We start from the raw sequence: 218,093 nt of genomic DNA on the forward strand, positions 1-218,093 counted from the left end.
GGCTCTGCCCGCGAAGCGGAGGCGCCAGAGGCCGAAAAGCAAGCAGACCGTACAGATTAGCGCCAGGAGACTTCCCATGCCGAGAGTCACGACAACTACTCGCGTGAGTTTTCGTCGCAATTATCGCCACGCATGAGAGAAGCATGTTTGGGACACGAGATGTCGCGACAGGAGAAACGCCCAAATGCGTAGAATTCGTCTTACCATAGACATTTTCCGGTTTGCAAAGAGGTAGCACCGGCTCCAGATAGGCTTTCACTGACAGGCTACAATATAAAATGGACATTAACCAATCGTGGGACAGCATGTGGCAAATACCAAAAAACTGCTAATGATCGCCTACCACTTTCCTCCCTTCCAAGGGAGCAGTGGCATCCAGAGAACCCTGAAATTCGCGACGTATCTTCACGAGCATGGCTGGGAACCACTGGTTCTCACTATTACGCCTAAAGCCTACGAATCGACCAGTGCGAATCAGCTCAAGGAAATCCCCGAGAACCTTGTTGTCGAACGTGCCCTTGGGCTAGACAGCGCTCGCCACCTCGCAATTCGCGGCCGCTATTTCCGCTGGATGGCACAGCCGGACCGCTGGCTCAGTTGGTGGCCAGGCGCGGTCTGGAGCGGGATGCGAATGATCCGCCGCCATAGACCGGCCGCAATATTTTCAACGTCGCCAATCGCCACGGCTCACATGATTGGACTAAGCCTCTGCAAGCGCAGCGGTCTACCCTGGGTCGCTGACTTTCGTGACTCAATGACCGAACCAGGCTACCCGCGCAATCCGAAGACATGGGAAATCCACCGCAAGCTTGAGCATGAAACAGTCCATCATTGCACACGGGCCGTGTTCACCACAGAACCGACTCGACAGATGTATTCTCAAAGATATAAGGACATTGCACCATCGCGATGGGCGGTCATCGAAAACGGCTTCGATGAAGAGAACTTTCGCGACGCCGAGTTTGACCTCCCCGCGGTTCCGCTTTCAAGGCCAGGGCAGATCACGCTTCTTCATAGTGGTATTCTATACCCCATAGAAAGAAACCCTCGCCCCTTCTTCGACGCTTTGGCAATGCTCAAGAATTCAGGCAGCATCAACGGCTCAAGGCTCCAGATTATTCTTCGGGCGACTGGCAACGACGACTTTTACCGGCCGCTAATTGCGGAACTGGGCATTGGTGATATCGTCCGACTGGAAGCAACGCTTAGTTATCGCGACGCCCTCCAGGAAATGCTGCGCGTTGATGGACTCCTGTTATTCCAGGCCGCCTCCTGCAACCATCAGATCCCGGCAAAGATCTATGAGTACTACCGTTCAGGGCGCCCTATCCTGGGCTTGGTTGATCCCGACGGCATTTCCGCAAAAATGTTATCGGATGCCAAGACACGCCATATCGCTAATATAGCCAGCGCAGATGATATAGCGAAAACAACTGTGTCGTTTCTCAAAGATCTGTCTGCCGGGCTTGAGCCCGGCATCTCCAAGCAGTTTGCCATGAAACATTCCAGGAAATCGCGAACCAAAGAACTTGCCTTGCTCCTGGATGAGTTGGTTGAATCATGAACACTGTTCCAGGTCCTTTCGTCCACCAAATCGCCAACACATGCGCCCGAAAGATCGCACGGAACCGACCCCGTAAGCTTTCGGCATATCGAAACGCCTCTACTTTTGGCTCGACCTCTTGTTATCGGGAGCTGCCGTGCCCACAATGCGTCGAATCGCAATTCGCTGCTGCCACCCTCCTAGACTGGCAACTGAGAGCTGCCCGTCTGGCCTTTGCCTTCTGCTCCGGTACGCCGGTGATCGAAAACCACCCTTCGCCCCGATTGGCCTAGAACCTCCATGAACTTAAAATCGCAAGTCGTCGTTGGCTTGAGCTGGGTTGCCGGCGCAAATTTCCTCGGGCAACTAGTCACCTGGGGCATTACAATTTTTGTAATGCGCATACTTAATCCCACTGACTACGGCTTGCTGGCAATGGCAAGCGTTTTTGTAGCATTCCTGGGCCTGATGGCGACAGCCGGTTTGGGACCAGCCATTGTGCAGGCAAGCAAGGTTGACGACACAATGCTTCGTCAGATTCTCGGCTTGATCATCCTCGTTAATCTTACGCTTTTCTGCCTGCTCTTCTTCGCGGCACCACTTATTGCCGGCTTTTTCGACGAAACCCGATTGACCGACATAATTCGCGTACTTTCTTTACAGTTTGTAATCTCGAGTTTCTCGCTAGTACCTGATTCTCTATTGGGACGAGAACTCAAGTTTAAAATACGCGCCTTGATTGATCTTTCAACACACGTTGCAGGTGGTACGCTAACATTAGCGCTGGCTCTTTCCGGATATGGGGTATGGTCCTTGGTTGCCGGCGCCATATTTTCCGCCATGTTGAAGGCTATAGGTGTTAATTTTGCAGTTCCTTCTCTCGGCTGGCCTAGTTTTTCGTTTCATGGCATCGGAAGGCTGATCAGCTTTGGAGGCAAGGTCACGCTCGGGAGAGTTCTGTGGTTTTTCTATATTCAGGCGGACATGTTCATTGCCGGCAAGCTGCTCGGCAAAGAGGCTCTCGGCTTCTACTCTGTGGCAATGCATCTTGCCTCTCTGCCGGTACAGAAAATTTCTGGCATCCTCAACCAGGTTGCTTTTCCGGCGTTTTCAAAGATCCAGAATGACCCTGAGATGATCAAGAGCCACGTTTTAAAAGCCGTACGAATCTTGAGTTTTTTCTCTTTTCCTGTTCTCTTGGGAATATCGAGCGTTGCACCAGAACTCGTCCACTTGCTGCTTGGATCAAAATGGGAGCCCGCAATTTTTCCTCTTCAGATTCTTCCGGCGATCATGCCCATTAGAATGATCAACAGTTTTCTTCCTTCCGCCGTGGATGCTGTTGGGCGCCCTGACATCTCAATGAAAAACCTGATCGGCGCGAGCATCATAATGCCCCTTGCTTTTATTATCGGCGCTCAGTGGGACGTGGAGGGTTTGTGCTTCGCGTGGTTAATAGGATTCCCTTTGGTTTTCTTAAGCAATCTATGGCGAGCGTTGCCCGCAATCAATATCACGATATTGGAACTCTTGAAGGCGATTTCCTGGCCTGCACTCGCCAGCATCATGATGTATGGCGGGGTAGCCTTGGTGAGATTTTGGCTACCTCCAGAGATCTCCAGTGTGTGGCGAATGATCTCCATGATATTGGTCGGGGCAATCGTGTACGGCGCGTTAGCGGCATCGACTAATCGTCACGGTTGCCAAGAGGTAATTGGGACGCTAAGGCGGTAGCAGCTTCTTCTGTCTGACGCTTAGGGAAGCGCTGATCAATTAGCCGCCGATGCGTTACCTAGCCGCTCGGCAGCGGTTTTTTTTTGAATCCCGTCGCGATTTTGGTCAAACTGCCAAAAATTTCGCGGTTTTCGACCTTTTTCGGCCCATTCCCGGGCCTTTCGTCCTACTCAGGACGCAACTTGGCTGTTGAGCGCCAATAGCTTTCGCTTCGCAATCATCAAATTGGCCAGAGCGAACAGCGTGTGCAGCTGAGCCGTGTTCTTTTCCAGCCCCTTGTAGCGCACCTTCTTGTAGTGGAAGAGGTTCTTCACGATGTGGAAAGGGTGCTCGACTTTGGATCGGATGCTGGCTTTCAGCGATTCCAGTTTGCGCAGCAACTGACCGAACCCGCTCTCTTCCGAGACGGCTTTGAGCTTGCCGCGCTTCATGGCAATCTCCCAGTTGACGTCCCGGTCCTTCAGTTCTTCCCGCTTGTCGGCGCCGACATAACCTGCATCCAGGAAGACGTCCTTCTCTTCTCCGTGCAGCAGATGCTCGGTTTGCGTGACGTCCGCCTCGTTCGCCGCCGTTCCGACGACGGTGTGCACCAGCCCGCTCTCGGCATCGACGCCAATGTGGGCCTTCATGCCGAAGTGCCACTGATTGCCTTTCTTGGTCTGGTGCATGTCCGGGTCACGGGCGTTGGCTTCGTTCTTGACCGACGGCGGGGCGGCGATGATCGTCGCGTCGGCGATGGTGCCTTCGCGCATCATGAGGCCCGCTGCGGACAGCCCGGCGTTGACCGCGTCGAACAGCTTCTTCGTCAAGTCATGTTGCTCCAGCAGGCGCCGGAACTGCAGCACGGTGGTCGCATCCGGTGCGGCCTCTCTGGACAGGTCGATTCCGACAAAGGCCCGTAGTGCTTGGCTGTCGGTAATGGCGTCTTCGACGCCTTCATCCGATAGACCATTCCACTGCTGTACGAAGTACACCCGCAGCATCCGCTCCAGTCCTATCGGCGGCCGGCCTCGCTTGCCCTTCGGGTAGTGCGGCTCGACCACCGCGAACAACTCCTCCCACGGCATGATCTGCTCCATCTCGGCAAGAAACACCTCGCGTCGCGTCCGTCGCTTCTTACGTTGAAACTCGGCCTGGGAAAAACTGATCTGCTTCATCGGGGGGTGGCTCGCGCAGGATTGATAGGTGAATTATACCATGGGTATATGTGGCGATTAAATCAGCGTTTCCTTAGGCGCCCAAGCGGATGTTGACACAAAAAGTAGAACTAAATCAGTGCAGGACGTAACAGGTGGGTATGGCGAGCTCGGCGAAGAGGGGGTTTGGGTCGTTTCGTGTGGAATGGGCAAAAGCCTGGCGAATGGCGAGGAGGGCAAATGGGTGAGCTTTCCTGCGATGAGGTAGGCCATGGCGATGAAGTTGTCGACGCGGCGATAGCCGCGAGCCCGAGCGCGCGCCTCCTGAAGCGCTCGATTCATCGCTTCGACTCGGCCGTTGTGCTTGCCTGCCTGGAAACCGTTGAGAACGCCAGGAAGATGGTTGGTGATCGTTCTGCCGAGGCGCTTGAAGTCATTTCGGGCACCGGCATGGCCATGGAATTATCCCCGGGCATACTTCTTGTGAAGGCGCGGACGTGATACGTTTCCGCCTGTGCCGGCAATGGTGCTGCGCAAGCTCACAACTTCAAGGATAGAGAGAGATGGCCAAGAGACAGTTTGAGGCGATAGTGCCGGCGGAGGCTGGCTGGGTAGTGATTCACGTCGACACTTCGGCGAAAGACGACATCAAAAAGTGGAGCATCACCGAGCACCTCAACGTGATTGGCTTCGGCGTGCGCGCGGACGACGGCTACCCTGTGCCAATCACCGCCATCGGTCCGACCACGCTGTGCAACATGGATGATGGCGGTGACAAGACGCACGACTGCTATACCGGGTTTTTCCTGCAAGCGCCGAACGGCTGGATTACCGGGGCCGTGCCGGAGACGAGATGGCCTGATCTCGACAGCTTCGTCAATCAGGCCGCCCACGTTTATATCGGCATGGGACGTATTGAGCATAGCGAACTCGTCGTCTGAAGCGCGCAAGGGCGGTCGCGCCGCGGCTCGCTTCGCGTAGTGGGTTGGTGCAGACAATCATCGCCCCGTCTGGAGGCGGTAGGCGGCTGCGCCTCCTCGCAATTACCGAGCAGGTGCATGATTGCGTGAAGGGGCCCGGGTGTGGCGACGGGGACCCGTCGCTCACGCCACCGCCGGCAACCTCAATACCACCCGCAAACCACCTAGCGGCGAGTCGGCCAGGCTCGGCTCACCGCCGTAGAGCTGCGCCAGATCGTCGACAATCGACAGGCCCAGCCCGGAACCCGGCACCTGCTGGTCGGCGCGCACACCACGGCGGAGCACGGCATTGCGGTCGGCGGCGGCGATTCCCTGGCCGTCGTCGTCGATAGTGATCAGCAGATCCTCGCCTTCGGCACGGGCGGCGACTTCGACGTGGCGGCTGGCCCACTTGCAGGCGTTGTCGAGCAGGTTGCCGAGCATTTCCTGCAGGTCCTGCTCTTCGCCGCGAAAGGCCAGACTCTCGGCGATCGGCTGCAGGAGCAGTTCGAGCTGCCGCTCGGCGTGAATCCGGCGCATCGTGCGCAGTAGCGCTTCGAGCGCTGGTCGCAGCGGCGTGCGCGCGCCGGGGACGCGCAGGGTCGCCGCGGCCTGCGCACGCGAGAGGTGGTAGTCGACCTGGCGCTTGGCGGCATCGACCTGGCCGACGACCAGGCGGGCGAGTTCATTGTCCTTCCCGTTGGCGGCGTTGGCGAGGACGCTCAGCGGCGTTTTGAGCGCATGCGCCAGGTTGCCCGCTTGCGTGCGCGCGCGTTCGATGACCTCGGAGTTTTGCGCCAGAACGGTATTGAACTCGTCGACCAACGGCGTGATCTCTGCCGGAAACTGGCCTTCAAGGCGTTGCGCATCGCCCTTGCGAACGCGGCCGAGTGCGGCGCGCAGGCTGCGCAGGGGCGCCAGTCCGACCATTACCTGCACCAACGCGGCGATCACCAGGCCGGCAGCGAGAATGCCTAGCGCCAGCGAGAGCTCGCCGTTGAATCTGCTTATCGGCTCAAGCATCAGGGTCTCGTCGGCGGCAATGATCAGCCGAAAAGCGCGGGCCGCAGGCTTGGCTCCGGCAGTTGTGCCGCTGCCCTCGTCGATGCGTACGACGCGTTCGACCATGCCCAGCCACCCGCCACCGGGACCGGCCACGCGGTGCTGATGAATCTCGCCGTCTGCCGGGGCATCGGGCGGCACGGCGAGCACGCTGTCCCAGAGCGAACGCGAACGCAGCAGGCCGGCGCGCGCCGCGCGTGCCTGGGCTGCGTCGCCCTCGGCTGCCAACGCGTCGACCTGCCAATAGAGCCCGCTGTACGGCAGGCTCAGGCGCGGGTCGCTCAAAGGCACCGACAGCGTCGCCTGCTCTTCGCCGTCGACCGCCAGATGGGCGGTCAACTGGTTGAGGTGGGTTTTCAGCTCGGCGTGGAACTGCGTCGCCACGTGTTCGCGAAACAGGCTGCTCAGGCCCCAGGCGGCGACCGCAATCGACGCGGCGATCCAGAACAGCGTTCCGGCCAGGAGGCGGATACGCAGCGAGCCGCGCGCGGCAAGCGGGAAGTGCGGGGCAGGCACGCTCATCCGCCCGCGGTCAGGCGATAGCCGAGGCCACGCACGGTTTCGATCAGCCCCGGCGGCAGTTTCTTGCGCAGACGACCGATGAAGACCTCGACGGTGTTCGAGTCACGATCGAAGTCCTGCGCGTAGATGTGCTCGATGAGGTCGCTGCGCGAGATCACCTGCTCGCGATGGTGCATCAGATAGGCGAGGACACGATATTCGTGGCTGGTCAGCGTCAAAGCCTGGCCATTGACGCTTGCCCGGCTGTTGCGCGTGTCGAGCGTCAGCGGACCGCAGAGCAGTTCGGCGCTGGCGTGGCCACCGGTGCGGCGAATCAGCGCACGCAGGCGGGCGAGCAGTTCTTCCATGTGGAAAGGCTTGCTCAGGTAGTCGTCGGCGCCGGCGTCGATGCCGGCGACCTTTTCGTGCCAGCCGTCGCGGGCGGTCAGGATCAGCACCGGCATGGCCCGGCCGGCGGCCCGCCACTTCTTGAGGACGCTGATACCGTCGAGCTGCGGCAGACCGAGGTCGAGAACGATAGCGTCGTAGGAAGCGCTGTCGCCAAGGTGATGGGCGTCGACGCCGTTGCTCGCGGTATCGACCGCGTAGCCAGCCGCGCGCAGCGCGTCGGCGAGTTGCTTCTGCAACAGGGCTTCGTCTTCGACGATCAGGATGCGCATCAGTGCTGCTCCCCGCGCGGCTCGCCAGCGTCCGCAGCACGGGGTTCATCGTCGCCGCCACGACGGCGCTCGCCCTGCCCGCGCTCCTCGCGCTCCTTGCGCCCCTTGACCCCGAGAATGCTGCCATCACGCGCGTCGACCTTGAGTTTAACCAGCGATCCGCCGCTGCGCAGCAGCTTGATCTCGTACTCCCAGCGGCCGTGCTCGCGCTCGAGCTCGACTTCGACGATCTGCCCCGGATAAGCGCACTCGACGCGTTCGAGGATCACCCGCAGCGGCAGCACCTCACCGGCTTCGAGCGCCTGACGCGCACGATCGTGGTCGCCGCCGTGACGGTCGCCGGCACTGCCGGCGCTGACGACGGTACTCGCCCACGCGAGGAGCAGCGCAGCAATGGCCAGTAAAGTATTTCTCAACTGATTCATCTCCATAGTTTAACGGGCACAGACGCTTTCCAGACCGCTGCGCGCGCCTTGTAGCGGCCTGGCCCGCCCGTTCTACCGCGTTGCAGCTGAACGCAGGATGAACGAGCGCTTCAGCATCGGTTCAGTCAGCGCCGGGCAAAGTAGCGCCATGTCAAACCGAAGCGAAAGGGCACACCCATGAAACACCACCCGCGCAAGCAACCAGGAATGCTGCTATTGACAGCGACGCTGGCGCTCCTGCTCAACACAACGGCGTTCGCCGCACCCCGCGACGAGCTGCTGGCCGGCTACGCCGCTGCGGCGAAAACCGCCGACCCGGCCTTCGCCGGTTTCTCGGCAACACGCGGCGAAGCCTTCCATCGCCAGTCATTCGCCGGCGGCAAAGCCGATACCCCGGCCTGCACCAGCTGCCATGCCAAGGACCCGCGCACATCGGGCCAGACGCCTGCCGGAAAAGCCATCGACCCGGTGGCCTTGTCGGCCAGCCCCGGCCGCTATGCCGACCCGGCAAAGGTCGAGAAATGGTTCAAGCGCAACTGCAACGAGGTGCTCGGCCGGCAGTGCACAGCGCAGGAAAAAGGCGACTGGCTGAGCTTCATGATCAGTCAGTAAGCCCGCGCAGGAAGCGATCCACAGCCACACGCAGGCAAGCACTGCCAAGGAGAATCTGATGAAGCCAATGAAGCCAATGAAGCCAATGAATGCAATAGCTCTGCCCTATCGCCCGATCGCGCTCGGCCTGCTCGCGATCGCCTTTTCGGCACTCGTTTTCCAACGCGCGCAGGCCGGTGGCAGCCATTACTTCCCGCCGGTTGGCGACCCGGTGGTCAAGGAGGAATGCGGCAGTTGCCACCTCGCCTTTCCGGCCTCGATGCTTCCCGCCAGTTCGTGGAAGCGAATGATGGGTGAGCTGACGAACCATTTCGGCGACGACGCCAGCGTCGATCCTGCCACAGCCAGGCACATCACCAACTATCTGGTGAGCAATGCCGGCGATACCGGCGGCCAACGCTACAGCGACAAACTACTGCGCGGGACGTCGACGAGCAAGGCGCCGCTGCGCATCACCGAACTCGACCGCTGGGTCAAGGAACACCGCGAAGTTCCCGCCTGGGAGTGGCAGCACAAGGAGGTGCGCAGCAAGGCCAACTGCCTGGCCTGCCACGCCGGTGCCGAACGCGGCTACTACGACGATTAAGCAGCGCAACTTCCACAACGCCAGAGGAACCGCTGCTTCACAAGACGTTCAGAAAGCGCCGCGCACCCTTGGCCCGCCCTCACCTGCGCCTCCCCACAGCCCACCAACCGGAGATTGCCCGCATGACACTGAAAAGAATCCTTCCTGCCCTGGCCATCGGCATAGCCCTCGGCGCCGCCAGCACATGGGTCACCCCTGCCTTCAGCGACGACAAGCGTGCGCCCGCCGCCGCTGGCCCTGCCGACCGGCAATGGCTGTCGATTCCGCAAATCGTCGACAAACTCGAAGCGGCCGGCTATCGGAACATCGAGAAGATCGAACGCGAGCACGGCAACTACGAAGTGCGCGCCACCAACCGCGATGGCAGGCGCAGCAAGCTCTACGTTCATCCGCAGACAGGGGAAGTCATCGACCATCGCCAGCGCGAGAGCGACGAAGGTGGCGAACGAAAAGGCGCCTCGGCCGACTGCAACGAACGGCGTTGCCGCGACGACCTGCCGCCGAGCGCCGTCGATGTGCCTCGGCCTGCCGGCAAATGAGCTCGAATTTCCATTCGCCGGGCGCCTCCCCCGGCGCCGGAGACTCCCCTGCCTGACCCACTGACGGAACGATGCGCTGACCATGAAAACCGCTCTCACCCTGATCATCACCCTCATCACCCTGGCCTGGGGCTGGGATGTACTCGTCGCCGGTACGCCCTCCGGCGGCGCAGCACTGTGGGTACTGCGCCAGGAGGCCCTCTATCTCAGCGGCCTGCTCTCGATCGCCCTGATGTCGGTGGCGATGTTTCTGGCCACCCGCCCGACATGGCTCGAAGCCCCACTGGGAGGCATGGACCGCGTCTATCGCACGCACAAGTGGGCGGCAATCCTGGCCTGCGTTTTCGCTGCCCTGCACTGGTTGATCGAAATGTCGAGTGACATCCTGAAGGCCATCATCGGCCGCGAAGGGCGAGTGCCCAAGGAAAACTTCGGCGGCTTTATCGAAGTGCTGCGCGATCTCGCCGAAGACCTCGGCGAATGGGCGATCTACGCACTCCTGGCGATGCTGGCCATCAGCCTGTGGCGACGGTTCCCGTACCGGGTGTGGCGGTTCCTGCACCGGGCAATGCCAGTGCTCTACCTGATGCTCGCCTTTCACGCGCTCCTGCTGGCGCCGACTGGCTACTGGACGCAGCCGGTCGGCGTACTCCTGGCGGTGCTCATCGCCGGCGGCGTCTACGGCAGCGTGCTCGCGCTGGGCGGACGCATCGGTCGCTCGCGCCAGGTGCGCGGAAGCGTCGTTGCGCTCGACCATCCGGCTGCCGATGTGCTCGCCGTGCGCTGCCGCCTGGACGCTGGCTGGCCGGGGCATCGGCCGGGGCAGTTCGCCTTCGTCAGTTTCGATGACAGCGAAGGTCAGCATCCCTTCACGATCGCCAGCGCCGACCGCGGCGACGGTGAAATCAGCTTCCAGATCAAGGCCCTCGGCGACTATACGCGACAGCTCGCGCGGCGCCTGGCCGTCGGCCAGCCGGTGCGCATAGAAGGGCCCTACGGACGCTTCGACATCGCCCGCCAACAGCTCGACGCGCAGCAGATCTGGATCGCCGGCGGCATCGGCGTCACTCCGTTCCTCGCCTGGCTGGAAGCGCAGCAAGCCAGGCCCGCCGACGCGCCCGCTGCCGATCTGCACTACTGCACGCGGGATCGCGACGGGGATCCTTTCGTCGCCCGCCTGCAAGCGCTGTCCGCGCAGCTTCCCGGTATCCGCCTGTACGTGCACTCTGCCAGGCAGGGTCAGCAACTCGGCGCTGAAGAGCTGGCCGCCGCACACGATCGCGCACGCCCGGCCGAGGTCTGGTTTTGTGGCCCGCAGGGGCTCGCCGACAGCCTGCGCAAAGACCTGCACGAGCTGTGGCAGGGTCGCCTGCGCTTCCATCAGGAGGCATTCGTTATGCGTTGAGCGGGTAATGCCGGCAGTGTGGAGCAAGCGAATGCCTCGCCATGAGCGCTTGCGTCGACGACGCTGCCCCTCGCCCGCCTGGCCGCGCCCGTCGGCAAGCCACCTTCCCTGCACCAAATCCCGCACCCGAACACGGCGGCCCGCCCCGAAGTTGTGCGCCGCATCATTTTCGCGGCCGACAACTTCGCGCCGGCCAGGAAAACCTCCTGAAAAATCAATGCACACGTCTTCTGGCACGCCACTTGCTTAAGCCCCTTCATCAAAACGCATCGAATGGAGTCGCGAAGATGAGCAAGAAGAAACTGGTGATGGTCGGCAATGGCATGGCGGGCGTTCGCACGCTCGAGGAGTTGCTGAAAATCGCCCCCGAGCAGTACGAGATCACCGTCTTCGGTGCCGAAGCACACCCGAACTACAACCGCATCCTGCTCTCGCCGGTGCTCGCCGGCGAGATGACCATCCAGGACATCATTCTCAACGATCACCAGTGGTATGCCGACAACGGCATCAAGCTGCATCTGGGCAAGGCGGTCAGCCGCATCGATCGCGTCAAGCGCCGGGTGATCGCCGACGATGGCACCGAAGAAAGTTATGATCGCCTGCTGCTGGCAACCGGCTCCAACCCCTTCATGCTGCCGATTCCCGGCAATGACCTGCCGGGGGTGATTTCCTACCGCGACATCGCCGACACCGACGCCATGATCGACGCCGCGAAACGCTACCAGCACGCGGTGGTCATCGGTGGCGGCCTGCTCGGCCTGGAAGCGGCCAACGGCCTGAAACTGCGCGGCATGGACGTGACCGTGGTGCATCTCGCCGACTGGCTGCTCGAACGCCAGCTCGACGAGACGGCCGGACGCATGCTGCAGAAGTCGCTCGAAGAGCGCGGCCTCAAGTTCCTGCTCGGCAAGCAGACGGAGGCCTTGATCGCCGGCGAAAGCGGCCGCGTCGCGGCTATCCGCCTCAAGGACGGCCTGCAGATTCCGGCCGATCTGGTGGTCATGGCGGTCGGTATCCGTCCGAACATCGCGCTCGCCGAGTCGGCCGGCATCTACTGCAATCGCGGCATCGTGGTCAATGACACCATGCAGACCTACGACCCGAAAGTGTACGCGGTCGGCGAGTGCGTGGCCCACCGCGGCATCGCCTACGGCCTGGTCGCGCCGCTCTTCGAGCAGGGCAAGGTGGCGGCCAATCACCTCGGCAACTATGGCATCAGCCGCTACACCGGCTCGGTGACCTCGACCAAGCTCAAAGTGACCGGCATCGACCTGTTCTCGGCCGGCGACTTCTTCGGCGGCAAGGACAGCGAGGAAATCATCCTCAACGATGCCGCCGGCGGGGTGTACAAGAAGCTGGTCATCCAGGACAACAAGCTGGTCGGCGGCGTGCTCTACGGCGACACGGCGGACGGGCCCTGGTACTACCAGCTGCTGCGCGACGGCCAGGACATCCACGAAATTCGCGACCACCTGCTCTTCGGCCAGTCGCACGTCGGCGACGTCGGCCATCAGGGGCACAGCAAGGCGGCGGCGATGGCTGACAGCGCCGAGGTCTGCGGCTGCAACGGTATCAGCAAGGGCACGATCGTCAAGGCGATCAAGGAAAACGGCCTGTTCACGCTCGACGACATCAAGAAGCACACCAAGGCGGCATCGTCCTGTGGCTCCTGCGCCGGTCTCTGCGAGCAGATTCTCTCGGCAACCATCGGCGGTGCCTACACGCCGGCGGCATCCAACCGCAAGCCGGTCTGTGGCTGCACCGAGTTCTCGCATCAGGAAGTGCGCGATGCGATTCGTCAGCAGCCGCTGCTGAGCATCGGCGAGACCATGCGCTTCCTCGAATGGACAACGCCCGATGGCTGCGACAAGTGCCGCCCGGCACTCAACTACTACCTGATCTCGACCTGGCCGAAGCAGGCCAAGGACGATCCGCGCTCACGGCTGATCAACGAACGCGCGCACGCCAACATCCAGAAGGACGGCACCTACTCGGTGGTACCGCGGATGTGGGGCGGGCTGACCACTGCCGCCGAGCTGCGGCGCATCGCCGACGTCGCCGACAAGTACAAGGTGCCGACGATCAAGGTCACCGGCGGCCAGCGCATCGACCTGCTGGGAATCAGGAAGGATGACCTGATCGGCGTCTGGAAAGACCTCGACATGCCTTCCGGACATGCCTACGGCAAGTCGATCCGCACCGTCAAGACCTGCGTCGGCGCCGAGCATTGCCGCTTTGGCACGCAGCTGGCGATGGACATGGGCGTCAAGCTCGAGAAGATGCTCTTCGACATGTATTCGCCGCACAAGGTCAAGCTCGCCGTTTCAGGCTGCCCGCGCAACTGCGCCGAAGCCGGCATCAAGGACGTCGGCGTGATCGGCGTTGATTCCGGCTACGAACTCTACGTCGGTGGCAATGGTGGCATCAAGACCGAAGTCGCGCAGTTCTTTGTCAAGGTCGGCAGCGACGAAGAGGTCATGGAATACTCCGGCGCCTTCCTGCAGCTCTACCGCGAGGAAGCCTTCTATCTCGAACGCACCTGTCATTACCTCGAACGCGTCGGCCTTGAGCACGCCAAGACTCGCGTCGTCGACGACGAGGAAAACCGCAAGGCGCTGTACGGCCGCCTGCTCGCCGAACTGAAGGACGCCAAGGACCCCTGGGCCGAGCGCATCGCCGGTGTCGAGAAGAACGAATACGAAACGCTTGCGGTATGAAGCCGAAAAACCTGGAGAACAGCAATGCCTGAATGGAAATCGATTTGCCACATTGACGACATCCCGCGACTCGGCAGTCGCGTCGTCAGGCCAAGGAACGGCGGCAGCGGCGCGAGCCCTGACAGCGACGAGGGCGCTGACATCGCCCTCTTCCGCACCTCAAGCGACGAAGTGTTTGCGCTACGCGACCGCTGCCCGCACAAGGGTGGTCCGCTGTCACAGGGCATGGTGCACGGCAATCAGGTGACCTGCCCCCTGCATGGCTGGAAGCTGCGTCTCGATTCCGGCGAGGCCGTCGCCCCCGACCAGGGTTGTGCCCGCCGTTACCCGATCCGCATCGAAAGCGGCACGGTTTTTCTTGAAATCTGAAAGCTGATACTTGCCCCTCCCTCCCCCTCCCTATGACGGACTACGACCATGGATAACTCGTTCTGGAAGGCCGGCCACCGGCCAACCCTCATCGCCTCGTTTCTCTACTTCGACATGGCCTTCATGGTCTGGGTGATGCTCGGCCCGCTGGGCGTGCAGATCGCCAGCGATCTCCACCTGACCCATGCCCAGAAGGGAATGATGGTCGCCACACCAGTGTTGGCCGGCGCGCTGCTGCGCATCGTCATGGGCCTGATGGTCGACCATCTGAAGCCGAAACTGGCCGGTGCCATTGGCCAGGTGACGGTGATGGTCTCGCTGTTTTTTGCCTGGTATTTCGGCGTCCATAGCTACGAGCAGACCCTGATCCTCGGTGTCTTCCTCGGCGTCGCCGGCGCCTCTTTCGCGGTCGCGCTGCCGCTGGCCTCGCGCTGGTATCCACCGGAGCATCAGGGAACGGCCCTGGGCATTGCCGGTGCCGGCAACTCGGGTACCGCGCTGGCAGCGCTGATCGCACCCAGCCTGGCAATCGCCTACGGCTGGACCAACGTCTTCGGCCTGGCGCTGATGCCGCTGCTGCTGGTCTTCATCTATTACATGATCGCCGCCAAGGATGCGCCGGAGTGCCCACCGCCAAAATCGCTGGCCGAGTACCTGAAAGTGCTCAAGGACAGCGACGCCTGGTGGTTCATGTTTTTCTACTCGGTGACTTTCGGCGGCTTCGTCGGCCTCGCTTCCTCACTGACCATTTACTTCAACATCCAGTACGGCCTCGACGCCAAGACTGCCGGCTTCTTCACCGCCGCCTGCGTCTTCGCTGGTTCGCTGGTCCGACCGATCGGCGGCAATGTCGCCGACCGCATCGGCGGCATCAAGAGCCTGTCGGTGATGTACGTCTTCGCGGCGATTTTCCTGGCCATCGTCAGTATTGGCCTGCCGGAAGCATGGATGGCACTGCTCGCCTTCGTCGGCGCGATGCTGGCACTGGGCATGGGCAACGGCGCAGTCTTCCAGTTGGTACCGCAGCGCTTCCGCAAGGAAATCGGCGTCATGACCGGGCTGGTCGGCATGGCCGGCGGCGTCGGTGGCTTCTACCTGGCTTCGTCGCTCGGCTTCGCCAAGCAGCTCACCGGCAGCTATCAGATCGGCTTCCTGATTTTCGCCGCGCTGGCATTGCTGGCTCTGGCCGGACTGAGCGCCGTCAAGAACCGCTGGCGCACCACCTGGGGCGCGGCGCACCTGACCGCGGCCAAGATCTGAACGGGCGTTTCCTTTGAACAACCGGGGCGGCAAGGTACATTGCGACCTTACGCCCCATTTTCGTTTGCGGAGACTGCATGCCGCTTAGAGTCGATATCGGTCACTCCTCGCTCACCGGACCGCGCGAGCGCAACGAGGACTTCTGCGGCATGGTCACGCCGCATGGCGCCGAGCTCGACAACAAGGGCCTGATCGCTGCCGTCGCGGACGGCGTCGGCGGCCACCAGGGTGGCCGCGAAGCCGCCGAGTACACCGTGCGCGGCCTGCTTTCCGACTACTACGCGACCCCCGATACCTGGAGCGTGCCGCACGCGCTTGAGAAGGTCGTCGTCGCACTCAACCGCTGGGTGATGGCCGAAGCGGGCCGGCAACCGGAGCTCACCGGCATGGCCACGACGCTGACCACCCTGGTCCTGCGCGGCCGCCGCTACATCAGCGCCCACGTCGGCGATTCCCGCCTTTACCTGCTGCGCGACGGAGTATGCACGCGCCTCACCAGCGACCATCTCTGGGAACATCCCGAACTCAAGAACGTGCTCTCGCGCGCGGTCGGCCTCGACCGCCACTTCCAGCTCGACTTTGCGGACGGCGAGCTGAAAGTCGGCGATTGTTTCCTGCTCTGCAGCGACGGCGTCTGGGCAGCCATCGGTGACGGTCGTATCCGCTCGGCACTGCTCGCCCATCCCGATGCGCAGCAGGCGGCAGCGTCGCTGACCAGCCTGGCGCTGGCTGCCGGCGGCCAGGACAACGCCAGCGCCGTCGTCGCCCGCATCGAAGAGCTGCCGGCAGAGAAGCTGCGCGACTCGCTCGAGGGAAGCGCGCGCCTGCCGCTGCCGCCACAGTTCAAGCCAGGCCAGGAAATCGACGGCTTGCAGATCAACGAAGTGCTGCACGACTCGCGCAGCACCCTGCTCTACCGCGTCACCGATCTCTGCTCAAGCCAGCAACTGGTACTCAAGACGCTGCGCCCGGAACGGGCCGACGACAGCGACGAGATTCGCGCGCTGATCATGGAAGAGTGGCGCGGCCGGCGCATCACCTCGCCGTTCTTCGCGCAACTGCTACCCGCCGAAGGCCGCAGCTGCCTCTACTACCTGCAGACCTGGCACGAAGGCGCGACCCTGCAGCGAATGCTCGATTCCGGTCTGCATTTCACCGTCGCCGACGCCGTCCAGCACGGCGTGCGCCTGATGAAAGGCCTCTCGGCGCTGCACCGCCTCGACGTCGCCCACCGCGACATCAAGCCCGACAACATCCACATCGGTCGCGACGGTCGCCTGCGCATCCTCGACCTCGGTGTCGCCCTCAGCCTCTCCGAGGACGATCAAGCGACCGGCAGCCCCGGCACTCCCAGCTACATGGCACCCGAACTGCTCGCCGGCGAGCGCGCCGGCCCGACCCACGACCTCTATGCGGCCGGCGTCACGCTCTACCACCTGCTGACCCGCAAATATCCCTACGGCGAAATCGAACCTTTCCAGCATCCGAAACTCGGCGAGCCGGTGGCGCCGACGCGCTACCGGCCCGATATTCCCGGCTGGCTGGAGAACCTGCTGCTCAAGGCGGTCGCCAAAGACCCCGGCCAACGCTTCGAGACTGCCGAAGAATTCCTGCTGGCACTCGAGCGCGGCGCCAACCGACCGCTCGACCGGCCACCCGCCACGCCACTGGCGATGCGCAACCCGCTGCTTACCTGGCGGATCGTCGCTGGTGTTTCGCTGCTGCTTAATCTGATCCTGTTGATGTTGCTGACGCGCTGACCTGTGCGCGCGCGGATATGCCGTTAACCGTAGCCGAGTCACTCCTGTTTGCTCATTTCCGCCAAGGTCCATTGCCGTTCGCGTTCGTCCCCTTGGAGCAGAGCCATTGCTCCCGCTGGATTCGTGACCGGATTTATCCACACAATGCCTCTCAGCCCCGCGATCCTCGCTGACTCTACCGCGAATAACGTCTTGACCTTGTCGTCCAGTGCTATGACTCGCTCGTCTGTGGCAATTGCCGCCTCGACCAAGAGCAGGTCCTTGATCATGGCGGACTTGTCATTCTTCGACGCAGGCCCATCCTTAATAGCCGCCCTTACTTCGGACATCTCTTGCGGGGAAATAACGATCACTTTTTTCCGGGCAACCATCGATCGTCGCCATTTTCTTGCAAAAGCAGACTCGTGCTTCTCCCACTCCAGCCGTATGGCCGGCGTCATTACGGCTCTGTGACATATTATCAACACCTTCTGAAGGAAATCACGCACGGCTGTTGCTGTCGGATGGACGGCCTCGATACCACCCGAGGCACGCGCAATGGACGCATCAATGACCAGGCGGCTTGTCCGACCCCCTTTCATAATTTGGCGTTCCGAAATAGTTTTTCCTCCGCTGCGGAAAGATACTCGTTGTCGGCATCCAGTTCGACTTCGTCGAAATCCTCTGGCCAGTCCCCAAATGCACCGGATTCATCAAGGTCAGAACTCACAATTGAAGTCTTTCCGGATTTGTCGCGTTGGAACCAGTGTAATTTCACCAACTCCTGGGGCAGTTCATCCTTCGCCACCAAGGTTTGAATGCCACGAAGAAGCAGCGCACTGTGGGTTTCTACAATAACGATCACCCCTCTTCTGGCGGCCTCCGACAGAACAGTGGCCAAAGCGCGTTGCGCACTCGGATGCAAGTGGATTTCGGGTTGCTCCACATAAACCAACTGCCCCGGTTCAGCCGCGAGCAAGGCAACCAGAACAGGCAAGGCTTGAGAAACGCCGAAACCGACATCGGCAATGCTTACTAGATCGTGCGCCCCTCCTCGCTGTCCGTGCGGCAAGCGTCCCACCTTCAATTCAACTTGCGTCTCATCCTTTTGCTCGGCCATGACCTTCCATGTCAGCCCGAGGTTTTCCAATTGCTTGTTCAAACGTGACATCCGACCGTCTCTGCTGGTCTGCCAATCTTGGATCACGCTGGCCACATAGTTTTCGAACGTCCCTGGGAACGAATCGCCAACCGCGGTCGTCTTGTAGTTGCGTTCCGGGTTTCCACGCAAGCCAGGAACATGTATCAGCTTTGCGACCAATGACGCAAGCCTTTCTCCACCGTGCAAAGATGGGAGTTTAAACTCACCGTGCGACGTCACCAGTGCGACTGCGAGAAAACATCGGTCACGAACAACCTTCGATTCTGCATTCTGAAATATTTTTTCGGGCAATCCGTAGTCAGACAGAATTTTCTGGATATCCCCTGGAAATTCATTTTCCAACGTCAGAACGATGTCGGATTGTTCATCCGAAATAGAGTTACTGAATATCTCCAGACCCCTGCGCGGAACCTGTCGAAAGCAGAGTCCAATTTTCTTCTTGCCGATCTCGAAGTCGATGGAAAATTCGTCAACGGCACCCAAACTCGAACTCGATATTTTTGACAACAACTGGGTTGCGGAAGTCAGGCGTACATTTGGCCCACCCAGCAGGAGACTACCAGAATCGTAGGGGGAATCTATAGTCTGCTTGAGGAGCAATATGGGCTGCATGATGCTGGACTTTCCACCGCTATTGGCGCCAGCCAGAACCGTTAATGGGCGAATCTCCATGCGCTGCCTGTCGGTCAGCGATTTGTAGCCAACAACCGAAATTGCGGTCAGCGTCTCTTTTTGCGCCTTATTGACACCCCGCCGGCCCGACTTACTTGGCGAAACAGTTCCTTTTACGGTCATTTCTTAACTCCTGAAAGTATTCAGCGTCCCGGCCGGCGTCAGTGCACCCTCGCCGAGTGCATCTGTTGCTGCACGTACTGGAAGATTACCTCGGCACGCAGCTCGATGTCGTCGCTCGTAAAATCGTCCGGCATGCCGGCGAGCAGCCGGTCAATGATCGCCGCCTTCATCTGCGCCTGCGCCGAGGCGCGGTCGCGCAAGTTGCCCATTTCACGGCGCCGTTGCTCGACAGTAGCAAGCAGTTCGCTGGCCAACTGCTTGATGCGCTTGATGTCGCTGCTTTTGAGACTCGCCTTGTCCTTGCACAGCAGGTCATACACGGCCAGCTCGCGCTCGCTCTCAAAGCCTTCATGCACATAGCGTCGCTCCTCCACATCAAGCGAATCGTGGACCCTCAGCAAGTCTGCGAAGACCCGCTCGATTTGGGCGGCATCCTTGTCGCGGTTGAATGCGTCGATGATCTCCCGATAGCGTCGGTAGAGGTCAATACGGGTCGGGTTCCGGGCGAGCATCTGCTCAAGCCGCGCCTGAATCCTCTCCTGCAGCGTCAGGACGGTGGTGTTCTTGTAGGGCGACCTGGCGAACTCCGCGCGCAGGCGTTCAAAGTCGATACCCGACAGGTCGTACTGCTTGTTCGGCGGCTGCTTGAACCCGTCCCGCGGGGCAAGCTCCAGCGCGCTGTCGATCAAGCCGCGAATCTCCTGCATGATCGCGGTGATGTCAGCAGCGGATTTCGATTTCTGCAGGAGATTGTAGATTGCCGAAATGGCTCTCTCTTGGGGCTCGTATTTGAACAAGCCCGGGTTCGGAAACAAGCCGCGAAAGCGGTCGGCCACGTCCTCGGCCAGGACCTGGAAGGTCTTCTTGTTCTCGGCTGAACGGCAAACGGCGTTCTGCGCATCCAGCAAGGCCTGCCAGCTTTCCTCGCCCTTTTCGGCTCCGATCAATAAGCTCAGGTCAAAGCCGACGCTCGCGAGATACGCCTCTACCCTGCCGATGGCTGTTGCGTATTCGGCCAAGGCCTGCTCTTCATCCAGCAGCGGATCGGCAGCGGCATCCTGGTCAGCTTGCGCGAAAGTCGCCAGGGCCTTGCGCAAGCTCTTGAGCATGCCGTTGTAGTCGATGATCAGGCCGTTCTTCTTGTGTGGCGTCACGCGGTTGACGCGCGCAATGGCCTGCATCAGCGTGTGCCCCTTCATCGGTTTGTCCAGATACAGCGTGGCCAGCGATTTGACGTCGAAGCCGGTAAGCCACATGGCGCAGACCACGGCCACGCGGAACGGGTGGCGGGCGTCCTTGAAGCACTCGTCGACCTCCCTGCCGCCGATGCCTTTGGCGATCACCTCGCGATACGGACGAACGTCGATGCCCTCGGCGGCGAAGTCTTTGACCTCGTTCTGCTCACCACTAAACACGGCGTGAATCTGCGTTTCGGCCATCCACGTCAGCTGCTGACGCAAGCGCTCGACGTAGGCTGTCTCCGGCTTGCCGACCCTGGCAAAGAGCGCCTCCTCTTCCTGCAGTTTGCCGCGCAGCGCCTGCAACTTCTCCTGCCACCGGAGCTTGACGCGCTCAGTCATGCGGACGCAGGTGATCTTGTCGATACACACCAGCAGCGCCTTGGCATTGCCGCCATACCTGGGGGCATGACCAGGCGGAGTCGGCGGCTCCAGCAGACGCCAGCGTTGGTGGTAATGCTCGACGAAGTCTGTCGCCACGTCGTTCAAGTGCGTCTCGGAGGTGAATACGGGATACTCGCGCGCCAGTTCCCGGTAGAGCTTTTCCTCCTGCTTCTCGCTCAGTTCGCCGTCCGCGCGTGCGGCATCGATGCGTTCCGCGATGCGCTGGTTCAAGCTGGCGTCCACCAGGCGCAGCTTCTCGCCGCGGTTCTCGTAGTACAGCGGCAAGGTCGCGCCATCGGCCACCGCGCGCTGGAAATCATAAACCGACACATAGGGACCGAACACCTGCTCGGTGACGCTGCGCTCCGGACCGTCGATCAGCGGCGTGCCGGTGAAGCCGATGAAGCGGGCGCCGGCCAGTGCCATGCGCATGTTCAGCGCCAGGCGTCCGTACTGCGTGCGATGCGCCTCGTCGGAGACGACGATGATGTCGCTGCGCTGGTTCCACGGGCTCGTCACCGGCTTGCGGAACTTGTGGATCAGGCTGAACACATAGCGGCGGTTCTCGTCGCGCAGCAGGCGTTCGAGTCCCTCGGCGCCCATCGCCTTGTCGCCCTTGTTGGTCGACACCCCGCAGCCGACGAAAGTACGGTAGAGCTGCTCGTCGAGTTCCTTGCGGTCGGTGAGCAAAACGAAGGTGTAGCCGGCCGAAACCTTGCGGTGCACTTTCTGGCAGAAGAAGACCATCGAATAGCTCTTGCCGCTGCCCTGGGTGTGCCAGAAGACGCCCAGCTTGCCGGCGAGCACGTCGCTATCGCCCGCCTGCAGCCGGGCAATCGCCTTGTTCACGCCAATGTACTGGTGATTGCGCGCCACGACTTTCAGCGTGCGCTCCTCGCTGCTGTCGAAAAGCGTGAAGTTCTCGACGATGTCGAGCAGCGCGCCCTGGCTGCAGGTGCCGCGCAGCAGAACGGGCAGGATCGGCGTCAGCGGCGCTTCGTCATGCTGCGGCGCCGTGTCCGGATCATCCTCGTTGAGCCGTTTCCAGCGGCAGAAGTGGTCCCAGCTGCTGCTGAGCGACCCGAAGCGCGCGTCGAGGCCGTTCGAGACGATCACCAGCGCGTTGTAGTGGAAGAGCAGCGGAATGGTGTCCCGGTAGTCGCTATAGTTGTCGTCGAAGGCCGCCTGCAGGCCCTTGTCGTGGCGCTTCAGCTCGATGAACACCAGCGGCAGACCATTGACAAAACCGACCAGATCGCAGCGCCGCCGGAACGGGCCGCTGTGCACCCACAGCTCGCGCACCACCAGGAAGTCGTTGAGCTCCGGCGCCGCGAAGTCGATCACCCGAACATGCGCGTCTTCGGCGGCATTGCCCGTCGGCGACTTCAGCGTGACGCCATCGCGGATCATTCGCCACTTGGCTTCGTTGTGCTGCAGCAGGGTCTTGGTCGGATCGGCGTCGAGCAGGCGTTCGCGGGCGACAGCGAGCTGGTCACGCCCCTGGCGCGTCGCCGCCAGCCTCGGGTTCAGCTTCGCCAGCGCCTTGTCCAGCTCGCGCAAGAGCACGACTTCGGTCGCGTCCTTGCGCCCGAGCAGCGAATCGGCACCGAAAGTTTCCGCGTTGAAGGCATAGACCGAGCGCCAGCCCAGGTTCTCGGCAAACAGCCGGGCGGCGGGTTCCTGAACGTTGTTGTCTTCGGAGTAGTCGGCGCGGGGCATGGGGGGCTCTCTGTCTGGGGTGTCAGACCCGGATGGCGCCGGACATCAGTTTGGGTAGCAGTTCGTCGCGCGCGGTAGCGGTTTTCTTGTTGGTCTCTTGCAGGACATGGATTTGCTCGAAGATTGGAGCTACGACCTTCTCAAACCTATACAGGGCCCCCTTGCTCGGGCAAGTGACCGACAGCCGGTAAGCATGGCTTCGATTCAGACCTGGAACTGCCGAATCGCTGCTGATGAAGTCCATCGTTTCCAGTAACAAATACAGGAAATAACTGACTTCATTACCACGGACAAAGTAAACGGTATCGATCGGGAAACACGGGCCGTGCGAATAGTAGACGCTGCCAACATTACCCTTGCGCCCAACGATGATGGCCGGGCCATCGACAAGCGCTCTGTTGTGTTCTCCGACGACACCGCTCGACCCATACACCAGCACGTGGCCAGCAATCCGATTCGCATCCTTGAGTGCCTTTCCATAGTGCAGCGTGGCCAGGTCGCCGAGGGAGCACCTTTTCCAGCCATGGGGAACATCTGCCGACGACGACATGTTGGAACAACCGGGAAATCGAAGGTTTACGAACCACTCGCGGTACAGCAGCCGCGCCGATTCTTCGAGCAAAGCGATGCGGCGGCGATTCGTTTCGATCAGATCATCATAGGCGGATAACATATCGCCGATTGCTGTTTGTGTTTCGACCGGTGGGCAAGGAATACCAAAACGAAGCAACTTGTCCTGGCTCAGGTTGTCTTGTGTTGCGCCTTGGGAAACCATGCGCATCCGCTCTTGGACCATGTCGAAGCAGTACTTGACGAAGCGGACATCGCACTTGCGCTCGTCTCCTACGAAGCCGATTATGCTGTCCGGGAAGCATGCCGGATAGCTCAACAATGCTGTATCGCCAATATTGGCAGCTATGGTTATGCATAGCGTATTCTCAGGCCAGAGGCGGCTCTGCGCCAACCCAGCCTCGCCGTAAGTTTGAGAATGTGTAGTGATCCGAAGCCCTGCGGCCTTCACGTCTCCCGTCTGGATAAACGGATGTACCCCACCGTAGAGTACCGGGTCATTGCGGGGCCGGTGCCGCGACCTACCCCGCGACACGTAGCCAAGTTGATCCAGCGGGACCTCAGACCACATCGCACACCTCGGAAAAGGTACGCTGAATTCGGTCGGCCAGATCCTTGGCCGTCTCGTTCAGCTCCGCCAGCTCGCCATGGATCTCCTTCATCCGCGCAAGAAACGCCGCACCGTCATCATCCTCCGCGGCGCCCACCGCAACTCCGACATACCGCCCCGGCGTCAGCGACCAGTCGTTGGCGGCAATTTCCGCCTGCGTCACCGCCTTGCACAAACCCGGCACGTCGTCGTACCAGCCGTTCGGAAAGCGGCCGAGCAGCCAATGCCCGTGGGCGATGAAGTAGCTGGCGCGTTTGCAGGCCTCCACGGCGAGATCGCGCACGCTGGGTTTCTCGCGTTTCTTGGCGTCGCGTGGCAGCAAGGATTTCCTCGCTTCGCGCGCTGTTTCGCCGGCGAAACGCGGCCACTGGCGGGCACGTAGCTGCTTCTCGGCGCTCTCCAGCAACTTGAGCCAGGCCTTGTGGCGGGCTTCGAGGGCGGCGAGCGCCGCTTTCACTTGCGGATTGACGGCTTCGAGCCTGGCTTGCAGCGCCTTGCGGGTGGCGAAGCTGCTGTCCGGCGGACAACTCTGGATGTCGGGCAGCAGCGTGTCGGCGGCATCGAGTGCCGCCTGCAATGCGGCCTGCCAGGCGTCGGCCTGGGCTTCGAGCGCCGCCAGCTCGTCGCGGAAGCCTGCCAGCAAGTCGTCAGTCAAGCAGTGTTCGTCGCCCAGTTTTTCGCGCACCGCCGCGACCGCCGCGGCATCGGCTGTCACCTTCGCGAAATCAGCCAGCGCGACGGCCAGAGCGCTGACTTGGCCGCTGTCCGCTGCAAAACGCTCTCGCATCGTCGATAGCCAGTCGCCGACTTCCCGCTGATAGCGCCCCAGCAGCTCGACGAACTTCTCGTTCTCGCCACGGTAGAGCCAGGTGATAGCGCTCAGGTTGGCCAGTTGCTCGTCGGTGAATACATGCGAACGCGCCGAGACCACGGTGTAGACGTTGCGTGCGTCGATCATCAGCACGCTGTCGAGCAGGTCGGCGGGCTTGCCGCGGTCGAAGAACCACAAGGTGCATGGCAGGCTGCGGGTGTAGAAGAACTTGCTGCCGATCGAGATCATCACGTCGACGTGGCCGGATTCGACGAGTTTCTGGCGAATCTCCCTGTCCTTGTTGCCGGCGTCGGAAGCGCTCGACGCCATGACGAAGCCGGCACGGCCGCTGGCATTGAGGTAGCTGTAGAAATACTGAATCCAGAGGCTGTTGGCGTTGGAGATGGTCTCGCCCGCTTCCTTTTTTCGGCTCTTGGTGGTCGTCCCCGGCAGGCCGAAAGGCAGGCGGCCGGTCTGCTGCTCACCGACCTGGCTCTTGATCCTCGCCACCTGCACGCCGTCGACGTTGAACGGCGGATTGGCCATGACGAAGTCGCACTTGCCGAGCAACTGGTGATGGTCTTCGTAGAAAGTGTTGCCGATGCGGATATTGCCTTCCAGCCCGTGCACCGCGAGGTTCATGCGCGCCAGCTTGCTGTTGAGGTCCGCTTTCTCTTGCCCGTAGAAGGTGATATCGACCTCCTGCATGCTGCGGTGACGCGCATCCTCGATGAAGTGGCCGGTCTGCACGAACATTCCCGCCGAACCGCAGGCCGGGTCGAGAACCGTGCCGTGGTCGGGTTCGATGACGTTCACGATCATGCGCACCAGGCTGGGCGGCGTGAAGAACTCGCCGCCTTCCTGCGCACCACTCTGCGCGAACTGGTTCAGGAAGTACTCGTAGATGCGGCCAAACACATCGCCCCTGGCGCTGGCCAGCAGGGGGCTGTTGAAAATCTTGAGCAGTTCGGCCAGCAGATCGCGTTCGAGTCCGAGGTAATCCTTGGGCAGCGCGCCGGCCAGCAGCTTGTTGCCGTTCTGGTCGGTGACCGAGTCCTCGATGGCCATCATTGCGTCGCGAAGCGCCTCACCGACGTTGGTACTGGCAGGCAGCGCAGCGAGGTAGTCGTAGCGCGCCGTCTCGGGCAGGTAGATCGCCGCCTTGCCTTGAAAACCCAGTCGGACGCGCTCTTCACGCAGGGCCCCGCTGGCGCGGGCGGGAATGCCCTGCTCGACCGTCGGCAGCAGCGCGTTGAAGCGCGTCGTTGCATGGCGCAGAAAGATCAACCCGAGCACGGGCATGGCGTATTCGCTGGCCGTCAGCCGGGAGTTGGCGCGCAGCTGGTCGGCCGCCTCCCACAGATCGTCCTCGAGCTGCTTGAGTTCCTCGTAGTCTTGCACTGGCTTTTTGTCTATCCCGGAAGCTTGTCGCCATGTCGCCCTGACCGGGCAACGGTCAGCTTTGCCATAGCGATTCGAAGTCAAATGAGAGCTGTCGATGGTGACGGATCGACAACAGGTAGATGGTCGCATCGAAACGCGCGTAGAGCAGGAGGAAGTCCGGCAGAACGTACTCGCAAAGCACACCGCCTTCGCCGATCGCTGTCAGATTGCGCTGCAAGGCATCGAGCCCGTTACGTACCTCGACCGAGCGCGCCGGCCGATCCAGAAAGAGCCGCCCGATGTCGGGGAAACGCTCCAGATTCGGGATGACGGTATCCATGAGCTGATCGAGCAGCGTGTCGAACACCTGCGGCGCCTCCGCAGCAAGCAAGAAACGCTCGATCGCTTCGAGATTGCGCTCGAAGTTGGCGGTGAAGCTGACGCCGACCGGCACTGTCGCCGCGGCCGCTCAGACGCCAGACGACGCCGCACGACGGCGCTTCATCGCCTGCAGGGAAGTACGGGCATCCTGCACCCGAGCAGCTGCCACATCGTCGAGTCCCTTGCCGGCATCGTCGATCAACAGCAGGTGGATGTGCTCGCGCTCCAGTTGATGATAGTAATCAAGTCGCTCGGCGTCGATGATGGCGATATAGCTCTCGCCGTTCTTGGTGACGATTTTCTCCGCGCCGGCTTTGACCTGCTCGGCCAGCTCGGAAAGCGTGGCGCGCGCCTGGGAGAGAGAGATCACATCGCTGACCGAAAATGGCATGTCCGCCTCCGTGCTGAAAGATGTACAGAATCGAAGCCATCATACGCGTCACTTTTCGCGCAGAGAATAATACTTACCGGCGCTGGCGAAGCTTGCAGGTGCCGATGCCGGGCCAAGAACTGCCCTCCGAAAAGGCGGTCGCGCGGGATCCCGTCAGCGCTTCGACAGCGCCGGAAAATGCCTGCTGGCATTCGAACGCGGCGCCAACCGCCCGCTCGACCGGCCACCGGCCACGCCACTGGCGATGCGCAACCCGCTACTCACCTGGCGGATCGTCGCCAGCGTTTCGCTGTTGCTTAATTTGATCCTGTTGATGTTGCTGACGCGTTGAGTCGCCATCGACGGCCGACGAGAACGCCGCCTTCATTGCCGCGCAAGGCGCGCTCCAGCGCATCGTTTATGAACGGGGGCACGAACTCGGCGGCAACATCAACGCCGAGCACGGCAGCGGTCGGTGGCAGCGTGACGAACTGCAGCGCTGCACGAGTCCGGTCGAGATCGAGGTGATGCGGGCGATCAAGCGAACGCTCGATCCGCAGTGCCTGATGAAACCGGGCAAGATGCTCTGAGCGAACCGCCACGGCGGGCAGCGGGCAATTGGCACCCTACGGATCGGCGGGGCCAACAAATCCGTCGCTCGTCAGTGCCCGCCGCCAATGTCCATCGCGCTCTCGCCGCGCAATAGAAAAACGGCGGCTCGGCGCCGCCGTGCGGGTGCAACCGACTTCGCGAAGCGCTTGATCAAGCCCTGCGGCGTAGCGCGCGCAGGCCGACGAGGCCGAGGCCGAGCAGCGCCAACGAGCCCGGTTCGGGTACGCCTGGCTCAGGCGGCGTCGTCACGGTATTGGTGAAAGAGAAGCTGAGGTCGTTGTAGACGAAAGCGCCGCCATACAGGTCTTCAAAGCTCACCAGCGTCGTGTCGGCGGCCCAGTTTTCCTCGACCCGCGCGTGCTCATGACCGTCGGGGTTGCGGCTGGCCGGACCGGTGAAAAAGTCATAACCGGTGTTATTGACATGCAGACGGAAGATCAATTCGGTGCCGATCGCAAACGACCCGAGAGTTACCGTGCTGCCGACAGGCGACGAATGGTTATTGAAGATGAACAAGTCGTTGCTCAGGTCGCCATCGTCGCCAGGCGTGCCCGAGCCATTGAGCATCAGGTAGAGGTCGTTGCTGTATGCCGCCGAGTTGCCTTCGTACTTGGCAATGATCGGGTCGGTGCCGCCGACCAGGACGTTGAGGCCCTCGCCGGTGCTGGCAATGGGAAAAGCGTGGGCGACGACGGGTAGTATGCTGAGGGTGGTGGCAAGAATGGCAAGGGTCTTTTTCATGTTGTGGCTCCTACATTGACAGGCTATTCGTCGGGGGGGGTATTTCGGCCGAGGTAATGCGGCCATGCGTACAACCAAGCAAAACCTGTGCCATACTATATCTGCGCGTATTAAATCATGCCTTAAGAGCTTCCATCGCGTTTCCTTTCTTGGCCTGAAGGGCACGGGTGTAAATATTTCCGACAACGCCGAGTCCGGCACCGAACTCGGCGTTGCGCCCAACGGACTGGCGGAAGATTTGCAGCGCGACCGACTGCGCTACGACGTGGCCTTCGCCAGGAGGCTTTTCCAGTGTTCTCGGCCGCACCACCGGCGCAGCGCTTTACATCAGGCCAGCGAAGCGCCAGGATTGTGGAAGACGCGAGCTAACGGTCATGACCTGTCGAGGTACCCCAGATGATGAAAGTCATGACCGTTTCCCCCTCTTTCCCGGCCTTTCTCCCACGAGGGGAGAAAGGAGGTTCGTGAGTCGCTTGCGCAACTTTCACATTACAACGCTTTTCTTGACCACCACACGGAGGAACAACGATGATCCAGACCTACCTGATGTTCGAGGGCCGTTGCGAGGAAGCGATCGAGTTCTACAAACAAGCGCTTGACGCGGAAGTGCAGATGCTGATGCGCTACAAAGACAGCCCGGAGCCGCCACCCGGCTGTGATTCCCCGCAAAACGACGAAAAAGTGATGCACGCGGAGTTCCGCGTCGGCGACACGCTGCTCATGGCATCGGACGGGCGGTGCTCCGGATCGCCTGCTTTTCAGGGCTTTTCGCTGTCGATTGCGGCGACCGACGTTGGCGAAGCAGAACAGTATTTCACCGCCCTGGCCGACGGCGGGCAGGTGATCATGCCGCTTGCCAAAACTTTCTGGTCACCAGCGTTCGGGATGCTCACCGACCGCTTTGGTGTCCCGTGGATGGTCAATGTCCTGGCCTGATCGGCGTGGGTACCTCCTGCTTCGTCGGCTTCATTTTGGCGACGCCGCGCGGGCTGGTTTAACGCTGACCGGCAGCGTCGATCAACAGCAGGGGGATTGGCTCGCGCTCCAGAGGGCGCGCGCTGCCGGCCCGACATTCCCGGCTAGCGGAGAGTGTCCTGCTCAAGGCGGTCGCGAGTGACGCAATTGGCACTGCACAATCCTTCGCTTCCCCGGCGCCCAAACGCCGAAGCTTACGCTCGCCTGCAAGGCTCCCTTGTGATGTGGATAATGCCTTGCCGCGATAAGGGGGCGCGATGCCGGCCGCAAACCCATTGCACACCGATCACCAATTAATGGTAACCGTTCACTTCCCCTTAAGAAACGCCGCCAACACCATGTTTTGCGGCATAATTCATGACCATGACGACGACACGATAGCCGCGACGGGATGCGCCTGAGCAAGCATGATCTCTTCCAGATGGACGACGAGTGGCTGAAGAAGCTGCCGGCGGAGCTATTGCTGGAAGTATCGAAGCGACTGCTGCACGACGTCAAGGCGTTGCAGGATCAGCTGAATCAAAACCCGGGCAACAGCTCGCGGCCGCCGAGCACAAAGGCCCCGTGGGAGAAGGCGCGCGCCCCAGGCGTGGAGAAAGGCGCGCCAGCCCAGGCTGGCGCTGCCGATGGTGCTGGCGCCACGGCAGAGGGCCCGGCGCCGGCACAAGAGACTGTGCCGCCGGTAACCAAGGGCCCATCGTCCGGAAAGGGCTCGGGGAAGCGACCGGGCAAACAAACGGGTAGTCCGGGCCATGGTCGCACGCAAAAACTGGCGGTTACTGACCGTTGCGTGCACCGACCCGAGAACTGCGCGGCTTGTGGTGAAGCCCTGGCGGAGGATGCCGAGTCGCAGGCTTACACGGCCTGGGACGAGATCGACATCGCGCCGCCAGTCGAGGGCAGCATCGGGCTGATGTTCAGCGTGACGCGTCACACGCTGCTTGAAGTGCGCTGCGCTTGCGGGCACGTCAGCCGTGCCATGCCTTGGCGGGCGCCGCCCGACGCCCAGTGGGAAAAGGTTGAGCTGGGCGAATGGCGCTTGGTGGGTCCTCGTCTGGCCGGCGTGATCGTTCTGCTCGCGCTGCGGATGCGTCTGTCACGAGCGAGCATTCGCGAGCTCCTGCGGGAAGTCTTCGACCTGACGCTGAGCACCGGCGTGATCGATGAGACGATCCGGGAGGCGGGCCGTGCCAGCTTCCCACTGGAGGACGCGCTGGTGGCCGACGTCGTGCAGGTGGCGCAGTTGCACATCGATGAAACGTCGTGGCCGGAATCCGGCGTGCTGCTGTGGTTGTGGGCACTGGTCAGCACCTCTACGGTGCTGTACCTCATCGGCCCACGCACCCGGGAGATGCTTGAGAACGCCCTGCAAGACGGCTATACCGGCATTCTCATCAGCGATGGTTACGGGGTCTACAGAAACTGGGAAAACCGCCTGCGCTGCTGGCCGCACCTGATGCGCAAGCTGCGGGGGCTGGCCGAATCGAGCGATGGCCGGGTGTCCCGGGTTGGGCAGGAGATGGAAGCTATCCTGACAGCGCTGATGGCGGCCATCTACGCGGCGCGGCTCGATCCGCCGCCGCAAGCGCTGCCTGAGCGCTACGCCGCCGAGGTCAAACGGCTAAGGCACCTGTGCGAGCGGCATCAGACGGATGAACATCCGGCCCTGCGCAGTGTTGTGCGCGAGTTCCTCTATGACTGGAAAGTCATCCTGCGACCGCTCGCGGAGCCCCTGCTGCCGCTCTCCAACAACGCCGCCGAACAGGCGTTGCGACACTGGGTCATTTCACGCCGCATCAGTCACGGCACCCGTTCCGAAGAAGGATCCCGCGCCTTTGCTCTCCTGGCCAGCGTCATCGAGACCTGTCGCCGCCGCGGTGCCTCCGCCTGGCAGTACCTCGGCACCGTCATTGCTGCCGCTCGCAAAGGGTTACAGCTTCCCGCGCTTCCTACCATCCCGACCGCGGCATGGGGGGCGTGAACGATTACAATTAATGTGAAAGTCGCGTCTGCGACTCACGAAGCTCCCTTCTCCCCTCGTGGGAGAAGGGTTGGGGAAGAGGGGAAAACGGTCATGACTTTCATGATCGGGGGTATCTCGACAAGTCTTGACCGTTAGTGGTAATTTGTCCTCCGGAAAGACCCCAGCTTGGCCATGAACCAGAGCATCGGCTCCCTGGCACAAGGAGAAAAACGAGGGTAACCCGTGCAGCTGCAAGGGAAAACGTATGCGCAGCTGAAACGCGATGGATGCTCATCGCGACTCCAAAAAGACAGCTTCATCCACATTAGGAGGTGGTCATGAACTTGACAGTCAAAGTATTGCTGGGAATGGCACTAGGCATAGTGGTTGGCCTGGTGATCTAAAGTGGTCCCCTGAGTCAAGACAAATATCGATTCATTTTAAGTTGTGCATTTGACTTCGCTAGCAGCTGGACGGCGCTGCCCCGGTGTTGCCTTTGACTCTGCTTTTGATGCTGTCGTTGACTTTGCTTCTGCGGGTGGGGAATCGCCTGTGGAGCGTAGCGGAACAGGCGATTCCCCACCCGCGCGGCCAAACTTGTCGAGGATCAACGCTCCGCCACCTATGCCATTGCGATAGACGACCGCGGGTGCCGTGTTGCCCAGCGACTGGTGCGGACGCTCGCCGTTATAGAAGGCAAAGTACTCGGCGAGGCCGACCATCAATTCGCCCATGGTGGCATATCCCTTCAGGTACACGTCCTCGTACTTGACGCTGCGCCAGAGCCGTTCGACGAAGATGTTGTCGAACACGCGCCCCCGCCCATCCATGCTGATGACCACGCCTTCCCGCTTCAGCACTCCCGTGAAGGCTTCACTGGTGAACTGCGCGCCCTGATCGCTGTTGAAGATTTCTGGCGTGCCGTGGCTACGCAGGGCCTCCTCCAGGCAGTCGACACAGAACACCGCTTCCATGCTGTTGCTGATCCGCCAGCTGAGCACCTTGCGGCTGTACCAGTCGATCACTGCGACCAGGTAGGCGAAGCCGTGCGCCAGCCGGATGTAGGTAATGTCCGTGCTCCACACCTGATTGGGTCTGACCACAGCAACGCCACGCAGTAGATACGGATAGACCGGGTGCTCAGGGCGCGGACGGCTAGTGTTCGGCCCCGGCGCCATGCCCGACAGCCCCATCAGTCGCATCAGGCGTCGTACCCGCTTGCGATTGACCGTGTGCCCCGCTTGCGCAAGAAAAATCACCATCCGGCGGGTGCCGTAAAACGGGTGCCGCGTGTACTCCTCGTCGATCAGCCGACTGTGGACGAGATCGCTGGCATCGACCACCGGCGGCCGGCGCTGCGCATAGACCGTGGCTCGGCATAACCCTGCCAGAGCGCATTGCTGCACCACGGCGACGGGCTCGCCTGGGTCGATCCACCCATGCCGTATCACGGCAGGCTGATCCCAGACTTTTTTTTGAGCCAGTCGAGTTCCATCTTCAACTTGCCGATCTCGCTGTACAACAGCTCTGGCTCACGGTGCGCCGCCGCTGGCTTGGGGCCGCGCTTACCTTCAAACAGCGTCTTGGCATTCTCCTGGATGGCCTTCTTCCATTGCCCAACCTGGACAGGATGCACGCCGTACTCCCGCCCAATCTCGTTGATCGTCTTGACCCCACGTACAGCTTCCAGACCAACCTTGGCCTTGAACTCCGGCGTATGTACCTTCCGCGTCGCTACTTCACTCATCGCTTCTTGCTCCCTATGACCGAGCACAGCTTAAACCACTGTCTGATTTCCAGGGACCACTATAATCAACCTGGGCGGCCTTAGTCCAGCGGGCTCCTTCGTCAACGAGTACCTGGTCGATGGCTTGTTTCTCGTGGTTGGAAAACTCTTTGTCAACGCGCTGAAGATGATGGTGGTTCCGCTGGTGCTTTTTTCTCTGATTTGTGGCGTCTGCGGTATCGGCGACATCAGACTGCTGGGGCGTATCGGGACCAAGGCTTTCGTTCTGTACATCTTTACCACCGCGATCGCCATCGCCACAGGGATCCTGCTTGCTGCCGGACTGGGCATCGGCGAAGGCATGAACGCCGTCACGGAAACAGTATTCACCGGCAAGGATTCGCCACCGCTGTCCGAAGTGCTGATCAATATCGTCCCTTCCAATCCAGTCAGTGCCATGGCCACCGGTGAGATGCTGGCGATCATTTTCTTTGCCATCCTCTGCGGTGTAGGTATGTTGATGGTCGGCAAGAAGGCGCAGCCCGTCGTCGAGTTTGTCGAATTGCTCAACGAAGTGATGATGAAAATGGTCACCATCATCATGGCACTGGCACCTTACGCGGTCTTCTGTTTGCTTGCCAAAGCGATCGGCAGCCTGGGACTGGATTTGCTTGTCAAACTGATGGGCTATGTTGCCGTGCTGATTTCCGTCCTGCTGTTCCATCTGTTCGTGACCCTGCAAGTGATACTCAAGATTTTCTCCGGGCTGAGCTCGATGACCTTCCTGAAGAAAATGCGCAATGTGCAGGTATTTGCTTTCAGCACCTCGAGCTCCAACGCCACCATCCCGGTGACGCTGCGAACGGTTACTGAACGCCTTGGGGTCAAGAACTCGGTGGCCTCCTTTACGGTTCCGTTCGGCGCCACCATCAATATGGACGGCACGGCGATCATGCAGGGGGTGGCAACGGTATTCATCGCCAACGTCTACGGCGTCGATCTCGGCTTTGGCGGTTATCTGACCGTCATCCTGATGTCGGTCCTGGCTTCCATTGGTACCGCCGGCGTACCGGGGGTCGGACTGATCATGCTGTCGATGGTTTTCGCACAGGTTGGTTTGCCGATCGAGGGAATCGGCTTGATTCTCGGTGTCGACCGCTTGCTGGACATGATCCGGACCGCCGTCAATGTCTCGGGTGACGCCGTGGTATCGGTAATCGTCGCGAAGAGCGAAGGCCAGCTGGACCTGGACATTTATAACGACCCCGACGCTGGTGCCTTCGACACTGACGATGTACACCTCGACGAAGAAGTAGAACGCGAAATGGCGCAGATGGTCCGCAACACGCACGACCACAAATAGCAAGGCCTGTCCCGGCTTAAGAAATCGCCTAAGGCCGGGACACCACCACCGCCATTGCCCAGCACCGGCGGAGTGACTCCCGACGACCACGCGCCCGCTCGGGCGGAGCGTGGTCGTTGGCCTTTCCGGAGCCTTCACGGAAGCAACAAGCGCCTGCTTGACGCCGTGCCAGGCAGCGGCGTTCGCGCCCAGCTGGCTGACCGCGCCTGCCGCCGTCACGCGACTCACCCATGGTGATCAAGCATTCGTTACACTGCGCAGCGTGGGCATGCGCAAACAGTCATTCTGAACGTATTTGCGAAGCGATAAGAGGAGAGGAAATGATGGAACGAAACGTGATGGTGCAACTTGTCGGCGGCACTTTTCTGGCCGCCACGCTGCTTCTCGGAGCCAGTGGCACGGCCCTGGCCGATGATAAAACAGAGCCACCGGCCACGTCCGCAAAGGAGATCAAGGATCAGCGAGCCCTCAAGCTGCTGAAAGACATGAGTGACACCCTGGCCGCAGCGCGGACGCTCCAGTTCAAGGCGCGCAGCCTGCTGCCACTGGAGTCGCCGACCGGGCAGTACATCAGCCTCTTCGCAGCTTCACGGGTGCTGCTGCAACGACCGGATCGCCTGTTCGTCGAGTCGCGCGGCGACCTCCTGCCCAACGACCTCTACTACAACGGCAAGACGGTGACGGCCATCGGACCGGCCAGGAAATTCTACGCGCAGCAAGAAGCCAGCGGCAGCACCGTCGACGAAGTCGTGCAGCAAGAACACCCGGGCGCGGACACCTTGGCACCCTTCGTTGACCTCCTGGTTTCCGATCCCTATGCCCGCCTCACAAAGGACCTCTCGAGTGCCTTTGTGGTAGGGCAATCGACGATCGCCGGAGTCAAGACCGATCACCTCGCGTTTACCGCCCCCGGCATCGACTGGGAGCTATGGATCGGCGCACAGGACAAGCTGCCGCGCCTGGCGGTCGCCTCCTACCGCAGTGGTGAGCGGCAACCAACCTTCACCGTCGAGTTCTCGGACTGGAAGCTCAATGCGCCGCTGCCGGCACAGAGCTTCGAGGTCAGCATTCCGAAAGACGCCGTCAAGCTCGAGTTCAAGCGAATCGGCCTTGCGCAGTCCAAATAAGTGACACCAGGAAGGAACACAAGGAGCAATGCGATGAAACTAACGAAAACACTCATTCTCGGCGTCGCGGTGACCGCGAGCGTACTGGTTCCCCTTGCCGATGCCAATGCCTGGGTCGCTGCTGGCCGAGGCTGGGGCGGACGAGGCTTCGTTGCCGCTGGCCACCCCGGCGGCTACTACCATGGTGGCGGCTACTACCATGGCGGTTGCTACGGATGCGGCGCAGCCGCGGGTGCGGTGGCCGGCCTGGCCGTGGGAGCGATGGCAGGTGCAGCAATTGCCAGCGCGTCGCAACCGGTTTACGTAGCCCCGCAGCCGGTCTACGTAGCCCCGCAGCCGACTTATGTCGTCCAGGGCAATCTGCCGATCGGCAGCCAGTACGCAGCACTCCCGCCCAACGCCAAACACATGACAGTGAACGGCGCCCAGTATTACCAGAGCGGACCCAACTGGTACAAGCCCTACTTCGGGTCGAGCGGCGTGTATTACGAAGTCGTGCTGGCGCCGTAACGGTCCTGCCGGGCAGACGCTCAGCGGCGCCAGACGATGCGCGTGTTATTGGTCGAAGACGACCCGATGATCGGCAAGAGTGTCCAGCAAGGCCTGCGCCAGGATGGCAGCAGCGTCGACTGGGTGCGCGACGGACAAGCGGCCGAACTGGCCCTGACGACCACGCCCTACGAGTTGCTGCTGCTCGACCTCGGCCTGCCCGGCAGGTCCGGCCTGGACGTTCTCGCCAGACTGCGACGTTCCGGCAACGACATTCCGGTGCTGATCATTACCGCCCGCGACGCTGTCGCCGACCGCATCAGGGGGCTGGACAGCGGCGCTGACGATTACCTGGTGAAACCCTTTGACCTCGACGAGCTGTCGGCACGCATGCGGGCGCTGCTGCGCCGCCATGCCGGTCGCGCCAGCCCGGTGATCGAGCACGGCGACTTGCGCATGAATCCGGCGACCCACGAGCTGACCCAGGGCGGCAAGCCGGTGGCCCTTTCGGCGCGTGAATTTGCCCTCCTCCAGGCGCTGCTTGAACGGCCGGGAACGCCACTGTCGCGGACGAAACTCGAAGAGCGCTTGTACGGCTGGGGCGAAGAAATCGAAAGCAACGCCGTCGAAGTCTACATCCACTCCCTGCGGCGCAAGCTCGGCACTGAACGGATCAAGAACATCCGCGGTGTCGGCTACCTGCTCCCCCCTGGCTGATGACCTCGATCCGCCGCCAGTTGTTGCTGGCGCTGCTGTCGGTGATTACGCTGACCACGCTGCTCGGTGCGCTGGCCACCTACCGGACGGCGCGCGACGAGGCTAACGCGATGTTCGACTACCAACTGCGCCAGCTGGCCCTGTCCTTCCGCGACCAGGTCTTCCGGAGCGGTGGACAGCACAACTTCGCGCTCGACGGTGACGCGCAGGACTTCTCGATCCAGGTCTGGCGTCCGGACGGCACACGGCTCTACCTTTCGCACCCGCGCGACGGGCTACCCGACAAGACGCCGCTCGGCTTCGCGACCATCGATACCGGCCGCGGCAAGTGGCGCGTGTTCGGCATGCAGCAGCGCGGCCAGACGATTCAGGTCGCGCAACCGTTGCATTCGCGCGACGAACTGGCGCTGGCCGCCGCCTTGCGAACCGTCGCCCCGTTTCTGCTCATGCTGCCGGTTCTCGGGGTGCTGATCTGGGTGGTTGTCGGCCGCGGACTACGCCCGCTCGACGCGGTCGCGCGAGCGGTCAGCACGCGCACCGCAGTCGCCCTCGACCCCCTCCCGGAGAACCGGGTGCCTAGCGAAGTGGTGCCGCTGGTGCGGGCGCTGAACGAGCTGCTCGACCGGCTCAAGCACGCATTGCAGGCGCAACGCGAGTTCACCGCCGACGCCGCGCACGAACTGCGCACCCCGCTGGCGGCACTGAGCCTGCAGGTGCAACTCGCTGAACGGGCACCGGATGCGGCTGCTCGTGCCGAAGCCTTCGGCGAATTGAAAGGCGGCTTGCGACGCGCGACGCATTCGGTGCAGCAGTTGCTGACCCTGGCCCGCCAGGAACCGGGCAGCGGCGGCCAGGCAGAGCATATACCAAGCCCGCTACGGCTTGGCGAGCTGGTGGCGGCGGTGATCGCCGCGCAGCTGCCGCTGGCGGAAGCAAAGGATATCGATCTCGGCGCCGCAGCAGGCAGCGGCGAGGACATGCTTGACGGCGACGAAGAGGCGCTGCACATCCTGATCACCAACCTGGTCGGCAACGCCATTCGCTATACCCCCGCTGGCGGCCGCGTCGATGTCGCCAGCGGTGCAGACGAGAGCGGCGTGTTCATCGAAGTCAGCGACTCGGGCCCGGGCATTCCCGCCGAAGACCGGCAGCGCGTCTTCGACCGCTTCTATCGCCGCGCACAGAGCGACGAAGCGGGTAGCGGCCTGGGGCTGGCCATCGTCAAGACCATCGCCGAACGCCACCGGGCGACGGTGCAGCTCGGCGAGGCCGCGCTTGGCGGCTTGCGCGTGCGCGTTCAATTCGAGCCCTGCGCAGCTTCCTCTGGCCCTCGCGCCTTCTCTCGCGCCGCTGCCTCCTTACCTCCTGGCCGACCGTCTTAAGTCAGCTTTAAGTCGTGACCCTCTATCGTACGTGCCACTGGAAGCGAATCGCTTCCCCTCTGGAACGGAACAGGAGATCACCATGCATGCACCGACCTTCAAACGCAGTCTACTGGCAGCGGCGCTGATCGCCGCGCTTGGCACCGGCTACGCCACCCTGGGTGGCGATATCATCCGCCCCGCCGACGCCGTCGCAGCTCTCGCGCCACCGGCCGCGGCGCCGCTGGCCGGCCCCGGCATCGGGCTACCCGACTTCCGGTCAATCGTCGAGCACAGTGGCCCGGCGGTGGTCAATATCAGCGCCAGCGGGTCGTCGAAAACAGCCTTTTCAGGCGGCGGCGACGATGATCCGCGCCTCCCCGAACTCTTCCGCCGCTTCGGCAGGCCAATGCCCGAGGGCGGAACGCCCGCGCAGGGCATGGGTTCAGGCTTCATTGTCAGTGCTGACGGGCTGATTCTGACCAACGCCCACGTCGTCAGCGGCGCCGACGAGGTCACCGTCAAACTGACCGACAAGCGCGAGTTCAAGGCCAAGGTTGTCGGCCTCGACAAACTGACCGACATCGCCGTGCTGCGCATCGCCGCCAAGGACCTGCCGGTCGTTCGCCTCGGCAGCCCGGGCAGTGCCCAGGTCGGCGAATGGGTGGTCGCCATCGGTTCGCCCTTTGGCTTCGAGAACAGCGTCACTGCCGGCATCGTCTCGGCGAAAGGCCGCTCGCTGGCCAGCGACAGCTACGTGCCGTTCATCCAGACCGACGTGGCGGTCAATCCGGGTAATTCGGGCGGACCACTGATCAACCTGAACGGCGAAGTGATCGGTATCAATTCGCAGATCTACAGCCGCAACGGCGGCTATCAGGGAGTGTCATTCGCCATTCCCATCGACGTGGCGATGAACATCCAGGAGCAATTGCTGAAAAACGGCAAGGTCAGTCACGGCCGCCTCGGAGTCACCATCCAGGAGGTATCGCAGTCGCTGGCCGAGTCCTTCGGCCTGAAAAATACCGCCGGCGCGCTGATCAGTTCGGTCGACAAGACAAGCCCGGCGGCAGCCGCCGGGCTCGAAGCGGGCGATATCATCCTGAAACTGGATGGCACGGAAATCGCGCGCTCGACCGAACTGCCGCCAATCGTCGCCGCGCTCAGGCCGGGAACGCAGATCAAGCTGCAAGTCTGGCGCAAGGGAAGTACCCGCGATATCGCCTTGGCGGTCGGCGAAATCCCGACGCCGGCACAAGCGGTGGCGAGCGGCGGCGAAGCCGACAACCCACGTCTTGGTCTGGCTCTGCGTCCCCTTAACCCACAGGAGCAGCAGCAAAGCGGCATAGCCAGCGGTCTGCTCGTCGAAAACGTCAGTGGTCCGGCGGCCAAGGCCGGCATCCGGCGTGGCGACATCGTCCTGTCGCTCAACGGCCAGGAGGTGCGCGACATCGAGCAGTTGCGTGGGCTGCTCGACAAGGCCGGCAAAACCGTTGCCCTGCTGATCGAACGCGACGACGCGAAGATCTTCGTGCCCGTCGACATCGGTTGAGCATGGCTCGGCGACGGCTGGCTACCAGTGATGCGGTCGCGCTAGCTGCAGCGCGCGCCATTTTTCGACCGCGAGGCGGCAAATGATTGACGCCCTCTTCGACCTTCTCGGCACCTTCTATCAAAGCGGCCAACTGGAGCAGGCCGAATGGATCGCGCGCAGCATCCTGGAAGCGATCCCCGACGATATCGTTTCGCTGCAGTTTCTCGGTCTGCTCTATTACCGGAGCGCGCGCCGCAGCGAGGCGATGCAGGCCTTCAACGCGGCACACATCGATGCGCCTGCGGCCGCTCCGGCAGCCGCTGCTGACCCGGATCTGCGGGCCTCGGCACAGTGCTTGCGCGCCGCGAGTGGCCACGGTTCGACACTGGCGGGGGCGTGGTACGACCTCGGCCTGGTGCTCTTCCGCCTGGGCCATTACGGGCAGGCGCTCGCCGCGTTGCAGGCGGCAATTGCCGCGCGTCCCGACTATCCGGCAGCCCAGACCGCGGTGCGCAGAATCTCCGGGTTTTCTGCGCACCGACGAGCGCACAGCAAACAGCAGCAAACAGCGCTGGCGGTCGCAAACACGCTCGACGGCCAGCCGAAAAGCTAGTGTAGTGTTGCGTTCTTGATGAGGCTTTCGGCAAGCATCTCCGACCCTCCGTCATGGCGAGGAGGCGAATCCGACGCGGCAATCCAGAGGTTTGGCTTTTCGCGTGCTCACGATGTCGATGTGGTGGGAAATAGTGAGAGGATGGAACTGGATTGCCGCGTCGGCTGCGCCTCCTCGCAATGACGTGGGGGCTGGTGTGGCGCCGCATTCGCCATTCACCATTCCTGACGTGGCCTTGAGCACCCATGACAGCGGCGGGAAACCCGCGGGGTAGCCGGAATTTATAGGTTCCATACTGCGTGCACCACTAACCAGCGCCGGCAAGGGCGCTTGCCCACAGCGGCGAAGAGTGGAATCATGCGCAGGTAAAGGTTCCGCCCCCCACCATGAGCAAGCCCCCCAGCAAGGAAATGATCGCCGCCGACTCGGCGCTGCTGCGCCCGAAAAACTCGGCCGACGTGATACTGTCGGCCGGGCTATCGACAGCCGTTGCCAGAAGTACCGACCAGATCGTCGCCATCGGCGCCTCGACTGGCGGCACGCAGGCGCTGGAGCTCGTTCTGCGTCGCCTGCCGGCGACTTGCCCGGGCATGGTCATCGTGCAGCACATGCCCGAGCGCTTCACGGCGATGCTCGCGCAGCGTCTCAACGCGATCTGTCAGATCGGAGTGCGTGAGGCGCGCAACGGCGATCGAGTCGGCGCGGGCCTGGCGCTGATTGCACCCGGCAACAAACACATGCTGCTCAGACGCAGCGGCACGCATTACCTAGTCGATATTGTCGACGGACCGCTGGTCAACCGCCACAAGCCTTCGGTCGACGTGCTTTTCCGCTCGGTCGCGAAGTTTGCCGGCGCCAACGCGCTGGGGATCATCATGACCGGCATGGGTGACGATGGCGCTCGCAGTCTCAAGGAAATGCGCGACGCGGGAGCCAGGACGATCGCCCAGGACGAAGCGAGTTGCGTCGTTTTCGGCATGCCCAAGGAAGCCATCAGGCGCGGTGGCGCCGAGCAGGTCATGGCTCTCGAACAGATCCCCGGCGCGTTGCTCGCCTTCGGCCGCAGCAGCGGAGTGCGCGGCATCTCCTGAAGCGAGGCTGGCCTTGTTCGGCAAAGGCAAAAGCACCGCCGCTGGCCTGTCGAGCGCGAGGTCTTGCGTGCTGCGTGCCGAGGGTTGGCAATGCAAACCAGCTTCACTAGCGCACCGGCATCGCGTATGCTCCGCGGATGGGTATTCTGGGAGTCATCGCGGCGTCGGAGCCGCATACCGCCGAAGCCGGCGCCTGTCTGCTGCGCCGCGGCGGTAACGCGGTCGATGCGATCGTCGCCGCCAAGCTCGCGGCAACGGTCACCGAACTGCCGCTGACTTCCCTGGGCGGCGGCGGTGTCTGCCTCTGGGGCGACGCTGACGCTGGCTACAAGGTCCTCGACTTTTTTGCGACCACACCCGGGCGCGGCCTCAGCAGCCCACCGCCCCTAGATTTTGCGCCGGTGACGGTCGATTTCGGACGCACCACGCAGATCTTCCATGTCGGTCGAGGGGCGGCCGCGGTTCCCGGAGAGCTGGTCGGCCTGCTCGAACTGCATCGTCGCGCCGGGCGCGTGCCGCTGCGCGAAGTCGTCGCTCCGGCGGCGGCCTGGGCCCGTGACGGTTTCACGGTCAGCCCGCAGATCGCGATGATCATCGCCCTCGTCGCGCCCATCGCCCGCCGCTCGCCAGCCGTGGCCAAGCTCTTCTTCCCGCGCGGAGTTCTGCCGCAAGCAGGTGATCGCTTGAGCAACCCCGAGCTCGGCGACTTCCTGCACGCGCTTGGTGAAGCTAACACCGACAGCCACGTCGCCCGCTACCGGGCGTCGCTGGTCGACAACTTCGGCCCGGCGCAAGGCGGACTGATCACCGCCCAGGACGTCGCGGCGTACGCACCGGTGATCCGCGAACCGCTGCGCGTCGGCTTTGGCCCCTACACGGTGCTTACCAACCCGCCGCCGGCCGCCGGCGGTGGGCTGATCGGTGCCGGCCTGCATATCGCCGAGCAACTCGGCCTCGGTGAAGAGCCCTTCCTGTCGAGCAAGCAGCAACTGGCGATGGCGGCGCTGCTGACCACCGTGTCGGAAATCCGCCAGGCCGGCTACGACCAACGCCTCTACACCGACCCCGGGGCTATCCTCGACCTGGCCGCTGGCAAGGGCATTCCTGTCTGGGCCGCGCGCGCGCAAAGCCTGTTTGCCGAGAACCAACTCGGCGCCACGACGCATATCTCGGTCATCGACGCCGACCGCATGGCCGCGGCAATGACCACCAGCAATGGCGAAGGTTGCGGTGAAGCCTTGCCGGGCCTGGGTATCCACGTCAACAATTTCCTCGGTGAAGACGACATCAACCCCGCTGGTTTCCACCAAGGGGCGCCGGGAACCTGGATGAGCACGATGATGTCGCCGACCATCGTCGTCGCTGGCGAGCGCCCGTGCTTCGCGCTCGGCAGCGGCGGCTCGAACCGCATTCGCAGCGCCATCCTGCAAACCCTGCTCAATCTGCTGGCCTATCGCCGGCCGCTAAAGGAAGCAGTGAACGCGCCTCGCCTGCATGTCGAAGGCACCCGGCTGTGGTTTGAAAGCCATGACCTCGGCGCCGGGGCCGCGGCAGCCCTGCAGGCAGCATGGCCCGCAGCGACCTGCTTCGACGAGGCAAGCCTGTTCTTCGGTGGAGTGAACTGCGTCGCCAATGGCCACGACCGTCTCTACGGCGCCGGTGACCGCCGGCGTGGCGGCGTTGTGGTCGTTGCCGAACAGTAGAGTGGTCGAATGGTGGAGAGGTCGGCTGGCGCAGGCACCCACACGCACCGTACGCCCGAATTCCCCTACCCTCTTCTCTACGGGAACGCTGCCCCTCAGAAGCTGTAGCGTACCTCCGAATAGACGCGGTCACTGTCGTCATAGCGCCCGAAGAATCCCTGTGGTGGTCCATTGAAGATATCGACGCCGACCGCCAGGTCCCAGTTCTTCTCGAAGTTCCAGCTTACGCGCGGGCGCAGCATCCAGTCGTTGCGGTTGAAGCTGGCGATATACAGCGCCTGCGCTTCGAACCGGTCGCCGAACTTGTGGTTCAAGAGCAGGCTGTAGCCGTTTTCGTTGCTCGACGGAATGATATTCGGGTCATGATCCAGGAAATGATTCTGGAATACCTGGACATTGATTCGGGTATCGGTGAACTGTGAGAAGTCGAGGCCGAGCACCCAGGTGAAGGTATTCTGCTCGACCAGGCCATCGGCGTCCGTCAGGTCGGTCACCTCATACTTCTGGCCGCCGGTGTAGACCGCTTCGCCCTTGAGCACCATCGAACCGAGGTCTTTGGCAAAGGTCGTTCCGTACTGATCGATGCGCTCGTGCTGAGCCTGATAGGTCACGCTTGGCTGGGCTCCAGCGATGATTTCCCGGTAGAAAGTCGGCGCGACGCTCATGCTGCTGTAGGCAAAAGCCGCCACATCCCAGCCGTTGTGGAGAACCGACAGGCGCATGCCATAGTTGGTGTTGGCAAGGTTGCGCGTCGGAATCTTCTCATTGCGAAAAGTCGCCTCGCCGTAGGGTACCAGCGTGTAGTCGTAGAACTGCGCGCCCGGCTTACCGATGTTGTCGTAGCTGGCCACCGGGATCCAGATCGCTTCGGCGTGGAAATCGCCCTTGAAGTACTCGGCACGTGCGGCCCACTGCGGAATGCGCAGGATATCGAACTCCGGCAGCACGAAATGCCGCATGTCTTTGGCGGAAACGACGTCACCGAAGAGCAGACCGACCATCTCGCCCCAGATGATCTGCTGCCGGCCAAAACGGAAATCCCAGTCGCCGACGCCGATATCGATGTAATTCTCGCGCAACAGCACATTCAGGGTTTGATTGTCATTCACCTGTTGGGGGTAGAAATCACTCATGGCATAAACGGCGTCGAAGTCCACGCGCACCCCCAGGTGCCATTTGACGCCGCTGCTGAAATCCCCCTGTGCGCTGAGATCGGCGCGCGTCATCGCCTCCGACCAGTGCGATGGCTCGGGCGTGGTATAAGCCATCACATTCTGGACAAAACCGCGGTAGCGCACCGGACGCGACGGCGACTTGGCAACGGTCTGCGCGGCCAGAGCTTTCGGCGAAGCATCGTCGCCGTCGCCAAACACGGCATCGCGGCGGACCGGTAGTTCACCAACTGGCGCAGGAGCGGCGGCTGGCTCGTCGCTACCGAACAAGGCATCGCGGCCGAGCGGCAGTTCGCCAGTTGGCGCAGTGGCGGCTGGCTCATCGGTGCCAAACAAGGCGTCGCGACTCAGGGGCGCAGCGCTTTCTGGAGCGGCAACTGGAGCAACGGCCGGCGCCGCAGCAGGCCCCGCGGCCGGCTCGTCGGTGCCGAACAGGTCATCCCTGCTCATCGGCAAATCGTCCGCCTTCGCAGCAAGCAGAAGCGCCGTCGGCATTGGCGAGACACGCACGGCGACGTCGCTGACAGCTCGATTGGCAGCATCCGCAGGCTGTGCCAGGAGCGGCAGCGGCAAGCTCGCGACAACCAGGGCGAGCGCGGTGAAAGGCGGCTTACTTCTGATCTGCATTGTGGTTTCCCGGGTCGTTATCTGGCGCCTCACTCGGCACGGCATTGTGCTTGTCCTTATCATTTATCGCTAGCGCCTCGGTCTCCGCGGCGCCGGCTGCGCTGTCGACAAGGGCTTCCGCCGAACGATGACGCGCAAGCGACCACCTGCGGTTCGCACGTACGCCGAGCAGGGCGATCTCGCCATCCTCGACGCGCACCAGCCGGTCAGCCTTGGCAATCACACGCTTGTCGTGGGTGGAGAAAATGAAAGTCGTTTTCAGTGCCCGGTTGATCTTCTTCATCAGCAGGAGGATTTCCTCGCCGGTCTTGTGGTCGAGGTTGGCAGTCGGTTCGTCGGCCAGCACAATGGCCGGCTTGATCACCAGGGCCCGGGCGATAGCCACGCGTTGGCGCTGGCCACCACTCAGCTGGTTCGGACGGTGGGTCGCAAACTTCGTAAGGCCAACAATGTCGAGAAAGTAGGCCACCCGCCGGCGGCGGTCCGCAGCCGACATATCCCTGCGCTGCAGCAGCGGGTATTCGACGTTTTCGGCGGCCGACAACACCGGCAACAAATTGAAGGTCTGAAAAATGAAACCGATGGTCCGGGCACGCAGATCGGCGAGTTGGTCCGCCGTCCGGCCGCTGACGTCCTGGTCGTTAATGTAAATTTTTCCGCTGGTCGGCGTGTCAATGCAGCCGATCAGGTTCAACAAGGTCGTCTTGCCACTGCCGGAAGGACCGGCAATCGCCAGAAAGACGCCGGCGTCGAAGGCCAGAGTAATATCCTTGAGGGCTTGGACTTTCTGCTCACCGAGCTGATAATCCTTGCAGACGTGTTCGATACGGACAACGCTCATACGGTGGCACTTCCTGCCAACCGGCAGAGCGGTCAGCACAATGAGGTGAAAACGATGGAAAGCATGACGATCCGCCATTCTGGTGTCAAGACGGCCTTGCTGCTTCTCTTGCTAACTTTCTCGGCCTGGACCGCAGCAGCGCCGCTGGCGATGGCCACGCAGGAAGAAGCCGGCAACCCGGCAGACAACCAGGCAGACAACGAAGCCTTGGCTCGGATGATCGTCAAAAATGCCGACGAGGTGCGTTTTCCCGCCGACGGCTTTCAGGTCGACGTAACAATCACCACGTCCGAGAAAGGCGGCCAGCCCGACGTGCATAAGTATCGAGTGCTATCGAAGGGCAACACCAACAGCGTGGTGATGGTCACCGAACCGGCATCCGAGCGTGGTCAGATCATGCTCATGAAAGATCGCAATCTGTGGATCTTCATGCCTGAAGTCTCACAGCCGATTCGGCTCGCTCTCTCGCAAAGGCTGACCGGTCAGGTTGCCAATGGCGATCTGGCGCGCGCCAACTTCGCCGACGACTACAATCCCAAGCTGCTGCGCACCGAGCAGATCGGCGATGACGACTTTTACGTGCTCGAACTGACCGGGGTCGACCGCGGAGTCACCTACCAACGGGTACTCTACTGGGTCCGGAAAAAGGACTCCTGGCCATACCGCGCGGAATTCTATTCGCTGTCCAGGCGCCTGTTGAAATCCTGCAAGTACGAGAATTTCCAGACCATGGAAGGCAGGAAGCGGCCGACGCGACTGGTCATGGAAGACGCGCTGCGCGGCGGCGAGCAGTCGGTCTTGGAGTACAACAGCATGAAGCTGCGCGATCTGCCGGACAAGATTTTCACCAAGGATTACCTCAAGAAACTCGACTAGAGCGACGCTCACCGGGGCTGCGGGCGCCACTTCGTAGTAGTATGTTTGGCTGCTGTCGACAACTCGCCGGGCAGCCAGAAAAGAGCAGAAAGGTAGCCCATGTTTCTTTCGAACTTGACAGAGCTGACCATGAGCCAGGGCTACCGGCGGTTCTTCAAGGTCGTCCCGGCACTGACCGACGAACTGCGTGCCGAAAACTACCGCATCCGCCACGAAGTGTATTGCCGGGAACTGGGTTATGAGCCACTGCGTCCTGAGGGCCTCGAAGCGGATGCCTACGATGAGCAGTCGCTGCATTGCCTGGTGCAGTCGGTTTCGACAGGCGACTTTGTCGGCTGTGCGCGCCTCGTGCTGATTGATCCCAAAATTGCGCAACAGGCCTGGCTACCGTTGGAGATCAGCTGCGCGGAAACGCTGGACCGCTCCCTTGTTGATCCGCGGACGCTGGACCGTGCGCGAATCGCGGAAATCTCCCGCCTGGCAGTGATTGGCAGCTACCGCCGCCGGCCGGGCGAGAAAGATAGACCGATCTCGATCTCGGAGGAGGACTTCGGCACAGCCAAGCAACCGCGCCAGCCCTACCTTGCTCTGGCGGTCTATCTTTGCCTGATCGCGCTGGCCCGCCACTACGGAATCACGACCCTCTTCGTGCTCACCGAACCGCGTCTGGCGTCAAACCTGACACGCATGGGCGTGAAGGTCACCCAGATAGGCGGCGCGATAGAACACCGCGGCACGCGTATTCCATCAATGCTGTCGGTCGAGGAAGTCATTGACGGCATGAACTTCGTTCTCCGCACGCTCTTCGAGGTCGTCGCGCGCGAGGTCCAGGAAGGTGTCACAGCCGCTGGCGAGAACGCGATACGCGCCGGCCACCACCCGACTACCTAGCCGACCACCAAAAAATGCACGCCTTTGCCCGCCAATCCGCTACGACGGGCATACCGTTTGGCATTTTGATCCGCCGCGATGTATAGCTTGCCGGAGCCCGTCCGCCACGCCATTGAGTCGGGACGCGCGCCATCACCGCCTCAGATATTGCTGCGCCTCCTGCAGATGGTCGACGACGACAGCACGACCATGGCCAAACTGGCCGGGCTCGTCGAGCAGGACCCGGGATTGTGCACCCGCGTGCTGACAGCGGCGAACTCACCCGCTATTCGCCGCGGCACGCAGCTGCAAAGCATCGAGAACTGTCTTATCGCACTCGGCACCCGCCTGGTACGCTCGATCGCCACCTGCCTGTCGGTCCAGAATCTCTTCGACGAGCGCGCAGCCAGCCGATCGGTCGATCTGTCCGCCTTCTGGACACACTCGCTGCTGGTCGCCGAACTGTCGCGCAGCCTGGCCGCCACCTACGGCTATCCACGACCGGACGAGGCCTACCTGGCCGGACTGCTGCACGACGTCGGCGAACTCATTCTGCTCTCGGCACTTGGCGAACCCTACCTGCAGCTTCTTGCCACCTGCCCCAGCGAAGCGGAGCTTTCCAACCGGGAAAGCGAACACTTCAGTGTGCACCATGGCGAAATCGGCACCTGGCTGGCCGACCAATGGCATCTCGATTCACCCTTCGCCGACGGCATTCTGTTCCACCATCTGCCCGCCGAGCAGATCACCACTGCCGCCCCTCTGCCGCAGTTGGTATGGCTCGCACACGCGCTGGTTTCTTGCGAAGAGATTCCCGAAGAACTGGCAGCCGTCGCCAATGAGATGTTTGCCAACGACGACAGCGACCGACTAAGACGCCTGCGCGACGAAGCCGAGCAGCGGATGTGCATCATTGCCAACGCCATCGGTATTGCCCCGCCGGAAGGAGCGGCTGCCGACCGCAGATCGGACGGAATGCCACGGGTACTCGGCGCTCGCCGCCGCCGCAGCGAACCCGACGCCAACGAACAGATCGCCACAATCCTTGGCGAGAAGGCTTTGCTGCAACCCTTGCAGCAGGATCTGTGCAGCCTCACCAGCGACGCCGAAGTGCTCCTCTCGCTGCGTGAATCGGCGCGTATACTCTTTGACCTCAATCACCTCGCCTTCCTGCTCTGCGAGCCGCAAAACGGCCCCCTCACCGGCAACGGCATCGCCGCGCAGCCGGCCATTTTTGGCCAGGTCAGGATCCTTGCCGCGGCGCACCGCAGCCTTGCCGCCGTGGCCATGATCAATGGCCAGATCTGCTCCTCCTATGACCGCCTACCGCTAGCCGCGAAGTCGCTGATTGACATCCAGTTTGCTCGGGCCCTGTCGAGCACGGGGCTGGTGTGCATCCCGATGCTCGGCCGCAGCCGTACGATCGGGGTGATCGTCGCCGGGCTGAGTGCTGGTCAGCACAACCGCTTGGCACACCGGCTACCTTGCCTGGCTAATTTCGGACGCCTTGCCGGCGTCACCCTGGAGAGCTGGCATGACGCGCAGGCGCTTCGCCAGGAGTCCGCCGATGCAGTAGCGGCGCGCTTCACTCGCCAGGCGCGACGCGTCGTTCACGAAGCGGGAAACCCGCTGACGATCATCAAGGGCTATCTGCACATCCTTGACGGCAAGCTGCCGCCAGGAGCCGGAGTACACCACGAACTCAAAGTCCTGAGCGACGAAATCGACCGTGTTGCCGGCATCGTGCGACGCATGAGCGAAGTCCCTGCCGACACCGACGATGAGCAGGCGGTCGATGTCGGTGAGCTGGTGCGTGAATTGCTTCTGCTCTACCGCGAAGCGCTGTTCGATACGCGCGGGATCGCCATCGAAACCGCTCTGCCGCTACGCCCGCTGCGCATAGCCGCTGACCGTGCCAGCATCAAGCAGATCCTGGTCAACCTCTGGAAGAACGCTTCCGAAGCGCTATCGCCCGGACAACGGCTCAAGCTTTCACTGACCGACGACATCCTCCACCAGGGACAAGCCGTCTGCGAATTGAGAATCGAGGATAACGGTCCGGGCATGAGCGAAGCGGCAGTGCGGGCGCTGCACCGCGCCGCCGACGGCCAGCTCGGAGCGACACGCGGTATGGGGCTGTCGATCGTCGGCGCACTCGCGCACCGCCTCGGGATTCCCGTCTCCTGCCGCAGCAAGGCCGGGCACGGGACCATGATTTCCCTGCTGTTGCCAACACCGGGCCACGTAGAGCACCGGGACGATAGCAAAGTCAAACCCCACTAACGATCATGTCAGTCGAGATACCCCGGATGATGAAAGTCATGACCGTCCCCCCTCTCACTTGCAGTGCGCATTCCGGCTTGCACGCCGGAATCGTTCGACGGGCGGGGCGCATGCGCCCAGAATTCCCCGTCTCACCCCCGGCCCTTCTCCCGCAGGGGGAGAAGGGAGGTTCGTGAGTCGCTTGCGCGACTTTCACATTAAACAGGCGTCGCCAAACACCCGTCAGGAGGAACGATGAAGGCCATAGCAAACGTCGATTTTTCGCCGCTGGTCCCCGACCTAGCGGAGACCAGCTGCATCCTGATCGTCGACGACGAGGAGCGAATCCGCGCGGCCTATCGACAACTGCTGGCAGCGCCAGGGCGCAGCATCGAGGAATGCAGCACCGGGGTGGAAGCCCTCAGCCGCCTCGACCGCCGGGACGTCGACATCCTGATCCTGGACCTCAATCTCCCCGACATCCACGGGCTGGAAGTCATGGAATGGATGCTGAGCAAGCATGTCCCAACGGCGGTGGTGGTCTTCAGCGGCGATGAATCGATCGACTCGGCAATCCGCGCGCTGCGCCACGGCGCCTTTGAATTCATCCGCAAACATGGCAGCCCGCAGGAACTGATCGACACTGTCGATCGCCTGCAGCGCCGCCGCCGCATCGAACGCGAACACGCGCTGATGACCGTGCGCCTCGAACAATCCGAGCGTCTGCACCGTTTCCTCGTCGAACAGTCGCCGGACATCATCTATACCCTCGACCGGGACGGTTGTTTCATTTTCGTCAACGGTCGCGTCGAAGCGCTGCTCGGCTACGCGCGCGATGAACTGCTCGGCAAGCACTACTCGCTGATCGTACATCCCGAGGATGTCGAACATGCGCGCTTCGCTTTCAATGAGCGCCGTATCGGTGATCGCGCCAGCACCAATGTCGAGATTCGCCTGCAAACCAAGACGCAGGGCGTCCGGCACTTCGAGAACCGGACGATCGTCACCATTCTCAGTTCGCAAGGGATCTACGCCGCCACCGAAGGGCCGGCCACGCAGCACTTCATGGGCACCTCGGGCGTCGCCCGCGACATCAGCGACCGCAAGAAGGCCGAGGAAACCATCGCCTTCCAGGCTTTTCACGATCTGCTCACCGGCCTGCCTAACCGAATCCTGTTCAAGGATCGTCTCGGAATCGCCCTGACGCAGGCAAAAAGGAAAGGCAAGCGGCTGGGCGTGATGTTCATCGACATCGATCGCTTCAAGCTGATCAACGACAGCTACGGCCATCACGAGGGCGATGAGCTGCTCAAGTGCTTTGCCGAACGGGCGCGCAACTGCCTGCGCTCGGGCGACACCCTGGCCCGCCAGGGCGGTGACGAGTTTACCGTCCTGCTGCCCGATCTGAGTAGCGCCGAGGACGCGGCCTTCATCGCCGAGAAGCTGCTGGCGGAGCTGAAACTTCCCTTCAAGATCGCCGGAATGGACTTCTTCACCACCGTCAGCGTCGGTATCGCGCTCTACCCGGACGACGGCGAAAACGCAGAACTCCTTATCCGCAACGCCGACATTGCGATGTACCAGATAAAGGGGCGCGGCAAGAACGGCTATCTCCAGTTCACACCGGAAATGATTAGTGGCCACAACATGCGCCTCTCGCTTGAGAACGACCTGCGCCTGGCACTGGAAAGCGGCGGCGATCAATTCGAACTCCATTATCAGCCGCAGGTCAGCCACCGCGACGCCCGAACCGTCGGCATGGAAGCACTCATCCGCTGGCACCACCCGCGACTCGGCCTGATGGCTCCGGACAGCTTCATCCCGCTGGCCGAAGAAACCGGCATGATCATAAATCTCGGTGACTGGGTCCTCGAACACGCGCTGAGCCAGTTCGCCGACTGGCGCGGCAAAGGCTTCACCGACCTACAACTGGCGATCAATCTGTCGCCGAAGGAGTTCGACCGTGCCGACCTGCCCGGACGACTGCTGCGACGCCTTGAAGCGCACGGCATCCCGCCAGAGGCGCTCGACGTCGAGATTACCGAGAATCTGTTGATGAAAGATGCCGAGAAGAACATCGACATGGTCAGGCAATTGCGCAACAACGGCCTGCGCATTTCGATCGACGACTTCGGCACCCGTTATTCATCACTCAACTACCTGCGTCGCTTCCCGATCAACAGTATCAAGATCGATCAGTCCTTCGTCCGTGACCTGAACGCCGGCAACAGCAGCTCGACATCGATCATCCACGCCATTTCGTGCATCGCCCGCAGCTTTGGCTTGCGCATCCTCGCCGAAGGCGTCGAAACCGAAGCCCAGCGGCAGTTGCTAAGCGGTCTGGCATGTGACGACATGCAAGGCTTCCTGTTCAGCCGGCCCCTTTCCGCTGCCGAGTTCGAGGCCTTCCTGAGCAGCAGTGCCTTCCCCTCGCGCGCGCCGACGTCTATCAACTAGCCCGCCAGGGAAGCAAGCGGCCCGATCTTAGCGACGGCTTCCGGATCGCCCACCGGCTCGGTACCCTACTCGTCGCCCCGCAGATGCGGGTCAGCTAGTACACGCACTCCCTGACGTCGACCAGCTCGCCGAGCGCGGTTTGCTGCACCGCAGCAAATCAGATAGAATCGCCCCACGGCCCGGGGGCGAAACGAGGCATCAGGGAATTTCGCCCCTTCTGGCCGTCCCCAGGGCGTCCGCGCTACACGCCGGCCGCCTTCAGCGCCTAGATCGCGCCTTCGCTTTACTCCCGATTCCCGGCAGTTGCCTGGCCCGGACCATCCGGGCTTTGTCCCGGAATTCCACGGCTCGCGAAGGCGCTCGCGCGTCCGCGCTAGCCAGCAAGAGCCAGCGCCGTGACTGGCACCAGCAAGGCAACAAAGGCAACAGGAAAACAATGAAATCCCCACATCAGGACTGACTTGCCAACGTCCGGAATGATCTGCTCGCCGGCCTGGCGGTCGCGCTGGCACTGATTCCCGAAGCGATTGCCTTCTCGATCATTGCCGGCGTAGACCCCAGGGTCGGGCTGTACGCCTCGTTCTGCATCGCCACGGTGATGGCCTTCGCCGGCGGTCGCCCAGGCATGATTTCTGCTCCTACGGGCGCCATGGCGCTGCTGATGGTGACGCTGGTCAAGGACTACGGCCTGCAATACCTGCTCGCCGCCACGATACTCACCGGCGCGCTGCAGATCGTCGCCGGCTGGCTCAGACTCGGCGCGTTGATGCGTTTTGTTTCGCGCTCGGTGATCACCGGCTTTGTCACCGCACTGGCAATCCTGATTTTCATGGCGCACCAGCCCGAACTGATCGGCGTCAGCTGGGTGGTCTATGCCATGGTCGCCGCGGGCCTGGCGATCATCTACCTGTTCCCCTACCTGAGCAAGGCGGTGCCATCGCCGCTGGTGGCGATCGTCGTGCTCACGGCGCTGGCGCTCTGGGCCTGGGCCTCGATATCCGCACGGTTGGCGAAATGGTCGCTGCCAGCCCACTTTTCCGTTATCTACCGGTGCACCTGCTGATGTCCGGCAAGGAAAGCAATGAGGCATGCAAGCAACTCGAATGGTCCGCCACCACCCTGACCGCAGCGGGCTTTTCAGCACCTGCCGCATCGATTCCCGGCGACGCGGAAAGCGTCATAGCCCAAACTGTTGGCGAGCAATCGATCGATTTGCTGATCATGGGGGCCTGTTCACATTCGCCGCTGCGCAGCTTGCTCTTTGGCAGCAAGACCGCTGATCTGCTGCGATCGGCCACTATCCCGACCCTGTTGTTGCGCTGACCACCACACGCACGCAGCGAAAAATCAGCGCCGCCCGTTGCGCAGGGCTTTTGAAGCCTTCGCCCAAGCAAATGCCAATCCAGCGCAGCTATGCTACGCTTCGACCTGACGCTTGACGTCACATCACCTCTGTTTAACCGATGTCATCGCAGGAAAGTGATTGAATTCATTGCATGTATGAGTACTGAAAAGTCAGCCATCTCAGGAATTTATTCCGCTTTTACAACACCCCTATCAGGCTTGCGTCGGCTGATGGAAAGTCTATCCGGACAGGTGACGCACCTGTCACGTGCGCAACTGATACGCTTGGTCACAGTGCTGCTTCTCGCCAGTGGTATGGCGCTGCCGCTGGCCGCCCAGGGTACGTCGGTAAACGGAGTTTGGCTCAAGGTGGATACGCAGGAGGCCACCCTGACAGTCATGAAGGGTGACCAAGCGCAGAAGGTTTTCAAGGATATTGCCATCGGCCGCTATGGAACAACCGACGTGAAGATGCAAGGCGACCACAGGACTCCGTTGGGGCGCTTCACCATCGGCTGGATACCCGAGAAATCCCGCTACCACCGTTTCCTGGGCCTGACCTATCCCGACATCGAGCGCGCCGACCGCGCCCTGGCGGAAGGGGAGATCACCGAAGCACAGTGGCACGCCATTCGTCGCGCCTCCGAAACGAAAGGGCGCCCGCCCCAAAACACCCCGCTCGGGGGCTTCATCGGCATCCATGGTACGGGTGCCGGGGATGCCAAGATACACCAGCAATACAACTGGACCAACGGCTGTATTGCTTTGACCAACGCGCAAATCGATCGCCTGATGACGTGGATCAAGGTCGGAACCCCTGTCGAAATTCACTAAGCGGTATTAGCTCAAGCGGCTTCCTGGCTACGTCCTGACTACCGACCCGCGAAGCAAGGGCCAACCGGCTGACGCCGACGGGAACTTGTGCTTTTTCTTGAATGTGTTTTCAGGTAGGCTATGCTAGCAGCGTTACATACCATCGCTGCCCACGCCGCTGTAGGTGCCGGAGTGGCAGCGTCAAAGGAAGTTGTCTGTCTTAACAAGCAGGTCATATCTTGACCACGGAGAAAATAATGAAGGAATCCCTAATGAATCGCTCACGCGTCTTGGCCCTTGTCGCCATAGCGGCTGTCTATGCCGGGCTTACCGGTTGCGCCACCAATGGCGACATCGAGGCGCTCAGAACCGAGATCAACCAGAACAAGCAAGCGACGGCATCGGCCGCCAAGGACGCCGCCGATGCCAAGGCCATGGCCCAGAATGCCGTGACTACGGCCAATGCGGCCAAAGCGACATCCGACGATACGGCGAGCAAGCTCGACCGCATGTTCAAGAAAGCGATGTACAAGTAACAGCCAAGCACCAGCTGCGCACGCCGGCCGGCGATTGACAGCTCGGCGTGCTGCAGCGACGCTTGTCTCTAGTAGCGCCAGGCCCCTGCGGGGGCTTCTCTGTTTCCGCCACCAGAAAGCGACGCCGAGACCATCACCGGGATGCCGCTTTGTTCTGCAAACGCGGCCCTGATAGCATTATCGTCGAGCACCACATCCTGCGAGGTTCCCGCCCCGGCGACGGCCTCCGCAATGCGCTCCAACGCGGCAATCATGACCTCCTGGTAGTTGTCCTTATCCTCATCCAACGGCGGGTGCACCTCGACATACAGGGCACCGTCCAGCCAGCCAACCTTGATGGGCTGGTTGACGAGTTGCACCTCTGTTCGCAGAGGAACCTGATCGAACAATTGTTCAATATTCTCCGGATACATGCGTATGCAGCCGTGCGTAACGCGCATGCCGACCCCGTAGGGCTTGTTGGTGCTGTGAATCAGATAGCCCGGCAATCCCAGCCGCATGGCGAAGCGCCCGAGAGGATTGTCAGGCCCGGCCGGCACGACGTCGGGCAGGATATCGCCCTCCTTGGCATGTTCCTCCTTCACTGACTCGGGAGGACGCCAGGAGGGATCTCGCTCCTTGGCAGTGATTTTCGTTTTTCCCAGCGGCGTTACCCAGTCCATGCGCCCGACACTGACCGGGTACGTGATCACCACCAGCGTCTGGTTGCGTAGCGGCTTCGGATAATAGTACAGACGCATTTCCGGCAAATTGAGCACCAGCCCGGTACGTTCGGCCCTCGGGAGGATATAACGCTTCGGGAGGGTAACCGCCGCCCCCTCTTTCGGCAGCCAGCGATCGACCTGCGGATTGGCCAGCACGATTTCATCCTGGCCGATATCGTAGCGGCGGGCAATATCCAGCAAGGTGTCCTTGCGGCTGGCGGTGACGGACTCGACTTGTCCGACCAGGTCGACACCGGGTGGCGGCAACGGAAAAGTGCTGGCTGCCGCGTTACCGGCAGTGAACACGGCGCACAGCAGCACCGGAAAATAGCGACGCATGATGAAAGTGATGTGTTTGATGGTTTTTCCCCAAGGCCCCGGAGCGGGATTGAATGCGGATGTTAAGGTAGCGCTGACGAATTGTCATTCTGTGCAGCGGTCTTCGGGGGTGCTATGGTCCCACTTCGGCCGGCATCAACGACAACAGGATCCTCGCAATGCACCAGAAGATTTCGCTCATCGTGCAACCCGGCGACAGCTTCTTTCCGATCGTGCGGGCGATCGACCGTGCCGATCGCGCGATCAACCTGACCGTCTTCCGCATGGACGATCCGATCATCCAGCGCGCACTCATCGAAGCCCGCCAGCGGGGTGTTCGTGTTCGCGTACTGGTCTCCAGCAGCGCCCGCGGCTGGGGCGAGCGGAACCACAAACTGCTCAAGGAAGCCAGCGAGGCAGGCATCGCGACCCGAGAGCCCGCTGGCGACAGCAAGCGGGCGCGTTACCACTACAAGATGATGACGGTGGATGACAAGGAAGCCTTCGTATTCACCTTCAACCCGACCCGCGAAAACCTCCACTACGCGCGTGACTTTGGCATTGAGGTGTTCAACCCCGCCGTCGCCGGCGAGATCAACCGTCTGTTCGCGGCCGACTGGCACGACCGGCCTTTCGCGGCCGACCATGAATCGCCCTTGTTGATCAGTCCATTCAACAGCCGGCAGAAGATGAGCAGCCTGCTTGCAAACGCCAGGAGCTCGATTCAGATCGCCGACGCAAAGCTGCAGGACCCGGCCATTGTCGCCCTGCTCGTGAAGAAGGCGCGCAGCGGTATCCCCGTTCGCGTCCTCGGCGACGAACAGTACGCTAGCACACTGCCGGCAGAGATCGCCTTCCGGGCCGTGGCACGCTACCGGCTGCACGCCAAGTGCACGATCATCGACGGCGCGACGGCAGTCATCGGCAGCATGAACCTGCGTACCGAGAGCCTCGACCGCCGCCGCGAGCTGTCGATCACGGTTGACGATAGCGCCATCCTGCGGCAACTGAACACCGTTTTCGAAAGCGACTGGGAACGCCGGGTGCCACGCTCCGACAACACGGCAACGCAGGTCATGCGGGCGTTTCCGCCATCGGACCCGGAGTCTGCCGAATCGCCCGCACCCAGCTTCGTCATGATCTCCCGCAATGACAAACTGCTGCGCCATGCCATCAACAACGGGATGACGACCATTGGTCGTGCAGAGGAAAACGATGTGGTCATCAGCGACCCGCTGGTGAGCAGATATCACGCCCGCCTGACGCTGGATACGGGCATCTGCACCCTGACCGACCTCGATAGCGGCAACGGCAGCTTCGTCAACGGTGAGCGGATCACAGGCGAAAAGTGGCTTCGTCCTGGCGATGTTCTGAGGTTTTCTGAAAGCGAGGAGTTCCGCCTTGTCGAGGTTTAGGCGCTTTGCAGGCGGCCGGCGAGTGCGGTCGGGGGCTGAAGGCGAGGCGGCACGCTCCGCTCGGCGCCAAGGGAGTAGCTGCGGCGCCCGACCAACCTGTAAAACCGTTGGAGAAATGATGGATGGCGGTCCAGGGGCGGATGCCCAGGACCGCCTTTCGGTCGACGATCTGGTCAAGGTTTACGCCATCGACGACCAGTTCTTGCAGCTGCGCATTGAGTCCGGCTCGCCCCTGCTCCCTCAGACACTCGGGCAGGCACTGCTGCAATGCCGCTTTGGGGTCATCGTTGTCGCCGTGAGCCGGCCATCGCGAGGCAATGCAGCGGTCAAGCCGGCGCTCGTCCAGACCAAGTACCGTGCCGGCGACACCCTTTAACGGTCATGACATGTCGAGACACCCCTGATGATGAAAGCCATGACCGTTTTCCCTCTTCCCCTGACCCTTCTCCTGCGAGGGGAGAAGGGAGTTTCGTGAGTCGCTTGCGCGACTTTCACATTAAACGGATGATCTCCGGCCTGGTGTCCAGCCTCGGCGAACTGGGGCCACTGGCGCTGCTGGCCGGCCTGTTCGTTCTGACTTCGCTTTTCAGTCAGTTCATTTCCAACACCGCGACGGCGGTCCTGGTGGCGCCCATTGCGATGGGCGCGGCAACAAGCATGCAGCTCTCCCCCTACCCTTTCCTGATGCCTGTTGCCCTCGCCGCCTCGACAGCGTTCTCGACGCCCATGCCTTCGCCGGTGAACACCCTGGTTCTCGGACCTGGCGGCTACCGCTTCAACGACTTCGTGAAAATGGGAGTACCCCTGCAACTACTGGCCATGGTGCTGACCCTGCTTGCCGTACCGCTATTATTTCCCCTGCATTGACCTCTTTCACGGCCAGCGTTCTCGGCCACCCTGACGCCGGTAGTCAACCATCCAAGCCATCCAAGCATTCGACGACTGCACAACTCGATCCCGCCAGCGACAGTTCGCCGCCCGGGAGCGGCTCCGCTTTCGCGCCAGGAGCCGGCTGTGCTATTACTTGCCAGCTTCGCACCTCCGATGAACATCGCCCCTGGGAGACTGACCATGGCCGAATACTGCGCACACCTTCTCTGGCTCCGTGGCGAGCAGGATTTCCTGGACAACCGCTATAGCCGCCGGCACCTGCTGCGCTTCGATGGCGGTCTGGAAATCCCCGCTTCGTCGTCGCCGCACGTCGTGCCGGTACCCATGTCCGACCCGGCAGCGGTGGATCCCGAAGAAGCTTTCGTCGCTTCGCTGGCGAGTTGCCACATGCTTTGGTTTCTTTCAATCGCCGCCCGGCGCGGCTTCTGCGTCGATCGCTACGCCGACAACCCGGTCGGCGTGATGGCAAAAAATGGCGACGGCAAGCTGGCAATCACCGTTGTCACCCTCAAGCCCGAGGTGGCATTCTCGGGTGATCGCCAGCCTGCGCGCAACGAGCTGGCGCAGATGCACCACCGGGCGCACGCGGAATGCTTCATCGCCAACTCGGTGAAATCCGAAGTGCGTTGCGAACCGGTGCTTGCCGCGCCAACAAACTGACGGTCGTGACTGTGGAAGTCCTGACCGTCTCCCTTCACTTGCCGTGCGCATTCCGGCTTGCACGCCGGAATCGTTCGCCGGGCAGGGAGCATGCTCCCTCAATTCCCCGCCTCGCCAGTGCAGCGCGCGCCGCTACCCGGGCAGGACGCCGGTCAGCGCTTCGAGCAGGAGCCCGTCCACCACTTTCGCCAGCGCAGCCCCCAGGCGTGCATGCTGGTCGGCGTCGAGATGCACCCCGTCGATCTGGCTGACTTCTGCCACTGTTCCAGCATCAAAAAAGTGACAACCAAGCGTGTCGGCCACCTCGCGGCAAGCAGCGGCGTGGCCAATACATTTGCGATCGCCACCCACGAACTTCGGCGCGATCGTCCCTCGCGGTTCCTGCTGCGGCGGCGGTGCGACGAGGAGAATCGGCGCCACCGGCATGTCCGGTTCGATCGGCGCCTGGCGAATGGCATTGACCAGGGCGCCGAGCCCCTGCGCCGAGTGCCAGGCGTTGTGTGGGTGCATCGACTGAAAATCGTTGCTGCCGAGCATCACGATCACCAGCGCTAGCGGCGAATGGCTCTCGATGCGCTGGGCGAGACCGTCGATGCCCTTGCGCCCGGGCTTGAAGGGATCGTCCCAGACGGTTCGGCGACCGTTGAGGCAGTCCTCGATGACACGCACCCGGCGGCCGGCGGTGTTGAGCGCGGTTTCCATCACCCCCGGCCAGCGCTCGTCGAAACTCAGGCGACGCCGTGTTTCCGGAATGAGCCCCCAGGACAGGGAATCGCCGTAGAGAAAAATCTGCTGCATCGGAAGCACTCCTCGAGTGTGTCATCGAGGAAGGAGCTTGCCATCTGCCGCCGCGATCGGCAAGCATCGGTGCGCGGCGACGGCGCTCAGGCGAGCCCGCCGCCGCACAGCGCATGCGCCCTTGCCTACTGCATCGAGTGCAAGCCGATGATGTTGCCTTCTGTGTCCTGAACCAGCGCGATATGGCCGTACTGACCGATTGCCATCTTCGGCTGGATGACCCGACCACCCGCTTCGACCGCGCGTTCGGCTTCGTTGGCGGCATCCTCGCAGTTGAAATAGACCATCGTGCCGCCCTTTCCCGGAGCGTTCATCGGGTGCCGCACCAGCGCCCCGGCAGCACCGCCGCCGCCCTCGACCCACGAAAACGCATACATTTCGCCCTCCTCGCCGATTTCCGGCAGCGCCGTCAGCTCACGACCGAAAACCGCCGTGTAGAAGTCGCGCGCGCGGGTCATGTCGGAAACGTAGATCTCGAACCATCCGACGGGATTCGCTACTTTGTCCATGCTGATACTCCTCGGTTTGTCATTCGAAAAGGATGGCGATGCGCTGCCGGTGGAAAGCCAGTACGCGCCTGCGAATACTGGCTCAGAAGCGATGCAGCAGGACTTCGGCGACAAAGCGGCTGCCCATATAGGCCAGCAGCAGCACCAAAAACCCGGCCAGCGTCCAGCGTAGCGCAATGCGGCCGCGCCAGCCGTAGATGCGACGGCCGACCAGCAGGGCGGCAAAGATCGCCCATGAGGCGAAGGCGAACAAGGTCTTGTGGTCGAGAACCATGGCCTTGCCGAAAATGGCTTCGGAGAACATGACGCCACTGAGCAGGGCCACGGTGAGCAGCAGAAAGGCGACCGTGATCATGCGAAAAAGCAGCGCTTCCATGGTCAGGATCGGCGGCAGGCTGGTCAGGCTCTTGGTAACCGCCCGCTGATGCAACTTGCGCTCGGCGAAGCCCATGAAGATGGCGTGCAATGCGGAGAGGGTGAACAGGCTGTAGGCCAGCATCGCGGTGAGAAAATGCAGCTGGAAACCCCAGGCGCCAGCGTGCGCAATGACGCGTAGTTGTGGAAACACTGCCGGCGCCAGCGCGCCGAGCGCGGCCAGTGGCAGGACCATCGGCTGCAACCCGTCCATGCGTGAGTGGAAGCTTTCCAACCAGTAGATGAGGACGGCCAGCCAGAGCATCAACGACATCGCGAAACTGAACGAGAAGCGCATGCCACCGGCAGCGAACAGCCCCTGGTAAAGCCCGAAACCCTGGACCACCAAGGCCCCGAAGAGGACTCCGCGTTCCCAGCCCTGCATCGGCAGGGTGACCAGTGGGCGGTCGCTTTCACGCCAGCGCGTATGCCAGAAATGCACGCCCATCGCCGCGTAAATCAGCGATGAAACGATGTGCGGGAGAAGCTGCAGTAGAATGTCTGGCATTTTTTGAGTTTACACCAAGCTGGAATCCAAATGCTCGACAACCTGACCCAACGTCTTGCCCGCGTCATGAAGACGCTGCGCGGTGAAGCGCGCCTGACCGAAGCCAATATTGGCGACGCGCTACGCGAAGTTCGCCTCGCTTTGCTCGAAGCCGACGTCGCTTTGCCTGCCATCAAGGAACTGATCGCTGCGGTGCGCGAAAAAGCGATCGGTGAAGAAGTGATCGGCTCGCTGAGCCCCGGACAGGCCCTGATCGGCGTCGTCCACCGCGAATTGACGAAACTGATGGGCGAGGAGCACGCGGGCCTGAATATGGCCACGCAGCCGCCGGCGGTGATGCTCATGGCCGGCCTGCAGGGTGCCGGCAAGACGACCACCGTCGGCAAGCTGGCCAAGATGTTGCGCGAGACGCAGAAGAAGAAAGTGCTGGTGGTTTCCTGCGACGTTTACCGTCCGGCCGCCATCGAACAGTTGAAGACCGTCGCCGCGCAGGCGGGCGTCGACTTCATGCCCTCGACGCCGAGCGAGAAGCCGGTCGATATCGCGCGCAACGCGCTCGACTGGGCGAAGCGGCACTTCCACGACGTACTGCTGGTCGACACCGCCGGCCGGCTGGCAATCGACGAGGCGATGATGCAGGAGATCGCCGAGCTGCACGCGGCGGTCAAGCCGATCGAGACGCTGTTCGTCGTCGATGCCATGCTCGGTCAGGACGCCATCAATACCGCCAAGGCCTTCAGCGAAGCGCTGCCGCTGACCGGCATCATCCTCACCAAGCTCGACGGTGACGCGCGCGGTGGCGCGGCGCTGTCGGTGCGGCACGTCACTGGCAAACCGATCAAATATGCGGGGGTCGGCGAGAAACTGACCGGGCTCGAAGCGTTTCACCCGGAGCGTATGGCGTCGCGAATCCTCGGCATGGGCGACGTACTGTCGCTGATCGAAGACGCCAGGAAGGGCATCGACGAGCAACAGGCGGTCGACTTCGCCAAGAAGCTGAAGTCAGGAAAGGGCTTCGACCTCAACGACTTCAAGGGCCAGATCAGTCAGATGCGCAAGATGGGCGGCCTGTCGTCGATGATGGAGAAGCTGCCGGCGCAGTTTTCGCAAGCGGCCGGACAGTTGCCGGCCGGCGGCGAGGAGAAGGCGGTGGCACGCATCGAAGGCATCATCAACTCGATGACGCCGAGCGAACGGATCAACCCGGAATTGCTCAAGGCCGCGCGCAAGCGGCGCATCGCGCTCGGTGCCGGGGTTCAGGTGCAGGAAGTCAATCGCCTGCTGAAGCAGTTCGAGCAGACGCAGAAAATGATGAAGCAGTTCTCCAAGGGCGGCATCGGCCAACTCATGCGCGGCCTGAAGGGGATGATGCCGGGGATGCGCTGAACGCCAACTCAGGCGATTTCTGTCAAATAACCGACCATCCTGCTTGTCTTTTCGCCCGTTTTCTGTGTTGCGACAACAGTTACATAGTTCGACTATGCGCCTGTTGTCGCGCCTTGAAGACGACCGAAAATCCGGCGCAATCTGGTACGTTCTTTTCCGGCAATCGCCTCAGCGTAGCGCCAGCGCGCTCCGGGTGTACTTCCACTGCTTGTCCCAGGCGGCACGCACCATGTTCGGATAGGCGGCCTGACCGAGACTGCCGTTGTAACGGCCGAGCGCGCGGTAGAGATCGCCGCGCTCGATGTCGAGGTAGTGGCGAAGGATGGTGCATCCGTAGCGCAGATTGGTGCGCAGATGGAACAGGTTGTCGTCGCTGCGTCCGACCAGTTTGACCCAGAAGGGCATCACCTGCATGAAGCCGCGCGCACCGGCGCTCGATACGGCGTACTTCTTGAAGCCGCTTTCGACCTGGATCAGACCAAGAACCAACTGCGGGTCAAGACCGGCGCGCGTTGCTTCGTAGTGCACCGAGCGCAGGAATTCGAGCCTGGCGACCGGGTCGGGAATGCGCTTGGCGAGGCGTCCCGACATCTCGGCGAGCCAGTCGGTGGCGACCGCAGAATCCTCGAAAGAGCTGTGCTGCGGCGCGCGGTCGGAAACCGAGCGTGACAGCGCGCCATGCACACTGGCTGAGAGCGGTTCGTACTTCTGCGCACCGGCGAGTGCCGCGAGTGGTGCAAACAGCAGGGCCACCAGCACTGCCAGCGGCAGCGCGGGCAGCAACGGAAAACGCGTCAGGGAGCGGCGCACAGCCTGGCTTTCAGGAAGGGGCCGATCTCGGCCAGCGGCAGCATCTGCGACTCGCTGTCGCCACGGCCCTTGTACTCGAGCTTGCCCTCGGCGAGGCCGCGGTCGCCAACGACCACCCGGTGCGGGATGCCGATCAGTTCCATTTCCGCAAACATCACACCCGGACGCTCGTTACGGTCGTCGAGCAGCACGTCGATACCGGCGCCGCCCAGTTCGGCGTAAAGAGCATCGGCCGCGGCCTTGACGGTTTCGCTCTTGGCATAGCCCATCGGCACGATACAGACTTCGAATGGGGCAATCGTCGCCGGGAAGCGGATACCACGTTGATCGTGCCCCTGCTCGATGGCCGCCCCAACGATGCGCGTGACGCCGATCCCGTAACACCCCATTTCCATGATCCTGCTCTGGCCGCTCTCGTCGAGAAAGCTGCATTTGAGCGCCTCGGCGTACTTGGTACGCAGCTGGAAGATATGCCCCACCTCGACGCCACGGCAGAGTTCCAGGCAGCCTTTGCCGTCAGGAGACGGGTCGCCGGCGACGACGTTCCTGAAATCGGCGACCAGCGTCGGCGCTGTGATGTCGCGGCCAAAATTCACGCCTGTCAGGTGGTAGCCGGCTTCGTTGGCGCCGCAAACGAAGTCGCCCATCACGGCAACGCTGCGATCAACGTAAATCGCGACCTCACCAACCGCGACCGGACCGAGATAGCCGGGCTGACAGCCCAGTGCGGCAATAATCTCGTCTTCCCGCGCAAAGCGAAACTCGCCGAGGTGCTTGGCCGCTTTCACTTCGTTGAGGTTGTGGTCGCCGCGCAGAAGAATCATGGCCAATTGCCCGGGACTTTCGGCCTCCGCGGCCTCCGGGTTGAGGACGATGGCGATCACCTTCACCGTTCGAATCAGCGGCAAGCCGAGAAACTCGGCGACGTCGGCACAGGTGATGCGGCCCGGCGTGGCGACCTTCAGCAAAGTCTCCGCCGCAGGCGGACGCGCAACCGCCGGGGCAAGGGCTTCCGCCAGTTCGACATTGGCCGCGAAATCCGAATCCGGACAATAGGCCAGCGCGTCCTCACCGGAATCGGCCAGGACGTGGAACTCGTGCGATCCCGTACCACCGATCGAGCCGGTATCCGCGGCAACAGCGCGGAATTTCAGTCCCAGGCGAGTGAAGATGCGCGTATAGGTTTCAAACATGTTGCGGTATTCGCGCTGCAGGTCTTCGAAACTGCTGTGGAAGGAATAACCGTCCTTCATCAGGAACTCGCGGCCACGCATGATCCCGAAGCGCGGCCGAATTTCGTCGCGGAACTTGACCTGCACCTGGTAAAAGTGAAGCGGTAGCTGGCGGTAGCTCTTGACGTCCTTGCGCACAACGTCGGTAATCACTTCTTCGTGCGTCGGGCCAATGACGAAGTCACGCTGGTGGCGATCCTTGCAGCGCAGCAACTCGGGACCGTACTTCTCCCAGCGACCGGATTCCTGCCACAGCTCGGCCGGTTGCACCGCCGGCATCGACAATTCGATCGCCCCGGCACGATCCATTTCCTCGCGCACGATCCTCTCCACCTTGCGCAGCACGCGCAAGCCCAGCGGCATCCAGGTGTAGATCCCGCCAGCGAGCCGCTTGATCATTCCGGCGCGCACCATCAACTGGTGGCTGATCACCTCGGCGTCGGAAGGCGCCTCTTTGAGCGTCGCCAGAAAAAAACGGGAAGTGCGCATGAGAATCCGCTGAAAAAGGAAGGAAACGGCGATTTTACTCGACAGATGGCCAATCGGCGACGCCAATTGCGCACGCAGGCACGGGCCACTACCGCCAGCGAGCAGGTGGCCAGCGCCCGCACGAGCGCTGAGTTCGGGTGGGCAGCGCGCCTGTCGCGGACAGACCTTTGATCTAATTACGCCGACGCCTGCCCGTGCTGCAGCTTGCTGGCGACGACGGGTCGGCAGGCGCTACCGTACTGAGAGCGCGGCGTAACGCACGGCACTTGGCGTATACGCTCCTTTTCAAGGGCTTGGAATTGTGGAAAAATGCAGGCAATCAATCGAATTGCAGGATCTATAAATGCTTGATCGTGAAGGCTATCGCCCGAACGTCGGCATCATTCTTTGTAATACCAAGAACGAGGTGTTCTGGGGCAAGCGAATCAAAGAGCATTCATGGCAGTTTCCGCAAGGCGGCATCAAGCGGGGCGAAACGCCGGAACAGGCGATGTACCGTGAGTTGCATGAAGAGGTAGGTTTGCTGCCGGAGCATGTGTTTATCCTTGGTCGCACCAAAGACTGGTTGCGTTACGACGTTCCGACGCACTGGGTACGACGCGAATGGCGTGGCAGTTACCGGGGCCAGAAGCAGATCTGGTTTCTGCTGCGCTTGGTCGGGCGCGACAACGACGTTTCCTTGCGCGCCTGCGACCATCCCGAGTTCGACGCCTGGCGCTGGAATCATTACTGGGTTTCACTTGACGCGGTCATCGAATTCAAGCGCCGGGTCTACGAGCAGGCATTGAATGAATTGGCCCGTTTCCTGAACGCCGACCACCGGCAGACGCGCCGCTCAGCCACGCCGAGCGCGCAGCGTTCAACTTTGGCGATTGAGGCGACAGACGAGAAATGAAAAACACCTTCCCGGAACTGACGCGAAGCACGCCACCCAGTCGTCCGCAATGGATCTCACGCCTCGCATGCTGGCTTTTTCCCCTCGCCGCGCTACTCCCGTCGCCGGCCTTGTCGGCCAGCGACGAGGGTGGCGATGGCGACTCCGCAAAGCAGCACGCAGAGACCAGCGAAGTCCAATTTCCCGCGTTTCCGCAAACCGAAAACCTGATCCCCTTCGTGGTCAGTGCGACCGCCGACAGCAAATTCATGATCGACAGCGAGTCACTATCGGTCACGCCCGATCGCGTCGTCTACTACACCCTGGTAATCGTAAGCTCTGCCGGCGCGCGCAACGTCAGTTACGAAGCGATCCGCTGCGCGACCGCCGAGCGCCGTGTCTACGGCTTTGGTCGCTCCGATGGCACCTGGTCCAAAGCCCGTGGCGATCAGTGGCTACGAATCGAGGAAAGAACGGTCAACCGGCAGCATGCGGCACTTTTTGGCGAGTATTTCTGCACCCTTGGCACCAGCCTGCGCGATGCCGACGACGCACGCCGAATTCTCCGTTCTGGCGGCAATCGGCCCTAGCGCTCACTGATTTCTTGAACTCGCAGCGCAACAACCGGAACAGCAAAGGCCGCGCATGATCACTGACCGCATCGTCATCGAGTTCGACAAGGCTCTGCGCACCCTTTTTGCGCCAGCGCCGACCACACGCAAGATACCCGGCTGCGAGCAAGCAGAAGCGATCCTGTCCGAAAAAGAGCGCGCGCACGCAGAAGCGCTGATGCGCATCAACCATGTCGGAGAGGTCTGTGCACAGGCGCTATACCAGGGCCAGGCGCTGAGCTGCAGCGATCCGGAAGTCAGGCAAGCGCTACAACAAGCCGCTTATGAAGAAACAGAACACCTAGCCTGGACCGAGCGCCGCCTCGCTGAATTACGCGGGCGTACGAGCCTGCTGAACCCGCTGTGGTACCTCGGCGCACTGTCGATCGGATTTGGCGCAGGCAAGCTGGGCGATACCTGGAGCCTCGGCTTTCTTGCCGAGACGGAGAGACAGGTCGAGGCACACCTCGACCATCATCTCAGCGATCTCCCGTGGCATGACCTCAAGTCACGCGCGATTGTCGAGCAAATGCGCCTCGACGAGATTTCACACGCCGCAACGGCCGTACGCCTCGGCGCTCGCGAACTACCAGCCGCCGCAAGGCTGGCCATGCAACTGGTATCGCGAACCATGACTCGCACGGCCTACTACGTTTAATGTGCAGGTCGCGCAAGCGACTCACGAAACTCCCTTGCCCTCTCGCGAGAAAAGGGTCGGGGGGTGAGGCGGGCGGGGAGAATGCTCCCCGCCCGGCGAACGATTCCGGCGTGCAAGCCGGAATGCGCACTGCAAATCGAAGAGGGCAGTCATGACTTTCATGATCCGGGGCCTCTCGACAGGCCATGACGGCTAGGCCGGATAGTGCCGCGCTCGACGGTTTTCGTAGGCTGGGGACCCCGTCCCTGGGCAGTCCAGAAGACCGGCCTCAATCTTCGATGATTTCGAAATCGTGCGTTATTTCGGCAGTCTTTCCGAGCATGCTGGTGGCCGAACAGTATTTGTCCTTCGACAACTCGATGGCGCGCGCCACCGCTTCGGACTTGAGCTGCTTCCCGGTCACGCGAAAGTGGAAATGAATGCGGGTAAACACCCGCGGCTCGACATCCGCACGCTCGGCCTGCAGGCTGACCTCGACGCCTTTGACCGCGTGTCGCCCTTTTTTGAGAATCAGGACCACGTCAAAGGCCGCACAACCACCGGCACCAGCAAGCATTAGCTCCAGCGGACGCGGCGCCAGATTGCGGCCACCCGCCTCAATCGCACCGTCCATAACGACCGTATGATTGGTTCCCGTTTCAGCTATGAACGACATTCCATCGCCGGTCCACTTCACTTTACAGTCCATGCACTACCCTCCCCTTGTTTCCCGACGGGCATGACGACGTGTCAGACCCCGACCGCCAAAACCTGCCCTGCGCCCACCACTATTGTAGCCGCAAGGCCCCTACTGCAGGCAGCTCATGAGAATGCTGCGTCGCAGCATCTTTACTGAGCAGCAACACCAAACAAGCGCGCCAGAATGATTGCATATTGTGTAACACATATACTATATACACAGCAAGCCGTTCGATTAATGTCACTTTCATTCGTCAAACGACCCCTTGTCGTGGACGCCGTGAAAAACATGGCGCAGCGCACAAATAATACTTGACCTTTACACTCGGGTGCGCCATAATCGTTTCATCGTAAGCAGTAAGCACCTTTGCTGATTCACCTTTTTGGCTTTTCCGGTTGTCTCCTCCACCCTCCTCCTTTGGTGTGGATTTAGCGCGGCTCCAACGAGCCGCGCTTTTTTTTGCTCTGCGAACAAGCCCCCATTGATGGCGGCGAGCAGTGCCAGAAACGCGCGCCAGCGACCAGGCGCCAAATTGTCGAATCTCCACTCTCGACTCCGAAAACGCAGCAGCGCTGCGTACGGCGCGCACCGGCCCTGAACAAATCTATCGTACGTAACGGCGAAACATCGATTGACACCAGCAGGACAGTTGCCATAACATGCTGGGCTTTCCGTGATCAGGCAAATAAGGACGGCGTTTTTGATGAAGACTTTCTCCGCCAAGTCGCATGAAGTGACCCGCGAGTGGCTTGTGGTTGACGCCACCGACAAGGTATTGGGTCGCCTTGCAACCGAAATTGCTCGTCGCTTGCGCGGCAAGCACAAGCCTGAGTTCACGCCGCACGTCGATACAGGTGACTACATTGTCGTCACCAACGTCGAGAAACTGCGCGTGACCGGCAACAAGGCTGAAGACAAAAAGTACTACCGCCACTCGGGCTACGCTGGTGGTCTCTACGAGACGAACTTCAATAAGATGCAGCAGCGCTTTCCAGGCCGCGTCCTTGAAAAAGCGGTCAAGGGTATGCTCCCAAAGGGGCCTCTTGGTTATGCCATGCTGAAAAAGATGAAGTGCTACGCGGGCACAACCCATCCGCACGCTGCCCAGCAGCCGAAGGTTCTGGAACTCTAAGGGGTCACAATGGCTGATAACTATTTCTACGGCACCGGCCGACGGAAAAGCGCCGTAGCGCGTGTATTCATGAAGCGCGGCAGCGGCAACTTCGTTGTCAACGGCAAGCCGGTTGATGAATTTTTCTCGCGCGTCACCGGGCGCATGATCGTCCGCCAGCCGCTGCAACTCATTGAGCAACTGTCAGGCTTCGACATTCTGGTCAACGTGCAGGGCGGCGGCGAATCGGGACAGGCTGGTGCGGTACGGCACGGAATCACCCGCGCCCTCATCGCCTACGATAGCGAGCTCAAACCAACGCTTTCCAAGGCCGGCTTCGTAACTCGCGACGCGCGTGAAGTCGAGCGCAAGAAAGTCGGTTTCCACAAGGCCCGTCGGCGCAAACAGTTCTCGAAACGATAAGTCTGCGTCGCGAAAAGCGGCTGCGAACTTGCTACGTACCCGCTACGTGTTTTTTCGTAGCCAAAAGCCGCCCCAGGGCGGCTTTTGTGCTTTGCGGGGCTCAGGACTATGATTGCTGGCTATCCGGGAGTCTTTCATGATCAAGGTTGGAATCGTCGGCGGCACCGGCTACACCGGTGTCGAACTCTTGCGCTTGCTGGCACAACACCCGCAGGTGCAACTCATCGCCATCACCTCGCGTGCGGAAGCCGGCACGCCAGTCTCGAGCATGTTTCCCAGTCTGCGGCGAAGGCTGGATCTCAAGTTCGCCGACCCAGCCAACGCCGATCTGCAGAGTTGCGATGTCGTTTTCTTCGCAACGCCCAACGGCGTCGCGATGGCACAGGCGCCAGCGTTGCTTGACGCAGGAGTACGGGTCATTGACCTGGCGGCCGATTTTCGGATCAAGGACGTTGCCGAATGGGAGCGCTGGTACGGGATGTCGCATGCCAGCCCCGAGTGGGTAGCGAAGGCGGTATACGGACTCCCGGAGCACGACCGTGACGGCATCAGTAAGGCTCGTCTGGTGGCCAACCCGGGGTGTTATCCAACAGCCGTCCAACTGGGCTTCATGCCCTTGGTCGAAGCGGGATTGGTGGACCTCGACCAGCTGATTGCCGACGCCAAATCGGGCGTCTCGGGGGCCGGGCGCAAGGCCGAGGTAGGCGCGCTTTTTTCCGAAGCCGCCGACAATTTCAAGGCCTACGGCGTCCCTGGGCATCGTCATCTGCCCGAGATCCAGCAGGGCTTGTCGAGCATGGCCGCGCAACCAGTGGGCCTGACCTTCGTCCCGCACCTGACGCCGATGATCCGGGGTATTCATGCGACGCTCTACGCGCGCATCAAGAGCGAGGCCGACTTTCAACAGATCTTCGAAGAACGCTACAGCGGCGAGGCCTTCGTCGACGTCCTGCCGCCAGGATCGCACCCCGACACGCGCTCGGTTCGCGCCGCGAACGTCTGCCGCATTGCGCTGCATCGACCGCAGCAGGGCAAGGTCCTGGTCGTGCTGTCGGTCATCGACAACCTAGTCAAAGGGGCCGCGGGACAAGCGGTACAGAACATGAACATCATGTTCGGTCTACCGGAAACTGAAGGCCTATGGCAGTTGGCGGTGCTTCCCTAAAACTCAAACGCCTACGCCTACGCCAGCGCTTCGGCATCAACGCACCAAAGCTGGCGCACGCACGGCCACTTTTCAGGATATTGCTCGTCAAACTTGCCAACAGTGCCGGACAAGCCACCAAGGAGTTCAGGGGAGCGCTTGAGTTCCTGCTCACGGTACGCCAGGAAGGCAAAAATGTTATCATCAAGCGGCTGTCGAAGGCCGCGCAGGGATCAGCAAACTATCACCTCGAAATCAAGCACCATCAGCGTTTTGAAGAGCTTTTTTCGGTGCCGCTAAGCGCCGCGCTGAAAGATGTCGAAGCGCACGTATTGCAGGACGACAAGCTTCGCACGCCGCAGGCACTGGCGCTCCAGGAAGGAGCTTTCATGTTCGGACAACGCAAGCGCAGCACGCAGCAGAATGGCATCGACAGTCTGATTGGCGCTGGCACTCGCCTCGATGATGATCAGACTTTCAGCGGCGGCTTGCGTCTCGAGGGCAGCATCGAGGTCTCACGCGCGGTGATCAACGGCGCCTTCGTTGGCCCGATCGTGGCCCGCGACTCGCTGGAACTCCTCGCCAATGCGCGTGTCTCAGGTGACGTTGAATACCGTCAAATCGAAATTCAGCTGGGAGCGTTGTCGAGGGCCGTCTCGTGCACCAGGCAGACACCAAGACGCAGGAACTTAAACTGGCTTCAAGTAGCTGACTTCACCGTCAGCAGTCTCAGATATCCGCTTCAGGAGAACCACCCATGAATACAGCAACTGAAATGCCCATGCCTTTCGTGTTTACCGACAACGCGGCCGGCAAAGTAAAGGAATTGATCGAGGATGAAGGCAATCCGGAGCTGAAACTTCGGGTTTTCGTCACCGGCGGCGGATGCTCCGGCTTCCAGTATGGTTTCACCTTTGACGAAGTCGCCAACGACGACGATACGGCGCTGCAGAAGAACGGTGTCACGCTGCTGGTCGACCCGATGAGCTATCAGTATCTGGTGGGCGCCGAAATTGACTACACGGAAGGCCTCGAGGGTTCGCAATTCGTCATCAAGAACCCCAACGCGTCGACAACTTGCGGTTGCGGTTCGTCATTCTCGGTGTAGGAAAAGGCAGCAGGAAAGCCTTCGCAAGCATAGGTTTGCAGCGCTTTCCTGCCCGCTCCACATACGCTCCCGTCCGTCACGCTCTGAGTTTTCGCTGACGCCCGGTCGGTTGGCCCCATCAGAGTGTGCGCTACCCAGCGCCAACAAAAGCAGCCTGAAAACCAGCCCTAGCGGCTGCCAGGATCGCCTGCTGCCTTGCTTGCATTGAACCAGCGCCACAGCAAGCCCTGTGCATCCTGCCCTGTCAGCACATATTCGAGGGCATTGCGATTGTCGAGTGTCAGGTTCTGCGCCGCCTTGGCGGCCCGCGTACCGGCAAACAAAAGTTGGTCACCCGGTCGCAAAGCCGTTTCATCGCCCGGCAACTCCTGATCGCGTCCGTCGCGCACCAGCAGCAGCGGCAGCAGCGGCAAAAACTCCTGGCGCGCCGCCGGGTCGCGCCGCAAGATTCCCATACTGATCTTCACCTGCTCCATCATCAGCAGCTTGTGCGCCGCCGGCGCGTCGGCCGCGTTCAGTCGGACGCTCCAGACCAGGGGTACGCGGTGGATGCAGAGTTCCTCAAGCTGCTTGGCCACGGTTGCAGCACGTGCATCTGGCCAGGCGCGGATATGACGCAGAAAACGGGTCAGCAGCGGTGAGGTAATTAGCGCCATGCACTCACGCGCGACGATTCGTGACGGAACCATGGTGAAATCGGCGTCGTAAGCGTCGAACAAGACGCCGTTGGCCACCCGGTTCTGACGCACCACGACAAACAGCTCCGGGTTGATCTCCTTGGCAGTCATGGCGATCGAGAGGTTGTTGGTATCGTTGTCCCCACCGGCGACAATTCCGACAGCGGTCTCGATTCCCGCCTGCCGTAGCGGCTCCGCTTCCATGCCGTGGCCGACGATGTGGCGGACAGTGACCGGCAGATTCTGTTCCGGCGCGATGACCGTCAGGCTGACACCTTGTCGCTCGAGATTGCGGACCACCGCCTGACCGAACAGACCGTAGCCGCAAACCACCCAGTCGCCAACCGGCGGATCGTGCCGCTCAGGGACTTCCTGGCCGGGCAGCCCGGTGAGCAGGTCGACCAGACGGAACCAACTCGGTGAATGAATCGCCTGCGCCAGATAGTCGGCAAACTTCTCGAAGTGATTGACCACGTAGTGAGTCCCGAAGGACATCATGTTGCGCTCGACCGCCGGACTGGCGACGCGCGCCACGACCATCAAGCGTGGGTTGACCAGCCGGCTGGCAATCGCCACTGCGAGATTGGCGGCATCGTCGTCGGTGATCGCCAGCACGCCGCGACAGCTGCGATGCTTCAAGCCGGCGAGCAGCAGATTTTGCGGTTGCGCCGCATCAGCACAGAGGACCAGAATGTCCGCCGCGAAGTCTTCAAGCTCCACTTCCTGGATGCGCGCGTCGTTGCGCTCCAGCGCCACCACGCGGATGCCGCTCCGATCGAGCGCACGGGCGATCAGCAAACCCGTTTCGCCGCAACCGCAGACGATATAGAAAGGCTCGCCGAGATGCCGGACCCGGCGCGCGAACTGGCCGCTGCGCAGCACCTGCTGAAAGCCCTTGTCCTGAACCAGAGCCAGCAAGCTGATGATCGAGTACGACCAGCCGATCACCGAGAGGAAGATACACACCGTGCCCCACATCCGCTGGGCATCGGAAAAGGGAACCGGAATTTCGCCAAAGCCAATGGTACTGGCGGTGTAGCTGACAAAATAGAAGGCGTGAAAGAAACTCATCGGCGGTGCCGGGCGGCCTTGCTCATCGATGCCGGGAACCATCGTCAGACCAAGCGTGGACACCGCATAGAGGACGATCAGCACGATCAGCGGTACGCGCATCCGCCGCAAGGCCAGGAAGAAGATGCTGGTGTTCATTCCGGCGGCACCATCAACGGTCATGACCTGTCGAGATGCCCGAGATCATAAAAGTCATCACCGTTCCCCCCTCCCTTCCCTCTGCGCTCTTCCCTCTGCCCTTCGCCCATGGGGGGAGAAGGGAATTTCGTGAGTCGCTTCCGCGACTTTCACACTAACGTCGCAACATCACCGTTTCCGCAATCAGCAACACCAGCGAAACGAAGTTTGCCAGTAAGGCTCCGCCACTGAGCGAAACGACACTGGTGGTGACGTCGGGCGACATTCCCTCGCCTGAGACATGCACGGCGATGGCCCATACGCAGGCTGCGGCCACCAGTTGCAGGTCAGCGACCAGGCTGGTCGACAGGTGCACCGCGCCGATCTGCGTGCGGTCGCCGAACTTCAGGACAGTGGCGATCAGGTTGACGACGATCGCGGCAAACAGCTCATAGATGTGGTGGTGCCTCGGATTGTCGATGTCGCCAATGAAGAAGCCGAAGTTCAGCGTTGCCGCGAGAACAATAAAAAAGCCGAAAATCACCTTCTCGAGATTCATGAGCACCCTCTCCGCGGCAGACAAAGCCGGCGCACGACCGCCAAGCACTTAGCTTGACAGCATACTCGCCTGCGCTACGAAAGAAAACCGATGGCCAGCAGCGCCAGCACAAAGATCAGCGCCAGCGACGACGAGGAGAGCGTGAACTCGTGCGACCGATCCGCACAGTCGATTGCATAGCCCGCCGGCAGAACACGCCCGCCAGTGCTAAAGTTCGGCCTGGAGTTTGCCGTTGACCGATTGTCTGCTGATTGCCCGCAGACCGCTCGGATTCTTTGTCAAGCTGTTGCTTGTATCGACAAACCGCAAACTGAACGGCGATAGGAGAGAGCAGGACAATGAGAATTCCCGCTGAAGTGGTACCGCCCGTCGCCAACATCGGCCGAGAATCCGACGAAGTCAGCAAACCGGAACCTGTAACCGGCGCCAAAGGCATCAACAACGCCCTTTCGAGTGCGCTGCCAAAGCCGCCCTGGCCTGCCCCTGAGCGGCCGCGGCGCGAGCCGCACGAGGCTGCTCCTGAAAAGACGCCGACGCAGGCGGAGAATCCGCCAGCAGTGGTCGAGCGGCGGCAGAAGGAACGGCGCTCGGAAAAGCGCCCCGTCTTGCTCGACACCCGTTCAAAAAACGGGCGCCGAAAAGCAGGCGGCGACGTCAAGATCAACATCAAGGTCTGATCGCCAAGCACGCTCGGCCAGGAGGGCTCAGCTCATTGAGCAGTCAGCACCGAGCACTCATACTCATACTCACACTACGGTGGTCTGCGCTTCGCCCTCGCTGCGCGGCTTGATGCTACCGATGACCAGCGCTGCTTCGCCAGCATCGTTGAGGATCTTGACGGCCTGTGGTGCGTCCTCGCGGGCAACGACGACGACCATGCCGATCCCGCAGTTGAAGACGCGGTGCATTTCCTCATCGCTGACGCCGCCTTCCTGCTGCAGCCAGTCGAACAATTTTGGCCGCTGCCACGCCGCCTGAGCGATCTCGGCGCGAACATTGTCCGGCAGGATGCGCGGCACGTTACCGGTCAAACCACCCCCCGTAATGTGTGCCATGCCTTTGACCGGCAGCGCCTGCATCAACGCCAGGAGTGGCTTGACGTAGATTCGTGTCGGCGCCATTGCCGCGTCGGCCAGCGTCTGCTCGCCGTCGAAAAGCGCCGCTAAATCAGCCCCGGAACGGGCGATGATCTTGCGTACCAGCGAGTAGCCGTTGGAATGTGCGCCCGATGACCGGAGGCCGAGCAGCACGTCACCGGGAATGATGGTCGACCCATCGATGATTGCCGACTTTTCGACAACGCCGACCGCAAAACCGGCCAGATCGTATTCGCCTTCGGGATACATCCCCGGCATTTCGGCGGTCTCGCCACCGATCAAGGCACATCCGGCCCGCTCGCAGCCCTCGGCAATGCCCTTGATGACGCGCGCCGCAGTACCGACATCGAGCTTGCCGCAGGCCAGGTAATCGAGGAAGAAGAGCGGTTCGGCGCCTTGTACGAGAATGTCGTTCACACTCATCGCCACCAGGTCGATACCGATCGTGTCATGCCGCCGCAGCTGGAATGCCAGCTTGAGTTTGGTGCCGACACCATCGGTCCCGGAGACCAGAACCGGCTCGCGATAGCGCTTCGGGACCTCGAACAGGGCGCCGAAGCCGCCGATGCCGCCGAGCACCCCTTCGCGCAGAGTCTTTCTGGCAAAGGGCTTGATACGTTCGACAAGTTCATCGCCGGCGTCGATGTCAACACCTGCATCGCGATAGGAGAGAGATTCCAGAGTCATCTTGTAGCGCGTCCCGAGCAAGGCAGGCAGATGCCACGTAGTGGTAGAATGGGCCACTTCGATCTGCCCGATCCCGAATTTTATCCGAAATGGCCCTCCCGCGTGCTGATCGCACCGCAAACCCGCAAGCTTGAACTACTCCAGATGCGCCAGTTGATTCTCGACCTGCTGCCGGAAGAGCGACCCAGCTTCGAGAATTTCGTCGTTGGCAGCAACGGTGAAGCGCTGACCGGATTAGCCTCCTGGCTGGCGCCGGCCAACCGCGAGCCGCTGTTCTTTCTCTGCGGTGAAGCCGGCGCCGGTAAATCGCACCTCCTACAGGCCAGCGAAGCCGCGTACACGGATGCGCGAGTGGACCCCGATCTGTCGGCAATGTCGCCATGCGCGCCGAACGACAGCGCCTACGCCGTCGACAACGTCGAAGCACTTAGCGCCGGCGGACAGATCAGCCTTTTCAACCTGATCAATCGCCTAAGCGCCAGCGCCGGGCGCCTCCTCGCGACGGCCAGCGTGCCCCCGCGACAACTCGTCCTGCGCGAGGATCTGCGTACCCGGCTCGGTAGCAGCCTGGTCTACCGACTGCAACCCTTGAGCGACGCCGAGAAACTGGCTGCGCTCGGCGAGCAGGCCCGGGCACGCGGGCTGACCCTGCCAGCGGACGCTCTGGCCTACCTTTTCCTGCGCGCACCGCGCGACATGCGCAGCCTAAGCGCCTTGCTGATGGCCATCGACCGCTACTCGCTGGAACATAAACGCCCGGTCACCCTGAGCTTGCTGCGCGAAGTCCTGCAGGCGCCACTGCAGCTCTAAGCTGCCCGAAAGGCCTACCCATGGATCTTGTTCTTTTTGATCTTGACAATACCCTGATCGCTGGTGACAGCGACTTTGAATGGGCGCAGTTCCTGATCGCCAAAGGGGTGCTCGACCGCGCCTTGTACGAAGCGCGCAACCTCGCGTTTTACGAGCAGTACAAGGCCGGCACGCTCGATATCGAGCTCTTCCTCGATTTCCAGCTGCAGCCGCTGACGCGCTACCCACGCGAGGTACTCGACGCCTGGCTCGGCGAGTTCATGAGCCGACACATCCTGCCGATCGTCGGTGGCAAGGCACGCGCCCTGGTTCGCCAGCACCTCGACAGCGATGCACTGTGCGCCATCGTCACCGCTACCAACAGCTTCGTCACCGCGCCGCTGGCCCGCAATCTCGGTATCGCGCATCTGATTGCCACCATTCCTGCCCACGAGAACGGCCGCTTCACAGGCCAGCCACGGGGCACACCGTCGTTCCGCGAAGGCAAGATCATTCGTGTCGAGGCCTGGCTTGAAGCGATGGGCCTGTGGTGGGGAAGTTTCGAGCGCAGCTGGTTCTACAGCGACTCGCAGAATGACCTGCCCTTGCTGTCGAGGGTCAGCCATCCGGTGGCGGTAGACCCTGACCCGACGCTGCGCGCGCACGCCGAATCCGCCGGCTGGCCGGTCGTCAGCCTCCTGGGCTGACGGCAGCACCGATCGATCGCTGATGGCGCAAGCAATATCGGCTATGATGCCGCGCCTGGAGTACCACAACACAGGAACAAGAATCCATCGATGATCCGCAAGTTCATATCCCGCGTTCTCGGAAGAAAAAGCAGCGACAAACGCAACGAACCGGCACTGATCGCGGTTGACCAGCACGGCCTGCAGCGGGAGCAGATCAGCCGTGGCTGCCGGCAGACCGTCGAGGACTTGCAGCAGAATGGCTACCAGGCCTACATCGTCGGCGGTGCGGTTCGCGACCTGCTTGCCGGATTGACGCCGAAAGACTTCGACGTCGCCACCAACGCCACACCGGAGCAGGTCCGCCGCTGCTTCCGGCGCTCGCGGATCATTGGCCGCCGCTTTCAGATCGTGCACGTCGGCATGGGCGCGGAAACTATCGAAGTGACCACTTTCCGCGGCCATCATGGCGAAGAAGGTGCACATGGCGGCAACAAGGCACAGACCGACGCGCAGGGCCGCTTGCTGCGCGACAACGTTTTTGGCAGCCAGTCGGACGACGCCGCCCGCCGCGATTTTACGGTCAACGCCTTGTACTACGACCCCAGTTCCGAAACCATCATCGACTACCACCACGGCCTCGCCGACCTGCAGCAGAAAACCCTGCGCATGATTGGCGATCCCAAGACACGCTACCGGGAAGACCCGGTGCGCATGCTGCGGGCAGTGCGTCTGGCGGCCAAGATCGGGCTGGCCATCGACCCGGCGGCACGGCGGCCGATCCGTGAGATGGCCGATCTGCTCGACAACGTGCCGCCATCGCGCCTGTTTGACGAGATGCTCAAGCTGCTCACTTGCGGGCATGCGCTGCGCTGCGTCACGCGCCTGCGCGAAGAGGGACTGCACAAGGGCGTCCTGCCGCTGCTCGACGTGATCCTCGAACAGCCGCTCGGCGAACGCTTCGTGATGCTCGCCCTGGAGGCCACCGACCGGCGCGTCGAGGAAGGTAAACCGATCTCACCGGGCTTCCTTTTCGCCACCCTGCTCTGGCATCAAGTCCTGGCCACCTGGGAGCCGCTAAAGAACAGCGGAGAACCCGCGATCCTGTCACTTTTCGTGGCCATGGACAAAGTCCTGCACGTACAGGCCGAAAAGCTCGCCATCACCCGACGCATCGCCGGCGACATCAAGGACATCTGGGCCCTGCAGCCGCGCTTCGAACAGCGCTCCGGAAAGCGAGCCTACGGCGTCCTGCAGCAGCCACGTTTCAAAGCCGGCTACGACTTCCTGCTGCTGCGCGTCGAGTCCGGCGAAGTCGCGCAGGAGATCGGCGACTGGTGGACCGAGTTTCTGCACGCCAGCGATGAGGCCCGCGCGGCGATGCTCCTGCCGGCGGCACCGGGCACGGTCAAGAAACGCCGGCGCCGTCGCCGTCGCGCCAGCGAGGACACCGGGCAAAACCCTGACGCTGCGGAATGACTCGCGGTGACGCTGCGGTACTGGGCGACGAGGCCGCGCAGCCGGCAGAACGCGGGGCGGACGCCAAGAGACTGCCATCCCCGTCCACTTCTTGCACCGACACCAGCAGCGAGCACCTGGCCTACGTCGCCCTGGGCGCCAACCTGGCGGACCCTCTGGCACAGGTCCGTGCGGCTGGTCGCGCGCTGGCCGGCGTAGCCGAATGCCGACTCCTGCGCCTGTCGTCACTGTACCGCAGCGCGCCGGTGGGAAACCGCTCGATCCGCGGCCAGGCCGATTTCATCAACGCCGTCGCCGCCCTGCACACCCGCCTGACGCCGCCGCAACTGCTCGACGCCCTGTTCGCCATCGAACGTCTTTTTGGACGCCGCCGCGAGTATCACCACGCGCCACGCACCCTCGACCTCGACCTCTTGCTTTACGATGAGCAGACCGTCGATAGTCAGCGACTGCGCATACCGCACCCGCGCATGCACCTGCGCGCTTTCGTCATCGCACCGCTGCTCGAAATCGCACCGCAGACGCTGATCCCCGGCCGCGGCAGCGCTGCCGCCTGGCTACCGGCGGTCAGCATGCAAGGCATCGCGAAGTTGGCTGATTAGCACCATCGCCTGACTTTCCTCGTGCAGGACAGCGAAATCACTGCAGCCGCCCCGCACCAGCATCGTCGCCAGAGGAATTCCCGACAGCGCGTCAAACGGTACTGAAGCAGAGGTACTTGATCTCGAGATACTCATCAAGCCCGTGCTTCGAGCCTTCGCGGCCCAGCCCGGACTGCTTGACACCACCGAAAGGCGCGACCTCGTTCGAAATCAAGCCGGTATTGATGCCAATCATGCCGTATTCGAGCGCTTCGCCGACGCGCAGACAACGCGCCACGTCACGCGAGTAAAAGTAGGCGGCAAGGCCGAACTCGGTGTCGTTGGCCATGTGCACTGCCTCCGCCTCGTCGACAAACCTGAATACCGGGGCGACCGGGCCAAAGGTTTCTTCTTGCGCAACGCGCATATCGCTGCTCACGTCGGCGAGTACCGTCGGTTCAAAGAAAGTGCCGCCACGCTGATGACGACTGCCACCGGTCACCACCCGTGCGCCCTTGCGCAGCGCGTCTTCGATATGCGCCTGCACCTTGCTCAACGCAGCTTCGTCGATCAACGGCCCCTGCGTGACGCCTTCGTCGCTTCCCGGTCCAACGCGCAGCGACTGCACGCGCCTGGCCAGCTTGGCCACAAAAGCGTCATAGACGCCGTCCTGAACCAGAAAACGGTTGGCGCAGACGCAGGTCTGTCCGCTATTGCGGTACTTGGCGATCAGCGCGCCTTCGACCGCCGCATCGACGTCAGCATCATCGAAAACGATGAATGGCGCGTTGCCGCCCAACTCGAGCGACAGCTTCTTGATCGTCGGCGCGCTCTGCGCCATCAGCAGGCGACCGACCTCGGTCGAACCGGTAAACGACAGTTTGCGAATCACCGGGCTGGCGGTCAGCGTTGCCCCAATGGTCTTCGGGTCGCCGGTCAGCACGTTGAACACGCCGGCTGGCAGTTCGGCGTCGTGTGCCAGCCTGGCCAGCGCCAGCGCCGTTAGCGGCGTCTGCTCGGCCGGTTTGATGACCACCGTACAACCGGCGGCAAGCGCCGGCGCCACCTTGCGGGTGATCATCGCCAGAGGAAAGTTCCACGGCGTGATCGCCGCACAGACGCCGATCGGCTGGCGAATGGTCAACAAGCGCCGATCAGCGGCCGGGCTTGGAATGCTCTCGCCATAGGCACGCTTGCCCTCTTCGGCAAACCACTCGACAAACGACGCCCCGTAAGCCACCTCCCCACGCGCCTCGACAATCGGTTTGCCACATTCGGCAGTCATCAACTGCGCCAGGTCCTCGGTGTTTTCAAGGATCAGGTCAAACCAGCGACGTAATACCGCGGCGCGTTCCTTGGCCGTCTTTGCCCGCCACTCCGGCAGTGCGACGGCAGCCGCATCGATCGCTCGTACCGTCTCGACAGCGGTCATCAGCGGCACATCGGCAATGGCTGTACCACTTGCCGGGTCAATGACGGCCAGCGTTCGGCCATCGTCGGCGGCTTCCCAGCGACCATCGATGTAGCAGTCGGAGCGCAACAGGCGCGGATCGTTCAGATGCATGACAATCTCCGTATTTCTGAAAACCGCAGTTTATACTGTGCGTCATGCGTGTACTACAGATCCTCGTCGCCAGCGTCCTGTCATTGCTGCTTGTGGCCTGCGGCAGCACCCCCGCGCCACGAGCGAGCAGTTCGGCCGACAGACCGCTGGCCAGCGAAAAAGGCATGGACGTGGTGATCTTCGCGCTCGGGCTGGTCGATACCAACTACCGCTTCGGCGGCAAGAACCCCGAAGCCGGCTTCGACTGCAGCGGTATGGTCAGCTACATCTACCGACAGGCAGCCGACGTCAAGGTCGCTGGCAGCGCGGCCGACATCGCGCGTCACGGCCGCCCGGTGGACCGCGCGGAGCTGCGCCCTGGTGACCTGGTCTTCTTCAACACCCGCAACGCCCCTTATTCGCACGTCGGTATCTACATCGGCGATGATCGCTTCGTGCACGCGCCATCGACCCGCGGCCAGGTGCGCATCGACAAACTGGCCGCCAGCTACTACGCGCAGCGTTTCCAGACGGCACGCAACTACTTCGACTGAACGCCACCGAAATCCACTGAACTTGCAGCTAGTCGTTGCGTAGCTCGACGCGGCCCTCGACCACCCGCACCCGGTCGCCCTTGAGCACCGTCGGCTCGTCGCTCTGTTCGAGGAAAGCGAAACTGCCGTCCTCGTAGCGAACGGTGAGCACGTAGATCAGCACCGGCGCCGCCGCCTGGCGCGCATCCTTGACGATTGTGCCGGAAGCGAGAACCGGTGTCGTCACCATGTGCGCAGTGGGCGACGCGGGGTTCTGCCGGGCGGCGTTGGCCGGATCGCGGCGAGCCGACGCCTGGCGATTCTCCGAACGTAGCCCGACGACGACACCACAGCGCTCGCAAGGCCCGCCACGTTGCGCTTGCTTCAACTCGCGATAATCATCCACGCTACTCGGTAACTGTAGCTGCGAGTTACTTTGCGCCAGAGCCAAAGGCGACAAGGCAAGCGCCAGCGACAAGCCGGCGAGAATGTGTTCATGCTTCATGACCTGCCACTCCTTCTCAATGCAGTGAGTCTCGACGGCCCGCCCTGCCCGCAGGCGGCGAACCGGCCAAGCGAGTGATCTTAGCACCACCGGAGCGGGCGCCGGCAGGCCGAAAGCACGTTAGTATTGAGCTCTCGACCGACTTCGGCGAGTTCTCGGACAGCGCACCATGGACCCCAAGTCTTTCGTTGACTCCGCAGTGCTCTTGCTGGTCGTCGCCGCGATCGCCGTTACCGTGTTTCGGCATTTCGGCCTCGGTTCAGTGCTTGGCCTGCTGGTCACCGGAATCATCGTCGGGCCGCATACGGCGGGGCCTTTCGTTACCGCCAACGTCGACGACGTCCGCCAATTCACCGAACTCGGGGTGGTGCTGCTGCTGTTCCTGATCGGCCTGGAGATGAAACCACGCCATCTTTGGGATCTACGGCGCACGCTCTTCGGCCTCGGTTCGCTGCAGATCGTTCTGTCCGCTTTGCTGATCGCCGGCTACTTCTGGCTCTTCGAGCACCGCTGGAGCACGGCGCTGCTGATCGGCTTCAGTTTCGCCCTGTCCTCCACGGCCTTCGTGGTGCAAATGCTCAGAGATCAGGGCGAAATCGCCAGCCATCACGGTCAGACAGCGTTTGCCGTGCTGCTGATGCAGGATCTGGCGATCGTGCCACTGCTGGCGCTGGTGCCGGTTCTCGCCGACGTCGGGCCCCTGCCCAAGGACATGCCCCTGTGGGAGCAGCTCGGCCTGGCAGCGGCGATGGTCGCCCTGGTGGTCTGTGGCGGCCGCTATCTGGTGCCGCGGATCCTCGACCATCTGGCGCGCCGGAACAACCGCGAAGCCTTCCTGCTGGCGGCAATGGGCGCCGTGTTCATCGCCGCCTGGGCGATGCACCATGCCGGCATGTCCATGGCCCTGGGCGCCTTCCTGATGGGAATGATGCTCTCGACCTCACGCTACAGCCTGCAGATCGAGGCTGGCATGGAGCCGCACAAGGGGCTGCTGATGAGCCTCTTCTTCGTCGCCGTCGGCATGTCGCTGGACGTGGGAGTGCTGGTCCAGCACCCCTTCGAGTTCGGCCTGCACGTGCTGGCGATCATCGTCATCAAAGTCCTCGTGCTCTACCTGCTCTGTCTGAGCTTCGGAAGCGGGCGCCGCATCGCCTTGAAAGTGTCCTTTCTGCTGGCGCAGGGCGGCGAGTTCGGCTTCGTGCTCTTCGGCGCCGCGAAAGCGCTGGGGATCATCGACGATCTCGTCTTCGTCATGGCTGCGGCCGTCATTTCACTCACCATGTTGCTCACCCCGATGCTGGTAAAGCTCGGCAACTGGCTGGCGCAACGCGCCGCGTCGGCGCCCGTTGGCGTTGACCAGAGCTTCCGCTACTCCGGGCAGGGCAGCGAATCGGCAGTGCGCGTGGTGATCGGCGGCTATGGCCGCGTCGGCCACACCGTAGGAACCATCCTGGCCAGTACCGGCATCTCCTACGTCGCCTTCGATACCGACGCCGTATTGGTCGCCAAATGGAGCGCCGAAGGTCATCCGGTGTTCTACGGTGACCTCGGCGACCCGCAGTTACTGATCGCTGCGTCCTTGCAGAACGTCGACCTGGTGGTGCTGACCATCGACCAGCGGCACACCGCCGTTCGCGCCGCGTCGCTGATTCGCTCGCAACTGCCGCAGGTGAGCATCGTCGCCCGCGCGCGCGACCTGGCCAGCTGCGATGCCCTGCTGCGCGCCGGCGTCAGCAAAGCCTATCCCGAGACACTCGAAGCCAGCCTGCGCCTGGCGGCCGAAACCCTGGAATCGCTGGGCATCAGCAATGCCGAAACCGACATGCTGTTGCGCGAAGTGCGCAGCGCCGACTATGCACTGGTGCGCGCCGGCCCGGAAGGGCAAGCACCCTCGCGCCGCGCGCGCAAGAGCTAAGGCGACTTCTGTCAAATAACATTCCATCTTGCTTGTCTTTTCGCTCGTCTTCTGTGTTACGACAACAGTTACATAGTTCGACTATGCGCCCGTTGTCGCGCCTTGAAGCCAACCGAAAATCCGGCGCAATCTGGTACGTTCTTTTCCGGCAATCGCCCAAGACCGCCATCGCCGCCTGGCGACCATCACCAAGAGGAGGAAAGCAGGCTACTATGGGCTTGTTCACTCGCCGCTTGCCGCTCCCGCGCTCCCGAATACCATGCCATCCGTCCTCCCGATCCGTTACATCGAACCTGTTTACCGGCCGCCCAGCGAAGCCGCGTCGCTGATCCTGCCGATCACCGACGGCTGCTCGTGGAATCACTGCACGTTCTGCGAAATGTACACCGCGGCGCAGAAACGCTTTCGTGCCCGCGACGAGAGCGAGGTGCTGGAGAGCATACAGCGCAGCGGCGAACGCTTCGGCAGCGAGGTCCGGCGCGTCTTCCTGGCCGACGGCGACGCCCTGGTACTCCCGACGCGCCGCCTGCTCGCCGTCCTCGACGCCATCCGCAAGCACCTGCCGGCCGTGCGCCGCGTATCGAGCTACTGCCTGCCGCGCAATCTGCGCCGCAAATCGGTCGACGAACTGCGCGAACTGGCCGCCGCGGGCCTGTCGATCGCCTACGTCGGTGCCGAATCCGGCGACGATGAAGTCCTCGAACGGGTCACTAAGGGCGAGACTTTCGAATCGACGCGTGCCGCGCTCGACAAGCTCGGCGCCGCCGGCATCACACGCTCGGTGATGATTCTCAATGGCCTCGCCGGCCCGGCACTGTCCTTGCGCCACGCCGAGAACTCGGCGCGCCTGCTCAACGCCACGCAGCCCGAATATCTGGCAACGCTGGTGGTCAGTTTCCCACGCGGCGAGGAACGCTTCCGTGGCGGCTTCCCGGGCTGGCGGCCGCTGAGTCAGCACGAGCTGTTCGTCGAAATGGAAAGTTTTGTCGACCAACTGCAACTCAAACGCACGGTTTTCCGCAGCGACCACGCGTCGAACTGGCTGGTGCTCAAGGGCACACTGGGCACCGACAAGCAGCGCTTGCTGCAGCAGCTGCGGCAGGCAATCACCGATCCGCAAGGCGCGTCGCTGCGGCCATCCTGGGCACGCGGGCTGTAAGTGCCTACCGACTACCAGCATTGCGCGGAACTGATCGCCCAGGCCGACGGCCTGCTGATCACGGCCGGCGCCGGCATCGGTGTCGATTCAGGCCTGCCCGATTTTCGCGGCACGCAGGGTTTCTGGGGCGCCTACCCGGCGCTCGGTCGCGCGCGCATCGCCTTTGAGCAGATTGCCAATCCGGCCGCGTTCGAGCGCCAGCCCCGCCTCGCCTGGGGCTTCTACGGGCATCGCCTGCAGCTCTACCGGCAGACCATTCCCCACCCGGGCTTCGCCATCCTGCGCCGGATCGGCGAAAGGCTGGCACATGGCAGTTTCGTGTTCACCAGCAATGTCGACGGACAGTTCCAGAAAGCAGGCTTTCCCGACCATCGCCTCAGCGAATGCCACGGCTCCATCCATCACCTGCAGTGCAGCGCTGGCTGTAACGCTGACCGCGACAGCATCTGGCCCGCCGACGACTTCGAACCCGAGATCGACGAAGAACAGTGTCTGCTGACCGGCGACTTGCCGCTCTGCCCCCGCTGCCGGAAAATCGCCCGCCCGAACATCCTGATGTTCGGCGACTGGGGATGGCTGGGGCAGCGCAGCGACGCCCAGGATCGCCGCCTGCAAGCCTGGCTGCGACGCGTCGAGCGCCTGCTGATCATCGAAGTCGGCGCCGGCACCAACATCCCGACCGTGCGCCTGCTCGGCGAGCGCCTCAAGGGAGCTCTGATCCGTATCAACCCCAGCGAAGCGCAACTACCCGATGAAAAACGCGGCAAAGACGGAAAAGCTGGCCAAGGCCTCGCTATCGCTGCCAGCGGCCTGGAAGCGCTGCGCGCCATTGCCGTCAGTCTGGAATAGCGGGCAGCGCCGACTCCTGGCGATGCCGCTTGGCCACTTCAGGCGGCTGACGGCGACCACAGATCTCGCCGGAACGGCAAGTGCTCTGCCGCCTGCTCGCGGTAGTCGGCCAGCGCCTGCTCCTGCAGCGCCAGATGACGGGCAAGCAGGGCGCGCATTTCAGGATCGGCGATCCAGTGCGCAGAATGCACGGCGGTCGGCGTGAAGCCGCGTGACAGCTTGTGCTCGCCGCCGGCGCCGGGCTCGAAGCGTGCCAGGCCCTGCTGCAGGCAATAGGCAATGCCCTGGTAGAAGCAGAGTTCGAAGTGCAGGCTGTGGTAGTTGCCGCGGCAGCCCCAGTAGCGTCCATAGAGCGCTTCGTCGCTGCGAAAACAGATCGCCACGGCCACCGGCAAGCCGTGATCGCGAGCGATGAAAGCGACCATGCAGCGACCCAGCGCCGTCCCCAGAGCGGCGAAACAGGCCGCCGAGAAAACGGCGTGATTGTTGAACTTCTCGAAGGTATCGGCGTAGAGGGCGTGCAGCAGCGGCCATTCGGCGGGATCGATCTGATCGCCGTGCCTGATTTCGATCGCCAGGCCGCTTTCCTGCACCCGCCGTCTTTCAGCGCGCACCTTGCGGCGCTTGGCGGCGCTGAAGCTCGCCAGATAGCCGTCAAAATCGCCACAACCCGGGTTGATCCAGTGGAACTGCACGTCGTGGCTGATCAACAAGCCCTCGCTCTGCAACATCCTTGCTTCGGCGTCGGCCGGCAAGGCCACGTGCCATGACGACAAACCGGCGCTGCTCAGCAGCGCCCTGGCGCCATCGAGCAAGGCCTGGCGAGCGCCAGTCGCCTGCGGCCCGGCGGCAACCAGCAAGCGTGGTCCGGCCACCGGCGTGTGCGGCAGGCAGCTCATCAACTTCGGGTAGTACTGTCGACCAAGCTGCCGATAGGCGGCGGCCCACGACCAGTCGTAGATGAAATCGCCATGCGAATGGGTCTTCAGGTAGAGCGGCAGAAGGCCGACGACGGCACCGCTTGCGTCGCTGGCCACCAGATGGCGAGCAGCCCATCCCCATTCGCGCGCCGCCGCGCCATGCTCCTCGATGATGGTCAGGAAATCGGCGTTCAGGAAAGGATGACCGGCAGGGCAGAGGCGATCCCACGCCCGGCGCGGAATCGCGCTCGCCGAAGGGACGGTGCTGATTGAGATGCGAGACGGCAAGCGGGTCTCCCGGAGCATGGCGGCAAGTTGGCGGATGCAGCAGGCGATCAGGAACACCGCGCCCGTAGCGATGAAACAGGCGGCAAGGGCCGGCGCGGCGCCAGCCCTTGCCGCCGGCTTCCTGCCCTCAGCGACTGGCCGCAGCTTCGGCCATCAGTTCACCGAAGACATAGGGCAGGATGCCACCCGACCAGTAGTACTGAACCTCGATCGGTGTATCGATGCGGCACAGCAGTGGGCGCTCCAGGCGCTCACCGTCGGCGCGTACGATGGCCAGGGTAAGGTTCTGCATGGGCATCAGATCCGGGCCCAGACCCAGGATCTCGAAGCTCTCGTCACCGCGCAGCTGCAGCACCGTCGCCGAGTCATCGGCCATGAACTGCAGTGGCAGCACACCCATGCCGACCAGGTTGGCGCGGTGAATGCGTTCGAAGCTGCGCGCAATCACCGCACGCACGCCGAGTAGCCGCGTTCCCTTGGCCGCCCAGTCGCGCGAAGAGCCGGTGCCGTACTCTTCGCCGGCGACGACGATGCTCGGCGTAGCGCGCTCAAGGTAGGCCATCGCCGCCTCGTAGACCGTCGTCTGCTGACCATCGAGCAGGGTATGGCCGCCCTCTGGTCGGCGCCCGGCGGCGTCTGCCGGCAACATCAGGTTGCGAATGCGGACGTTGGCAAAAGTGCCGCGCATCATGACTTCATGGTGCCCACGGCGTGCGCCATAGGAATTGAAGTCGGCGCGCTCGACGCCCTGGGCCTTGAGCCAGCTGCCCGCCGGCGTCGCCTCGCCGAAAGCACCGGCCGGCGAAATATGGTCGGTAGTCACCGAGTCGCCGAGCAGCAGCAGCGCGCGCGCACCGGTGATATCGCCTGCCGGCAGGGCGGGCAGCTCGAAAAATGGCGGGCGCGCGATGTAACTCGATGGCGGCCAGTCGTAGACCGCGCCGCTACGCGCCTGAATGGCATTCCACAGATCCTGATCGGCGCCGACATCGGCATAGCGACGGCGGAAGGTTTCCGGATCGAGCGCCAGAGGCAGCACCGCGTCGACTTCTTCCGACGTCGGCCAGATGTCGCGCAGAAAAACCGGCTGGCCATCGGCGCCGATGCCCAGGGCTTCGCTGTCGAGATCGATGTTGACGCGCCCGGCGATGGCGAAAGCCACCACCAGCGGCGGCGAAGCCAGATAATTGGCGCGCAGATTGGGATGGATGCGCGCCTCGAAATTGCGGTTGCCGGAAAGCACCGCCGCAACGACCAGCTGGTTCTCGGTGATCGCCTTGTTGAAGGCCGGATCGAGGTCGCCGGCGTTGCCGATGCAGGTCGTGCAACCGTAGCCGGCCAGCGCGAAGCCAAGTTCGGCGAGCGGTGCCAGCAGTTCCGCCTTCTCCAGGTAGTCGGTGACCACGCGTGAGCCGGGCGCCAGCGAAGTCTTGATGTGCGCCTGCACCTGCAGGCCACGGGCCACCGCTTTCCTGGCCAGCAATCCGGCGGCGATCATCACCGCCGGATTGCTGGTATTGGTGCACGAGGTGATCGCCGCAATCAGCACATCACCATTGCCAAGATCAACGCCGGGCCGTTCGCACGGGTAGCGCTGGGTCAGCGTCTCGGGCGGCCGGGCGAAGCCGTCATCCGCTTCCGGCGCGCTGAACAAGGCATTGAATTTGCTCGCCATATCGGGCAGCGCGATGCGGTCCTGCGGGCGCTTCGGGCCGGCCAGGGAGGGAACGATGCTGGCGAGGTCGAGGCGTACGCTGCGCGAGTAGTCGATCTGGCCAGCACGGGGAATGCCGAACAGTCCCTGGGCACGAAAATAGGCTTCGAAGAGCTCACAGTCGGCTTCGCTATGGCCGGTGGTGCGCAGGTAGCTGACGGTCTTCTGGTCAACCGGGAAGAAACCCATCGTCGCACCGTACTCGGGCGCCATATTGGCCAATGTCGCGCGGTCGGTGACGGTCAGGGTACTGGCACCCTCACCGAAATACTCGACGAAGGTACCGACCACTTTCTGGCGGCGCAACAGCTCGGTCACGGTCAGCACCAGATCGGTCGCCGTGACCCCTTCCCGCAAGCGCCCGACCAATTCGACGCCGACCACATCCGGAGTCAGAAAATAGACCGGCTGCCCGAGCATCGCCGCTTCGGCCTCGATGCCACCGACGCCCCAGCCGACGACGCCGACGGCATTGATCATCGTCGTGTGCGAGTCGGTACCGACCAGTGTGTCCGGAAAACACAGGCTGCCGCCTGCAGTTTCCTGGCGGCGAACGCCGGCGAAGAGATGTTCGAGGTTGACCTGGTGCACAATGCCCACGCCGGGAGGTACGACACGGAAGGTGTTGAAAGCCTGCATGCCCCACTTCATGAACTGATAGCGCTCGTGATTGCGCTCGAACTCCCGGCGCATGTTCTGCTCCAGCGCCTGCGGGGTGCCGTAGTGGTCAACCTGCACCGAATGATCGACGACCAGATCGACCGGTACCAGGGGCTCGATGCAGCGCGCATCGTGGCCGCTGGCCTGTGCTGCGTGGCGCATCGCCGCCAGATCGCAGAGCAACGGCACGCCGGTGAAATCCTGCAGCACCACACGCGCGACGACAAAGGGAATCTCCTCGCTGCGTGGTGCGCTTGGCTGCCACTGCGCGAGCTCGCGGATATTCCTCTCCGTGACCCGATGGCCATCGCAGTGGCGCAGCAGCGATTCCAGCACGATGCGCAGGGACACCGGCAGGCGGGCAATGTTGCCGATCTCGGCCGCGGCCAGCGCCGGCAGCGAGTAGAACAGCGCCTCCGGCTGAGCAGGCGGAGAGAAGCGGGACAGCGTATTGAACGGCGAATGCGACATGGAAGACCTCCGCAGGGTTGTGCACGAGATACACGAAACAATCGGGCCAACGTCGGACCGACATCGGGCAGCAGGCAATTGCGCAATCGGGCTCGTTTCCACCGCTGGACAAGCTGCCAACTCGGCCGGCGTGGCTTGGTGGCCGGCGTGGCTGGCGTGGCCTCCGCAATGGCAGCTGCGGGCGCAGTTCAGGTTGGCGACAGCTTAATAATAACCGCTAATCCAACGCCCTTCCCTTTCCAGGGAAAAGGCACGCCGCCCGACACCGTCCCGGCAACTGCCGCCCGGCAGTGCCTGCGCATTCGACAGGCTTTGTATACAATCCTTGCGTATCAACTTCGTGACGCTTCTTTCGAGCGCTCGTTTCCCTCACCCCAAGGAGACCCAAATGGCCGCAAAAATGATTCTGATGATCACCGGTGACTTCACCGAGGACTACGAAACGATGGTTCCCTTCCAGGCCCTGCAGATGGTCGGCCATACCGTGCACGCCGTCTGCCCGGGCAAAATTGGCGGCGAACAGGTACGCACCGCAATCCACGATTTCGAAGGCGACCAGACCTACAGCGAAAAGCCGGGACACCGCTTCACGCTCAACGCCGAGTTCGCCACCGTGAACGCCGAAGACTACGACGCGCTGGTCATTCCCGGTGGCCGCGCGCCCGAATACCTGCGCCTCGACCCGGCAGTGATCGCCATGGTTCAGCATTTCGCCAGCGCCGGCAAACCGATCGCCGCCATCTGCCACGGTGCGCAACTGCTGGCTGCCGCCGGTGTGCTGGCGGGGCGCTCGTGCTCCGCCTATCCAGCCTGCGCGCCCGAAGTCCGCGCGGCCGGTGGCAGCTTCGCCGACATCCCGATCGATGAGGCGCTGGTCGATGGCAATCTGGTCAGCGCACCGGCCTGGCCCGCACACGCAGACTGGCTGGCCAAATTCCTGAAAGTCCTCGGAACGCGCATCGAGCCATGAGGCGCTGACGGTCATGACATGTCGAGACACCCCTGATGATGAAAGTCATGACCGTTTCCCTCTTCCCCTGCCCCTTCTCCCGCGAGGGGAGAAGGGAGTTTCGTGAGTCGCTTGCGCGACTTTCACATTAACCCCCGGCGGGTGAGCCGCGGCTCACCACAGCTTGCGCGTATCGAGCCAGCTCACCCGTCCGGTGCGACGCTTGACTTCGTGGTACATGTGCGCGGTTCCGCCCGGGCCGTCGCCGCCACCGCCATCCCACAGGCAGATGAAACGCACCTTGTCGACCCCCCAGGCTAGGGCGGTGTACAGTAGCCAGAGGTTACAGCGCTCGAAAGCATTCGCCGCTTCGCCGCGCTCGTCCCTTGGCGGCGTACCGAGTTCCGCCGGCATGATCCGCGGCTCCTCGGCAAGCATGCTGGTCAGCGTGAAGTAGCGCTGCCGCCAGTGCTCGCCGTTGCTCGCCGGCAGAACCGAGCGCTCGATGAACTCGGGCTCCTCGAAAGGGAGCATCGCTTGCAGGCGGACGCCGCGCGCCTGACACGCTTCCAGAAACAGCAGGTCGCCGCCACTGGCGGCCTGCGCTAGCGCCAGGTCCCCTGGCCCCGCGGCGAGCTGATCGAGCGCCTCGGCGATCTTCGCTGCCGCCAGCGCCTCCTTCTCGGCAGCAAAACGCGGCGGTTGGCGGCCGGCGGAATCGATCATGTGACCGCTGAAGAGCAGCACCTGGCGGGGCTCGAACGGCGGACTGCTGCGCTCGATCTCGCGTTCGACGATGGCCAGCGCCGCAGCCGTCTCGGCTGGCCGGAAGTCGATATCGCGCAGAAGCTGCAGCGTCTGGCGACTCGAATCGAGCGCGAACCAGTCGCCGTTGGCCGCCGCCACCATGTTCGCGTACTCCTTGCCGATACTCGCCGGCGGATTGACCAGCAAACAGAGTTCGGCGTAGCTGGCGCGCGCCCAGTAGTCCTTGCGATTGCGCTCCTGGGCAGTCAGGCTGGCCCAGAGGACACCACCGATGAGGTTGTCGATCACCGTCTGGCTGGTCTCGCCGCCACAATGCTGGCGCAGAAGTTGCAAGGTCAGCGCGTTGATCCCCGAGTAATGATGCGCCGGGTCGGCGATGAAGGCCTGGTAGTAGGGGTCAATGGCCTCGCCAAGCGCCGCATTCTCATGCTTGGCGGCAGCGTGCATCTCTGCCGGCGTCAGCCCTGGCCGGCGCCAGCGCGCCAGCCAGTTCTCCTTTTCGACGCGCCCGAGCAGTGCCCAGCATTCGGCATCGCGAGGATAGTCACGGGTCAGTTGCCGCACCCATTCGCGCGCCTCCTCGAAGCGGCCCAGGCGACCCAGGCAGACCGCCTTTTTCTCCCGGCTGGCCTTGTCATCAGCGTCGATGGCCAGCGCCAGATCGAACTGCTCGAGCGCCAGCTGATACTGCTTGAGCTTGAGCAAGGCGTTGCCGGCGGTATGCTTGGCTTCACGGTGCAGGGCGCGGATTGGCGTCTCGTCGGCGAGCAGCAGAATATCGCCGGGACGGTTTTTCTGCCGCGCGATCTCCATTCGCCGATCCCAGCTGGCATGGGCGTCGGAAAACTCGTTGTGCTGTTCGAGCAGCAGCTGCCGCCACTGCGGCTGTTCAAGATTGGGAATGCGCTTAAAAACCGGGCTCACCTTGCGCCGCGTCGAGCTGGCCATGCTGGCCAGCGCCATCGCCGTCAAGGCGGCACAGTCAGCCGCCAGAGTGGCCGGGTCAGGGGCACCGTCGCGCAGCGTGTAGCGCAGCTTGCGATCGGTATAGGTGTCGAAGGGCTGGCTGGCCCGTGGCCCCTGCACCAGCACCACGCCACGCGCGCGCAGCGCGTGCCGGACACCGAGCTCATACCAGACATTGGGATTGTCCAGCGTCAGATCGGCGACCACCAGATCGGCGAGCAGCAGTTCCTGGAACATGTCATCCAGGATATCGCCGGGACGCTCCTCTTCGTCGGCCTTGAAAACTGCCATCCCGGCCGCCTTCAGCGCTGGCCAGATGTACTCGGCGTAGACCCGATTGAAGTCGATCAGCTGCCCATCGGGCCCGCGCTTGCTGCCGAAGGGCATGACGACGAAAGCGTGTGCCTTCATGCCTGCCTAAGCGTCATGACCTGTGCCGACACGCCAGTCAGCGCGCCGGCACAAGCCGTGAGGAAGCTGACGAGGACAAGGGCTGAGAGGAAAGACCGGAACTTCTGCATCATGGCGATCCTTTCTCAAGGATGGTTGATGGAAAAATGGCTGTGCGCGTCCCCTACCACAAGCGGCGGAGGCGACAAACGCACCTAGCGTTTCCGCGTCGCGCGTTGACGCCCGGCACTGGCCGCTGCCTTCGACGGCAGCGCTTTCGCCAACGCCGCCGCAACCGGCGTCGCACCATGCGGGCGATCGCCGCGCTGGCATGCGCCGGGCCTGAGGCCTTCAGCAAGGGCGATCAGGCGGTCGGCCGCCAACTGCCAGCCGCCGCCCCCGTGACCATGATCGTGAGCGAGGGAGCGAGCGTCACAGAATCGCGACAACAGGCAAATCTGCGCAAGCACCGAGTCGAGTTGCTTCGGCTTGAGGCAAAGAGAGGACAGCGTCTCCTGGTAAGCACGCGTCACTTCGTCGAACGCCAGTTGGCCGACAGCTCCGGACTGCATGAGCCGAGCATCGAGCAGGTGCTCGACGAGCAGCGCCTCAGGCTCGCGCATCGCGTCCCAGAAATCGGCACTGCGGGCGTAAGCGTCGCGGGCCGCGGAACGGCAGTAACGCGCCAGGGCAATGGCCTCGATGTCGGTGTTGGCCGCGTTGCCCTCCCCCTCCCCTTGCCGCTCGCCATCTGCCGGCACCAACAAAGCCTCGATCGCCAGCCGGTTGAGCGCGTTGTAGGATCGGAAAGCCGCATCGCCCGGCCGTCCCTCGCCTTGCCGGTAAAAACCAGCGCTGTCGCGCAAAGCCTGGTCCATCTGCGCCAGCGCGCCCTCACTTCCCAGCTGCCCCCCTTTGCTGCCCGCTTCGCTCACGCTTCCCGTCGCGGCGTCGGCGGCGAGCGCCCGGCGTGCAAAAACATTGGCCTTGCGCTTGGCAGCACTGCCGCGCAGTGCGCAACGTTCGCTATTGACCTGACCGCTAGCCGCCTCACCCGCCGCATGCGAGACCAGAGCGTCGAGAGCGCGCAGACGTTCGAGCGCGCTCTCGATCAAGTTCAGTGCGCTGCCGTCCTTATCGTCACCTTCGTCACCTTCATCCTGCTCGCCCATGCGCGCCTCGATATTGGCCAACTGCTCGATGTCGCGTATCGGCACCCGACCGTCACCATCTTCGGACTGGATCGCGTCGAGGTAAGCCGCCCGCGCCTTGGCGAATTCACCGAGGTCCGCCCACACGCTCGCCAGCGCCGACTGCAGGACCGGTAGGCGTAACCAGCCTGCCGGACAACGCTCCCTGAGCAAAGCCTCGATGCTGCTCACCTGCGCGTCAAGCTCGCGCCGGGTCTGCCGCTCACTGGCACGCGCCAGCGCCGCACGGCGACTGGACAGTTCGTCGAGCAATTCGTCGGGCGAGACATAGGCGACCGCGGCAGCGGCTTTGCCCGACAGGCGCGGCTCGGCCAGCCAACCCGGTTCGCCATAGGCCTGGTAGGCGCCCCAGGTGATGTCTTCGCGATTGGCCTGCCACACCGCCCGCCTGGCTTCGAAAACCGCCTGCCCGAAGGGGCGGCCTTCGAGCAGCAGGCTCTCGTAGAAAGCTTTGCCGAAGATCATCGCACCCTTGTCGTCCACTGCCCAGCCGGCAACGACCACGCAACGCACACCGATATTGATCAACTCGCGCGCGACGCTGGCCGCCAACAGGTTGCCGTCTTGCAGCGTGCGCTCGCCGCTGTTGTCGTTTGCTCCCTTGGCGCTGCCCGTATCGACCTTGCCAAGGTGGCAGCAGCTCAGGAAAACGAGTTCGGGCACGCTTTCCATGGCGCGGATCTCGGCGGCAGTAATCAACAGACCATCGGAAAGAACGACGCCCGAACGGCGGCAGCCATCGACGTGCTGCTGGTCGAAAATACCGTGCGCCGAGATATGCAGCAGCCGATAGGGCTGCTGGTAGAGGCGTGTCAGCACGTCAGATGCGTTGCGGTCGCTGCCGATCTCGGCGACTACCTGGTAGGCAAGGCCCTGCAGGATGGCAGCCACCTGCGTAGCTTCCTCCTCTGCGCCCGGCAGCGGTGGCGGGTCGAGGGCATCTGGCTGCCGCCGATCCGGAAAAGCCGCAACAAAACCGTCAACGGATGGATTGCCAACGACAAAGGCCGTGCGCTCCAGCCCCTGCCGCACCTGGCGACGGAACTGCATGGCCGCAAGCTGCCGTACCACCGGGGTACGCAAGGCCAGTGGCAGCTTTTCCCCCGCACCCCGCTGATCATCGGCAAACATCAATTCCCACGGCAGGTTGGCAGTGTAGTCGTCGACCACCAGGACGATGCTTTCGAGCTGTCGTGCGGCATCCTTGAAGTCGTGCGGCACCATCAACTGGAAGAGCACGCGACCGAAGTCCTCGCGCCACACCGGCCTCTGGATCTGCTGGCGCACGAGTTTTTCGACCAGGCCCGGTTGCCGCTGGAGGACCACCGACTCGGCGCGCGCACGCTGGCCGACGTAGAGAAAGCGTAGCCGTTCGGCGATCGCCGTGCGCTGTCGCGGCGCACCTTGCGAGGCGCCCCCTTGGCCAGTGTCGCCGGCCTTGGCGCCGTCGCACGCCGGCAGGCGAACGGCCAGGCCCTGCTCGTGGCGATCGGCGTCGGTGACGATCAGCCGTGGCCAGTAACTCGGATTGCCGCTGTCGAACAGGCGCCGACGCAGGCCTTCGCCCTGTTCGAGCTCCGGCCAACAGACCAGCGCCACGTCATAGCGCCGGGTCAGTTCGGCGAGCCGGTCGGGCATTCGCCGCAGCGCGTAGACGGCGGTAATCGCCGTATCCTGATAGAGCTCGACGATGTCAAGGCGAGCCACGCGAATATCGAGTCGTGTCGTCTCGTAGAAACGTGCGTTGGCTTCCATGACGCCACGCAACAACGCCTCGACAGACGCCGCGACCGAGAGGTTCGCCGAAGAGTTGTAACCGAGCAACAGCGCCGCCAGCGGCAGTTCGCGTTCGTCCTTGCCCAGGACGTCGATGACCTGCAGCAGGTAGCGCAGGACACCGGCGCGCACCGCCTCGATCAGATCGCCGACACTGAGGTTGCCGTCGTAGGCGCCAAGACCGGTAACAATCGCCCCAGTGAGGCTGCCGCGGCGGCGCTCCTGCTCGTTGGGAACGCGCAGGACGACGCTCGCCGTGCCGCGCGGGCCGGCGTAAAGGCCGAGGTTGTAGCGCTGGGTGAGGTCACCATCGAGTAGTTCGCTGTCGATCAGCGCCTCGGCGCCAGCAATCGGATCCTGCTCGTAGTGACCGAGCAGAACGGGTTGGGCCAGGAAACGCAGGTCCATGGCCTTGACCTTGACCTCCAGGCGGCGCTTCGGCCGCGCCGCGACACGACTGCGCGGCGAACCGCCGAGCAGACCGCGTGCCACGGCCTCGCCGCCGTCGAGCGTCGGCGGCCCGGCATCGTAGGTCAGCGGTAGCGGCTGCTCTTCGCCGCGCACCGCCGGCGGGCTGCTCAGCAGGGCGCTGGTGACGCCGCTGCTCAGCAGTTCGCCAAGCGCCGGAAAGTACGCGCTGGTCGACGGCAGATCGCCATGCTTGGCGGGCAGATAGTAGTGACTGGCGACATTGCCGATGCGCCCGGAAGCCCAGGTGACAGTGCCGTCGCCCTGGCTGGTGCCGACCATTTTCAGGCGCCCTTTCACCTCGCGTATTCCGCACGGGGTATTGCGCGCCACCCCAAAGACATAGACGGCTTTGCTTGCATAGGCCTCGGGGAGCGCCGGCCTTGCCTCGCCGTCCTGTTGCCAAAGCCAGTTCGCCGCGTCGAGCTGTGGCTGGCTCGGTGTCGCCGAATTGCCGTTTCCGAACCAGAAATCGAAGACTTTCTCCTGGTAGTTGACCCAGGTCTTGGCCAGCCAGAAATCCTGCTTGTCGTCGCCACCGTCGGGCTGCCCCTGGAAGGTATCGACGAAGCCGCGCTTGGGCAGCAACTGCAGCGCACCGCGAAAACCGGAGACGATCTGCAGCACTTCCCGCATATCGTGGCGAACGTCGAGACGCACCAGCGAGCGCAGCGTATCACCCTTGCCGAGCAGGTTCTCGACCATCGAGTAGGCGCCCTGATTGGGCGTCCCGAGCATCACCAGGCGCGCACCGTCGCGCGCCATCAGCGCGTCGAGCACTGCACGGCGCTTGTGAATGCTGGCGCGCACCACCAGTCCGCCCATGCTGTGCGCGAGCAGGCGCACCGGCTGCGTGGTCTCGCGCAGCAAGCGATCGAGGAATTCGGCAAAGCGCTCGGCGAGCACATCCAGCGGTTGCCGCCAGTCGTAGGCGAAGGGCTCGACGCGGTGACTGGCCGACAGATACGTGCAGATATCGCCGTAGAACATCTCGAACAGCTTCTCGGCCTCGACGCCCGACTGCTCCCAGGCAATTTTGCTCAGGCCACCGCTGGCGATATCCAGCGGGTCGAACCACACCCGGTCCTGACCATTCACCGACAGGTGCGAACCCATCACCCCGGGCAGCACGACAAGCACCGGCAAATCGGCACGAGGCGTCTCCGGCGAGCGCGATATGGCACGCTCAGCACGCGCAGCACGCCTGCGGCCTGCGCCCGAGCCCTCCTCCACCGCGCTTGCCTCGCCATCCGAGAAGGGACCCGGCAAGGCCTGGAAAGCCGTCAGCGGCAGGACCTCGCCGGCCACCAACCAGTCGCGCAGGGCAAGGCGCGTGTCGATGTTGGTGAAGTAGCGGAAATGCGAGACCTCGGCACCGCGATCGAACAGCGCCCGTGCCCGCGCCTGCGGCGCAATGCCGGCAAACATCGAGTCGCTATCGACCACCAGGTCGTTGTCGACGTTGTCGAAAAGCAGATAGTCGGTGAGCAGGACACCGAGACGTTTGAGCAGGTTGCCGCCTTCGATGTCGCCAGCGATCACCGCCATCTCGATCCCGGCGCGCACCGGTGCGTCGCGCAAGAGGCGCGCCATTGGTGAATCCGGCAACATCGCTTCGATGCCGGGAACCAGATGCGCGTTGGTGCGCTTGTGGGCGATTTCCAGCACCACCCGTTTGAAAGCCGAATAGAAGGGGTTGCCGAAAAAGAACGGCACCTGCCCGATCAGGGTCAGCATCCCGGACAGGAAGAGGTCCAGGTTGCCACTGGCCAGCCGCGTTCCCTGCGCCGGACTGGCCACCCGCACGTAGCGCTGCACGACCAGCTTCCTGTCCGCCAGCACCCTGGCCAGCTGGCGCAGTTGCTCGCGCTGCCCGGCGTGCGCCGAGTCGACGTCGCGACGCACGTCTTGCGCGGCAGCCTCGCTCTCGTAGGCGTCACCAGTGCCCGGCAGATCGGCTTTGTAGAGCTCGATCAGCGGATCGAAATCCTGCAGGCAGAGCAGGTCGGCAACCAGGCCGCCGCGCGAGTGCGAGACCAGGTTGAGCTGCAGGCCGTCAGGCAACACCGCCAGCAGCTCCAGGGCGTTCTCGATCGGGCTCTCGGAGAGCGTGCGGTGCTCGTAGGCGTAGATACCGCCGCTGAAATGGCGCTGCAGGACGCTCCACAGATCGCGCTCGTCGAGCGGCAGGTCGCCAAAACTGCCCACGGTATTGGAACCAGTCCCATGCACGAAAACCAGCACCGGCAGCTTCTCGGCAGCGGCGCGCTGCAGCTCGCGCTGCGCGCGCGCCAGCGCCTTGCTGTCTTGCGCCTCAGTGGCACTGCGTCCGCCGTCCCAGCAGTAAACACCGGTCGGCCGACCCAGCCGCGCCTCGATCGCCCACATCAGCGCCCTGGTACCCAGCCCGCTGACCCCCAGCTCGGCGCCGTCACCGTCACCGCCACCCTTGCCCAGCTCGCCAAGCTTCTTCTTCGCCGCCTCGATGATTTCGTCGCTGGCAGTCCCTACCGCCAGCGCAAAGACCTTGCTGATCAGGCCGCCGACCGCGTCCCCGAGCAGCCCGCGCGTCGCAGCCCCGTCGCCGCTCAGCTGATCGAACAGAATCTCCCCGTCGCTGCCGATCAGCTCGGGTCGGCTGCGCTCCAGCGAAGCCTTGAGCTTGCCGGCCGAGGTGATGAGAACACCGCCGTCGGCGAGTTCGATGACCAGCACCTCATCGCCCTGCGCCGCATACTGCTGGGCACTGACGCTGGCCCCGGCAGCGCGCAGCGCAGCACCGACTTCAAAACTCGCCCGCGTCTTCAGGTAGCCGGCCGGCAGGAAAGGATCCTCCGGCTCACCCGCCGACCGTCGAACGTTCTGCAGCAGTGCCGGCAACTGCTTCTCGTCGCTTTGCCGCCCAGTGAAGTTGAGAGTAGTGGTATCAGCCATCATCGCCTCCATCGAGTTCTTGCCACGCCAGGTCCCGGAGCGCCCTGGGTCGGCTCAGGTCGGCCTGTCACGCCAGGACATCTGGACAGGCTACAGAACCGCCATCAAGTGAAAATCTGGCGCTTGCGCGCATCCTCGCTGCCAAAAATCTGCGGGCTTTGCGGATACGATGCCGACGGCAGGTAGGTCGGGTTGATCGCCGCATGCCACTGCGCGTAAGTAGCGTTGGCCGGCAACTGTTTGAGCGCCTTCAGCGCGTAATAGGTGAAGGCGCCACAGGGGCGGCCCGCGATGCGCGCGTCGTAGCTGAAATTGTTCGGCCCCTCCTTGCAGCCCGCCAGCAGCAGATCGCCCATCATTCGCGACAGCGCGCCGGCAAACGGCGAGCCTCCCGCGGTCACCGGCACCGCCGTCAGCGGCTGGCCGCTGATGCCGTGCGGCAACTTGTTGGCCGCCAGCCAGTTGCCCATCGGCATAAAACGAGGACGCAGCGAATCGTCGGCGTCCGGGTCGGCAGCCGCGGCACGGGTCACGGTACCCGAGTGGCAACTGTCGGAGATCAACAGCAAGCGCACACCGGCCTTGCGCGCCGAAAACAGGGTGTTGATCTCGTCATCGATCAGCGCTCCCCCACCGGTCTGAATGTCGTAGGGGCAAAGCGCCTCGTCGAGGCCGTCAATCTCGTCGCCGTTGGTGTCGGGCACATAGGTCCCGTGTCCGGAATAGGTAATCACCAGCACATCGCCACTGACCCCGCCGGTAATCAGCGACTGGATGGCGTTGAACATCGCCGCCTTGGTGGCCTGGCTGTCGATCAGCTTGCTGACCGCAAAGCCACGCCCGGCGAGCTCGGCAGCCCAATCGTTGGCGTCGTTGACACAACCACTGAGATCCATGTGCGTACCGGGGTAGTTGTTGATCCCCATACAAAGTGCGCGCTTGCTCATAACTGCCTCCTGTCGATTGATCGGTGATGGTTGCTCGTGGACTGCGGACTGCAAACTACGGTCCTCAGTCTAGCAAGCGCACAGGCAATAACAAACCTCGCCGTTGCTCGGTCGGCTTGCCTGGCGTCGATGGCCATTACCGGTGCTGCGTAAACTCGCACCCACGCAGGTTTGACCACACTTGCCGAGAATAAGGATACTCTCCCCACATGCCACGAGATTTCCTATCCTTCAGTGGGTAGCAGCACGCTGCCGGGCAGCACTGAATCAGGTCGGCAAACGCTGCCCGGAAGCCCATCGACCGGGGCTTGCCACAATCTGCAGGAGGACTCCGATGAACACTGACCAACAGCCGACTATCGGCCTGTCCTTGTCCGGCGGCGGATTCCGGGCGACGCTTTTCGGCCTGGGCACTCTCTGGCGGCTCAACGAGGGCGGGCTGCTGCGCCGCCTGACGCGGATCAGCAGCGTTTCCGGCGGCTCGATTGTGGCCGGCGTGCTGGCTCACCGCTGGCGGCAACTCAACTTCGTCGACGATCAGGCCAGCAACTTCGAAGAAGTGGTCGCGCAACCGGTACGCGAGTTCTGCAATCAGACCATCGACGTCAGCACCGCCCTCCGCGGCCACCTGACGCCGTTCCGGTCGTCCGGCGAGATTCTGGCCAGGCGCTACGCCAAAGACCTGTTCGGCGAAACGCTGCTGCGTCAGATCGCAACCCCCGCCGAAAACCACGCGCCACGCTTCATCTTCTACGCCACGAACATGCAGACCGGGCGCAGCTTCCTTTTTCGTCAGGACTACATCGCGGACTGCGTCCTGGGTATTTCGTACAAGACTGAAGTGCCTCTCGCCGCGGCCATCGCCGCATCCAGCGCTGTCCCGCCGATCTTCTCGCCGGTGGTGCTGAAGACGGAAACCGGCGCCTGGGAGGAGCCACAGGGCAAGCTGGCCAATCTCGACCAGTTGCGCCAACGCATCGTGCTTGCCGACGGCCGCATCTCCGACAACATGGGAGTCGAAGCACTGCTCGACAAGCTTGATTTCGTTCTCGTCAGCGACGCCGGAGCACCCTTCGAGATCGACGAGTCGCCCTTCGAGGACGATCTGTTGCAGCTCGGCCGGGTGCGCGACATCCTGATCGAACAGACACGGGCGCTGCGCAGGCGCTCGCTGATTGGCGATTTTGAGAGCGGGGTTCGGCGCGGAGCTTACTGGGGAATCGGCAGTGCGATCGACGCCTACGACGATCATGATGCGCTGGCCAGCGACAACGCCGTCACCGCCGCGCTGCAGAATATCCCGACCCGGCTCAAGGCGTTCACGGCGAAGGAGCAGGGGCAATTGATCAACTGGGGCTACGCCCTCACCGACACCGCACTGCGCACGCGCACGGAGCTAGCGCTCGACGCGCCGCAGGGCTGGCCGGTCGGGGCGTGGCCGCTGCACTGAGAGGCCGACCATGATCGATCGCCAATATCTCGCCACCTGGAGCCTCGCCGTCGACGACGCGGGCTTTGCGCAGGCGCTGGCCGCGCTGGGGACCTGGCTGGCGGCGTCGCCGCTGGTCGTCGGCAGCAGCGACGACTCGGCAGCCGACACGGCCGCGAGCATCGCCCGTCTTCTTGTCGAGGCCGGCCAGGAACAGGCGCGGCCACCGGATCAAGACCGGGAGGGGGAGCAGAAGCGCGGCCTGCTCGCCTGGCAGCCGCCGAGCGCCGACCTGGTCGATAGCTGGCCGGCGGCCAGTTTGCTCGCCGCCGCGTGGTCGGCATTTGTTGGTCAGACGCATGCCGGGCCGCGTCTCGCCGTACGCAGCCACGCGCAGAGCTGGAACACCCTGCTGCCGATGCTGCAAACGCTGCAGCACCCTGCGGTCGGCGCCGCGAGCGTCTTCGTCGCCGACGCTTTCGCTGCTGACGGACGCATCGATTGGCAGCTGCCTTTCCAGATCGCAGTGCTGCCTGACGATCGCCTCGCCAACGCATTTGCCAACACGCCTGTACCACGACCGCAACCCTGGCCCTATCGCTTCGGCGTCGCCGGCCGCGCCACGCCACGTCTTGAAGTGCTCGTCTTCAGTGGCTCACTGCGACAAACCGCAGCCCGCTTGCTGAGCCGGCGTTCGCCGAGCCGGGCGGCGCTGGTGCTGATCCTTGGTGGGCTGGACGCTAGCGACGACAGCAAGGCCCTGCTCCGCATTGTCGCCGGAGAGCTGGCGGCCGAGGGAGTGGTCTGCGTCGCGCCTTTCGCTACCGCCGGCGCGCTCGCCGACGCCAGCAGCGGCCCGGCCTTGCCAGCACTGCAACACTTTGCCGACGCCCTGAGCCACAACACAGCGCTGGACATCGCCCTGGCAGAGGCTTTCGGCCAGGGCATCACGGCCGTCCTCGGTGACGACCTGCTGCGCATCAGTACCCTGTCGCATTCTCTCGGCACGCTGACCGCGCGCCTGCGAGCCCTCCCCGCGGATGCCGAACTGGCGGTCAGCGAACACTCGTTGTGGCGCCTCGTCGGCGATCCCGATCGCGTCGCCGCAACGCTGACGCGCGGCACGCGCGGCACCGCGGGCGGGGTTGAAGGCGCTGACCGCGGCCAGCACTCCGGACGCGCGGGACATGCGCTGCCGTCTGCGCGCAGCGTCTCGCCGCATCTGCTGGCCCAAGGCATTGACGAGTCCAGCGCCCGCTACGGCTATGATCACGAGTCCGACGAAGCGGCTGCGCTGGCCGAAATCGCCGACGAGATGCGCGCCAGTGGGGCAGCGGCAGCCGTCGAGCAAGGCGAGCAGCGCTTCATCCAGCACAGCTTCTGGCGCAAGCACACGGAGCAACTGGTCGAAGAACGGCGGCGCCTGCAGGTCGGCGTACCGATCATGCTGCGCCTGCGCATCGGCCCGCCGGACGAACAATGGCACTCCGCCCCGGCAGCCTTTCCGGCACACGAACTTCCGCGCAGTCAGCGGCCGCATCGACTGCAGGTGGTCTTTCACGAGCCGACGCAACTCGACGCGCCGCTGCTCGGACAACTGCTCTTGCCGCGCGTCGGGCCGAGCAGCGTCGCCGAGTTCGTCTTTACGCCGCGCATCGTGGCCGCTTTCGAAGGCCGGGTCAGTGTTCTGCACCGCGGCCGCGTGCTGCAGACAGTGCTCATCCACAGCCGCGTGGCCGCCGCTGATGAAGCCCTTGACGCCAGCAGCGCCGGCGAAGTGATCAGCCAGCAGCTTGAAGCGCGCGTGCGTGAAAACTGGGGCGAACTCGGCTCGCGGCGGCGTTTCGACGCCTCTTTCATCCTCAACCACAGCAATCAGCAGCGGCCGCTACTCACCGGCATTGCCGGCAAGCGCGCCTGGGCCAAGGACCTGAGCGGTATCGACGAGCCGATCGCCAGCATCAACCAGCTCCTCTCCGAGGTCGCGCACAGCGTCGCCGACTACAGCGACGGGCTGACCAGCGGCGACAACCGCAAGCTGTTCATCAAACTGGCGCGTCTCGGCGCCGACCTCTACTCGAGCCTGGTGATCGACAACCTGCAGCCGCTGCAAAGCGAAGGCATGGACGTCGACGAGGCCACGCACATTCAGCTCGTCAGCACCCGCGCCGACGCCGTCGTTCCCTTCGAGTTCATCTACCAGTACCCGCCGCCCGACGACGATGCCGGAGTCGACTTCTGTCCGAACGCCCTGCAGGCACTTGCCGACGGCGCTTGTCCGCAAGCCTGCGCCGGCCAGAAAGAGCCGCGCCGACACGTCTGCCCGATGGGTTTCTGGGGTCTGCGCAAAGTCATCGAAAGGCACGTTTACAACCCCGCGATCGACGTCCCCAACCAGGCCGAGGTGATCGTCCAGGCCGAACCGGTGGGCACACGCGTTCGCCTGCAACTCGACCAGGGCGCGCTGGTCGCTTACAGCCAGGAGGTCAAGGCCGGCGAGGTGGCGCCGCTGCTCGCTGCCTTGCGCCAGCAGTTGCCGCAAGCGGTGCAGGTCGCCGGCAACTGGGATGAATGGAAACAGGCGATCAGCGGCAGCCACCCGAGCCTGCTCGTCGCCTTCCCGCACAATGCCGGCGAACGCCAGGACATCGCGCTGGAGATTGGTGGTATCGCCTTCAAGACCTTGCGCCTGCCGCGCGAATACGTGCATGTCGAGGGCGCCTACCCCTTGCTGCTGCTGCTCGGCTGCGATACCGCCAGCAGCGCGCAGCAGTACGCCAACCACATCCGCTATTTCCGCCAGGCAGGCGCAGCAGTGATCGTCTCGACCATCGCCACGGTCTTCGGCCCGCATGCGGTCAGGGTCGGCGAAAAGCTGCTCGAAGTGCTGCTCGCCATCCACCGGCAATCGACCGCCGACGAGCAGTCCGGCACAGCACGCCAGCCGGACGCCGTGCCTTGCCTCGGCGAAGCGCTGCGCGCAGCGAAACGGCAAGCGCTGCTCGACAGTCTGCCAATGGCCTTGTGCGTCGTCGCCTTCGGTGACGCCGACTGGCGGCTCTGACGGTCATGACCGTTCCCCCTCTCACTTGCAGTGCGCATTCCGGCTTGCATGCCGGAATCGTTCGCCGGGCAGGGAGCATGCTCCCTGAATTCCCCGCCTCACCCCTGGCCTTTCTCCCGCGAGGGGAGAAGGGAGTTTCGTGAGTCGCGTACGCGACTTTCACAGTAACTGGAGATCAATGATGAGCACGCCGAGCGACCTGGGTAAGGACAGCCGCTTTTTTCGCATCGAAATGCTGCCGGCACTGCACGGCGACTGCCTGTTCGTCGAATACGGCGACAGCTCACGCACGCGCCGGCTGCTCATCGACGGAGGCCCGATAGCCACCTACAAGCATCTCGAGGCACGCCTGGACGCACTGCCGGCCGGCGACCGGCGTTTCGAGCTGGTGGTCATGAGCCACGTTGATACCGATCATGTCGAAGGCATCGTGCGCCTGCTCGCCAATCAGCCGCTGCCGATCCGGGTCATCGACCTGTGGTTCAACGGCTGGAACCATCTGAGCAGCGGCGGACGCGTCCTGGGCGGCAAGCAGGGCGAGTTCCTCAGCGCCCTGATCGTTCGCCGTTTTGAAGACGAGCAATGGAACGGGGCGTTTTCCGGGCAGGCAGTGGTGGTCCCTGACGACGGCCCGCTGCCCGAACGCACGCTGGCCGGCGGCTTGAAGCTGACCCTGCTGTCGCCGACACCGGCGACGCTGGCGCAGATGCGCAAGGCCTGGGAAAAGGACCTTGGCCCGAGCGTCACCCCCGGCGATCTCGACGCCGCCTGGCAACGCCTGGCGCAGCTCAAGGCCTACCTGCCCGGGCAAGGCCTGCTCGGCACCACACCCGAACTCGACAGCCTGCTCGAACGCCAGCTGAAAGTCGACAAATCGGCCGCCAACGGCAGTTCGATCGCCTTCCTGGCCGAATTCGCCGGCAAGTCCTGCCTTTTCCTGGCCGACGCCTACCACGAGGTGATCACCGCCTCGCTAAAACGCCTGCTGCAACAACGCGGCCAGCCCATCCTCAGGGTCGACGCGGTGAAAGTCGCTCACCATGGCAGCGCCGGCAACGTCAGCGACGAGTTGCTGGCGCTGATCGACAGTCCGCGCTTTCTGGTCAGCACCAATGGCAGTCGCTTCCGACACCCCGATGCCGAAGCGATGCAGCGCATCATCGCCCGCTCGCTGCAGCAAGCACCGACGCTGTGCTTCAACTATGCCAGCAAGACGACGCTCGGCTGGGCTGCGCCGGCTCGGCAGGCTGAACTGCGCTATCGTGCCGAGTACAACCCGGTCGCCAATGCGCCGTATCGCATCGAGCTTTGAGACCTCGCGCTCCGGCACCCCGCCTGGCGCGGGGACGCGCCGAGCAAACCACGACTGCGCATACTGCCAGAACGGGTCGACAAGGGATGCAAGGGCCGTGGCGAATGGAGTAAAGTGCAAAACTGACGGGAAAATCACAAGCTGCCGGCGATGCTTCTGCTACTGCTCGGGCAGAGGGATTCCTCCCCCGACGCGGCGCATGCCTGCCGTAATGCCGAAACAACTGATGCGAGAAAATGAGCGAACAGACTTCGCCGCCGGCCCCACCGACGCTGCTCCTGGTAGATGACGAGCCGTCGATCCTTAGCGCCCTGCGCCGACTTTTCCGGCCCTGCGGCTATCGAATTCTGACCGCCGAAGGCGGTGCCGCCGGACTGGATCTGCTGGCCCGGGAAAACGTCGACCTGGTGATTTCCGACATGCGCATGCCGGAGATGGATGGCGCCCAGTTTCTCGAACGGGTGCGTGCCGAATGGCCGCGAGCGGTGCGCATACTGCTCACCGGCTATGCGGACATGACCGCGACCGTCAACGCCATCAACAAGGGCGAGATCTACCGTTACATCGCCAAGCCCTGGGACGACCACGATATCGTGCTGATTGTCCGCGACGCCCTGGAACGGCAACAGCTGCAGGGTGAAAACAGCCGCCTGCTGGCCTTGACCCAAAGCCAGAACGACGAGCTGAAAGCACTCAACAGCGACCTCGAGGCGCGGGTCAGGGCACGTACTGCCGAGATCGAGCAGGTCAATGGCTTCCTCAACATCGCCAACGACACGCTCAAACAGAGTTTTCTGGTCTCGATCAAGATCTTCTCGACTCTGCTGGAGTTACGCGATGGATCGGTCGGTGGGCACGCCCGTCGCGTCGCCGACCTGGCGCGCAAGCTGGCAATCAAGCTGAAGCTAGATGCCAAGACGCAACAGAATATCTTCATCGCCGGCCTGCTCCACGATATCGGCAAGATCGGCTTCCCCGATGCGATGTTTGCCAAGCCGGTGCCGAAGTTGAAAGGCGAGGAATTGGCACGTTACCGCAAGCACAGTCTCGTTGGCGCCAACGCACTGCTGCCGCTGCCCGATCTGAAGCCGGTCGCCGACCTCATCCGGGCGCATCACGAGCACTTCGATGGCCAGGGCTTTCCAGATGGCCTCGCCGGGCTCGCGATCCCGCTGGGCGCGCGCATTCTGGCGGTCGCCAACGACTATGACGGTCTGCAGATCGGCACCCTTTCCGAGAGGCGATTCAACGCCGACGAAGCCAAGAGCCTGCTCGTCAAATCGTGTGGCAAGCGTTACTGCCCGGTGGTCATCGACGCGCTGCTGGATCTCCACAACGCACCGATTGAAGATGGCGAGCACGAGTTGCAGGTGCCGGTAGACAGGCTCCAGGTCGGGATGGTACTGGCCCGCGATTTGATAGCGCGTGACGGCAGCTTGCTGCTCGCCGCCGACTACCTGCTGGACGCCAAGCTGGTACGCGAGATACAGGCCTACGCGAAGCGCGAAGCCTTGTCGCTGGTACTGCACATCCGCCGCGACAGCATGCCGCACTAGCTTCGAGGAGGAGCCCCGAAATGCCCCGTATCCTGATCGTCGATGACGAAGACAGCATTCTCAAATCCTTGCGCAGACTCCTGGCGATGACGCCCTGCGCAAGCGGCGGCAAAGTGTTTCCGCTCACCGTGGACAGCTGCAATGACCCCATGCAGGCCCTGGAGAATGCCTTCGAGACGCCTTACGATCTGGTGCTCTCCGACTACCGCATGCCGGGCATGGACGGCGTCGCCTTTCTCAAGCAGTTTCGTGAGCTGCAACCGAACGCCGCAAGACTGATTCTTTCCGGCTACACCGACCTGAATGGCTTGATCGCGGCGATCAACGAAGCGGGCATCATCCGCTTCATCGCCAAACCGTGGAATGATTACGAGCTCGTGGCGACCATCGGGCAAGCCCTGGCGTTTCAGGAACTGCAGAACGAAACCCAGAAGATCGCCGACCAGGCACGCCTCAAGCAAGGCCTGCTCACTGCCGAAGATTTCGAGCGCAAGCGACTGGAAGCGCTGGAACCTGGCATCACGCACGTACTATGGGGGCCGGACGGCTCGGTAATGCTCGACCCGGACGCGCTGAAGCGCGACTGAAACGCTCGCCTTGCAGCGCAGGCATGACTGGCACGGCAAGACCGGCGGCAAGACCGGCGGCAAGACCGGAGCCAAGACCTTCCCCCTGGCTTCATGAAAAGCTGCACACACCCGCACTTAGGGCGTATCGTTCGCCGACACGCTCGTACGCCAGCGTCGGGCGACGGCGCGTCTGCTCCACACAACACCGCGAGGGCGCTTTGTCCGCAGCAGCTCCTAACTTCGATCCACATTTGTCCCTGGCTGCCTTGCTGCGGCCGGCGGACATGGATCGCCTGTGCGCATCCTTGAGCCTGCTGCTCGATTCTCCAGTCGCCCTCCAGGACCTGGCTGGCACGGTGATTGGCGGCGCAGCAGCGCTGCCGGCGGACGCGCGGATCGAGATCCTGTGCGAACACGAAGCTGTCGCTTACCTGCAGGCGCCACAGGCTTTGCCCGCCGCGCGCCAGGCAGCGGCGAGGGTGATCGCTGAACTGCTGCTCGGCGCAGCGACCTGCCTGAGGAGCGAATCTGCCACACAGCGGGCCAAACAACAGGCCGAACAGCAGGCCGAACACCGGGCGCACGCCGCAGCACTGGCGCAACAAAGCGCCGCGCTGGCAGAATCGGAAGCCCGGCAGCAGGCCCTTGCGGAAGACTTTGCGGGCCGCGTCGCCGCGCAGGTGAACCTGCTCGACGAAAGCCAGCGCCAGGCCTACCAGGCTGAACGCCTCGCCTCGGTGGGCGCGCTGGCCGCAGGCGTTGCGCACGAGATCAACAATCCCATCGCTTTTGTGCGCAGCAACCTGCGCACGGCCGAAACCTATCTCGGCAAACTTGCCGACCTGGCCGCAGCGCTCAAGAGGCTGGCGGGTGGCAACGCGCTCATCGCCGCAGCCGATGTCGACTTTCTTCTCGAAGACTTTTCCGCGCTGCTGCACGACAGCATCGGCGGCGTCGACAGGGTGGCGCGAATCGTCAGCGACCTCAAGGGTTTTTCCAACATCGACAAACCGGAGGAAGATGTCGTCGACCTCAACCAACTCATCCGTTCCGCGTGCGCGATGGCGGAGAAAAGGCTTCTTCCTGGCGCGGCGCTGGTTTGCGAGCTGGGTGTCGTAAAGCCGCTCCTGTGTTTACCCGGCCATCTGGCGCAGGCCTTGCTGGCAATCCTCAACAACGCGGTTCAGGCTATCGAAGCTCGAGGAGCAACCGGCGAAGTGCGTGTGTGCAGCCGTTTCGACGGTCAACAGGCGCTGATCGAGGTCAGCGACAACGGCGCCGGTATCGAGCCAAGCGCCCTGCCGCGCGTCTTCGATCCCTTCTACACCACCAGGCCGGTCGGCAAGGGAACCGGCCTGGGGCTGACCATGGCGCGCGACATCGTACGCGCACATGGGGGTGAGATCAGCTTTGACAGCATTGTGGATGGCGGCACCACGGTTACCGTCAGCCTGCCGGATTGAAGACCATCCGCGCGACGCTTGAGCAGCAGAGGTACACCATGAGCAAAGACAAAAGCGACACAGCACCGCCCCCGGGGCAAGCGGCAGCAGCCGCGGCAACGGCCACTGAGCACCCAGGGCACGGCGAGCGCACGCACTTTCCGATCGTCGGCATCGGTGCCTCGGCCGGCGGGCTGGAGGCGTTCGAGGAATTCTTTCGCCACCTGCCAGACGACTGCGGCCTGGCTTTCGTGCTGGTGCCGCATCTCGATCCCGGTCATGCCAGCCTGCTCACCGAAATTCTGCAACGGTCGACGGCAATGCCGGTCGTCGAGGCCGAAAATGGCGTGGCGGTGGCCGCCAATCGCGTTTACATCATTCCACCCAACCGTGAGATGGCCATCGTGCACGGCCAGCTGTGGGTTGCCGTGCCGGAGTTGCCACGCGGCCAGCGCATGCCGATCGACGCTTTCCTGCGCTCGCTGGCCGATGACCAGGGTGACCAGGCGATCGGCGTCATTCTCTCGGGCACCGGCAGCGACGGCACCCTGGGGATGCGCGCCATCCACGGCGCCGGCGGCATCACGCTGGTCCAGGAGCCGAGCTCGGCGAAGTTCCCTGGCATGCCGGGAAGTGTCATTCACGCCGCTTATGCGACCCATGTCCTGCCGGCTGCCGACATGCCGACAGTGCTGCTGGCTACTGCGCGCCAGCTCAGCAACGACGTTCATCCGGCGCCGCAGGCGAATGAGGCGACTGCAGTCGATATCGACGCCGTGCTGACCCTGTTGCACGCCAGCACCGGCCACGATTTTTCACACTACAAGAAGGGCACCATCGGCCGGCGCATCGCGCGGCGAATGCTGCAGCACCGGCTGCGCAGCATCGACGACTACCGCGCCCATGTCGCGGCCCATCCGGAAGAAGGGCGAGCGCTGTTCAAGGACCTGCTCATCAATGTCACCCGTTTCTTCCGCGACCCCGAAGCCTTCAAGGTACTGAAACAGGAGATCCTGCCGCAGCTGTTCGCCGACAAACCCGCCGACTACGTGTTCCGCATCTGGGTAGCCGGCTGCGCCTCCGGAGAAGAGGCCTACTCGGTGGCCATCCTGGTGCGCGAATTCATGAGCGAAACGCAGAAAGCATTCAAGGTCCAGATTTACGGCACCGATCTCGACGAGGAGTCGATCGCCAGCGCCCGTGCCGGCTTCTATCCGCCCAACATCGCCGCCGATCTGACGCCGGCCCAGCTACACACTTTCTTCCTCCACGAGGATGCCGGCTACCGCGTCAGGAAGGAGATTCGCGAAATGCTGGTGTTCGCCGTCCAGAACGTCATCAAGGATCCGCCGTTCAGCCAGCTCGACCTGATCTGCTGCCGCAACGTGATGATCTACCTCGAGCCGGAGTTGCAGAACCAACTGATTCGCTCGCTGCACTACGCCTTGCGAACGAACGGGGTGCTCTTCCTGTCACCGGCCGAGAGTATCGGCATGCATGCCGAACTGTTTACGGCGGTCAACCGCAAATGGAAGTTCTACAGGGCAATTGGCGCCAGCAGGCCGAACAGCACCATGCTCCTCGGTGACCTCTCGTGGCAGACGGCAAACCCTGGCCGCGCCACACACCAGGTGGCCGGCAAGCTCGCGCCGGTAAATCTCGCTGAACTCACGCGGCGCGCGCTCCTGCAATTGTTCGCGCCGGCCTCGGTGGTCACCGACGCAGCGGGCAATATCGTCTTCGTGCACGGCGACACCGACAGGTTCCTGCGCCCGGCACCAGGCCAGGCGACACTCAGCGTCGTCGACATGGCGCTCGATAGTCTGCGCGCCGAACTGCGCTCCGCCCTGCACCGGGCGACCGAAGAACGCACGACGACCCGCGGACGCCAGGTTTCGGCGAAAATCGATGGTGAGATCCGGAACATCAGATTGAGCGTGCACACGCTGGCCGAGGCGGACGGCCATCAATTGCTGCTGGTGAGCTTTCAGGAGGAGACCCTGACAGCGACGCCGACAGGGCATGCGTCCACTGCCGCAGTCGATGCGAGCTCACCCGCGATGCGGCGCATCGAGGAACTCGAAAGCGAACTCGCGCATACCTGGCAAGCGCTGCAGTCGACCATCGAGAGGCAGCAAGTTGCCAACGAAGAGCTGATGTCAAGCAACGAGGAATTGCAATCGACCAATGAGGAACTGCAGTCCACCATCGAGGAACTGGAAACATCGAAGGAGGAACTGCAGTCGATCAACGAAGAACTGGTGACAGTGAATGGGGAGCTGCTAGCCAACAGCGATCATCTGACGAAGACACAGAACGACCTCAAGAATCTGCTCGACAACATCAGCGGCGGTATCATTTTCCTCGACCAGCAACTGTGCATCCGGCGCTTCACCAGCGAGGCAGTCGATCTCTATCGTCTACAGGCAGGCGACGTCGGCCGGCCGCTGGCCGATATCAAGTCCACTATCGAAGCGCATGAGTTGCTGATCGATGCCCAGGCGGTGCTCGACAGCAAGCGGCCGGGCGAGCAGGAAGTACGTACCATCGCCGGCAGGCACTATCAGGTACGCCTGAAGCCTTATCGCACACTCGACGACGACATCGACGGCGTGGTCATGACCTTCGCCGATATCACTGCCCGCGTCGACGCCAATGCGCGTGTCAGAACAGCGCAGCTGTTTTCCGAGAGCATCGTCGATACCGTGCGCGAACCCTTGCTGGTGCTTGACGCCGAGCTGCAGGTGATTGCCGCCAGCCGCGCCTTCTACCAGCGTTTCCAGGTCGCGAAGGAAGAAACCATCGGCCGGCAGTTAAGCGATCTTGCCAACCGGCAGTGGGACCTGCCGGCCTTTCGCGATCTACTGCTGAACATCCTGCCACGCGACGAGGCCGTCGAGGACTTCCCGGTCGAGGTCGACATCCACGGCAGCGGGCGAGTGCAAATGATGCTCAACGCCCGTCGCCTCGCCGGCACACAGCCACTGATCCTGCTTGCCATGGGAGAAGTCCATAGCCCCTGAAGCCATCGCGGCCGGTATTCGATCAGTCGCCGATCAGTTGCCGATCAGTTGCCGTTCCTGCCAAAGCGTTCCTTCCAGGTGCGAAAGGCGTCGCGGATCTCGCTCTTCAGGTGCTCGTCGTCCCAGGGCTTGCTGAGGTACTTGTGAATCGAGCCCTTGTTGATGGCGTCGGTGACCGCGCTAATTTCCGAGTAGCCGGAAAGGACCATGCGCACCGTTTGCGGATAGAGTGTCTTGACGCGCGCGAGAAGCTCGGTGCCGGTCATGACCGGCATGCGCTGGTCGGACAGGATCACCGCCACCGACTCGCGCGCCAGGACCGCGAAGGCGGCTTCGGCGCTGCCGGCGACGAGAACCCGATAACCCTCACGCCGGAGCAGGCGATTGAGTGCCGAAAGAATGCTCGGCTCATCGTCCACCAGCAGAACCGTCGGCGGCGCATCATCCGCATTGCTCCCGAAAGCGAGCCGCTTGCCGGAGCTGCGCAAGGCAGACATCTGCTCCGCGGGCAGGGGGCGCGAGAAGAAATAGCCCTGCATCTCGTCGCAGTCGCAGCGACGCAGATAGTGCATCTGCTCCTCGTTCTCGACGCCTTCGGCAAGAACAATCTTGCCGAGCTTGTGCGACATGGCGATGATCGCCTGCACGATCGCGGCGCTGGCTGGATTGCTGGTGATATCGCGAACAAATGACTGGTCGATCTTGACGACGTCGATCGGGAAACGCGAAAGGTAGGCGAGCGACGAATAGCCGGTACCGAAGTCGTCGAGCGAAAGCCGCACGCCGAGACCCTTGAGCCCTTCGCTGGTCCGCGTCGAGGTCGCCACATCGAGCATCATCGCCCCTTCGGTGATCTCCAGTTCGAGCGTCTGCGGATCGATCTGGTACCTGGCCAGGGCCTCGCCGACGCTCTGGCAGAGGTTGGCAACGTGGAAATGCCGCGCCGACAGATTGACCGCCACCTTGATCGGCGGCAATCCGGCGTCCAGCCATTCGCGCATCTGACGGCAGGCCTCGCCGAGAACCCATTCGCCGACGGCAATGATCAAGCCGCTTTCTTCGGCCCAGGGAATGAATCGACCTGGCGGGATCATCCCCTTCTCCGGATGCTGCCAGCGGAGCAGAGCCTCCGTGCCGATCAGCGCACCGGTCTGCAGATTCAACTGCGGCTGATAATGCAACAGCAGTTGCCGCTTCTCGATGACCTGGCGCAGGTCGACGAGCAGTTCGCGACGCTCGGAATCTTCCGTATTCAGCTGCCCGTTGAAACGGGCAGCACAGTTGCCGCCATCGCGCTTGGCAACTCGCGTCGCGCTTGCGGCACCCGCCAGCAGTTCGCTGGGCTCCTTGCCGTCGGCAGGGAAACAGGCGAAGCCGAGCGACGAGCTCACCTCGAGCGTTTGCTCGCCGATGACGAAGGCTGGCCGCAGCGCCGCCAGCAGAAGGCTCGACAGCTCCTCATAGCTGTCGCCCGGGCTCTCCTCCGGAACGCGAAGCAGCAAGCCGAACTCGTCGTTGCCGAGACGAGCGACAGCGTCCGCTTCGGGCACGCTGTCGGCGAGCCGCCTGCCGAACTCGACCAGCAGGCGATCGGCCGTTTCGTGCCCGAACTCGCGATTGATGCTCTCGAAATCATCGATATCGATATGGACCACGGCGATGCGCGTAGCGGCTGCGGTGGCGACGGCTGGGCATCGCGTCAGTCGTGCCAGTTCGTTGACAAAACCAACGCGGTTGTGCAGCCCGGTCAGCGCATCGCTGCGGGTCACCAGCGCCAGCCGAGTCTCCAGCTCGCGTTGTCGCGATGAATCCTCTCCGATCGCGAAGTAGAAGCGCAGCTGCCCATCGTGATCGTCAATCGGCGAAATGGAAAGTCGCTCGGTGAACACCTGGCCGTCCTTGCGCCGATTGATCAACTCACCGCTCCAGCTGACACCGCTGCCAAGAGCGGCCCACATCGCGTCATAGGTCTCGTCCGGGGTCAGCCCCGAGCGAAACATCTGAGGCTGGCGACCAATCACTTCCTCGGCGCTATAGCCGCTCATCGCCAGAGCCGCGGGATTGGCGAAGAGGATCTTCCGCCCAGCGTCGGTGATGAGGATCGAGAGCGGGCTGTTCTGCGCGATATCGCGAAACAGCAACGCCGATTCCAGGCTTTCGTGCATGCGCGTGACGTCGGTTCCGACCAGAAAGATCGGCGCCAGGAGGGTATCCGCGCCGGCACGCTGTTCGATCGACCACGAGATCCACAGCCGCCTCCCGTCACCGGCCGTCAGCGGCGTTTCCACCTGGCGAACCCCGCCGTGCGCGCCGATGTCGCGCAGCTCGGCGAGGAATTCGGGCGGGCGTTGTGCAGCCGCGCCGAGCAGCTCGGTCAATGGCCACCGGAAAACCTGCCCGAGCCGGCTGTGACCGAGCAGACGCAGGCCGAAGCTATTGACGTACCAGACCCTGAGTTGGGCATCGACGCGGATGACGATCAGCCCGAGTGCATCGTAGATCGACGCCTGGGGGGGGTCGGGAATCAAGCGCTCACCTCCTGCTCGGGCTGCGGACCGGCAAGCGGCAAGCGGATGCGGAAGCACGTCCCTCGCCCTGGTTCGCTGTTGACGCTGATCGTGCCCGCGTGGCGCTGGACGATTTCCCAGGAAATCGGCAAACCGAGACCGGTCCCCTTGCCAACCGGTTTGGTCGTGAAGAAGGGCTCGAATATCCGTTTCACGACTTCCGGCGGCATGCCGCCACCGCTGTCCTCGATTTCGACCCAGGCGTGCTCGGCTTCGAAGCCGCTACGCAGGCTGATCGTTCCAGCACTCTCGATCGCCTGCCCGGCATTGATCAGCAGATTCATGAAAACCTGGTTGAGCTGCGCAGGAATGCAGCGCACCAGCGGCAGCTCGCCGAGGTCACGGACGATCGTTACCTTGTACTTGAGTTCGTTCCAGACCACGTTCAAGGTGCTCTCCAGACCACGGTTGAGGTCGGCGTCCTGCCATTCGGCTTCCTGGACATGCGAAAAATCCTTCAGGTCGGCGACGATCCTGCGCACCCGTTCCAGCCCCTCGGCGGACTCGGCGAGCAGCGCCGGGATGTCCTCGCGCAGGAAGTCCACTTCCGCCGTCCGCCAGGCCTGTTCGACCGCCAATCGCGCCGGATGATCGGCAGCGAGCGCAGCAACTGCCGGCACGGCAAGGTCGACGACTGCGAACAGGCGCGCGACGTAGTTCTTCAGCGAACCGAGATTGGAACTGACGAAGCCGACCGGATTGTTGATCTCGTGCGCAACGCCGGCCGCAAGCTGGCCGACAGCGGCCATTTTCTCGGACTGCAGCAACTGAGCTTGCGTCCGCTCGATGGCTTCCATGGCCTTGAGCAGTTCGGCCTGCTCGCGCAGCAACTCGTCATTGCTGGTCGTCAGTGCGCAGGTTCGTTCCGCAATCTTTTTTTCGAGACTGGCGTTGACTCCGACCAGGGTGCTCCGCGCCGCCTGCAGTTCTTCGTTGACCTGAAGCAGCGAGCGGTTACGCGCTGAAACGACGCCGAAAAGGTCAATCAGCGCTTCGCTGAGCACCGCCTGCGCAGAATCTTCCTTTGCTTCCCCTGCCCGCGTCGCGGCTTCGCAAGGCGAAGAACCGCTGGCAATCAGCCGCAGTTGCGTGGCCATCAGTTGATCGTCGACCAGGATGTGAAAGATCAACCAATTGCCCAGAAAGCGCAGCAACAGGCCGCCATCGATTTGGCCATTGGCATCGACCGCGCGGCGCATGATACCGATTTCCTCGACGAAGCCGCGATGTGCTCTGGCCTGCCGGCCGATACTTGCGGCGTCCATACCCGCCGCCCCCATCAACTGCTCCTCATCGCGAAAATGCGTCACCGCGTACGCTGCGAGACGATCGAGCAGGATTTCGAGCTCATCGGCCAGGACCGGCTCCTGGCGCGCCAGCAACGGTGCGACAGCGTTGATCAGGTCGACCAGGCCATGATGCTGGCGATCAACGAGCTCGATGCCGGTGACGAAGTGCGGACTCCAGTTCACGAATGTCATTGATGCGCTACCTTCTCGATGATCGGCTCGCGGCGACGGGAAACTCCGGCCGGCGGGAAGCCACGCGGACTCAAGCGCCCGTTCCCACGCCGGCCTGGCTGGCGTCGATCGGCAGGGTGATGCGAAAAGTGGTACCACGACCAGGTTCCGAACGGAATTCGATACGACCATGGTGCTTGGCGACGATCCCGAATGCAAGCGAGAGGCCCAGCCCGGTCCCTTTGCCGACCGGCTTGGTGGTGTAGAAAGGCTCGAACACGCGTTTCTGGACCTCCGGCGACATGCCGCGCCCGCTGTCCTCGACTTCCACCCAGACCGAGCCGGCAGCAGCGGCGGCATCCGCCGAAGCGGCGTCTGTACCGGTGCGAATGACGATCTTGCCGCTCGTTTCGATGGCCTGTGCGGCGTTGACCAGCAGGTTCATGAATACCTGGTTGAGCTGCGAAGCCAGGCAGCGCACCGGCGGCAGCGAGGTGTACTGGCGCTCGACGTCGGCCTTGTACTTGAGTTCGTTCCAGACGATGTTGATCGTGCTCTCCAGGCCTTTCTCGAGATCGGTCCACTGCCAGTCGCTTTCGCCGACACGCGAGAAGTCGCGCAGATCGAGGACGATCTTGTGCACCCGTTCGAGGCCCTCCTTGCTCTCCTGGATTAGCTTCGGCAGATCTTCGACGAGATAGGGATGGTCGCTCGCTCCCTTCAGCCGGCGGACTTCGTCGAGGACGCCGGGACCTGCCAGTACGGGCAACTGTTCCTCGACACGGCCATAGGCAGCATCGATGGCCAGCAGATCTTTGACGTACTCGGCAAGAGTACCGAGATTGGAATAGACGAAGCCGATCGGGTTGTTGAGCTCGTGCGCAACACCCGCCGCGAGCTGGCCGATCGCCGACATCTTTTCCGACTGCAGGAGCTGCAGATGAGCGTCTTCGAGCTTGCCGTTGAGTTCGGTCACTTCGGCGAGGCGGCGGGCCAGCGCGGCCTCTGCCCGTGCCCGCTGGACGACGCTCCAGACTGCGTTGGCGACCATTTGCACCGTCTCGACATCCAGGTCGTCGTAGGCAGCAATCCTGTTGCCTACGCCAACGATCATGCGCACAGCGCCGTGCTCGATGACCGGCACCGCGATCAGCCGCTGCAGCGGCGTATGCCCGTCCGGCAAGCCGCGCTTGGCCGCGTACGCGGCGTAATCGTTGAAGCACAGCGCACGCTTCTCGCGGCAACAATCGGCCCAGATTCCGGCCTCGCTGATCGGGTAGTGGCTGGCAAACATTGCGCGGCAGCCCTTGAGCGCGCCGGCGGTCCACGTCGACAGCTCGATAGTCTCCTGATCGTCGTTTACGAAGTGCAGGAAGCCGATGTCGCTGGCGGTCAGTTTTTCGACGCTCTCGAGTCCGTAAGCGAGAAACTCCTTCTCCGGCAGCGTGCCGGCATGTTCGTTGATATCGAGCAGTGCCTGCGTCCGCTGTTCCAGGCGGCAGCGACGCGTCACATCGAGCGCAATGCCGCCAAGCAGCTCGGGGCCGTCGTCCTGCAGGATAGTGAACCTTGTCGTCTGATAGATCCGCCCAGCGTAAGCCAGCTCCGCAACTTCGGTCTCGCCGGAAGCCAGGACACGCTGATCGAGGCGGTCTATCGTCTCACCAAGTTCGCCGGAAAACAGCTCGCGGTTGCTGCGGCCGACGATCTCCTCGTCGTAGAGGTTCAGTGCCGCCTGAAGGCCGCGGTTGGCGAACAGGATACGTCGTTCCTGATCCTTGATGGCGGCCAGGCCGGGCAGGTGGTCGAGGAAACTCTTCAACATCCCACGCACGCTGCGAGAATCCTGCTCGGCATTCTTGCGCGCATCGATGTCTTCGATAATCGACACGAAGTGCCTTGGCGAACCGTCGTCATTGCTGACCAACGAAACGCTCAAATTGATCCAGATACAACGACCATCCTTGCGAAGGTAGCGCTTTTCCAGGGTATAGCTGTCGATTTCCCCGCGCAGCAGGCGCGCGAGCTGTTCCAGATCCAGTGCCAGGTCGTCCGGGTGGGTAATATCCTGGAAACACAGGGTGAGGAGCTCCGTCTGCGAGTAGCCGACCAGCTGACACAGGCGCTCATTGACCCGCAGCCAGCGACCGTCGGGCGCGACGAAGGCAATGCCGGCAGCGGCCTGGTCTACGGCAGCACTCAGCGCGGCTTCGCTGGCGCGCAGCTTTTCCTCAATGCGCTTGCGGGGGGTGATGTTCTGCACCAGGGCAACAAAGTGGTCGATCGAGTGATCGGACCGGCGAATGGCCCGCACCGCAATGTAGGCATCGACGATCTCACCGCTCTTGCGAATGAAGCGCTTGTCTAGGTCGTAGGCATCGATTTCGCCGGTCAGCACGCGGTTGAAGTACGCGACGTCAACTGCCAAGTCGTCCGGGTGCGTGAGCTCTGCCCAGGTCATGCGTTGCAGTTCGTCGTGCTCATAGCCAAGAATATCGCACAGCGTTTGATTGATCCCCAGCCAGCCTTTTTCCGGCGATGTGGTGGCCATGCCGATCATCGCGTTCTCGAAAACACCGCGGAACAGTTGTTCGCTGGTCGCCAGCGCCTCCTCGTCAAGCTTCTGGCTGGTGATGTCGAGAACCGCGCCGGTAACCGTCTGCCTGGCAGCATCCGGCGCACTGAGCAGATGGGCGACGCTTTTCACCCAGCGCACACTGCCGTCGGCAGGCCGGACGATCCGGTACTCGACAGCAGGAACCTCGCGCTCACCACGCATGATGCCGCGGAACGCGAAATCCAGTGCCTGGCGGTCATCCGGGTGGACCAGCGCCAGCCAGCCCGGCCAAGTGTGCGGATATTCGCTGTTGGTACCGGCGATACTGTACAGGGCATCGCTGACGGCAAAGCGCTGGCTGGAAAGATCGTAGGAAAAAAGCGCCAGGCCGCCGACCTGCTGCGCCTGGCGAACCCATTCATCGCGTTCGAGCAGACTCGCCGTCATCGCCGACTGCTGCTTCCAGCTGCGGCTGAGCAGCCCGCCGAGGAGCGTACTCAGCAAGGCGAACAGAGCCATGGCGACGGAGGCCACGACGACTTTCCGCCACCACTCTGCCAGCGGAACGGCGGCCGGCTGACAGACGACCGCGGTGAAGCCATAGATCACGCTGCGTGCGTAGGCGACAAGCTGCTCGCTACCGTCCTCACTCTTGACGAGGACAGTACCCGCCGGCGACAGCGCCAGGGCGTCACGCAATGCGCCACTGGTCAGCGGTGCTCCGAGCCGCGCCGCGGCCGGCAAGGCGGGGGCCGCCGCGACCCAGCGAAGTTCCGAGTCCAGGAGCCAGACGCTACTGTCCGGTTCGGGAAACAGGCCGAAAAGCGTACTGCTGAGGTAGTCGACGGGAACCAACGCCACGGCGACACCGCTGAAGGGCGCGTCCTTTGCGCCCAGTCGCCGCGCCATCGCCAGCACCGTCTCCCCGGAGATGCGACCCGTCAGCGGCGGCGAGATCTGCATGCCGAGCTGCGGATTGTCACGCAGGCGGATGAAATACTCGCGATCCGAGATGTTGACGCGGCCTGATGCACTGGCGTCAGGCGCGCGGATGATCTGGCCGTCGGCATCACTGATCGAGATGAAGCCTACCACCGGATGCCGGTCGCCAACACGCTCGAGCCAGCGGTCGAACTGCTGACGACCATGGGCCAGCTGCCGGGCAAACTCCTCGGCAACGACCCGCAGACTGAGATCGATTCCGCTGTACTGCCTCTCGACATCCTTGCTGATCAAGCGAACGACGGTCATCGCCTGGGACCGGAATTCCAGCTCCTCGCTGCGCCGCCAGTCTGCCAAGACATAGACCAGCGCGGCAGCCACCAGAACATTGATGCCCATGATGCCGACGACGAGGTAACGGATGAAACGCGGATCAGGCTGCCAGTCACGCCGCCACGCACCAGGAGCTGGGACGGGTTGGGAGGCCGCGGTGGGCGCGCTGCGTTGAGTCATCTTTCTGCCGTTATTTCCCGGTCTGGACTTGCGCCCGACGGAACCAGCCGCTGCCGGGGACGGCGACCGGAACGTCTCTCTCGAGGCGAGCTTGTTAGCTGTAGAGGGCTAGCATACGGCCAGCGAATGAAAAAGACCATCCCGGAGCACGGCGACGCTGTCCTGCCTTTAGCCACCGTCCTCCGCGCTGCCGCTGAGCGGTCGCGGCGCTGGCCGACGAACGCGGCGGTGACCAGCGCCACGCTCTCTGATAGAGTGCAGGACCAACACGGCGATGACCGAAAGAGCGCAGAAAGATGCTGAACACAGGTGCAATGGCGGGGCCGCGGATACGCGCCGGGATGGCCCCGAAAAGCGGGCGGCGAGCGCCGCTTCTGTGGCCGCGGCAAGCCAGGCCCTCCTCGTCGCCACAGCAATGAAGCTAAGTATCCGCCAGGGCCTGCTGCTGCTCATCGTGCTTGCCAGCCTGACGCTGGCCGCTGTCACCGGCGTCGGCATGTGGGGCACCTGGCGCGGTCAGGAAAGCTTGCGCCGCGTGCTGTTCGAAGAAGTCGAGCCGACGCAGCGCCTGATCGAGATCGACAAGCTGCTTAGCGGCCTGCCGGCGCGCTTTTATGGCGTACTCAACAACGATTTTGGCGTCCACGGGGTTCGCACCAGCCTGCTCGAGGCACAAAAGGAAGCTCCGCTGGCCTGGCAGCACTATCTTCAAACGATGGCCGCGGTGGCCAGCCTCGATGAGCAGAACCTGATCGATACCATCGACGGCGGCATGGCTGAACTGCCGGCAATGCTCGATCACTTCGAGCGTCTTCTCGCCGTCAACGACATGGCGGCAATCGTCCACCTCCTGAAAGAAGACTGGTGGGCCATACACCTGCAAGTCGTGACCCCGGTCCGGCAACTGATTGCACTGCAGCAAGAGCATGTCGCCGAGACCTACGCTTCCGCCCAGGACGTCAACCGGCAAACGCTGCTCGGCACCGCGCTGTTGGTGACGATCGGCCTGGCGCTGTTCCTGCTGTTCGCGCGCCAGCTCTTCCGTTACGTGAACCACAAGCTCGGCGTGATCGAAGAGGGGCTGAGGCGCATCGCCAAGGGCGATCTCGAAACACGGATCGGCGGCAGCCATCGCGGCGAGTTCGGGCGCATCGTGGTGGCGCTGGACCGCACCGCCGATACCTTGCGCGAGGATCGCGCGGCCATCGCAGTCCTGCAGCAGCGCCAGGCATCGATCCTGGAGTCGATGGCCGATGGGCTTTACGGTACCGACGCCAGCGGCCGCATCACCTACCTCAATGCCGCCGCCGAACGCCTGCTTGGCTGGAGCGCCGCCGAGGCCCTCGGCAAAGGATCGCACCACCTATTCCACCACTCGCGGTCCGACGGAACGCCATATCCGGGCGAACAATGCCCACTCTACGCGACGCTGATTCGCCAGGAAGTGTGCTCTTCGGCCGAGGAGACGTTCTGGCGCAAGGACGGCAGCAGCTTTCCGGTCGAGTTCGCTGGCTCACCAATCGTTGCCGACGGACAGACCGTCGGCACGGTGGTCATTTTTCGTGACATCGGCCAACGCCGTGCAGCTGAACTTGCCCGGCGGCAACTGATCGCAGAACAGCAACAGCGCAACCAGCAGCTGAACACCCTCAAGGACGAACTGGCGCGCAAAGAGGAGGAACTGCGGCTGGTCCTCGAAAACCTGCGCGACGGCGTCATCACCATCGACGCCAGCGGTGTGATTCGCTCCGCCAACCCGGCGATCGGCGCCATCTTCCAGCAGCCGGCAAGCGCGCTGCAAAATGAAGATCTGCGGCTGCTGATTCCGCCCGACTACCGCGCAGCGCATGCCCGCGGGCTGGCCCGCCATGTGGCGACCGGTGAAGCGCACCTGCTCGGCCGACCAGTCGAACTCGAAGGACTGCGCGGCGACGGTTCGCGCTTTCCGATCGAGCTGTCGATCAACGCCTACAGCGTGCGCGGCGAGCGCTTCTATAGTGGCATCGTGCGCGACATCAGCGAACGCAAGCAGGCGGAAACCGCCCTGCGCAACGCCCTCGAGCAGGCACAGGAATACCTCGACGTGGCCCTGGCGGTAATGGTCGTCATCGACAGCGACCTTTGCGTTCGCCTGATCAACCGCCAAGGCTGTGCGCTGCTCGGCCTGAGCGAAGCTGAAATCGTCGGCAGCAACTGGTTCGATCGTTTCATCCCCGCGCCGGATCGCGAGTCCTTGCGCGGCAGTTTCGCAAACTGGCTGGCTGGCACGCCAAGCGGCGTGATCGCCGCGTACAATCACAACGACATTCTCACTGTCGACGGGAGGATTCGGCGCGTGGCCTGGAGCAACGCGCTGCTGCGCGATGCTTCCGGCAGGGTGAGCGGCAACCTCAGTTCGGGCATCGACGTGACCGAGCAACACGCTGCCGAGTTGCAGCTGCATGCCACCATCGAGCGCCTGACCGAGCTCAACTGCAAGCTCGAGGACGCGCAAAACCAGTTGCTGCAATCCGAAAAGATGGCCTCAATCGGTCAGCTGGCGGCGGGTGTGGCGCACGAGATCAACAACCCGGTAGGTTTCGTCAACTCCAACCTCGGCAGCCTCAAGAACGAAGTCCGTGACCTGCTGCGCGTGATCGACGCCTATGCGGCAGCGGACCCGATTCTCGCCGAGCATCCGGCGGTGATGGAGGCCATCAGCAAAGCCCGGGACGCGGCCGACCTCGACTACCTGCGCGACGATATCGGCACCCTGATCGACGAGTCGCTTGACGGCCTGCAGCGGGTGCGCAGGATCGTCCAGGATCTCAAGGACTTCTCACGCGTGGACAGCACGGAGTGGCAGTTCGCCGACCTCGAGGCCGGCCTGGAAAGCACCTTGAACATCGTCTGGAACGAGATCAAGTACAAGGCCGAGGTGCGCAAGGAATACGCCGGCCTTCCCGAAGTCGAGTGCATCGCGGCGCAGGTCAATCAGATCTTGCTGAACCTGCTGGTCAACGCGGCGCACGCCATCGAAGGACGAGGAACGATCACCCTGCGCAGCGGTAGTGACGCGCAGGCGGCATGGATCGAGGTCGAGGACAGCGGCGTGGGCATCGCACCGGAAAACCTCAAGCGCATCTTCGAGCCCTTCTTCACCACCAAGCCAGTCGGCCAGGGCACCGGACTCGGCCTCTCGCTGGCCTACAGCATCGCCCAACGCCACGGCGGGCGGCTCGAAGCCAGCAGCCAGCTCGGCGTCGGATCGAAATTTCGCCTGACGCTGCCGATACGGCGGGCGCCGACCGAGGCACCGGCAAGCGCCGACTCCAGCCAGACGGCCTAGTCGCAAGCGAAGGCAAACGGCCGGCCAGGAACAGGCCGGGAGCGAAGTGATCGCGGTCGCTGGCGGCCACCGTGATCAGGCGTGCTCGATCGGCGGCGCGACCTTGAAAACCTCGGCCAGGGTGCTTACGCCGGCAGCGACTTTCATCGCCCCCGCGATGCGCAAGGGCTTCATGCCTTCGCGGAAAGCGAGCTCGCGGATCTTGGCAATATCCTTGTTTTCACTGATGGCCAGCTTGACGTCCGGCGAGAGCGTGAGAATCTCGTACAGGCCGACACGCCCGAGGAAGCCGGTCATGCGGCATTCGAGGCAGCCCACCGAGCGGTGGAAACGCGCCGGACGATTGGCTTTCCACGGCGCGACCAGCTGATCCCACATCGTCTCCTCGAGCGCATTCGCCTCATGCTCCTGCTTGCAGTGTGGGCAGAGAATGCGCACCAGGCGCTGCGCCATCACGCCAAGCACGGTGGCGCTGAGCAGGTAGGACGGGATGCCGAGGTCGAGCATGCGGGTAAGCGCCGCCGGAGCGTCGTTGGTGTGCAGGGTGGACAGCACCAGGTGGCCGGTAAGCGCCGCCTGAATCGCCACTTCGGCGGTTTCGAGGTCGCGAATTTCGCCGATCATGATGATGTCCGGGTCCTGGCGCATCAGCGCCCGCACGCCCTGCGCAAAACCGAGGTCGATGACGGTCTGCACCTGCAGCTGGTTGAACGCCGGCTCGACCATCTCGATCGGGTCTTCAATGGTGCACACGTTGACCGCCGGCGTCGCCAGTTGCTTGAGCGTCGAGTAGAGCGTCGTCGTCTTTCCCGAACCGGTCGGCCCGGTGACCAGAATGATGCCGTTCGGCCGTTCCGACATCGTTTTCCAGCGCGCCTGGTCGTCGTCGGTGAAGCCGAGTTCGGTGAAGTCGCGGACCAGCACTTCCGGGTCGAAAATACGCATCACCAGCTTCTCGCCGAAAGCGGTCGGCAGGGTCGACAGACGCAGTTCGGCTTCCTGGCCTTCCGCGGTGCGCGTCTTGATGCGGCCATCCTGCGGCCGGCGCTTCTCGACGACGTCCATGCGCCCGAGAATCTTGACGCGATTGACCATCGCCGCCATGACGCTCATCGGGATCTGGTACACCTGATGCAGCATGCCGTCGATGCGGAAGCGGACGATACCGATTTCACGCCGCGGTTCGATGTGGATGTCGCTGGCGCGCTGTTCGAAAGCGTACTGCCAGAGCCAGTCGACAATATTGACGATGTGCTGGTCGTTGGCATCGAACTGGCGATTGGTGCGGCCGAGTTCGACGAGCTGCTCGAAGGACGACAGATTGCCGCTCGGACCACCCAGCTGTGCGGCCTTCTTGACCGAGCGTGCCAGATTGTAGAACTCGATCAGATAGCGTGCGACATCGACCGGATTGGCGAACACGCGACGGATGTCTTTCTTGACAATCGCGCGGATCTCCTTTTCCCAGTCGCGCAGAAAGGGCTGCGTCGTCGCCACCAGCACTTCGCGCGTCGTCACCTTCACCGGCAGGATGCCAAAACGCGTTGCGTAGGCACTCGACATGACTTCGGTAACCGCCGTGAAATCGACTTTCAGCGGATCGATATGGTGGTATTCGAGCCCGACTCTGGCGGCCAGCCAGCCACCCAGCACTTCGAGATTCAAGGGTCGCGGCGGCTCCTGCAGGGATTTCCATTTCTGGTCGGAAATGATCACCAGGGGATGCGCGGTGAGGCGATTGAGGCGACTGTCCCTGAGCAGCAGATCGGCGTCCGGCGGCTTGACCAGGCCGTCATCAACCAGCCAGCCGAGGAGCTCGGCGAGCGTCAGGCGATGATCGTAAACGGTACTGACGGTGGCTTCCGGCATGACGACTGTTCCTGGGCGATGATCGGCAACTATACCGGACAAGCTCGACGACAACCAATGGATGCCACAAGAGCGGGTAAGATACCAGCGCTGCCCTCGCGGGCCGCGGCGCCGCTGGCGAACGCCCCCTTTTCCAGTCTTCCCACCTGCCGGCGGAGCGAAAACTCCCACCGCCATTCCCCCAGGAGAACAACATGCAGAGGGCTTTACCGATCGTCACAACACTCGTCACCGCACTTGCCGCCAGCCTGTTCGCCATGCCGGCCATCGCCCAGGCGGGCTCCGGCAAGGACACGACGACGACCATGGATGGAACCAGCGCCGCCATGCAGGGTGCCGGCTATCGGCGGGGAATGCTTGGCACGCGCGGCCCATCCGACTGCAGCCTGACCAAGGATCCCGAACAGTGCGCCGCGCGCCGGGCCGCTCATCGCCAGGTTTACGAGGCCTGCCGCGACAAGGCGGGCAGCGAGCGCGAGCAGTGCCTGCACCGGCAGGCAGAGCAGATCGATTGCACGCAGGCGCGCATCCCGGCGCAATGCGCGCAACGCAAGATCGCCTACGCGCTGTGCAAGGGAAAAACCGGACCACAGTTCAGGAACTGCGTACTCCAGGAGACCCTGCCAGCAGACTGCAGCAGGGCCGGCGACGCCGCGGTTTGCCAGCGACAGGACAAGGCCCGCAAGCTGTGCGCTGCCAAAAGCGGTTCGCAACACAGACAGTGCGTACTCGACGTTCTCGGCGTGGGGCAATAGGGCCACGCCAGGCAGCGACCGGGCCGTCGAGCCGGCGCTACTGTAGCGCCGCGCGCCAGCGTTCGAGCTTGCTGGCGAAAGCCATGGTGTAGGCCGGGCTGCTCGACGGCAGCAGCCGCGTTGCGTAGCCACGCGCCTGAAACCAGGCGGCAAGCTTGCCGGCCGTCTGGCCATTGAAACAGACCCGCTGCAGCTTCGGCGCGTCGGTCAGCAGCCGTGAAAAATCGTTGATTGCGGGCGACTGAATCGCCGAGTCGAGCGCCCCCTGGCGCTGGCAGCGCTGATAGACGTCCCAGACGCCGAAGCCATGGCGCAACAGACATGACTGCCGCTCCGGGTAGTCGAGTTCGGCCAGGGGCTCGTCGAGAATGGAGGCGAGCAAACGCCAGAACTGGTTCTGGCGATGCCCGTAGTAACGCTGTGCGGCCAGCGATGCCGGCGACGGAAAACTGCCGAGGATCAGGGTCCTGACCCCGGCGTCGAGAATCGGTGGCAGGCCGTGCAGGATCGCTGCCGGCCTGCCGTCGGCGCTCACTTGCCGGCGCTACCCAGCGACAGGGCCAGCATCAGATCGTTGATGCGCTTGACGAAACCGGCCGGATCTTCGAGTGCGCCGCCTTCAGCCAGGATCGCCTGCTCGAGCAGCAGATTGGCCCAGTCGTCGAAACGCGTTTCCTCGTACTTGAGACGCTGCACCGCCGGGTGCTGCGGGTTGATTTCGAGGATCGGCTTGCTGGCTGGCGCCTGCTGGCCGGCGGCCTTGAGGATGCGCTGCAGGTTGCCGCCGAGGTCGTACTCGTCGGCGACCAGGCAGGACGGCGAATCGGTCAGCCGGTGCGTGACGCGAACATCCTTGACCTTCTCGCCGAGCGTCGTCTTGACCTTTTCGATCAAGTCCTTGTACTCGTCGGCCGCTTTCTCGGCTTCTTCCTTCTCGGCCGCGTCCTCGAGCGTGCCGAGGTCGAGCCCACCCTTGGCCACCGACTGCAATTGCTTGCCGTCGAATTCGGTGAGGTGACTGGTCACCCATTCGTCCACGCGGTCGGAGAGCAGCAACACTTCGATGCCCTTCTTGCGGAAGATCTCGAGATGCGGGCTGTTCTTGGCAGCGGTAAACGTCTCGGCGGTGACGTAGTAGATCTTCTCCTGGCCCTCTTTCATGCGCGACACGTAATCGGCCAGCGAGACGCTTTCCTCGGTAGTGTCGGCCTGTGTCGACGCAAAACGCAGCAGCTTGCCGATGCGCTCCTTGTTGGCGAAGTCCTCGCCGACGCCTTCCTTGAGCACGCGGCCGAATTCCTTCCAGAAGGTGGTGTACTTCGCCTTTTCGGCGTCCTCATCGCTATCGGCCAAGCCTTCGAGCAGACCGAGAATGCGCTTCACGCAACCGCCGCGGATGGCTTCGATATCGCGCGACTGCTGCAGGATCTCGCGCGAGACGTTGAGCGGCAGATCGTTTGAATCGACCACTCCGCGCACGAAGCGCAGGTAGAGCGGCATTAGCTGCTCGGCGTCGTCCATGATGAACACCCGGCGCACGTAGAGCTTGATGCCGTGACGGGCACCGCGGTCGAGCATGTCGAAAGGCGCTTTCGACGGGATGTAGAGCAGCTGCGTGTATTCCTGCTTGCCCTCGACGCGCGCATGCACATGCGCCAGCGGATCTTCGAAATCGTGCGCCACGTGCTTGTAGAACTCGTTGTACTGCTCGTCGGAGATTTCCGACTTCGGACGCGACCACAGCGCCGAGGCCTGGTTGACCGTCTCGTCTTCGTCGGTAACCACCTGCGCCTTCTTCTCCTCGTCCCAGCTCTCCTTCTTCATCAGGATCGGCAGGGTGATGTGGTCGGAGTACTTGCGAATCGTCTCGCGCACTTTCCAGCTCGAGAGGAACTCGTCCTCGCCTGCGCGCAGATGCAGGACCACTTCGGTGCCGCGCTGCTCGCGATCGACCATCTCGATCGTGAAGTCGCCCTCACCGGCGGATTCCCAACGCACGGCCTGGTTGGCTTCGAGACCGGCACGACGCGAGGTGACGGTGACCTTGTCGGCGACGATGTACGAGGAATAGAAACCAACACCGAACTGGCCAATGAGGTGCGCATCCTTGGCCTGATCACCGGTCAATGCCGAGAAGAATTCGCGGGTGCCGGACTTGGCGATTGTTCCCAGGTGTTCGACCGCCTCGTCCCGCGACAGGCCGATGCCGTTGTCGGCGATGGTGATGGTGCGTGCTTCCTTGTCGAAAGAGACCCGAATCCTGAGTTCGCTGTCGTCGCCGTAGAGGCCGGCATTGTTCAGCGCCTCGAAGCGCAGCCGGTCGCAGGCATCCGAGGCGTTGGAGATCAACTCGCGCAGGAAAATTTCCTTGTTGCTGTACAGCGAGTGGATCATCAAATTCAGCAGTTGTTTGACTTCTGCCTGAAAACCAAGTGTTTCCTTCTGTTCACCCATTGAAAACTCCGTGAAAAATGTGGATTGAAAGTGCCGCGGCGACCCAAGCAGAGCCGTGCCGGCGCGCAATGGACCATCACGTGGGGGCAGTCGCCGCGATTTCAAGCCCTGCCGGCGCTGCCTGCCTGCGCGGCCGCTGCAGCCGGTTTACTCTTCGATGGCCACGTAGGCCACCGCCAGCACCTCGACCTCGCGTATTCCGGCAGGACTCTGAAAGCGCACCGTGTCGCCCTCGCGCGCCTTGAGCAGCGCCCGCGCCAGCGGCGACACCCAGCTGATCCGCCCGCGTGCGAAGTCGGTTTCGTCGACGCCGACGATCTGATAGGTCTGCTCCTGCCCTTCCTCGTCGGCAATGCTCACCGTGGCCCCAAAGAAAACCTGCTCGGTGCCCTGCCGCCCGGCCGGATCGACGACTTCGGCCAGATCCAGGCGCTTGGTCAGGAAACGAATCCGCCGATCGATTTCGCGCAGCCGTCGCTTGCCGTAGATGTAGTCGGCGTTCTCCGAACGGTCGCCATTCGACGCCGCCCACTGCACGACGCCGACCAGCTGCGGCCGCTCGACGCGCAGCAAATGATCGACCTCGGCGAGAATGCGTGCGTGCCCACCCGGGGTGATGTAGTTGCGCGTTCCCGGCGGCAGCCGGAACGAGGGATCGAGGCCCTGTTCCTGCTCCGCTTCTTCGCCGTCTGCCTCTTTGGTGAATGCCTTGTTCATGCTTCGTTTGAATGGTCCCGGGGCTGAGAACTCGCTGCACCGGCCTGGCCGTACGCCAGACGGTGCGTAAAAAAGAAAACGGCGCAGGTCCGCAAACCTGCGCCGCAATGACTGACTGCCGAGCGCTCGAGCGCCGGCAGCCGAATCAGTAGCCGATATTGAACGCCACCACGTCGATGCGCACGGTGTCGCGCCCGAGGGCCAGGGCCGTGTAGCGTGCGAAGCGCGTCGCCCAGTCCTTGCGATCGATGAAGCGCTGCTCGCCGCCGTAACGAGCCACATTGAGAATCTTGTCGATGATCAAGACCTTGCCCATTGGGTTGCTGGGTTCGCATTCGAGATCCGCGAACTCCTTGTCAAACCAGCGGCGCGCTTCTTCGGGAGACCCTGTAGCGAGTTCGGTATGAGGGAACTTGAACTCGTATTCCCTCTCCCGCCCAAACGAAACGATTATGTGATAGACCATCTGCCTCCTCCCGGGGGTACACCAAGGTTACAATTTGACCCTCTATTCTATTCGCAAAAAGCGCCACATGCCGCAAGTCCCCAGCGCTCGCGCCGAGTTTATCGTCGGCATGCGCGCCTTCGCGCCGCTGAGCATGAGTATCATTCCCTTCGGTGTGGTTTGTGGCGCCGCCGCCAGTACGGCAGGCATGACGCCGCTACAGGCGTCGGCGATGAGCTGGGTGATCTTCGCCGGATCGGCCCAGATTGCCGCCACGCAACTGTTCGCCAGCGGCGCGCCACTGCTGGTCATTGTGGCGACGGCGACGATCGTCAACCTGCGCTTCCTGATGTACGCCACGTCGCTGGCGACGCTCTTCCGCAGTCAGAACCGGCGCTGGCAAGCGCTGATCGCCTATCTGCTGACCGACCAGGCCTTCGGGCTGACCATCGTGCACCACACCCGGCACCCCGACCGGCAAGCGGACCTGCGCTGGTTCTACCTCGGCGTCGCCGGCGCGACCTGGTTGTCGTGGCAGCTGGCAACGATTGCCGGCATCCTCCTCGGCAGCCTGGTACCGCCGAGCTGGTCGCTGGATTTCATCGTGCCGCTGACCTTCATCGCCATGGTCGTGCCGCTGCTCGGCGACCGCGCGATGCAGCTGGCCGCTGCCGCCGGCGCTCTGGCATCGGTGCTGCTGGTACTGCCACTGAAACTCAATCTGATCGGCGCCGCGCTGATCGGCGTCGCCGTCGGCGTCGCCGCCGAAAGACTATGGGTCAGGGCATGAGCAGCGTCAGCGGCGAACTCGCCGGCGAGCTGTTCGTGTGGTCGATGATCATCGGCATTGGCGTCGCCACCTTCCTGATCCGCTTCGCTCCCATCGCCCTCCTCGCCCGTCTCGAACTACCGGCTTGGCTGACCCGGGCCTTGCGCTACGTGCCGCCAGCGGTGATGGCGGCGATCATCGCTCCGCCGTTGTTTTTTGCCGATGGCGCGCCTACCATTGACGCCAACCTGCCGCGCGTCATCGCCGCCACCCTGGCAGCCGTGGTCGCCTGGCGAACGCACAGTACCTTGTGGACCATCGTTCTCGGCATGCTCGCCCTGTGGGGGCTGCAAGCCCTGCTCGGCTAAACAACCCGGACCCGCCTACCCTTACCCCTGACCCCTACCAGTAAAGAAAGCCCACCATGCTCAGCGAAGAACAGACGACAGAAGCACGCGCCACCCTCGAAGAACTGCACGTCGAGCATCGCGACCTCGACCTGGTGATTGATCACCTGCTGCTCAGCCCGCCTCCCGACGAGCTACTGGTGCGCCGCCTCAAAAAACGCAAGCTGCTGCTCAAGGATCGCATCAACCAGCTCGAAAGCGCGCTGGAGCCGGATGTTCAGGCCTGAGCAGGAAAACAGTTCAAAGTGCGAGGTGTAGAAACGTAGATACGTAGATACGTACCTACGTAGATACAGAAATGGCGGAGTAAGAGACAAAACATGCAATTGAACATCGCCGGGAAGCGCTGCCATGTTGGCACCGGGGGAAAACCCTTCGACCCTGCCGCCTCGCCATACCCACCGCTGCTGCTGATCCACGGCGCCGCCAACGACCGTGACTGCTGGCGTATCGTCGCCGGCGGGCTCAGCGCCGCCGGCTGCGCGCTACTGGTCCCTGACCTGCCGGGACATGGCCAGTCGGCTGGTCCGCCCCTGCGCAGTATCGAGGAACTCGCCGACTGGCTGCCAGCCCTGCTCGACGCCGCTGGCGTTGATCGCGCGCTGCTGGTCGGACACTCGATGGGCTCGCTCGTCACCCTCGAGTGCGCCGCGCGCCATCCGCAAAGCGTCAGCAGCCTGGCGCTGCTCGGCTCGTCGGCGCCGATGCCGGTCGCCGACGCCCTGCTCAAGCGCGCCGAAACGCATCCCGACAGCGTCCTTCGACTGATGACCGAATACTCGCACACCCTGCCGTTCCTGCTCACCGGCGGCGGCGGACACGGCATCTGGGGACCCGGCGCGACCCTGGCCATCATGCGCCGCAGCCCGCCGGGCGTCCTGGCCATCGATCTCGCCAACTGCAACAACTATCTGCACGGTCTGGAAGCCGCGGCGCAGGTCGCCTGCCCGACCCTGCTGCTGGTCGGCCGCCGCGACCGCATGACGCCGCGCCGCAATCTGCCGCCGCTGCAATCCGCACTGCGCCAGGTGGTTCGCACCGAAATCGAGAACTGTGGACACGCGATGATGAACGAGCAGCCGCAGGCGGTCATCGAAGCGCTGTTGAAGTTTGTCGGCAGCACAGCGACGAAGGCGACGGCAATCAGACCTTGCGACCGCGCATGACGCCAAGCCCCGCCAGACCGCCAGCCAGAAGCAGGAGCGTGGCCGGTTCTGGAACCGGGCTCAGATCCACGCGCAGCGCGGCACCACCACCGCCAAACGGACTTGCCGTGACAAGACCGTTGATCGAGTAGCTACCCGCTCCCAGAAGATACGATCCGCTGCTCCAGAGCGCATCAGCGAACGCCGCGTCGTAGTCGCTGAAGATGTCGTCGCCTACAGATCCCGGCGCCGAAGTCAGTCCGAGCGATAAAATGCCGTCAAAGATCTCGAAGCGATCGCCGGACAGAAAGGCATCGGTCACTTTCAGAACGCCTGCCGAGGCCAGCGCAAACGTGAAGGCTTGGTCGACAAAGCTCGACCCGACACCGCCGAAGGTGAATGGCACCCAGCCGCCATCGACGGTGACAGGTACCGCCTTTGCCGACGTGGCGGCGCTCAAGCCCGCAGCAAATGCGAGCGCACATAACAATTTTCCTGGATTTCTCGATTTCATGATTTTTCCTTCGAGTTAGGAGGCACGATTGAGAACTAGAAACTGTGACACTGTGTTGAGCTGGCTAACGGTCATGACAGTCGAGATACCCCGGCTGATGAAAGTCATGACCGTTAGTCCGACAGGCTGCTAGCTTCGCCCGTCGCCCGAACGCGCCAGCAGGATCACCGCGCCGAGAACGATCGCCCCGCCGACAATCTGCCACCGACCCAGCGCCTCGTCGAGAAACATCGCCGCCAGGACAATGCTCACCACCGGTTCGAGCGTCGACAGCGTCGCCGCGTCGGCGGCACCGAGGCGCGCCATGCCGGCAAAAAAAGTGATCACCGCCACCGCCGTCGACAGGGTCGCGATACTGACCACCGCTGCCCAGCCCAGCGCCGAGCCTGGCAAAGCCGGCCCACGCACGAGAACCACCAGCCCGCAGACCAGCGCCGCGGCGAGCATGATCACCGTCGCCGACGCCATCGCCCCGCTCACCGGCGTCACCCGCTCGCCGACCAGGATGTACACCGAGTAGATCAGCGCCGCGGTGGCACCGAGCAGAATGCCGAGCGTGCTGCCGGCGAGGCTGCCGCCGACCGCCAGCCCGGTGCCGAACAGCGTCGCCAGCACCGCCAGCATGCGCATCGCCGACAGCCGTCGCCGCGCCAACACGGCCGACAAGACGGTGACGATCGCCGGATAGAGGTAGAGCAGCAGCGCCGTCAGCCCGGCGCTGGCGTACTGCAGAGCGGCGAAATAGCAGAAGGACTGCCCGACATAGCCCAGCCCACCCATGGCCACCAGCAGCAGCAAATTACGCCCGCGCGGCCAGGCCATGCCACGCATCCGCATCACCACCACCATCAGCGCACCGGCCAGTCCGAAGCGCAGAAACAGCAGGCTCGGCACATCGACACCGTCGGCATAGGCCAGCTTGCCGAAAATCGGCATCGCCCCGAAAGCCGTCGCCGAAGCGACGATGCAGGCAACGCCTGCCAGGCGAACGGCTGGCGCGGGGGCAAGGATGGCAGCAGTCAAGATCGACGACTCGGAGAGGGCGTAGCGGTAGCGCCGGGAGGACAAGAAGCGCCGGACGGCCCTGGTCGGGCTCTCCGGCGCTGCGGAGTTTGCTACGCGGCGATTATAGGACGCTTCGCAGTGACGCCGTGATCGGCGCTATTCTTGCCATTTCCGCATCGATCCAGACCTCCCGGAATCACCGGCGAACGTGTGGTCGAATTTTGGACAGTAGGTCGGCGAAGGCCGTCTCATGGCGGAGACTGGCCGACCTCGATGCGCAGCCATTTTCCGCCGGGGATCCTGGCGCCAAGGCCAGTGAGCTTACGGCACAGCTGTTCTTGGGCATAACGGCGGGCGTGTTGCTGTAGCGGCTCCAGCAAGCCTGTGTAGGTTGGGCTGAGGAACGAAGCCCAACGAACCAAGCTACGACAGCTTGCGATGCGCGATGCGTGGTAGGCTCTTGGAGAAACAAGGCACGCCCGACCACGCAGCGAAACCCGCACGAGAATCCGACATGGCGGCTCTCAAACTTTTCATCAGCCACAGTTCCCGACTGCGCCCCGCCAGTGCGGATGACGCCGAGGCGCAGGCCAACTGGCAACTGCTGCAGGACACCTGCAAGGCGCTGAAGGCCGAGTACTCCGACAAGATCGAGATTCTGGTCGACTACGAGGGTCTGCATCCCGGCGACGACTGGGAGCGGCGGCTCAACGAATGGCTGGCCGAGTGTCACGCGGCGATCATCCTCTTCTCGCGACGAGCGATCGAGGAGTCGAACTGGGTCAAGAAGGAAGCGGCGATTCTTAGTTGGCGCGCCGAACTCGAACCCGAGTTCAAGCTCTTCCCTGTCCTGCTCGACCAGCAGGCCACGCCGGAAGATCTCGAAAAGGACTTCCTGGGCACGCTGCGCATCACCCGCACGCAGTGCGTTGCCCAGGTCAGCACCGCAGAGCAGATTCTCGGCGGCATCAGGCTGAAGATGGGCGATCATCCCGAGCTGCTGCGGGGGACCGTCACGACACCCTTCGAACGGCTTCTGGAAGCCGTCGAGAGCGTCCTTGTCGAGCAGGTGAAGTTGAGCAATCTGGAGCGGCTGTGGCAGAAACTCTTCCCTGACACGCCACGGCCATCGACGCGCGGCGCCTACGGCAGGGCGCTGGCGCGCCACCTGCTGAACGACGGCCAGAAGTCCCTCGAACGCTTCCAGGAGGTGCTCAACGACACGCTGCCACACCCGAGCCGAGAACGTGCGGAAGAGCTGTTGAAGTTCGTCCGCGCGCTGTGGGTGGGTGCCGGCGAGGCGGGTCAGATTCCGGCCGCCCGATCGCACGGAAAATGCCTGGCGCTCAACGGCCAGTGCCTGGAGCTCAGCCAGCCCGAACTCGGCACGCGGCATTTCACGCTCGATCGCTATCTCGAACGCGCCTGGCCTGGGACAGCCCAGATCCGGGTAATCCCCATATCGGACGTGAGCAGCCAGGACGCGATCCAGGGAGAAATCCGCAAGGTTTACGCGCGCGGCCTGGCGCATCTCACGAATGAACAAATCGACCAGCGTGTTCGCAATGACAAGTGGCATGTGGTGGTCTTCGTTCCAGCAACCAACTGGGCCGGAGAAGCCCCCGATGCGCGGCTGGTCGATGGTCTGCAGAAACTGCAGCAACTCTATCGCACCCCGGTCTTCGTCTTCGGTGTCGGCGCGCAACTGCGAGACGATCTGCCAGACGCGGTCGAATCCCTTCTCCCGGAACTGTCGCTGGAAACGGAGTCGGCACAACTGCTCGCAGAACTCGACGCACGCGAGCTGCTCAACAACATCTACGGATAGGGAAACCCGATGGCCAGGTACCGCCCCAGGAACTTCAAACTCGCCGACGACTACTCCTTTCCGGGGGATCCCGCCCTGGAAATCAAGCCCTACATCTTTCCCGAAACAGCGGTCATCGCCGTCGATGTGGCACTGGCCACCAGCCGGCCGCTGCTCATCGCCGGCCCGCCGGGCTGCGGCAAGAGCCGCCTCGCTGAAGCGATGGCGGCGGTGCTCGGCTGGAACTTCCTCAGCAAGACGATCACCTCGCGCACCCGGCTCGAAGAACTGACCGTCGAGGTCGATCACCTGCGCCGCCTGCACGACGCGCACCGCGCGGCACGACCGGACGCCGTAGACCTCAAGCCGGATCAGGCGTATCACAACCCGGGAGTCTTCTGGTGGGCTTTCGACCGGGAGTCGGCCGCACGCCGTGGACTCAGCGCTGCCGACGCCGCCGGATACGACGCCACCCTGCCCTTTCCCGGTAGCGAGGGAGCCTCCGCCGGTGGACACCACCACACCGTCCTGCTCATCGACGAAATCGACAAGGCAGAGCCAGACGTACCGAACGATCTGCTCGAACCGCTCGACCGGCGCAGTTTCTCTCTGCCCGACGGGGCGACGCAGCAGGCCGACCCGAAGCAGAAGCTACTCACGATCATCACCACCAATCGCGAGCGCGAGCTGCCACAAGCGTTTCTACGCCGCTGTGTGAGCCTGGTTCTCGGCGAACTGGACCGCGACACCCTGCTCGGCATCGCCCGCGCGCACTATCCGGCCGCCGACAGCCGGCGGACCGAAGCGATCGTCGACAAGCTGATCGGAATCCGTGCGGCCTCTACGACCAGCGGTCGCCGTCCGCCCGGCACCAGCGAATTCCTCGACGCCATCCAGGCCTGCGAGAAACTGGAGATAGATGTCGCCGACGACAACCCGCTCTGGAGCCAGATCGAGAGGGCAGTTCTGACCAAGCCTACGGAGTGAGCGGATGGCGACGTCCCGCAGGAAGAACGACACGATGCAACGCGGCGAGATTCATCTCGGCGACCTGATCCGCGCGCTCGGCACGCTGCACGGTCAGGAAGACGAGCACGCACAGGCGATTGCCGGTTGCCTCGGTTTCGGGCTGGCGGCGCCCGAGGTGCAGCCTGCCCGGCCGACGCCGACGGTCTATGACCGCAGCCGCCTGTCGCCCCAAGCGAAAAGCGAAGCTCCTGCCACGCCGCGTCAAGCGGGGCTCGCCGCACCGCCGACACGCGCGCCGCAAATCGATCTGCCCGCGCAGACGCTGAAATCGACGCTCAACGCCGTCGCAGCGCCGCCCGCGATCGATACCGCCGAAGCCCCGAGCTGGCTCACGGGCGACTACCAGGGTCTCGAACCCGCGCCGGGCGTTTCCCCGCCGCGTCGGACGCTGATTCCCGCCGAGACCGCCCGCGGCGTGTTCACCGCCGCCCTGGCGACGCTGCGCCAGGGTGACCGGCTCGACGTCGATCAACTCGTCCGCCGCGTCGTCGCGGGACGCCTGCCGCCGCGGCTGCCGCGCCAGCACTCGGCAACGCTCGCCCGCGGCTGCCAGCTCCTGCTCGACTTCAGCGACAGCATGCTGCCGTGGTGGGAAGATCTGCGCGACCTGGCCAGGCAGCTCGTCGGCGTGCTCGGCGAAGATCGCGTCGCGGTCTTCGACTTCGACTCGACTCCAGAGCAGGCTGGCCGCTGGCTGCCCGGCAAGGACGCAGAACAAGACTGGCAGCCCTGGCAACCGGAGCCCGGTCGACCGATCCTCGCCGCCACCGACTTCGGCATTCAGGGATTACCGCCGCGTAGCCGGCCCGACGCCGGCTGGCAAAAGCTGATCAAGGACTGCCGTGCGCCAGGCTGCCCGCTGATCGTCCTCGTCCCCTGGTCGCCGGAATACTGGCCGACCACTCTTGGTCCCGACGCCGAACTGGTGCACTGGCATCCGCGCACCAGCGCCGCGATGCTCAGCCGGCAGCTCGGCGGCAGGCAGCGACCGACACGATGAGCTGGCTGCAGCCGACACCCTTCGAGCAGGACCTGGTCAGCGACGTTCGCCGGCGCTGGCCGGAAATCGTCCCGCTGGCACGTCTGCTGTCGCTCGCCACGCGCATCGAGCCGCTGCTGCTGCGCAATGCGCGGCTGCAGTTCATCCCGGGCAGCGCCACGGAGATCGAGTCGCTGCTCTGGTTCAGCCCGCTGATCGGTGCGCGCAGCAGCGGCGAGGTGATCCTGCATGCGGGCGTAGCGCGCCTTCTCGCCAATGAACTGCGCGCCGCCGATCAGCCGCCGTTCGACCAGGTGAGCGACTTCACCCGGCGCCACAGCCGCCACTGGTCGCCCGAAGACCGGCTCGAACAGGATCTGCGCCTGGCCGCCCTGCTCGACGATCAGCCGGCCATCGAGCAGGGTCTGCAGGACATGCTCAAGCGCATCCACGACGAAGCCGACGAGGAACAACGCATCCGTCTCGCGCGCTGGAGCCGGCGCAGCCTGGCGACCATCGCCGGCGCCGGGAGCACGCTGGCGGAAGCCAGACTGCTCACGCAGTACGCGAGTTGCAGCCTCGGTGCGAGCAGCAGCCTGGCCGCCGGCAACGCAGCAGCACCGGCAACGCTGCCTGGCTGGCTCAACGGCAAGCTGCCCGAGCCTTTCCGGCCGGCACGGCTGGCGGTGAGCCTGCACTGGGACGCCGACAGCCGGCGGCTGGTTCTGCACTGCCGGGCCGCCAGCGCAGGCGAGCCGGCCATCGAGCTACCGACACCGCTGCCGGTGAACCTGCACGTGCAGTGCGAGGGCGCGCCGAGCGGCACCTGGCAGGTCGTCGGCGCCGATACACGCGTCGCACTGCCGCTGATCGCCGAGCGCATTCTGCTGACGACCAGCGACGGCCGCCGCTACGAACTGCTCGCCGAATTGCCCACCGAGGTCGCTCCCGGCGCCCCGCCATCGACAACGACAGCGCTGTACCTCAGCCATCTACCTGCCGACCGCGAACAGGCCAGCCGTATCGCCGACTGGCTGGCGACGCAAGGGATAGCGCTGCAACTGATCGAAGAGGAGTCGCTCAGCACCGCCGCTGCCACTGAGGGAGACCAGGACGGGCCAATTCGCTTGCTGCGCCTGTGGACCCGCGCGGCGCAGGCTTACTGGGCCGAAAAGACCGGCAGCGACGCCCTGCCCGGCCCACGCGCGGCCCTGCTGCGCACGGAAGCGCTCGCTGCGCCGCCGCCCGGCCAGGGCGCCGAGCGACTGCTCGACCTCCTCGACTGGCAGCAGCCGGAGAAGTCGGAAGAGGCCAGGAACTTCCTCGGACAGCTGCGCGCCTGGCTGGCCGACGAGCAGCCGCCGCCAGCACCAGACGTAGACAAGCTCGGCGAACGCAGCGAAGGCGGCGAAGGCGGCGAAGGCGGCGGCGAGGCCGAGGCCCTGCTCGCCGAACTCGCCGACCCGAAGACGCCGCCGCCGCGCCGCCTCGAAATCGGCGACCGCCTGGACGAAATCGGCGACCCGCGGCGGGGCGTCGGCGTACGTGAATTCGTGCTGGCCGATGCGGCGCCGCGCCCAGCAGAGCCGGCGGCAGAAACGCTGCCGCCCGAAGTCCACCAACTCCTCGACGAACTCGAACGAATCGAGACCATCCCGCCACGGCGTCTGGCGATTGGCGATCGCCTGGCCGAAATCGGCGACCCGAGGGCAGGCGTCGGCCTCGACGAGCGCGGCCTGCCGGCGCTCGACTGGGTCGACATCCCTGGCGGGGAGTTCATCTATCAGAACGGAGAGAAGCGCAGGCTGCCGACCTTCCGCATGGCGCGATACCCGATTACCAATGTGCAGTACCAGGCCTTCATCGACGCTGGCGGCTACAACGGCAAGGGCGCAAGCGCCTGGTGGCGGGACCTCAAGCAAGCAAAGGCGGAGCAGTCGTCATGGTCGCAGGCCAACCGGCCGCGCAGCGATGTCAACTGGTACGAGGCAGTGGCTTTCAGCCGCTGGCTCAGCGCGCAGCTCGGTTACGAAGTCCGCTTGCCGAGCGAGGAAGAATGGGAGCGTGCGACGCGCGGACGCGATGGTCGCGAGTATCCCTGGGGCAAGGACTACCGGACCGGCTACAGCAATATCAACGAGAAAGAACTCAAAGCCGGCGAATGGTCCCTGCAGCAGACGACAGCGGTCGGCGTCTATCCGCACGCTGCGTCGGCTGAAGGGGTTCTCGATCTGGCCGGCAACGTCTGGGAATGGTGCCTTGACAAGTATGATCGCCCCGGACAGATCGAAGCCGATACCAGCGGCGAAAGGCGCGTGGCGCGTGGTGGTGCGTGGGACTGCGACCCGGGCGACGCGCGCGGCTCGCGACGCGACGGGGACGGCCCTGTCTACCGCGATAGCAGCTGGGGGTTTCGGTTGATTTCCTCTGCCCCCATTGCGTGACCGCTGTTCGCTGCCGACCGCAGTGGCCTCAATCCCTATCTGCATGATGTTGGGCTTCGTTCCTCAGCCCAACCTACCGCCTACTACCCCTTGCAGGGGCCTCCCCGCGCCAGGAGCGGCAAGATGGTTCAGGCCGCGCGCCCACTCGGCGAGCGTTATCGGGAGAGGCAACAGGGGTGGATCAAGCACGTAAGTTACGCTGACTCTTGGCGACTGAACCAGCACGCGCTGCCACGTTACGGGTTCTTGAATTCGCAACTGCGGTCAAGCAACTGGGACCGACGAAACCAGCCGAAACCCGTAATCAAAGTAACGGTCGCTAGGGGCAAAGGTGAAGCGCTGTGAGCCGCGCGCGTAGCTAGGCGGGTTGAGCCATGATCCGCCACGTAGTACACGCCAGTCGCCACTGGTATCGGCTGCGAGCTCATCGGGGCGATCATATTTGTTGAGACACCATTCCCAGACGTTGCCGGAGAGATCGAGAACCCCTTCAGCTGAAGACGCGTGCCCATAGACACCGACCGCTGTCGTCTGCCCCAGGTACCACTCGCCGGCTTTGGTGCCCTTTTTGTCGATATTGGCGTAACCCGTCTGGTACCGCGCGCCCCAGGGATACTCGCGCCCATCCTGTCCGCGTGCCGCACGCTCCCATTCTTCCTCGGTCGGCAGCCGGACTTCGTAGCCCAGCTGCTCGCTCAACCAGCGGCTGAACGCCACTGCCTCGTACCAGTCGACGTTCGTTCGCGGCCGGTTGGCCTGGGGAAAGCGCGATTCTTCCGGCTCAGGTCGCACCAGATCCCGCCACCAGCGCTCATCCCCATACCCACCGGCATCGATGAAGGTCCGGTACTGCGCATTGGTGACCGGATAGCGCGCCATGTAGAAAGTCGGCAGCGAGCGCCGCTCGCCTTCCTGAAAGACGAAATCGCCGCCGGGGATTTCGACCCAGTCGATGTCCGGCAGGAGGATCGTCCGCTGCGCCTGCACCGCATCGATCCCCAGGTCCGCCGCGGCAACGCGTTTCACAGTTCCCGCTCGACAATCAGCGGCGCATGATCCGCGCCGCGCGTCAACGCCAGACGGTCGGGAAGGGACATGGCGAGGACCTCAAAGCCAAGCCCATCGCTACAGAGCCACTTACGCATGATCACCTTCCTTCGCCAGCAGGCAGTCGGCATCGACTTCCGCCTGCGAGTGGTTGGCATAGGTCGGCCAGTCGGGGGAATACTCGTCGGCCTGGTTTCCCCAGCTGGTCCAGCCGTCGCGTGAGCCGCGGGCGAACATTTCCAGATAGGGGCCGGGCGAGCAGGATTCGATCAGCTCGTAAGCTTCGTCGGGCTTGCGCGAATGCTCGCGCTTGCGGCTCTTGATGATATTGACCTGGCGGCGACCAGGAGCCAGCGTGCGGGCATTCTTCCCGCGGACGCCGAAAAGGATCAGTTCGGTGGTGTTGCGAAAGTAAAAGCCGACGCCGCGCCCATCCGGGCCACCGTCCTTGCGGATCTTGTGCCACACGATGTTGCTCTTGTACTGGAAACCCCAGGCGGCCAGGACCCGAAGGCCCTCGGGAAGGAGCGCATTCGGCACCCACAGGTAGAGGTGGGCCGTGTCGCCGACGATGCTGGCCACCGGCAGGGCAAGAATGTCGTCCAGGTTCATCGTCGCGTAGCGGTTCAGCCGCTTGTGTTCCGGCGCCATCTTGCCGGTGCGGTTCTGGAACTGCCACGGCGGATCGGCGAGCACGGTGTGAAAGCGGCGATCGCCGACGCAGTGGAGCAGCTCGCCAGCTGCCTCGGGGAAATGTTTCGTCATCTCGCTCAATCGGTCAGGAGCCCGGTCGTCAGCATACCCTGTTGGCCAACACCGGGGGCGGCATCAGCCTTTGTCCACCGGGGGACGAACCACAACAGCGCTGGTGTTTCCACCAAGGCACTCGCCCGCCTGCACGTCATTGCGAGGAGGCGCAGCCGACGCGGCAATCCAGAGGTTTGGCCCTGTGCGTTGTCGGCGCGGCGGAGAAGCAGTGAGAGGATGGAACTGGATTGCCGCGTCGGCTGCGCCTCCTCGCAATGACGGGGGGTCGGTTGCCTGCTGTAGTTTCCACGCGCGCATGGCGACCCCTCCATTTTTCTGACTGGTCAGACCCTATTCCAGCCTGGCCGGGGAAGCAAGTAGCGCCGCGATCCCCTCAATCCCCCTGATCCCCTCCTCCACCCAGCCAAACCCGATCCTCTCCTGCTCCAGCCGCAGATTCTTGCCCAGCCGGTTATCGCGCAGGTCATCGTAAAGCGCACGCTCTTCCTCATTCAGCCGTGGCAGCTCGCGCAGCGTCTGCTTGTCCTCCTCGCCCCACTGCGTTGCAAAAGCCTGCAGCGTCGCGCGGTCCATGAGGAAGGAATCAACGTGCGCAAAGTGCGCGCGCAGCTGGTCGAGGATGGCGAAGCCGTGGGTGTCGATGTCGCCCCAGTAGTGGATGCGACAGCGCGAGAGCCATTGCGCCTGTGCCAGCATCTCGAAGCCGTAGCCGGCACCGAAGAGGATCAGGCTGTCGCTCACGGCCGGGAAAGCGAGGAAGTTGATTTCGTTCTCGGTGATGAAGACGCGGGCGACGCCGGGGGCTAGGCGGGCGAAACTGGCGGCGTCGAGAGTGATGTCGTCGCCGAAGGCGACGGGCAGGCGCGAGTGCGCCGGGTCGAGAATTCTGAAACGGATGCGTACCGGCTTGTCACGGAAACCGTAACGGCGGGCGAAGCCGCTCACACCCGTGGCCGAGGCTTCTATCGCCGCCGCAGGCAGAACGAGATCCAGCCACTCGGCGAGCAGGCCGCGATGCGCTTCGATGAACTTGCTATGCACGCCGGGAATGTCCACCTGGCGCAGATAGACGCCCGGCCTGGGCGCCTGCTGCGCACGCTCCGCCACCCAGGCGACGATGGCCAGCAGGCGGCTCCATTCGCCGGCCAGTTCGAGCGCGCGCAGCGGGCGCTTTGCCAACCAGGCCAGCAGTTGCGGCTGGCGCTGGCGGGTCAGCTCCACCAGCGCATTGAAACGCGCGACGTCGCGGCGCTTGCCGATCAACGCCAGTGCGTCGTCGAGACTGTCCACCCACGCCTCGTTCGGCACGGCGTTGGCGCCGAAGACGCGATGGCGGAATTCGCGCATCTCGATGCGGCAGTGGGGCATGACGCGCAGTTCGGCGACCCAGGCGCGCACGGCGTCGAAGCGCTCGGCCATTTCCCCCGAGGTCGGTCCCTTGAGGAGCAGCCGGCGCGGAAACAGCGGCTCGCCGCTGACCAGACTGGCGAGCACGTCGCCGCGGTCCCAGAGTTTCTGCACCTGCGCCCGCAGCCCGGCCGGCCGCGTCCAGCTCACGCGGTCGCCCTCGCCTTCTCTGCGCGGTATTCCTCGATCGACAGGTTGCGCAGTTTCGAGGTGCGTCCTTCTTCGTTATGCACGAAGCCGACGCTGGCGACGAAGGGTTCGATGATGTGGATTTTCTGCAGCGGGGTGACGATCAGCAGTTGCAGGTTGAGCTGCGCGAAGAGGCGCAGGCCGTATTGGGCGGATTCGTCGGAGCCGCGCCCGAAAGCTTCGTCGATGACCACGAAGCGGAAAGTGCGCGAGCGTACGGCGCCCCATTCGAGGCCGAACTGGTAGGCCAGGCTGGCAGCGAGGATGGTATAGGCCAGCTTCTCTTTCTGGCCGCCCGACTTGCCGCCGGAATCCGAGTAGTGCTCGTGCTCGCTGTCGTCCTCGCGCCAGCGCTCGCTGGCGGCGAAGACGAACCAGTAGCGGACGTCGGTGACCTTGGCCGTCCAGCGGCGGTCCTGCTCGGAGAGTCCCTCGCGACCGCGCAGACGCTCGATGATGTGCTTGACCTGCAGGAACTTGGCTTCCGAATACTGGGCGTCGTCCGAGCCGGTGATGCTGCCTTCGGTGCAGGCGCGCAGCTCGCTCTGGAAATCGCGGATGTCGGCGTCGGGCGTGGCCTGCGCTTCGAGGGCGATGTAGCGGCCGGTGTTGTAGTCGATCTGCGTCAGCGAGCCGTTGATGCGCGTGATGCGCTCCCTGATCGTCTCGCGCCACATCGCCAGCTGGGCGTTGAAGTTGGCCACTTCGCGGATGGTGTTCTCGTTGAGCAGTTCCTTGAAGCGCAGCTCGAAGCGCGGCAGGTCGTCGGCCTGCAGCTTGTCGAGCATCAGGCGGTATTCGCCGACGGCCTCGATGGCGACATCGACTTCCTGGGTATCGAGCGGAAATGCGCTGCAGTAGGCACGCATGGCGTCGATGATCTTGTCGCGCAGCCGCTTCAGCTTGCCGTCCTCGTTTTCGATGCGGCCCTGCAGCCATTGGCGCACATCGTGTTCGCGATTCTCGCAGGACTCGACGCTCAGCTGGTGTTCGCCGAGCGCTTCGCTGCGTATCGCATCGAGACGCTCGAAGTAGGTACTTGGCGGCGGCTGCGCCGCCGTGTCCTTGGCGATCACCGCCAGGGTGTCGCTACGCAAGGCCTCGGCGGCTTCGCGCTTGGCCTGCGTGGCGCCCAGCTCGCGCGTCCTGGCGGCCAGGGCGGCCTCGCTGTCGGCAAGCACGCCCTGCAGTTGCTGCAGGCGTGCGGTCAGGTTCTGCAGGACGTCCGAGGTCGTTTCCAGCAAGCGCTTCTCGTCCTGCAGGCGTGCCACTTCGGTGGCCGATGATTGCCAGTCGAGTTCGCTGAATTCGCTGAAGTCGCCGTACTCGCCGAGTTTCGAGAGCGCCGTCAGGCGCTCCTTGAGCGCCTTCTGCTCGCCCATGATCCTGCCGATGCGGCTGCCGAGTTCGCCGAGCCGCGTTTCGAGTTGCCGGGCGTTGGCTTCCAGGGCGCTGATCTTGGCGGCGTTGCTCCAGCCGAGGACGTAGCGACTGCGGTCGTCGAGGCGATGGCGGTCGTCTTTCTCGTGGCGCTCGCCGGGCGCCTTGATCTGGCCGGCACGGGTGATCGCTTTCGTCTCGCGGCGAAACTGCTCGTGGGTGGCGCAGCAGGCAACGTCGAAACGCTGCGCCAGCTCGCGTTCCAACCAGTCGTAGTACGGCGAGTCGGGCTTGACCGCCAGCTTGCGCACCAGCGAGTCGCGATGCAGGCTGGGCAGGTCGCCGGGCGCAGTCTTGTTCCTGGTCTTGCGCACGCGGAAATAGACCAGCCGCCCGCGCAGATGGGTGCGATCGACCCACTCGGCGACTGGCGTGTAATCCTCGTCGGGAATCAGCAGCGACAGGCCGAAGTTGTGCAGCAGGCGTTCGCCGGCCCCTTCCCAGTCGCGCTCGTCGTCGCGCACCTGCAGCAGCTCCCCGGCAAAAGGCATCGTCTCTTCGGCGAAGCCAAGCGCCTGGCACAGCGCGCTGCGCATCGCCACCTGCGCGGCCGGGACGTTGCTGCGCCGGGCCTTGAGGCTGTTGATCTCGGCCATCAGCTCATCGTGCTCCTGCTTGCCCTGGCGCAAGCTGACACTCAACTCGGTGAGCTCGTTCTGCAAGCTTGCATCGCGCTCGCGCGCGGCTTCGGCCAGCACGGCGAAGCGCTGGCACTGGTCGAGAAAACTGGCTTCGTCAGACGCGGCCTGCTCGCCAATGGCGCCGAGCAGCTCGCCGTAGCGCTGTGCCTTGCGCGCTCGCGCCTGGCGCTCCAGTTCGAGGCGATGAATGTCGGCCGCCAGGCGCTCGAGCCGATCGCCGCCGTTCTCGGCGATGCTGCGCTTGAGCTCGCCCTCCTCGGCGCGCTGCGCCAGGCGTTGCTCGTCGATGCGCCTGAGCTGCGCGTCCTGCCGCCGCCAGTCTTCAGCCAGGCCGGCCAGCCGCTTGTCGAGCAGGCCGAGCTTGAGGCCGGCGAAATAGGCTTTGAGCGCTTCGCGACAGGCGCGCATGTCCTCGATCTGCGCCGCCAGCAGCGCATGCCGCCCGCCGTCGGCCACCAGCGGCGCGAGCAGCGCCACCTGCCGCTTCGCCTTGAGGACGGCTTCATGGGCGCGGTTGAGGTCGTCGAAGTGGCCGATCAAGGCCGTGATTCGTGGCCCGACATCGAAAGGCTCGAGCATGTGGCTGCGCACGAAGTCGGTCAGGTTGCCGACCGATTTCATCGACACCGTCTGGTGGAAGAGGTCCAGCGCCTGCTCGTTGTCGATCCCGAAACGGCGCCGGAACCAGGCGCCGTAGGGCGGAAAGCTGTCGAAGACTTCGGCCAGCGGCTTCCGCAGCCGCTTGCGCAGCGCGGCGATGTCCGCGCCGAAGTTCGCAAAATCGCCGGCAATCGACAGCTCGCGTTCGGCGGCGACGAAGAAGCGTGCCGGCTGCCCCTGCGCATCCTTGATCCAGAACACCTGCGCCAGCGTCACCGTCTGGTCGTAGCCGGCGTTATGAAACACGCCGAGGATCACCGAATAGTTGTTGTGGTCGCGCAGCGCCACCGGTCGCGCCGTGCCGCTGACTTCGTTGCGCTCGGACTTGTAGTGGCCGAGGACGTAGGAGCGCAAGGTCCGCTCGCGACTGTCGGCACCAGCGGCCTTGTTGTAGGCGATGCGCTGCGCCGGCACCAGCAGGGTGGTCACCGCATCGACCAGCGTCGACTTTCCCGACCCGATGTCGCCGGTGAGCAGCGAGTTCTGACCGCCCGGGTTGAGCGTCCACACGCGCGCGTCGAAAGTGCCCCAGTTGAAGACTTCCAGGCGCTGCAGGCGAAAACCGGAAAGCGTGTCGTCGGCGACGAAATCCAGCCCGAGGCTCTGCGGCTCATTCATCGGTGGCCGCCTTGGTCTTTGTACTCTTCGTACTATTCTTCGTGCCCTTTCCCGCGCCGCCACTCTCCCCCGCCAATAGCGAGCGGTAGCTGCCGAGACGCTGATCGAATTCGGCCAGCCACTGCGCGTCGACGAAGGACTTGAGAATTCGCCGCACCTCGAAAGTCGCGGCCTGGCCCGTCTGCACTTTCAGGCGGCGCACGAAGCCGAGCTCGACGACCTTGCCGAGATAGAAGTCGATCTGGTCGATCAGGCGCGCTTCGTTACTGCCTTCGTGCAGGAAAACGCGCAGCAGCTCGACGACCTCGTCGCGCGAGAACACCAGCCGCGTGTCGCCGCCGCCAGCATCGAACTCGGCCAGCTTCTTGCGCAGCAGCGCCAGCAGCAGGCTGACCGGAAACGACAGCGGACGCCGCGCAACCAACCGCGGCAGCCGGACCCCCTCGCCATCCTCGGGCTGCGGACGCGAGCGCAGGAAGGCATAGCCCTCGGCCTCGTCGAGCACCAGTTCGAGGTCGAGCACGGCCACGTAATCACGCACCCGCGGCTGCAGATTGAGCAGCGCATTCCACAAGGCCGCGTCCGCCTCCTGATAGAGCACGCCCTTGAGCAGGGGAATGACCAGAGCGGAGAGGTCGGGGCTCTCCGGGGTGGACGTCGCTGCGACCGAGCCATCTAGGTCGAGTTGTGCTTCCAGGTCGTCTTCCGCTGCTGCCACCATGCTTCCCTCACCAACATCACCGGCGACAGCCGCGCCTACTTCTCGTTTACTTCTCGTGCACTTTTTGATTGCCTCGCGACACCATCACTGGCGACTTGCAGGCTTGCCACCCGCTCCACCTGCTCATCAAGGTAAACCGGCAAGCGGACAACCGCATCGGAAGCGTAGAACTTGCCACGCACGCCCTTGCTGAAATCGTAATGATCTTTCATCCGGCCAGCTCCGCTAAAACCCCTTTGGCAGGGCTGAGGATACCACGCGCCAGCACGCTCCCGTCGCCCGGCGGCAAGGCGTTAATGTGAAAGTCGCGCAAGCGACTCACGAAACTCCCGTCTCCCCTTGCGGGAGAAGGGTCAGGGGAAGAGGGTAACGGTCATGACTTTCATGATTTGGGGTGTCTCCACGTGTCATGACCGTTAATGTGAAAGTCGCGCAAGCGACTCACGAAACTCCCTTCTCCCCTTGCGGGAGAAGGGGCAGGGGAAGAGGGTAACGGTCATGACTTTCATGATCGGGTGTATCTCGACAAGTCATGACCGTTAGCCGCTGACAAAGATCACCCGCGCCAGCCGCGCCTGCTTCGAGAACTCCTTGCCGTCGGGCCCCGCACCACGCCAGACGATCAGCTCGCTGACGTCTTCGTCGATCACGCTCTTGAAGCTGTCACCGGCGAGTTGCAGGTAGGCGACCAGCTCGGCAAGGCCGTGTTCGAGCGGACGCGTTGCGCAGAGCTCGCGCAGGGTCACCTGCGAGCGGCCCTGCAAAGCCTGGCGAATGTGCCGGGCGAGCTGCGCGCGGTCGACGACCACTTGCGAGAACAGCACTGCGGCGTCGACGTCTTCATCGCCGGCCTCGATCGCCAGGTCGGCGATCGACGGCTTGATCGGTGGCGTGTACAGCGGTCGCTCCATGGGCAGCTCGATGGCCGCAGCGGTGTCGGCGATGCTCATCACGTCGTTTGCCGGCGGCGGTGTCTCGCGCACGGCGAGAGCCTTGGCTTCGATGCCGTGCAGGATGTCCATGATGCGGCGGTTTTCCAGCCAGGCCTGGTCGTCGAGGAAACGGCGCAACTGCTGTGACAGCTGGGCGACGGTGCGCTGCGTGTGCTCGCCGGCTTCGAGCCAGTCGTAGTGCACTCGGCGCGTGCGTGCGTCGGGCCGCAGTTCAGCCACTGCGGGCAGGGTCAGCACCCGTTCGAGCAAGGCCGAGAGTTCCTCCTGGCGGCTGCTCGACATCAGGAAATCCCAGAAGGCGCGGAAGCTGCGACCCTGGTCGGAGTCGGAAATGGCGTCGCGCTCGCCCATGATCTCTTCGAGCAGGGCGCCCTTGGCGCCTTCCCAGAGCGCGATGCGCTCGCGCACGCGGCGGTCGAGGCCGCGGAAATTGTGCTCGACTTCGCGAAAGTCGGTGAGCAGCTCGCGCGCCATGGCGACGAACTGCTGGAAGCGGTCGCGCAGGGCGCTGTCGTCGAGCATCGGCATGTCGCCCGACAGCACGCGCGCGATCTCGGCGTCGATGTCGTCGCGGCGGCGCTGCAACTCGGCGATGCGCGTCTGCGGGTCGGTCTCGCTGCCTTCGCTCATCTGCTTGAGCAACTCGAAGAGGGTCAGCAGGCGCGACTCGGTACCAACGAAACTGCGCGCGGCGAGCGTGTCGAGCCAGGCGATGGCCTTCTCGGTGGCCGGCGTGAGGTCGAAGTGCGGTTCGTCCGAGCCCTGCGCGTAGAACTTGCGCAACCAGCCCTTGTCGTTGGCCGCCCAGTCGTTGAGGTAGTCGAGCGCCGCTTTCGGGAACAGCTCGGCGCCGCAGCGATCGCGTAGCGCGAACAGCTCGTCCTCCAGGGCTTCGGCCAGATCCGCCTGCGCCATTACCCGCACATTCGGCACGACGAACACGCGCTGCAGAAAACTCGCCACCAGCGGGGCATGATCCGAGCGCAGCAGCCGCCAGGCCGGATGATTCTGGCGCAGCAGATCGAGGGTGGCGTAGTCGAGGCTCATCTCTTCGCTCGGGTCATCGGTAAAGGCAGAAGGGGCATTGTCCGCAGGTCCGTGACCGACGGCAAGCGCCTGAATGTGAAAGTCGCGCCAAGCGACTCGCGAGGCTCCCTTCTCCCCCTGCGGGAGAAGGGCCTGGGGAAGAGGGAAACGGTCATGACTGGCATGATCAGGGGAGTCTCGACATGTCATGACCGTCGCGAGGAAGGTGTCCACCAGGCAGCGGCGATCACGGTCCGGCCACGCGCGGCGGCGACTATCATCGACATTTCCTCTCGCTGGCACTGGTAAAATTCGCCGCTCGATCATCCATGACACGATTCCGCCGCATGCACAAGCTCCAATCAATCATCGAATCCGGAACCTTCCAGAACTTCATCATCACGGTGATCGTGATCAACGCGATCACCATTGGTCTGGAAACCTGGCCCTCGGCAATAAACATCGCTGGCGGCCTGCTGTTCGTTGTCGACCGCGCGGCGCTGGCCATCTTCGTTGCCGAAATCCTTGCCAAGCTGGTGGTTTATCGCCTGCGTTTTTTCCGTGCAGGCTGGAACGTTTTTGACTTCCTGATCGTCGGCATCACCATCGCCCCCTTCGGCGAGGGGGCTTCGGTCTTGCGTGCGCTACGAATTCTGCGCGCCTTGCGGCTGGTGTCGGTGGTGCCGTCGATGCGCAAGGTAGTAGACGCCCTGCTCAAGGCAGTTCCGGGGATGGTCTCGGTATTGGCGCTGCTGCTGCTGGTCTTCTACGTCGCCGCCGTGATGAGCACCAAGCTGTTCGGCGACGCCTTCCCGGACTGGTTCGGCAGTATCGGCGCATCCTTCTACACCCTGTTCCAGGTGATGACCCTGGAATCGTGGTCGATGGGAATCGTGCGCCCGGTGATGGAGGTCTATCCGCAGGCCTGGCTGTTCTTCATCGTTTTCATCCTGCTCACCACTTTCGCCGTGCTCAACCTGTTCATCGCCATTGTCGTCGATGCGATGAGCGTCACCGGACACGCCGAGCAGGAAGAAACCCGCGAGCTGGTGGACAACGAGCACCACGAGGTGATGACCGAGATCCGCCGCCTTAACGATGAAGTGGTCGCGCTGCGCAGATCCCTGGAAAAGCGCTGCTGAAGCAGCCTCCGCTTCGGGGCCGAAGCAAATCTGGACCTCTCTACTTGCCGTCACGCTGAAAATGCCTGCCCGCACAACTAGCCATCCTGGCGCGTCTGATCGACCCAGATCAACTGCTCGACGTCGAGCCCCAGCCCCCTTGCCTGGCTGAGCAGGCGATCACGAACTTCCGTAGACAGGCGCTTGTCCCGAGCCAGTATCCAGAGATAGTCACGGCTCGGCCCGACGACCATCGCCCAGCGGTAGTGCTGCTGGTCCAGAGCGACGACATGGTAGCCACCGTAGAAGGGCCCGAAGAACGACACCTTGAGCGAGCCACGATTCGGATCACCCGTGAACAGGGCTCGCCCAACTGCCTGCTGCCAGTCCTTGCGCGCGCTATCGTAGCCGCGGTTGATCACTTCGACACTGCCATCCGGCTGCGCGCGATAGGTGGCACTGACATCGCTCAGCCCACGTTCAAACGAATGGTCAAGCCGCGCCAGCTCGAACCACTTCCCTTCGTAGCGCGTCAGATCGAAGGGCGTCACTGGGGTCATGCCGGCGGGTGGTGCTGTTGAACAGGCACCCAATCCAAACAGCAAAAGTAGCAACAGACCCGCCCGGCAATGGCGAGCGGCGGTTGGAAGCGGCAAGTAGCTCATCTCTAGAACCTCACTCTTAAATCGTTATTGTCCTGGACAATAATACACAAGAAGTGGCAACAAGGCGCTATATCGGCTACTATCTGGCTAGATATACATGCCACGTCCTAGGCACAATAAATTTCCTGTCAATCTACTGACTCCCGGGAACGCCCGGCGATGCGGTGATTGGCGCCTTCCACCGGGACATGCGCAGCATCGAGTAGGCCGCCTGATTGCCGCGGTTTTATCCTTCCCACCATCGGAGCCACCCAAATGCCGTATCGCCCCACCACCTCAGTCGTTGGCCTGACCGCGCTGATCGCAGTTGCACTCCTTGCCACCCCGGTTTTCGCGCAGGGCCTGCAGCCTGGCGAGGTGAGGGCTTCGGGATCGATCACCGGCATCAATCAATTCGACACCGACCTCGATCACAGTGGCAGTTTTGACTGGGCCGGGGTGCAAATCGGCGGCAACGTCACCCGTCAGTTCACGCCGCAGGTCGCTGCCGGCTTCAGCCTGCGCTACGACTATCAGGACTGGAACTGGGACAAGCCAGCGGCCTTCGGCGGCCAGGCGCCGTGGTCGCGACTGAACGCGCCGCTGGTCGGCCTGAATCTCTCCTACGCCATCGCTCCCGACTGGCGACTGGGCTTCAACCCAAGTGTCGAGTGGAGCGGCGAATCCGGCGCCAAAGCCAGCGACTCGCTGAACTACGGCGCGCTGCTCACCGCCACCCGGACTTTCTCTCCGGATCTCGTGCTCGGCTTCGGCCTGGGCGTCTTTCGCCAGATCGACGAAAACAAGGTTTTTCCCTTCGTGCTCGTCAACTGGAAGATCAGCGACCGTCTGCGTCTGGGCAACCCGCTACAGGCAGGACCGGCAGGCGGCGCTGGACTGGAGCTCGCCTACGCGCTTTCCGAGCGCTGGGAAATCGGCGGTGGCGGCTCCTACCGCTCGTACCGCTTTCGTCTGAAAGAAGACGGTGCGGTGCCCGGCGGGATTGGCGAAAACCGCTTCATTCCACTCTTCGCGCGGCTCTCGTACAGCTTCGACAAAGCGACCCGCGCCGACTTCTATGCGGCGGGATTCGTCAACGGCAAGCTGACGGTCAGTAACTCCGGCGGCCACGACGTCTATAGCGACGAGTACAACAGCGCACCGGCGATCGGGCTTACCGTCTCCCACCGCTTCTGAGCGGTTTGGCAGAACCTCGCTGGTGGGCAGAATGGAATCGGTTGCGACTCCCTATGCCCTAAGCGCAGGCGCTTCAGCCGAACGGTCGCACGCCAAACAGCCAGGCGTGCGCCCAAAATGCAAACACTGCCCAGGCCACTGCCCCCACCGCCACCGTGACCACCGTGCCGGCCTGGGTGCCGGCCGGATAGACGGTGCCGGCAGCGCGATCGCGCTGCCTTGACGAGCGGAAATCGAGCACCGACCAGAGCAGCAAGCTGCCAAAGAGAAGCAGGTCAGCCAGCGTGTGGTTGGCCAGCAGGTGCGCCAGCGCCCAGACCTTGACGGCCAGCACCATGGGGTGGTGCACCCGTGCCTTGATGCCGTTTTGCGGCACGTAGGCAGCGACCAGCAGGATGAACGACGGCAGCATCAGGAGTGCCGCGAAGTGGCGCGTCCCGATCATCGGCGTCCACAGCAGCACGGGATCGAGCCGCGCCTGGCCATAACCCCAGACCAGCAGCCCGAAGCCGAACAGAGAGAGCAGCGAGTAGCCGCCTTTCCAGGCGTTCGCGCCGATGCGCGCACGCACCCCGCTGCGCCAGTCGTCGGCGAAGATGCGCACCGAATGCACACCGAGAAAGATCACCAGCCCTAGAATCAGTGCAGTCATGATGGTCCCATCGCCCCTTTTTCGGTCATCAGCAGAGGAAAGTATACCTTCGCCGCCGGCGACAAGGTGCTGTTGCCTTTGCTGATCACGGCGATATTGCCTCTGATCACCGGCCTCACCAGCGGGACGCGGCAAAGCCCGGGATGTGCGCCTTCGTCGCGGCCTTTGAATTCGTGCTCGAACGGGAGCAAGTGACCATCCTCAGCGAGAACCAAGGCGACTTCTGTCCAAGGACTTACTCGCTGGCTGTCCGCGAGAAGGGCAGCCAAACGCGGAAGCAGCTCCCCGCTCCAGGCTCGCTGCGCACCTCGATGCGGCCGCCGTGCCGACTGACGATTCCCCACGCCGACGACAGTCCGAGTCCGGTGCCGGCACCGATCGCTCGGGTGCTGTAGAAGGGGTCGAAAATGCGCTGTAGGTTCGCCGCCGCGATGCCCTGCCCGTTATCCTCGATTTCGATCCAGGCTTGATCGCCGAGTTGACCGCTGCGCAGGCAGATCTGCCCCGGTCTGGACAGGTCCAGCCACTGGATGGCATTGACCAGCAGGTTCATGAACGCCTGGCTGAGCTGACTCGGGCAGCAGTAGAGGGTGGGCAGCACACCATACTGACGAACGACCGCCACCTGCCGCAAGGCATGGCTGGCGACATTGAGCGCGCTTTCCAGGCAGGCGTGCAGGTCGGCGAGCTGCCATTCGGACTCGTCGATGCGCGAAAAATCCTTGAGGTCACTGACGATGCGCGCGACGCGCGCGACACCGGCGACCGACTCGGCGACCAGCACGGCCGCGTCAGCGCGGACGAAATCCAGATCGCAACGCAGGCACAAGGCCTGGACGCTCGCCAGCAGCGCGGCGTCGCGGGCAAGCAGCGCTTCGCCGGCCGCATAGGCATCGACGATAGCCAGCAGATCATCGACATAGCTGCCGAGCGTCGCCAGGTTGGCGCGCACGAAACCAATGGGGTTGTTGATCTCGTGCGCAACGCCGGCCGCCAGCTGGCCGACGGAGGCCAGCTGCGCGGACTGCACCAGATGCGCCTGCGCAGCCGCCAGCTCGTGCAGCAGGCGCTGCTGCTCGGCCTTTTCGGCGGCCAGCTGGCGATTCGCCCGCGCCAGCACGCGCTGCTGCTCGGCAAGCTCGTCGTTGAGGCTCAACACCGCCGCCAGCAGGCGTCGATTCTCGCCGACGTCGTGCTCGGCGAGCAGCGCCAGATGATCACCCTGGCGAAAGACCCTGGCCGGCAAAGAGTGCGGCTCGCCGCTTTGGTCAAGAAAAGTGAGCAGTCCCTGGTGCACGACTTCGCCGGGCGCTGCGCGCTGCACGCTGGCAACAAGTTCGGCGAAGGGCGGATTGCTGAAGTACTGGCCGACATCGTCCACGCCCGCGACGCTGCCGGACGAATGTTGCAGCAGAACGTAAAAGCCGTCGTTTGCCGAAATCACTCGTCCAGAGACGCTGATTTCGGCAAAGGCAACGGATTGCAGCGTCTGGAACAAAGCCTTGTGCACGTGCCGACGCTAAGCGCTCGGCAGCGCACTAGCCGCTGCTGCCGCGCCTAGCGCATCTTCGCCGAGCAACTCGGCACCGACGCTCTGCGCGAGTAGAGGAAACTGGTTGAAGACCAGGCCGCCGACCACCAGGCGCGGACCACCGGCGGCAAAACTCGTGCGTAGAGCGGCAAGTGCTTCACGCAGGCCGCGCAGCTGCTGTGGCAGTGACGCCGACAGGCCGACCAGATCGGGCTGCAGCTGCTTGATCTGGTCGATCAAGGCCGGCAGCGGTACGTTGGCGCCGAGGTAATGCACCGTCCAGCCCGACATTTCGAAAGCGTCGGCGACCATCCGCAGACCGACACTGTGCCGATTCCCCGCCGGGCACGCGAAGAGCGCCTTGCGGCCATTGTCGGCGGCCGGTTCGACGCGTGCGAAGCCCTGCGCCATCAAGCTTTGGGCCATCGCCGTGGCGAGATGCTCCTGGGCCACGGACACGCGGTTCTGCTGCCACCCGCGACCAACTTCGTAGAGCGCCGGCTGGATGACATGAATTTCAGCTGCCGGCAGCGAGCCCTGGCGGTCGAGGGCACGGTTGAACAGGGCCGACGCTTCGCGCCGCTGGCCGGCGAGCACGGCCTTGCGAAAGGGATCGGCTTCTTCCCAGGAGTCGGGACAAGGGCGGTCGTAGGACGGTGCCGGAAGGCCACCATCCAGCGCCGTCCGAGCGGCGGTCAGCGCGGCGACCACCGGCGCAGCCGCGCCGGCCAATCGCCCGGCGAAGAACGCCGCCAGGTCGTCGAGCGAGCGCGGCAGCGAATCGCCGGCAATGCCGCGCGACGAAAGAACTTGCGCCAACCAGCCGAGATAAGCGGTGAACGACGACAAATCACCAGTCTCCAGCGCCGGCCGCAGGAAGTCGAGGTGAAAAGCGATGTCCTCAGGGTGGATTTGTCCTCTCAGGCAACGCACGGGCAATCAAGCAGTTAGTTCGTCCCCCTGGACATCCGCGCAGAAAGCCCGTATAAATGGCACATGGAAGGCGTTGTGTGTGCATTGCGTGTTCGCTTGGTGAGGAAGAGCGAAGAGGCTCGCTATCGAGAATTGATGGCAGAGCATCACTACTTGGGCGATCTGGCGAAGATCGGGCACACGCTCTGGTACGTGGCTACGCACGGCGAAGAGTGGGCGGCCTTGCTGAGTTTCTCCGCGGCGGCCTGGAAATGCGGCGTTCGTGACCGCTGGATTGGCTGGGACTATCGGCATCAGTACGATCGCCTGGGCCTGGTCGCCAACAACAGTCGCTTTCTGATCCTTCCCGACTGGCATTACGCCAATCTTGGCTCCAAGGTGCTCTCGCTCTGTGAGCGACGGCTCGCAGAGGACTGGCAGGCCCATTTCGGGAAACCGCTGTTACTGCTGGAGACCTTTGTGGATCCGTCGCGCTTCCAGGGGACCGTCTATCGGGCCGCGAACTGGGCGCCTCTGGGGCTGACCCAAGGCTTTCGCCGGACCCGAGAAGGCTACAGCGCCCACCCTGCGTCGCCCAAAGTCGTCTTCGTTCGCCCATTGCAGGCCGATGCTCGCGCCCAACTTTCCCGTTCGATACTCAACCCCCGCTATCGTATAGGAGCGCCAAGGATGATGCTCACCGCCGAACAGATGCGCACTCTCCCCGATTTCTTCGCTGACATCGCCGATCCGCGTCGCGCGCAAGGCAGGCGCCACCCCCTTCCTGCCGTTCTGGCCATCGCCACCGCGGCGGTGTTGTGCGGAATGCGTGGCTACAAGGCCATCGCCGGTTGGGCACAAGACCTCAAACCCAAAGCGCGCGAACGCTTCCGCTGTCGCCGCGAGCAGGGAATTTACCGCGTACCGAGTGAGTTCATCATCCGTGACGTCCTGATCCGCGTCGATCCCACGGCACTCGACCAAGCGTATCAGCAGTGGAACAAGGCCTACGCTCAAGAGGATCCCAGCCTTGCCGTCGACGGCAAGACCATGCGCAATGCCCATGACGAGAACGGGCAGCAAACGCACATCATGAGCGTGGTCGGGCATCAGACCGGCGTGTGCCACACCCAAAAAAAGTCGGAACTTTGCCCGTAAATGGCGGGGAAGAGCTCAAGCAAACCAATGAAATCGGGATGTTCATGCCCCTGCTCGATGCGATCGAAATTCAGGGCAAGGACATCACCGCCGACGCGCTGCTGACACAGCGCAAGCTGGCAACCTACTTGGTGGAGCGCAAGGCGCACTACCATTTCACGGCCAAAGGCAATCAGCCAACACTGGAAGCCGACATCGCAGTCCTGTTCCAGAATCGCAAGGCGCCAGACTACGTGGCAATTTCGCCACCTGACCATGGTCGGATCGAAACCCGGCGCATTTGGTGTAGCGACGCCCTCAACGCGTATCTCGATTTCCCGCATGTGGGCCAGGTGTTCTTGATCGAGCGCGAGGTGGTGCACAAGAAGAGTGGCAAGCGTACGCTCGAAACCGCTCTCGGTGTCACCAGTCGCCCTCCAGAACAGGCCAGCCCGCAGCGCCTCCTCGCCATCAATCGCGGCCATTGGTCGATTGAAAACCGTTGTCACTACGTCATTGACTGGAATTACGACGAAGACCGCAGCCGGATTCGCACCGGTCACGGTCCCGAGAATATGTCACGCCTGCGCCGCTTCGCCGTCGGCATCCTCCACCACTTCGCCGATGGCAAAACCAGCCTTGCCGAGAAAATGCGCCGCCTCAACCGTAACATCCGCTTGGTCTTCGACTATCTGCGCATGACCAAGAACTCTACCGGCCACGTCTCGCCTTGAGTTCAGTGCGAGAACAAATTTACCGTGGCGATGTCCTCGGCGCAAGCTTCATGCGCCCGCGGACCGCGTCTGGTGAAGAAGTCTGGCCAGGCGGCCAGGCTTGCGGCCGTGGCATGGGCAATTGCTTCGTCGCGCAGGGCGAGGAAGCGTTCGAGAGTTTCGCCATCGCAGTGGTAACAACTACTAGTTGTCATCCCGCTGTCCTGGTTTGGTGGCAACGGCGGCCGATCATTCGGCGATCCGCTGGCGGCGACGGATCTCGGTGCGACCGGGAATCAGCTTCAATCCCTTGGGCATGCCGCCATGCGAATCATGGTAGGCATGGCTGTGATGCCAGGCGTCGAAAGCACCCTCGCCCAGCCACCAGGTCATCAGCCAGAACTCTTCGGGATGGCCTTGCGGGAGTAACACTTCCATGCGCACGAAACCGGCCACCGCATCGACCCGGTGCGGACGCGCGACAAAAGCTGCGCGCACCGCCTCCTCCATCGCGTTGGCAACGGCAAAACGGCTCAGGGCGACAAACATCGCCTTCTCCTCGTGCGTGGTTAATACTCGATCAGGACTTGTCTTCGGCAAAGCGTTCCTTCCAGGCGCGCAATTCGCCAGCCATAGCGCGTTTGTGTTCGTCACCCCATCCATCAAGCAACGGGATAATCGGGCGGCGTCAGCCAGCTTACACCCAAAGCAATTGCACGCCGTAACGGTGGCGAACGGAGCTATGCACAGCATAGGCTTTCAGATTAATGCACGGTGCACACACCATGCACGGCTCGAACGAGCGCACGACATGCTGCACGGCGAGCAGTGCACTTTCACACTCAGCCACCGGCAGCCCGACCAGCGCCTGTTCGAGCGCCCCGGGAACACTCGTAGGCGCCAGTAAACGCGCCACGCTTGTAGCCGAAAAGTTCGGCTACAAGCAACTGGTCGGGAAGCGCGCCGCAGTTCTCGGCGACGAAAGCCTGGTCGGCCCGCCGGCTGCAGTAGTGGATGGCGCGGGCCAGCATTTCCTTGCCGGTGCCCGATTCACCGCTGATCAGCACCGAGAGGTCGAAAGGGACGATTTTTTTTCGATCAGCGCGCAGACACCATTGAGCGGGCTGTCCGGGCTGCGGATCAGTTCGTCGAGACCGAACTCGCGTTTGACGCGCTGGCTTTTCGCCTCGACGCGACGACCAGTACCGTCGGCAGCTTCGGCTGCGGAGTGGTGCTCACCACGGCACGCGCCAGCCGAGATCGCGATGAATCGCCAGATGGCGTGGCGTCCACGAGGCCGGCGTCTTGTGCACGAAATGGTAGCGGGCAACGTGGTAACTGGGATCGAAGCCGTAGAAATTGCGTTGCAGCTGGGCGAGTTCCGCGGCGCGATAGCTGGCCAGCGGCTGCAGCGCCTCATCGGCGTGACGTTGCGCGCGCTTGGCCTGCAGGCGCGCGGCCAGCGCGGGAGCCGCAGCCAGTTCGGCCGCACGCCGCGCGACGTCAACGCGAAACGCTTCCGCATCGCCCGCCAGGCAGGCATCCACGAAACCGGCGGCGACGCCGGCAGTGGCGCTCATCGGCAGGCGATTGTGCATGATCGCCTGCGCAGCTTCGATGCCCACCCGTGCCGGCAGCAGGTAGGTCCAGTACTCCGAGCCGTAGAGGTTGCCCATGTTGCGGTAGTGCGGATTGAGCAACACGCCGGCACGTGCCCAGACGAGATCGGCGGCGCGCGCCAGGAAGCAGCCACCGGCGCCGCAATTGCCTTGCAGCGCGGCGATGGTCAGCTGCTTCTCGTTCGCAATGATCGCTTCGGCGAGGTCGTCGATGGCGTTGATGTTGGCCCACGATTCGTCGGCCGGCGATGCGGCGGCTTCGATGCTGTGCAAATGGATGCCATTCGACCAGTAGTCGCGGCCGCCCATCAGGACGATGACGCTGACCGGCCGCCGCTGCGCCCACTGCCAGGCAGAAAGCAGGCGCCGGCATTGGCGGCTGCTCATGGCGCCATTGTAGAAGTCGAAATGCAGGAAGCCGACCGACCCGGCCTCTTCGTAGCGGATGTCCTGCCAGGTTCTGCCGGCCGCCGCGAAGTTGCTGCTTGTGCCGGCCAGCGGGGCTTCCGGGATAGCCGCCAGTTGCGCGGCGAAAACCTGCGTGGCAGGCAGTTTGAAAGGCTTGGCGTCAGCTTTGGCGCTGCCCTCCTCCTCGCGGCGCACATGCCCGATCCACAGCGCGCCGTCCACCGTCGCGCGCAGGATCGCCGTTTCCCGCCAGGCGATCACTTCACCCGGTGCACCGCCACGCAGCCTGTCTTCGGGCCAGGCGTCGAACAGCCGGCACGGCTCGCCGAAAAGCTGATCGGCGACGCCGGGAAAACCATCGGCGGCGTTGAGCCGAGCCAGGATAGTCTCACTGTCGTCGCGCTGCCAGTCGATGGCGCGATCGCCCTGGCGCAACAGGGGGCGCGCCCGGCCGCGCACGCCCGCAGCAGCAGGATCGAGCGGCGTGGGCACGAAATTTCCGGCAGCAAAACGCTCGACCGCGCGCAGCACGGCGCAGCTCGCGGCCTCGGTCACCTCGTGGCGGTAGAGGCTGGACTTCCTGGCGACGCGCATCGGGAAGTATTCGCTGGCCCAGATCGGGCCAGCGTCGAGTTCGCCAGTCGCCTGCAGGACGGTCACCCCCCAGGCCGGCTCGCCGTCCTGGATCGCCCAGTCGAGCGCTGATGGACCACGATCACCGATGATGCCAGGATGCACGATCAGGCAGCAGTGCTGCTCCCAGATCGACGCCGGGATCGGCCGGCGCAGGTAGGGGGCGACGATCAGCTCGGGGCGAAACAGCGCCACAGCTTCTTCGGCGACCGAGTCGGCGATGTCGAACTCGACCGACAAGCGATGACCACGCGCCGCCAGTTCGCTGTACAGGCGCTGGCTGAGACTGTTGAAGGCATGGCAAAGGATCAGGATGCGCATCCGTGCCCCGCTCAGCAGATGCGCGGCAACTGCTCGCCGGTCAGCCAGTCGACGATGCGCCGACCGCCGAAAGCGGTGGTCATCTGCACGAAATGCTGCGCGTCGGCATGCACCCTGCCGATCAGCGCCGCGCGCTGGCCGAGGGGATGGGCACGCATCGCCGCCAGCAGCCGGTCGGTGTCTTCCGGCGCGACGATCGCCAGCAGCTTGCCTTCATTGGCCACGTAGAGCGGATCGAGACCGAGAAACTCGCAGGCCGCGGCAACTTCGGCCTGCACCGGCAGCGCACTTTCCTGGAGCATCATGCCGACGCCGGATTGGCGGGCGATCTCGTTGAGCGTCGTCGCCACGCCGCCGCGCGTCGGGTCGCGCAGCGTGCGGATCGCCGCGCCACTGGCGCGCATGGCGGCGATCAGGCCATGCAGCGCGGCGGTGTCGGAAACGATGGATGCGGCGAAGCCGAGGCCCTCGCGCTGCGCCATGATCGCCATGCCGTGCTCGCCAATGCTGCCGGAAACGATGATCTGGTCGCCGGCGCGCGCGCGGTCGCCCGAGAAATCCTCGCCGTCGGCCACGACGCCGACGCCCGTGGTGGTGATGTACACGCCGTCACCGGCCCCTTTCTGAACCACTTTGGTGTCGCCGGTGACCACCGGCACCCCGGCCTCGCTGGCGGCGCGCGCCATCGACTCGACGATGCGCACCAGGTCGGCGAGCGGCAAGCCCTCTTCGAGGATGAAGCCGGCGGCGAGATAAAGCGGCGTCGCACCGAGGACGGCGACGTCGTTGATCGTGCCATTGATCGACAGGCAACCAATATCGCCGCCGGGGAAGAAGAGCGGCGAAACGACGTGCCCGTCGGTGGACATCACCAGCCGGCCCGGCGGTATGGGCATCACCGCGCCGTCGTTGCGCTGGCCGAGAAAGTCGTTGCCGAGATGTTTGGCGAACAGCTCCTCGATCAGCTGTGCCATCGCCCGGCCACCGCTGCCGTGCGTCATGTCGACCGCCCCGTGGCGCAGGTCGAGCGGCCGCACGTAGCCCTTGCGCACGCCGTTCATGGGGCCACCACGAAGCCAGGAGTTTCAGAAACCGCGGCGACATCAACAAAGCGGCCAAAGGAATAGTGCGCGGCGCAGGCGCCTTCGGATGACACCATGCACGCGCCGACCGGGTTTTCCGGGGTACACACGCTGCCGAAGATGCGGCAGTCCTGAGGCCGCTTGACGCCGCGCAAAACGGCGCCGCACTCGCACGCCGGATGGTCTTCGACCGCCTGATAGGCCACCGCGAAGCGGCGCTCGGCGTCGAATTCCGCGAACTCCTGGCGAATGCGCAGCGCGCTATAGGGCAGCTCGCCGAGGCCGCGCCAGGCAAACGAGCGCCGCAATTCAAAGACTTCGCAGACCAGTTGCTGCGCCTTGCGGTTGCCGTCGCGGCTGACGGCGCGCGAGAACTCGTTCTCGACCAGCGCCTGGCCGGCGTTGACCTGCTTGATAAGCATCAGGATCGCCTGCATCACGTCGAGGGGCTCGAAGCCGGCGATGACCACCGGCTTGCGGTACTCCTCGGCAAAGAATTCGTAGGGGCGGGTGCCGATGATCGTCGACACGTGTGCCGGCCCGATGAAGCCGTCGAGAGGCAGCGTGCCCCAACGGCGGACTTCCGGCGCTTCGAGAATGCTGGCGATCGCCGACGGCGTCAGCACGTGGCAGCAGAGAACCGAGAAATTGCGCAGGCCGAGCGCCTGCGCCTGCTTGATGAGCAGCGCGGTCGGCGGTGTCGTGGTTTCGAAGCCGATGGCGAAAAAGACCACCTGCCGCTCGGGATGCCGCTGCGCCAGTGCCAGGGCGTCGGCGGGCGAATAGATCATGCGAATCCCGCCGCCCGCAGCCGTGCTCCCCGCAGTCTCCACACTCCCCACTCCCCGGCCCAGCTTGGCTTTCGCCTTGATCAGCGACAGGCTAGCGGAGGCCGGCACACGCATCGGGTCGCCGTAGCTGCAGAGGGTGACACCGGCCTCGAGGGCAAGGCGAATCGCCATGTCGATGCGCCCGATCGGCAGCACGCAGACCGGACAGCCGGGGCCATGAATCAGACGCACCGAGGGCGGCAGCAGATCAGAGAGCCCATAGCGGGCGATGGCGTGCGTGTGCCCGCCGCAGAACTCCATGAACGAGTAGCCGCGATCTGCGCGCGCCGCCTGCCTGATCGCCGCGGCCAGACCGCGGCCCAGCTCACCGTCTCGAAATTCGTCAATGAACCTCATCGGCCGGCGCTTTTGCTGGCCGAGCGCCCTTCATGCGACCCCTTCATGCGCACCCCCTCCGCTTTTACCCTCGCTTCTTTCGGCCCTCAGACGACCGTTCGTGTTGCCTCCCGACGGTCATGACATGCCGAGATACGCCAAAATGATGAAAGTCATGACCGCCCCCCTCTTTCCCGGCCCTTCTCCCGCGGGGGGAGAAGGGAGGTTCGTCAGTCGCTTGCGCGACTTTCACGGTAACGCGCAGCTTCACCCAACTCGGCAAACAAGGCCAGGGTCTTTTCGGCTTCTTCGGGATCGAGCCGGGTCAGCGCGTAGCCGACGTGCACGATGACGTAGTCGCCGACGGCCACGTCTTCGACCAGCGCCAGCGAGATCTCCTTGCCAACCCCGGCAACGTCGATCAGCGCCTGCTCACCGGCACGCAGCTCGACGATCCGACAAGGCAAGGCCAAACACATCGGCGGCGCCCCCCCTAGCGACCGGCCAGGTGCTGCAAGGCAACCCACGCCTGACCGACGCTCAAGCCGCCGTCGTTGGGCGGCACCTGGCGCGCTTCGACGAGGCGCATCCCCTGCGCACTCAAGCGCGTGCGCAGACCGCTAACCAGCACCTGGTTGAGGAAACAGCCGCCACTGCCGACCACCGCTTCTTCACCCGGAACCAGCACGCGCAGCCAATCGCCGAGCGCGGCAATCAGCGTTGCGTGAAAGAGTGCAGCACCGCGCTCGGGGTTCTTTTCATCGGCCAGCGCGGCCAGCAAGGGCAGCAGATCGAGCCGCCCCTGGAAAACCTTCCAGCCCAAATCCAGGGGCAGGACCTCACCGTAGCGCTGCGCCAGGCCCTCGAGCAACATCGCCGCCTGGCCTTCGTAAGCCATCACCGCCTTGATCCCGAGCAGACCGGCAGCAGCATCGAAGATCCGCCCCATGCTCGATGTCGGCGGACAGTTGACATTGGCGGCCAGCATCTGTGCCACAGCCGGCGCCGCTTGCTGCCCGGGAAAGCGCTCGGCGATCTCGTTCGCCCGGCCGAGTCGATGCAGTACTGCGGCGGCCATTCGCCAGGGCTCGCTGGCGGCGCGGTCACCGCCCGGGAGCGCCAGCGGTGCCAAAGAACCCAGGCGCTCGAACTTGTCGCCATCGACGCGCAATAATTCGCCACCCCAGGCCGCACCATCCGTACCGACACCGACGCCGTCCAGCGACAAGGCCAGCGCTTTGCCCTGCATGCCGTGTTCAGCGAGAACGGCCGCGGCATGCGCATGATGGTGTTGTACACCGAGCAGCGGCAGGCAACGTTGTTCGGCGAAGGCAGCGGCGAAGCGGGTCGAGTGAAAATCCGGATGCAGATCGTGTGCGACGATCGCCGGTTCGACACCCAGCAGTTTCACCATCTGCGCGACGTTCTCCTCGAGAAAATCGCAGACCGCGGCGTTGTCGAGATCGCCAATATGTTGCGAAACGAAAGCCTCATTGCCACGCGTGACACAGATGGTGTTCTTGAACCAGCCGCCAACGGCCAGCACCGACGGACCGGAAATAGGCAATTTGATCGCCCGCGGCGTGTAACCACGTGCCCGCCGGATGAACTGCAGGCCACCACTAGTAATGCGCGCGACGCTGTCGTCGCAACGGCTGACGATGTCGCGATCATGCATCAGGAAAGCGTCGGCAATGCCGTAGAGGCGCAACAGGGCTTCATTGTTGCCGACCACCAGCGGCTCGCCGCCAGGGTTGGCGCTGGTCATCACCAGGGCCAGATCCTGCGCCCTGTCGAGCCATCCCAGGCCCGGCGGACGATTTGCCGCTTCGTGAAAGAGCAGGAATTGCAGCGGCGTGTAAGGCAGCATCACCCCCAGCCAGCTCAGCCCTGGCGCCACCCCGGGCAAGGCCGCGTCGCAGTTGCCGCGCTTCTTGATCAGGATCGCCGGACGCGTCGGCAGGGTCAGCAATCCCGGCTCGCCGATTCCCATTTGCACGAACCTGGCGGCCGAAGCGGCGTTGGCGAGCATGACCACGAAGGGCTTCTCGTCACGCTGCTTGCGCTCGCGCAGGAGCGCTACGGCAACGGCATTGCGGGCATCGCAAGCCAGATGAAAGCCGCCCAGACCCTTGATGGCGACAATCTTCCCAGCACGTAGAAGGGCCAGCGTCGCGGCCAGCGGGTCGCCCGGCAGCGGCTGCGCCTCGGCATCGACCAGGCGCAGCTGCGGACCACACTTTGGACAGCAATTGGCCTCGGCGTGAAAACGCCGATCCTCGGGCTTGCGGTATTCGTGCTGGCACTTCGGGCACATGACAAAAGGCTTGAGGCTGGTACGTACCCGGTCGTAGGGCAGGCCGCGGCTGATGGTGTAGCGCGGCCCACAATTGGTGCAGTTGGAAAAAGCGTAGCGCCAGCGCCGGTTGCTGGGTTCGAAGGTCTCGGCCAGGCAATCACGGCAGACCGCCGTATCGTGCCCGATCATCGTCCCCACCCGGCCACTGCGGCTGTCAATGATCACGAAGTTCCGGCCATCGTGTGCTGCCGGCGCCGCATCACGGGCGACCACGGCACTGATTCGGGCCAGTGGCGGCGCTTCGCGCTCCAGTCGGGTGATGAGACTTTGCACCTGCTCAGCCGCACCGCAGACCTCGATTTCGACCCCGCGCGAGTCGTTGCGAACCCAGCCGCCAAGGCCAAGCTCGCGAGCCAGACGCCAGACGAAGGGGCGAAAACCGACGCCCTGAACAACGCCGCTGACGCGGATGTTCTGGCAAACCATGTTCTCGGTCATGTCAGCCTCCGGCAGCAGCAGCGGCTTGCACTTCAAGCTCGACAATGCGGCGCCGCAGCGCGGCCATCGTCCCCTGTTTCTTCTCCTGCCGCGCCGTGCAGCCAGCAATCAGCCAGGCCAGCCACTGCTCCAGCCCCTCCCCGGTGGTCGCCGAAACCTCGATCACCTGCAACTGCGGATTGATCTGCCTGGCGTAAGCGATGGCTCGCTCGACGCTGAAAGAGACGTGCGGCAGGAGATCGATCTTGTTGAGCAACATCAGCGAGGCGGCGGCGAACATGCCGGAATATTTCAGCGGCTTGTCTTCGCCCTCGGTCACTGAAAGGATGACCACCTTGTGTGCCTCGCCAAGATCAAAGGCCGCCGGGCAAACGAGGTTGCCGACATTTTCGATAAGCAGCAGCGAATCATCGGCCGGTGCCAACTCGTCCACCGCGTGGCCAACCATGTGCGCGTCCAGATGACAGCCCTTGCCGGTGTTGATCTGCACCGCCGGCGCGCCGCTGGCGCGGATCCGTTCGGCATCGTGGCTGCTCTGCTGGTCGCCCTCGATCACCGCAATCGGCAGTTTCGACCGTTTTGCGTGCAGCGCCGCAATCGTCCGGCATAGCAGGCTGGTCTTTCCCGAACCCGGACTGGACACCAGATTCAGAGCGAAGATGCCCTGGTCGTCGAAACGCCGCCGATTCTGCGCCGCGTAGGCGTTGTTCTTGGCCAGGATGTCGCGCTCGATCTGTACCATCCGCGAGGCTGTCCTTGCCTCTGCTGCCACCTCTTCGTCGGCGCGGAGGCGGCCATGCGGGTGCGCGTGGTGGTGCGCGTGGCCAGTGCTGCCATGCGCCGGTGCGCGGTGCTCGCCGTCAGCGGCCAGCGCAACATAGCTCATACGACGCTGAGCGCCGCCACCGCCCAGCGCCGTTGACCGCGGCGGCGCGTGTCCGCGTGCTGCCTGCTGAACCTCTTCCTGCCCGGGCACTACCCTACCGGCAACGCGAGTCTCCCCGGTACCGCAACCGCAAGTGGTACACATCTGCTGTCTCCTCATTATTATTCGACCTCCAGCTCCTTGACCCGCATCTCGGTCCCGCCGGTTGCTTGAACCGGGTAACCGCCGCAGGCTGGGCAGGGGTCGTAACGGGCCGCAAGGGGCACCGTCTGATGGCAATTAAAACATAAACCTTCACCAGCCACTTCCACCACCTTCAGAACAGCTCCCTCGGCCAGCGTGCCGCGAATCACGGCCTCGAAACAGAAACGCATCGCTTCCGGTTCAACGGCCGCGAGTTCGCCGATTTCAAGGAACACGGTTTTCACGCGCTGGAAGTGCTGTTCAAACGCGGCCTCTTCGACAATCTGCAGAACGCCCATGGCCAGCGACATCTCATGCATCCTTGACCGTCACCGCGAAGGGCACACAGGGTTCGAGCGCCAAGGCCTGCCGGGCGAGCACACCGGTTTCGGCCGCCTCACCGGAGAATGTGGTTTGTTCGGCAAAACCGTCATCGCCGAAGTACGACCCGCAGTCGGCGGCCGACAAGCACAGACGCGCCGCGACATCCTGCGCAAAGCGGCAAAGACTGAACAAGCAGGGAATGAATTCGAGAACGCGAGAACGCGCGCAAACGAAAAGCCGCGCAGTGCACGCGCTGCCATTGGCCGCGTAGAAGCGACCCCGGCAGCAAGAATTTGTCTGCCATTCCACGTCAGAGCCAGCTGCAGAACACCCTGTTCCACCGTCACCCTCCCGGAAAGTCCCATCCGACAATAGCAAAAGCCTTTGAATCGATTTTGATTTCGGTCAATCCGCGGCTAAACTGCCGCCTTCACAATACGGCCTCGCCGGCCCTCGCCTTTTTCCAGGATTTCCCTCTGCATGCTTGAAGCTTCGAATCTGGAATGCGTACGCGGTGAGCGCAGCCTCTTCGCCGGCGTCGGCTTTCGGCTTGATGGCGGCGAGATGCTCTACGTGCAGGGAAAAAACGGCTCCGGCAAGACCAGCCTGCTGCGCATGCTCTGCGCCCTGACGCCGGCGGCCAGCGGCGAGATCCGCTGGCGTGGCGGCCCGATCGGCAAGCTCGGCGAGGAGTTTCGCAGCGAACTGTGCTACCTCGGCCACCAGAATGCGATCAAGGAAGAACTGACGCCGCTGGAGAACCTGCTGTCGTCGGCCAGGCTGGCGCAGGAAGCGCTTGACGAGGACGCAGCGCTCGACGCACTGGCCCTGGTCGGTCTGCGCGGCCGCGAGGATCTGGCCTGCCGCTATCTTTCGCAAGGCCAGAAACGGCGCGCTGCGCTGGCCCGCCTGGTCAACGAAAAGCGTGCACTATGGGTCCTCGACGAACCCTACGTGGCGCTCGACCCGGTCGCCGTCGAACTCGTCGCCGGACTGATCGGCGCCCATTTACAGGCCGGTGGGCTGGCAGTGCTGACCACTCACCAGGCAGTCACCGTGCCGGCAGGCGCGGTACGTGAACTCTGGCTTGGCGATAGCGATGCCACGCAGCGCTCGCAGTAGTTAAGAAAATGCTAATATTGCTCCGCGCCGTAATCGGCCGCGACCTGCGCCTGGCCATGCGCCGCCAGGCCGACATCGTCGCGGCGATGTTCTTTTTCATCATTGTGGTCAGCCTTTTTCCGCTCGGCGTCGGACCCGAACCGGACCAGTTGCGGCGCATGGCGCCCGGGGTGCTGTGGGTTGCCGCACTGCTGGCGACGATGCTTTCGCTGCCGCGGCTGTTTGCCGACGATCACCGCGACGGCACGCTCGAACAGCTGGCACTGGCCCCGCAGCCGCTGGGCGTGATCGTGCTCGGCAAGGTGATCGCCCACTGGCTGGTCGCCGGACTGCCGCTGGTCGTCCTGGCCCCGGTGCTGGGCATCCAGTTCGACCTGAGCAGGGACGCGCTGCTGGTGCTGACCGTTTCGCTGCTCGTCGGCACGCCGGCGCTGTCCGGAATCGGCGCCATCGGCGCCGCGCTGACCTTGGGCGTACGCGGTGGCGGCGTGCTACTGTCGCTGCTGGTCTTGCCGCTGTACATTCCGGTGCTGATCTTCGGTGCTGGCGCGGTCGATGCGACGCTCAGCGGGCTGGGACCGCAAGCCCATTTGTCGCTGCTTGGCGCCCTCGCGCTGGGCGGCATGTTTTTTGCGCCGTGGCCCACTGCCGCGGCTCTCAGAGTTGCCCTGGAATAAATGACTGACAGAGTAATCAACTGGTACAAATACGCCAGTCCGCAGACTTTCTACCCACTCGCCGGCAAGTTGATCCCCTGGTTCTGGGCGCTCGCTGCGCTGTTCGGCATTGCCGGACTGGCGATCGGCTTCCTCATCGCGCCAACCGACGCGCAGCAGGGCGAAGGCTATCGGATCATCTTCCTGCACGTGCCCGCGTCCTGGTTGTCGATGTTCATCTATCTGGTCATGGCTTTCTGGGCCGGTATCGGGCTGGCATTCAATATCCGCCTCTCGGGAATGATGGCCTCGGCGCTGGCGCCGACCGGCGCCCTCTTCGCCTTCCTGTCGCTATGGACCGGCGCCCTGTGGGGCAAGCCGATGTGGGGCACCTGGTGGGTGTGGGACGCGCGCCTGACATCGGAGCTGATCCTCCTTTTCCTGTACATCGGCTTCATCGCCCTGCAGGCAGCCATCGACGACCCGCGCCGGGCCGACAAGGCCGGCGCCATCCTGGCACTGGTCGGGGTAGTGAACATTCCGATCATCTATTTCTCTGTCAAGTGGTGGAACACCCTGCATCAGGGCGCTTCGGTGAGCCTGACCAAGGCCCCCAGCATGGCCGCCATGATGCTCTGGGGCATGCTGCTCTGCGCGCTGGCCTGCTGGATGTACAGCATCGCCATCGCCCTGATGCGCGTACGCACGATCATGCTCGAACGCGAACGACACACCGACTGGGTGCGCGAGCTGCTCAGCGGCAACGGTCACGACATGTCGAGACACTCCTGACCATGAAAGTCGCGACCGTTCCCCTCTTCCCCAACCCTTCTCCCGCACGGGGGAGAAGGGAGCTTCGTGAGCCGCGTACGCGACTTTCACGGTAAGGAGTAAGCACATGCACTGGAACAGCTTTGCCGACTTCCTGGCAATGGGCAACCACGGTCTCTACGTGTGGGGCTCGGTGGTGGTGATGGCCCTGCTGATGCTTGCGGAACCGATGCTGCTGGTACGCGGTCGGAAGACACTGGTCGCGCGCCTCAAACGCCAGTTCCGTGCCGAGCGCGCGGAAGCGGAGAACCGCGCCTCGACGCAAACGTCGCAGCGCGTCGCAACACCCCACAGGAGTAAAGCTTGAAACCTCGTCACAAGCGCATCGCCTTGATCGTCGGCGGCCTGGCCATTCTCGGCATTGCCGCCATGCTGGTCCTCAATGCCTTCCAGAGCAATCTGGTGTTCTTCTTTTCACCGACTCAGGTCGCCGCTGGCGAAGCCCCGACCGGTAAGAGCTTCCGCATCGGTGGCATGGTCAAGGAAGGCTCGCTGGAGCGTCAGCCCGATGGCATCACCCTGCGTTTCGTGGTCACCGACACGGACAAGGAAATGACGGTCGCCTATCAGGGAATCCTCCCCGATCTCTTCCGCGAAGGCAAGGGCGTCGTCGCGCAGGGCAAGCTCGGCGACGGCGGTCTGTTCACCGCCTCGGAAGTGCTCGCCAAGCACGACGAGAACTACATGCCGCCCGAAGCGGCGAAGGCAGTCGGCGACGCCCACGAACGGGCAGCGGCCAACAAGGCGGCAGTAGAAGCCGCCAGCCAGACCACCATCAAGCAATAGTGCGCACATTCGGACAATAGACTGATGATCCCTGAACTCGGCAACTTCGCACTGATCCTCGCGCTTTGCGTGGCCCTGGCGCAAGGCACCCTGCCACTGATCGGCGCGCACACTGGCCGGCAGCAATGGATCGCCCTGGCGCGGCCGGCGGCGGTCGCGCAGGCGCTACTGCTGGCCGTTGCTTTTGGCTGCCTGACCACGGCCTTCGTGCAAAACGACTTCTCGGTACTCTATGTCGTACAGCATTCGAACACCCTGCTGCCCATGCAGTACCGCGTTGCCGCAGTCTGGGGCGGACACGAAGGCTCGCTGCTGCTGTGGGTGATGATGCTGGTGCTCTGGGCGCTGGCCGTCGCCGTGCGCTCGCAGCAGCTTCCCGAGCACATGGTCGCGCGCGTGCTCGGCGTTCTCGGTCTGGTGACCGCCGGCTTCCTGCTCTTCATCCTGCTCACCTCGAATCCCTTCGACCGCCTGCTGCCCGGCGCAGAGGAAGGGCGAGACCTGAATCCGCTGTTGCAGGACCCCGGCCTGATCATTCATCCGCCGATGCTGTACATGGGCTACGTGGGCTTCTCGGTGGCCTTCGCCTTCGCCATCGCCGCGCTGCTTTCGGGCCAGCTCGACGCCGCCTGGGCACGCTGGTCACGGCCATGGACCACCGCGGCATGGATTTTCCTGACCCTGGGCATTGCGCTCGGCTCATGGTGGGCCTACTACGAACTCGGCTGGGGCGGCTGGTGGTTCTGGGATCCGGTCGAGAACGCCTCCTTCATGCCCTGGCTGGTCGGCACGGCGCTGCTGCACTCGCTGGCGGTCACCGAAAAACGCGGCAGTTTCAAGAACTGGACGGTACTGCTGGCGATCTCGGCGTTTTCGCTGTCGCTGCTCGGCACTTTCCTGGTCCGCTCCGGAGTCCTGACTTCGGTACACGCCTTCGCTACCGACCCGGGCCGCGGCGTCTTCATTCTCGCTTTCCTGGTGGTGGTCATCGGCGGCTCGCTGGCGCTGTTTGCCTGGCGGGCGCCCAAGGTCGGTCTCGGCGGCCGTTTCGGCCTGCTCTCGCGGGAATCGCTGCTGCTCACCAACAATGTGCTGCTGGTCGTGGCCTGCGCTTCGGTGCTTCTGGGCACGCTTTATCCGCTGCTCATCGACGCCCTCGGCGCCGGCAAGCTGTCGGTCGGCCCCCCCTACTTCGACGCCGTCTTCGTGCCGCTGATGTTGCCGGCCGCCTTCCTGATGGGCGTCGCGCCGTTCGCGCGCTGGAAACACGCCAGCGTCGGCGAACTCGCGCGCACCCTGCGCTGGGCTTTTCTGGCCGCGGCGCTGGTCGGTATCGCGGCGCCTTTCCTGCACGGCGAGTGGAAGCCGCTGGTCGCGCTCAGCCTCCTGCTGGCCAGCTGGATCGTTTTCAGTTCCCTGCTGAGCATTGTCGAACGCGTCCAGTCGACCCGCGCCGGGAGCTCCTTCCTGAGCACCGCAAGCCGGCAACCGCGCAGCTTCTTCGGGATGCACCTGGCGCACATCGGGATCTCGGTCTTCATCGTCGGGGTGACCATGGTCAGCGCCTATGAGCAAGAGAAGGACGTCAAGATGGAACTCGGCGACACGATCAGCGTCGGCGGTTACAGCTTCGTGTTCAACGGTGTGCGCGAAAAGCAGGGGCCCAACTATCGGGCCCTGGTCGGCGACATCGATCTGCGCAAGGACGAACGGGTGATTCGCAAGATCTTCCCGGAGAAACGCTTCTATGTCGCCTCATCAATGCCGATGACCGAAGCGGCAATCGATAGCGGCATCCTGCGCGACGTCTACGTCTCGCTCGGCGAACCGATCGACAAGGCCAAACCCGAAGCAGCGTGGGCCGTACGCGTCTATTACAAGCCTTTTGTCGACTGGATCTGGGGCGGCTGCGTGCTGATGGCTCTCGGTGGGCTATTGGCGATGAGCGACCGCCGTTATCGAATCAAGGCGCGCGCTGCGGCAGCCAGCTCGGCGACTGGCGCCACGGCGCTGGTTCAAAACGCGCAAAACGCCTGAGGACAGGCCATGAACCGGTTTCTCTGGCCGCTGATCGGCTTCATCGTTCTCGTCGTCCTGCTCGGCGTCGGGCTCACCCTCAACCCCCGCGACGTGCCTTCGCCGCTGGTCGGCAAGCCGGCACCGGCCTTCTCGCTACCGCGGCTGCAGGCGCCGGAAGAGCAGTTCTCGCCCCGCGACATGCTCGGCAAGGTCTGGCTGCTGAACGTCTGGGCTTCGTGGTGCGTCTCCTGCCGACAGGAACATCCGCTACTGGTCGAACTGGCGAAACGGCATAGCGCACCGCTGGTCGGCTTGAACTACAAGGAAGTCCGCGGCGACGGCGCGATCGACATGGACAAAGTGCCCGCGGACCAGGAAGAAGGCATGGCCATCGAGCGCGCCAACGCCTGGCTCCGCCAACACGGCGACCCCTACACGCTCTCCGCGCTGGACATCGACGGCCGCGTCGGCATCGACTACGGCGTCTATGGGGTGCCCGAAACCTACGTCATCGACAAGGCGGGAATCATCCGCATGAAGCACACCGGCCCAATCACTCCCGAGTCCCTGTCGAGCAAGATTCTGCCGCTGATTGCGGAGCTCTCGAAATGAGACAACTGCTGATCGCGCTGCTCTTCGCGTTGCTCGGCGGCAGCGCTGGCGCCGTATACGCGGGCGAAGCGCAGCCGCTCGCCGAGAACCCCGTCACCGAGAAACGCCTGCTCGAGATTTCCACGGAGCTGCGCTGCCTGGTCTGCCAAAACGAATCGCTGGCCGGCTCACACGCGGAATTGGCCAACGACCTGCGCCGCGAGATCCGCACGCTGATCGACGCCGGCAAGAGCGACGACGAAATCATGGAGTTCATGGTCAGCCGCTATGGTGACTTCGTGCGCTACCGGCCGCCACTCAAGGGGACGACGCTATTGCTGTGGTTTGGGCCGGGCGTGCTCTTCGTCCTTGCCTTTGCGGCGCTGCTGCGTTACCTGCGCCGCCGTGACCGGGCCATCACAGATTCGCCACTAAGCGCCGCAGAGCACCACCAGGCCGAGGCGCTGCTACACGACAACGACTCCCGTCAAGGACGTTCATGACCAGTTTCATTCTTTTCGCGGCGCTGCTTATCGTCGCCGTTATTGCCATTCTGTTGCCGCCGCTGCTGCGCGCGCCGAAACCGTCCACAGGGGCTGACCACCGCGAAGCGAATCTGGCCATTTTTCGCGACCAGCTCGCCGAACTCGAGCGCGAGCGGGAGAACGGCTCGCTTGCTTTAGCCGATTTCGAGCAGGCACAGAACGAGTTGCAGCGTCGCCTGCTCGACGAAGTTCAGCCAGCGGCAAGCGCACCGAGCGAGACCCGCCCGGGCCGCAAGACGGCCCTGGCCTTGCTCGTCGTCCTGCCGCTGGCTGCGGCAGGCGGCTATGCTTTACTGGGTAATCAACAAGCGCTCGATCCGCTGCAGCGACAGGCGCGGATCACACCGCAACAGATCGAGGGCATGGTTGCGGGGCTGGTCGAGAAGCTCAAGGAGAACCCCGACGACAGCAAGGGCTGGCTGATGCTGGCGCGGTCCTACAAGGTCCTGGAGCGTTTTCCGCAGGCAGCCGAAGCCTATGGCCGGGCTGGTGCGCTGGTCGACCAGAATCCGGAACTGCTCGCCGATTATGCCGAGGTCCTCAGCCGCAGCCAGGGTGGGGACCTGCAGGGCAAACCGACCGAACTGGTCGAACGCGCGCTGAAGATCGACCCCAACGAACCGCAGGCCTTGCTGCTGGCCGGCGCCGCCGCCAGCGACCGACAGCAGTTCGCCCTTGCCGCCGACTACTGGGCACGCTTGTTGGCACAAATCGAACCCGGCTCGGAAGAGGCCAAGGCACTCGCAGCAGCCGTCGAACGGGCGCGCGCGATCGCCGCGCAGGGTGCGGCGGCTGCGCCCGCCGGCCAGACAGCCGTTGCCAACGGCAGCGCAGTCAGCGGCGAAGTGACGCTGAGCGGCGAAGTCGCTGGCCAGGCCAGTCCGGACGACGTGCTGTTCGTCTTTGCGCGCCCCGACGAAGGTCCGCGTATGCCGCTCGCCGCGACCCGCGCAAGGGTTGGCGACCTGCCGCTGCGCTTCCGCTTCGACGACTCGATGGCCCTTGCCGGCGGCAAGAAGCTCTCCGATTTCAAGACTGTCAGCATCGAGGCACGGGTCGCCAAGGCCGGCAAGGCGCAGAGTTCGAGCGGTGACCTGTTCGGCACGCTCAGCGGCGTCAAACCCGGCAGCCAGGGCCTGCGCCTGCTGATTGACCAGGTGCAACCCTGAGCCCTCCTCAGGTCGCCAAGGCCAGTAAAGAGCGCCTGGTGGCGCGATTTCCCGGTTTGTTAACCTAGATCAAACCGCCGGCGCGCCCTCCTCCGCTAGACTCTCGGCAGCCTTGGCGCTGGCCAAAAGGCGTTTCGCGGAAAAGCATAAGGGGAGGGAAGTATCGTGTCAGATAACAGCTCAGGATTCTGGGCAACACTCAAACGTCCAAGCATCAAGTACTCGCTACTGACGCTGCTTACGGCCGGCTTCGTCTCCGGCGTGTTCTTCTGGGGTGGTTTCAACACCGCCATGGAAGCCACCAACACCCTCGAGTTCTGCATCGGCTGTCACGAGATGAAGGACAACGTCTATCAGGAATACAAGAAGACCATCCACTACAGCAACCGTACCGGTGTGCGCGCTTACTGTTCCGACTGCCACGTTCCCAAGGACTGGACGCACAAGATGATTCGCAAAGTCCAGGCCAGCCGCGAACTCTATGGTAAGGTCATGGGAACGATCGACACTCCGGAGAAGTTCGAAGCCAAGCGTCTCCAACTGGCGACCAACGAGTGGGCGCGCATGAAAGCCAGCGACTCGCGCGAGTGCCGTAACTGCCACTCGTTCACGGCGATGGACATCGAAAAGCAGAAAGCACGCGCGTCCAAGATGCACAAAATCGGCCAGGACGACAAGCAAACCTGCATCGACTGCCACAAGGGCATCGCGCACAGCAAGCCGAAGAACATGCCGGAAGAGGAAGAAGAGGAAGGGGACGCCACCTTCTAGTCGCCGCAGCCGAAGCAAGCTACAGTCGACCTTATCTGCGACGGGGCAGGCAGCAATACTCTGCCAGCCTTGCGCAGTGATAACCGTATCAATCCTGAATGGAGTGTGAAATGAAAAAAACGACCGTTTCCCTGGCCCTGTTCGGTGCCTTGCTGGCCTTCGGTTCGCAGTTGGCACAGGCGGCTGCCCCTGACTGGAGCAAGGTTCCCAAGCGCACCGTTCAGGTTTTCCACGCTGGCGTAACGCCAGTCGAATGGGTGATGAAGAAGTCGGACCACAGCGGGCGTACCGGCATCAACAAAGGTGAAAGCTGCGTCGGTTGCCACGAAGAAAAAGGCGGCCTCAACTTCGACATGAAGCGTCTGGCGAGCAAGGAACTCGAGCCCAAGGGTGCACCGAAAACGATGAGTTTCCCGGTCACCATCCAGTCGGCGTATGACAAGGAAAACGCCTATGTACGGGTAAGCTTCAAGGCACCGGCCGGCGCTTTCGACCCCGCCGACAAGGAAAATGAAGTCAAGGTGGCGGTCATGTTCGCCAACGCCGAGGTTCCCAAGGGTGACCAGGTCGGCTGCTGGGCAACCTGTCACGGTGACGCACGCACGATGCCAGAAGGCGACGACAAGAAGACCAAGTACACGCGGACTGGTGCCTACGAGTTGATGCAGTGGAAAAGTGCCGCGGGCGCCAAAGCCGTCGATGGCTCGGTGAGCGACAGCCGCAAAATGGAAGGCGGTACCGCCAATGTGCAGGTTGAAGGCGGCAAGTCCGGCGATACCTACACGGTGACTTTCACCCGCAAGCTGTCGGGTGCTCTGGCCGAAGGCAAGGCCGTACCCTTCGGCGTCGCCGTCCACGCCGACCATGCCACCGGTCGTTTCCATCACGTCTCGATGGGCTACACCATGGGCTTCGGTGTCGATGCCGACGTGAAGTCCGCCAAGCAGTAAACGATCCACCGCGCGTACGAAAAGCAGGGCTACGGCCCTGCTTTTTTTTCGCCTCGCTTTTTTCCAGCGCGGCTGGTCGGCCGTGCGGCGCCCTTGGCAGCTGCGCGGTCGATCAGAGGAGTTGGTTCACCAGGTGATCGGTACGCGTACGAGCCAGGCGCTTGAGCAGGCGCTGGACCGGCGCCGGGTAGCTATCGACAGCGTCGAGGGCGCGGTGGTGAGCCAGTCGCTGTGCGTGCGCCAGGATGCGCGCGAGTTCCGCTTCGTGCTGCTCGCGCAGACAGTGCTGCGGGTCGTGAATCAGCAGCCCGTTCTCGAGGTCAAGGCGCCACGCCCGCGGGTTGATGTTGCTGCCCGTGAGCAGCGCGTAATCGTCATCGACCAGCAGACCCTTTAGGTGAAAGCTGTGCCCGTCATGACGCCAGAGGTACAGGTCGAGAATGCCCTGATCGACTGCCTTCTGGTGCGCCTTGCAGAAGCGACGCAGATTGGCCTCATAGAGGTAGGGCAGCGCACCGATCGTCGAGAAGGGCTCGTCAACGGGGATGTAGTAGTCGTTGGCCGTCTTGTCCCCAACGACGATGGTCACCTGGCAGCGCTGCCGAATTTTCTCGTCGATCGCCCGTCGTACCGGGCGCGGGAGATTGAAATAAGGCGTAAACAGCACCAGGCGTCGCTCGGCGCGCTCGATCAACTGCAGCACCACTGCATTCAGCGCGTTGCCCCGCGTGCCCAGGCCAAGCAAGGGCGTGATGCCGACCTGGCCAGCGCCGATCGGCGCGAAAACAGGCTCGCAAGTGGGCGCCGAAGCAGGGACAGAAGCGGCAGCGGTGAGGTAGCTGCTGTGCGCAAGAGTTCGCCGCAAATCGCCAATCGCGTGGTGCAGCGACGAGGTCTTTGGCCTGTGCGCGGCATCCAGCGCGCACACGGCCGGATCCGGCCGCAGCACTTCAATCATCAGTCCGGCGAGACTGTCCGCGACTTGGCGACTATCGATCAGATGATAGCGATCCAGCCGATAACGCTGATGGCGATGCAAGTAGATGTCGTTGATACTGGCACCGCTGTAAAGAACAGTGTCGTCGATGACGAAACCCTTCAGGTGCATCACCCCCATGAGCTCGCGCTTTTGCACCGGTACGCCGTAGATCGGCACGCCCGGCCCGAGGCGGCCAGCCATCTCCGAATAAAGAGCAGCATTGCCGGCACTCCGTGCCTTGCCGATCAGACCGCGCTGGGCGCGGTGCCAATCGACAAAGATCGCGATCTGCAGCACCGGCCATGTGGCCTTGGCGGCATAGAGGGCCGAAAGCACTTCCCGGCCCGCGTCATCATCCTGGAGATACAGCGTGCTGATCAGAATTCGCTCACGAGCAGCAGCAATCAGGGCCAGTAGCTTCTCGCGAAACTCTTCCGGGCCAGGCAGGGTGAGCACGCGCTGCGCCACGACCGGAATGCAGGGCAAGGCTTCCAGCGCGGTCGTGCGCTTGCCTCGGCTGCGCCAGCGGCCAAACAGCGCGGCGATCACCGAGCGGCCCGCCTAATCACCTTTTCTCCGCTGCTCGGTGCCGGGCGCCAGAAACATTCCAACGCCCAGGATGATCAGCAGCAAAGGCCACCAGGTACGCAGCAATTGCCCCAGATCGGCGTCAAACAGGCCCAGGTTGCTGGCCAGAGCCAGCCCCCCCATCACGACCAGCGCGATGGCGGCGAAATTTCCTCTCATCTTCATTCCTCCCGACTGCGCGGCGGCCCGCTTCCCCGAAGCAGCGCACGCACGCACCGCCACGACGACAGGACTACAGGACTACAGGACTACAGCACATAGTGATCGACGTAATCGTTCACCGCCAGCGTCCCCAGCCCGCGTACGTCGAGCGACGACTCGAGGATGACAGCCTGCTGCTCGGGGCTGAATCGGCGTGCCAGATGCTTCCTGAACTTATCGAGCAGCACCGGAATACCCTCCGCACGCCGACGACGGTGGCCCAGAGGATATTCGCAGAGCAGTTCGTCTGTCTGACTGCCATCGCTAAAGAAGATCTGTAACGCGTTGGCAATCGAACGCTTCTCGGGATTCAGATAGTCCGCCGAGAAGCGTGCGTCTTCGACGACCTCGATTTTGGCGCGCAAGGCGTCAATGCGCGGGTCTGCCGCGGCTTCGTCCTCGTACGCGTCAGCGCTGAGTTCGCCGTTGATGAGCGCATAGGCAACCATGTACTGCAGGCAATGATCACGATCCGCGGGATTATGCAGCGGCCCTTTCTTGTCGATGATGCGCAGCGCCGATTCGTGCGTGCGAATGACGACCTTGTCGATGCCGGCGAGCGCTTCCAGCACCTGCGGGTGCAAGTCCACCGCACATTCGACCGCCGTCTGGGCGTGAAACTCGGCGGGAAAACTGATCTTGAAGAGGACGTTCTCGATCACGTAGCTGCCGTACGGTCGTGGCACACGCAAGGCTTGCCCCTTGAACAGCGCCTCCTGGAAACCCCAGGTCCTGGCCGTCAGCGCACTCGGATAACCCATTTCACCCTTCACCGAAAACAAGGCCAGCATGACGCCACGCGCGGTCGCATCGCCGGCAGCCCAGGACTTGCGCGAACCGGTGTTCGGTGCGTGCCGATAGGTGCGCAGCGGCTGTCCATCGACGAAAGCCTGCGAGACGGCGTTGATGATCTGCGCCCGCCCGCCACCCAGCAGCCAGGTGCATACGGCCGCGGTGGCCACCTTGACCAGCAGCACGTGATCCAGACCGACGCGATTGAAGCTGTTCTCCAGCGCCAGCACACCCTGAATCTCGTAAGCCTTGATCATGGCTTCGAGCACCTGGCGCATCTGCAGCGGCGCCTGGCCGTTGGCAAGACGAGTCCGCGACAACCAGTCGGCAGTCGCCAGAATGCCGCCGAGGTTATCCGAGGGATGGCCCCATTCGGCCGCCAGCCAGGTATCGTTAAAGTCCAGCCAGCGAATCATCGTGCCGATGTTGAAGGCCGCCTGGATCGGGTCAAGCTGGAACGAGGTACCCGGGACGCGTGCGCCATGCGGGACCATCGTGCCTGGGACGACCGCTCCGAGCAGCTTGCTGCAGGCCGGGTAGGCGAGCGCTTCGAGTCCGCAGCCGAGGGCATCGACCAGGCAATAGCGGGCGGTATTGAAGGCGCTACTGGACTCGATCTTGTAGTCCAGGACGTAGTCGGCGATAGCGACCAGTAGCGCGTCTGGATCGGGGCGGGTATCTGGAATTCGTGACGACATCTTGCTTCTCCTGGTGCCGTGCCGGACTATCCCGACGAACGACGAAACAGCGACTGCGGGAGCCTTTTCGGCCGCCTGGCAGATGCGCGCGACAGGGCTCTATTTCCGTTGCGCCAGGGGAACAAATTCCTGCACCTCCGGCCCGACGTACTCGGCCGACGGACGAATCAGCTTGCCGTCTATGCGTTGCTCGATGATGTGTGCTGCCCAGCCACTGATCCGCGCCATCACGAACAGCGGCGTGAACATCGGCGTCGGCACCGCCAACATGTGGTAAACGACACCCGAGAACCAATCGACATTGGGGAACATCCGTTTCTGCTCCCACATCACCTGCTCGATGCCACTGGCGATGTCGAACAGCGCCTGATTGTCGCCATCGCTGCACAGTTGCTGCGCGACGGCACGGATCACCTTGTGACGCGGGTCGGCGATGGTGTACAAGGGGTGACCGAAGCCAATGATGATTTCCCGCCTGGCCAGCCGGCTGCAGATGTCACTCTCGGCGTGCTGCGGATCGTTATAGCGGCTCTGAATCTCGAACGCGGCTTCGTTGGCGCCGCCATGTCGAGGCCCGCTGAGCGCCCCGATGGCGCCGCTGACCGCGGCGTAGAGGTCGGCGCCGGTGCCGGCGATGGTTCTCGCGGTGAAGGTCGAGGCGTTGAACTCGTGCTCGGCATAGAGCACCAGCGACTTGTCGAGGCTACTGGCGTGCAGCGCCGAAGGCGCCTTGCCGCAGAGGAGGTGCAGAAAGTGCGCCGCGATCGAGTCGTCGTCGGTCTCCGTTTCGATGCGCCGGCCATTGTGCGACCAGTGATACCAGTACAGCAGCATCGACCCGAAGCTGGCAATCAGACGGTCGGCGATCTCGCGCGCGCCACCGGGGTTGTGATCCTGCGCCTCGGGCAGAATGGTACCCAGCGCCGAGCAGCCGCTGCGCAGCACATCAGTCGGATGCGCCGACGCCGGCAGGTTTTCGAGCACCGGTCGCAGGCGCACCGGCAGCCCGCGCAAGGTCTTCAGTTTCTTGCGGTACTGGTTGAGCTGGTTCAGACTCGGCAAGCGCCCGTAGAGCAGCAGATAGGCCACTTCTTCGAAAGTGGCGTGCTCGGCCAGGGCGATGACATCGTAGCCGCGGTAGTGGAGATCGTTGCCGAGGCGGCCGACCGAACAGATCGCCGTGTTGCCGGCCACCACGCCCGACAGCGCGACCGACTTTTTACCTTTGGGCACTTCGCTCTCGGGCACTTGGTTCTTGAGCACCTCGTTCATCCCCCCTCCTCTGGTCAGCAAGCCGGCACGCTGCCGACGAGTATTCCCGAGCTTGGCACTCGCGGTCAAGCGCCGCTACGCGCTATCGACTCGATCGCTTGACGGTGGCCGGCATGCGCCCGCCCACTCGCGGATCTCAGTCCCCGAAGTTGTCCGACTCCTGGCCCCCGGCAAGCCGGGCGTCAGCAGCACTGTCCGACCGCAGACCTTCTGCGGCGGGCAGGCGTGGCGGTGGCAGGAAGGCCAGGGTACAAGCGCGTTCGTGCCCCAGCAAGGGTTTTGGCAGCGGAACGATTTCCACATCGGTGACCCCCACTTCGACCATTCCCAGGAACTCGGCCGCGGCCCGCGACAGGTCGATGACACGGCCGCGATGGCCCATGCGATCGTTGATCCTGACCACCACGCAGGAGGCGGAAAAAGGGCGGCGAACGGCAACCAGCGTACCGAGCGGGAAGCGATTACTGGCCGCCGACAGGTTCTCGTGATGAAAGGCCTTGCCAGAGGCGGTCTTGCGGCCGGTAAATCGTTTCCCGTAGAAACTCGCGCGACCGACCAGGATTGACGGCTTTTCCGGCCACTCACCACTCATCTTGAGGACCGTCGATGATTCTCCCAGGGCCAGTCCCGAAAACGCGGCGAAGGTCAAGGCCAGGGCGAGCAGCCCGAACAGCCGCTTCACCGAACGCTGACCCTGGCCAGCATCGCCGGCTGCAGCCTGCCAGCTAGCAGCCAACGGCGGCCGGCGCCAAAGCCTGCGCATTGCTCGGCAGAGCGTTTACAATCCCAACTTTGTGCAAAACGGCGCATGAAAACTCCCTCCGCGGCGGCACCCGCTGACCAGTAATGGTGCGACCGCGTAAGGATAGCCTGCTCGCGGGCGCCCGCACAAGCCGCAAATCGATCGCCGCGGCCGCCGGCTTGCCGCCAGCCGGCAAGCCACTGAAACGCGGCACTACCCTGAAATGCGCAAATGAAAACTCATCTGCTTCCCAACCGCCTGCGCACGCTGCTGATGCGCAGCGTCGGCTATCGCCACTATTCGCTGGTCGTTGCGACCATCGCTTTTGTGACCACGATCACCTTCAGCTTCCCCTTCGTCGCCGTACTGATCCCGGCCGTGCTCCTGGCACCCCGGCGCTGGCGGACACTCGGCCTGCTCTGCGGCCTGGCCAGCGGCTGCGGAGCCGCCGTGCTGGTCGAGATCTTCCAGTACCTGGGCGGGGAATTCATCGCTGCCCGCTACCCTGAACTGGTGAGCATGGAGGTCTGGCAGCGGGCCAGCGAATGGCTGCAAGACTGGGGCCTGCTGGCAGTCCTGATCATCGCCGGCTCACCGATGCCACAAACCCCGGCGCTGCTCTTCTGCGCGCTGGCCGACGTCTCGTCGCTGGGGATTCTCGCCGCGGTGGCCATCGGCAAGACCGCCAAGTATCTGTTCATGGCCTGGGCCACGGCCCACTACCCGACGCGCTTCATGCGCTACAACTGAGCGCTGCGGATCAGGCAAGCGACCCAGCCAAGCAATGGTTCAACCGCCTGAGCGCACGGACCCGCGCTCAGGCGACGCCAGCGCTTTCCGCCTGCACGTCCGCCCAGTAGCTCGAACGCACCATCGGCCCGCAGGCAGCACCGGTAAAGCCCATCCCTAGAGCCTGCTGCTCGTACATCTTGAAGACATCCGGATGGACATAGCGAGCGACCGGCAGGTGATGGCTGGATGGTGCCAGGTATTGACCGATGGTGAGCATTTCGACATCGTTGGCACGCAGGTCGCGCAGCACGTCGAGAATCTCATCGTCGGTTTCGCCGAGGCCGACCATCAGTCCCGATTTGGTCGGAATCTGCGGGTAGCGCGCCTTGAAGCCTTTCATGAAGGCGAGCGAGTGCGCGTAGTCGGCGCCCGGGCGCGCCTGCCGGTAGAGCCGCGGCACGGTTTCCATGTTGTGGTTGAGGACGTCAGGCAAGGACTTGCCGAGCACCTCGAGCGCGATCTCCATGCGCCCGCGGAAATCGGGAACCAGGGTTTCGATGGTCGTCGTCGGCGAGCTGCGACGCACGGCGCTGATCACGTCGACGAAGTGCTGCGCGCCGCCGTCGCGCAGGTCGTCGCGATCGACGCTGGTGATCACCACGTAGCGCAACTGCAAGTGGGCAACGCTATCCGCCAGATGCGCCGGCTCGTCGACGTCCGGTGGCAGCGGCTTGCCATGGCCGACGTCGCAGAACGGACAGCGGCGCGTACAAACATCGCCAAGAATCATGAAGGTCGCCGTGCCGCGGCCGAAGCATTCGCCGATATTCGGGCAAGCAGCCTCTTCGCAAACGGTGTGCAACTTCTGCTCGCGCAGCATTTTCTTGATCTCGCCAAAGCGACCCGTTGAATTCCCGGCCTTGACACGAATCCAGTCCGGCTTGCGCTGCGGCGCCTGCGCAACGATCTTGATCGGAATGCGCGCCGTCTTCAACTCGCCCCGCTCCTTGACTCCGGCGACCCGGGCGGCCGGCTTGCTTGCGCTGCGAGTCTGCTCCTGATCGTGATCGTAATCCTGATTGCTCATTGTTGCCTGCACTCCAGTTGTACTGCCAGATGTTCAGCCAGGGCCATCGCCGCTTGCGACGGGGTCAGAAAAATGCCCAGGTCCCTGGTCTGCGTGACCGGCAGACCGGGAAAGCCGCATGGATTGATCGCTGCAAAAGGCGACAGCTCCATGTCCACGTTCAGACTGACGCCGTGATAGCTATAGCTCCTGCGCACGCGCAAACCAAGCGCCGCAACTTTGGCCGCGCCCACATAGACTCCCGGCGCGCCAGCATGCCTTTCGGCCAGCACCCCGTGCGCGGCGAGAAGCTCAATCACCGCCTGCTCAATGGCGCTGACCAACGCGCGAACTTTCAGCCGCCGCCGACTCAGGTCGAGGAGCACGTAAATCACCACCTGGCCAGGACCGTGATAGGTAATCTGGCCGCCGCGATCGCTCTTCACCAGCGGGATGCCGAGATCGCTCAGCAAGTGCTCGGCTCGACCGGCCTGACCGAGGGTGAATACCGGCGGGTGCTCGCAGCACCACAGTTCGTCGGCGGTCGAGTCGCTGCGCGCGGCGGTGAAGTCGATCATCGCCTGCCAGGTCTGCTGGTAGTCGACGCGCCCGAGATCACGAACCAACAACGAGGGCTGCACAGCGCTGCCCAGCGGCGTGTCGCGCTCACCCGCGCACCGACAACACTCTCCCTCGCTCTCCTCGGTCGCTGCCCGCGACGCAAGGCGCCGCACATCGTCGCTCATAGGACGATCTTGACTAGCGGATGGCTGCTTAGTTCCCGGTACAGGGTGTCGAGCTGGGCGCGACTGGTGGCATTGATGGTGCAGGTCAGGCTGACGTACTTGCCGCCACTCGAAGCGCGCATGCACATCGTCGCGCCGTCGAAATCCGGCGCGTGCCGCAGCACGACAGCGAGTACTTCCTGGGCCAGGGCGCTGTCGGCCAGACCCATGATCTTGAGCGGAAAAGCGCAGGGGAAGTCGAACAGGCTGTCGCGTTCTTCAGACATCGCCGCGACCACCGCCCTCACCTTCGCGCGCAACCCGCTGGCGGTAGGCGCTGTACCAGGCCTGCATCTTGCGTACGGCCGGGCCGGGCTTGCCGGTGCCCACCGGGTGACCGTCGAGACGGGTGATCGGCAGGACTTCGCGGGTCGAGGAGCTCAACCACAACTCATCGGCGACGCGCAATTCGGCGTCGGTAATATCACGAAGCTGGCATGGCATACCATGCGCTGCCGCCAGTTCGAGAACCAGATCGTAGGTAATACCGGCCAGCATGCGGTGGTCCCTCTGCGGCGCCAGCAGCACGCCGTCCTTGACCACGAAAATATTCGACGTTGCCCCCTCGCTGAGGATGCCGTCGCGTAGCAGGATCGTTTCGGCGGCACCGACGTCGATCGCCTGCTGACGCAGGAGCACATTGGGGAGCAATGAGACGGTTTTCAGGTGGCAGCGCAGCCAGCGGTTGTCGACCGCACTGAGAACGGCAATGCCGTTCTCGCGTTGCGCAGTTAACACCGGCAAGACCGTCGAGAAGATGAAGACCGTCGGCGGCAGGTCTTTCGGAAAGCTCTGCTCACGCTTGTTGTCGGCACCACGCGTCACCTGCAGGTACACGGACTGATCGTCGAATTCGCTGGCGCTGATCACCCGCTGCAGGCGTTCCTGCCACTCACCGGCGCTATGCGGATTGGCCAGCGCAATACCGTCGAGAGTGCGCTGCAGCCGCGCCAGGTGTTGCTCGAGCCGGAACGCCCGCCGGGCATAGACCGGGATCACTTCGTAGGCGCCGTCGCCGAACAGGAAGCCGCGATCAAGCGGCGAAATCCTGGCCTCATCAAGTGGCAGGAATTGCCCGTTGAGATACGCTGTCATCGGCCGCTTCCCTTCATCACTTCAAGCGCGCTGCCTAGTTGAACCACATGCGTACGGTGTCCACCACCCGGCCAATGATTCCCGCGACGGGCACCGCTTCGAGGGCGACAACCGGGTAGTCGCCGTAAGGCTTGCCATCAACGCTGACTTTCAGCGTCGCCAGCGTCTGCCCGACACTCACCGGCGCCAGCAAAGGCTGTTGGGAAACCAACTCGGTCTGGATCTTCGGCCCAAAGCCCTTCGGCACAACAATCACCAGATCGTCGGCAAAGCCGATATTGACCGTGGCCTCCTTGCCCTTCCAGACTTTCAGATTGGAAACCGGAGCGTTCTTGGCATACAACTGCACGCCGTCGTAGAACTGGAAGCCGTAATTGAGCAGCTTGAGCGACTCCTGGATGCGTACGCTCGGAGACGATGCGCCGAGGACCACCGACACCAGGCGACGCGGACCGCGTTTCGCCGACGACACCAGACAGTAGCCAGCGGCGACGGTGTATCCGGTCTTGAGACCGTCGACCGTCGGGTCGATCCACAGCAAACGGTTGCGATTCGGCTGCGTGATGTTGTTATAGGTATATTCCTTCAGGGAGTAGTACTTGGCGTACTCCTCGGGGAAATCGCGAATCAAGGCGGCGGCCAAAGTTGCCAGGTCGCGAGCCGTGGTGTAGTGATCCGGGTCGGGCAAGCCGTTCGAGTTGCGGAAATGAGAACCCTTCATGCCCAGTCGCTGCGCTTCGCGATTCATCATCTGTGCGAAGTTTTCTTCGTCACCGGCAATGGCCTCCGACAAGGCGACGCAGGCGTCATTTCCTGACTGAACGATCATGCCCTTGATCAGATCCTCGACTTTGACCTCGCTACCGACCTGGATGAACATCCTGGAACCGCCTGTCTTCCACGCCTTGCGCGAAATCAGCACCTCCTGGTCGAGCTTGAGCGTTCCCTGCTTGAGTGCCGAGAAAGTGAGATAAGCGGTCATCAATTTGGTCAGAGACGCCGGTTCGAGGCGCTCATCGGGCGCCTGGGCGGCCAGTTCCTGGCCTGACGTCACTTCGACCAACAGCCATGACTTGGCGGCCAAGGCTGGCGGCGTCGGCAGCGCTTGCGCAAAGGCCAGGACGGGGAGACAAAGCAGAGCAGAAAACAGCGATCGTAGCTTGAGCATGGCGAGACTCACGGCAAAAGGGCGGATTATAGCAAGCCCTCCTCCGCCGCCCTGCATGCATTTTTTGAGCAGTGCGCAGCGGAAGGTGCCATCTTCCGTGATTTAACGCACACGCGCGCCCGCTTCCCGGCAAGTACGATGATGGTTGTTTCCTGGCACCCCTGCCAACTCGAAAGTGGCTTTCTCCGGACCACATGTTGCCACCATCCCGACCTCTCGCAAGCTCTCTCGACCTGCAAGGCGCCTTCGCGCAGCTGTCGCGAGGCAACTTTTCCAGCGCCAACCTGGACGACTGCTTGCGGCAACTCACTGTGGCGACGGGACGCATACTCAACATCGAGCGCGTCAGCCTGTGGGGACTGACCAGCCAACGGGAAAGTCTGGAGTGCATTGATCTCTATGAGCTTTCGCACAACCGCCATAGTGTTGGGGTAACCCTGCAGGCGCTTCGCTACCCCGAGTACTTCCGGGCGCTGGAGCGGGGCGAGCCAATCGTTGCCGATGATGCGATGAAGCATCCCAGCACGCAGAGATTCGCCGAGGACTACCTGCTGATGAACGGGATCAGCGCGCTGATCAACACGCCAATTCACGTCAACGGAGAACTGCAGGGCGTACTGAGTATCGAGCGCGTCGGACCACACTCGGCATGGACTTCGGTACAGCGCCTGTTCGCGCACGCGGTGGCCAACCTGGTCAGCCTGGCGCTGGTGCAGCACCAGGTGCTGCAAATGGAGGAGGATTTGCGCGATGCGAACAGCCTGCGACTGGCGCTGTTTGCCGGCGCTCGCGACGCGATTCTGATTTCCGATGCCAGCACCGGGCATATTCTCGACGCCAACCCGCAGGCCGAGAAATTGTTCGGACGACAGCTGCAACAACTGCTCGGCCTTCTGCAAAGCGAGTTGCATGCCGCCAGCGACGGCCTGGACCCGCGCCAGTTGCTCACGCCGACTCAGGCCAGCGGCGCCGCAGTGGTACGCAGCACGGTCGTCAACCGCGACGGCAAGATCATCCCGGTGGAGATCATCGGACACGAAATACAGCTCGAAAAGGGCCGCAAGATCGTGCAGGGCGTTTTCCGTCCCCTGGCGGCGCTCGACGACCCGACCGAGTGCTGATCAGCGCGTGACCAAGGTCGGCCTGTAACCCAGCGCCAGACGAATGCGTTCGGCGACCTTCTCGGCGTCGGCTCGACTTTGATACGGCCCCATGCGCACGCGGTGCATGCCCCCACCGGCGTTGATCTGGATTCCCTCGTTGAGCCAGTCCAGCTCGCGCAGCAAATGCACGCGCAGACTCTCGGCGTTTTCAGCACTGGCGAAAGCACCCAGCTGCAGGAAGACGCCGGACAGCGCCACTGGCATGGCCGGCAGCGCTGCGGCCGGGAACGAGAGCGGCACCGGCCGCTCTGCTACAGGCACCGGTAAGGGTATTGCTGCCTCTGCCGGCGGCGCCACCACCACGGCCTCCGCGCCCATGTTGGCCGCCAGCCGTTCAATCTCGTCGCGCTCACCGGCGAGCTGCGCTTGCCGCGGCCGCGGCGCCGGCATCACCTGCGCATAAGTCATGCTTGTCGCGCCATCCGGCACGATCGAATCGACCTGCACCAGAGTGCTGCCGTTGTCCACATAACCCAGGCGGTAAGCGGCGGCGTACGAAAGATCGATGACTCGGTCGGCGTGGAAGGGACCGCGATCAATGACCCGCACGACCACCGATTTGCCGTTGCTGACGTTGGTCACGCGGACATAGGAGGGAATCGCCAGGGTCGGATGCGCCGCCGTCATCGCGAACATGTCGTAGCGTTCGCCGGTCGACGTCTTCTGGCCATGAAACTTCTTGCCGTACCAGCTGGCAATACCGCGTTGCTGGTGTGCTTCGAGGCTGGTTTTCGGCTGGTAGGCCTTGCCGAGAACGACGTACGGCCGGTTGGCAAAACGATGCAGCGGCTCGAGCATGGGTTGCGCGTCCGGGATGTCGTCGAGATTGTCGGGGATTTCGTCGCCGGGACCATCGTCCTTGTAGTAGCCGCCGCCCCGCTTCTGCACTACGCCCGACTTGCGGGCCATCTTGCTGCGCTCGGCCGTGGCATCGGATGAACGCGAAGGCGAACCGCCGCAAGCGGTGAGCAGCAGCGGCAGGGCCAACAGCGCGAGCACTGCGCAGCTCCCAGCCAACAAGCCCGTCCTTCCTCGCCTCATGGCCTGACCAGCATCCTGTGCGTGTTGATGCTCATCAGCATACCAATACCGAGCGACAGCGTCACCAGTGCGGTGCCCCCGTAACTCATGAACGGCAGGGGAACGCCGACCACCGGCAAGATGCCGCTGACCATGCCCATATTGACGAAGACATAGGTGAAGAAGCTCAGGGTCACCGAACCAGCCAGCACTCTCCCGAACAGAGTCGATGCTTTGCCGGCAATCATCAGCCCGCGGCCAATCAGCAACAGGTAGAGCAGCAGCAGGATGCTGTTGCCGAGCAGGCCGCGCTCCTCGGAGAAGACGGCCAGAATGAAGTCCGTGTGGCGCTCGGGAATGAACTCCAGGTGGGTCTGCGTGCCCTCCAGCCACCCCTTGCCGAGCTTGCCACCCGAACCGATGGCGATGGTGGACTGGATGATGTGGTAGCCCGAGCCGAGCGGATCCGTCGTCGGGTCGATCAGGGTCAGAATGCGTTTTCGTTGATAGTCATGCAGCATGGTCCACGCAAAAGGTGCGGCAGCACCGGCGACCGCCAGCAGGCCGACAATCACCCGCCATGGCAAACCAGCGAAGAAGATCACGTAGAAGCCGGCTGCGCCGACGAGAATCGCGGTTCCCAGATCGGGCTGCTTGGCGATCAGCGCGAAAGGCACCAGCAGGAGCAGGCTGGCGACGATGTAGTGGCGGAACTTGAGCACCGCTTCGTGCTTGTGGAAGTACCAGGCGAGCATCAGGGGCACCGCGATCTTCAGCAGTTCCGCCGGCTGGATGCGGGTGAAACCCAGGGACAGCCAGCGCCGGGCGCCATTGACCTTGATCCCGAAAAAGAACACCAGAATCAGAAGAACGACGCCGACAAGGTACAGCGGCACACCGAAACGCATCAGCTTCTGTGGCGGCAGCTGCGCCACCGCCCACATTGCGCACAACCCGATAGCCATGTTCACCAACTGCGGCAGGAGGTGACTATTGGCGTCATAGGTCGCGCTATAGACGGTGGTCAGCCCGGCGGCCATCAGCATCAGGGTAATCAGCAGCAGAGGCGTGTCGATGTGCACGACCAGGCCGCGCCAGACGCGCGCCAGGAATTCCTGCATCAGCTAGTCCTCCTTGACATCATCTTCCTCCGCCGCACCCTTGGGGAGCTTGCCCAATAGATAGTAATCGATCACCATGCGCGCGATCGGCGCCGCCGACTGAGCACCAAAGCCGCCATTTTCGACGATCACGGCCAAGGCGATCTGCGGCTCCTCGGCGGGTGCAAAGGCGATGAACAGGGCGTGGTCACGGAGCTCCTTCTTCACCGCCGACTCCTTGTAGGTACTACCTTTCAGACTGTACACCTGGGCCGTACCGGTCTTGCCTCCCGAGGTGTAGCCGGCGCCGGCAAAGGCGCGGGCACCGGTTCCCTGGGTGTTGACGCCAATCATCGCGTTCTTGATGGTCTCGACATGCTTCGGCTTCCACGGCAGGCGGCGCAGCGGCTCCGGCTCGATCATCGTTTTTTCGCCGCTGCGGCTGTCGGTGATGTATTTGACGAGATGGGGACGGTACATGACGCCCTTGTTGGCGACGGTCGCTGTCGCTTGCGCCAGCTGAATCGGCGTGTAGGAATTGTAACCCTGACCGATGCCGATCGAGACGGTCTCGCCGGCGTACCATTTCTGCTGCTCCGGCCGCCGGAAGCGGCGCTTCTTCCACTCCGGTGACGGCAACACGCCTTCCGATTCGCCGTCGATGTCCACGCCGGTGCGCTGGCCGAACCCGAGCTGGCCCATGAAGCCGGCAATGGCGTCGATCCCCATGTCGGTAGCCAGCTGGTAGTAGTAGGTGTCGCAGGATTGAACGATCGACTTGTACATGTCCACTGTGCCGTGCCCGCCAATCTTGTCGTCCCGGAAATGGTGGCCACCGAAGTTGAAATATCCCGGATCCGAAATGGTCTGGCCGGCAGTGCGCCTGCCCGTTTCGAGTGCCGCCAGGGCCATGAACGGCTTGTAGGTCGAACCCGGCGGATAGGTGCCGTTCAGGGCACGGTTGAGCATCGGCCTGTCGCGCGATTTGTTGAGCACATCCCAGTCCTCGGTACGGATACCGTCGATAAACAGATTCGGGTCGAAAGTGGGGCTGGAGACCAGTGCCAGGATGCCGCCAGTCGACGGCTCGATGGCCACCAGCGCGCCGCGGCGATCGCCAAATGCTTTTTCGGCGATTTCCTGCAATTTGACGTCCAGGGTCAGGGTCAGGTGGTTGCCCTGCACCGGCGGCGTACGCGACAGGCTGCGAATGGCTCGGCCGCCGGCGTCGATTTCGACCTGCTCGTAGCCGGTCTCGCCGTGCAAGGCGAACTCGTAATGGTGTTCGAGGCCGGTCTTGCCGATATGATCGGTACCCTTGTAGTTTGCTGCCTGCTCGCTCTCGGCGATCTTTTCGAGATCGCGCTTGTTGATGCGATTGATGTAGCCGATGGCGTGCGAGGCCACCGATCCCAGGGGGTACTGACGAAACAGGCGCGCCTTGACTTCGACCCCCGGGAAGAGATAGCGATTGGCGGCAAAGCGCGCAACTTCCTCCTCGGTCAGGCGCGTACGAATGGGCAGGCTTTCGAAGCTCTTGCCCTCCTCCAGCAGCTTGCGAAAGCGCCGCTTATCCTTGAATTCGATGTCAATCACTTTACTCAGGCCATCGATCGTCGCTTCCAGATCCTCGACATTCGACGGCGTGATTTCCAGCGTGAAGGCCGAGTAATTGCGTGCCAGGACGATGCCGGCGCGATCGACGATGACCCCCCGGTTGGGGACGATCGGTACCACCGAAATGCGGTTGTCCTCGGCGCGGGTGCTGTAGTAATCGTGCTGGACCACCTGCAGATAGTAAAAACGGGCGCCCAACAGGGACAAGGCCAGCAGCACCGCGACCGCCGCCAGCACGACGCGAAAATGGAAGCGGGAGAGCTCCCGGTCAGAGGCATGCAGTGACGATTGACTAGCGAGCACGGCAAACTCTCCTTACCGTGAAAGTCGCGTACGCGACTCACGAACCTCCCTTCTCCCGTTGCGGGAGAAGGGCCAGGAGAAGAGGGAAACGGGCATGACTTTCATGATTTGGGGTGTCTCCACGTGTCATGACCGTTAGCGGCCGCAGCCCTTCACAGCGGTCGATTGTCATCACGGTCAACCGGCTGGTGCTGCGGCAGCAGCAGGAGCAGCGTCAGCAGCGGCCACAGAAAAGTGGCCAGAAAAGGCCCGAGAAAGTACGCCATCCCCGGCAGATCGGCGCCGACCATCGCCCACACCGCGAACTGCACCAACTGTGCCAGCAGGAGCAGCGGAAAAACCTGCAGTGCCTGCTGCCCGAGCGGAAACCAGAGAATTCGTCTCGACAGCGCCGAGCCGCCGTAGGCAGCGAGCACATAGGCCAGTGCATGCTGTCCGAGCAAGCTGGCATCGGCAACGTCCATCGCCAGGCCGAGCAGAAAGGCCAGCCCCATTCCGACCAGGCGGGGCTCGCGAACGCTCCAGAAAACGATGACCAGCGCCAGCCAATCCGGCACCCCCGGCCAAACCGAGGTCGGCAGAAAGTTGAGCAGCAGCGCCAGCGACAGGCTGAGGCCAATGAACCACGGCCGCACGGGGAGCAGAATACGTGACGAAGAGTAGCTGGTCTGCATCGCGTTCAGTCCTTTTTCGGGCGTTTCTTTTTTGCCCGAGCGCTTCTCGTCGAAGCTTTAACATCCTTGCTGGCGACTTCCTCGGCCAGTTCCGCCGGCAAGGCCACCGGCGGACGCGGATCGAGCACGATCACTTCGCTGAAATGCTCGACAGCGGCCACGGGTGCGCAGCGGATCTGGGCAAAGGTGTAGGTGGTATCACTTTCGATGTGCACCACCTTGGCCACCGGAAAACCCGGCGGAAAGATCCCGTCCAGCCCCGAGGTCACCAGCAGATCGCCGTTCTGAATGTCGGCATTGAGCGGCATGAAACGCATTTCGAGCTCGCCGTTGCCGAGCCCGAAAGCCACCGAGCGCATGCCGGTACGCACGACCTGCACCGGCACCGCCTGCTCCTTGTCGGTAATCAGTGTGACCTCGGCGACGAAGGGAAACACCCGCGTCACCTGCCCGACAATGCCAATATCGTCAATCACCGGCTGCCCGGCGATCACCCTGTCCTGCTGGCCCTTATCGACGATCACCCGACGCGCGTAAGGATCGCGTGCCGAATAGAGGATCTGCGCGACCTGACCACTGACCTGCTGCCGTTCCTTGACCCCCAGCAATTTTCGCAAACGCTCGTTCTCGGCCTCGACGTGCAGACTGCGCTGCAGCGTCGCCGCCTGTTCCAGGCGAGCGCGCTGCAACTGTGCGCCCTCACTCTGCAGACTCGCGGCACCGGCAAAATAGCTGCTCGCATGGTCTAGAAATTGCGCTGGCAGATGCGCCAGATTCTGCACCGGGTGAGTGAACATGGACAGCGCCTGGCGCACTATCTCGAGCGTCTGCAAGCGAGCATCGACGACCAGCAGCGCCATCGACAACAAGACGTAGAAGGAGAGCAGCGCGACCGGGGCCGGCCCGCGTTTGAAAAAAGGCGGTGGCTGTTGGTCCATCAATCGATCATCGCGGCCGGCAAGCAACGGCGCTCAGGCCGCCGCACCTCAATCGGAAGCGAAAATGCTGCCGAGATTATCCATCTTCTCGAGCGCCATACCGCAGCCCCTGGCCACGCAGGTCAGCGGTTCCTCGGCAACAATCACCGGCAGGCCCGTCTCCTCCATCAGCAAGCGATCGAGGTCGCGCAGCAAGGCACCGCCTCCGGTGAGCACCATGCCTTTGTCGGCAATGTCGGCGCCGAGTTCGGGCGGCGTCTTCTCCAGCGCTGACTTGACCGCCGAGACGACGCTGTTCAGCGGTTCGGTAAGCGCCTCGAGGATTTCATTCGAGGAAATGGTGAACTTGCGCGGAATACCTTCCGCCTTGTTGATTCCGGAGACCTCCATCTCGCGCACTTCGGCACCAGGAAAAGCCGAACCAATTCGCTTTTTGATGTTTTCCGCAGTGTTTTCGCCGATCAGCATGCCGTAGTTGCGGCTGATGTAGTTCATGATTGCTTCGTCGAGCTTGTCACCGCCGACACGAACCGAACCGGCGTACACCATGCCGCCGAGCGAGATGACACCCACTTCGGTGGTTCCACCGCCGATATCGACGACCATCGAACCGGTCGGCTCGGAAACCGGCAAGCCGGCGCCGATCGCTGCCGCCATCGGTTCCTCAATCAGAAAGACCTGACTGGCACCGGCACCGATGGCCGACTCGCGAATGGCGCGGCGCTCGACCTGCGTCGAACCCGACGGCACGCAAATGATGATCCGCGGCGAGGGCGAGAGCAGTCGCGAATCATGAACTTTCTTGATGAACTGCTTGAGCATCTGCTCGGTCACCGTGAAGTCCGCGATCACCCCATCCTTCATCGGACGGATGACGGTAATCGCGCCAGGCGCCTTGCCGAGCATTTCCTTGGCCGCCTTGCCGACGGCCTGAATGGTTTTTTTCGAGCTTGGGCCGCCTTCGGTCCTGATGGCGACCACCGACGGCTCGTCAAGAACGATCCCTTTCGAGCGAACATAGATCAGGGTGTTGGCCGTGCCTAGGTCGATGGCGAGATCGTTGGAAAAATAACTGCGCAGGAAACTGAACATGCTGGCGAAATCCGTGATGGCCCCGCAGGGGCTGCGGTGGGAAAAACTTTTATGATACCTTATAAGGCCACCTCGTTTGACACCTTAGTGATTTCCAAACCATGTCGCTCACCTTAGAACAGGTCCGCCGCGTTGCCCACCTAGCCCGCATTGAAATCAGCGACGGCGAGGCGCAGAGCACGCTCGGCCAGCTCAACGAAATTTTTTCCCTGATCGAAGAGATGCAGGCAGTCGACACGCAAGGCGTCGAGCCAATGGCGCACGCTCAGGATGTCGCACAGCGCCTGCGTGCAGACCGCGTCACCGAGTCGGGCCAGAGCGCTCAACGCAGCGCATTCCAGGAGGTCGCGCCGGAAACCGAGGCTGGCCTGTACCTGGTGCCGAAAGTCATCGAATGATCACCGACAGCCTGCAGGCGCTCGCCAGGGCGCTGGCCACGAAAGAAGTTTCCAGCGTCGAGCTGACTCGCCACTACCTTGATCGCATCGCGCGCCACAACCCGCAGCTCAACGCTTTCATCAGCGTCGATGAAGCCACCAGCCTGGCCCAGGCAGGCGCTGCCGACGAGCTTCTGGCGAAGGGCGAAGGTGGCCCACTGACCGGCATCCCGATCGCCCACAAGGACATCTTCTGTGCCCAGGGCTGGTTGACGACCTGCGGGTCGAAGATGCTGAACAACTTTGTCAGCCCCTACGACGCGGCGGTCATCGCGCGCTTCAAAGCAGCCGGCGCGGTGCTGCTCGGCAAGACCAACATGGACGAGTTCGCCATGGGATCGTCCAACGAGACCTCGTTCTACGGACCGGTGAAGAACCCCTGGGATACCACTCGCGTTCCCGGCGGCTCTTCCGGAGGCTCGGCCGCCGCCGTCGCCGCGGGCCTTGCAGCGGCGGCCACCGGCACCGACACCGGCGGCTCGATCCGCCAGCCGGCGGCGCTGTGCAACTTGACCGGGATGAAGCCGACCTATGGCGTCGTCTCGCGCTACGGCATGATCGCCTTCGCCTCATCGCTCGACCAGGCCGGTCCGCTGGCTCGTTCGGCCGCCGACTGCGCCCTGCTGCTCAACGCCATGGCCGGCTTCGACGAACGCGATTCGACCAGCGTCGAACGTCCGCGCGAAGACTACGGCCGCGAGCTCGCTACCGCCGCTGACGAGCGACCGCTGGCCGGTTTGAAGATCGGCCTGCCAGCAGAATTTTTTGACGATGGCTGTAGCCCGGAAGTCATGCAACTGGTCGAAGCGGCGATTGCCGAGTATCGCCAGCTCGGCGCCGAAACGGTCTCTGTCAGTCTGCCCAGCATGCAGCTCTCGGTGGCCGCGTATTACGTGATCGCACCGGCCGAAGCCAGCTCGAATCTGGCGCGCTTCGACGGCGTGCGCTACGGCTACCGAGCGCCCGAGTATCAGGACCTCAACGAGATGTACAGCAAGAGCCGCGCGCAAGGCTTCGGCGCCGAGGTCAAACGGCGCATCCTGATCGGCACCTACGTTCTCTCGCACGGCTACTACGACGCCTACTATCTACAGGCCCAGCGCATTCGCCGCCTGATCGCCAAGGACTTCGCCAAAGCCTTCCAGCAATGCGACGTCATCCTCGGGCCGACCAGCCCGAGCACCGCTTTCAAGCTCGGCGAGAAAGCGGCTGACCCGGTGCAGATGTATCTCTCCGACATCTACACCATTGCCGTCAACCTGGCCGGCCTGCCGGCCCTTTCCATCCCCTGCGGCTTCGCCAGCGGCCTGCCCGCGGGCTTGCAGCTGATCGGTGACTATTTCACCGAAAGCCGGCTGCTCAATGTCGCCCACCGCTATCAGCAGGTAAGCAACTGGCATCTGCAGCGGCCGGCCGGCTTTGACTGAAGCGCGAGTGAGAGTGGGTGCGCCCAGGCGGCGCCAGCTCTCCCCTTTCGCCCACCGGCCGCTGGCCACGGGCGCCGTTATTGAAGAGTGAGTAAGCAGTGATGAAAGCATGGGAAGTGGTCATCGGCATCGAGACGCACGCGCAGTTGTCGACGCAAGCGAAGATTTTCTCGGGCAGCTCGACGGCCTTTGGCGCCGAGCCCAATGTCCAGGCCAATGCCGTCGATATCGCCCTGCCTGGCGTGCTGCCGGTGCTCAATAAGGGCGCCGTCGAATGCGCAATCCGCTTCGGCCTGGCGGTCGGCGCAAAGATCGCCCCACGATCGGTTTTCGCGCGCAAGAACTACTTCTACCCGGACCTTCCCAAGGGTTACCAGATCAGCCAGTACGAACTGCCGGTGGTCGTTGGCGGCCAGCTGGCGATCACGCTGGGTGAGCACGAGCGAGTGGTGAAGCTGACCCGCGCCCACCTCGAAGAAGACGCCGGCAAGTCCTTGCATGAATGCCCTGGGGCGAACTTCCACGGCCGTACGGGAATCGATCTCAACCGTGCCGGGACACCACTGCTGGAGATCGTCACCGAGCCTGACATGCGTTCATCGAGCGAAGCCGTCGCCTACGCCCGCGCGCTGCACGCGCTGGTACGCTGGATCGGTATCTGCGACGGCAACATGCAGGAGGGCTCGTTCCGCTGCGACGCCAACGTTTCCGTTCGCCCGGTCGGCCAGGCCGAGTTCGGTACCCGACGCGAAATCAAGAATCTGAACTCTTTTCGCTTCATGCAGCAGGCCATCGACTACGAAGTGCAATGGCAGATCGCCACTCTCGAAGACGGTGGTGCAATCGAGCAGGCAACCGTCCTCTTCGACCCGCAGAGCGGCGAAACACGCGCCATGCGCTCCAAGGAAGACGCCCACGATTACCGCTACTTCCCGGACCCCGATCTGCTGCCGCTCGTCATCGATCGCCAGTGGGTCGACGAGATCGCTCGGCAACTCCCCGAACTGCCGGCCGCGCGACGCGATCGCCTGGCCGCCGAGTACGGACTCTCAACCTACGATGCCAAACTCCTGACCAGTTCGCTCGAACTCGCCACGTACTACGAAACAGCCGTTGCCGCGGCCGGCAGCGCAGGCGCCAAGGCTTGCGCCAACTGGGTGATGGTCGACCTGACCGCTCGCCTGAACAAGGACGAACGGGATATCAGCCAGTCACCGGTCTCGCCCGAGCAACTCGGCGGCATGGTCGCGCGCATCGTCGATGGCACGATCTCCACCAATATCGCCCGCAAAGTGTTCGACGCTCTCTGCAACGGCGAAGGCAATTCTGCCGACCAGATCATTGCCAACCAGGGCCTGCAGCAGATCACCGACAGTGCTGCGCTGGAAACGCTGATTGACGAACTACTGGCAGCCAATGCGACCATGGTCGGCGAATTCAGGGCCGGCAAGGAAAAAGCCTTCAATGCGTTGGTCGGCCAGGCAATGAAGGCGACACGCGGCAAGGCCAACCCACAACAGGTCAACGCACTGCTACGCAAGAAGCTCGGCTGACCCTGGAGTAGCCCCCTGTCGCGCTGCGCCGCAGGGCCAGCAGCGTACCCGAGCGCTCAGCGCCGTTGTCCGGCCGCCGCCCGCGTCAGAATATCGCGAAAGCGGCGCAAGTCCTCGTCGTACTTGAGGCGAACGGCTTGCTGGTCTTTTCTCTTGGAGTCGATCACCGACTCCTGTGCCCGGATCTCGTAATCCGCATCGCGCAAGCCCTTGGCGATCTCCGCCGGAAGACGCCGATTCTTGTAGAACTCGGCCTCGTTCTCGAACTTCTCGCGACGCTTGCGGATCTCGACGATTCGCTCCTCGGCTGCCTTGATGGCTGTGTCGAGGTCACCCAGAGTGCGGCTACGCATGACCTCGATATCTTTTTCGCTACCGTAGGTATTGAGCAGGGCCTGATCTCTGCGTCTCTGCTCATTCTCGACGCGCTCCCGCTCCTGCCGCAACTTGGCTTCGGCCGCTTTTGCCGCGCGCTCCTCGGCGGTCAGCGGCGCATCGACGACTTTCGCCGTCCTGCCGGATTGTCCGAGTTCGCGATAGGCGCGCCCATAACAGGCCGCTGGCAGGATGTCACCGCAGACCTGCTTGCCCGACTCGTCGTGGCAACAGAAGATCTGCGCGGCGGCGAAACTGGCGCCAGTACCCGCCACCACCAGCGCCATCAGCAAGCCAAAGCTAGCTGCCGCGCGCAACGCCATATTCCTGCCGATAGCGTTCGACCGCCGTCTCGTACTGCGTAAAATCCGGACGGTCATGAAGGAAGGCCAGCAAGTCGTCCAAACTGGCAACGGCGATCACCGGGATATCGTAGTCGCGCCTGACTTCCTGCACCGCCGACAAGGCGCCACGACCACGCTCCATGCGATCGAGGGCGATCACCACGCCACAGGGCGTCGCACCCGCGGCACGGATCAACTCGACCGATTCGCGCACCGAGGTGCCAGCCGAAATGACGTCGTCAACGATCAGAACCTGCCCCGCCAACGGCGCGCCGACAATACTGCCACCTTCGCCGTGATCCTTGGCTTCCTTGCGATTGAACGCGAAAGGCAGGTTGCGGCCGGCACGCGCCAAAGCGACGGCAATCACCGCCACCAAAGGAATGCCTTTGTAGGCCGGCCCAAACAAACAATCGCAGCGGATACCACTGACGTTGATCGCTGTGGCGTAGAATTCCGCCAGCCGCTGCAGCGCCGCGCCGTCATTGAACAGTCCGGCGTTGAAGAAATACGGAGAAAGCCGCCCGGCCTTGGTCGTGAACTCACCAAAGCGCAGCACGTCTTTTCCGACAGCAAAGTCGATGAATTCCTGACGAAAGTCCATACCGCCTTTTCTATGAAACAGGGCCGCTCCCGGCCGGGTGCCCTATGTTACGCATCATTACTCTGAATCTCAACGGCATTCGTTCGGCCTGGCGCAAGGGCGTTCTTCCCTGGGCCGCCGCGCAAAACGCCGACATCATTTGCCTGCAGGAACTCAAGGCGCAGGACGCAGACCTCAGCGAAGAAATGCAGGCCCCTGACGGTTTCCATGCCTACTACCGCTGCGCCGACACGAAGGGCTACAGCGGCGTTGGGCTGTGGTGCCGGAAGAAACCCGAAGGCATCAGCGAGGTTCTCGGCAGCGCCGAGTTCGACGCCGAGGGGCGCTATCTGCGCGCCGATTTTGCCGGCCTGTCAGTAATTTCGCTGTATCAACCGTCCGGATCCAGTTCCGACTTACGGCAAGAAGCGAAATACCGCTTCATGAACTTCATCTACCCGCATCTGCAGGCGCTCGCGTCGAGCGGACGCGAAGTCATTGTTTGCGCTGACTGGAACATCGCCCACCAGGAAATCGACCTGAAGAACTGGCGCGGCAACCGCAAGAACTCGGGATTTCTGCCTGAAGAACGAGCCTGGGTCGGTAGATTGCTGGACGATGAAGGCTGGTGTGACGTCTACCGGCAATTGCACCCGAGCGTTGGCGAAGAAAGCTACACCTGGTGGTCGAACCGTGGCCAGGCCTGGGCCAAAAACGTCGGTTGGCGGCTCGACTATCAGCTCGCCACCCCGGCCATTGCAGCGACTGCCAGAAGCGCAGCCGTCTATAAGGAGCAGCGTTTCAGCGATCACGCACCGCTGACCATCGACTACGATTTCGACCTCGATCGGCCGCGCCCCTGAAGTCCGCCGCGACGGCCATGCCCTACCCTCGCGCCGCAGGACAAAGCTTGCCTGCCGGGCAGCGTGCATTGATCTTGGCCGCCTAGTTCTATAATCTGACGGGTTCATGAGTGCTCGCTTCCTGTCCCACGATCGCTCTTCGCTCTTCGCTCTTCGCTCTTTGCACTTCGGTCTCTCCTCTTCCTGCCCCCCACCGAAGCATTCCCTTTTCGCCATCACTTCCTACTGCGAGGTCCACCATGCCCGACGTCAACAGCGAACTTTCCACCGACAGCAAACAGAAACTCGTCTCCGACATGAAAGTCGTGGTTTCTCACGCCGAGGAGCTCCTGCGCGCCACCGCTGGCGTTGCCGACGAGAAGATGAACGACCTGCGCGAGCGCATTGGCCAGAGCCTGCGCGACGCCAAGCTGCGCCTGGCCGATGCTGAAGGGGCACTGGTCGACAAGACCAAGGCCGCCGCACGGGCCACCGACGACTTCGTGCACGAGAACCCGTGGCGCGCCGTCGGCGTCGCGGCCGTCGTCGGCCTGCTGCTCGGTGCCATCATCAGTCGCCGCTAGGGTTTGCCCCGCGCCATGAGCGACACGACTGTCAGCGCGGGAAGGACTGGCAGGGGCCTGTTCACCGGCGCCCGAGACGGTGCGCTCACGCTACTCGGCAGCGGGCGGACGCGGCTGGAACTCCTGGGCAATGAACTCAAGGAGGAAAAGCTGCGCGCCGTCCGCCTGTTGCTCTGGTCGCAGATCATGGTGTTCTGCCTGGCGCTTGGCACGATACTGCTGGTGGCTTTGCTGCTCGCCGTGTACTGGGAGTACCGAGTCGTCCTCCTGGCCTCGAGCGGGGTGCTGTTCATTGCCTGCAGCGGTCTGGCCTACGTCGCTCTACAGCGGAGCATGCGTCGACCCGAGCACCTCTTCGCCGCCAGCCTCGCCCAGCTTGAAGAGGACCTTCGCCAACTGAAACAGGCAGCCGGCGATGAATCAAGAACTGATTGAGCTGGCCATCGAGCGCGGCCGACTGATCGAACGTATCAGCAATCAGCGTCAACTGCTGGCCCGGGAACTGCAGCCGCTAGGCGATGCTCTGCAAACCGCCGATCGCGCCACTGCCACCGTGCGCACTGGCACCACTTACGTCAAGCAACACCCGGAAATCGTCGCCCTTGGTATCGCTGTGCTGATCGTCGTCAAACCGGCCCGCGTCTGGCGCTGGAGCAAACGCGGCTACTTCGCCTGGCGTGCCTTCGGCACGCTGCGCAGACAGTTGACCGATCTCGGCTTGCTCGCTGGCCAACGACCCTAGCCTGCCGTTCCACCGTCACTGCCAGACACCAAGGCCCAGCAGCTGCTTGCTGGCGACTTCCGCCCAGCCGCGGTTGGCCGCCGGACTGGCCGGACTCGGATGCAGTACGCGGCCGATCCTGACGCCGCTCCCGGCCAGAGCCGCGCTCGCCCGCGCCTCGGCGAAGGCGCCCACACCGATAACCCATTGCGGCTGCAAAGCGACGACCAGTGCCTGCAGATGCTCGTCGCAAGCCGAACGCACGGCCGTCGCCTCGTCGGCGGGCAGCTTGTCCGGGGTGAGATTGCGGCCGCGCTCAAAGAAAGCCAGCGGGCAATAGTTGGCGACGAAGTGTTCGGCGAAAAAGCGCTCGGCGCTACCGAAGCGCTCGCGGAACAGTCCCCACAGGCGTCGCCCGCTGACCTCGGAACGTGTGCAGGCGAAGCCTTCGATCGGCCGCCAGGGATTCTCCAGCGCCGGTGCTTGCACTTCGGCGACAATCCCCAGCCAGTCGCGCACCGCCGCAATCTCGCCGAAAGGCACGCCACACTGCACCATCCCGAAAGGTCCGGGATTCATGCCCAGGAACACTACCCGCCGGTGGCCAGCCGCGTAGCGACGCAGGTACATCTCGTGCGCTGCCCAGGCATAGGTCAGCGGATCATAGGTGTGACTGACCGGCGGCGCGAAGCGCAGCACGGCCAGTCTTGCCGACAACTGCCGGGCAGCAGCAATCAGGGTCTCGGCGACGCTGGTGTCTCGTTCCATGGGGCGACCTTCAACAACAGCAGCATGCCCGGCAAGGCCAGCCCGAAGCACAGAAAGAAAAAACTGACCCAGCCCAGCGACTCGACCAGCGCACCCGCGGTGGCGTTGATGAAGGTCCGCGGAACGGCCGCCAGGCTGGTAAACAAGGCAAACTGGGTGGCTGTGAACGCCGGATTGGTGGCGCGCGCGATGAACGCCGTGAACGCCGCCGTGCCCAGACCGACGCCCAGATACTCGGCAGCAATGACGCTCGCCAGAGCCAGCCGATCGATGCCTTCTATGCTCGGCTGCGCGCCGCGCCATGCCAACCAGGCGAAACCGAGAATGGTCGCCATCTGCACCACGCCGAACAACCACAGGGCGCGATTGATGCCCAGGCGGACCATCCACAGACCGCCGAGCAGACCGCCGAATACCGCCGGCCAGAGGCCAGCATGTTTGGCGATCACGCCGATGTCGGTCATGCTGTAGCCGAGGTCGAGGTAGAACGGCGTCGACAGGCTGGTGGCCAGCGAATCGCCAAGCTTGTAGAGAAAAATGAAACCGAGGACCAGCATCGCCCCCTGCCAGCCCTTGCGGCCAATGAACTCGTGAAAAGGCTCGACGACCGCCGCGCGCAGGGTCTTTGGCGCCGCTACCGCCAGCGGTTCGGCGACCAGCAGCACCATCACCATCCCCGGCACCATGAAAGCGGCGGTGATCCAGAACACCTGCGCCCAGGGAATCAGGTCGGCAAGAATCAGCGACAGCGATCCCGGCACCAGTCCGGCGATCCGGTAGGCATTGACATGCACGGCATTGCCCAAGCCGAGTTCGTCGTCGCGGAGAATCTCGCGGCGAAAGGCATCCAGGGCGACATCCTGTGTCGCCGAAAGAAAGGCCAAGGCCACCGACAGCCAGATCACGGGTGTCAGATCGATCGCCGGGGAAAAGCCGCCGAGCAGACCGATCGCCAGCAGCAGACCGATCTGCGAGAGCAGCGTCCAGCCGCGCCGGCGGCCGAGTGGCAGGCGATAGCGATCGAGCAACGGTGCCCAGAGAAATTTCCAGGTGTAGGGAAACTGGATCAGCGCGAAGAAACCGATGACCTTGAGGTCGACACCGTCGCTGCGCAGCCAGGCCGGCAGCAGATTCAGCAGGAGGTAGAGCGGCAGGCCCGAACTGAAACCGGTGAACACACAGATCAGCATCCGCCGCGTCAGCAGCAGGCGCAGCCAGTCAGGCGTCAAGATCTGCGTCCGAGCCGATAGAAAGCCAGGCTGCCATTGAGGTTCGAGTCGTCGGCCACCTCCCGGCCAGCCTCGTCGAAAGCCAGACGCTCGCGAATCTCGATGCCGAGCCGGCCACACAGGTCTTCGAAATCGACGATCGTGAAAAAGCGCACGTTCGGTGTATCGAACCAGTCGTAGGGCAGATCCTCGGACACCGGCATGTGCCCGGCGGCAATTGCCGCGCGGTTGCTGCGATAGGCGAAGTTGGGGAAACTGACCACCGCTTCGGCGGCGACGCGCAGCATCTCGGTGAGAATGCGCTCGGTGGTGTGCATCGTCTGCAAGGCCTGTGAAATGATGGCCCGATCGAAGGAATGATCTTCGAAACCGAGCAGCCCCGATTCGATATTCATCTGGATCACATCGACGCCGTTGCGAATGCAGGCGAGAACGCTTTCCGGGTCGATTTCGACGCCATAGCCGGTCACATCACGAGTCTCGTCGAGATAACGCAGCAGCCTGCCGTCGCCGCAACCGAGGTCGAGAACGTGCTCGCCGGGTTGCAACCAGCTGGCGATCACCGCGAAGTCGAAGCGCTCGCGTTGCTCGGCCTTGACTCTCCTCTCGTGCTCGGTCATACGGCGATGTTTCCCAAATAGGCGCGCAGCAGGGCATGGTAGTGCTGATCGTCGAGCAGGAAGGAATCGTGACCGGCGTCGCAGTCGATCTCCGCGTACACGACGCGCAGGCGATTATCCAGCAGCGCAAAAACGATTTCCCGCGAACGCGCCGGCGCAAAACGCCAGTCGGTCGAAAAACTGGCGACGAAGAACCTCGCCTTGGCGCGTGCCAGAGCACTCGGCAGATGGCCGGCATAGGCGTAAGCGGGGTCGAAGTAGTCGAGCGCCTTGGTCATCATCAGATAGGTGTTGGCGTCGAAGAAAGCGGCGAATTTATTGCCCTGGTAGCGCAGGTAGGACTCGATTTCGAAGTCCACGTCGTAGCTGAACTTGTGCTCGCCATGACGCAATTGCCGGCCGAATTTCTCGGCCATCTGGCTATCCGAAAGATAGGTGATATGGCCGACCATGCGCGCCAGCCGCAAGCCGCGCGTCGGCAGGACGCCGTGCTCGGCGTAGTAGCCGCCATGAAAGTCCGGATCGGAAATGATGGCCTGCCGTGCCACCTCGTTGAAGGCGATATTCTGTGCCGACAGCTTGGGCGCCGAAGCAATGACCATCGCGTGGCGAATGCGATCGGGGAACTGCAAAGACCATTCGAGCGCCTGCATGCCACCGAGGCTGCCGCCGAGCACTGCCGCCCACGTGTCGATGCCGAGATGGTCGGCCAGTCTGGCCTGCGCTGCCACCCAGTCCTCGACGGTGATCAGGGGGAAATCAGCGCCGTAGCGCTTGCCGGTCTCGGGCCTGATCGACAGCGGGCCGGTCGAACCGTAGCAACCGCCCAGGTTGTTGACCCCGATGACGAAGAACTTGTGGGTATCAAGCGGCTTGCCGGGCCCGACCAGGTTGTCCCACCAACCGATGTTCTCGGGATCGTCAGCATAGAAGCCGGCGACGTGATGGCTGCCAGCCAGCGCATGGCAGACCAGCACGGCGTTGGAATGTTCGGCGTTGAGCGTGCCATAGGTCTCGTAGGCCAGCTCGAAACCGGGTAGCACGGCGCCGCTCTTCAGTGTCAGCGGGGTATCGAAGCGCACGCGCTGCGGCGTAACGAGTCCGACAGAGTTCTCTGGTGACATCGCGATCGTAGGTGTACCCGAGGCAGGAGAAAAAAAACCCAGTCAGCTAGCAAGGCGGACTGGGCGTGCCGCGCTTTAGCCGTATTTATAAGGCGCCCGCAAGCTGATCGTTCAAATCGGCGCCAAGGCCGCGAAAGTTACCTGCAGCCTGGGAAAAAGTCAATTCAGGCGTTGAGTTTCTCCAGTTGCTCGCGAATTTTCCCGGGCTCCTCGTGGCGCAACAGGCGGCGAACGATGGGCGCCAGCTCCGCACAGTTGCTCTGCATGATGCATTGCTTGACCGACAGGATCTGCGCTGGATGCATCGAGAACTGGCGCAGTCCCATGCCCAGCAGCAGGCGCGTCAGCAGGGGGTCGCCGGCCAGCTCGCCACAGATCGAAACCGGGATATGCACCTTTTCGGCACTGGCGATGGTGTGCGCCAGGAGCATCAGGACGGCCGGATGCAGTGGATCGTAAAGGTGTGCCACCTGCTCGTCGCTGCGATCGATGGCCAAGGTGTACTGGATCAGGTCATTGGTCCCGATCGACAGGAAATGCAGGCGGCGCAGAAAGAGTCCGACGGCCAGCGCCGCCGCCGGGATCTCGATCATCGCCCCGACTTCGATCTCCTCGTTGAAGGGGCAGTTCTCGCTGCGCAGGGTCGCCTTCGCGCGCTCGATCGCCGCCAGTGTCTGGTCGATTTCGTGCGCTTGCGAAAGCATCGGAATCAGCAACTTGATCTTGCCGAACTGCGATGCGCGCAGGATGGCGCGCAACTGCGTCTGGAACATTTTCGATTCGGCCAGCGACAAGCGGATCGCGCGCAAGCCAAGCGCCGGATTGCTTTGCATGCGATCGCCGACCACTTTCCCCGGATGCAGGTCCTTGTCGTAACCGAGATCGAAAGTACGGATGGTGACCGGACGCCCGCCCATTCCCTTGACCACCGTTCGGTACGCTTCGAACTGCTCGTCTTCGGTCGGCATGTCGCCGCGATCGAGAAAAAGGAATTCGGTGCGAAACAGACCAATGCCTTCGGCGCCGCCGTCGAGCGCGTTGGCGACGTCGCCCGGCAGTTCGATATTGGCGTGCAGCGCAATATCGACGCCATCGAGCGTCGACGACTTGGCCGTCTTGAGACGCCTGAGCTTGGTGCGTTCGAGCTCGATCTGACTTTTTCGCAGGCGATACTCGTCGAGGATGCGCGCATCGGGGTTGACGATCAGCACGCCGCGCGTACCGTCGACAATCAGGTTTTCCTTGTCGTGAATCAGTTGCCGGGCATTGTGCAGGCCAAGCACCGCCGGAATGCGCAGGCTGCGCGCGAGAATCGCGGTATGCGAGGTCGAGCCGCCGACGTCGGTGACGAAGGCGGCGACATGATGATCCTTGTAGGCGATGACGTCAGCCGGCGAGAGATCGTGAGCAACGATTATCAGATCTTCTTCCTTGACCCCCTTGCTGGTCCGTAGCGCCACCCGGCCCGGCTGGCCGACGAGTTCCTTGATCACCCGTTCGACGACCTGGCGCACGTCGTAGCTGCGCTCGCGCAGATACTGATCTTCAAAGCTCTCGAACTGACCGACCAGCACTTCCATCTGCTGCACCAGCGCCCATTCAGCATTGCAGCGGCGCTCGCGAATCAACTGCTTGGGAGTGTCGGCGAGTTCCGGGTCGGCGAGGATCATCGTATGCAGGTCGATGAAGGCGCCGAATTCGCCCGGCGAATTGTGCATGCGCTCCTTCAGGCTGGCGAACTCCTCGTGAACCCTGAGCAGTGCCTCCTCGAAGCGCGCCACCTCTTTTTCTACCAGACGAGGCGCGATAACCAGGTGCGACACCTCGAGTGTCGCGTGCGACATCAGATGCGCCCGCCCAATCGCGATGCCGCCGGAAACCGGCAGCCCGTGCAAGGTAAAACTCATAAGGGGTGTACTCGATTCACTCCGCTTCACTCCGTTTCACCAAACCGGTCGGCGACCAGCGCGAGAATGGCATCGCTGGCCGCCTGTTCGTCACTGCCCGTGGTTTCGACGAGCACTGTCGAACCTTTGCCTGCAGCCAGCATCATCACCCCCATGATGCTCTTGGCGTTGATGCGGCGCGCCCCCTTTTCCATCCACACTTCGCTGTCGAAACTGCTGGCGAGCTGCGTCAACTTGGCCGAGGCACGCGCGTGCAGGCCCAGTTTGTTAAGAATTTCCGTTTCAGCACGTACCATCCAGGCCTCCGATCATCGTCAGCGACTAGGGCGTCGGCAGCTTCATCACACCATCGTGAGCACCGCTGACGGCTTTCTGAAGAAGAGTGTCCATGTCCTTGTCGCGATAGGTCAATGGCGCTCAGGGGCAGCAGGCATCGTATCGGGTCAGTTGAGGCCGAACCCCGCTTCGACGACGTGGCGCGGACTGGCGCAATTTAAGGCGCCAGTTGGCCGGCGTCGCGCCGCAAAAATGTCGTCATTAGCACGACCACCCGGCCACATCAATCTCCCGCTGGCCTCCGTCGAGACTTCGCTTGTAGCAGGCAAGCGTGCGACCCTAAAGATGCGCCGGATATCGATGGCGATCATTCCTGCGGGTGTGGCGACCCCATCCGGGGATTGTGTGCGATTCCGTGGGCTGGACGCTTGTTGAGGGGGGCGAGTCGTCGAGCTTGACAGACATTCTGAATCAGATGCTTTCCGCCAAAGCACCGTGCGTTATCAGAAGACTGTTCCGATGTCATTCGCCCGCCATCATCAAGAACATGGCTGGGCATCTAAGCGATTCCTCGCCGCCGGGCACTGCCCACATGTCTCTCACGGAGTCGTCTCCGGGAAGGACTTCGAGCGACGCGGCTGGCCGCCAAGGTAGTCAAGCCGATGCGGTGCAGCGGCGAGCGGGGACTGACTTCTGAACCTGCCCCTTGCCCCAAATACGAGCCCTGATTACCTCTCCGCAGCTGTCTAGCTGACGCGCCAGGCGCGCCATCTGGACAACAGGTCAATGAATAAAGCAAGGGCTTGGAGGCACGTACAGAGAGCGTGTCCTGGTCTCGGCTATCGGGGCGTGCGCCGATCAGCACGCGCAGCGCCTCGTGTGCTGTCACGCGGGCTGAGGCGCTACGGCGGGTCGAGGCAGGTTTGTGCTGTAGCGGCCGGCCCTGTCGATTCCTCGAAATAGCGCTGGTAATGCGCCAACAAGAAGTGCCATTCGCCCTCGCCATCGTCGATGTTCGACCGTCGCCACGCGGACACCGGCTGGTCGCGGTGGCTGGTACCTCATCATCTCCGCGCTCCGAAAAAGCCCCCACCCCGCCGCGCGCTCCGCCCTCTTCCTGGCCGATGTCGGTCGGGGCAGCACATTGCCTGCCAATATTGGATCAATGTCTTTTGCTACGAATACGCCCTGCGCCTTGAGGCGTTTGTCTCGCTGCGTGGCGGTCTCCAGCTCCACGCCCTTGAGTAGCCACGAATCCATCGCCAGGTCTCGGGTGTTGGCGGCTATCTGACCATTGGAGCTCGGTTGATGGGGGGAGTTGGGCATGTGCTGCGACAAACCGCCGCTGGCAGCCGCTCGCAGGCCGTCCAGGCGTTATGCGGCGTCCGGCAAGCCTCCGGTCAAATCGTCGGACTGAAACCCCACGAGCCGCGATCAACGGCTGGCGATCGCCGGGGTCGAAAAGTCCCTTCGTCTGAGGTCAGCGAGAAACGCTGCGCGTGGAGCCTAGTCGGCCGGCGCATTTCGCGGCGTCAACGACGCGCGTCGCGGGTCGGCGGCCAGGGTCCATGCATTGTGCAGGCCGCTCAGCTTTCGGAAGGTCTGGCAGGCGTGATAGGGCGACAGGGCAGACGGTCGTAACTCGGCGCAGCACGGCTGCGGCGCCGGCGGACGTGCCGTTCGCCACACTCGGGAACGACTTCGGCATGCAAATCTCGACACGGGTACGGTCAGGGAAAATCGAAAGCCTGCTGCTGGTGGCACGGCGCCGGCTTGCGACAGGCAGGCAGAGGCAAGCCAGCGCGAAAAGGAGTAAGTGGGGGGGGGGGGGGGGGCTAGGCGGCAGCTTCGCACATCACGTTCCACTTCCGCATCCAACAAATTCGGCCGCGTCAAGGCCCGGTCTGGCCTCGCGATTTCGCGATTCACTTCGGGCTGGTGATGTTGATCTCATCTGGTCAGCCAGTCGCCGATGACGTGCGAGATCGCGGGGTACGAAAAACAACCGGTCGCGCTCGCCAGCACTGGCGCCAGCGTGGTCAGGCTGATTTCGCGGTCTGCGCGCACTCATTTCGCGCGACAGCATCGCCATGCGGCCCGCCGACGGCAGATGGCCGCGCGTCTCGCCGGGCTTGGTATGGCGGTCGGCCAGGCAATAGGTAACGACTTCCGGGCCACCAGATACGATCAGGATGCGCCTAGTCACCTGTCTGTCTGATCTCCGGAATATAGCGCGTGCGCCCATGATCTACGGGCAGCACGCATGGTGGGTCAGGGTCTCGATGATCACGTTGCGATTCGGGTCGCCTCGTGACGTGGCTATCACGAAAAACTCGTCGCTGCCAGCCCATGGGGCCATCGAGGTCGTTTGATGATCGTATCCCGCATCGGTCGACAAACGCCTGGATCAGGCGCCGGCAGACGCGCCACCCACGCCGGGGACCGCAACAGTGCGAAACTCGCATGCGCGAGCAACGTTTCTCTGCGAATGATCGCGCTCGTCGCGGCAAGCGGCATTGAACGCGCGCTCACTCGGCCATGCGGCGGGCTCCTTCAGGCAGCAACCATGTACGGTCATTCGTAACATGGGCTGTCGAAGGGGCGGATCCCTTACTGCGGCAATTCCGTCACGGCGGCGCAATCGTCGCAAGACGCAACGACATGGCAGATCAACCTCACGTAACCTGTCATCGTCGGTCAGGGAGTCGATTTGCATTTCTCAGATGCATCTCCGCCTCGCAGAATCACACCGCGTGGCAGGCGCTCGACCAGTGGATCGCTGACTGGCTGTACTGGGCCGGCACACACCGAATTACCGCGTTCCGGCGGGCCTGCGTCGGGCGCGCCATCAAAGTGCTATGCTGGTGTCTTTGTACGCTTCAGCGAGGGCAAGGGATCGACGACGAATGCTAAACGCATGCGAGTTGCTCGGCTCCATGGGGTGCCGTTTGTTCTGAAAGTCTCGAACATCCGCGGGCTAGTTTTGCTCAGCCGGCGACGACCGGCGCGTCGGCGTGACACGATTCGGCTCGCCTGGGCCGGCAAGCAACGTGGAGGCTTGCGATCCGCGATGCTTACACGGCAGCCACTGCAGGGGAAGGTACGGAAGAGCTCGGGAAGGGTCGGCGATCTGTTCGAGGCTGCGCTGGGGTAAACAGAAATCGACCTACGTCGCAGCGAAGCCGATGTCGCCCAATTCGACGGCTGTTCGAAGGGGGCTCGCCGCAAAAAAAGCAGCGCCACCACTGTCGACGCCCGGATTACGTGGGAAAATCGCCAGTAAGCCGAGCCATCGTAGTGGCTTGGTCAGCGATGCAGCGAAGAACGGCTGGCGACGACGCGTCATGTGTTTGTTTTTTACATAGTACCGCGTTCCTCTCTGGCGGCAGGCTGATGATAGCCACGCCGCTCCACTGCCACTCAGTTGGACTCAATCGAAGGACCTGATTCGGCGCCGCGATCAGACAAGCTCGGGCTTGTGCGCGCAGCAGCCCGCGGGCGGCGGCGTCGATCCGGGTGGCACCATCAGGCACCGCCGGTGCGTCCAGTGCGGTCACGCGTCGGCCGAGGCAGACAAAGCTGGGCGGTTAGCGCGTAGGCCGCGCATTGGGCGTACAGATCGCGTCGGCAGCAGACACCTGCACGCAACGCTTGACGAAGGCGATGCGCTGCAGTTGGGTTCAAAGCGTAGTCACTCTGCTGCTTAAACAGCAGAAGTGCCCTGCTCGCTTTCGAACGAAGTGGGGAGGCTCGCTCCCACTGGAGTCCTTCTTCGCCAGGCGCGGCCAGTCCGATCTGTCGACAGAGCACACTTCGCTGCGCGGCTAGCGCGTACTGCGCGAAAAATGGTCGGGGCGTTGCAAAACCGCCAGGATCGCGCATCTGGGTGTGACCTCGTCAAAAGGGGGCGCGATGTCGCCTCATGTCGTACTAAAACAAAAAAAAAAAGAAGATCGGTGATCGTTCTCGGGGCCGCATGCAGCAAGCGATTGAGTGCTGGCACCGGTCGCCGAAGTCGCCTTGAGCAGGATCACTTGGCGTGATGAATACCAGTTCACGGCCGGTGCCCGGTCGTCCAGATGTCCGCAGGCTACTTCTCGATGAAGAACACGATAAAATATTGGGCGGGTCGCAGCAGCCACGAGGCACGCTATGTCTGTTCCAAAAAAGCGCGCGTCTCGGCAGGCAACCTGTCCTGATATGCGCACGAGTATGGTGGGTTGCCGATGATGGTGCGAAAGCCTCGTTTTCTGCCGGTCAGCGCAAAGAAGGTCCATTAGCCCGTCGCCCGCGGGGGGCGCATGGCCGTGGCATGCGATCTCGATGCCCAGCGGCAAAGGAAAATGCTGTGCAGGGAAAGCAACGGGGGGGGGGTCGCCACAGGGCCGATCGCGTTTTGCACCCGTCCGCGGTTGCGGACCAGCGCCAGCATCGGCCTCGGACTATCGCCGGCGGGTGAAGGCACCTGCCCCAGATGCCCGCTGTACATCGTAGTCGGGCTGGCGCATATGGTGGGGTGGACATCACTGTCCACCGAGCCACCCCGGTCGGCCAGCACGACGCTCTGCATCAACGTTCGGCTCCGCAGGGGGCAATTACGCGGTAAGCGGTCGAAATGCTTGTTCGCACCGGCGCGCCGTCTATGCAATCGATTGCGAGCTGATCGCCAGGTACCAGGGCGGGTATTGTTGGCCGCGTCCACATTCTATTGACCGCGTTTCCTTGAACATGAAAAAAAATTCCGGGTAGTTGCTTCGGAGAACACCCCTGCTGTTTCAGGCAGTTTGGGCCGCAGCGCGTGATCGGGCTCGGTCAATGGGCGGCAGGCGAGCGAAAACTGGCGACGGATCCTGCGCCAGTACAAAGTCTGCCGCTACAGCTTCACGCCGTTTCGCCTGACTGATCGTGGGCAGGTCACTCCCGGGCACCGTGCCGTTCGTAATAAGCTATCACATCAAATCTTGTGATTGGCGCCGATAGCTTCCACTCGTTGTCACGCCAAGCAGCTCTTCAGGGCAAGGCTACTCAAGTGCTACTCGACAAGGCCATACGCCAAGCAACAGGCATCGCCCTGGTCAAGACTGCTGTTCGGCTTCATACATGTCTGCTGTCGCGTTGGTCCTCAATCACGTTTCGCGATAGGGCCTCCAGCGTTCACGTTAGTGATCTGCCTCACCGGCGAACGCACTGGCGGGCGGGCGCTGGCCTGATGTGTTCGAATTCTCGTAAAGCAGCGTCTTTGGCCGGCTGCTTGCGCGCGTCGATTCCGCGATCGTCACCCTAACGTCTCGGTTCTAGGGTGAGCACCACCGCGCGCCGGGTCGATTGCGTCGCGTGGCAGGCGTCGATGATCTGGACGGCCCTTGCGCTGCCAGGCGGCTTCATCTGTTCGAGCGGGAGAAATCAGCCAGGCGGCCGTCTTCCGAATAGTGCCGCCAATGATCCTGGCTCTCTGCTCCAGGTTCATGCGGCGGGCAGATCGCGCCTCCGTCTTCGACGGGGCTGAGGAAAGCCTTGGCCTCTTCTGCGCGAGACGAGGGCAGATCGTCCATACTTGGGCTAGATGAGCCTGCCCCGAAGTCTTGTCCCCCGCGCGATCAGGGCAATTGCTCGTCGGGGCCGGCCTAGTGCATCACACTGCGCAAATCCTGCCGTCTCCCCAGCTGCGACGAAGGACGACAGGGGCGCCCGCCATGCACGTGCGCATCGGCAGGCTGGCCATGACTGGCGAACAGTGGTAGGCGCGGCCTCTGTATAAAGAGAGTAGGATGGGTCAGCGCAGCGAGTCGACGAACGACCTCCTAGGCCGAACCGGCAGGCGGGTGCGCCGTCCTTGAACAGCACCGCCCGTAGAGGCGCAGGCTGTGCCCTGGCAACCCGTGCCCAGTACCTTTCTCGGAAATGATCACGTCCCGGCCTCGTGCGGTCGGACGGCCGGCCGCTTCCCGCGCGCGAAAGCGTGGACAGCGTCGGTTTCGATGATCGTCCGCGCCGCGTCCGCCGTGCTTTTGGCTCAGCATCGCCTTGATTTCCGACTCCCGGATCAGCGGCTAGCCGGCGCCAAGCAGCGTGGTCACTTCCGAGCAGCTTCAGCAAGCCCTCGCTTTCACCCGGTCGCAGCTTGGCCAGCTTGCCTGCTGCGATGCGGATTCCCTCGAGTCGCGTCAACTGGTCGCAGGCGGTATTTGCGAGGATATCCTCGGCCTGCGCGATCTGGGGGGGGGGGGGGGGGGCGGCCGAGAGGATGAAGCGCGCGATCTAGCGCTGTCCTTGGGTGCGTCGGATTCGCGGATGATTCGGGATCAGCTTCGCGATGTTCAAGGAAGACGTATGGCCGGTCCTTCCCCGAGAATATGGATATCGGTCTGTCGGCTTTATGCACAGCGAATCTCGGTGCGTCTGTCGGTAGACCGTCCGCATGAACGGAAAGTATCAACACTCATCCATCATGGTCGAGCGCATCAGCGATATTCTGGGCACGGGCCCGGCGGCGATCCGATGCCGATTCCTCGCCTACCTGTTGTGGGCGCCGGAGGTTTCGTAGGGCTGTATTGCGCGAGGGCAGCATGGCTGCACCCGAAGTCCTGGCGGTCGGATGCGCGAACTGTGCTCGAGTTCGAAACCAGCCGGATGTCGTCATCCTTGCCCGACTCGTCGCGTTGCGGCTGTCGAGCTGGCGAGGTTGTCCATCAGTGGGGCGTGCTTGTGCAGCTGGGCCCACCGACTGTCGACGGCGCTTTCTATTCCGCGGCGCGGCTGCGGGTCTGGGCAGAGGCGCGTCGATTATTGGCGGAGTAGCATTGCTCCTTGGCCGATGAGGACGGAGCCCGGTGGCAGGCCGGTGAACACCAGTGGGCCAGGCGGCGCTCGGCGCGGCGCTCATTTCTTCGGATCATCTGTAAGCGCGCTCGCCACTCCACGCGCAGGGCTGCCGCGGGCCCTGGATATAGCTAGCGGCATCTATGCGGGGGGCGGAGAAATGATTCTGGCGGGCGCCACCTGCGGGATAATTCGGTCGCAGGGGCGACGCCGTTCGAGAGTTCGTCGACGGCCAGCCGCCAGGCGACCGGATGCTCCGATCTTAGTAGAATGGCTCGCCGCGGCGACGAGCTCGCGTCAGGTTGTGCGCCGGCATTTCCGGTGGCCATGAGCCGACGGGATTCCGGCCGACGGATCTAGCGTTGAGGCAAACAGGAAAGGCAGGGCATGCGCGGCAGTAAGGCGGCGGTTCTTGACGAAAGAGCCTTGTAGTTGGGCAGGAATTCGACCGTGGGCCTTCGCCCAGAATTCGCCAGCAGCAGCTCGGGTGGGGGGGGGGGGGGAAGGGGGGGGGGGATTCGGTTCCGTCCGGCGCGCTTCGGTGTTAGCGCATCGCTGGCCTAGGCGGTTGTCGTCCAGTCGCGCGAACAGGGTCGATTGCCCTGCCCGTCGACCTAGCGGATAGGGCGTGTCAGGCATGAAGGCCGGCTGCGCCGACGCGCACGCATCGCGTCGGGGGGGGGGTAGCGCCGAGGTATCACCATGCGTGTGGTACTTGCCGTATGACGTTCGCCAACTGAGCACGTCGGTCTCGACTTGACCAGCTTTGGGCGGTCGCTGGGCCGACAGCGTCGATTCTTGTCGCATACGCACCACAGACCCGGCGCTGGGGCTACAAAAAAAAAAAAAAAAAAAAAAAAAAGAAGTCGGCTTCAGCCGCGCGTCCTTGACGTCGCGGCGATGCGCAGCTGCCGCTTGACAACGGCAATCGCGACTCGAGTAGTCGCGTCGCACGCCGAGTCGTGGGCTAGCAGGATGCTGTCGTCACCATCGGCCGCATCAGGCCATCACTGCCGGCGCTGGCTGGGTGTCGCCATTCACCTGGCGGCAACGGCGGCGACGCTTTGGCGTCGGCGGTGTTTCGGCAAACAGGTCTGGGCTCGAGTGTCCCTTGATCACGTTCGGCTTTACCCTCATCAATGTGCGGCACTCGATCAGCGCGCCAATTGTCTGCGGGCAGTCCAGCTGCCGGCGCCGACGCCGCGGACTCGTCTCTTGCCCATCAACATGTGCGATCACCGCGGGCTTGCGCCTCGGCGCGCTGCCCGGCTATGCGGATGCGCGCACAGGCTGCCGCGTGTGGGGACACTGTGGTCTCCCAGAGTTGTCTCGACTTGCATTTCGCCCAGGCCCTATGAGCGCGAGATACGCAACGCGCATCCGGCTTGATGCGCTCGGAGTGCGCAGCCGATCGAGGGTCGCCGCGCGTTCGTCGCTATCGAGGGTGCTTACAAACTTGCGTGGCGGCATTCTTGCTCCTGGCCGGGAACTGTCGAGAGGCGAAACAGCGGCGGTTGCGGCAAGTGCAAATGCCGCTGGCAATTCAGCTTTCGGGAAATGACGGTAGAAAAGGGGCGTGGGGGCACGAGCATGAACGCGATTGCGAGCCATCGACGTCGGCACTCGTCATGATCAGACACGGCACCACCATTGGGCCGTAACGCAGGCAGATTGTTCAATACGCGTTGGGGGGGGGGGGGGGGGGGGCGTCGTGTCGGCGCTCACTGCCGATTGCGGATCGATGCCGCAGGGACAACGCAATGTCAATGCACCTCGCGGTTGGCGAATGGCAAGGCTGCTCGCATCGCCCCACTCCTCAGGTATTCAGGAGTGCACCTTGCTCGCGCAGTCGGGCAGGATGTCAGCCCCTGGCAGCCCTCATTCGGCGCACCGATTCGCCGAACTCGCCGGCGGAATCGGTCCTGTCGATGCGAGATAAGAGTCAGTTCTTTGCGGGGTTGCGCGTGTCCTTCGGCTCTGGCAATGGAAGCTTGCGCTTCGGCAGAATGGCCACGCCGCGACTGCTGCGTTCTCGACATTTTTGCTGGTCGCGGTCTCGACGAACGCGCTCGTGTCCGCGGCACGGATGGCCATGATCGGGTGATCTTTCTGGCCAGATCCGAGATGTTCGTTGGATGCCACAATTTCCAGGGGGTCACAGCAGCATGGCCGGCGCCTAACCAAGCGGCCACCGCGTCGCGCGAATTCAGTGCGGCACACCCTTGTTACTGTGCCTCTGAAAGCGAGGGATCGAGTGGGTTCATTCGCAGCTGCGCGAGCACTAAGCTGGCGGCGTGAAAAGACGCTTCGAGCGTCGCGGGCCAGTTGTGACGGCCCTTGGGCATTCTAGGGGCGGCATGGTGATCGCAAAACTGCTGTTCATAACCGCGTCCAGCTTCGCCTGCCGAAAAGAAAAAAAAAAAGGGAAGAAAAAAAAAAAAAAAAAAAAAGAAAAAAAAAAAAAAAAAAAAAAACATAGGACCGGCCTTCGTGCGTACTCGTCCGAGGGTGTCGGATATCAGGTTGACGTCGGATTCGGCGGCCGCCTAGGTTCTGCGTGCGGCTGTCCAGCCAATCGCCATAGCTCTGCGCCGCGAACGCGACGCGGAAAGTTCTCTCGTCGCCCTTGGCGCATACTTCCGCCGCTGAAAACCGGGGCGTCGAGCCATTTACGGTCGCCGATCGATCTGCTCGCTGCAGGTCTGCAGCTATGGCCATCGCGAAACAGCCATTCATTCATAATACTCCGCTGCACGCTGCCGCCCTCGACGCTCAGTGCAATCCCTGCAGACTGCTCGATGCAGCAGCACGTTCCTTGCTGCGCAGCATGGCGTTCGAGCTGGGGGCGTTCAGGCGGATGCATGCGGCGTAAGGTCGCAGAAACTCGGCGTCGGCGTGCGGCATGCGCGCAGCCGGGTACTGCGCGTGCCGGGGCTGGTTTCTTTTGTGGGCGCATCGCCGACCCGCTGCATCGTGCTCGATCACGTTACCGGGTGGGGCCCGCGAAAGCCATGTCGAGGCGCGCCGCCGTCGGCGGGCTACGCAGCCTCGACTTCGAGCCAGCGTCGAACAGCTGGCGTTGGTCACCGGGACGAAACGCCCTTCCCGTGCAGAGCCAGCCCGAGAATTCGATACGCCGATTCGTCGCTCATTAAAATCCCTTGTTGAACTTGCCGCCCGCGTGGCGGAACCGGTGAACAACCACCGTCGACCGTCGGCACCTGTTCGAGGCGATGAATCTCGACACGGAATACCGGCGTCCCTCAGTCGTCTCTCGACACTGACCGGATTGGTCGCTGTGGGCCGGGTCCCCGTGATGCGTTTGCAGAAGCCGCCCAGACGCCTGCGTCGGCGGCATTGTCGGATCGGCTTCCTGGATGATAGTGCAGGGGGCTAATCGATGCGCGTTATTAACATCCCGTAGCGATGGCGCACCGCTCCAGCCGGTCGCTTGATGAACGGCGATCGATTCCCCCCTGCGGTGTAGCTTCATTACAGTGATTTCTCCCGAGCATAGCCGCCCGGCGTCGTGGGGCGCGGGCGGTCAGGGAGCTTTGTTCGGGTGGCGCAAGCCTGCGTCGCAGCAGGTTCTGTGGCCGGCCCTGGCGGCAGCCTGCCAGCTGCCGCTCTGCGGCCGGGGGCAAAAAAGCAGCCGGAAGAGAAGCCTGCCGCCCATGGGCGTATTCGAGCTGCGGAGTGTACTACCAATCCCGGGGCGAAGGCAATCGATCTGCGCTCGGGGAGCGCCTTTTCTCATCAATGGCCGCTCTGTGTCTGGCGCTGCCGCCTTACGCCGGCTCCGCTCCGCCAGGCCAGGGCATCGTCGCGGCAGATCGCATCGCCCGGTAAAATCTGCGAAGCGCATGATGGATGGCGTCGGATTCATCAGATCCCGCCGACGATCCGCCTTGCGGCCAGCCGGTAGTTCATCACCGGACGGTCGGAGGAAGCTGGTTCAGATTCATGGCTAGGGCGCTCGGAACGAGGCGCTGGCCTTGCGGGCTCCGCCTTCCGGCAAGCGTATGGCAGGACTGTGCCCACACGGGTGAAGAAGAAATCCGATGCTACGCTTGAAGGCGGTCTCCACGCTCGAACCAGCCTCACTAAATGGCTCTGCGGCAGATTTTGGGGGTTGTTGCTCGGATGTGTCCAACCACGGTGAGCTGGC

181 protein-coding genes, 7 pseudogenes and 1 riboswitch are annotated in these 218,093 nt (G+C 63.2%); of the genes and pseudogenes, 95 read left to right on the forward strand and 93 right to left on the reverse strand.

Annotation, left to right across the window (positions count from 1 at the left end; translation table 11 throughout):
* Positions 1-307 precede the first annotated feature (307 nt).
* Together QZ648_RS08725 and QZ648_RS08730 are read left to right on the forward strand one after the other, a co-directional pair.
* Positions 308-1,564 carry a glycosyltransferase gene (locus tag QZ648_RS08725; RefSeq protein ID WP_291996760.1) on the forward strand — a complete coding sequence of 419 codons (1,257 nt, stop codon included), beginning with the start codon at positions 308-310 and terminating at the stop codon, positions 1,562-1,564.
* A 279-nt stretch (positions 1,565-1,843) separates the two neighbouring features.
* Positions 1,844-3,277, forward strand: a complete 1,434-nt coding sequence (locus tag QZ648_RS08730; RefSeq protein ID WP_291996761.1) for a lipopolysaccharide biosynthesis protein — start codon at positions 1,844-1,846, stop codon at positions 3,275-3,277.
* A 170-nt stretch (positions 3,278-3,447) separates the two neighbouring features.
* Here QZ648_RS08730 and QZ648_RS08735 read toward each other — a convergent pair whose 3' ends face one another.
* Together QZ648_RS08735 and QZ648_RS08740 are read right to left on the reverse strand one after the other, a co-directional pair.
* Positions 3,448-4,434, reverse strand: coding sequence for an IS5 family transposase (locus QZ648_RS08735; RefSeq protein WP_291996762.1), 987 nt, complete (start codon positions 4,432-4,434; stop codon positions 3,448-3,450).
* 57 nt (positions 4,435-4,491) lie between these two features.
* Complete coding sequence (locus QZ648_RS08740; RefSeq protein ID WP_291996860.1) at positions 4,492-4,824, reverse strand: transposase; 333 nt, start codon at positions 4,822-4,824, stop codon at positions 4,492-4,494.
* 152 nt (positions 4,825-4,976) lie between these two features.
* Here QZ648_RS08740 and QZ648_RS08745 point away from each other — a divergent pair, with 152 nt between their 5' ends.
* Positions 4,977-5,354 carry a hypothetical protein gene (locus QZ648_RS08745; RefSeq protein ID WP_291996763.1) on the forward strand — a complete coding sequence of 126 codons (378 nt, stop codon included), beginning with the start codon at positions 4,977-4,979 and terminating at the stop codon, positions 5,352-5,354.
* A gap of 162 nt (positions 5,355-5,516) precedes the next feature.
* Here QZ648_RS08745 and QZ648_RS08750 read toward each other — a convergent pair whose 3' ends face one another.
* The 3 genes from QZ648_RS08750 to QZ648_RS08760 are packed head-to-tail and all read right to left on the reverse strand — an operon-like array spanning position 5,517 to position 8,031.
* Positions 5,517-6,950 carry a sensor histidine kinase gene (locus tag QZ648_RS08750; RefSeq protein ID WP_291996764.1) on the reverse strand — a complete coding sequence of 478 codons (1,434 nt, stop codon included), beginning with the start codon at positions 6,948-6,950 and terminating at the stop codon, positions 5,517-5,519.
* A gap of 2 nt (positions 6,951-6,952) precedes the next feature.
* Entirely contained in the window at positions 6,953-7,615 is a 663-nt protein-coding gene (locus QZ648_RS08755) for a response regulator transcription factor (RefSeq protein WP_291996765.1), read from the reverse strand.
* The gene (locus QZ648_RS08760) at positions 7,615-8,031 is read right to left on the reverse strand and encodes a PepSY domain-containing protein (protein WP_366144109.1); all 417 of its coding nucleotides are present in this window, start codon (positions 8,029-8,031) and stop codon (positions 7,615-7,617) included. The genes QZ648_RS08755 and QZ648_RS08760 overlap by 1 nt, the downstream gene beginning before the upstream one ends.
* Positions 8,032-8,247: 216 nt before the next feature.
* Between QZ648_RS08760 and QZ648_RS08765 the strand changes: the two genes are divergently transcribed.
* The 8 genes from QZ648_RS08765 (at position 8,248) to QZ648_RS08800 (ending at position 17,288) form a co-directional block, all read left to right on the forward strand.
* A complete protein-coding gene (locus tag QZ648_RS08765) occupies positions 8,248-8,652 on the forward strand; it encodes a DUF1924 domain-containing protein (RefSeq protein WP_291996767.1) in 405 nt (134 codons plus the stop codon).
* A 58-nt stretch (positions 8,653-8,710) separates the two neighbouring features.
* Entirely contained in the window at positions 8,711-9,238 is a 528-nt protein-coding gene (locus QZ648_RS08770; RefSeq protein WP_291996768.1) for a diheme cytochrome c, read from the forward strand.
* A 122-nt stretch (positions 9,239-9,360) separates the two neighbouring features.
* Positions 9,361-9,777, forward strand: a complete 417-nt coding sequence (locus tag QZ648_RS08775) for a PepSY domain-containing protein (protein WP_169067298.1) — start codon at positions 9,361-9,363, stop codon at positions 9,775-9,777.
* An 82-nt stretch (positions 9,778-9,859) separates the two neighbouring features.
* Positions 9,860-11,182 carry a ferric reductase-like transmembrane domain-containing protein gene (locus QZ648_RS08780; protein WP_291996769.1) on the forward strand — a complete coding sequence of 441 codons (1,323 nt, stop codon included), beginning with the start codon at positions 9,860-9,862 and terminating at the stop codon, positions 11,180-11,182.
* 287 nt (positions 11,183-11,469) lie between these two features.
* On the forward strand, positions 11,470-13,899 hold the full coding sequence (nirB, locus tag QZ648_RS08785; RefSeq protein WP_291996770.1) for a nitrite reductase large subunit NirB: 2,430 nt from the start codon (positions 11,470-11,472) through the stop codon (positions 13,897-13,899).
* Between the two features lie 24 nt (positions 13,900-13,923).
* The gene (nirD, locus tag QZ648_RS08790; RefSeq protein ID WP_169067296.1) at positions 13,924-14,268 is read left to right on the forward strand and encodes a nitrite reductase small subunit NirD; all 345 of its coding nucleotides are present in this window, start codon (positions 13,924-13,926) and stop codon (positions 14,266-14,268) included.
* 48 nt (positions 14,269-14,316) lie between these two features.
* Positions 14,317-15,528 (forward strand): nitrate/nitrite transporter, encoded by a 1,212-nt coding sequence (locus QZ648_RS08795; RefSeq protein ID WP_291996771.1) that lies wholly within the window; start codon positions 14,317-14,319, stop codon positions 15,526-15,528.
* A 77-nt stretch (positions 15,529-15,605) separates the two neighbouring features.
* Positions 15,606-17,288, forward strand: coding sequence for a bifunctional protein-serine/threonine kinase/phosphatase (locus QZ648_RS08800; RefSeq protein ID WP_291996772.1), 1,683 nt, complete (start codon positions 15,606-15,608; stop codon positions 17,286-17,288).
* Positions 17,289-17,326: 38 nt separating this feature from the next.
* Here the strand turns inward: QZ648_RS08800 and QZ648_RS08805 are convergent, their stop codons facing one another.
* The 7 genes from QZ648_RS08805 to QZ648_RS08835 form a co-directional block, all read right to left on the reverse strand.
* Positions 17,327-17,728, reverse strand: a complete 402-nt coding sequence (locus QZ648_RS08805) for a hypothetical protein (RefSeq protein WP_291996773.1) — start codon at positions 17,726-17,728, stop codon at positions 17,327-17,329.
* A gap of 137 nt (positions 17,729-17,865) precedes the next feature.
* Entirely contained in the window at positions 17,866-19,224 is a 1,359-nt protein-coding gene (locus tag QZ648_RS08810) for an AAA family ATPase (protein ID WP_291996774.1), read from the reverse strand.
* A gap of 38 nt (positions 19,225-19,262) precedes the next feature.
* Complete coding sequence (locus QZ648_RS08815) at positions 19,263-22,565, reverse strand: HsdR family type I site-specific deoxyribonuclease (protein WP_291996775.1); 3,303 nt, start codon at positions 22,563-22,565, stop codon at positions 19,263-19,265.
* Between the two features lie 22 nt (positions 22,566-22,587).
* Positions 22,588-23,706, reverse strand: coding sequence for a restriction endonuclease subunit S (locus QZ648_RS08820; protein ID WP_291996776.1), 1,119 nt, complete (start codon positions 23,704-23,706; stop codon positions 22,588-22,590).
* Positions 23,696-25,957, reverse strand: coding sequence for an N-6 DNA methylase (locus QZ648_RS08825; protein ID WP_291996777.1), 2,262 nt, complete (start codon positions 25,955-25,957; stop codon positions 23,696-23,698). The genes QZ648_RS08820 and QZ648_RS08825 overlap by 11 nt, the downstream gene beginning before the upstream one ends.
* A 55-nt stretch (positions 25,958-26,012) precedes the next feature.
* Positions 26,013-26,393, reverse strand: a complete 381-nt coding sequence (locus tag QZ648_RS08830; RefSeq protein WP_291996778.1) for a type II toxin-antitoxin system RelE/ParE family toxin — start codon at positions 26,391-26,393, stop codon at positions 26,013-26,015.
* 15 nt (positions 26,394-26,408) lie between these two features.
* The gene (locus tag QZ648_RS08835; RefSeq protein ID WP_291996779.1) at positions 26,409-26,711 is read right to left on the reverse strand and encodes a type II toxin-antitoxin system Phd/YefM family antitoxin; all 303 of its coding nucleotides are present in this window, start codon (positions 26,709-26,711) and stop codon (positions 26,409-26,411) included.
* Between the two features lie 428 nt (positions 26,712-27,139).
* Here QZ648_RS08835 and QZ648_RS08840 point away from each other — a divergent pair, with 428 nt between their 5' ends.
* Positions 27,140-27,280: an FAD-linked oxidase C-terminal domain-containing protein gene (locus tag QZ648_RS08840; RefSeq protein WP_291996861.1), complete on the forward strand. Its 141-nt coding sequence runs from the start codon at positions 27,140-27,142 to the stop codon at positions 27,278-27,280.
* Between the two features lie 172 nt (positions 27,281-27,452).
* Here the strand turns inward: QZ648_RS08840 and QZ648_RS08845 are convergent, their stop codons facing one another.
* Entirely contained in the window at positions 27,453-28,043 is a 591-nt protein-coding gene (locus QZ648_RS08845; protein WP_291996780.1) for a PEP-CTERM sorting domain-containing protein, read from the reverse strand.
* Positions 28,044-28,571: 528 nt separating this feature from the next.
* Here QZ648_RS08845 and QZ648_RS08850 point away from each other — a divergent pair.
* Together QZ648_RS08850 and QZ648_RS08855 are read left to right on the forward strand one after the other, a co-directional pair.
* Positions 28,572-28,979: a VOC family protein gene (locus QZ648_RS08850; RefSeq protein ID WP_291996781.1), complete on the forward strand. Its 408-nt coding sequence runs from the start codon at positions 28,572-28,574 to the stop codon at positions 28,977-28,979.
* A gap of 430 nt (positions 28,980-29,409) precedes the next feature.
* Positions 29,410-30,999 carry an IS66 family transposase gene (locus QZ648_RS08855; protein ID WP_291995935.1) on the forward strand — a complete coding sequence of 530 codons (1,590 nt, stop codon included), beginning with the start codon at positions 29,410-29,412 and terminating at the stop codon, positions 30,997-30,999.
* 566 nt (positions 31,000-31,565) lie between these two features.
* On the opposite strand, the pseudogene QZ648_RS08860 reads toward QZ648_RS08855, so the two are convergent.
* A pseudogene (locus tag QZ648_RS08860) lies at positions 31,566-32,728 on the reverse strand (IS3 family transposase); the annotation flags it as partial.
* A gap of 61 nt (positions 32,729-32,789) precedes the next feature.
* Between QZ648_RS08860 and QZ648_RS08865 the strand changes: the two are divergent.
* The 9 genes and pseudogenes from QZ648_RS08865 (at position 32,790) to QZ648_RS08905 (ending at position 42,705) form a co-directional block, all read left to right on the forward strand.
* Positions 32,790-34,070, forward strand: a complete 1,281-nt coding sequence (locus tag QZ648_RS08865) for a dicarboxylate/amino acid:cation symporter (RefSeq protein ID WP_291996862.1) — start codon at positions 32,790-32,792, stop codon at positions 34,068-34,070.
* Positions 34,071-34,390: 320 nt separating this feature from the next.
* Positions 34,391-35,197 carry a DUF2092 domain-containing protein gene (locus tag QZ648_RS08870; RefSeq protein WP_291996782.1) on the forward strand — a complete coding sequence of 269 codons (807 nt, stop codon included), beginning with the start codon at positions 34,391-34,393 and terminating at the stop codon, positions 35,195-35,197.
* Positions 35,198-35,230: 33 nt separating this feature from the next.
* Positions 35,231-35,707: a hypothetical protein gene (locus tag QZ648_RS08875; protein WP_169067288.1), complete on the forward strand. Its 477-nt coding sequence runs from the start codon at positions 35,231-35,233 to the stop codon at positions 35,705-35,707.
* A gap of 36 nt (positions 35,708-35,743) precedes the next feature.
* A complete protein-coding gene (locus QZ648_RS08880; RefSeq protein ID WP_291996783.1) occupies positions 35,744-36,403 on the forward strand; it encodes a response regulator in 660 nt (219 codons plus the stop codon).
* The gene (locus QZ648_RS08885; RefSeq protein ID WP_291996784.1) at positions 36,403-37,785 is read left to right on the forward strand and encodes an ATP-binding protein; all 1,383 of its coding nucleotides are present in this window, start codon (positions 36,403-36,405) and stop codon (positions 37,783-37,785) included. Before QZ648_RS08880 ends, QZ648_RS08885 begins: the two co-directional genes overlap by 1 nt.
* 82 nt (positions 37,786-37,867) lie before the next feature.
* Positions 37,868-39,316 (forward strand): DegQ family serine endoprotease, encoded by a 1,449-nt coding sequence (locus tag QZ648_RS08890; protein ID WP_169067285.1) that lies wholly within the window; start codon positions 37,868-37,870, stop codon positions 39,314-39,316.
* Positions 39,317-39,398: 82 nt separating this feature from the next.
* Positions 39,399-39,911, forward strand: coding sequence for a tetratricopeptide repeat protein (locus tag QZ648_RS08895; RefSeq protein ID WP_291996785.1), 513 nt, complete (start codon positions 39,399-39,401; stop codon positions 39,909-39,911).
* 440 nt (positions 39,912-40,351) lie between these two features.
* A pseudogene (locus QZ648_RS08900) lies at positions 40,352-41,002 on the forward strand (chemotaxis protein CheB); the annotation flags it as partial.
* A 137-nt stretch (positions 41,003-41,139) separates the two neighbouring features.
* Positions 41,140-42,705, forward strand: a complete 1,566-nt coding sequence (locus QZ648_RS08905) for a gamma-glutamyltransferase (RefSeq protein WP_291996786.1) — start codon at positions 41,140-41,142, stop codon at positions 42,703-42,705.
* Between the two features lie 95 nt (positions 42,706-42,800).
* On the opposite strand, the gene QZ648_RS08910 is transcribed toward QZ648_RS08905, so the two are convergent.
* Both QZ648_RS08910 and QZ648_RS08915 read right to left on the reverse strand, forming a co-directional pair.
* Positions 42,801-44,504: a DUF1302 family protein gene (locus QZ648_RS08910; protein WP_291996787.1), complete on the reverse strand. Its 1,704-nt coding sequence runs from the start codon at positions 44,502-44,504 to the stop codon at positions 42,801-42,803.
* Entirely contained in the window at positions 44,488-45,345 is an 858-nt protein-coding gene (locus tag QZ648_RS08915) for an ABC transporter ATP-binding protein (RefSeq protein WP_169067282.1), read from the reverse strand. Before QZ648_RS08915 ends, QZ648_RS08910 begins: the two co-directional genes overlap by 17 nt.
* A gap of 54 nt (positions 45,346-45,399) precedes the next feature.
* Here QZ648_RS08915 and QZ648_RS08920 point away from each other — a divergent pair, with 54 nt between their 5' ends.
* The 8 genes and pseudogenes from QZ648_RS08920 to QZ648_RS08955 all read left to right on the forward strand — a co-directional run bounded on the left by QZ648_RS08920 (position 45,400) and on the right by QZ648_RS08955 (position 54,503).
* Entirely contained in the window at positions 45,400-46,221 is an 822-nt protein-coding gene (locus QZ648_RS08920; RefSeq protein WP_291996788.1) for an outer membrane lipoprotein-sorting protein, read from the forward strand.
* 99 nt (positions 46,222-46,320) lie between these two features.
* The gene (locus QZ648_RS08925) at positions 46,321-47,112 is read left to right on the forward strand and encodes a PEP-CTERM/exosortase system-associated acyltransferase (protein ID WP_169067280.1); all 792 of its coding nucleotides are present in this window, start codon (positions 46,321-46,323) and stop codon (positions 47,110-47,112) included.
* Between the two features lie 78 nt (positions 47,113-47,190).
* Positions 47,191-49,374 (forward strand): HDOD domain-containing protein, encoded by a 2,184-nt coding sequence (locus tag QZ648_RS08930; protein WP_291996789.1) that lies wholly within the window; start codon positions 47,191-47,193, stop codon positions 49,372-49,374.
* A 234-nt stretch (positions 49,375-49,608) separates the two neighbouring features.
* Positions 49,609-51,810 carry an EAL domain-containing protein gene (locus QZ648_RS08935; RefSeq protein ID WP_291996790.1) on the forward strand — a complete coding sequence of 734 codons (2,202 nt, stop codon included), beginning with the start codon at positions 49,609-49,611 and terminating at the stop codon, positions 51,808-51,810.
* Positions 51,811-52,291: 481 nt separating this feature from the next.
* A pseudogene (locus QZ648_RS08940) lies at positions 52,292-52,827 on the forward strand (SulP family inorganic anion transporter); the annotation flags it as partial.
* Positions 52,822-53,133: pseudogene (locus QZ648_RS08945) on the forward strand (universal stress protein); the annotation flags it as partial. The pseudogenes QZ648_RS08940 and QZ648_RS08945, both read left to right, overlap by 6 nt.
* Positions 53,134-53,310: 177 nt before the next feature.
* Positions 53,311-53,988 (forward strand): L,D-transpeptidase, encoded by a 678-nt coding sequence (locus QZ648_RS08950; protein WP_291996791.1) that lies wholly within the window; start codon positions 53,311-53,313, stop codon positions 53,986-53,988.
* 236 nt (positions 53,989-54,224) lie between these two features.
* A complete protein-coding gene (locus tag QZ648_RS08955) occupies positions 54,225-54,503 on the forward strand; it encodes an Lpp/OprI family alanine-zipper lipoprotein (RefSeq protein ID WP_291996792.1) in 279 nt (92 codons plus the stop codon).
* 68 nt (positions 54,504-54,571) lie between these two features.
* Here QZ648_RS08955 and QZ648_RS08960 read toward each other — a convergent pair whose 3' ends face one another.
* Entirely contained in the window at positions 54,572-55,546 is a 975-nt protein-coding gene (locus QZ648_RS08960) for a L,D-transpeptidase family protein (protein ID WP_291996793.1), read from the reverse strand.
* Between the two features lie 158 nt (positions 55,547-55,704).
* Between QZ648_RS08960 and QZ648_RS08965 the strand changes: the two genes are divergently transcribed.
* The 4 genes and pseudogenes from QZ648_RS08965 (at position 55,705) to QZ648_RS08980 (ending at position 58,491) form a co-directional block, all read left to right on the forward strand.
* Positions 55,705-56,940 (forward strand): phospholipase D-like domain-containing protein, encoded by a 1,236-nt coding sequence (locus QZ648_RS08965; RefSeq protein WP_291996794.1) that lies wholly within the window; start codon positions 55,705-55,707, stop codon positions 56,938-56,940.
* A gap of 118 nt (positions 56,941-57,058) precedes the next feature.
* Entirely contained in the window at positions 57,059-57,316 is a 258-nt protein-coding gene (locus tag QZ648_RS08970) for a hypothetical protein (RefSeq protein WP_291996795.1), read from the forward strand.
* A gap of 131 nt (positions 57,317-57,447) precedes the next feature.
* Positions 57,448-57,807, forward strand: a pseudogene (locus QZ648_RS08975) (SLC13 family permease); the annotation flags it as partial.
* A 204-nt stretch (positions 57,808-58,011) separates the two neighbouring features.
* Positions 58,012-58,491, forward strand: a complete 480-nt coding sequence (locus QZ648_RS08980; protein WP_291996796.1) for an OsmC family protein — start codon at positions 58,012-58,014, stop codon at positions 58,489-58,491.
* A gap of 132 nt (positions 58,492-58,623) precedes the next feature.
* Here QZ648_RS08980 and QZ648_RS08985 read toward each other — a convergent pair whose 3' ends face one another.
* The 3 genes from QZ648_RS08985 to ccsA form a co-directional block, all read right to left on the reverse strand.
* Positions 58,624-59,289: an SGNH/GDSL hydrolase family protein gene (locus tag QZ648_RS08985; RefSeq protein WP_291996797.1), complete on the reverse strand. Its 666-nt coding sequence runs from the start codon at positions 59,287-59,289 to the stop codon at positions 58,624-58,626.
* Between the two features lie 125 nt (positions 59,290-59,414).
* Entirely contained in the window at positions 59,415-59,798 is a 384-nt protein-coding gene (locus QZ648_RS08990) for a VOC family protein (RefSeq protein WP_169067850.1), read from the reverse strand.
* An 82-nt stretch (positions 59,799-59,880) separates the two neighbouring features.
* Entirely contained in the window at positions 59,881-60,720 is an 840-nt protein-coding gene (gene ccsA / locus QZ648_RS08995; protein ID WP_291996798.1) for a cytochrome c biogenesis protein CcsA, read from the reverse strand.
* Positions 60,721-60,750: 30 nt separating this feature from the next.
* Between ccsA and ffh the strand changes: the two genes are divergently transcribed.
* A complete protein-coding gene (gene ffh / locus QZ648_RS09000; protein ID WP_291996799.1) occupies positions 60,751-62,106 on the forward strand; it encodes a signal recognition particle protein in 1,356 nt (451 codons plus the stop codon).
* Between the two features lie 168 nt (positions 62,107-62,274).
* Here ffh and QZ648_RS09005 read toward each other — a convergent pair whose 3' ends face one another.
* Both QZ648_RS09005 and QZ648_RS09010 read right to left on the reverse strand, forming a co-directional pair.
* Positions 62,275-62,889, reverse strand: coding sequence for a lytic transglycosylase domain-containing protein (locus tag QZ648_RS09005; RefSeq protein ID WP_169067860.1), 615 nt, complete (start codon positions 62,887-62,889; stop codon positions 62,275-62,277).
* Positions 62,890-62,900: 11 nt separating this feature from the next.
* Complete coding sequence (locus tag QZ648_RS09010) at positions 62,901-64,637, reverse strand: proline--tRNA ligase (protein WP_291996800.1); 1,737 nt, start codon at positions 64,635-64,637, stop codon at positions 62,901-62,903.
* A gap of 343 nt (positions 64,638-64,980) precedes the next feature.
* On the opposite strand from QZ648_RS09010, the gene QZ648_RS09015 reads away from it, so the two are divergent.
* The 3 genes from QZ648_RS09015 to coq7 are packed head-to-tail and all read left to right on the forward strand — an operon-like array spanning position 64,981 to position 66,780.
* Positions 64,981-65,532, forward strand: coding sequence for an RNA pyrophosphohydrolase (locus tag QZ648_RS09015; RefSeq protein WP_169067846.1), 552 nt, complete (start codon positions 64,981-64,983; stop codon positions 65,530-65,532).
* A complete protein-coding gene (locus QZ648_RS09020; protein WP_169067845.1) occupies positions 65,529-66,101 on the forward strand; it encodes a CNP1-like family protein in 573 nt (190 codons plus the stop codon). Before QZ648_RS09015 ends, QZ648_RS09020 begins: the two co-directional genes overlap by 4 nt.
* A 58-nt stretch (positions 66,102-66,159) precedes the next feature.
* A complete protein-coding gene (gene coq7, locus QZ648_RS09025; protein ID WP_169067859.1) occupies positions 66,160-66,780 on the forward strand; it encodes a 2-polyprenyl-3-methyl-6-methoxy-1,4-benzoquinone monooxygenase in 621 nt (206 codons plus the stop codon).
* A gap of 268 nt (positions 66,781-67,048) precedes the next feature.
* On the opposite strand, the gene QZ648_RS09030 is transcribed toward coq7, so the two are convergent.
* The gene (locus QZ648_RS09030) at positions 67,049-67,468 is read right to left on the reverse strand and encodes an OsmC family protein (protein ID WP_169067844.1); all 420 of its coding nucleotides are present in this window, start codon (positions 67,466-67,468) and stop codon (positions 67,049-67,051) included.
* 694 nt (positions 67,469-68,162) lie between these two features.
* On the opposite strand from QZ648_RS09030, the gene rplM reads away from it, so the two are divergent.
* From rplM to erpA, 5 genes are all read left to right on the forward strand, one after another.
* A complete protein-coding gene (gene rplM / locus QZ648_RS09035; RefSeq protein ID WP_169067843.1) occupies positions 68,163-68,591 on the forward strand; it encodes a 50S ribosomal protein L13 in 429 nt (142 codons plus the stop codon).
* Between the two features lie 9 nt (positions 68,592-68,600).
* Entirely contained in the window at positions 68,601-68,993 is a 393-nt protein-coding gene (gene rpsI, locus QZ648_RS09040; protein ID WP_169067842.1) for a 30S ribosomal protein S9, read from the forward strand.
* A 136-nt stretch (positions 68,994-69,129) separates the two neighbouring features.
* Positions 69,130-70,158 carry an N-acetyl-gamma-glutamyl-phosphate reductase gene (gene argC, locus QZ648_RS09045; protein WP_169067841.1) on the forward strand — a complete coding sequence of 343 codons (1,029 nt, stop codon included), beginning with the start codon at positions 69,130-69,132 and terminating at the stop codon, positions 70,156-70,158.
* Positions 70,134-70,898 carry a polymer-forming cytoskeletal protein gene (locus QZ648_RS24920; protein ID WP_336511723.1) on the forward strand — a complete coding sequence of 255 codons (765 nt, stop codon included), beginning with the start codon at positions 70,134-70,136 and terminating at the stop codon, positions 70,896-70,898. The genes argC and QZ648_RS24920 overlap by 25 nt, the downstream gene beginning before the upstream one ends.
* The gene (gene erpA, locus QZ648_RS09055) at positions 70,895-71,245 is read left to right on the forward strand and encodes an iron-sulfur cluster insertion protein ErpA (RefSeq protein WP_169067840.1); all 351 of its coding nucleotides are present in this window, start codon (positions 70,895-70,897) and stop codon (positions 71,243-71,245) included. Before QZ648_RS24920 ends, erpA begins: the two co-directional genes overlap by 4 nt.
* Positions 71,246-71,412: 167 nt before the next feature.
* Here the strand turns inward: erpA and QZ648_RS09060 are convergent, their stop codons facing one another.
* Together QZ648_RS09060 and QZ648_RS09065 are read right to left on the reverse strand one after the other, a co-directional pair.
* Positions 71,413-73,131: a potassium channel protein gene (locus tag QZ648_RS09060; protein WP_169067839.1), complete on the reverse strand. Its 1,719-nt coding sequence runs from the start codon at positions 73,129-73,131 to the stop codon at positions 71,413-71,415.
* A gap of 154 nt (positions 73,132-73,285) precedes the next feature.
* Positions 73,286-73,669, reverse strand: a complete 384-nt coding sequence (locus QZ648_RS09065; protein WP_291996801.1) for a DUF6394 family protein — start codon at positions 73,667-73,669, stop codon at positions 73,286-73,288.
* 338 nt (positions 73,670-74,007) lie between these two features.
* Here QZ648_RS09065 and QZ648_RS09070 point away from each other — a divergent pair, with 338 nt between their 5' ends.
* A complete protein-coding gene (locus QZ648_RS09070) occupies positions 74,008-74,346 on the forward strand; it encodes a hypothetical protein (protein ID WP_169067838.1) in 339 nt (112 codons plus the stop codon).
* Positions 74,347-74,415: 69 nt separating this feature from the next.
* On the opposite strand, the gene purM is transcribed toward QZ648_RS09070, so the two are convergent.
* Positions 74,416-75,453, reverse strand: a complete 1,038-nt coding sequence (gene purM / locus QZ648_RS09075; protein ID WP_169067858.1) for a phosphoribosylformylglycinamidine cyclo-ligase — start codon at positions 75,451-75,453, stop codon at positions 74,416-74,418.
* A 30-nt stretch (positions 75,454-75,483) separates the two neighbouring features.
* Between purM and hda the strand changes: the two genes are divergently transcribed.
* The 4 genes from hda to folK all read left to right on the forward strand — a co-directional run bounded on the left by hda (position 75,484) and on the right by folK (position 79,009).
* Complete coding sequence (gene hda, locus QZ648_RS09080) at positions 75,484-76,263, forward strand: DnaA regulatory inactivator Hda (protein ID WP_248595546.1); 780 nt, start codon at positions 75,484-75,486, stop codon at positions 76,261-76,263.
* 20 nt (positions 76,264-76,283) lie between these two features.
* Entirely contained in the window at positions 76,284-76,949 is a 666-nt protein-coding gene (locus QZ648_RS09085) for an HAD family hydrolase (RefSeq protein ID WP_169067837.1), read from the forward strand.
* A 90-nt stretch (positions 76,950-77,039) separates the two neighbouring features.
* A complete protein-coding gene (pcnB, locus tag QZ648_RS09090) occupies positions 77,040-78,407 on the forward strand; it encodes a polynucleotide adenylyltransferase PcnB (protein WP_169067836.1) in 1,368 nt (455 codons plus the stop codon).
* The gene (folK, locus tag QZ648_RS09095) at positions 78,404-79,009 is read left to right on the forward strand and encodes a 2-amino-4-hydroxy-6-hydroxymethyldihydropteridine diphosphokinase (RefSeq protein WP_169067835.1); all 606 of its coding nucleotides are present in this window, start codon (positions 78,404-78,406) and stop codon (positions 79,007-79,009) included. Before pcnB ends, folK begins: the two co-directional genes overlap by 4 nt.
* Positions 79,010-79,100: 91 nt before the next feature.
* On the opposite strand, the gene QZ648_RS09100 is transcribed toward folK, so the two are convergent.
* Complete coding sequence (locus QZ648_RS09100) at positions 79,101-80,552, reverse strand: NAD-dependent succinate-semialdehyde dehydrogenase (RefSeq protein ID WP_169067834.1); 1,452 nt, start codon at positions 80,550-80,552, stop codon at positions 79,101-79,103.
* Between the two features lie 44 nt (positions 80,553-80,596).
* On the opposite strand from QZ648_RS09100, the gene QZ648_RS09105 reads away from it, so the two are divergent.
* Positions 80,597-81,085, forward strand: coding sequence for a C40 family peptidase (locus tag QZ648_RS09105; protein WP_291996802.1), 489 nt, complete (start codon positions 80,597-80,599; stop codon positions 81,083-81,085).
* Positions 81,086-81,113: 28 nt separating this feature from the next.
* On the opposite strand, the gene QZ648_RS09110 is transcribed toward QZ648_RS09105, so the two are convergent.
* Positions 81,114-81,569: a hypothetical protein gene (locus tag QZ648_RS09110; protein WP_169067832.1), complete on the reverse strand. Its 456-nt coding sequence runs from the start codon at positions 81,567-81,569 to the stop codon at positions 81,114-81,116.
* Between the two features lie 169 nt (positions 81,570-81,738).
* Here QZ648_RS09110 and QZ648_RS09115 point away from each other — a divergent pair, with 169 nt between their 5' ends.
* The 3 genes from QZ648_RS09115 to QZ648_RS09125 all read left to right on the forward strand — a co-directional run bounded on the left by QZ648_RS09115 (position 81,739) and on the right by QZ648_RS09125 (position 85,492).
* Complete coding sequence (locus QZ648_RS09115; protein ID WP_169067831.1) at positions 81,739-83,484, forward strand: cation:proton antiporter; 1,746 nt, start codon at positions 81,739-81,741, stop codon at positions 83,482-83,484.
* A 259-nt stretch (positions 83,485-83,743) separates the two neighbouring features.
* Positions 83,744-84,643: a radical SAM protein gene (locus QZ648_RS09120; RefSeq protein ID WP_169067830.1), complete on the forward strand. Its 900-nt coding sequence runs from the start codon at positions 83,744-83,746 to the stop codon at positions 84,641-84,643.
* A complete protein-coding gene (locus QZ648_RS09125) occupies positions 84,644-85,492 on the forward strand; it encodes a Sir2 family NAD-dependent protein deacetylase (protein ID WP_291996803.1) in 849 nt (282 codons plus the stop codon).
* Between the two features lie 38 nt (positions 85,493-85,530).
* On the opposite strand, the gene QZ648_RS09130 is transcribed toward QZ648_RS09125, so the two are convergent.
* Both QZ648_RS09130 and acnA read right to left on the reverse strand, forming a co-directional pair.
* Complete coding sequence (locus tag QZ648_RS09130) at positions 85,531-86,700, reverse strand: GNAT family N-acetyltransferase (protein ID WP_169067828.1); 1,170 nt, start codon at positions 86,698-86,700, stop codon at positions 85,531-85,533.
* Between the two features lie 127 nt (positions 86,701-86,827).
* On the reverse strand, positions 86,828-89,545 hold the full coding sequence (gene acnA, locus QZ648_RS09135) for an aconitate hydratase AcnA (protein ID WP_169067827.1): 2,718 nt from the start codon (positions 89,543-89,545) through the stop codon (positions 86,828-86,830).
* 388 nt (positions 89,546-89,933) lie between these two features.
* Between acnA and QZ648_RS09140 the strand changes: the two genes are divergently transcribed.
* Positions 89,934-90,515, forward strand: a complete 582-nt coding sequence (locus QZ648_RS09140; protein WP_169067826.1) for a DJ-1/PfpI family protein — start codon at positions 89,934-89,936, stop codon at positions 90,513-90,515.
* 153 nt (positions 90,516-90,668) lie between these two features.
* Here QZ648_RS09140 and QZ648_RS09145 read toward each other — a convergent pair whose 3' ends face one another.
* The 3 genes from QZ648_RS09145 to QZ648_RS09155 all read right to left on the reverse strand — a co-directional run bounded on the left by QZ648_RS09145 (position 90,669) and on the right by QZ648_RS09155 (position 99,954).
* Positions 90,669-92,639: a tetratricopeptide repeat protein gene (locus QZ648_RS09145; RefSeq protein WP_169067825.1), complete on the reverse strand. Its 1,971-nt coding sequence runs from the start codon at positions 92,637-92,639 to the stop codon at positions 90,669-90,671.
* A 194-nt stretch (positions 92,640-92,833) separates the two neighbouring features.
* The gene (locus QZ648_RS09150; RefSeq protein WP_291996804.1) at positions 92,834-99,007 is read right to left on the reverse strand and encodes a CHAT domain-containing protein; all 6,174 of its coding nucleotides are present in this window, start codon (positions 99,005-99,007) and stop codon (positions 92,834-92,836) included.
* A 104-nt stretch (positions 99,008-99,111) separates the two neighbouring features.
* The gene (locus QZ648_RS09155) at positions 99,112-99,954 is read right to left on the reverse strand and encodes a caspase family protein (protein ID WP_169067822.1); all 843 of its coding nucleotides are present in this window, start codon (positions 99,952-99,954) and stop codon (positions 99,112-99,114) included.
* A gap of 334 nt (positions 99,955-100,288) precedes the next feature.
* Between QZ648_RS09155 and QZ648_RS09160 the strand changes: the two genes are divergently transcribed.
* The 7 genes from QZ648_RS09160 to QZ648_RS09190 all read left to right on the forward strand — a co-directional run bounded on the left by QZ648_RS09160 (position 100,289) and on the right by QZ648_RS09190 (position 112,349).
* The gene (locus QZ648_RS09160; protein WP_291996805.1) at positions 100,289-101,404 is read left to right on the forward strand and encodes a patatin-like phospholipase family protein; all 1,116 of its coding nucleotides are present in this window, start codon (positions 100,289-100,291) and stop codon (positions 101,402-101,404) included.
* A gap of 10 nt (positions 101,405-101,414) precedes the next feature.
* A complete protein-coding gene (locus tag QZ648_RS09165) occupies positions 101,415-104,447 on the forward strand; it encodes a hypothetical protein (protein WP_291996806.1) in 3,033 nt (1,010 codons plus the stop codon).
* A gap of 178 nt (positions 104,448-104,625) precedes the next feature.
* Positions 104,626-105,759 (forward strand): hypothetical protein, encoded by a 1,134-nt coding sequence (locus QZ648_RS09170; protein ID WP_291996807.1) that lies wholly within the window; start codon positions 104,626-104,628, stop codon positions 105,757-105,759.
* A 236-nt stretch (positions 105,760-105,995) separates the two neighbouring features.
* A complete protein-coding gene (locus tag QZ648_RS09175) occupies positions 105,996-107,315 on the forward strand; it encodes an HD domain-containing phosphohydrolase (RefSeq protein WP_169067819.1) in 1,320 nt (439 codons plus the stop codon).
* 20 nt (positions 107,316-107,335) lie between these two features.
* Positions 107,336-107,902 carry a response regulator gene (locus tag QZ648_RS09180; RefSeq protein WP_169067818.1) on the forward strand — a complete coding sequence of 189 codons (567 nt, stop codon included), beginning with the start codon at positions 107,336-107,338 and terminating at the stop codon, positions 107,900-107,902.
* A gap of 233 nt (positions 107,903-108,135) precedes the next feature.
* Positions 108,136-109,347, forward strand: a complete 1,212-nt coding sequence (locus QZ648_RS09185) for an ATP-binding protein (protein WP_291996808.1) — start codon at positions 108,136-108,138, stop codon at positions 109,345-109,347.
* 38 nt (positions 109,348-109,385) lie between these two features.
* The gene (locus QZ648_RS09190) at positions 109,386-112,349 is read left to right on the forward strand and encodes a chemotaxis protein CheB (protein WP_291996809.1); all 2,964 of its coding nucleotides are present in this window, start codon (positions 109,386-109,388) and stop codon (positions 112,347-112,349) included.
* 44 nt (positions 112,350-112,393) lie between these two features.
* On the opposite strand, the gene QZ648_RS09195 is transcribed toward QZ648_RS09190, so the two are convergent.
* The 3 genes from QZ648_RS09195 to QZ648_RS09205 form a co-directional block, all read right to left on the reverse strand.
* Positions 112,394-114,877, reverse strand: a complete 2,484-nt coding sequence (locus QZ648_RS09195) for an EAL domain-containing protein (RefSeq protein WP_291996810.1) — start codon at positions 114,875-114,877, stop codon at positions 112,394-112,396.
* Entirely contained in the window at positions 114,874-116,397 is a 1,524-nt protein-coding gene (locus tag QZ648_RS09200; RefSeq protein ID WP_291996811.1) for an ATP-binding protein, read from the reverse strand. Before QZ648_RS09200 ends, QZ648_RS09195 begins: the two co-directional genes overlap by 4 nt.
* Positions 116,398-116,467: 70 nt before the next feature.
* Positions 116,468-120,388, reverse strand: a complete 3,921-nt coding sequence (locus QZ648_RS09205; protein WP_291996812.1) for a PAS domain S-box protein — start codon at positions 120,386-120,388, stop codon at positions 116,468-116,470.
* 415 nt (positions 120,389-120,803) lie between these two features.
* Between QZ648_RS09205 and QZ648_RS24925 the strand changes: the two genes are divergently transcribed.
* Entirely contained in the window at positions 120,804-123,716 is a 2,913-nt protein-coding gene (locus QZ648_RS24925; RefSeq protein WP_366144111.1) for a PAS domain S-box protein, read from the forward strand.
* A 75-nt stretch (positions 123,717-123,791) separates the two neighbouring features.
* Here the strand turns inward: QZ648_RS24925 and QZ648_RS09220 are convergent, their stop codons facing one another.
* Positions 123,792-125,585, reverse strand: a complete 1,794-nt coding sequence (locus tag QZ648_RS09220) for a GspE/PulE family protein (RefSeq protein WP_169067811.1) — start codon at positions 125,583-125,585, stop codon at positions 123,792-123,794.
* A gap of 194 nt (positions 125,586-125,779) precedes the next feature.
* Between QZ648_RS09220 and QZ648_RS09225 the strand changes: the two genes are divergently transcribed.
* A complete protein-coding gene (locus QZ648_RS09225) occupies positions 125,780-126,340 on the forward strand; it encodes a hypothetical protein (protein WP_291996813.1) in 561 nt (186 codons plus the stop codon).
* Between the two features lie 37 nt (positions 126,341-126,377).
* Here the strand turns inward: QZ648_RS09225 and QZ648_RS09230 are convergent, their stop codons facing one another.
* From QZ648_RS09230 to QZ648_RS09245, 4 genes are all read right to left on the reverse strand, one after another.
* Positions 126,378-126,848, reverse strand: a complete 471-nt coding sequence (locus tag QZ648_RS09230) for a DNA-deoxyinosine glycosylase (RefSeq protein WP_291996864.1) — start codon at positions 126,846-126,848, stop codon at positions 126,378-126,380.
* 23 nt (positions 126,849-126,871) lie between these two features.
* The gene (htpG, locus tag QZ648_RS09235) at positions 126,872-128,794 is read right to left on the reverse strand and encodes a molecular chaperone HtpG (RefSeq protein ID WP_291996814.1); all 1,923 of its coding nucleotides are present in this window, start codon (positions 128,792-128,794) and stop codon (positions 126,872-126,874) included.
* 147 nt (positions 128,795-128,941) lie between these two features.
* Positions 128,942-129,511, reverse strand: coding sequence for a transcription elongation factor GreB (gene greB, locus QZ648_RS09240; RefSeq protein WP_291996815.1), 570 nt, complete (start codon positions 129,509-129,511; stop codon positions 128,942-128,944).
* Between the two features lie 145 nt (positions 129,512-129,656).
* Positions 129,657-129,977, reverse strand: a complete 321-nt coding sequence (locus QZ648_RS09245) for a hypothetical protein (protein WP_169067807.1) — start codon at positions 129,975-129,977, stop codon at positions 129,657-129,659.
* Between the two features lie 67 nt (positions 129,978-130,044).
* Here QZ648_RS09245 and QZ648_RS09250 point away from each other — a divergent pair, with 67 nt between their 5' ends.
* The 4 genes from QZ648_RS09250 (at position 130,045) to QZ648_RS09265 (ending at position 132,298) form a co-directional block, all read left to right on the forward strand.
* A complete protein-coding gene (locus QZ648_RS09250) occupies positions 130,045-130,746 on the forward strand; it encodes an AzlC family ABC transporter permease (protein ID WP_169067806.1) in 702 nt (233 codons plus the stop codon).
* Positions 130,743-131,093, forward strand: a complete 351-nt coding sequence (locus QZ648_RS09255; RefSeq protein ID WP_248595542.1) for an AzlD domain-containing protein — start codon at positions 130,743-130,745, stop codon at positions 131,091-131,093. The genes QZ648_RS09250 and QZ648_RS09255 overlap by 4 nt, the downstream gene beginning before the upstream one ends.
* A 56-nt stretch (positions 131,094-131,149) precedes the next feature.
* Positions 131,150-131,359: a DUF465 domain-containing protein gene (locus QZ648_RS09260; protein ID WP_291996816.1), complete on the forward strand. Its 210-nt coding sequence runs from the start codon at positions 131,150-131,152 to the stop codon at positions 131,357-131,359.
* Between the two features lie 93 nt (positions 131,360-131,452).
* Positions 131,453-132,298 carry an alpha/beta hydrolase gene (locus QZ648_RS09265; RefSeq protein WP_291996817.1) on the forward strand — a complete coding sequence of 282 codons (846 nt, stop codon included), beginning with the start codon at positions 131,453-131,455 and terminating at the stop codon, positions 132,296-132,298.
* On the opposite strand, the gene QZ648_RS09270 is transcribed toward QZ648_RS09265, so the two are convergent.
* The gene (locus QZ648_RS09270; protein ID WP_291996818.1) at positions 132,276-132,737 is read right to left on the reverse strand and encodes a PEP-CTERM sorting domain-containing protein; all 462 of its coding nucleotides are present in this window, start codon (positions 132,735-132,737) and stop codon (positions 132,276-132,278) included. The genes QZ648_RS09265 and QZ648_RS09270 overlap by 23 nt on opposite strands.
* A 183-nt stretch (positions 132,738-132,920) precedes the next feature.
* The gene (locus QZ648_RS09275) at positions 132,921-133,814 is read right to left on the reverse strand and encodes a DMT family transporter (protein ID WP_248595541.1); all 894 of its coding nucleotides are present in this window, start codon (positions 133,812-133,814) and stop codon (positions 132,921-132,923) included.
* A gap of 496 nt (positions 133,815-134,310) precedes the next feature.
* Between QZ648_RS09275 and QZ648_RS09280 the strand changes: the two genes are divergently transcribed.
* From QZ648_RS09280 to QZ648_RS09295, 4 genes are read left to right on the forward strand one after another with little or no spacing between them, the layout of a single operon-like run.
* Positions 134,311-135,624 (forward strand): toll/interleukin-1 receptor domain-containing protein, encoded by a 1,314-nt coding sequence (locus QZ648_RS09280; protein WP_291996819.1) that lies wholly within the window; start codon positions 134,311-134,313, stop codon positions 135,622-135,624.
* Positions 135,625-135,633: 9 nt separating this feature from the next.
* Positions 135,634-136,590: a MoxR family ATPase gene (locus QZ648_RS09285; protein ID WP_291996820.1), complete on the forward strand. Its 957-nt coding sequence runs from the start codon at positions 135,634-135,636 to the stop codon at positions 136,588-136,590.
* Positions 136,591-136,594: 4 nt separating this feature from the next.
* A complete protein-coding gene (locus QZ648_RS09290; RefSeq protein WP_291996821.1) occupies positions 136,595-137,632 on the forward strand; it encodes a hypothetical protein in 1,038 nt (345 codons plus the stop codon).
* Positions 137,629-140,055, forward strand: coding sequence for an SUMF1/EgtB/PvdO family nonheme iron enzyme (locus tag QZ648_RS09295; RefSeq protein WP_291996822.1), 2,427 nt, complete (start codon positions 137,629-137,631; stop codon positions 140,053-140,055). Before QZ648_RS09290 ends, QZ648_RS09295 begins: the two co-directional genes overlap by 4 nt.
* 264 nt (positions 140,056-140,319) lie before the next feature.
* On the opposite strand, the gene QZ648_RS09300 is transcribed toward QZ648_RS09295, so the two are convergent.
* From QZ648_RS09300 to QZ648_RS09335, 8 genes are all read right to left on the reverse strand, one after another.
* Entirely contained in the window at positions 140,320-141,081 is a 762-nt protein-coding gene (locus QZ648_RS09300; RefSeq protein WP_291996823.1) for an SUMF1/EgtB/PvdO family nonheme iron enzyme, read from the reverse strand.
* A complete protein-coding gene (locus QZ648_RS09305) occupies positions 141,078-141,200 on the reverse strand; it encodes a hypothetical protein (RefSeq protein WP_291996824.1) in 123 nt (40 codons plus the stop codon). Before QZ648_RS09305 ends, QZ648_RS09300 begins: the two co-directional genes overlap by 4 nt.
* Positions 141,193-141,867: an MT-A70 family methyltransferase gene (locus QZ648_RS09310; protein WP_291996825.1), complete on the reverse strand. Its 675-nt coding sequence runs from the start codon at positions 141,865-141,867 to the stop codon at positions 141,193-141,195. Before QZ648_RS09310 ends, QZ648_RS09305 begins: the two co-directional genes overlap by 8 nt.
* 333 nt (positions 141,868-142,200) lie before the next feature.
* A complete protein-coding gene (locus QZ648_RS09315) occupies positions 142,201-143,427 on the reverse strand; it encodes a Wadjet anti-phage system protein JetD domain-containing protein (RefSeq protein WP_291996826.1) in 1,227 nt (408 codons plus the stop codon).
* Positions 143,424-146,825 carry an ATP-binding protein gene (locus QZ648_RS09320; RefSeq protein ID WP_291996827.1) on the reverse strand — a complete coding sequence of 1,134 codons (3,402 nt, stop codon included), beginning with the start codon at positions 146,823-146,825 and terminating at the stop codon, positions 143,424-143,426. Before QZ648_RS09320 ends, QZ648_RS09315 begins: the two co-directional genes overlap by 4 nt.
* A complete protein-coding gene (locus QZ648_RS09325) occupies positions 146,818-147,546 on the reverse strand; it encodes a DUF4194 domain-containing protein (RefSeq protein WP_291996828.1) in 729 nt (242 codons plus the stop codon). Before QZ648_RS09325 ends, QZ648_RS09320 begins: the two co-directional genes overlap by 8 nt.
* Positions 147,547-147,581: 35 nt before the next feature.
* Positions 147,582-147,758: a hypothetical protein gene (locus QZ648_RS09330; RefSeq protein ID WP_169067794.1), complete on the reverse strand. Its 177-nt coding sequence runs from the start codon at positions 147,756-147,758 to the stop codon at positions 147,582-147,584.
* A gap of 327 nt (positions 147,759-148,085) precedes the next feature.
* Positions 148,086-149,546 (reverse strand): DUF3375 domain-containing protein, encoded by a 1,461-nt coding sequence (locus QZ648_RS09335; RefSeq protein WP_169065325.1) that lies wholly within the window; start codon positions 149,544-149,546, stop codon positions 148,086-148,088.
* A 326-nt stretch (positions 149,547-149,872) separates the two neighbouring features.
* On the opposite strand from QZ648_RS09335, the gene QZ648_RS09340 reads away from it, so the two are divergent.
* Positions 149,873-150,667 carry an ion transporter gene (locus QZ648_RS09340; RefSeq protein ID WP_291996829.1) on the forward strand — a complete coding sequence of 265 codons (795 nt, stop codon included), beginning with the start codon at positions 149,873-149,875 and terminating at the stop codon, positions 150,665-150,667.
* A gap of 77 nt (positions 150,668-150,744) precedes the next feature.
* Here the strand turns inward: QZ648_RS09340 and QZ648_RS09345 are convergent, their stop codons facing one another.
* The gene (locus tag QZ648_RS09345) at positions 150,745-151,311 is read right to left on the reverse strand and encodes a lipocalin family protein (RefSeq protein ID WP_291996830.1); all 567 of its coding nucleotides are present in this window, start codon (positions 151,309-151,311) and stop codon (positions 150,745-150,747) included.
* A 255-nt stretch (positions 151,312-151,566) separates the two neighbouring features.
* Between QZ648_RS09345 and QZ648_RS09350 the strand changes: the two genes are divergently transcribed.
* On the forward strand, positions 151,567-152,487 hold the full coding sequence (locus tag QZ648_RS09350) for a hypothetical protein (protein ID WP_291996831.1): 921 nt from the start codon (positions 151,567-151,569) through the stop codon (positions 152,485-152,487).
* Positions 152,488-152,560: 73 nt separating this feature from the next.
* Here the strand turns inward: QZ648_RS09350 and QZ648_RS09355 are convergent, their stop codons facing one another.
* Genes QZ648_RS09355 through QZ648_RS09370 form a run of 4 tightly spaced genes read right to left on the reverse strand, consistent with a single transcriptional unit; the run spans position 152,561 to position 155,603 of the window.
* On the reverse strand, positions 152,561-153,139 hold the full coding sequence (locus tag QZ648_RS09355) for an NnrU family protein (protein ID WP_169065322.1): 579 nt from the start codon (positions 153,137-153,139) through the stop codon (positions 152,561-152,563).
* On the reverse strand, positions 153,136-153,330 hold the full coding sequence (locus QZ648_RS09360; protein WP_169065321.1) for a hypothetical protein: 195 nt from the start codon (positions 153,328-153,330) through the stop codon (positions 153,136-153,138). The genes QZ648_RS09355 and QZ648_RS09360 overlap by 4 nt, the downstream gene beginning before the upstream one ends.
* Before the next feature lie 44 nt (positions 153,331-153,374).
* Positions 153,375-154,649 (reverse strand): ATP-binding protein, encoded by a 1,275-nt coding sequence (locus QZ648_RS09365; protein WP_291996832.1) that lies wholly within the window; start codon positions 154,647-154,649, stop codon positions 153,375-153,377.
* A gap of 9 nt (positions 154,650-154,658) precedes the next feature.
* Complete coding sequence (locus QZ648_RS09370; RefSeq protein ID WP_291996833.1) at positions 154,659-155,603, reverse strand: cobalamin-dependent protein; 945 nt, start codon at positions 155,601-155,603, stop codon at positions 154,659-154,661.
* Positions 155,604-155,738: 135 nt separating this feature from the next.
* Here QZ648_RS09370 and QZ648_RS09375 point away from each other — a divergent pair, with 135 nt between their 5' ends.
* Both QZ648_RS09375 and QZ648_RS09380 read left to right on the forward strand, forming a co-directional pair.
* Positions 155,739-156,740, forward strand: a complete 1,002-nt coding sequence (locus QZ648_RS09375; protein ID WP_291996091.1) for a Druantia anti-phage system protein DruA — start codon at positions 155,739-155,741, stop codon at positions 156,738-156,740.
* 38 nt (positions 156,741-156,778) lie between these two features.
* Complete coding sequence (locus tag QZ648_RS09380; RefSeq protein ID WP_291996092.1) at positions 156,779-157,453, forward strand: ISAs1 family transposase; 675 nt, start codon at positions 156,779-156,781, stop codon at positions 157,451-157,453.
* A gap of 2 nt (positions 157,454-157,455) precedes the next feature.
* On the opposite strand, the gene QZ648_RS09385 is transcribed toward QZ648_RS09380, so the two are convergent.
* The 12 genes and pseudogenes from QZ648_RS09385 to QZ648_RS09440 form a co-directional block, all read right to left on the reverse strand.
* Positions 157,456-157,647, reverse strand: a complete 192-nt coding sequence (locus QZ648_RS09385) for a hypothetical protein (protein WP_291996834.1) — start codon at positions 157,645-157,647, stop codon at positions 157,456-157,458.
* A 34-nt stretch (positions 157,648-157,681) separates the two neighbouring features.
* Complete coding sequence (locus tag QZ648_RS09390; RefSeq protein WP_291996835.1) at positions 157,682-157,981, reverse strand: antibiotic biosynthesis monooxygenase; 300 nt, start codon at positions 157,979-157,981, stop codon at positions 157,682-157,684.
* 229 nt (positions 157,982-158,210) lie between these two features.
* Positions 158,211-158,321: pseudogene (locus tag QZ648_RS09395) on the reverse strand (nickel-dependent hydrogenase large subunit); the annotation flags it as partial.
* A 1-nt stretch (position 158,322) separates the two neighbouring features.
* Positions 158,323-158,615: pseudogene (locus QZ648_RS09400) on the reverse strand (sigma 54-interacting transcriptional regulator); the annotation flags it as partial.
* 52 nt (positions 158,616-158,667) lie between these two features.
* Positions 158,668-160,413 carry a hydrogenase maturation protein gene (locus QZ648_RS09405; RefSeq protein ID WP_291996836.1) on the reverse strand — a complete coding sequence of 582 codons (1,746 nt, stop codon included), beginning with the start codon at positions 160,411-160,413 and terminating at the stop codon, positions 158,668-158,670.
* Between the two features lie 11 nt (positions 160,414-160,424).
* Positions 160,425-161,474: a hydrogenase expression/formation protein HypE gene (hypE, locus tag QZ648_RS09410; protein ID WP_169065317.1), complete on the reverse strand. Its 1,050-nt coding sequence runs from the start codon at positions 161,472-161,474 to the stop codon at positions 160,425-160,427.
* Positions 161,471-162,682, reverse strand: a complete 1,212-nt coding sequence (gene hypD / locus QZ648_RS09415) for a hydrogenase formation protein HypD (RefSeq protein WP_291996837.1) — start codon at positions 162,680-162,682, stop codon at positions 161,471-161,473. Before hypD ends, hypE begins: the two co-directional genes overlap by 4 nt.
* Before the next feature lie 209 nt (positions 162,683-162,891).
* Entirely contained in the window at positions 162,892-163,140 is a 249-nt protein-coding gene (locus QZ648_RS09420; RefSeq protein ID WP_169065315.1) for a HypC/HybG/HupF family hydrogenase formation chaperone, read from the reverse strand.
* Between the two features lie 14 nt (positions 163,141-163,154).
* Positions 163,155-165,458 (reverse strand): carbamoyltransferase HypF, encoded by a 2,304-nt coding sequence (gene hypF, locus QZ648_RS09425; RefSeq protein WP_169065314.1) that lies wholly within the window; start codon positions 165,456-165,458, stop codon positions 163,155-163,157.
* Between the two features lies 1 nt (position 165,459).
* Complete coding sequence (gene hypB / locus QZ648_RS09430) at positions 165,460-166,488, reverse strand: hydrogenase nickel incorporation protein HypB (RefSeq protein WP_291996838.1); 1,029 nt, start codon at positions 166,486-166,488, stop codon at positions 165,460-165,462.
* A gap of 17 nt (positions 166,489-166,505) precedes the next feature.
* Positions 166,506-166,847: a hydrogenase maturation nickel metallochaperone HypA gene (gene hypA, locus QZ648_RS09435; RefSeq protein WP_169065312.1), complete on the reverse strand. Its 342-nt coding sequence runs from the start codon at positions 166,845-166,847 to the stop codon at positions 166,506-166,508.
* Positions 166,840-166,995 carry a hypothetical protein gene (locus tag QZ648_RS09440; protein ID WP_169065311.1) on the reverse strand — a complete coding sequence of 52 codons (156 nt, stop codon included), beginning with the start codon at positions 166,993-166,995 and terminating at the stop codon, positions 166,840-166,842. The genes hypA and QZ648_RS09440 overlap by 8 nt, the downstream gene beginning before the upstream one ends.
* Positions 166,996-167,331: 336 nt before the next feature.
* Here QZ648_RS09440 and ccmA point away from each other — a divergent pair, with 336 nt between their 5' ends.
* The 11 genes from ccmA (at position 167,332) to QZ648_RS09495 (ending at position 176,291) form a co-directional block, all read left to right on the forward strand.
* Entirely contained in the window at positions 167,332-167,973 is a 642-nt protein-coding gene (ccmA, locus tag QZ648_RS09445; RefSeq protein ID WP_169065310.1) for a cytochrome c biogenesis heme-transporting ATPase CcmA, read from the forward strand.
* A gap of 8 nt (positions 167,974-167,981) precedes the next feature.
* Positions 167,982-168,650, forward strand: a complete 669-nt coding sequence (gene ccmB / locus QZ648_RS09450) for a heme exporter protein CcmB (RefSeq protein ID WP_169065309.1) — start codon at positions 167,982-167,984, stop codon at positions 168,648-168,650.
* Positions 168,651-169,421: a heme ABC transporter permease CcmC gene (ccmC, locus tag QZ648_RS09455; protein WP_291996839.1), complete on the forward strand. Its 771-nt coding sequence runs from the start codon at positions 168,651-168,653 to the stop codon at positions 169,419-169,421.
* A gap of 106 nt (positions 169,422-169,527) precedes the next feature.
* Positions 169,528-169,767 carry a heme exporter protein CcmD gene (ccmD, locus tag QZ648_RS09460; protein ID WP_169065307.1) on the forward strand — a complete coding sequence of 80 codons (240 nt, stop codon included), beginning with the start codon at positions 169,528-169,530 and terminating at the stop codon, positions 169,765-169,767.
* Complete coding sequence (gene ccmE / locus QZ648_RS09465) at positions 169,764-170,246, forward strand: cytochrome c maturation protein CcmE (RefSeq protein WP_169065306.1); 483 nt, start codon at positions 169,764-169,766, stop codon at positions 170,244-170,246. Before ccmD ends, ccmE begins: the two co-directional genes overlap by 4 nt.
* A 24-nt stretch (positions 170,247-170,270) precedes the next feature.
* Positions 170,271-172,283, forward strand: coding sequence for a heme lyase CcmF/NrfE family subunit (locus QZ648_RS09470; protein ID WP_169065305.1), 2,013 nt, complete (start codon positions 170,271-170,273; stop codon positions 172,281-172,283).
* A gap of 9 nt (positions 172,284-172,292) precedes the next feature.
* The gene (locus QZ648_RS09475) at positions 172,293-172,877 is read left to right on the forward strand and encodes a DsbE family thiol:disulfide interchange protein (protein WP_169065304.1); all 585 of its coding nucleotides are present in this window, start codon (positions 172,293-172,295) and stop codon (positions 172,875-172,877) included.
* A complete protein-coding gene (locus QZ648_RS09480) occupies positions 172,874-173,359 on the forward strand; it encodes a cytochrome c-type biogenesis protein (RefSeq protein ID WP_169065303.1) in 486 nt (161 codons plus the stop codon). The genes QZ648_RS09475 and QZ648_RS09480 overlap by 4 nt, the downstream gene beginning before the upstream one ends.
* On the forward strand, positions 173,356-174,570 hold the full coding sequence (ccmI, locus tag QZ648_RS09485; RefSeq protein WP_169065302.1) for a c-type cytochrome biogenesis protein CcmI: 1,215 nt from the start codon (positions 173,356-173,358) through the stop codon (positions 174,568-174,570). Before QZ648_RS09480 ends, ccmI begins: the two co-directional genes overlap by 4 nt.
* 165 nt (positions 174,571-174,735) lie before the next feature.
* Positions 174,736-175,341 carry a NapC/NirT family cytochrome c gene (locus QZ648_RS09490; RefSeq protein WP_169065301.1) on the forward strand — a complete coding sequence of 202 codons (606 nt, stop codon included), beginning with the start codon at positions 174,736-174,738 and terminating at the stop codon, positions 175,339-175,341.
* 110 nt (positions 175,342-175,451) lie between these two features.
* Positions 175,452-176,291, forward strand: coding sequence for an ethylbenzene dehydrogenase-related protein (locus QZ648_RS09495; protein ID WP_291996840.1), 840 nt, complete (start codon positions 175,452-175,454; stop codon positions 176,289-176,291).
* 112 nt (positions 176,292-176,403) lie between these two features.
* Here QZ648_RS09495 and pssA read toward each other — a convergent pair whose 3' ends face one another.
* From pssA to QZ648_RS09520, 5 genes are all read right to left on the reverse strand, one after another.
* Positions 176,404-177,819 carry a CDP-diacylglycerol--serine O-phosphatidyltransferase gene (gene pssA / locus QZ648_RS09500; RefSeq protein ID WP_291996841.1) on the reverse strand — a complete coding sequence of 472 codons (1,416 nt, stop codon included), beginning with the start codon at positions 177,817-177,819 and terminating at the stop codon, positions 176,404-176,406.
* A 12-nt stretch (positions 177,820-177,831) separates the two neighbouring features.
* On the reverse strand, positions 177,832-178,017 hold the full coding sequence (locus QZ648_RS09505; RefSeq protein WP_291996842.1) for a DUF5668 domain-containing protein: 186 nt from the start codon (positions 178,015-178,017) through the stop codon (positions 177,832-177,834).
* Positions 178,018-178,106: 89 nt separating this feature from the next.
* On the reverse strand, positions 178,107-179,549 hold the full coding sequence (locus tag QZ648_RS09510; protein ID WP_169065299.1) for a bifunctional 2-methylcitrate dehydratase/aconitate hydratase: 1,443 nt from the start codon (positions 179,547-179,549) through the stop codon (positions 178,107-178,109).
* Between the two features lie 99 nt (positions 179,550-179,648).
* Entirely contained in the window at positions 179,649-180,821 is a 1,173-nt protein-coding gene (prpC, locus tag QZ648_RS09515) for a 2-methylcitrate synthase (RefSeq protein ID WP_291996843.1), read from the reverse strand.
* 136 nt (positions 180,822-180,957) lie between these two features.
* Complete coding sequence (locus QZ648_RS09520; RefSeq protein ID WP_291996844.1) at positions 180,958-181,557, reverse strand: septal ring lytic transglycosylase RlpA family protein; 600 nt, start codon at positions 181,555-181,557, stop codon at positions 180,958-180,960.
* 237 nt (positions 181,558-181,794) lie between these two features.
* Between QZ648_RS09520 and QZ648_RS09525 the strand changes: the two genes are divergently transcribed.
* A complete protein-coding gene (locus QZ648_RS09525; protein ID WP_169066783.1) occupies positions 181,795-182,313 on the forward strand; it encodes a hypothetical protein in 519 nt (172 codons plus the stop codon).
* Positions 182,314-182,380: 67 nt separating this feature from the next.
* Here QZ648_RS09525 and lipA read toward each other — a convergent pair whose 3' ends face one another.
* From lipA to QZ648_RS09550, 5 genes are read right to left on the reverse strand one after another with little or no spacing between them, the layout of a single operon-like run.
* Complete coding sequence (lipA, locus tag QZ648_RS09530) at positions 182,381-183,382, reverse strand: lipoyl synthase (protein WP_169066784.1); 1,002 nt, start codon at positions 183,380-183,382, stop codon at positions 182,381-182,383.
* Positions 183,379-184,107 (reverse strand): lipoyl(octanoyl) transferase LipB, encoded by a 729-nt coding sequence (lipB, locus tag QZ648_RS09535; RefSeq protein WP_291996845.1) that lies wholly within the window; start codon positions 184,105-184,107, stop codon positions 183,379-183,381. Before lipB ends, lipA begins: the two co-directional genes overlap by 4 nt.
* Positions 184,104-184,373, reverse strand: a complete 270-nt coding sequence (locus tag QZ648_RS09540) for a DUF493 domain-containing protein (RefSeq protein WP_169066786.1) — start codon at positions 184,371-184,373, stop codon at positions 184,104-184,106. The genes lipB and QZ648_RS09540 overlap by 4 nt, the downstream gene beginning before the upstream one ends.
* Positions 184,366-185,241: a D-amino acid aminotransferase gene (locus QZ648_RS09545; RefSeq protein ID WP_291996846.1), complete on the reverse strand. Its 876-nt coding sequence runs from the start codon at positions 185,239-185,241 to the stop codon at positions 184,366-184,368. The genes QZ648_RS09540 and QZ648_RS09545 overlap by 8 nt, the downstream gene beginning before the upstream one ends.
* A 34-nt stretch (positions 185,242-185,275) precedes the next feature.
* On the reverse strand, positions 185,276-186,409 hold the full coding sequence (locus tag QZ648_RS09550) for a D-alanyl-D-alanine carboxypeptidase family protein (RefSeq protein ID WP_291996847.1): 1,134 nt from the start codon (positions 186,407-186,409) through the stop codon (positions 185,276-185,278).
* A 194-nt stretch (positions 186,410-186,603) separates the two neighbouring features.
* Between QZ648_RS09550 and QZ648_RS09555 the strand changes: the two genes are divergently transcribed.
* Positions 186,604-187,530, forward strand: coding sequence for a GAF domain-containing protein (locus QZ648_RS09555; RefSeq protein WP_272873670.1), 927 nt, complete (start codon positions 186,604-186,606; stop codon positions 187,528-187,530).
* On the opposite strand, the gene QZ648_RS09560 is transcribed toward QZ648_RS09555, so the two are convergent.
* The 6 genes from QZ648_RS09560 to QZ648_RS09585 all read right to left on the reverse strand — a co-directional run bounded on the left by QZ648_RS09560 (position 187,531) and on the right by QZ648_RS09585 (position 194,316).
* Positions 187,531-188,571 (reverse strand): septal ring lytic transglycosylase RlpA family protein, encoded by a 1,041-nt coding sequence (locus tag QZ648_RS09560; protein WP_291996848.1) that lies wholly within the window; start codon positions 188,569-188,571, stop codon positions 187,531-187,533. It lies immediately after the preceding gene.
* A 38-nt stretch (positions 188,572-188,609) separates the two neighbouring features.
* On the reverse strand, positions 188,610-189,713 hold the full coding sequence (gene rodA, locus QZ648_RS09565; protein WP_291996849.1) for a rod shape-determining protein RodA: 1,104 nt from the start codon (positions 189,711-189,713) through the stop codon (positions 188,610-188,612).
* Between the two features lie 3 nt (positions 189,714-189,716).
* Positions 189,717-191,612: a penicillin-binding protein 2 gene (gene mrdA / locus QZ648_RS09570; RefSeq protein WP_291996850.1), complete on the reverse strand. Its 1,896-nt coding sequence runs from the start codon at positions 191,610-191,612 to the stop codon at positions 189,717-189,719.
* 152 nt (positions 191,613-191,764) lie between these two features.
* Positions 191,765-192,286 carry a rod shape-determining protein MreD gene (gene mreD, locus QZ648_RS09575; protein WP_169066792.1) on the reverse strand — a complete coding sequence of 174 codons (522 nt, stop codon included), beginning with the start codon at positions 192,284-192,286 and terminating at the stop codon, positions 191,765-191,767.
* A gap of 5 nt (positions 192,287-192,291) precedes the next feature.
* Positions 192,292-193,224 (reverse strand): rod shape-determining protein MreC, encoded by a 933-nt coding sequence (gene mreC / locus QZ648_RS09580; protein ID WP_291996851.1) that lies wholly within the window; start codon positions 193,222-193,224, stop codon positions 192,292-192,294.
* 48 nt (positions 193,225-193,272) lie between these two features.
* On the reverse strand, positions 193,273-194,316 hold the full coding sequence (locus QZ648_RS09585; RefSeq protein WP_291996852.1) for a rod shape-determining protein: 1,044 nt from the start codon (positions 194,314-194,316) through the stop codon (positions 193,273-193,275).
* Between the two features lie 101 nt (positions 194,317-194,417).
* Here QZ648_RS09585 and gatC point away from each other — a divergent pair, with 101 nt between their 5' ends.
* From gatC to gatB, 3 genes are all read left to right on the forward strand, one after another.
* Entirely contained in the window at positions 194,418-194,714 is a 297-nt protein-coding gene (gatC, locus tag QZ648_RS09590; protein WP_169066794.1) for an Asp-tRNA(Asn)/Glu-tRNA(Gln) amidotransferase subunit GatC, read from the forward strand.
* Positions 194,711-196,180, forward strand: coding sequence for an Asp-tRNA(Asn)/Glu-tRNA(Gln) amidotransferase subunit GatA (gatA, locus tag QZ648_RS09595; protein WP_169066795.1), 1,470 nt, complete (start codon positions 194,711-194,713; stop codon positions 196,178-196,180). The genes gatC and gatA overlap by 4 nt, the downstream gene beginning before the upstream one ends.
* A 101-nt stretch (positions 196,181-196,281) precedes the next feature.
* Positions 196,282-197,733 (forward strand): Asp-tRNA(Asn)/Glu-tRNA(Gln) amidotransferase subunit GatB, encoded by a 1,452-nt coding sequence (gene gatB, locus QZ648_RS09600; RefSeq protein WP_291996853.1) that lies wholly within the window; start codon positions 196,282-196,284, stop codon positions 197,731-197,733.
* Positions 197,734-197,789: 56 nt separating this feature from the next.
* Here gatB and QZ648_RS09605 read toward each other — a convergent pair whose 3' ends face one another.
* Positions 197,790-198,425: a hypothetical protein gene (locus tag QZ648_RS09605; protein WP_291996854.1), complete on the reverse strand. Its 636-nt coding sequence runs from the start codon at positions 198,423-198,425 to the stop codon at positions 197,790-197,792.
* Positions 198,409-199,056 (reverse strand): orotate phosphoribosyltransferase, encoded by a 648-nt coding sequence (gene pyrE / locus QZ648_RS09610; RefSeq protein WP_169066798.1) that lies wholly within the window; start codon positions 199,054-199,056, stop codon positions 198,409-198,411. The genes QZ648_RS09605 and pyrE overlap by 17 nt, the downstream gene beginning before the upstream one ends.
* Positions 199,057-199,100: 44 nt before the next feature.
* Between pyrE and QZ648_RS09615 the strand changes: the two genes are divergently transcribed.
* From QZ648_RS09615 to QZ648_RS09630, 4 genes are all read left to right on the forward strand, one after another.
* Positions 199,101-199,898, forward strand: a complete 798-nt coding sequence (locus QZ648_RS09615; RefSeq protein WP_291996855.1) for an exodeoxyribonuclease III — start codon at positions 199,101-199,103, stop codon at positions 199,896-199,898.
* Between the two features lie 239 nt (positions 199,899-200,137).
* Entirely contained in the window at positions 200,138-200,461 is a 324-nt protein-coding gene (locus QZ648_RS09620) for a DUF883 family protein (protein WP_169066800.1), read from the forward strand.
* Positions 200,462-200,476: 15 nt separating this feature from the next.
* A complete protein-coding gene (locus tag QZ648_RS09625; RefSeq protein WP_169066801.1) occupies positions 200,477-200,896 on the forward strand; it encodes a phage holin family protein in 420 nt (139 codons plus the stop codon).
* Complete coding sequence (locus QZ648_RS09630) at positions 200,877-201,203, forward strand: YqjK-like family protein (protein ID WP_169066802.1); 327 nt, start codon at positions 200,877-200,879, stop codon at positions 201,201-201,203. Before QZ648_RS09625 ends, QZ648_RS09630 begins: the two co-directional genes overlap by 20 nt.
* Positions 201,204-201,218: 15 nt before the next feature.
* Here QZ648_RS09630 and QZ648_RS09635 read toward each other — a convergent pair whose 3' ends face one another.
* From QZ648_RS09635 to QZ648_RS09665, 7 genes are all read right to left on the reverse strand, one after another.
* On the reverse strand, positions 201,219-201,950 hold the full coding sequence (locus tag QZ648_RS09635; protein WP_291996856.1) for a uracil-DNA glycosylase family protein: 732 nt from the start codon (positions 201,948-201,950) through the stop codon (positions 201,219-201,221).
* Entirely contained in the window at positions 201,917-203,140 is a 1,224-nt protein-coding gene (locus tag QZ648_RS09640; protein WP_291996865.1) for an AmpG family muropeptide MFS transporter, read from the reverse strand. Before QZ648_RS09640 ends, QZ648_RS09635 begins: the two co-directional genes overlap by 34 nt.
* A 35-nt stretch (positions 203,141-203,175) precedes the next feature.
* Positions 203,176-203,799, reverse strand: coding sequence for a methionine biosynthesis protein MetW (gene metW, locus QZ648_RS09645; protein WP_169066804.1), 624 nt, complete (start codon positions 203,797-203,799; stop codon positions 203,176-203,178).
* Positions 203,796-204,923, reverse strand: coding sequence for a homoserine O-acetyltransferase (locus tag QZ648_RS09650; protein WP_291996857.1), 1,128 nt, complete (start codon positions 204,921-204,923; stop codon positions 203,796-203,798). The genes metW and QZ648_RS09650 overlap by 4 nt, the downstream gene beginning before the upstream one ends.
* A 58-nt stretch (positions 204,924-204,981) precedes the next feature.
* Positions 204,982-205,056, reverse strand: a riboswitch (SAM riboswitch).
* Between the two features lie 31 nt (positions 205,057-205,087).
* A complete protein-coding gene (gene ptsP, locus QZ648_RS09655; protein ID WP_169066806.1) occupies positions 205,088-206,830 on the reverse strand; it encodes a phosphoenolpyruvate--protein phosphotransferase in 1,743 nt (580 codons plus the stop codon).
* A gap of 26 nt (positions 206,831-206,856) precedes the next feature.
* Positions 206,857-207,126 carry an HPr family phosphocarrier protein gene (locus QZ648_RS09660; protein ID WP_291996858.1) on the reverse strand — a complete coding sequence of 90 codons (270 nt, stop codon included), beginning with the start codon at positions 207,124-207,126 and terminating at the stop codon, positions 206,857-206,859.
* 9,571 nt (positions 207,127-216,697) lie between these two features.
* Positions 216,698-216,829, reverse strand: a complete 132-nt coding sequence (locus tag QZ648_RS09665; RefSeq protein ID WP_291996859.1) for a hypothetical protein — start codon at positions 216,827-216,829, stop codon at positions 216,698-216,700.
* Positions 216,830-218,093: the final 1,264 nt, after the last annotated feature.

Source organism: Candidatus Accumulibacter sp. ACC012 (assembly GCF_907163155.1).
Taxonomy (GTDB): domain Bacteria; phylum Pseudomonadota; class Gammaproteobacteria; order Burkholderiales; family Rhodocyclaceae; genus Accumulibacter; species Accumulibacter delftensis.

Bases quoted from the DNA above. Each gene is read 5' to 3' on its own strand.
- QZ648_RS08875 (WP_169067288.1), top strand. From the start codon at position 35,231: ATGAAACTAACGAAAACACTCATTCTCGGCGTCGCGGTGACCGCGAGC.
- QZ648_RS08815 (WP_291996775.1), bottom strand. From the start codon at position 22,565: ATGCCCCGCGCCGACTACTCCGAAGACAACAACGTTCAGGAACCCGCC.
- QZ648_RS09120 (WP_169067830.1), top strand. From the start codon at position 83,744: ATGCCATCCGTCCTCCCGATCCGTTACATCGAACCTGTTTACCGGCCG.
- ccmC (WP_291996839.1), top strand. From the start codon at position 168,651: ATGACTGACAGAGTAATCAACTGGTACAAATACGCCAGTCCGCAGACT.
- lipA (WP_169066784.1), bottom strand. From the start codon at position 183,382: ATGAGCAATCAGGATTACGATCACGATCAGGAGCAGACTCGCAGCGCA.
- QZ648_RS09070 (WP_169067838.1), top strand. From the start codon at position 74,008: ATGAGAATTCCCGCTGAAGTGGTACCGCCCGTCGCCAACATCGGCCGA.
- folK (WP_169067835.1), top strand. From the start codon at position 78,404: ATGACTCGCGGTGACGCTGCGGTACTGGGCGACGAGGCCGCGCAGCCG.
- QZ648_RS08845 (WP_291996780.1), bottom strand. From the start codon at position 28,043: ATGAAAAAGACCCTTGCCATTCTTGCCACCACCCTCAGCATACTACCC.
- rpsI (WP_169067842.1), top strand. From the start codon at position 68,601: ATGGCTGATAACTATTTCTACGGCACCGGCCGACGGAAAAGCGCCGTA.
- QZ648_RS08810 (WP_291996774.1), bottom strand. From the start codon at position 19,224: ATGACCGTAAAAGGAACTGTTTCGCCAAGTAAGTCGGGCCGGCGGGGT.
- QZ648_RS09525 (WP_169066783.1), top strand. From the start codon at position 181,795: ATGAAAACTCATCTGCTTCCCAACCGCCTGCGCACGCTGCTGATGCGC.
- QZ648_RS09355 (WP_169065322.1), bottom strand. From the start codon at position 153,139: ATGACTGCACTGATTCTAGGGCTGGTGATCTTTCTCGGTGTGCATTCG.
- QZ648_RS09020 (WP_169067845.1), top strand. From the start codon at position 65,529: ATGAAAAACACCTTCCCGGAACTGACGCGAAGCACGCCACCCAGTCGT.
- QZ648_RS08920 (WP_291996788.1), top strand. From the start codon at position 45,400: ATGGAAAGCATGACGATCCGCCATTCTGGTGTCAAGACGGCCTTGCTG.
- QZ648_RS09495 (WP_291996840.1), top strand. From the start codon at position 175,452: ATGAAAAAAACGACCGTTTCCCTGGCCCTGTTCGGTGCCTTGCTGGCC.
- QZ648_RS08970 (WP_291996795.1), top strand. From the start codon at position 57,059: ATGGATGGCGGTCCAGGGGCGGATGCCCAGGACCGCCTTTCGGTCGAC.
- QZ648_RS09280 (WP_291996819.1), top strand. From the start codon at position 134,311: ATGGCGGCTCTCAAACTTTTCATCAGCCACAGTTCCCGACTGCGCCCC.
- QZ648_RS09380 (WP_291996092.1), top strand. From the start codon at position 156,779: ATGTTCATGCCCCTGCTCGATGCGATCGAAATTCAGGGCAAGGACATC.
- QZ648_RS09175 (WP_169067819.1), top strand. From the start codon at position 105,996: ATGAGCGAACAGACTTCGCCGCCGGCCCCACCGACGCTGCTCCTGGTA.
- QZ648_RS09030 (WP_169067844.1), bottom strand. From the start codon at position 67,468: ATGGACTGTAAAGTGAAGTGGACCGGCGATGGAATGTCGTTCATAGCT.
- QZ648_RS09150 (WP_291996804.1), bottom strand. From the start codon at position 99,007: ATGGCTGATACCACTACTCTCAACTTCACTGGGCGGCAAAGCGACGAG.
- QZ648_RS09620 (WP_169066800.1), top strand. From the start codon at position 200,138: ATGCCCGACGTCAACAGCGAACTTTCCACCGACAGCAAACAGAAACTC.
- erpA (WP_169067840.1), top strand. From the start codon at position 70,895: ATGAATACAGCAACTGAAATGCCCATGCCTTTCGTGTTTACCGACAAC.
- ccmB (WP_169065309.1), top strand. From the start codon at position 167,982: ATGCTAATATTGCTCCGCGCCGTAATCGGCCGCGACCTGCGCCTGGCC.
- ccmD (WP_169065307.1), top strand. From the start codon at position 169,528: ATGCACTGGAACAGCTTTGCCGACTTCCTGGCAATGGGCAACCACGGT.
- QZ648_RS09585 (WP_291996852.1), bottom strand. From the start codon at position 194,316: ATGTTCAGTTTCCTGCGCAGTTATTTTTCCAACGATCTCGCCATCGAC.
- QZ648_RS08780 (WP_291996769.1), top strand. From the start codon at position 9,860: ATGAAAACCGCTCTCACCCTGATCATCACCCTCATCACCCTGGCCTGG.
- QZ648_RS08925 (WP_169067280.1), top strand. From the start codon at position 46,321: ATGTTTCTTTCGAACTTGACAGAGCTGACCATGAGCCAGGGCTACCGG.
- lipB (WP_291996845.1), bottom strand. From the start codon at position 184,107: ATGAGCGACGATGTGCGGCGCCTTGCGTCGCGGGCAGCGACCGAGGAG.
- prpC (WP_291996843.1), bottom strand. From the start codon at position 180,821: ATGAACGAGGTGCTCAAGAACCAAGTGCCCGAGAGCGAAGTGCCCAAA.
- QZ648_RS09010 (WP_291996800.1), bottom strand. From the start codon at position 64,637: ATGCGCACTTCCCGTTTTTTTCTGGCGACGCTCAAAGAGGCGCCTTCC.
- QZ648_RS08990 (WP_169067850.1), bottom strand. From the start codon at position 59,798: ATGGACAAAGTAGCGAATCCCGTCGGATGGTTCGAGATCTACGTTTCC.
- QZ648_RS08960 (WP_291996793.1), bottom strand. From the start codon at position 55,546: ATGCGTCGCTATTTTCCGGTGCTGCTGTGCGCCGTGTTCACTGCCGGT.
- QZ648_RS09265 (WP_291996817.1), top strand. From the start codon at position 131,453: ATGCAATTGAACATCGCCGGGAAGCGCTGCCATGTTGGCACCGGGGGA.
- QZ648_RS09110 (WP_169067832.1), bottom strand. From the start codon at position 81,569: ATGAAGCATGAACACATTCTCGCCGGCTTGTCGCTGGCGCTTGCCTTG.
- metW (WP_169066804.1), bottom strand. From the start codon at position 203,799: ATGACCGAGCACGAGAGGAGAGTCAAGGCCGAGCAACGCGAGCGCTTC.
- QZ648_RS08935 (WP_291996790.1), top strand. From the start codon at position 49,609: ATGAAGGCCATAGCAAACGTCGATTTTTCGCCGCTGGTCCCCGACCTA.
- QZ648_RS08730 (WP_291996761.1), top strand. From the start codon at position 1,844: ATGAACTTAAAATCGCAAGTCGTCGTTGGCTTGAGCTGGGTTGCCGGC.
- gatA (WP_169066795.1), top strand. From the start codon at position 194,711: ATGATCACCGACAGCCTGCAGGCGCTCGCCAGGGCGCTGGCCACGAAA.
- QZ648_RS09290 (WP_291996821.1), top strand. From the start codon at position 136,595: ATGGCGACGTCCCGCAGGAAGAACGACACGATGCAACGCGGCGAGATT.
- QZ648_RS09085 (WP_169067837.1), top strand. From the start codon at position 76,284: ATGGATCTTGTTCTTTTTGATCTTGACAATACCCTGATCGCTGGTGAC.
- QZ648_RS09630 (WP_169066802.1), top strand. From the start codon at position 200,877: ATGAATCAAGAACTGATTGAGCTGGCCATCGAGCGCGGCCGACTGATC.
- QZ648_RS08905 (WP_291996786.1), top strand. From the start codon at position 41,140: ATGGGTATTCTGGGAGTCATCGCGGCGTCGGAGCCGCATACCGCCGAA.
- QZ648_RS09625 (WP_169066801.1), top strand. From the start codon at position 200,477: ATGAGCGACACGACTGTCAGCGCGGGAAGGACTGGCAGGGGCCTGTTC.
- hypA (WP_169065312.1), bottom strand. From the start codon at position 166,847: ATGCATGAGATGTCGCTGGCCATGGGCGTTCTGCAGATTGTCGAAGAG.
- QZ648_RS08770 (WP_291996768.1), top strand. From the start codon at position 8,711: ATGAAGCCAATGAAGCCAATGAAGCCAATGAATGCAATAGCTCTGCCC.
- QZ648_RS09385 (WP_291996834.1), bottom strand. From the start codon at position 157,647: ATGACAACTAGTAGTTGTTACCACTGCGATGGCGAAACTCTCGAACGC.
- QZ648_RS09250 (WP_169067806.1), top strand. From the start codon at position 130,045: ATGCCGCAAGTCCCCAGCGCTCGCGCCGAGTTTATCGTCGGCATGCGC.
- QZ648_RS08880 (WP_291996783.1), top strand. From the start codon at position 35,744: ATGCGCGTGTTATTGGTCGAAGACGACCCGATGATCGGCAAGAGTGTC.
- QZ648_RS09105 (WP_291996802.1), top strand. From the start codon at position 80,597: ATGCGTGTACTACAGATCCTCGTCGCCAGCGTCCTGTCATTGCTGCTT.
- QZ648_RS09470 (WP_169065305.1), top strand. From the start codon at position 170,271: ATGATCCCTGAACTCGGCAACTTCGCACTGATCCTCGCGCTTTGCGTG.
- QZ648_RS09225 (WP_291996813.1), top strand. From the start codon at position 125,780: ATGCAGAGGGCTTTACCGATCGTCACAACACTCGTCACCGCACTTGCC.
- argC (WP_169067841.1), top strand. From the start codon at position 69,130: ATGATCAAGGTTGGAATCGTCGGCGGCACCGGCTACACCGGTGTCGAA.
- QZ648_RS09200 (WP_291996811.1), bottom strand. From the start codon at position 116,397: ATGACATTCGTGAACTGGAGTCCGCACTTCGTCACCGGCATCGAGCTC.
- QZ648_RS09505 (WP_291996842.1), bottom strand. From the start codon at position 178,017: ATGAGAGGAAATTTCGCCGCCATCGCGCTGGTCGTGATGGGGGGGCTG.
- gatC (WP_169066794.1), top strand. From the start codon at position 194,418: ATGTCGCTCACCTTAGAACAGGTCCGCCGCGTTGCCCACCTAGCCCGC.
- QZ648_RS09190 (WP_291996809.1), top strand. From the start codon at position 109,386: ATGAGCAAAGACAAAAGCGACACAGCACCGCCCCCGGGGCAAGCGGCA.
- QZ648_RS09350 (WP_291996831.1), top strand. From the start codon at position 151,567: ATGCCGTATCGCCCCACCACCTCAGTCGTTGGCCTGACCGCGCTGATC.
- QZ648_RS09140 (WP_169067826.1), top strand. From the start codon at position 89,934: ATGGCCGCAAAAATGATTCTGATGATCACCGGTGACTTCACCGAGGAC.
- QZ648_RS08765 (WP_291996767.1), top strand. From the start codon at position 8,248: ATGCTGCTATTGACAGCGACGCTGGCGCTCCTGCTCAACACAACGGCG.
- QZ648_RS09155 (WP_169067822.1), bottom strand. From the start codon at position 99,954: ATGAGCAAGCGCGCACTTTGTATGGGGATCAACAACTACCCCGGTACG.
- QZ648_RS09180 (WP_169067818.1), top strand. From the start codon at position 107,336: ATGCCCCGTATCCTGATCGTCGATGACGAAGACAGCATTCTCAAATCC.
- QZ648_RS09310 (WP_291996825.1), bottom strand. From the start codon at position 141,867: ATGACGAAACATTTCCCCGAGGCAGCTGGCGAGCTGCTCCACTGCGTC.
- QZ648_RS09650 (WP_291996857.1), bottom strand. From the start codon at position 204,923: ATGTCACCAGAGAACTCTGTCGGACTCGTTACGCCGCAGCGCGTGCGC.
- QZ648_RS09615 (WP_291996855.1), top strand. From the start codon at position 199,101: ATGTTACGCATCATTACTCTGAATCTCAACGGCATTCGTTCGGCCTGG.
- QZ648_RS08745 (WP_291996763.1), top strand. From the start codon at position 4,977: ATGGCCAAGAGACAGTTTGAGGCGATAGTGCCGGCGGAGGCTGGCTGG.
- QZ648_RS08870 (WP_291996782.1), top strand. From the start codon at position 34,391: ATGATGGAACGAAACGTGATGGTGCAACTTGTCGGCGGCACTTTTCTG.
- nirB (WP_291996770.1), top strand. From the start codon at position 11,470: ATGAGCAAGAAGAAACTGGTGATGGTCGGCAATGGCATGGCGGGCGTT.
- QZ648_RS09665 (WP_291996859.1), bottom strand. From the start codon at position 216,829: ATGCCGCACGCCGACGCCGAGTTTCTGCGACCTTACGCCGCATGCATC.
- ccmA (WP_169065310.1), top strand. From the start codon at position 167,332: ATGCTTGAAGCTTCGAATCTGGAATGCGTACGCGGTGAGCGCAGCCTC.
- QZ648_RS09060 (WP_169067839.1), bottom strand. From the start codon at position 73,131: ATGAACACCAGCATCTTCTTCCTGGCCTTGCGGCGGATGCGCGTACCG.
- rplM (WP_169067843.1), top strand. From the start codon at position 68,163: ATGAAGACTTTCTCCGCCAAGTCGCATGAAGTGACCCGCGAGTGGCTT.
- greB (WP_291996815.1), bottom strand. From the start codon at position 129,511: ATGAACAAGGCATTCACCAAAGAGGCAGACGGCGAAGAAGCGGAGCAG.
- QZ648_RS09635 (WP_291996856.1), bottom strand. From the start codon at position 201,950: ATGGAACGAGACACCAGCGTCGCCGAGACCCTGATTGCTGCTGCCCGG.
- QZ648_RS08755 (WP_291996765.1), bottom strand. From the start codon at position 7,615: ATGCGCATCCTGATCGTCGAAGACGAAGCCCTGTTGCAGAAGCAACTC.
- QZ648_RS09285 (WP_291996820.1), top strand. From the start codon at position 135,634: ATGGCCAGGTACCGCCCCAGGAACTTCAAACTCGCCGACGACTACTCC.
- hypD (WP_291996837.1), bottom strand. From the start codon at position 162,682: ATGAGGTTCATTGACGAATTTCGAGACGGTGAGCTGGGCCGCGGTCTG.
- QZ648_RS09260 (WP_291996816.1), top strand. From the start codon at position 131,150: ATGCTCAGCGAAGAACAGACGACAGAAGCACGCGCCACCCTCGAAGAA.
- QZ648_RS09540 (WP_169066786.1), bottom strand. From the start codon at position 184,373: ATGTCTGAAGAACGCGACAGCCTGTTCGACTTCCCCTGCGCTTTTCCG.
- QZ648_RS24925 (WP_366144111.1), top strand. From the start codon at position 120,804: ATGAAGCTAAGTATCCGCCAGGGCCTGCTGCTGCTCATCGTGCTTGCC.
- QZ648_RS09550 (WP_291996847.1), bottom strand. From the start codon at position 186,409: ATGCTCAAGCTACGATCGCTGTTTTCTGCTCTGCTTTGTCTCCCCGTC.
- hypB (WP_291996838.1), bottom strand. From the start codon at position 166,488: ATGTGTACCACTTGCGGTTGCGGTACCGGGGAGACTCGCGTTGCCGGT.
- QZ648_RS09305 (WP_291996824.1), bottom strand. From the start codon at position 141,200: ATGCGTAAGTGGCTCTGTAGCGATGGGCTTGGCTTTGAGGTCCTCGCC.
- QZ648_RS08955 (WP_291996792.1), top strand. From the start codon at position 54,225: ATGAAGGAATCCCTAATGAATCGCTCACGCGTCTTGGCCCTTGTCGCC.
- QZ648_RS09475 (WP_169065304.1), top strand. From the start codon at position 172,293: ATGAACCGGTTTCTCTGGCCGCTGATCGGCTTCATCGTTCTCGTCGTC.
- hypF (WP_169065314.1), bottom strand. From the start codon at position 165,458: ATGACCGAGAACATGGTTTGCCAGAACATCCGCGTCAGCGGCGTTGTT.
- QZ648_RS09420 (WP_169065315.1), bottom strand. From the start codon at position 163,140: ATGTGTTTGGCCTTGCCTTGTCGGATCGTCGAGCTGCGTGCCGGTGAG.
- QZ648_RS09255 (WP_248595542.1), top strand. From the start codon at position 130,743: ATGAGCAGCGTCAGCGGCGAACTCGCCGGCGAGCTGTTCGTGTGGTCG.
- pyrE (WP_169066798.1), bottom strand. From the start codon at position 199,056: ATGGACTTTCGTCAGGAATTCATCGACTTTGCTGTCGGAAAAGACGTG.
- ccmI (WP_169065302.1), top strand. From the start codon at position 173,356: ATGACCAGTTTCATTCTTTTCGCGGCGCTGCTTATCGTCGCCGTTATT.
- QZ648_RS09545 (WP_291996846.1), bottom strand. From the start codon at position 185,241: ATGACAGCGTATCTCAACGGGCAATTCCTGCCACTTGATGAGGCCAGG.
- gatB (WP_291996853.1), top strand. From the start codon at position 196,282: ATGAAAGCATGGGAAGTGGTCATCGGCATCGAGACGCACGCGCAGTTG.
- acnA (WP_169067827.1), bottom strand. From the start codon at position 89,545: ATGTCGCATTCGCCGTTCAATACGCTGTCCCGCTTCTCTCCGCCTGCT.
- QZ648_RS08930 (WP_291996789.1), top strand. From the start codon at position 47,191: ATGTATAGCTTGCCGGAGCCCGTCCGCCACGCCATTGAGTCGGGACGC.
- QZ648_RS09115 (WP_169067831.1), top strand. From the start codon at position 81,739: ATGGACCCCAAGTCTTTCGTTGACTCCGCAGTGCTCTTGCTGGTCGTC.
- QZ648_RS09160 (WP_291996805.1), top strand. From the start codon at position 100,289: ATGAACACTGACCAACAGCCGACTATCGGCCTGTCCTTGTCCGGCGGC.
- QZ648_RS09405 (WP_291996836.1), bottom strand. From the start codon at position 160,413: ATGCGCATCCTGATCCTTTGCCATGCCTTCAACAGTCTCAGCCAGCGC.
- htpG (WP_291996814.1), bottom strand. From the start codon at position 128,794: ATGGGTGAACAGAAGGAAACACTTGGTTTTCAGGCAGAAGTCAAACAA.
- QZ648_RS08965 (WP_291996794.1), top strand. From the start codon at position 55,705: ATGCACCAGAAGATTTCGCTCATCGTGCAACCCGGCGACAGCTTCTTT.
- QZ648_RS08890 (WP_169067285.1), top strand. From the start codon at position 37,868: ATGCATGCACCGACCTTCAAACGCAGTCTACTGGCAGCGGCGCTGATC.
- QZ648_RS09330 (WP_169067794.1), bottom strand. From the start codon at position 147,758: ATGAAAGATCATTACGATTTCAGCAAGGGCGTGCGTGGCAAGTTCTAC.
- QZ648_RS09065 (WP_291996801.1), bottom strand. From the start codon at position 73,669: ATGAATCTCGAGAAGGTGATTTTCGGCTTTTTTATTGTTCTCGCGGCA.
- QZ648_RS09245 (WP_169067807.1), bottom strand. From the start codon at position 129,977: ATGGTCTATCACATAATCGTTTCGTTTGGGCGGGAGAGGGAATACGAG.
- QZ648_RS08795 (WP_291996771.1), top strand. From the start codon at position 14,317: ATGGATAACTCGTTCTGGAAGGCCGGCCACCGGCCAACCCTCATCGCC.
- QZ648_RS08855 (WP_291995935.1), top strand. From the start codon at position 29,410: ATGCGCCTGAGCAAGCATGATCTCTTCCAGATGGACGACGAGTGGCTG.
- QZ648_RS09165 (WP_291996806.1), top strand. From the start codon at position 101,415: ATGATCGATCGCCAATATCTCGCCACCTGGAGCCTCGCCGTCGACGAC.
- QZ648_RS08835 (WP_291996779.1), bottom strand. From the start codon at position 26,711: ATGCCATTTTCGGTCAGCGATGTGATCTCTCTCTCCCAGGCGCGCGCC.
- QZ648_RS09205 (WP_291996812.1), bottom strand. From the start codon at position 120,388: ATGACTCAACGCAGCGCGCCCACCGCGGCCTCCCAACCCGTCCCAGCT.
- QZ648_RS09660 (WP_291996858.1), bottom strand. From the start codon at position 207,126: ATGGTACGTGCTGAAACGGAAATTCTTAACAAACTGGGCCTGCACGCG.
- pcnB (WP_169067836.1), top strand. From the start codon at position 77,040: ATGATCCGCAAGTTCATATCCCGCGTTCTCGGAAGAAAAAGCAGCGAC.
- QZ648_RS08895 (WP_291996785.1), top strand. From the start codon at position 39,399: ATGATTGACGCCCTCTTCGACCTTCTCGGCACCTTCTATCAAAGCGGC.
- QZ648_RS09335 (WP_169065325.1), bottom strand. From the start codon at position 149,546: ATGAGCCTCGACTACGCCACCCTCGATCTGCTGCGCCAGAATCATCCG.
- hda (WP_248595546.1), top strand. From the start codon at position 75,484: ATGCCACGTAGTGGTAGAATGGGCCACTTCGATCTGCCCGATCCCGAA.
- QZ648_RS24920 (WP_336511723.1), top strand. From the start codon at position 70,134: ATGGCAGTTGGCGGTGCTTCCCTAAAACTCAAACGCCTACGCCTACGC.
- QZ648_RS08980 (WP_291996796.1), top strand. From the start codon at position 58,012: ATGGCCGAATACTGCGCACACCTTCTCTGGCTCCGTGGCGAGCAGGAT.
- QZ648_RS08850 (WP_291996781.1), top strand. From the start codon at position 28,572: ATGATCCAGACCTACCTGATGTTCGAGGGCCGTTGCGAGGAAGCGATC.
- QZ648_RS09145 (WP_169067825.1), bottom strand. From the start codon at position 92,639: ATGAAGGCACACGCTTTCGTCGTCATGCCCTTCGGCAGCAAGCGCGGG.
- QZ648_RS09510 (WP_169065299.1), bottom strand. From the start codon at position 179,549: ATGTCGTCACGAATTCCAGATACCCGCCCCGATCCAGACGCGCTACTG.
- rodA (WP_291996849.1), bottom strand. From the start codon at position 189,713: ATGCAGGAATTCCTGGCGCGCGTCTGGCGCGGCCTGGTCGTGCACATC.
- QZ648_RS09295 (WP_291996822.1), top strand. From the start codon at position 137,629: ATGAGCTGGCTGCAGCCGACACCCTTCGAGCAGGACCTGGTCAGCGAC.
- QZ648_RS09100 (WP_169067834.1), bottom strand. From the start codon at position 80,552: ATGCATCTGAACGATCCGCGCCTGTTGCGCTCCGACTGCTACATCGAT.
- QZ648_RS09640 (WP_291996865.1), bottom strand. From the start codon at position 203,140: ATGCTGATCTGTGTGTTCACCGGTTTCAGTTCGGGCCTGCCGCTCTAC.
- purM (WP_169067858.1), bottom strand. From the start codon at position 75,453: ATGACTCTGGAATCTCTCTCCTATCGCGATGCAGGTGTTGACATCGAC.
- hypE (WP_169065317.1), bottom strand. From the start codon at position 161,474: ATGAACGGCGTGCGCAAGGGCTACGTGCGGCCGCTCGACCTGCGCCAC.
- QZ648_RS09390 (WP_291996835.1), bottom strand. From the start codon at position 157,981: ATGTTTGTCGCCCTGAGCCGTTTTGCCGTTGCCAACGCGATGGAGGAG.
- QZ648_RS08820 (WP_291996776.1), bottom strand. From the start codon at position 23,706: ATGTGGTCTGAGGTCCCGCTGGATCAACTTGGCTACGTGTCGCGGGGT.
- QZ648_RS08775 (WP_169067298.1), top strand. From the start codon at position 9,361: ATGACACTGAAAAGAATCCTTCCTGCCCTGGCCATCGGCATAGCCCTC.
- QZ648_RS08805 (WP_291996773.1), bottom strand. From the start codon at position 17,728: ATGACGCCGGCCATACGGCTGGAGTGGGAGAAGCACGAGTCTGCTTTT.
- nirD (WP_169067296.1), top strand. From the start codon at position 13,924: ATGCCTGAATGGAAATCGATTTGCCACATTGACGACATCCCGCGACTC.
- QZ648_RS09375 (WP_291996091.1), top strand. From the start codon at position 155,739: ATGGCAGAGCATCACTACTTGGGCGATCTGGCGAAGATCGGGCACACG.
- ffh (WP_291996799.1), top strand. From the start codon at position 60,751: ATGCTCGACAACCTGACCCAACGTCTTGCCCGCGTCATGAAGACGCTG.
- QZ648_RS08885 (WP_291996784.1), top strand. From the start codon at position 36,403: ATGACCTCGATCCGCCGCCAGTTGTTGCTGGCGCTGCTGTCGGTGATT.
- QZ648_RS09220 (WP_169067811.1), bottom strand. From the start codon at position 125,585: ATGCCGGAAGCCACCGTCAGTACCGTTTACGATCATCGCCTGACGCTC.
- QZ648_RS09345 (WP_291996830.1), bottom strand. From the start codon at position 151,311: ATGAGCTACTTGCCGCTTCCAACCGCCGCTCGCCATTGCCGGGCGGGT.
- QZ648_RS08985 (WP_291996797.1), bottom strand. From the start codon at position 59,289: ATGCAGCAGATTTTTCTCTACGGCGATTCCCTGTCCTGGGGGCTCATT.
- QZ648_RS08950 (WP_291996791.1), top strand. From the start codon at position 53,311: ATGAGTACTGAAAAGTCAGCCATCTCAGGAATTTATTCCGCTTTTACA.
- QZ648_RS09325 (WP_291996828.1), bottom strand. From the start codon at position 147,546: ATGGTGGCAGCAGCGGAAGACGACCTGGAAGCACAACTCGACCTAGAT.
- QZ648_RS08915 (WP_169067282.1), bottom strand. From the start codon at position 45,345: ATGAGCGTTGTCCGTATCGAACACGTCTGCAAGGATTATCAGCTCGGT.
- mreD (WP_169066792.1), bottom strand. From the start codon at position 192,286: ATGCAGACCAGCTACTCTTCGTCACGTATTCTGCTCCCCGTGCGGCCG.
- QZ648_RS08800 (WP_291996772.1), top strand. From the start codon at position 15,606: ATGCCGCTTAGAGTCGATATCGGTCACTCCTCGCTCACCGGACCGCGC.
- QZ648_RS09340 (WP_291996829.1), top strand. From the start codon at position 149,873: ATGCACAAGCTCCAATCAATCATCGAATCCGGAACCTTCCAGAACTTC.
- QZ648_RS09480 (WP_169065303.1), top strand. From the start codon at position 172,874: ATGAGACAACTGCTGATCGCGCTGCTCTTCGCGTTGCTCGGCGGCAGC.
- QZ648_RS08910 (WP_291996787.1), bottom strand. From the start codon at position 44,504: ATGCAGATCAGAAGTAAGCCGCCTTTCACCGCGCTCGCCCTGGTTGTC.
- ptsP (WP_169066806.1), bottom strand. From the start codon at position 206,830: ATGAGTTTTACCTTGCACGGGCTGCCGGTTTCCGGCGGCATCGCGATT.
- QZ648_RS09555 (WP_272873670.1), top strand. From the start codon at position 186,604: ATGTTGCCACCATCCCGACCTCTCGCAAGCTCTCTCGACCTGCAAGGC.
- QZ648_RS09320 (WP_291996827.1), bottom strand. From the start codon at position 146,825: ATGAATGAGCCGCAGAGCCTCGGGCTGGATTTCGTCGCCGACGACACG.
- QZ648_RS09015 (WP_169067846.1), top strand. From the start codon at position 64,981: ATGCTTGATCGTGAAGGCTATCGCCCGAACGTCGGCATCATTCTTTGT.
- QZ648_RS09170 (WP_291996807.1), top strand. From the start codon at position 104,626: ATGATGAGCACGCCGAGCGACCTGGGTAAGGACAGCCGCTTTTTTCGC.
- ccsA (WP_291996798.1), bottom strand. From the start codon at position 60,720: ATGCCAGACATTCTACTGCAGCTTCTCCCGCACATCGTTTCATCGCTG.
- mreC (WP_291996851.1), bottom strand. From the start codon at position 193,224: ATGGACCAACAGCCACCGCCTTTTTTCAAACGCGGGCCGGCCCCGGTC.
- QZ648_RS08735 (WP_291996762.1), bottom strand. From the start codon at position 4,434: ATGAAGCAGATCAGTTTTTCCCAGGCCGAGTTTCAACGTAAGAAGCGA.